Source organism: Pseudomonas sp. WC2401, assembly GCF_041200115.1.
Lineage (GTDB): Bacteria > Pseudomonadota > Gammaproteobacteria > Pseudomonadales > Pseudomonadaceae > Aquipseudomonas > Aquipseudomonas fragi.
Genome location: NZ_CP165623.1, coordinates 2490129 through 2720814, shown reverse-complemented (window position 1 = coordinate 2720814; position 230686 = coordinate 2490129). Strand labels below are relative to the sequence as shown.

Annotated in this window: 201 protein-coding genes and 9 tRNA genes (2 of these 210 only partly in view); 90 read left to right on the top strand and 120 right to left on the bottom strand. The window is 60.5% G+C overall.

What is annotated here, in order from left to right; translation table 11 throughout:
- From AB3G35_RS12380 to AB3G35_RS12370, 3 genes are all read right to left on the bottom strand, one after another.
- Positions 1–74 carry the start of an AAA family ATPase gene (locus AB3G35_RS12380; protein WP_369781509.1) on the bottom strand. Its footprint begins 1003 nt before the window's first position, so the window shows 74 of its 1077 coding nt (coding positions 1–74); its start codon is at positions 72–74; its stop codon lies off the left edge, out of view.
- A 547-nt stretch (positions 75–621) separates the two neighbouring features.
- Positions 622–695, bottom strand: a tRNA-Cys gene (locus AB3G35_RS12375).
- 193 nt (positions 696–888) lie between these two features.
- A complete protein-coding gene (locus tag AB3G35_RS12370) occupies positions 889–1452 on the bottom strand; it encodes a helix-turn-helix domain-containing protein (protein ID WP_369781508.1) in 564 nt (187 codons plus the stop codon).
- A 63-nt stretch (positions 1453–1515) separates the two neighbouring features.
- On the opposite strand from AB3G35_RS12370, the gene AB3G35_RS12365 reads away from it, so the two are divergent.
- From AB3G35_RS12365 to AB3G35_RS12335, 7 genes are all read left to right on the top strand, one after another.
- Positions 1516–2475, top strand: coding sequence for a DMT family transporter (locus tag AB3G35_RS12365; protein ID WP_369782739.1), 960 nt, complete (start codon positions 1516–1518; stop codon positions 2473–2475).
- A gap of 178 nt (positions 2476–2653) precedes the next feature.
- Complete coding sequence (locus tag AB3G35_RS12360) at positions 2654–5596, top strand: monovalent cation/H+ antiporter subunit A (RefSeq protein WP_016780541.1); 2943 nt, start codon at positions 2654–2656, stop codon at positions 5594–5596.
- Positions 5596–5940: a Na+/H+ antiporter subunit C gene (locus AB3G35_RS12355; RefSeq protein WP_003446102.1), complete on the top strand. Its 345-nt coding sequence runs from the start codon at positions 5596–5598 to the stop codon at positions 5938–5940. Before AB3G35_RS12360 ends, AB3G35_RS12355 begins: the two co-directional genes overlap by 1 nt.
- The gene (locus tag AB3G35_RS12350) at positions 5937–7622 is read left to right on the top strand and encodes a monovalent cation/H+ antiporter subunit D (protein WP_095005547.1); all 1686 of its coding nucleotides are present in this window, start codon (positions 5937–5939) and stop codon (positions 7620–7622) included. Before AB3G35_RS12355 ends, AB3G35_RS12350 begins: the two co-directional genes overlap by 4 nt.
- Positions 7619–8107, top strand: a complete 489-nt coding sequence (locus AB3G35_RS12345) for a Na+/H+ antiporter subunit E (protein ID WP_016780539.1) — start codon at positions 7619–7621, stop codon at positions 8105–8107. The genes AB3G35_RS12350 and AB3G35_RS12345 overlap by 4 nt, the downstream gene beginning before the upstream one ends.
- The gene (locus AB3G35_RS12340) at positions 8104–8382 is read left to right on the top strand and encodes a K+/H+ antiporter subunit F (protein ID WP_016780538.1); all 279 of its coding nucleotides are present in this window, start codon (positions 8104–8106) and stop codon (positions 8380–8382) included. The genes AB3G35_RS12345 and AB3G35_RS12340 overlap by 4 nt, the downstream gene beginning before the upstream one ends.
- The gene (locus AB3G35_RS12335) at positions 8379–8732 is read left to right on the top strand and encodes a Na+/H+ antiporter subunit G (protein WP_016780537.1); all 354 of its coding nucleotides are present in this window, start codon (positions 8379–8381) and stop codon (positions 8730–8732) included. Before AB3G35_RS12340 ends, AB3G35_RS12335 begins: the two co-directional genes overlap by 4 nt.
- 98 nt (positions 8733–8830) lie before the next feature.
- Here AB3G35_RS12335 and AB3G35_RS12330 read toward each other — a convergent pair whose 3' ends face one another.
- The 6 genes from AB3G35_RS12330 to AB3G35_RS12305 all read right to left on the bottom strand — a co-directional run bounded on the left by AB3G35_RS12330 (position 8831) and on the right by AB3G35_RS12305 (position 17052).
- Positions 8831–10321, bottom strand: a complete 1491-nt coding sequence (locus tag AB3G35_RS12330; protein WP_169844481.1) for a DASS family sodium-coupled anion symporter — start codon at positions 10319–10321, stop codon at positions 8831–8833.
- A gap of 194 nt (positions 10322–10515) precedes the next feature.
- Positions 10516–11301, bottom strand: coding sequence for an energy transducer TonB (locus AB3G35_RS12325; protein WP_016780535.1), 786 nt, complete (start codon positions 11299–11301; stop codon positions 10516–10518).
- Positions 11298–11744, bottom strand: a complete 447-nt coding sequence (gene tolR, locus AB3G35_RS12320; RefSeq protein WP_169844482.1) for a protein TolR — start codon at positions 11742–11744, stop codon at positions 11298–11300. The genes AB3G35_RS12325 and tolR overlap by 4 nt, the downstream gene beginning before the upstream one ends.
- Before the next feature lie 14 nt (positions 11745–11758).
- Positions 11759–12469, bottom strand: coding sequence for a protein TolQ (gene tolQ, locus AB3G35_RS12315; protein ID WP_016780533.1), 711 nt, complete (start codon positions 12467–12469; stop codon positions 11759–11761).
- Between the two features lie 48 nt (positions 12470–12517).
- Complete coding sequence (locus AB3G35_RS12310) at positions 12518–14434, bottom strand: phytase (protein WP_340056094.1); 1917 nt, start codon at positions 14432–14434, stop codon at positions 12518–12520.
- Positions 14435–14517: 83 nt separating this feature from the next.
- The gene (locus AB3G35_RS12305) at positions 14518–17052 is read right to left on the bottom strand and encodes a TonB-dependent receptor (RefSeq protein WP_369781507.1); all 2535 of its coding nucleotides are present in this window, start codon (positions 17050–17052) and stop codon (positions 14518–14520) included.
- 469 nt (positions 17053–17521) lie between these two features.
- Here AB3G35_RS12305 and AB3G35_RS12300 point away from each other — a divergent pair, with 469 nt between their 5' ends.
- Both AB3G35_RS12300 and AB3G35_RS12295 read left to right on the top strand, forming a co-directional pair.
- A complete protein-coding gene (locus AB3G35_RS12300) occupies positions 17522–18442 on the top strand; it encodes a GGDEF domain-containing protein (protein WP_369781506.1) in 921 nt (306 codons plus the stop codon).
- Positions 18439–19473, top strand: a complete 1035-nt coding sequence (locus AB3G35_RS12295) for an AraC family transcriptional regulator ligand-binding domain-containing protein (protein WP_369781505.1) — start codon at positions 18439–18441, stop codon at positions 19471–19473. The genes AB3G35_RS12300 and AB3G35_RS12295 overlap by 4 nt, the downstream gene beginning before the upstream one ends.
- Positions 19474–19610: 137 nt before the next feature.
- On the opposite strand, the gene AB3G35_RS12290 is transcribed toward AB3G35_RS12295, so the two are convergent.
- Entirely contained in the window at positions 19611–20621 is a 1011-nt protein-coding gene (locus AB3G35_RS12290; RefSeq protein WP_095041302.1) for an Ldh family oxidoreductase, read from the bottom strand.
- Positions 20622–20753: 132 nt separating this feature from the next.
- Here AB3G35_RS12290 and AB3G35_RS12285 point away from each other — a divergent pair, with 132 nt between their 5' ends.
- The 6 genes from AB3G35_RS12285 to AB3G35_RS12260 all read left to right on the top strand — a co-directional run bounded on the left by AB3G35_RS12285 (position 20754) and on the right by AB3G35_RS12260 (position 26021).
- The gene (locus AB3G35_RS12285; protein ID WP_016780528.1) at positions 20754–21629 is read left to right on the top strand and encodes a MurR/RpiR family transcriptional regulator; all 876 of its coding nucleotides are present in this window, start codon (positions 20754–20756) and stop codon (positions 21627–21629) included.
- A gap of 13 nt (positions 21630–21642) precedes the next feature.
- Positions 21643–22398, top strand: a complete 756-nt coding sequence (locus AB3G35_RS12280; RefSeq protein WP_016780527.1) for a transporter substrate-binding domain-containing protein — start codon at positions 21643–21645, stop codon at positions 22396–22398.
- A 104-nt stretch (positions 22399–22502) separates the two neighbouring features.
- A complete protein-coding gene (locus AB3G35_RS12275; protein WP_016780526.1) occupies positions 22503–23222 on the top strand; it encodes an ABC transporter permease in 720 nt (239 codons plus the stop codon).
- A complete protein-coding gene (locus AB3G35_RS12270; protein ID WP_016780525.1) occupies positions 23219–23929 on the top strand; it encodes an ABC transporter permease in 711 nt (236 codons plus the stop codon). Before AB3G35_RS12275 ends, AB3G35_RS12270 begins: the two co-directional genes overlap by 4 nt.
- A 48-nt stretch (positions 23930–23977) precedes the next feature.
- Positions 23978–25219, top strand: a complete 1242-nt coding sequence (locus tag AB3G35_RS12265) for an FAD-binding oxidoreductase (protein ID WP_083369480.1) — start codon at positions 23978–23980, stop codon at positions 25217–25219.
- A 16-nt stretch (positions 25220–25235) separates the two neighbouring features.
- A complete protein-coding gene (locus AB3G35_RS12260; RefSeq protein ID WP_083369479.1) occupies positions 25236–26021 on the top strand; it encodes an amino acid ABC transporter ATP-binding protein in 786 nt (261 codons plus the stop codon).
- Positions 26022–26131: 110 nt separating this feature from the next.
- On the opposite strand, the gene AB3G35_RS12255 is transcribed toward AB3G35_RS12260, so the two are convergent.
- Positions 26132–28168, bottom strand: coding sequence for an NADPH-dependent 2,4-dienoyl-CoA reductase (locus tag AB3G35_RS12255; RefSeq protein ID WP_106116679.1), 2037 nt, complete (start codon positions 28166–28168; stop codon positions 26132–26134).
- A gap of 210 nt (positions 28169–28378) precedes the next feature.
- Between AB3G35_RS12255 and AB3G35_RS12250 the strand changes: the two genes are divergently transcribed.
- On the top strand, positions 28379–29509 hold the full coding sequence (locus tag AB3G35_RS12250; protein ID WP_106116680.1) for a carbon-nitrogen hydrolase family protein: 1131 nt from the start codon (positions 28379–28381) through the stop codon (positions 29507–29509).
- Between the two features lie 4 nt (positions 29510–29513).
- Positions 29514–30554: an AraC family transcriptional regulator gene (locus AB3G35_RS12245; protein WP_106116681.1), complete on the top strand. Its 1041-nt coding sequence runs from the start codon at positions 29514–29516 to the stop codon at positions 30552–30554.
- Positions 30555–30789: 235 nt separating this feature from the next.
- On the opposite strand, the gene AB3G35_RS12240 is transcribed toward AB3G35_RS12245, so the two are convergent.
- The 20 genes from AB3G35_RS12240 to leuC form a co-directional block, all read right to left on the bottom strand.
- Positions 30790–31623 carry a DUF2242 domain-containing protein gene (locus tag AB3G35_RS12240; RefSeq protein WP_203304116.1) on the bottom strand — a complete coding sequence of 278 codons (834 nt, stop codon included), beginning with the start codon at positions 31621–31623 and terminating at the stop codon, positions 30790–30792.
- A 288-nt stretch (positions 31624–31911) separates the two neighbouring features.
- Positions 31912–31988, bottom strand: a tRNA-Asp gene (locus tag AB3G35_RS12235).
- A gap of 101 nt (positions 31989–32089) precedes the next feature.
- Positions 32090–32166 (bottom strand) — tRNA-Asp (locus AB3G35_RS12230).
- 55 nt (positions 32167–32221) lie between these two features.
- A tRNA-Val gene (locus AB3G35_RS12225) sits at positions 32222–32297 on the bottom strand.
- A 98-nt stretch (positions 32298–32395) separates the two neighbouring features.
- Positions 32396–33163, bottom strand: coding sequence for an SDR family oxidoreductase (locus AB3G35_RS12220; RefSeq protein ID WP_166672968.1), 768 nt, complete (start codon positions 33161–33163; stop codon positions 32396–32398).
- An 8-nt stretch (positions 33164–33171) separates the two neighbouring features.
- Entirely contained in the window at positions 33172–34383 is a 1212-nt protein-coding gene (locus AB3G35_RS12215) for an O-succinylhomoserine sulfhydrylase (RefSeq protein ID WP_016780516.1), read from the bottom strand.
- Between the two features lie 64 nt (positions 34384–34447).
- The gene (gene purF, locus AB3G35_RS12210) at positions 34448–35953 is read right to left on the bottom strand and encodes an amidophosphoribosyltransferase (RefSeq protein WP_016780515.1); all 1506 of its coding nucleotides are present in this window, start codon (positions 35951–35953) and stop codon (positions 34448–34450) included.
- A 41-nt stretch (positions 35954–35994) separates the two neighbouring features.
- A complete protein-coding gene (locus AB3G35_RS12205; protein ID WP_016780514.1) occupies positions 35995–36552 on the bottom strand; it encodes a CvpA family protein in 558 nt (185 codons plus the stop codon).
- 106 nt (positions 36553–36658) lie between these two features.
- On the bottom strand, positions 36659–37276 hold the full coding sequence (locus tag AB3G35_RS12200) for an SPOR domain-containing protein (protein ID WP_106116190.1): 618 nt from the start codon (positions 37274–37276) through the stop codon (positions 36659–36661).
- Positions 37260–38567, bottom strand: coding sequence for a bifunctional tetrahydrofolate synthase/dihydrofolate synthase (gene folC, locus AB3G35_RS12195; RefSeq protein WP_315246825.1), 1308 nt, complete (start codon positions 38565–38567; stop codon positions 37260–37262). The genes AB3G35_RS12200 and folC overlap by 17 nt, the downstream gene beginning before the upstream one ends.
- Positions 38564–39484, bottom strand: coding sequence for an acetyl-CoA carboxylase, carboxyltransferase subunit beta (gene accD / locus AB3G35_RS12190; protein WP_016780511.1), 921 nt, complete (start codon positions 39482–39484; stop codon positions 38564–38566). The genes folC and accD overlap by 4 nt, the downstream gene beginning before the upstream one ends.
- Positions 39485–39753: 269 nt before the next feature.
- Positions 39754–40377 (bottom strand): phosphoribosylanthranilate isomerase, encoded by a 624-nt coding sequence (locus AB3G35_RS12185; RefSeq protein ID WP_106116188.1) that lies wholly within the window; start codon positions 40375–40377, stop codon positions 39754–39756.
- Between the two features lie 56 nt (positions 40378–40433).
- A complete protein-coding gene (gene truA, locus AB3G35_RS12180; RefSeq protein ID WP_016780509.1) occupies positions 40434–41258 on the bottom strand; it encodes a tRNA pseudouridine(38-40) synthase TruA in 825 nt (274 codons plus the stop codon).
- A 189-nt stretch (positions 41259–41447) separates the two neighbouring features.
- Positions 41448–43919, bottom strand: a complete 2472-nt coding sequence (locus AB3G35_RS12175) for a FimV/HubP family polar landmark protein (RefSeq protein ID WP_369781504.1) — start codon at positions 43917–43919, stop codon at positions 41448–41450.
- A gap of 61 nt (positions 43920–43980) precedes the next feature.
- Positions 43981–44991 (bottom strand): aspartate-semialdehyde dehydrogenase, encoded by a 1011-nt coding sequence (locus AB3G35_RS12170; RefSeq protein WP_169882933.1) that lies wholly within the window; start codon positions 44989–44991, stop codon positions 43981–43983.
- 456 nt (positions 44992–45447) lie between these two features.
- Positions 45448–46560 carry an aspartate-semialdehyde dehydrogenase gene (gene asd, locus AB3G35_RS12165; RefSeq protein WP_095028322.1) on the bottom strand — a complete coding sequence of 371 codons (1113 nt, stop codon included), beginning with the start codon at positions 46558–46560 and terminating at the stop codon, positions 45448–45450.
- A 68-nt stretch (positions 46561–46628) separates the two neighbouring features.
- Positions 46629–47711, bottom strand: coding sequence for a 3-isopropylmalate dehydrogenase (leuB, locus tag AB3G35_RS12160; protein WP_169844490.1), 1083 nt, complete (start codon positions 47709–47711; stop codon positions 46629–46631).
- Between the two features lie 56 nt (positions 47712–47767).
- The gene (locus AB3G35_RS12155) at positions 47768–48535 is read right to left on the bottom strand and encodes a class I SAM-dependent methyltransferase (RefSeq protein ID WP_016780502.1); all 768 of its coding nucleotides are present in this window, start codon (positions 48533–48535) and stop codon (positions 47768–47770) included.
- Between the two features lie 155 nt (positions 48536–48690).
- On the bottom strand, positions 48691–49335 hold the full coding sequence (gene leuD / locus AB3G35_RS12150; protein WP_016780501.1) for a 3-isopropylmalate dehydratase small subunit: 645 nt from the start codon (positions 49333–49335) through the stop codon (positions 48691–48693).
- Positions 49332–50765, bottom strand: a complete 1434-nt coding sequence (gene leuC, locus AB3G35_RS12145; protein WP_016780500.1) for a 3-isopropylmalate dehydratase large subunit — start codon at positions 50763–50765, stop codon at positions 49332–49334. The genes leuD and leuC overlap by 4 nt, the downstream gene beginning before the upstream one ends.
- A gap of 133 nt (positions 50766–50898) precedes the next feature.
- On the opposite strand from leuC, the gene AB3G35_RS12140 reads away from it, so the two are divergent.
- Positions 50899–51819, top strand: coding sequence for a LysR family transcriptional regulator (locus AB3G35_RS12140; RefSeq protein WP_083369476.1), 921 nt, complete (start codon positions 50899–50901; stop codon positions 51817–51819).
- Between the two features lie 39 nt (positions 51820–51858).
- A complete protein-coding gene (locus tag AB3G35_RS12135) occupies positions 51859–53040 on the top strand; it encodes an acetyl-CoA C-acyltransferase family protein (RefSeq protein WP_106116186.1) in 1182 nt (393 codons plus the stop codon).
- Between the two features lie 111 nt (positions 53041–53151).
- Here AB3G35_RS12135 and AB3G35_RS12130 read toward each other — a convergent pair whose 3' ends face one another.
- The gene (locus AB3G35_RS12130; RefSeq protein ID WP_134050584.1) at positions 53152–54018 is read right to left on the bottom strand and encodes a pirin family protein; all 867 of its coding nucleotides are present in this window, start codon (positions 54016–54018) and stop codon (positions 53152–53154) included.
- Between the two features lie 329 nt (positions 54019–54347).
- Between AB3G35_RS12130 and AB3G35_RS12125 the strand changes: the two genes are divergently transcribed.
- Positions 54348–56780, top strand: coding sequence for a TonB-dependent siderophore receptor (locus AB3G35_RS12125; protein ID WP_106116184.1), 2433 nt, complete (start codon positions 54348–54350; stop codon positions 56778–56780).
- Positions 56781–56865: 85 nt separating this feature from the next.
- Here the strand turns inward: AB3G35_RS12125 and hcnC are convergent, their stop codons facing one another.
- Genes hcnC through AB3G35_RS12110 form a run of 3 tightly spaced genes read right to left on the bottom strand, consistent with a single transcriptional unit; the run spans position 56866 to position 59835 of the window.
- Complete coding sequence (gene hcnC / locus AB3G35_RS12120) at positions 56866–58122, bottom strand: cyanide-forming glycine dehydrogenase subunit HcnC (protein WP_369781503.1); 1257 nt, start codon at positions 58120–58122, stop codon at positions 56866–56868.
- Between the two features lies 1 nt (position 58123).
- On the bottom strand, positions 58124–59521 hold the full coding sequence (gene hcnB / locus AB3G35_RS12115; protein WP_369781502.1) for a cyanide-forming glycine dehydrogenase subunit HcnB: 1398 nt from the start codon (positions 59519–59521) through the stop codon (positions 58124–58126).
- Positions 59518–59835 carry a (2Fe-2S)-binding protein gene (locus AB3G35_RS12110; protein WP_016780495.1) on the bottom strand — a complete coding sequence of 106 codons (318 nt, stop codon included), beginning with the start codon at positions 59833–59835 and terminating at the stop codon, positions 59518–59520. The genes hcnB and AB3G35_RS12110 overlap by 4 nt, the downstream gene beginning before the upstream one ends.
- 176 nt (positions 59836–60011) lie before the next feature.
- Between AB3G35_RS12110 and AB3G35_RS12105 the strand changes: the two genes are divergently transcribed.
- Positions 60012–60875, top strand: a complete 864-nt coding sequence (locus tag AB3G35_RS12105) for a LysR family transcriptional regulator (protein ID WP_369781501.1) — start codon at positions 60012–60014, stop codon at positions 60873–60875.
- Positions 60876–60967: 92 nt separating this feature from the next.
- Positions 60968–62206, top strand: a complete 1239-nt coding sequence (locus AB3G35_RS12100; RefSeq protein WP_369781500.1) for an AGE family epimerase/isomerase — start codon at positions 60968–60970, stop codon at positions 62204–62206.
- 193 nt (positions 62207–62399) lie between these two features.
- On the opposite strand, the gene AB3G35_RS12095 is transcribed toward AB3G35_RS12100, so the two are convergent.
- The 6 genes from AB3G35_RS12095 to AB3G35_RS12070 form a co-directional block, all read right to left on the bottom strand.
- On the bottom strand, positions 62400–62528 hold the full coding sequence (locus AB3G35_RS12095; protein ID WP_262501858.1) for a hypothetical protein: 129 nt from the start codon (positions 62526–62528) through the stop codon (positions 62400–62402).
- Between the two features lies 1 nt (position 62529).
- Positions 62530–64965 (bottom strand): TonB-dependent siderophore receptor, encoded by a 2436-nt coding sequence (locus tag AB3G35_RS12090; protein ID WP_369781499.1) that lies wholly within the window; start codon positions 64963–64965, stop codon positions 62530–62532.
- Between the two features lie 100 nt (positions 64966–65065).
- Complete coding sequence (locus AB3G35_RS12085; RefSeq protein ID WP_169904983.1) at positions 65066–66043, bottom strand: FecR domain-containing protein; 978 nt, start codon at positions 66041–66043, stop codon at positions 65066–65068.
- Positions 66040–66540 carry a sigma-70 family RNA polymerase sigma factor gene (locus AB3G35_RS12080; protein ID WP_016780489.1) on the bottom strand — a complete coding sequence of 167 codons (501 nt, stop codon included), beginning with the start codon at positions 66538–66540 and terminating at the stop codon, positions 66040–66042. Before AB3G35_RS12080 ends, AB3G35_RS12085 begins: the two co-directional genes overlap by 4 nt.
- 198 nt (positions 66541–66738) lie before the next feature.
- Positions 66739–67485, bottom strand: a complete 747-nt coding sequence (locus AB3G35_RS12075) for an SDR family oxidoreductase (RefSeq protein ID WP_016780488.1) — start codon at positions 67483–67485, stop codon at positions 66739–66741.
- Between the two features lie 66 nt (positions 67486–67551).
- A complete protein-coding gene (locus tag AB3G35_RS12070; RefSeq protein ID WP_369781498.1) occupies positions 67552–69648 on the bottom strand; it encodes a putative bifunctional diguanylate cyclase/phosphodiesterase in 2097 nt (698 codons plus the stop codon).
- A 122-nt stretch (positions 69649–69770) separates the two neighbouring features.
- Between AB3G35_RS12070 and AB3G35_RS12065 the strand changes: the two genes are divergently transcribed.
- A complete protein-coding gene (locus tag AB3G35_RS12065; protein ID WP_166672962.1) occupies positions 69771–70025 on the top strand; it encodes a hypothetical protein in 255 nt (84 codons plus the stop codon).
- A 62-nt stretch (positions 70026–70087) separates the two neighbouring features.
- On the opposite strand, the gene AB3G35_RS12060 is transcribed toward AB3G35_RS12065, so the two are convergent.
- The 9 genes from AB3G35_RS12060 to AB3G35_RS12020 all read right to left on the bottom strand — a co-directional run bounded on the left by AB3G35_RS12060 (position 70088) and on the right by AB3G35_RS12020 (position 78463).
- The gene (locus AB3G35_RS12060; RefSeq protein ID WP_016780486.1) at positions 70088–71296 is read right to left on the bottom strand and encodes an acetyl-CoA C-acyltransferase; all 1209 of its coding nucleotides are present in this window, start codon (positions 71294–71296) and stop codon (positions 70088–70090) included.
- Between the two features lie 9 nt (positions 71297–71305).
- The gene (locus tag AB3G35_RS12055) at positions 71306–71776 is read right to left on the bottom strand and encodes a MaoC family dehydratase (RefSeq protein ID WP_016780485.1); all 471 of its coding nucleotides are present in this window, start codon (positions 71774–71776) and stop codon (positions 71306–71308) included.
- Positions 71777–71786: 10 nt separating this feature from the next.
- A complete protein-coding gene (locus AB3G35_RS12050) occupies positions 71787–72572 on the bottom strand; it encodes an SDR family oxidoreductase (RefSeq protein WP_095040765.1) in 786 nt (261 codons plus the stop codon).
- A gap of 149 nt (positions 72573–72721) precedes the next feature.
- Positions 72722–73600 (bottom strand): SDR family oxidoreductase, encoded by an 879-nt coding sequence (locus AB3G35_RS12045; protein ID WP_106116177.1) that lies wholly within the window; start codon positions 73598–73600, stop codon positions 72722–72724.
- A 10-nt stretch (positions 73601–73610) separates the two neighbouring features.
- Positions 73611–74762, bottom strand: coding sequence for an acetyl-CoA C-acetyltransferase (locus tag AB3G35_RS12040; protein ID WP_106116176.1), 1152 nt, complete (start codon positions 74760–74762; stop codon positions 73611–73613).
- A gap of 3 nt (positions 74763–74765) precedes the next feature.
- On the bottom strand, positions 74766–75824 hold the full coding sequence (locus AB3G35_RS12035) for an acyl-CoA dehydrogenase family protein (RefSeq protein WP_169909071.1): 1059 nt from the start codon (positions 75822–75824) through the stop codon (positions 74766–74768).
- An 8-nt stretch (positions 75825–75832) separates the two neighbouring features.
- Positions 75833–76987, bottom strand: a complete 1155-nt coding sequence (locus AB3G35_RS12030) for an acyl-CoA dehydrogenase family protein (RefSeq protein ID WP_095040762.1) — start codon at positions 76985–76987, stop codon at positions 75833–75835.
- Positions 76988–76997: 10 nt separating this feature from the next.
- Positions 76998–77762, bottom strand: coding sequence for an enoyl-CoA hydratase family protein (locus tag AB3G35_RS12025; protein WP_169909069.1), 765 nt, complete (start codon positions 77760–77762; stop codon positions 76998–77000).
- 146 nt (positions 77763–77908) lie between these two features.
- On the bottom strand, positions 77909–78463 hold the full coding sequence (locus tag AB3G35_RS12020) for a PadR family transcriptional regulator (protein ID WP_088377103.1): 555 nt from the start codon (positions 78461–78463) through the stop codon (positions 77909–77911).
- 478 nt (positions 78464–78941) lie between these two features.
- Here AB3G35_RS12020 and AB3G35_RS12015 point away from each other — a divergent pair, with 478 nt between their 5' ends.
- From AB3G35_RS12015 to AB3G35_RS11990, 6 genes are all read left to right on the top strand, one after another.
- On the top strand, positions 78942–79433 hold the full coding sequence (locus tag AB3G35_RS12015; protein WP_106116173.1) for a CS1 type fimbrial major subunit: 492 nt from the start codon (positions 78942–78944) through the stop codon (positions 79431–79433).
- 108 nt (positions 79434–79541) lie between these two features.
- Positions 79542–82070: a CS1-pili formation C-terminal domain-containing protein gene (locus AB3G35_RS12010; protein WP_029611360.1), complete on the top strand. Its 2529-nt coding sequence runs from the start codon at positions 79542–79544 to the stop codon at positions 82068–82070.
- Positions 82071–82163: 93 nt separating this feature from the next.
- A complete protein-coding gene (locus AB3G35_RS12005; protein ID WP_086796309.1) occupies positions 82164–82907 on the top strand; it encodes a pilus assembly protein in 744 nt (247 codons plus the stop codon).
- On the top strand, positions 82904–83395 hold the full coding sequence (locus AB3G35_RS12000; protein WP_016780474.1) for a CS1 type fimbrial major subunit: 492 nt from the start codon (positions 82904–82906) through the stop codon (positions 83393–83395). Before AB3G35_RS12005 ends, AB3G35_RS12000 begins: the two co-directional genes overlap by 4 nt.
- Before the next feature lie 120 nt (positions 83396–83515).
- Entirely contained in the window at positions 83516–84688 is a 1173-nt protein-coding gene (locus tag AB3G35_RS11995) for an acyl-CoA dehydrogenase family protein (RefSeq protein WP_016780473.1), read from the top strand.
- The gene (locus AB3G35_RS11990; protein ID WP_016780472.1) at positions 84685–85869 is read left to right on the top strand and encodes an acyl-CoA dehydrogenase family protein; all 1185 of its coding nucleotides are present in this window, start codon (positions 84685–84687) and stop codon (positions 85867–85869) included. The genes AB3G35_RS11995 and AB3G35_RS11990 overlap by 4 nt, the downstream gene beginning before the upstream one ends.
- A gap of 133 nt (positions 85870–86002) precedes the next feature.
- Here the strand turns inward: AB3G35_RS11990 and AB3G35_RS11985 are convergent, their stop codons facing one another.
- From AB3G35_RS11985 to AB3G35_RS11970, 4 genes are all read right to left on the bottom strand, one after another.
- Positions 86003–87616 (bottom strand): DUF1302 domain-containing protein, encoded by a 1614-nt coding sequence (locus tag AB3G35_RS11985; protein WP_196882430.1) that lies wholly within the window; start codon positions 87614–87616, stop codon positions 86003–86005.
- Between the two features lie 89 nt (positions 87617–87705).
- The gene (locus AB3G35_RS11980) at positions 87706–89088 is read right to left on the bottom strand and encodes a DUF1329 domain-containing protein (RefSeq protein ID WP_324708063.1); all 1383 of its coding nucleotides are present in this window, start codon (positions 89086–89088) and stop codon (positions 87706–87708) included.
- A 139-nt stretch (positions 89089–89227) separates the two neighbouring features.
- The gene (locus AB3G35_RS11975) at positions 89228–91606 is read right to left on the bottom strand and encodes an RND family transporter (protein ID WP_106116170.1); all 2379 of its coding nucleotides are present in this window, start codon (positions 91604–91606) and stop codon (positions 89228–89230) included.
- A 298-nt stretch (positions 91607–91904) separates the two neighbouring features.
- Complete coding sequence (locus tag AB3G35_RS11970; protein ID WP_029611358.1) at positions 91905–92375, bottom strand: hypothetical protein; 471 nt, start codon at positions 92373–92375, stop codon at positions 91905–91907.
- A 376-nt stretch (positions 92376–92751) separates the two neighbouring features.
- Between AB3G35_RS11970 and AB3G35_RS11965 the strand changes: the two genes are divergently transcribed.
- Positions 92752–92985: a hypothetical protein gene (locus AB3G35_RS11965; RefSeq protein ID WP_016780467.1), complete on the top strand. Its 234-nt coding sequence runs from the start codon at positions 92752–92754 to the stop codon at positions 92983–92985.
- 9 nt (positions 92986–92994) lie between these two features.
- On the opposite strand, the gene AB3G35_RS11960 is transcribed toward AB3G35_RS11965, so the two are convergent.
- The 3 genes from AB3G35_RS11960 to AB3G35_RS11950 all read right to left on the bottom strand — a co-directional run bounded on the left by AB3G35_RS11960 (position 92995) and on the right by AB3G35_RS11950 (position 95259).
- Complete coding sequence (locus AB3G35_RS11960) at positions 92995–93213, bottom strand: hypothetical protein (RefSeq protein ID WP_016780466.1); 219 nt, start codon at positions 93211–93213, stop codon at positions 92995–92997.
- Between the two features lie 131 nt (positions 93214–93344).
- Positions 93345–94685: a phospholipase effector Tle1 domain-containing protein gene (locus tag AB3G35_RS11955; RefSeq protein ID WP_086796306.1), complete on the bottom strand. Its 1341-nt coding sequence runs from the start codon at positions 94683–94685 to the stop codon at positions 93345–93347.
- Between the two features lie 169 nt (positions 94686–94854).
- Complete coding sequence (locus AB3G35_RS11950) at positions 94855–95259, bottom strand: TraR/DksA family transcriptional regulator (protein ID WP_016780464.1); 405 nt, start codon at positions 95257–95259, stop codon at positions 94855–94857.
- A 630-nt stretch (positions 95260–95889) separates the two neighbouring features.
- Here AB3G35_RS11950 and AB3G35_RS11945 point away from each other — a divergent pair.
- From AB3G35_RS11945 to AB3G35_RS11935, 3 genes are all read left to right on the top strand, one after another.
- Positions 95890–96159 (top strand): hypothetical protein, encoded by a 270-nt coding sequence (locus tag AB3G35_RS11945; protein ID WP_016780463.1) that lies wholly within the window; start codon positions 95890–95892, stop codon positions 96157–96159.
- 161 nt (positions 96160–96320) lie between these two features.
- The gene (locus tag AB3G35_RS11940) at positions 96321–97037 is read left to right on the top strand and encodes an HPP family protein (RefSeq protein WP_106116168.1); all 717 of its coding nucleotides are present in this window, start codon (positions 96321–96323) and stop codon (positions 97035–97037) included.
- 125 nt (positions 97038–97162) lie between these two features.
- Positions 97163–98239, top strand: a complete 1077-nt coding sequence (locus tag AB3G35_RS11935) for a GGDEF domain-containing protein (protein WP_016780461.1) — start codon at positions 97163–97165, stop codon at positions 98237–98239.
- A 110-nt stretch (positions 98240–98349) separates the two neighbouring features.
- Here the strand turns inward: AB3G35_RS11935 and AB3G35_RS11930 are convergent, their stop codons facing one another.
- The 5 genes from AB3G35_RS11930 to tpx form a co-directional block, all read right to left on the bottom strand.
- Positions 98350–99786 carry an efflux transporter outer membrane subunit gene (locus tag AB3G35_RS11930; RefSeq protein ID WP_369781497.1) on the bottom strand — a complete coding sequence of 479 codons (1437 nt, stop codon included), beginning with the start codon at positions 99784–99786 and terminating at the stop codon, positions 98350–98352.
- Positions 99783–102890, bottom strand: a complete 3108-nt coding sequence (locus AB3G35_RS11925) for an efflux RND transporter permease subunit (RefSeq protein WP_086796303.1) — start codon at positions 102888–102890, stop codon at positions 99783–99785. The genes AB3G35_RS11930 and AB3G35_RS11925 overlap by 4 nt, the downstream gene beginning before the upstream one ends.
- Positions 102887–105988 carry an MdtB/MuxB family multidrug efflux RND transporter permease subunit gene (locus tag AB3G35_RS11920; protein ID WP_134050558.1) on the bottom strand — a complete coding sequence of 1034 codons (3102 nt, stop codon included), beginning with the start codon at positions 105986–105988 and terminating at the stop codon, positions 102887–102889. Before AB3G35_RS11920 ends, AB3G35_RS11925 begins: the two co-directional genes overlap by 4 nt.
- Complete coding sequence (locus AB3G35_RS11915) at positions 105985–107289, bottom strand: MdtA/MuxA family multidrug efflux RND transporter periplasmic adaptor subunit (protein ID WP_029611356.1); 1305 nt, start codon at positions 107287–107289, stop codon at positions 105985–105987. Before AB3G35_RS11915 ends, AB3G35_RS11920 begins: the two co-directional genes overlap by 4 nt.
- A 289-nt stretch (positions 107290–107578) precedes the next feature.
- The gene (gene tpx / locus AB3G35_RS11910; RefSeq protein ID WP_095040751.1) at positions 107579–108079 is read right to left on the bottom strand and encodes a thiol peroxidase; all 501 of its coding nucleotides are present in this window, start codon (positions 108077–108079) and stop codon (positions 107579–107581) included.
- Positions 108080–108352: 273 nt separating this feature from the next.
- Between tpx and AB3G35_RS11905 the strand changes: the two genes are divergently transcribed.
- Together AB3G35_RS11905 and AB3G35_RS11900 are read left to right on the top strand one after the other, a co-directional pair.
- A complete protein-coding gene (locus AB3G35_RS11905; protein WP_134050556.1) occupies positions 108353–109144 on the top strand; it encodes a hypothetical protein in 792 nt (263 codons plus the stop codon).
- A gap of 9 nt (positions 109145–109153) precedes the next feature.
- Positions 109154–110572 carry a DUF1254 domain-containing protein gene (locus AB3G35_RS11900; RefSeq protein WP_083369469.1) on the top strand — a complete coding sequence of 473 codons (1419 nt, stop codon included), beginning with the start codon at positions 109154–109156 and terminating at the stop codon, positions 110570–110572.
- Between the two features lie 172 nt (positions 110573–110744).
- On the opposite strand, the gene AB3G35_RS11895 is transcribed toward AB3G35_RS11900, so the two are convergent.
- A complete protein-coding gene (locus tag AB3G35_RS11895) occupies positions 110745–111413 on the bottom strand; it encodes a DUF3313 domain-containing protein (RefSeq protein WP_016780454.1) in 669 nt (222 codons plus the stop codon).
- Positions 111414–111751: 338 nt separating this feature from the next.
- Between AB3G35_RS11895 and ccoN the strand changes: the two genes are divergently transcribed.
- From ccoN to tal, 3 genes are all read left to right on the top strand, one after another.
- On the top strand, positions 111752–113179 hold the full coding sequence (ccoN, locus tag AB3G35_RS11890; RefSeq protein ID WP_020467784.1) for a cytochrome-c oxidase, cbb3-type subunit I: 1428 nt from the start codon (positions 111752–111754) through the stop codon (positions 113177–113179).
- Positions 113180–113235: 56 nt separating this feature from the next.
- Entirely contained in the window at positions 113236–113466 is a 231-nt protein-coding gene (locus AB3G35_RS11885; protein WP_016780452.1) for a hypothetical protein, read from the top strand.
- A gap of 155 nt (positions 113467–113621) precedes the next feature.
- Positions 113622–114545, top strand: a complete 924-nt coding sequence (gene tal, locus AB3G35_RS11880) for a transaldolase (protein WP_088377077.1) — start codon at positions 113622–113624, stop codon at positions 114543–114545.
- Between the two features lie 142 nt (positions 114546–114687).
- Here tal and rfaD read toward each other — a convergent pair whose 3' ends face one another.
- The 6 genes from rfaD to AB3G35_RS11850 form a co-directional block, all read right to left on the bottom strand.
- Complete coding sequence (gene rfaD / locus AB3G35_RS11875; RefSeq protein WP_369781496.1) at positions 114688–115686, bottom strand: ADP-glyceromanno-heptose 6-epimerase; 999 nt, start codon at positions 115684–115686, stop codon at positions 114688–114690.
- A 70-nt stretch (positions 115687–115756) separates the two neighbouring features.
- Positions 115757–116533 carry a class I SAM-dependent methyltransferase gene (locus tag AB3G35_RS11870; RefSeq protein WP_134050552.1) on the bottom strand — a complete coding sequence of 259 codons (777 nt, stop codon included), beginning with the start codon at positions 116531–116533 and terminating at the stop codon, positions 115757–115759.
- A gap of 67 nt (positions 116534–116600) precedes the next feature.
- Positions 116601–119045 carry a TonB-dependent siderophore receptor gene (locus AB3G35_RS11865; RefSeq protein ID WP_324708071.1) on the bottom strand — a complete coding sequence of 815 codons (2445 nt, stop codon included), beginning with the start codon at positions 119043–119045 and terminating at the stop codon, positions 116601–116603.
- Positions 119046–119320: 275 nt separating this feature from the next.
- Positions 119321–120304, bottom strand: coding sequence for a FecR domain-containing protein (locus AB3G35_RS11860; protein WP_169845526.1), 984 nt, complete (start codon positions 120302–120304; stop codon positions 119321–119323).
- A complete protein-coding gene (locus AB3G35_RS11855; RefSeq protein ID WP_016780447.1) occupies positions 120301–120825 on the bottom strand; it encodes a sigma-70 family RNA polymerase sigma factor in 525 nt (174 codons plus the stop codon). The genes AB3G35_RS11860 and AB3G35_RS11855 overlap by 4 nt, the downstream gene beginning before the upstream one ends.
- Positions 120826–120974: 149 nt before the next feature.
- Positions 120975–122252, bottom strand: coding sequence for a serine/threonine transporter (locus AB3G35_RS11850; RefSeq protein WP_016780446.1), 1278 nt, complete (start codon positions 122250–122252; stop codon positions 120975–120977).
- 228 nt (positions 122253–122480) lie between these two features.
- On the opposite strand from AB3G35_RS11850, the gene AB3G35_RS11845 reads away from it, so the two are divergent.
- The 7 genes from AB3G35_RS11845 to AB3G35_RS11815 all read left to right on the top strand — a co-directional run bounded on the left by AB3G35_RS11845 (position 122481) and on the right by AB3G35_RS11815 (position 131290).
- Complete coding sequence (locus AB3G35_RS11845) at positions 122481–123011, top strand: DUF4946 domain-containing protein (RefSeq protein ID WP_086796295.1); 531 nt, start codon at positions 122481–122483, stop codon at positions 123009–123011.
- Positions 123012–123113: 102 nt separating this feature from the next.
- Positions 123114–123560, top strand: coding sequence for a DUF411 domain-containing protein (locus AB3G35_RS11840; protein WP_106116158.1), 447 nt, complete (start codon positions 123114–123116; stop codon positions 123558–123560).
- 566 nt (positions 123561–124126) lie between these two features.
- Positions 124127–125698, top strand: a complete 1572-nt coding sequence (glgA, locus tag AB3G35_RS11835; protein WP_016780443.1) for a glycogen synthase GlgA — start codon at positions 124127–124129, stop codon at positions 125696–125698.
- Between the two features lie 61 nt (positions 125699–125759).
- Positions 125760–127841 carry a 4-alpha-glucanotransferase gene (gene malQ, locus AB3G35_RS11830; RefSeq protein ID WP_369782707.1) on the top strand — a complete coding sequence of 694 codons (2082 nt, stop codon included), beginning with the start codon at positions 125760–125762 and terminating at the stop codon, positions 127839–127841.
- Positions 127842–127867: 26 nt separating this feature from the next.
- Positions 127868–128095 carry a DUF2934 domain-containing protein gene (locus tag AB3G35_RS11825; RefSeq protein WP_016780441.1) on the top strand — a complete coding sequence of 76 codons (228 nt, stop codon included), beginning with the start codon at positions 127868–127870 and terminating at the stop codon, positions 128093–128095.
- A gap of 143 nt (positions 128096–128238) precedes the next feature.
- The gene (gene glgX, locus AB3G35_RS11820) at positions 128239–130392 is read left to right on the top strand and encodes a glycogen debranching protein GlgX (protein WP_016780440.1); all 2154 of its coding nucleotides are present in this window, start codon (positions 128239–128241) and stop codon (positions 130390–130392) included.
- A gap of 94 nt (positions 130393–130486) precedes the next feature.
- Positions 130487–131290, top strand: coding sequence for an endonuclease/exonuclease/phosphatase family protein (locus tag AB3G35_RS11815; RefSeq protein ID WP_106116156.1), 804 nt, complete (start codon positions 130487–130489; stop codon positions 131288–131290).
- A 134-nt stretch (positions 131291–131424) separates the two neighbouring features.
- Here the strand turns inward: AB3G35_RS11815 and glgB are convergent, their stop codons facing one another.
- The gene (gene glgB, locus AB3G35_RS11810; RefSeq protein WP_369782705.1) at positions 131425–133644 is read right to left on the bottom strand and encodes a 1,4-alpha-glucan branching protein GlgB; all 2220 of its coding nucleotides are present in this window, start codon (positions 133642–133644) and stop codon (positions 131425–131427) included.
- A 283-nt stretch (positions 133645–133927) separates the two neighbouring features.
- Here glgB and AB3G35_RS11805 point away from each other — a divergent pair, with 283 nt between their 5' ends.
- From AB3G35_RS11805 to mapR, 3 genes are all read left to right on the top strand, one after another.
- Complete coding sequence (locus AB3G35_RS11805; RefSeq protein WP_016780437.1) at positions 133928–134074, top strand: hypothetical protein; 147 nt, start codon at positions 133928–133930, stop codon at positions 134072–134074.
- A gap of 248 nt (positions 134075–134322) precedes the next feature.
- Positions 134323–135744, top strand: a complete 1422-nt coding sequence (gene ccoG, locus AB3G35_RS11800; protein ID WP_369782703.1) for a cytochrome c oxidase accessory protein CcoG — start codon at positions 134323–134325, stop codon at positions 135742–135744.
- 148 nt (positions 135745–135892) lie between these two features.
- A complete protein-coding gene (gene mapR / locus AB3G35_RS11795) occupies positions 135893–137305 on the top strand; it encodes a GntR family transcriptional regulator MpaR (protein ID WP_106116154.1) in 1413 nt (470 codons plus the stop codon).
- Positions 137306–137487: 182 nt separating this feature from the next.
- Here mapR and AB3G35_RS11790 read toward each other — a convergent pair whose 3' ends face one another.
- A complete protein-coding gene (locus AB3G35_RS11790; RefSeq protein WP_106116153.1) occupies positions 137488–137898 on the bottom strand; it encodes a hypothetical protein in 411 nt (136 codons plus the stop codon).
- A gap of 189 nt (positions 137899–138087) precedes the next feature.
- On the opposite strand from AB3G35_RS11790, the gene AB3G35_RS11785 reads away from it, so the two are divergent.
- The 3 genes from AB3G35_RS11785 to AB3G35_RS11775 are packed head-to-tail and all read left to right on the top strand — an operon-like array spanning position 138088 to position 143876.
- Positions 138088–141309, top strand: coding sequence for an efflux RND transporter permease subunit (locus AB3G35_RS11785; protein ID WP_324708074.1), 3222 nt, complete (start codon positions 138088–138090; stop codon positions 141307–141309).
- A complete protein-coding gene (locus AB3G35_RS11780) occupies positions 141299–142465 on the top strand; it encodes an efflux RND transporter periplasmic adaptor subunit (protein ID WP_106116151.1) in 1167 nt (388 codons plus the stop codon). The genes AB3G35_RS11785 and AB3G35_RS11780 overlap by 11 nt, the downstream gene beginning before the upstream one ends.
- Positions 142449–143876, top strand: a complete 1428-nt coding sequence (locus AB3G35_RS11775; protein WP_369782702.1) for an efflux transporter outer membrane subunit — start codon at positions 142449–142451, stop codon at positions 143874–143876. Before AB3G35_RS11780 ends, AB3G35_RS11775 begins: the two co-directional genes overlap by 17 nt.
- 831 nt (positions 143877–144707) lie before the next feature.
- On the opposite strand, the gene AB3G35_RS11770 is transcribed toward AB3G35_RS11775, so the two are convergent.
- Positions 144708–145979 (bottom strand): Zn-dependent hydrolase, encoded by a 1272-nt coding sequence (locus AB3G35_RS11770; RefSeq protein ID WP_016780427.1) that lies wholly within the window; start codon positions 145977–145979, stop codon positions 144708–144710.
- A 36-nt stretch (positions 145980–146015) separates the two neighbouring features.
- Positions 146016–147503: an NCS1 family nucleobase:cation symporter-1 gene (locus AB3G35_RS11765; RefSeq protein WP_016780426.1), complete on the bottom strand. Its 1488-nt coding sequence runs from the start codon at positions 147501–147503 to the stop codon at positions 146016–146018.
- Between the two features lie 598 nt (positions 147504–148101).
- Between AB3G35_RS11765 and hydA the strand changes: the two genes are divergently transcribed.
- The 3 genes from hydA to preA are packed head-to-tail and all read left to right on the top strand — an operon-like array spanning position 148102 to position 152239.
- Entirely contained in the window at positions 148102–149541 is a 1440-nt protein-coding gene (gene hydA / locus AB3G35_RS11760) for a dihydropyrimidinase (protein WP_029611352.1), read from the top strand.
- 58 nt (positions 149542–149599) lie between these two features.
- Positions 149600–150967: an NAD(P)-dependent oxidoreductase gene (locus AB3G35_RS11755; protein ID WP_369782701.1), complete on the top strand. Its 1368-nt coding sequence runs from the start codon at positions 149600–149602 to the stop codon at positions 150965–150967.
- Positions 150968–152239, top strand: a complete 1272-nt coding sequence (gene preA / locus AB3G35_RS11750) for an NAD-dependent dihydropyrimidine dehydrogenase subunit PreA (protein WP_106116145.1) — start codon at positions 150968–150970, stop codon at positions 152237–152239.
- A 169-nt stretch (positions 152240–152408) separates the two neighbouring features.
- Here the strand turns inward: preA and AB3G35_RS11745 are convergent, their stop codons facing one another.
- Positions 152409–153029: a TetR/AcrR family transcriptional regulator gene (locus tag AB3G35_RS11745; protein WP_016780421.1), complete on the bottom strand. Its 621-nt coding sequence runs from the start codon at positions 153027–153029 to the stop codon at positions 152409–152411.
- A gap of 122 nt (positions 153030–153151) precedes the next feature.
- Complete coding sequence (locus tag AB3G35_RS11740; protein WP_095040734.1) at positions 153152–153508, bottom strand: hypothetical protein; 357 nt, start codon at positions 153506–153508, stop codon at positions 153152–153154.
- A gap of 251 nt (positions 153509–153759) precedes the next feature.
- Here AB3G35_RS11740 and csrA point away from each other — a divergent pair, with 251 nt between their 5' ends.
- The gene (gene csrA, locus AB3G35_RS11735) at positions 153760–153954 is read left to right on the top strand and encodes a carbon storage regulator CsrA (RefSeq protein ID WP_016780419.1); all 195 of its coding nucleotides are present in this window, start codon (positions 153760–153762) and stop codon (positions 153952–153954) included.
- Between the two features lie 298 nt (positions 153955–154252).
- The gene (locus tag AB3G35_RS11730) at positions 154253–154798 is read left to right on the top strand and encodes a DUF1269 domain-containing protein (RefSeq protein WP_016780418.1); all 546 of its coding nucleotides are present in this window, start codon (positions 154253–154255) and stop codon (positions 154796–154798) included.
- Between the two features lie 47 nt (positions 154799–154845).
- Here AB3G35_RS11730 and AB3G35_RS11725 read toward each other — a convergent pair whose 3' ends face one another.
- The gene (locus AB3G35_RS11725; RefSeq protein ID WP_016780417.1) at positions 154846–155166 is read right to left on the bottom strand and encodes a YbjQ family protein; all 321 of its coding nucleotides are present in this window, start codon (positions 155164–155166) and stop codon (positions 154846–154848) included.
- A gap of 233 nt (positions 155167–155399) precedes the next feature.
- Here AB3G35_RS11725 and ppnN point away from each other — a divergent pair, with 233 nt between their 5' ends.
- Complete coding sequence (gene ppnN, locus AB3G35_RS11720; protein ID WP_016780416.1) at positions 155400–156773, top strand: nucleotide 5'-monophosphate nucleosidase PpnN; 1374 nt, start codon at positions 155400–155402, stop codon at positions 156771–156773.
- 76 nt (positions 156774–156849) lie between these two features.
- Here ppnN and AB3G35_RS11715 read toward each other — a convergent pair whose 3' ends face one another.
- The 3 genes from AB3G35_RS11715 to AB3G35_RS11705 form a co-directional block, all read right to left on the bottom strand.
- Entirely contained in the window at positions 156850–157383 is a 534-nt protein-coding gene (locus AB3G35_RS11715; RefSeq protein ID WP_016780415.1) for a DUF3087 domain-containing protein, read from the bottom strand.
- A gap of 64 nt (positions 157384–157447) precedes the next feature.
- A complete protein-coding gene (locus tag AB3G35_RS11710) occupies positions 157448–158128 on the bottom strand; it encodes a glycoside hydrolase family 19 protein (protein ID WP_016780414.1) in 681 nt (226 codons plus the stop codon).
- Positions 158129–158631: 503 nt separating this feature from the next.
- On the bottom strand, positions 158632–159102 hold the full coding sequence (locus tag AB3G35_RS11705; RefSeq protein WP_086796287.1) for an Lrp/AsnC family transcriptional regulator: 471 nt from the start codon (positions 159100–159102) through the stop codon (positions 158632–158634).
- Between the two features lie 124 nt (positions 159103–159226).
- Between AB3G35_RS11705 and AB3G35_RS11700 the strand changes: the two genes are divergently transcribed.
- A complete protein-coding gene (locus tag AB3G35_RS11700; protein ID WP_016780412.1) occupies positions 159227–160414 on the top strand; it encodes a methionine gamma-lyase in 1188 nt (395 codons plus the stop codon).
- Between the two features lie 456 nt (positions 160415–160870).
- Here the strand turns inward: AB3G35_RS11700 and AB3G35_RS11695 are convergent, their stop codons facing one another.
- Entirely contained in the window at positions 160871–161791 is a 921-nt protein-coding gene (locus AB3G35_RS11695) for a LysR family transcriptional regulator (RefSeq protein ID WP_106116142.1), read from the bottom strand.
- Positions 161792–162097: 306 nt separating this feature from the next.
- Between AB3G35_RS11695 and AB3G35_RS11690 the strand changes: the two genes are divergently transcribed.
- The 4 genes from AB3G35_RS11690 (at position 162098) to AB3G35_RS11675 (ending at position 166326) form a co-directional block, all read left to right on the top strand.
- Positions 162098–162829, top strand: a complete 732-nt coding sequence (locus tag AB3G35_RS11690) for a DUF969 domain-containing protein (protein WP_016780410.1) — start codon at positions 162098–162100, stop codon at positions 162827–162829.
- A complete protein-coding gene (locus tag AB3G35_RS11685; RefSeq protein ID WP_369782699.1) occupies positions 162826–163776 on the top strand; it encodes a DUF979 domain-containing protein in 951 nt (316 codons plus the stop codon). The genes AB3G35_RS11690 and AB3G35_RS11685 overlap by 4 nt, the downstream gene beginning before the upstream one ends.
- Positions 163777–163783: 7 nt before the next feature.
- On the top strand, positions 163784–164422 hold the full coding sequence (gene pcp / locus AB3G35_RS11680; RefSeq protein ID WP_095041129.1) for a pyroglutamyl-peptidase I: 639 nt from the start codon (positions 163784–163786) through the stop codon (positions 164420–164422).
- A 317-nt stretch (positions 164423–164739) separates the two neighbouring features.
- Positions 164740–166326, top strand: coding sequence for an aldehyde dehydrogenase (NADP(+)) (locus AB3G35_RS11675; RefSeq protein WP_016780407.1), 1587 nt, complete (start codon positions 164740–164742; stop codon positions 166324–166326).
- On the opposite strand, the gene AB3G35_RS11670 is transcribed toward AB3G35_RS11675, so the two are convergent.
- The 3 genes from AB3G35_RS11670 to AB3G35_RS11660 form a co-directional block, all read right to left on the bottom strand.
- Positions 166320–166769 (bottom strand): hypothetical protein, encoded by a 450-nt coding sequence (locus AB3G35_RS11670; protein ID WP_095041127.1) that lies wholly within the window; start codon positions 166767–166769, stop codon positions 166320–166322. The two genes, AB3G35_RS11675 and AB3G35_RS11670, sit on opposite strands and share 7 nt — an antisense overlap.
- Positions 166770–166986: 217 nt before the next feature.
- Positions 166987–168252, bottom strand: a complete 1266-nt coding sequence (locus AB3G35_RS11665; protein ID WP_324708084.1) for an ATP-binding protein — start codon at positions 168250–168252, stop codon at positions 166987–166989.
- A complete protein-coding gene (locus AB3G35_RS11660) occupies positions 168249–168932 on the bottom strand; it encodes a response regulator transcription factor (RefSeq protein WP_016780403.1) in 684 nt (227 codons plus the stop codon). The genes AB3G35_RS11665 and AB3G35_RS11660 overlap by 4 nt, the downstream gene beginning before the upstream one ends.
- Positions 168933–169115: 183 nt before the next feature.
- Here AB3G35_RS11660 and bamA point away from each other — a divergent pair, with 183 nt between their 5' ends.
- The 3 genes from bamA (at position 169116) to AB3G35_RS11645 (ending at position 172222) form a co-directional block, all read left to right on the top strand.
- The gene (bamA, locus tag AB3G35_RS11655) at positions 169116–171482 is read left to right on the top strand and encodes an outer membrane protein assembly factor BamA (RefSeq protein WP_369782696.1); all 2367 of its coding nucleotides are present in this window, start codon (positions 169116–169118) and stop codon (positions 171480–171482) included.
- Between the two features lie 85 nt (positions 171483–171567).
- Complete coding sequence (locus tag AB3G35_RS11650) at positions 171568–171927, top strand: type II toxin-antitoxin system RelE/ParE family toxin (RefSeq protein WP_016780400.1); 360 nt, start codon at positions 171568–171570, stop codon at positions 171925–171927.
- Positions 171920–172222 carry an XRE family transcriptional regulator gene (locus tag AB3G35_RS11645; RefSeq protein WP_088377045.1) on the top strand — a complete coding sequence of 101 codons (303 nt, stop codon included), beginning with the start codon at positions 171920–171922 and terminating at the stop codon, positions 172220–172222. The genes AB3G35_RS11650 and AB3G35_RS11645 overlap by 8 nt, the downstream gene beginning before the upstream one ends.
- A gap of 4 nt (positions 172223–172226) precedes the next feature.
- On the opposite strand, the gene AB3G35_RS11640 is transcribed toward AB3G35_RS11645, so the two are convergent.
- The 5 genes from AB3G35_RS11640 to AB3G35_RS11620 all read right to left on the bottom strand — a co-directional run bounded on the left by AB3G35_RS11640 (position 172227) and on the right by AB3G35_RS11620 (position 178718).
- Positions 172227–173285 carry a linear amide C-N hydrolase gene (locus AB3G35_RS11640; RefSeq protein ID WP_369782694.1) on the bottom strand — a complete coding sequence of 353 codons (1059 nt, stop codon included), beginning with the start codon at positions 173283–173285 and terminating at the stop codon, positions 172227–172229.
- Between the two features lie 22 nt (positions 173286–173307).
- A complete protein-coding gene (locus AB3G35_RS11635; RefSeq protein ID WP_324708086.1) occupies positions 173308–174105 on the bottom strand; it encodes a hypothetical protein in 798 nt (265 codons plus the stop codon).
- Positions 174106–174225: 120 nt separating this feature from the next.
- Positions 174226–176340 carry an FAD-dependent oxidoreductase gene (locus tag AB3G35_RS11630; RefSeq protein ID WP_369782692.1) on the bottom strand — a complete coding sequence of 705 codons (2115 nt, stop codon included), beginning with the start codon at positions 176338–176340 and terminating at the stop codon, positions 174226–174228.
- A 451-nt stretch (positions 176341–176791) separates the two neighbouring features.
- Positions 176792–178138, bottom strand: a complete 1347-nt coding sequence (locus tag AB3G35_RS11625; RefSeq protein WP_016780396.1) for a glutamine synthetase family protein — start codon at positions 178136–178138, stop codon at positions 176792–176794.
- 22 nt (positions 178139–178160) lie between these two features.
- Positions 178161–178718, bottom strand: a complete 558-nt coding sequence (locus tag AB3G35_RS11620) for a helix-turn-helix domain-containing protein (RefSeq protein ID WP_083369465.1) — start codon at positions 178716–178718, stop codon at positions 178161–178163.
- Between the two features lie 158 nt (positions 178719–178876).
- Between AB3G35_RS11620 and AB3G35_RS11615 the strand changes: the two genes are divergently transcribed.
- Positions 178877–179464, top strand: coding sequence for a LysE family translocator (locus tag AB3G35_RS11615; RefSeq protein WP_369782691.1), 588 nt, complete (start codon positions 178877–178879; stop codon positions 179462–179464).
- On the opposite strand, the gene AB3G35_RS11610 is transcribed toward AB3G35_RS11615, so the two are convergent.
- The 9 genes from AB3G35_RS11610 to bcsQ form a co-directional block, all read right to left on the bottom strand.
- Entirely contained in the window at positions 179461–180291 is an 831-nt protein-coding gene (locus AB3G35_RS11610; protein ID WP_203304126.1) for an AraC family transcriptional regulator, read from the bottom strand. The genes AB3G35_RS11615 and AB3G35_RS11610 overlap by 4 nt on opposite strands.
- A gap of 209 nt (positions 180292–180500) precedes the next feature.
- The gene (locus AB3G35_RS11605) at positions 180501–181640 is read right to left on the bottom strand and encodes a cell division protein FtsQ (protein ID WP_340079381.1); all 1140 of its coding nucleotides are present in this window, start codon (positions 181638–181640) and stop codon (positions 180501–180503) included.
- 11 nt (positions 181641–181651) lie between these two features.
- Positions 181652–183067: an MBOAT family protein gene (locus tag AB3G35_RS11600; protein WP_169844520.1), complete on the bottom strand. Its 1416-nt coding sequence runs from the start codon at positions 183065–183067 to the stop codon at positions 181652–181654.
- Positions 183068–183085: 18 nt separating this feature from the next.
- Positions 183086–183754, bottom strand: coding sequence for an alginate O-acetyltransferase AlgF (locus tag AB3G35_RS11595; RefSeq protein ID WP_369782690.1), 669 nt, complete (start codon positions 183752–183754; stop codon positions 183086–183088).
- Positions 183751–184374, bottom strand: a complete 624-nt coding sequence (locus AB3G35_RS11590) for an SGNH/GDSL hydrolase family protein (protein WP_016780390.1) — start codon at positions 184372–184374, stop codon at positions 183751–183753. Before AB3G35_RS11590 ends, AB3G35_RS11595 begins: the two co-directional genes overlap by 4 nt.
- A 54-nt stretch (positions 184375–184428) precedes the next feature.
- Positions 184429–188406 (bottom strand): cellulose synthase subunit BcsC-related outer membrane protein, encoded by a 3978-nt coding sequence (locus AB3G35_RS11585; protein ID WP_369782688.1) that lies wholly within the window; start codon positions 188404–188406, stop codon positions 184429–184431.
- 66 nt (positions 188407–188472) lie between these two features.
- Positions 188473–190779: a cellulose biosynthesis cyclic di-GMP-binding regulatory protein BcsB gene (bcsB, locus tag AB3G35_RS11580; protein ID WP_369782687.1), complete on the bottom strand. Its 2307-nt coding sequence runs from the start codon at positions 190777–190779 to the stop codon at positions 188473–188475.
- The gene (gene bcsA / locus AB3G35_RS11575; RefSeq protein ID WP_369782686.1) at positions 190779–193001 is read right to left on the bottom strand and encodes a UDP-forming cellulose synthase catalytic subunit; all 2223 of its coding nucleotides are present in this window, start codon (positions 192999–193001) and stop codon (positions 190779–190781) included. The genes bcsB and bcsA overlap by 1 nt, the downstream gene beginning before the upstream one ends.
- Positions 192998–194077 (bottom strand): cellulose biosynthesis protein BcsQ, encoded by a 1080-nt coding sequence (gene bcsQ / locus AB3G35_RS11570; RefSeq protein ID WP_369782685.1) that lies wholly within the window; start codon positions 194075–194077, stop codon positions 192998–193000. Before bcsQ ends, bcsA begins: the two co-directional genes overlap by 4 nt.
- Before the next feature lie 343 nt (positions 194078–194420).
- Between bcsQ and AB3G35_RS11565 the strand changes: the two genes are divergently transcribed.
- A complete protein-coding gene (locus AB3G35_RS11565) occupies positions 194421–194627 on the top strand; it encodes a hypothetical protein (protein ID WP_016780385.1) in 207 nt (68 codons plus the stop codon).
- A 73-nt stretch (positions 194628–194700) separates the two neighbouring features.
- Here AB3G35_RS11565 and AB3G35_RS11560 read toward each other — a convergent pair whose 3' ends face one another.
- From AB3G35_RS11560 to AB3G35_RS11550, 3 genes are all read right to left on the bottom strand, one after another.
- Positions 194701–195369: a DUF3313 domain-containing protein gene (locus AB3G35_RS11560; RefSeq protein ID WP_086796267.1), complete on the bottom strand. Its 669-nt coding sequence runs from the start codon at positions 195367–195369 to the stop codon at positions 194701–194703.
- Between the two features lie 226 nt (positions 195370–195595).
- On the bottom strand, positions 195596–195823 hold the full coding sequence (locus AB3G35_RS11555; RefSeq protein WP_086796266.1) for a hypothetical protein: 228 nt from the start codon (positions 195821–195823) through the stop codon (positions 195596–195598).
- Positions 195824–196205: 382 nt separating this feature from the next.
- On the bottom strand, positions 196206–196721 hold the full coding sequence (locus AB3G35_RS11550) for an AAA family ATPase (RefSeq protein WP_340079375.1): 516 nt from the start codon (positions 196719–196721) through the stop codon (positions 196206–196208).
- 265 nt (positions 196722–196986) lie between these two features.
- Here AB3G35_RS11550 and AB3G35_RS11545 point away from each other — a divergent pair, with 265 nt between their 5' ends.
- Positions 196987–197535: a hypothetical protein gene (locus AB3G35_RS11545; RefSeq protein WP_106116130.1), complete on the top strand. Its 549-nt coding sequence runs from the start codon at positions 196987–196989 to the stop codon at positions 197533–197535.
- A 215-nt stretch (positions 197536–197750) separates the two neighbouring features.
- Here AB3G35_RS11545 and AB3G35_RS11540 read toward each other — a convergent pair.
- Positions 197751–197827, bottom strand: a tRNA-Val gene (locus AB3G35_RS11540).
- A 184-nt stretch (positions 197828–198011) separates the two neighbouring features.
- On the opposite strand from AB3G35_RS11540, the gene AB3G35_RS11535 reads away from it, so the two are divergent.
- The gene (locus tag AB3G35_RS11535) at positions 198012–199295 is read left to right on the top strand and encodes an FAD-binding oxidoreductase (RefSeq protein WP_016780368.1); all 1284 of its coding nucleotides are present in this window, start codon (positions 198012–198014) and stop codon (positions 199293–199295) included.
- Positions 199296–199422: 127 nt separating this feature from the next.
- Here the strand turns inward: AB3G35_RS11535 and AB3G35_RS11530 are convergent, their stop codons facing one another.
- Positions 199423–200058: a hypothetical protein gene (locus AB3G35_RS11530; protein ID WP_016780367.1), complete on the bottom strand. Its 636-nt coding sequence runs from the start codon at positions 200056–200058 to the stop codon at positions 199423–199425.
- A 266-nt stretch (positions 200059–200324) separates the two neighbouring features.
- On the opposite strand from AB3G35_RS11530, the gene AB3G35_RS11525 reads away from it, so the two are divergent.
- Positions 200325–200492, top strand: coding sequence for a hypothetical protein (locus AB3G35_RS11525; RefSeq protein WP_016780366.1), 168 nt, complete (start codon positions 200325–200327; stop codon positions 200490–200492).
- A gap of 60 nt (positions 200493–200552) precedes the next feature.
- On the opposite strand, the gene AB3G35_RS11520 is transcribed toward AB3G35_RS11525, so the two are convergent.
- Both AB3G35_RS11520 and AB3G35_RS11515 read right to left on the bottom strand, forming a co-directional pair.
- The gene (locus AB3G35_RS11520) at positions 200553–201308 is read right to left on the bottom strand and encodes a TerC family protein (RefSeq protein WP_369782683.1); all 756 of its coding nucleotides are present in this window, start codon (positions 201306–201308) and stop codon (positions 200553–200555) included.
- 30 nt (positions 201309–201338) lie between these two features.
- Positions 201339–201578: a hypothetical protein gene (locus AB3G35_RS11515; protein WP_016780364.1), complete on the bottom strand. Its 240-nt coding sequence runs from the start codon at positions 201576–201578 to the stop codon at positions 201339–201341.
- 133 nt (positions 201579–201711) lie between these two features.
- On the opposite strand from AB3G35_RS11515, the gene nhaR reads away from it, so the two are divergent.
- A complete protein-coding gene (nhaR, locus tag AB3G35_RS11510; protein ID WP_016780363.1) occupies positions 201712–202611 on the top strand; it encodes a transcriptional activator NhaR in 900 nt (299 codons plus the stop codon).
- Here the strand turns inward: nhaR and AB3G35_RS11505 are convergent.
- Entirely contained in the window at positions 202598–203761 is a 1164-nt protein-coding gene (locus AB3G35_RS11505) for an MFS transporter (RefSeq protein WP_016780362.1), read from the bottom strand. The genes nhaR and AB3G35_RS11505 overlap by 14 nt on opposite strands.
- A 279-nt stretch (positions 203762–204040) precedes the next feature.
- Between AB3G35_RS11505 and sstT the strand changes: the two genes are divergently transcribed.
- The gene (sstT, locus tag AB3G35_RS11500; protein WP_095004073.1) at positions 204041–205273 is read left to right on the top strand and encodes a serine/threonine transporter SstT; all 1233 of its coding nucleotides are present in this window, start codon (positions 204041–204043) and stop codon (positions 205271–205273) included.
- Between the two features lie 111 nt (positions 205274–205384).
- Here sstT and AB3G35_RS11495 read toward each other — a convergent pair whose 3' ends face one another.
- Entirely contained in the window at positions 205385–205894 is a 510-nt protein-coding gene (locus AB3G35_RS11495) for a DUF1993 family protein (RefSeq protein WP_106116127.1), read from the bottom strand.
- A 110-nt stretch (positions 205895–206004) separates the two neighbouring features.
- Here AB3G35_RS11495 and AB3G35_RS11490 point away from each other — a divergent pair, with 110 nt between their 5' ends.
- Positions 206005–207312: an MFS transporter gene (locus tag AB3G35_RS11490; RefSeq protein ID WP_134050514.1), complete on the top strand. Its 1308-nt coding sequence runs from the start codon at positions 206005–206007 to the stop codon at positions 207310–207312.
- A gap of 101 nt (positions 207313–207413) precedes the next feature.
- The gene (locus AB3G35_RS11485) at positions 207414–208085 is read left to right on the top strand and encodes a YceH family protein (protein WP_086796258.1); all 672 of its coding nucleotides are present in this window, start codon (positions 207414–207416) and stop codon (positions 208083–208085) included.
- A gap of 27 nt (positions 208086–208112) precedes the next feature.
- Here AB3G35_RS11485 and AB3G35_RS11480 read toward each other — a convergent pair whose 3' ends face one another.
- Positions 208113–208931: a shikimate 5-dehydrogenase gene (locus AB3G35_RS11480; protein ID WP_016780357.1), complete on the bottom strand. Its 819-nt coding sequence runs from the start codon at positions 208929–208931 to the stop codon at positions 208113–208115.
- Positions 208932–209165: 234 nt separating this feature from the next.
- Here AB3G35_RS11480 and AB3G35_RS11475 point away from each other — a divergent pair, with 234 nt between their 5' ends.
- The 3 genes from AB3G35_RS11475 to AB3G35_RS11465 all read left to right on the top strand — a co-directional run bounded on the left by AB3G35_RS11475 (position 209166) and on the right by AB3G35_RS11465 (position 210133).
- Positions 209166–209513 carry a hypothetical protein gene (locus AB3G35_RS11475; RefSeq protein ID WP_016780356.1) on the top strand — a complete coding sequence of 116 codons (348 nt, stop codon included), beginning with the start codon at positions 209166–209168 and terminating at the stop codon, positions 209511–209513.
- Positions 209514–209649: 136 nt separating this feature from the next.
- On the top strand, positions 209650–209844 hold the full coding sequence (locus AB3G35_RS11470) for a hypothetical protein (protein ID WP_016780355.1): 195 nt from the start codon (positions 209650–209652) through the stop codon (positions 209842–209844).
- A gap of 94 nt (positions 209845–209938) precedes the next feature.
- Positions 209939–210133, top strand: coding sequence for a hypothetical protein (locus tag AB3G35_RS11465; protein ID WP_081481031.1), 195 nt, complete (start codon positions 209939–209941; stop codon positions 210131–210133).
- On the opposite strand, the gene AB3G35_RS11460 is transcribed toward AB3G35_RS11465, so the two are convergent.
- Together AB3G35_RS11460 and AB3G35_RS11455 are read right to left on the bottom strand one after the other, a co-directional pair.
- Entirely contained in the window at positions 210081–210392 is a 312-nt protein-coding gene (locus AB3G35_RS11460; RefSeq protein ID WP_016780354.1) for an AzlD domain-containing protein, read from the bottom strand. The genes AB3G35_RS11465 and AB3G35_RS11460 overlap by 53 nt on opposite strands.
- On the bottom strand, positions 210389–211084 hold the full coding sequence (locus tag AB3G35_RS11455) for an AzlC family ABC transporter permease (RefSeq protein ID WP_016780353.1): 696 nt from the start codon (positions 211082–211084) through the stop codon (positions 210389–210391). Before AB3G35_RS11455 ends, AB3G35_RS11460 begins: the two co-directional genes overlap by 4 nt.
- 205 nt (positions 211085–211289) lie before the next feature.
- Here AB3G35_RS11455 and AB3G35_RS11450 point away from each other — a divergent pair, with 205 nt between their 5' ends.
- Entirely contained in the window at positions 211290–211808 is a 519-nt protein-coding gene (locus tag AB3G35_RS11450; RefSeq protein WP_016780352.1) for a Dps family protein, read from the top strand.
- 285 nt (positions 211809–212093) lie between these two features.
- Here the strand turns inward: AB3G35_RS11450 and AB3G35_RS11445 are convergent, their stop codons facing one another.
- Positions 212094–213035, bottom strand: coding sequence for a class I SAM-dependent methyltransferase (locus AB3G35_RS11445; RefSeq protein ID WP_016780351.1), 942 nt, complete (start codon positions 213033–213035; stop codon positions 212094–212096).
- 299 nt (positions 213036–213334) lie between these two features.
- On the opposite strand from AB3G35_RS11445, the gene pbpG reads away from it, so the two are divergent.
- On the top strand, positions 213335–214273 hold the full coding sequence (gene pbpG / locus AB3G35_RS11440; protein WP_016780350.1) for a D-alanyl-D-alanine endopeptidase: 939 nt from the start codon (positions 213335–213337) through the stop codon (positions 214271–214273).
- Between the two features lie 140 nt (positions 214274–214413).
- On the opposite strand, the gene AB3G35_RS11435 is transcribed toward pbpG, so the two are convergent.
- The 8 genes from AB3G35_RS11435 to gltX form a co-directional block, all read right to left on the bottom strand.
- The gene (locus AB3G35_RS11435) at positions 214414–214866 is read right to left on the bottom strand and encodes an Hsp20 family protein (RefSeq protein WP_016780349.1); all 453 of its coding nucleotides are present in this window, start codon (positions 214864–214866) and stop codon (positions 214414–214416) included.
- Positions 214867–214989: 123 nt separating this feature from the next.
- Positions 214990–215949 (bottom strand): tRNA-dihydrouridine synthase, encoded by a 960-nt coding sequence (locus tag AB3G35_RS11430; RefSeq protein ID WP_083369462.1) that lies wholly within the window; start codon positions 215947–215949, stop codon positions 214990–214992.
- Positions 215950–216022: 73 nt separating this feature from the next.
- Positions 216023–216457, bottom strand: a complete 435-nt coding sequence (locus tag AB3G35_RS11425; RefSeq protein WP_095041109.1) for a thioesterase family protein — start codon at positions 216455–216457, stop codon at positions 216023–216025.
- Positions 216458–216608: 151 nt separating this feature from the next.
- Positions 216609–216684, bottom strand: a tRNA-Glu gene (locus tag AB3G35_RS11420).
- Between the two features lie 77 nt (positions 216685–216761).
- Positions 216762–216837 (bottom strand) — tRNA-Ala (locus AB3G35_RS11415).
- A 50-nt stretch (positions 216838–216887) separates the two neighbouring features.
- Positions 216888–216963, bottom strand: a tRNA-Glu gene (locus AB3G35_RS11410).
- Between the two features lie 76 nt (positions 216964–217039).
- Positions 217040–217115 (bottom strand) — tRNA-Ala (locus AB3G35_RS11405).
- A gap of 293 nt (positions 217116–217408) precedes the next feature.
- Complete coding sequence (gene gltX, locus AB3G35_RS11400; protein ID WP_369782680.1) at positions 217409–218890, bottom strand: glutamate--tRNA ligase; 1482 nt, start codon at positions 218888–218890, stop codon at positions 217409–217411.
- Between the two features lie 202 nt (positions 218891–219092).
- Here gltX and AB3G35_RS11395 point away from each other — a divergent pair, with 202 nt between their 5' ends.
- The 11 genes from AB3G35_RS11395 (at position 219093) to AB3G35_RS11345 (ending at position 228896) form a co-directional block, all read left to right on the top strand.
- Positions 219093–220043, top strand: a complete 951-nt coding sequence (locus AB3G35_RS11395) for a 2-hydroxyacid dehydrogenase (RefSeq protein ID WP_369782678.1) — start codon at positions 219093–219095, stop codon at positions 220041–220043.
- Between the two features lie 15 nt (positions 220044–220058).
- Positions 220059–221384, top strand: a complete 1326-nt coding sequence (locus tag AB3G35_RS11390; RefSeq protein WP_106116122.1) for an Nramp family divalent metal transporter — start codon at positions 220059–220061, stop codon at positions 221382–221384.
- Positions 221385–221453: 69 nt separating this feature from the next.
- Positions 221454–222404, top strand: coding sequence for a siderophore-interacting protein (locus AB3G35_RS11385; RefSeq protein WP_369782677.1), 951 nt, complete (start codon positions 221454–221456; stop codon positions 222402–222404).
- Between the two features lie 373 nt (positions 222405–222777).
- Positions 222778–223977 carry a PepSY domain-containing protein gene (locus tag AB3G35_RS11380; protein WP_083369461.1) on the top strand — a complete coding sequence of 400 codons (1200 nt, stop codon included), beginning with the start codon at positions 222778–222780 and terminating at the stop codon, positions 223975–223977.
- Positions 223974–224516, top strand: coding sequence for a thiamine pyrophosphate-binding protein (locus AB3G35_RS11375; protein WP_134050497.1), 543 nt, complete (start codon positions 223974–223976; stop codon positions 224514–224516). Before AB3G35_RS11380 ends, AB3G35_RS11375 begins: the two co-directional genes overlap by 4 nt.
- Positions 224513–224836, top strand: coding sequence for a hypothetical protein (locus tag AB3G35_RS11370; RefSeq protein WP_086796247.1), 324 nt, complete (start codon positions 224513–224515; stop codon positions 224834–224836). The genes AB3G35_RS11375 and AB3G35_RS11370 overlap by 4 nt, the downstream gene beginning before the upstream one ends.
- Positions 224833–225387, top strand: a complete 555-nt coding sequence (locus tag AB3G35_RS11365; protein WP_134050495.1) for a DUF6162 family protein — start codon at positions 224833–224835, stop codon at positions 225385–225387. The genes AB3G35_RS11370 and AB3G35_RS11365 overlap by 4 nt, the downstream gene beginning before the upstream one ends.
- A gap of 34 nt (positions 225388–225421) precedes the next feature.
- Entirely contained in the window at positions 225422–226360 is a 939-nt protein-coding gene (locus AB3G35_RS11360; RefSeq protein WP_095004084.1) for a metal ABC transporter substrate-binding protein, read from the top strand.
- The gene (locus tag AB3G35_RS11355) at positions 226357–227109 is read left to right on the top strand and encodes a metal ABC transporter ATP-binding protein (protein ID WP_016780337.1); all 753 of its coding nucleotides are present in this window, start codon (positions 226357–226359) and stop codon (positions 227107–227109) included. The genes AB3G35_RS11360 and AB3G35_RS11355 overlap by 4 nt, the downstream gene beginning before the upstream one ends.
- Positions 227109–228008, top strand: a complete 900-nt coding sequence (locus tag AB3G35_RS11350; RefSeq protein ID WP_086796244.1) for a metal ABC transporter permease — start codon at positions 227109–227111, stop codon at positions 228006–228008. Before AB3G35_RS11355 ends, AB3G35_RS11350 begins: the two co-directional genes overlap by 1 nt.
- The gene (locus tag AB3G35_RS11345; RefSeq protein WP_169845493.1) at positions 228009–228896 is read left to right on the top strand and encodes a metal ABC transporter solute-binding protein, Zn/Mn family; all 888 of its coding nucleotides are present in this window, start codon (positions 228009–228011) and stop codon (positions 228894–228896) included. It begins immediately after the preceding gene.
- Between the two features lie 114 nt (positions 228897–229010).
- Here the strand turns inward: AB3G35_RS11345 and lipA are convergent, their stop codons facing one another.
- Both lipA and glyA read right to left on the bottom strand, forming a co-directional pair.
- Positions 229011–229988, bottom strand: coding sequence for a lipoyl synthase (lipA, locus tag AB3G35_RS11340; RefSeq protein WP_106116115.1), 978 nt, complete (start codon positions 229986–229988; stop codon positions 229011–229013).
- Between the two features lie 25 nt (positions 229989–230013).
- Positions 230014–230686: the 3' portion of a serine hydroxymethyltransferase gene (glyA, locus tag AB3G35_RS11335; protein ID WP_369782674.1), read on the bottom strand. 581 nt of this gene lie beyond the right edge of the window; only the last 673 of its 1254 coding nucleotides appear in the window; its start codon lies off the right edge, out of view; it ends in the stop codon at positions 230014–230016.

The window sequence follows — 230686 nt, the reverse complement described above, 5'->3', positions numbered from 1 at the left end:
AGATGCATACGAAGAGTCCGCGGGTCTGCGCTTAGGGCTAGATCTATAAGGCTTAAAATTGCTTTGCTGTCCATGTTTACTCCGGAAGCACACGGCTCTAATCCATAGACGAGACGATGTGTAAATTACCAATAACCGAGCAAACATTACCATAAATGGTAAAAAACAGCATTTTATTTGGATTTTTATTACCATCCGATGGCTACACCATCACCTCAATGCCAAATTCATAATGCACCTGCAATTACTAGCTAGCATCCAACCCGCCAGCCGAGCTGGCCTGAGAGTACAGGGATGACTCTGATGACTACTATCCGCAGCAACAGATCACCCACAACCCCAATACGGCAGCCAGCAGCCAGCAGCACCGACATCAGTACAATGGAGAATCATATTGGCCTACCCAGATGAATAGCTAGTGCGCTATCAACCCAACTCAAAGTGCTTTCTCGAGAAGCCAAGAGCCCTTATCTCAATCGAAGGAAAATCCTCTGACCAAGCACAGGCAGGCGCTCCAAAACCAAAGAGGTTGCGGAACTGATCCCAAAAGTTGCGGAACTGATTATCAAATCGCAGGCATAAAAAAACCCCGTAGACCTTGATCTACGGGGCTTTCGAATGTGGAGGCCGAAGCCGGAATCGAACCGGCGTGGGCGGATTTGCAATCCGCTGCATAACCATTTTGCTATTCGGCCAATTGTGCTTGAGATTTCGTTGGAAATATCAAAAACAAGAGTTTGTTACTGCGATCTAATCGCTACAAGCATTTGATTCTTCAGCACTTCAGGTTGTTGCCCCGTGCTGATGGCGCGCATTATGTACTAGAAGCTGGAAGCTGGCAACCCCCTGAATTCTAATAATTTTTAGTTATTTTCATACCACCCGTTTTCAGATCACGACGTTGCGCACAAAGCGCAGTATCCCGTCACCGTCATTACGGTAGGCATGGGGGCGGTTGCTGGCGTACATGTGGAACTCTCCCGCGGCTATATGCAGCGTCTGTTCGTCCATCTCCAGGGTCAGGCAACCCTCAAACACATACAGCTGCTCGCTCCATCCTTCAGCATCAGCCTGGGAGTGGTACTCCTCCCCCGGCTCCAGAGTCCATTCCCACAGTTCAACTTCGCGGCTGGCCGTGGCCTTGGACAGCAGTACTGCTTTGCTCCCCGCATGGGTGCCTGTCCAGGCCACTTCGTTGATGCGGCTCGGGTCCGGCGAGCCCGGGGCCTGGATCAGGTCGCTAAAGGCAACGTTCAACGCCTCTGCCACGCGGTCCAGGGTGCTCAGGCTGACGTTCTTTTCGCCCGCCTCTATTGCCACCAGCATCCGGCGGCTCACACCGGACAGTTCTGCCAGCGCGCTCTGGCTCAGATGCGCGAGCAGCCTGAGGCGGCGCACGTTTTGGCTTACATGCTGTAAAACCGATGCGCGTTGTGAATTTTCTTTGGGCACTATATTGCTCACCTTGTGGGGCTGCGCAGTATACTGCCCAGCTTTGGCGCATTGTGCGTCTCCATTCCCGTAACACGCAAGGTTGCAACGCCATTGAAAATTCCCGGATTGCTGTCATTGACTTCCCGTTTCAGTAAAGCGGAGTGTGTGCTGATCCTGATCACCATGGTCTGGGGCATCACCTTTCTATTGGTGCAGCATGCCTTGACGGCAAGTGGGCCGATGTTTTTTGTAGGGCTGCGCTTTGCTGCGGCCGCCATAATCGTCGCCGCGTTTTCAATTCGCAGCCTGGCCGGTATCACCCTGTTCGAACTCAAGGCCGGCATGTTTATCGGTGTTTCGATCATGCTCGGCTATGGCTTGCAGACCATTGGCCTGCAAACTATCCCAAGCAGCCAGTCAGCCTTTATTACCGCGCTCTACGTGCCTTTCGTTCCGCTGCTGCAATGGCTGGTGCTGGGGCGCAGGCCCGGGTTGATGCCGAGCCTGGGGATCATGCTGGCCTTTACTGGCCTTATGCTGCTGTCCGGCCCCGGCGGCGCATCTCTGGATTTCAGCCCGGGGGAGATCGCCACGCTGATCAGTGCCATTGCCATAGCTGCCGAGATCATTCTGATCAGTGCCTATGCAGGCAAAGTCGACGTGCGACGGGTCACGGTGGTGCAACTCAGTACGGCGTCAATTCTGGCCTTTTTCATGATTATTCCTACACAAGAGGCCATTCCTGACTTTTCGTGGCTATTGTTAGCCAGTGCTGTAGGCCTTGGTGCCGCCAGTGCGGTGATTCAGGTGGCGATGAATTGGGCACAGAAAAGCGTTTCACCCACCCGCGCCACTCTTATTTATGCCGGTGAGCCTGTGTGGGCAGGCATTGCCGGGCGCCTGGCGGGTGAGCGCTTGCCAGCCATTGCCTTGCTTGGCGCGGTATTGATTGTTGCAGCGGTGATCGTCAGTGAGTTAAAAACAAAGGGTAAAAAGCCCGAGGCGCTTGAAGACAAGCAAGGCGATCAAGCCTGCGATTAAAGCGACAAGCCTGAGATGCGGTAAGAATTTTCACTCAGAAGCGTTTATACAGGGATAGAACTGTAGGAAACCTGACAGGTTACTGACAGTCTTTGTAGGATTCAGCCACAGGTTTGCTGTTGGTGATCTGCAGCTCGCCCCGTATGATCGCTTACAAACTCCTGCAGATTAGAAGCCTATGTCCCTGATAGTTCTACTGCTTCTGCCCTTTGTCGGCAGCTGTCTGGCGGCTGTTTTGCCGCATAACGCACGTAACAGTGAATCACTGTTGGCCGGTCTGATTGCATTGATCGGCACTGTACAAGTAGCCCTGCTCTACCCACAGATCGCCCACGGTGGCGTTATTCGTGAAGAGTTCATGTGGCTGCCCAGTCTCGGCCTGAATTTTGTCCTGCGTCTGGACGGGTTCGCCTGGTTGTTCTCGATGCTGGTGCTGGGCATCGGCACGCTGGTGTCGCTGTACGCCCGTTATTACATGTCACCCGAGGACCCGGTGCCGCGCTTTTTTGCGTTTTTCCTGGCGTTTATGGGGGCCATGCTGGGCCTGGTGTTGTCAGGCAATTTGATCCAGATCGTATTTTTCTGGGAGCTGACCAGCCTCTTCTCATTCTTGCTGATTGGTTATTGGCACCACCGCTCGGATGCCCGCCGCGGCGCTTATATGGCGCTGATGGTCACGGGTGCCGGGGGGCTGTGCCTGCTGGCGGGGGTCATGCTGCTCGGCCATGTTGTCGGCAGCTATGATCTGGATGCAGTGCTGGCTGCCGGCGACAAGATCCGCGCCCACAGCCTGTATCCGATCCTGCTGCCGCTGATCCTGATCGGCGCCCTGAGCAAAAGCGCGCAGTTCCCGTTTCATTTCTGGTTACCCCACGCCATGGCGGCGCCAACCCCCGTCTCGGCTTATCTGCACTCGGCAACGATGGTCAAGGCCGGGGTGTTTCTGCTCGCCCGCCTGTGGCCTTCGCTGTCGGGCAGCGAGGAGTGGTTCTGGATTGTCAGCGGCGCCGGTGCCTGCACCCTGGTGCTGGGCGCGTATTGCGCAATGTTTCAAAATGACCTTAAAGGCTTGCTGGCCTACTCGACCATCAGCCATCTGGGCCTGATTACCCTGCTGCTGGGCCTCAACAGCCCGCTGGCCGCTGTGGCTGCAGTGTTCCACATTCTTAACCACGCCACCTTCAAGGCTTCGCTGTTTATGGCGGCCGGGATCATCGACCACGAGACCGGCACGCGGGATATCCGCAAGCTCAGCGGCCTGTTCAAGCTCATGCCATACACCGCGACGCTGGCAATGGTCGCCAGTGCCTCGATGGCCGGGGTGCCGCTGCTCAACGGGTTCCTGTCCAAAGAGATGTTCTTTGCCGAAACCGTGTTTATCAATTCAACCGCCTGGGTGGAAATCGCCCTGCCGGTGATTGCGACCATCGCCGGTACCTTCAGTGTGGCTTATGCCCTGCGCTTTACGGTGGATGTGTTCTTCGGCCCGCCCGCGACCAACTTGCCGCATACCCCTCACGAGCCACCACGCTGGATGCGTGCACCAGTCGAACTGCTGGTACTGACGTGCCTGACAGTGGGGATTTTCCCGGCGCAAACCGTCGGCCCGCTGCTTGCCGCAGCGGCGCAGCCAGTGGTGGGCGGCGAGCTGCCCGAGTACAGCCTGGCCATCTGGCACGGCCTGAATGCGCCAATGATCATGAGTTTGATCGCCATGTCCGGCGGTATCCTGCTGTATGTGCTGTTGCGCAAGCAGCTCAAGCTTGATCGTTTCCCGCTGCCGCCGCTGATCCAGTATTTCAATGGCAAACGCTTCTTCGAACGCAGCCTGGTGGTGATCATGCGCGGCGCGCGGCGCCTGGAACGCCGCATCAGTACCCAGCGCCTGCAAACCCAGCTGTTTTTGTTGATCCTGGTCGCCGTGATCGCCGGGCTGATCCCGATGCTGTACAGCGGGCTGGGCTGGGGCGACCGGCCGAAAATCCCGGGCTCGATCGTGTTTATCACCCTGTGGCTGATCGCGATTGCCTGCGCCCTGGGCGCCGCCTGGCAAGCCAAGTATCACCGTCTGGCAGCCCTGACCATGGTCAGCGTGTGCGGCCTGATGACCTGCGTGACCTTTGTGTGGTTCTCGGCGCCGGACCTGGCCCTGACCCAACTGGTGGTTGAGGTGGTGACCACGGTGCTGATCTTGCTGGGCCTGCGCTGGCTGCCACGGCGTATCGAGGAAGTCTCGCCACTGCCGGGCACCTTGCGCAAGGCCCAGGTCCGTCGTTTGCGCGACTTGTTGCTGTCCACGGCAGTGGGTGGCGGCATGGCGTTGCTGTCCTACGCGATGCTGACCCGCCAGACCCCCAACGACATTTCCTCGTTCTACCTCAGCCGGGCCTTGCCTGAAGGCGGCGGCAGCAATGTGGTGAATGTGATGCTGGTGGACTTCCGTGGCTTCGACACCCTGGGGGAAATCACCGTACTGGCCGCCGTGGCCCTGACTGTATTTGCCCTGCTGCGCCGCTTCCGCCCTTCGAAAGAGAGCATGCAGTTGCCTGCCCAGCAGCGCCTGCTGGCCAAGGACGTGATGACCGATCTGGTCAACCCGCGCAGCGCCAGCGACACTGCACTGGGCTTTATGATGGTGCCGGCGGTGCTGGTGCGCCTGTTGCTGCCGATCGCCTTCGTGGTGTCCATGTACCTGTTCATGCGCGGGCACAACCAGCCCGGCGGCGGTTTCGTCGCGGGTCTGGTGATGAGTGTGGCGTTTATCCTGCAGTACATGGTGGCCGGCACACAGTGGGTCGAAGCGCAGATGAGCCTGCGACCGCTGCGCTGGATGGGTACCGGGCTGCTGTGCGCAACCCTGACCGGGCTGGGTTCGATCCCCCTGGGTTATCCATTCCTGACCACCCATACCGTGCACTTCAGCCTGCCGCTGCTGGGCGATATCCATGTGGCCAGCGCCCTGTTCTTCGATATTGGCGTGTATGCGGTGGTGGTCGGGGCAACCCTGCTGATCCTGACGGCGCTGGCGCACCAGTCAGTGCGCGCCCATCGCCCGAGCAATCAGCTTGCCCCTCTGCCCGCCCTGCAACCCGCGCCTGCCAACAAAGAAGGAGCCGCCTGATGGAAGAAGTCATTGCCATCGCTATCGGAGTTTTGGCCGCATCGGGCACCTGGCTGGTTCTGCGTCCGCGAACCTTTCAGGTGGTCATGGGCCTGTGCCTGCTGTCTTACGGGGTTAACCTGTTCATCTTCAGCATGGGCAGCTTGTTTATCGGCAAGGAGCCGGTGATCAAGGACGGTGTGCCCCAGGACTTGCTCAACTACACCGACCCGCTGCCCCAGGCGCTGGTTCTCACTGCAATCGTCATCAGTTTCGCCATGACCGCACTGTTTCTGGTGGTCTTGCTGGCCTCTCGGGGCCTGACCGGTACCGACCACGTTGATGGCCGGGAGCCGAAAGAATGAATTTGATGCCGCACCTGATTGTCGCGCCCATTCTGCTGCCGCTGCTGACCGCAGCCTGCATGTTGTTGCTGGGGGAGAAGCACCGTCCGCTGAAAGCGCGGATCAACCTGATCTCGACCCTGCTCGGCCTGGGTATCTCGGTGATGCTGTTGCTGTGGACGCGTGAGCAAGCGATCCCGGCTTCGATTGGCGTATACCTGCCGAGCAACTGGCAAGTGCCATTCGGGATTGCCCTGGTGGTCGACCACTTGAGCGCCTTGATGCTGGTACTGACCGGCATTATCGCCAGTTGCGCCCTGCTCTTCGCCATGGCCCGCTGGGACCGTGCCGGGGCCAGCTTCCATGCCTTGTTCCAGATCCAGCTGATGGGCCTGTACGGGGCCTTTCTGACCGCCGACCTGTTCAACCTGTTCGTGTTTTTCGAAGTGCTGCTGGCCGCTTCCTATGGCTTGATGCTCCACGGCTCGGGCAAGGCGCGGGTGTCGGCGGGGCTGCATTACATCTCGATCAACCTGCTGGCCTCGTCGCTGTTCCTGATCGGTGCAGCGCTGATTTATGGCGTGACCGGCACCCTGAACATGGCTGACCTGGCACTGAAAATCCCGTTGGTGCCCGAGGCCGATCGCGGCTTGCTGCACGCCGGCGCGGCCATTCTGGCAGTGGCCTTCCTGGCCAAGGCCGGCATGTGGCCGCTGAACTTCTGGCTGGTACCGGCCTACTCATCGGCCAGCGCGCCGGTCGCTGCGCTGTTTGCAATCATGACCAAGGTCGGCATCTACACCGTGCTGCGCCTGTGGACCCTGCTGTTTTCCGGGCAAGCCGGGGCTTCAGCGTACTTTGCCGGTGACTGGCTGATCTACGGTGGCATGGCCACCATTGTTTGCGCCGCCATCGCCATCCTCGCCGCCCAGCGGCTGGAGCGCATGGCCAGCCTGAGCATTCTGGTGTCTGCCGGCATCCTGTTGTCGGCTGTCGGTTTCGCCCAGCCCAACCTGACCTCCGCGGCGCTGTTCTATCTGGTCAGTTCCACCCTGGCATTGAGTGCGCTGTTCCTGCTGGCCGAGCTGATCGAACGCTCGCGCTCTTCCGCCGACCTGGTGCTTGAAGACGATGTCGAGCCGCAGCCCAGCCTGAGCGAGTCGATACCCCCACCGCGGGGCAGCAACCTGGACGACGACCAAAAAGTCGTCGTCGGCCTGATCATTCCCTGGACTATGGCCTTTCTGGGCCTGAGCTTTATCGCCTGCGCGCTGTTGATTATCGGCATGCCGCCGCTGTCCGGGTTTATCGGCAAGCTCGGGTTGCTCAACGCCCTGCTCAACCCGCTGGGCCTGGGCAATGCGACGGATGCGCCGATTTCAACGGCAGCCTGGAGCCTGCTGGCGTTGTTGATTCTCTCGGGCCTGGCCTCGTTGATTGCTTTTTCGCGCATGGGCATTCAGCGCTTCTGGACCCCCCTTGAGCGTCCGTCGCCGATCCTGCGCCGCATCGAGTGCCTGCCCATCGTGCTGCTGCTCGGGCTGTGCGTGGTGCTGACCTTCAAGGCCGAGCCGGTATTGCGTTATACCCAGGCCGCCGCCGACACCCTGAACAACCCCGAGCGTTATGTGATGGCCGTGATCGCCACGCGCCCGGTGCCGAGCCCGCAAGCCAGGGCGGCGCAGCAGGAGGTGCAGCCATGAAGCGCCTCTTCCCTGCTCCCTGGCTGTCGCTGGCACTGTGGGCGCTGTGGCTGCTGCTCAACCTGTCACTGAGTGCCGGCAACCTGTTACTGGGCGCGGCACTGGCCATCCTGGCCCCGGTCATGTTCGCGCCACTGCGCCCGCTGCCGGTACGCATTCGCCGCCCCGGGGTGATTCTCAAGCTGTTCTTTCTGGTGGGCCGTGATGTGGTGGCCTCCAACATCGCCGTGGCCTGGGGTGTACTGCGCGCGGGCAAAAATCCGCCACGTTCGCGGTTTATCAAGATCCCCCTGGACTTGCGTGATGCCAACGGCCTTGCTGCCCTGTCGATGATTACCACCGTGGTGCCCGGCACCATCTGGTCGGAACTGGCCCTGGACCGTAGTGTGTTGTTGCTGCACGTGTTCGACCTGGACGACGAGGCAGCGTTTATCGAACACTTTAAAACCGCTTATGAGCGCCCACTGATGGAGATCTTTGAATGAGTGCCCTGCTCAGCAATGCCATCCTGCTCAGCCTGTTCATCTTCAGCCTGGCGATGGTCCTGACCGTGATCCGCCTGTTCAAGGGCCCGTCGGCCCAGGACCGGGTACTGGCGCTGGACTACCTGTATATCCTGGCCATGCTGATGATGCTGGTGCTGGGTATCCGCTATGCCAGTGACACCTATTTTGAAGGCGCGCTGCTGATTGCCCTGTTCGGCTTTGTCGGTTCGTTTGCGCTGGCCAAATTCCTGCTGCGTGGCGAGGTGATCGAATGAGTCTCTGGATTGAAATACCGGTGGCCGTGCTGCTGGTGCTTAGCAGCCTGTTTGCCCTGTGCGGAGCGATCGGGTTGTTGCGCCTCAAGGATTTTTTTCAGCGCATGCACCCGCCTGCACTGGCCTCGACCATTGGTGCGTGGGGCGTGGCGCTGGCGTCGATCCTGTACTTCTCGGCGCTCAAGTCGACGCCGGTGCTGCACGCCTGGCTGATGCCGATCCTGCTGTCGATCACCGTGCCGGTGACCACCTTGCTGCTGGCCCGCACATCGCTGTTCCGCAAGCGCATGGCGGGTGAGGATGTACCGGCAGAAGTCAGCAGCGGAGGGCGCAGCGAGAACGCTAACTGAACCTGTGGGAGCGGGCTTGCTCGCGATAGGAACGACGCGGTGTGTCTGTCAGACCGCAGCGCCCCCCATCGCGGGCAAGCCCGCTCCCACCCACTGGGCTACATCCAGCCCAACCAGCTCCAGTACGTGGCGCCAAACAGCAGCATCAGCAAGTACCCCACCGCCGTCACAATCAACCCGACCTTGGCGAACTGTTTGGCTGTAAAGGTCTGCGTGCCCAGGCACACCATGTTCTGCGGGGCGTTGATCGGCAGGATAAAACCGTAGCTGACCACAAAGCCCAGCAACATGGTCATGCCCAGGCGGTTGAATTCACCCGGCAAGGTTTGCAGCACCGCGATCAGGATCGGCAACAGCGCCGAGGTCAACGCCGTGGCACTGGCAAAGCCCAGATGAATCAAAATCAAAAACGCCCCCAGAATCGCAAAGATCCCCAGCGGCCCGACCTGATCCAGCCCGGTATTGGCCACCACCTGCCCGCCCAGCCACTGCCCGGCCTGGGTAGTCAGCAAGGCCGTGCCCAGGCTGATACCAACCCCGAACACAATCACCGTGCCCCACGGAATACGCGACTGCACATCTTTCCAGGTCATCACGCCAAATCGCGGCAGCAGTAAAAACACCAGCCCGGCGTAAGTGGTCGAGGTGGTGTCAAAGCTGTGCAGCTTGCCCTCGGTGGCCCAGGCCAGCAGCAAGGCGATCGATACACCCATCAGGCGCTTCTGCGGGCCGGTCATGGGGCCCAGTTCGGCCAGTGATTTTTCCACCGCCTCTTTGCCGCCGGGGATGCTGTCGCTTTCCGGCGGGAGCATTTTGAGCACCACGAACAGCAGCACCGCCGACATGATGATCGCCCACGGCGCACCGGCGATCAGCCAGTCGAGCCAATTCACCCGGGCACCGAGCATCTTGTCCATAAAGCCCACGGTCAGCAGGTTTTGCGCAGCCGCGGTTTGAATGCCGACGTTCCAGATGCTGGTGCCCTGGGCGACCACAATCATGATCCCGGCCGCGATGTTTGAGCGCTTGTCCACGCCAAAGGCCAGGATCACCCCCATCATGATCGGCACCACGCAGGCACTGCGCGCTGTGGCGCTGGGCACCACCAGGCTGAGCAGGATGGTCACCGCAATTGCCCCCAGCAGGATGCGCCGGGTGCTGGTACCGATACGCGACAAAGTGACCAGAGCAATGCGCCGGTCAAGGCCGGTGTGGGTCATGGCCGCGGCAATAAACAAGGCCCCCGCCACCAGCGCCAGGGCGGCATTGGAAAACCCGGTCAGGGCCATAGTAATACCGGCGGAGGTGCCGTAGAGCTTTGACGGATCATCCAGGGTGGGCGCCATGCCGATCAGGAACGCCATCAGCGAGGTGATCATGATGGCACTGGCTTCGTATGACACCGCTTCGGTGATCCACACCACCACGGCAAACGCCAGGATCGCCAGCATGCGGTGCCCGGCCACGGGCAGGTCGGCGGGCAATGGCAGCAGCAGAATGCCGATCATTACCAGCACAGCAATCACCAGACCTATGGGGAGTTTTACTTTTGCCGCAGCAGGCGTGGGGCTGGTTGCAGGGGCACTCATGGCCATCTCCTTGAACTTGAAAACCCGTGGAGCATAGGTCAAGGCTGACTGAGGGATGTTGATACTCGTCAGGTGCGCTGCAAACCTTGTGGGAGCGGGCTTGCTCGCGATTGCATCAACCCGGTGTAACTGAACCACCGCAGCGCCTGCATCGCGGGCAAGCCCGCTCCCACAATAGGCCAGAGCTCACAGGGTCACTGGATTTTGTAGTGAAAGGTATTGCGCACCCCCGGCACCGTCACTGGCTGGCCGTCGACCATTCGCGGCTGATAGCGGAATGTTGCCGCCGCCACCAGTGACGGCCGGATAAACGCCGGATGGCAGTTGCCCACCACTTTGGGGTTGTCGACCTTGCCCTGCGGCGTCACCGAGTACTCGACTGTGCAATCGCCTTCAATGCCCTTGTCCAGCGCCCGTTGCGGGTAGTCCGGGGCCTGCTTGCTGATTGGCAGGTACTGGCGCACATCCGCTGCCGCTGCGGCCTGTTGCGCCCGACGGGCGTTGTCCGCCGCTGCAACCCGGGCCTGTTCAGCCACGGCCTGTTGACGCTGGGCCTCAACCTGCTCGGCGCGCTGCTGCGCAGCTTTTTGTTGCGCCACTTGCGCCAGCTTCTGCTCCTCGACGCGTTTGCGCGCCAGCGCCGCCTGTTCCAGTTTGCGCGCCTGTATCTGCGGGTCCACTTTGGGTTTTACCACCTCAGGTTTTGCCTCGACCACCGGCGCCGGCGCCACCACCGGCAACGGCTCCGGAGCAGGCGGCGCAGCGACCGGCTCGGCAGGCAGCATCACCAGCCGGGTTTTCAGGGTCGAGGGCGCAGGTTCCGGCAGTGATTGCTCCATGCTCCAGCCAAGCACCAGGAACGCCACCACGGCGCTGTGCAGGGCCACGCTGACCACCAGCGCCTGGCTGTCACGCCATACCCGCGTCCACGGCAACGGCTGCGCCGGCACCATCGAGCCATGCATCAACGCGGCACTCATTGCGGCGCCTCGGTCACCAGCCCCAGGTTGCTCACGCCACCTTGCTGCAGGGCCGCCATCGCCTTGACCACGCTGCCATAACCTGCCTCGTTGTCGGCGCGGATATACACCTGGGTGTTGCTGTCCTGGGCCACCACCTGCCCAACCTTGGCCTGCAACTCTTCAAGGGTTACGGCGCTGTCGGTCTGGTTTTTGGTATCCAGTTCACTGCCCAGGTTCCAGTAGTAGCCGCCTTCGGCCTTGACCGACAAGGTGAGGATTTTTTGCTGGCTGTCATTGACCAGGGCTTCGCTCGCAACCTTGGGCAGCTCGATTTTCACCCCTTGGGTCAACATCGGCGCGGTCACCATAAAGATCACCAGCAGCACCAACATCACGTCGATGTAAGGCACTACGTTCATTTCGGCCTTGGGCCCGTGTTTGCGCTGTGGTCGAGCAAGCATATTCAAACTCCCTTTCAAGCGACGGCGGACATGTTCCGCGAACCGGCATGCAGGCTGCGGTACAAGCGCATCTGCACTTCGTTGCCGAGGCTGTAGTAACGGGTCAGCAGGGTCTGGCCACGGGCCGAGAAGCGGTTATAAGCGATGACCGCCGGGATCGCCGCAAACAGGCCGATGGCCGTGGCGATCAGGGCTTCGGCGATGCCAGGCGCCACGGTGGACAGGGTTGCCTGTTGTACCTGGGACAGACCGATAAAGGAGTTCATGATCCCCCATACGGTACCGAACAGGCCGATATAGGGGCTTACCGAACCCACGGTCGCCAAAAACTGCAGGCCTTTCTCCAGGCGAACTTCCTGCTCGCTGATAGCCACATACAGCGCCCGCTCCACCCCTTGCATCACACCATCGGCATCCACCCCCGGCTGCTGCTTGAGCTGGGCGTATTCACTGTAGGCGGCGGCGAAGACTTGCTCGGCACCGGCATCTTCATGGCTGGTATCGCGGCTTTCGCGGTACAGGGCATTGAGCTCACCCTGGCCACGCAAGCGCCGGGCAAAGCTGTCCATGTCGCGCTCGCTGCGGCGCAGGATGGCGCTGCGGCGCACAATCAGGAACCAGCTCAGCAGCGAAGCCAGCAGCAGGGTCAGCATCACGCCCTTGACCAGCAGACTCGCGTCGCTGATCAGGCCCCAGATCGTCATATGTTCCATGGTTGCGTGCATGTTGTTGCTCCAGTAAGGGGGTATTTATAAACGGCTTAAATGACCGGGTTATGGCAGGCGCAACGCCTTGGCCACTTCGCTCCAGGGGATGTACTTGAAGTTCTGTGCCTGCTCGGGCATGCGCTTGCGACCGTCCTGCACCACCAGCATGCCTTTGCTCCACGCGCCGCCGAGGTTGGCCGAGGTCACTTCCAGGCCATCGGTTTCCGACGCGCCATCGATGCCCGCAGCGGCATTGACCCCTACCCGGAACGCACCTCGCAGGGCATACGGCGGCTCGGCATCGACCACCACATAGCTGTCGTTGCCCTGGCTGGAGATCACCAGGTAGTTGTCTTTTTCGGTCTGGTACAGGCCCATGCCTTCGATATCGTCATGCACCGGGCCGCCCACCTTGATCACGCTGGTCAGCGTGGCCGGTTGATCCGGTCGGGCATCCACTGCCCACACCGCTACATCCTCTTCACCGATAAACAGGCGCTGATTGCGATCGTCTGCCACGCAGCCTTCAGGCTGGGTCGCGACCTTGAACTGGCGCACCAGTTCGCCCTCAACCTTGTCACCCTTGGTGTACAAGCGGTGCTGCACAAAGGTGCCGTCCTTGTCGTTGGCAAAGCTGTAGATCTCGCCCGACGGTGCCTTGAACAGGCACAGGCCGTAGATGTCGGTAACCGGCGTGGCAATCTCGCCCGCGGCCTGCACTGTGCCGGTGGCGCGGTCGATGCTGAACACACTGAGGCTGTTGTGATCGCGATTGGTCGCCACCGCCAGATCCACAGTACGCCCGCCCAGCTCGAAGCCCGGGCGCACATCGACGTTGTTCAGCCGCCCGACCGGCAGATGCTGCACGCGCTTGCCCTGCAGGTCGTACACCTCAAGGCCCTGCTGCTTGTTGGTACCCAGCACCCGGCTCAGGGCCGGGGTTTGCGGGTGAACCCAGATGGCCGGGTCATCTGCGGCATCGCCCTGGCTCATCACCACTTCGGTTTGCACCGCAGGTTTTACGCTGACCAGCACAGGGGGCAGGCTGGCCGGTGTGGCTTTCCAGGCCAATGCGCCTTCGTACAACTTGTTGCTGGCACCGTCCTGCACCAGCAGTTGCAGGCCTTGCGGCGTCTGGCGCAGGGCCAGATGCTCGGGCTCGGTGACCCCGGCCAGCGGCAGGCTGGCCACCGGTGCCCAGGCCTTGCCCTGCTGCTGATACAGGTTCAGTTGTGCCGCCTCGGGATCGAGGCCAAGCAAGCCGCCCGGCACCAGGGCCATATCCCCGGCGGATTTTTTCAGGTTGCCAAATGGCTCGACCATCGCCACCGGCACGCGCTCGACGTCGGCCTCGGCATGGGCCGGGTAGGCCCACCAACCGACATTCTCTTCGTTGACGAACAGGTTCTGCGCGGCGTCATCGACCTTGCAGAACTTGGCCTGCGGCGGCAGTGGCAGGCTGCGCACCAGCAGCGGCGTCGGCAGACGGCGGTTGTCGGCCGCCACCAGCCACTGCTCACCCTTGCCCTCTTCACCCACGGTAAACAGGTAGATATTGCTTGCGTCGTCCTGGTACAGGCACACGCCGTTCACCGCATAGTCACGGGCAGGCAGATAGGACGGCGCTTGCCATTGATGGCTCTTGGGGTCGAGGTTGAACAGCGCAACTTGCTGCTTGTCCTTGTCGTTACTGGCCACCAGCACCTGATCGCCCAGGGCGCGGCTGTCCAGCCCGGCAAAGGCGCCCTGTACCCGGCTCAGGGTTTTGCCCTGTTTGTCGAGCAGCATCAGGCCCTCGCGCTTGCTCACTGCCAGGCGTTCGTCACCCGTGCCACTGGGCAGGAAGCCCAGGGCCTGGGCCTTGCCGGTGGACCATTGCTGCAAGGCCGGGGCGGCGATATCGGGGGCAGCCTGGACGCTGCCTGCGGTCAGGCAGGCCAGCAAGGGCAGGAAGCGGGGTTTGCGTTTGAACAAATGAGTCATGGGTAATGCCAGTCCGTAAATGGATGAAAGACCGAGTTGCCTGTATCGCGAGCAAGCCCGCTCCCACAGGGGGCATCCAGCGCTTAAAAATGGGTGTAGGTCAGGCCCAGCGAGTAGGTCGGGCCGTATTCTTCGTACTGGTTGTTGAAGCGACTGTTGCCGCTGTACATGAAGTACGGCTGGTCCGTGAGGTTCTGGGCGTCGAACTTGAGCTGCAGGTTCTTGGTCAGCGAGTAGCGGGCGCTGAAATCAACAAAGGTCTGCGCATCGACATAGGTGTCATGGGCCTTGTCGTTGACCCCGGCCAGTTCGTAGAGGTAGTCCGACTTGTAGTTGGCTGACAGGCGCAGGCTCAACTTGTCGTCTTCCCAGCCAAGCATCAGGTTGCCAACGGTCTTGGACTGGTTGGGCAAGTCGATATCGCGCTTGAGGCTGGCTCCGGTCGCTGCGTCAACGCCCTTGATGCTGGCATTGGAGCGGCTGAAGGTGCTGTTGGCGCCCAGGATCAAACCGTTCCAGGGTGACGGCAGCCAGTCGAACTTCTGCGAGTAGGCCAGTTCCAGGCCATAGAGCTTGGCGCTGTCGCCATTGGCATAGCTGTGGGCTTCGGTGAAGTCGACCCACTCGCCGCTACCCGCCAGGTCGTTGTTGTAGACGAAGTTCTTGATGTCCTTGTAGAACAGGAACGCCGACACCGTGCCCGCCTGCCCCATAAAGTGCTCGATGCCAAGGTCGAAGTTGCTCGATTCCAGCGGCTTGAGGTTGGGGTTGCCGAACTCGGCCTTGTCGTCTTCGATCACAAAACCCGGGGCCAGCTGGCCGAAGGTCGGGCGCACCACGGTGTTGGTCCAGGCCGCCCGCAGCTGGGTGTTTTTCGCCAACTGGTAGCGGGCATGCAGGCCCGGCAGCCAGTGGTGGTAATCACGTTGGGTGTCCTGGTCTTCAAACACGCCATCGCGCACGCCCGTGCCCTTGGCCTCGAACTCGGTGCCCTCGTAGCGCAGGCCGGCGATAAAGCGCCAGTCATCGATATCTACGGTATTCATCAGATACGCGGCGTTGATGTCTTCGCGCATCTTGAAGTCATTGGCCCGCGAGTCCTGCTCGTTGTAGAAGTCGTCGCGGTTCAGGCCACCGATCAGGTCCTTGATCGCGCCGCCGCTGATGCCCGGGCCGTACTGGCCGAGGTTGTAGTGCAGGTTGCCCTTGTTGAAAGCATTAAGGCTCAGTTGCTCGTCGCTGAAGCCCAGGTCGGAGAAGTCCTTGTAGGTCCAGGCATTGAGGTCGTTGTCCTTGTTGCGCCGGCTGACCTTGCCGCCGAACTTGACCTGGGAGGCGTAGCCCTGCACGTCGTAATCGCGGGCCAGGTCCAGGCGGATGTTTTTCTCGGTGTCCTTGGTGTGCTGTTCTTGCCAGTCCACCTTGTCGAGGCTGAAGTTGTTGGGGTCATAAAAGCCTGCGCCGATGATCGGCCGCGGTTTTTCGGTGTCGTAGAAGCCGCCGTCGCCAATGCTGGAGCTGCCCTTGAACGTTGCGCCGGCAATGCCCCCCGGATTGTCTTCGCTGGACTCGCTGTAACCGGCCTGGCCGCTCAGGGTCCACAGGCCCATGGTGCGTTCGCCGCCGAACACATAGGACTGGATTTCCTGGGTTTCCTCGCGCTGCTTGAGCTTGCGCTTGGTTTTGGTTTTGCCCACTTCGTCTTCGGCCTGGGGGTCGGAGAACTCAAAGGCGGTGGAGTTGCGGGTTTCGTTGTCTTCAAAGCGGCTGTACAGCGTGCGCAGGTACAGGCTGGTGTCGTCGTCGGGCTTGTAGTCGAAGTTCAGGCCGCCACCGGCACGCTCGCGGCTGATTTCATAAACACGCTGTTCAAAACTGTTGAGGCGCGCGCCATCGGTGAAATCCCAGTCGCCGCCGGTTTCGACGTTGTCGGAGCGAAAGTCACGCTTGTTCCAGCTCAGCGCTGCGGCCACACCGAAGTTGTCGACGCCGTCGCCCAGGCTGAAACGGTCGCTGATGGCCCCCGATACCTTGGGGCTGGTCTTGTGGCTGTTCTTGTTGTAGCCGGCCTCCGTGCTGCCTGTGAAGAACAGGCCGTCATGGTCGAAGGCCGAGAGGCTTTGCACGTCCACGGTACCGCCCAGGGAGTTGGCGTCCATATCCGGGGTCAGGGTCTTGATCACCGACAGCGACTGCACCAGTTCCGAGGGCAAGACATCCAGGGCCACGGCGCGGCGGGCGCTTTCCGGGGACGGCACCAGCGTGCCGTTGATGGTCACGCTGTTGAGGTCCGGGCCCAGGCCGCGCACGCTGACAAAGCGGCCTTCGCCCTGGTCGCGCTCGATGCTGATGCCGGGCAGGCGCTGCACGGCCTCGGCGACGTTGGCGTCGGGCAACTGCGCCACGCCATCGGCATGCACCACGCTTTCGATGGTGTCCGAGTTGCGTTGTTGCTTGAGCGCCTTGTCCAGGCTGACAGCCTGGCCGACCACTTCGACGTGCTCGGTGGCACCGATGGCCGATGTTTCGGCGGCGCTTAAACGCTCGCTGGCAATTGCCAGGGCCAATGCACTGACCGTAAAGCCGACCCACTGCGCCTTGCTGCGACACTTGTACATGCTTGTCCTCCCCCAAAATCGCCCGTCAGGCCGGGCAAATGGCCCGACAACTTGGGAGCGAAAGCTAGGGTCGGTGGATGACAGAGCTGTGACAGCGTTTGGCTAAAACCCCGAAACAGAGGCTTTTTAGCGGTGGAAAAGGGGTAAATGAGCTGATTTGACCTGATTGCCAAGAGATCGGCCCCCGTAGCAGCTGCCGAAGGAACGAGGCTGCGTCCGAGTGCGAAGCGCTCGTAAATGCGGGTTGTCGGATTTACCTGAAACACCGCACAACCTGACTTTACGACGGCTTCGCCGCCGAACGCAGCCTCGTTCCTTCGGCAGCTGCTACGAAATCGGGGGGAACCACGGGCTTGCGTTTCACTTTTTTTGCACCACACACCTGAGCTGATTCGACCCGCAAGCCCCGTCATACAGTTGTCACACCGCTCTGCTCTGCTGACCGGCAATAGGTTTGGGTAGAACTGTGATGACTTGGTTAAACGTGCTTAAACACCATCGCTACAAGCTTGGTTTACTGCTGCTGGCGGCCAATGCCGCGGTGCTGCTGAACCTGGCATTCGGCACCCCCAAAACCTTCAGCGAGTGGCACTGGCTGGATATCTTCGGCGAAGGCGGCACCGCCCTGTTTATGCTGTTCTGGCTGGGGCTGGTGATTAAAAGCCGACCCACCGGCAGGGTCACCAACTACCTGGCGTACGGCCTGTGCTTTATGTTTTTTTCCTGGTGGGTGGATGTGCTCGACGAATTTATCCGCCTGCCCAAGCACATCGGCTGGGATCACTGGATAGAGTCGGCGCCCATGCCCGTCGGCATGATCCTGCTGACCATCGGCCTGTTCCACTGGCATCGCGAGCAACAGGCCATTAACCAGCAGATGGAGAAGCGCGAGCGGGTGTTTCGCGAACACCGCCTGTTCGACAAACTGACCCCCCTGGGTGGCGCCGAATACCTCAAGCGCCAGGTCAGCGACTGTCTGGCGCAAAGCGTCGAGCAGCAACAGCCGCTGTCGTTGCTGGCACTGGATATCGACGACTTCACAGCCATCAATCAAAGCTACGGCCACGCCGAAGGCGACGCCGTGCTGCAAGCCCTGAGCCAGTTGCTGCTGCTCAACCTGCGCCGCCACGACCTGCTGTGCCGGCTGGCCGGCGACCGTTTTGTGGTGTTGCTGCCCAATACCGGCGAGAGCCAGGCCCGGCTGCTGGCCCTGGAGCTGCAACAGGCCATACAGAGTCTGGCCCACAAAACCCGTCAACATGGCGAACGGGTGTATCTGTCGGCCAGTACCGCGGTGGTGATGGCTTTCGACGAAGCGCCCGATGAGCTGCTCAAGCGCCTCAACCTGACGCTGGTGCGGGCAAAGCCGCCACGGAGCAAACGCGCATGACCCTGGACAGCCGCTGGTACGAAGCCGACAGCCGATTTATTGCCGGCCACTATCAACCTGCGACCCTGATCGACCTTGCTTTGTCACGGGATATCGACAGCCATCGCCTGCTGCGCGGCACCGGGCTGTTTTACGAGGATATCGTTGCCGGGCACACCCGCCTCAGCCCGCAACAGTGCTTTGCCCTGATCGCCAACGCGCAACGTTTGCTTGAAGCCGATGACAGCAGTTTTCTGTTTGGCCAGCGCCTGTGGCCGGGGCATTACGGTCCGGCCAGCCATGCCCTGCAACAGGCGCAGAACCTGCATCAAGCCCTGGAAACCCTGATCCATCACCGCGCCCTGCTCAGCCCCTTGCTCACCCCGCGCCTACTCCTGGACGACAAGTACTGCTATGTGTACTGGCTCGACAGTTGCGGAGCCGGGGAGCAATTGCGTTTTGTGCTGGAGGCCAGCATGACGGCGCTGAAGGCCATGAGTCAGTGGCTCAGCGGCGAGCGCCTGCCGTGGGAATGCAGCTTCAGCCACCCGCAGCCGCGCTATGTCGAGCAGTACTGGGTGCACTTGGGCGAGAACGCCCAGTTCGGCTGCCAGCTGGACATGATGCGCCTGCCCCGCGAATACCTGACCCGACCCTGGCCGAACGCTTCGGCCATTGCCCGGCAAGTGGCCCATCAACAGGCACAGGAGCAGTTGCACAGCCTGGGGTTTCGCGCCAGCCTGCTTGACCGCTTGTACGTGTACTTGCGCAACAACGCCCAACAGGCGCCAGGCCTTGAGCAGGCCGCGCAACATTTTTCGGTGAGCCAGGCCACCCTCAAGCGCAAGCTGAACAAGCACGGCACCCATTTTCAGGCCCAGCAGGATCAGGCGCGCAAGCATATGGCGCTGTACCTGTATCAGATCAAGGGCCTGAGCAACGAAGCCGTGGCCGAATACCTGAACTTCAACGACCCGGCGAACTTTCGCCGGGCCCTGAAGCGCTGGACGGGGTGTACGCCCAACCTGATACGGCAGTTTTTGGCGTTGTAAGCCACCACCAAAACCTGATGCGCACAGATGGATTGTGGGAGCGGGCTTGCTCGCGATGCAGGCTACGCGGGTTATCTGGCGAACCGCGGCGATGCAATCGCGAGCAAGCCCGCTCCCACAGGTTTTGCGGTGTTCAGTTAACCTGCCAGTTCGCGCAATTTGGCCAGTTCTTCAGCCCCCAGCGGGATGCCTTCGCTCAACGATTTGGCACGTTCGATAAAGCGTCGATCACCTGGCATGCGCTCCAGCCCCACCGCATGCATCTGCCGCACCAGCTCGGCGCTGCGTTGGGCAAAGCTGTTGCCGCCGGACTTGCTCGGGTCGATCACGATCAGCAGTTGACCAGTCCACGGGGTTTGCGCCCCCGGGTGTTTCGACCAGTCGAACTCAAACGAAAAGTTACCGCCTGTGAGCGCCGCCGCCAGCAATTCGACCATCATCGATAGCGCCGAGCCCTTGTGCCCGCCAAAAGGCAGCAAGGCACCACCGTCGAGAATGGCTTTCGGGTCTTCGGTCGGCTCGCCCTGCTTGTCCACGCCCATGCCGGCAGGCAACGAGTGACCTTTGCGGGCGGCAATTTGCACGTCGCCGTGGGCAATCGCACTGGTGGCCAAGTCGAATACGATGGGGTTGCCATCAGCGCACGGTGCGGCAAAGGCAATCGGGTTAGTGCCGAACAGGGGTTTTTGCGCGCCGTGGGGCACCACGCAGGTCATGCTGTTGACCACGCTCAAGGCCACCAGGCCTTCTTCGGCAAACGGCTCGACATCGGGCCAGAGTGCCGCGAAGTGATGGGAGTTACGAATCGCCAGCACCGCAATCCCGGCACTGCGGGCTTTTTCCACCAGCAACTCGCGGGCGGCTGCCAACGCAGGCTGGGCAAAGCCCCCCGCCGCATCCACGCGAATAAACCCCGCGGCGACGTCTTCAACCACCGGCACCGCCTGGCCATTGACCCAGTTGCTGGCCAGCGACGACAGATAGCCCGGAATGCGAAACACGCCATGACTGTAGGAGCCATCCCGCTGTGCCCGTGCGCAGTTATCGGCCAATACCCCGGCAACCTGCCGGGATGTGCCATGACGCTCGAAAATCCGCTGCAGCAAAGCGGTCAATTCGGCGAGGGAAAGCGACTGCGTGGAAGACATTCTGGCGCTCCAATCTGATTATTTTTGTCTGAGGCAAACTATCCTTCGATGACAGTTCTCTGTCAATTGTTGACTTAATGACAGAAAACATTCACTTTCTGCAACGCGCTGAAATAAAAACAGGAAGCAGTCGTGAGCCAGCCGATTAAACAACGCCTTGAAAGCAGTCTGTCAACCGCCGCACCTTCGGGTCGGGCGATTGCCAGCTACATGCTGGCCAATCTTTACGAACTGCCCTTTCAGACCGCCGCCGACATCGCCAGCAAACTGGGAGTCAGCGAATCCAGTGTCGGGCGCTTTTGCCGCTCCCTGGGCTACAGCCATTTCAAGGATTTGAAAAACGATCTCAAGGACGACCTGGGCGACGGCCCGTGGCTGGTCGGTGATCGCCTGCAAGAATTCCGCCAGCAATCGAGCCAGAGCCCGCAGGCCTTGCCGCGCAGCTTCGAGCTGGAAGTCGGGGCGCTGGTCAAGGTCTACGAATACAGCCTCACGCCGCAGTGGCAGGCTGTCAGCCAGCGCCTGGCCACACGGCGCAAAGTGTTTGTCGCAGGGTTCCAGACCGAGCGCGGGATCGCCGCCTCGATGGTGCATTTGCTGCAATACCTGCGCGACGGCGTACAGCTGGTGGACGGTGCCGCCGGGCATTACGCCGACGTACTGCTGTGCCCACCCGCCGACTGTGCCCTGGTGGTGTTTGAAGCCCGCCGCTATTCACGCCACGCCCAGCTGCTGTGCCGCAAGGCGCGCGAGGCCGGGATCGAGGTCACGTTGATCACCGACACCTTCTGTGACTGGGCCGACCAGAGCGCCAGTGAAGTGTTCCGCGTGCCCACCGAATTCAACCTGTTCTGGGAATCCACCGCGGCCATGCTGTCGCTGGTGCATCTGCTGATCAACGAAGTGTGCAAACAACTGGGGCCTGACGTTGAGAAGCGTCTTGAGGCAACCGCGGCCTTACACAATGAGTTCGTGGGCTACACATCCTCACCCGGATCAAAACAATAAAACGAGGTGCTAGATGAAATACGTCATTCGCTTTGCAAGTGCATGCGCCCTGGTGGCCGCCGTTGCAGCCAACGCTCACGCCGATACGCTGACTATCGCCACCGAAGGCGCCTACCCTCCTTTCAACACCACCAATTCTGACGGCACGGTGTCCGGCTTTGACGTCGATATCACCAATGCCCTGTGCGAACGCATGAATGCGCAGTGCAAGATCGTTGCCCAGGACTGGGACGGCATCATCCCGGGGCTGATGGCGAAAAAGTACGACGCTATCGTGGCTTCGATGATCGTGACCGATGAACGCAAGAAGAAAATCGCGTTCACCAATCACTACTACCGCACGCCGCTGTCCATTGCCGTACCTAAAGACTCTGACATCACCGATGCCCAGATCGACTTCAAGGGCCGCACCATCGGTGCCCAGGGTGCTGCAACCCAGGGCATCTACGCCGAAGACCATTACGAAAAAGCCGGGGCCAAGCTCAACCTGTACCCGACCCTGGACGAAGCCAATGCCGAGCTGAAAAACGGCCGCGTCGATGCGGTAATTGCCGACAAATTCCCGCTGCTGGAGTGGATCAACAAGGCCAGCGACGACTGCTGCAAGATTATCGGTGACGTCAACGGCACCAATGCCGACGCGGCCATTGCCGTGCGACAGAGCGACACCGTGCTGCGCGAGCGCTTCAACAAGGCGCTGGACGAAATCGTCGCCGACGGCACATACAAGAAGATCAGCAGCAAGTACTTCGACTTCGACATTTACTGAGTCGCCTGCCCTCGTTTGAGGGCCTCCCTGCCATTGACCCGGCCCTGCGCACCTGAAGTGCGCGGCGGCTGAATTTCGGCCCAATTTTGCCCGGGGACTCGAGCATGCTCGATCAACTCTCACTCCTTTCTTTTGCCAGTGGCGGCTGGGGCTCGGCGCTGCTCGCCGGTGCGCTGGTGACCATTGCCCTGGCCTTGAGCTGCCTGCCCATCGGCTTGCCCCTGGGCCTGGCCGTAGCGGTGGCGGCACGCTCGAAAAACCGCTGGCTGCGGGCGTGGGCGACCACTTTTTCCACAGTATTTCGTGGTTTGCCGGAACTGCTGACCCTGCTGATCATTTATTACGGCTGCCAGATCGCCGCGCAAAAAATCCTCGCCATGATGGGCTACGACGCCCAGGTGACGATCAATACCTTCGTCGCCGCGATGGTGGCTTTCAGCCTGGTATTTGCCGCCTTCTCCAGCGAGATCTGGCTGGGCGCATTCAAGACCATCCCCAAGGGCCAGTTCGAAGCGGCCTCGGCCCTGGGCCTGAGCAAATTCACCACCTTTCGCAAGGTGGTACTGCCGCAACTGGCACGCATCGCCCTGCCCGGCCTGTCGAACAACTGGTTGTCGCTGCTCAAGGACACCTCGCTGGTGTCGACCATTTCCCTGGTGGACCTGATGCGCCAGACCAACCTGGCGGTGAGCGTGACCAAAGAGCCGATGCTGTTCTACACCGTCGCCTGCCTGGGTTATCTGTTTTTCTCGGCGATCTCGGGGCGCCTGTTCGCCTTCCTTGAGCGCTACTTCAGCCGCCACCAACGGAGCGTGCAGCCATGAGCCTGGCGGACCTGCAAAACATGTTTCTCAACCCCGATTTGCTGGAACGCTACGGCCCGCGCTTTATCGACGGGCTGCTGGTCACGGGCAAGCTGGTGGCGATTTCCTTCACCCTCGGCGCCTTGCTGGGCTTGCTGATCGCCCTGGGGCGTTTGTCCAGCAACCGTTTTTTGCGCAGCTTCACCGGCGCCTACGTCTATTTCTTTCGCGGCTCGCCACTGCTGGCACAACTGTTTTTGCTGTACTACGGCCTGGGCTCGTTCAAGGGCTTCTGGCAGGACGTTGGGCTGTGGTGGTTTTTCCGCGATGCGTGGTTCTGCACCCTGCTGGCCTTTACCCTCAACACGGCGGCGTATCAGGCCGAGATCCTGCGCGGCAGCATCCTCTCCGTGGCCCAGGGCCAGCGTGAAGCCTGCAAGGCCCTGAACCTGTCGCGCTGGACCGCCTTTCGCAAAATCATCCTGCCGCAATCGCTGCTGGTGGCCATCGGCCCGCTGGGCAACGAGCTGATCCTGATGATCAAGGCCAGTGCGATTGCCTCGCTGGTGACCATATACGACCTGATGGGCGTGACCAAGATGGCGTTCTCGCGCAGTTTCGACTTCCAGGTCTACCTGTGGGCCGCCGTGCTCTACCTGCTGATCGTGGAAGTGGTGCGCCGCAGCCTGAAGCTGATCGAAGGCCGCCTCGGCCGTCACTTGCAGTAAGCCCATTGTCCGGGCTGCGAACACGGCCCCTGTTTTAAGGATTTGTTTATGCACTGCGACACTATCGTTCTGGGCGCCGGCATTGTCGGCGTCAGTACAGCGTTGCAACTCCAGGCCCGCGGGCGCAGCGTGGTGCTGCTTGACCGCGCAATGCCGGGCAGCGGCACCAGCCACGGCAATGCCGGGCTGATCGAGCGCGCCAGCGTCATCCCCTACTCGTTCCCGCGGGAGATCTCGCGCCTGCTGCGCTATGGCCTCAACCAGCAATCGGACGTGCGCTACAGCCTCAAGCACCTGCCCAAGGCCGGGCCGTGGCTGTTGAAGTACTGGCAGCAATCCGCGCCCAAGGAGCTGGCCAAGGCCACCCGCGCCATGCTGCCGCTGATTGAAAAATGCGTCAGCGAACACGACCTGCTGGCCGAACCGGCCGGCGTCACGGCGCTGATAGATGACAGCGGCTGGATCGAGGTCTATCGCACCCCGGCCGACTTCGACAAGGCCCAGCGCGATGCGGCGGCCCTGGGCGAGTACAAACTCAACTACCGGGTGCTGGGCGAGCAGCAGGTGCACGCCCTGGAACCGGGCCTGCATACCGATGTGATCGGCGGCATCCACTGGCTTGACCCCAAGACCGTCAGCGATCCCGGCGGCCTGACCCGCGGCTACGCCGAACTCTTTGTAAAACGTGGCGGCACCTTTGTCACAGGCGATGCCACCAGCCTGCGAGCTACCGCCGGGCAATGGCAGGTCGAAAGCCAGAAGGGCCTGATCGTCGGTAATGAAGTAGTGGTTGCCCTCGGCCCGCAAGCGCGGGCGATTTTCGAACCCCTGGGTTATCGCATTCCCCTGGCGATCAAGCGCGGTTACCACATGCACTACGCCGCCAAAGACGGCCAGACCATGCAGCACCCGATTCTCGATTCGGTGGGCGGTTATGTACTGGCACCGATGGTCGGAGGCATTCGCCTGACCACCGGGATCGAATTTGCCGACAGCGATGACCCGATCAATGAAATCCAGCTGCGCCGCTGCGAAGAACGCGCCCAACGCCTGTACCCGCTGGGTGAGCGCGTGGATGCCGAACCCTGGCTGGGCCGGCGCCCGTGCCTGCCGGACATGTGCCCGGTGATTGGCCCTGGCAGCCGCCACAAGGGCCTGTGGTTCAACTTTGGCCATGCCCACCACGGCCTGACCCTGGGCCCGGTGAGCGGGCGCCTGCTGGCCGAAATGATGACCGGGGAAAAACCCTTCACCGACCCTGCGCCCTACAGCGCCGAGCGTTTTCACTGATTACTGGAGACACACCATGCTTGCACAACCTGCTTACGTACACCCCGTGTCGCCAGTCACTGACACCCGCAAGGTAGTCGTGGATATCGCCGGGCTGAACAAGTACTACAGCGCTTTTCATGTACTCAAGGGCATCGACCTGAAAGTGCGCGAAGGCGAACGCATCGTGCTGTGCGGCCCGTCCGGCTCCGGCAAGTCGACGCTGATCCGCTGCATCAACCGCCTGGAAATCGCCGAGCAGGGGCGCATCCTGATTAACGACACCGACCTGTCGCTGCCTACCCGCGAGGCGAGCAAGGTGCGCAGTGAAATCGGCATGGTGTTTCAGCATTTCAACCTGTTCCCGCATATGAGTGTGCTGGACAACTGCATCCTGGCGCCGATGTCGGTGCGCGGTTTGTCGCGTAAAAAAGCCATCGAACTGGCGCAACACTTTTTGACCAAGGTCGGCATTGCCAGCCAGGCTGATAAATACCCGAGCCAGTTGTCCGGCGGCCAGCAGCAGCGTGTGGCCATTGCCCGGGCGTTGTGCATGGAACCGAAGATCATGCTGTTCGATGAGCCGACTTCGGCACTGGACCCGGAAATGGTCAGCGAAGTGCTGGACGTGATGGTCAACCTGGCCGGCAGTGGCATGACCATGTTGTGCGTGACCCATGAAATGGGCTTTGCCCGGCAGGTGGCGGAGCGGGTGTTGTTCCTGGATGGCGGCATGGTGATTGAAGACTCGCCGCCGGAAGAGTTTTTCAACGCCCCGAAAAGCCCACGGGCCAAGGCGTTTTTAGCGCAGATCGTGCATTAAGAGCAAAGTCCCTCACCCAGAGGGTGAAGGGACTGATTTGTGACGTTGCGAATAGCTGCTTTTGCTTTTAGTCCCCTCTCCCTCAGGGAGAGGGCTAGGGTGAGGGCGCTTTACAGCTGCGCCGCCAATCTCGACCCCTGATCAATGGCCCGCTTGGCATCCAGCTCCGCCGCCACATCCGCGCCGCCAATCAAGTGCACGTTCTGCCCCGCTGCCACCAGACCGTCCTGCAACTCACGCAACGGGTCCTGCCCGGCGCAGATGACAATGTTGTCCACTGCCAACACCTGCGGCTCGCCTTCGCCAATGCGAATATGCAGTCCTGCATCGTCGATGCCCAGGTACTCGACACTGTTGAGCATCTGCACCTGCTTGTTTTTCAGACCCGCGCGGTGGATCCAGCCGGTGGTCTTGCCCAGGCCGTCGCCTACCTTGGTTTTCTTACGTTGCAGCAGGAACACCTGGCGCGCCGGGGCATGCACCTCGGGCTTGATCCCCGCCACACCGCCGCGAGCTTCAAGCGCACTGTCGATGCCCCATTCCTTCCAGAACGCTTCACGGTCCTGGCTGGTAGCAACGCCCTGGTGCACGAGAAACTCCGACACATCAAAACCAATACCGCCCGCGCCAATTACCGCCACTTTGGCGCCCACCGGCTTACGCTGCAGAATCACATCCAGGTAGCTGAGCACCTTGGGATGATCGATGCCCGGAATCGCCGGAGTCCGTGGCGCGATGCCAGTGGCCAGAATGATCTCGTCAAAACCGCCATCGACCAATTGCTGCACATCCACCCGGGTATTCAGGCACAGCTCGACGCCGGTGGTTTGCAGCTTGCGCTTGAAGTAACGCAGGGTTTCGAAAAACTCTTCCTTGCCCGGCACGCGCTTGGCCACGTTGAACTGACCACCGATTTCGCTGGCCGAGTCAAACAGCATAACTTCATGCCCGCGCTCGGCGGCCACGGTGGCAGCAGCCAGCCCGGCCGGGCCGGCACCCACCACGGCGATTTTTTTCACGGCAATGGTCGGCAAATAATTGAGTTCGGTTTCATGGCAGGCACGCGGGTTGACCAGGCAACTGGTCAGTTTGCCGCCAAAGGTGTGGTCAAGGCATGCCTGGTTGCAACCGATGCAGGTATTGATCTCGTCGCTGCGCCCGGCAGCCGCCTTGTTGACGAACTCGGGGTCGGCCAGGAACGGACGCGCCATCGACACCATATCGGCATCGCCTTCGGCCAGGATCTGCTCGGCGATTTCCGGAGTGTTGATGCGGTTGGTGGTAATCAGCGGCACGTTAACCGAGCCGCGCAGCTTGGCCGTGACCTTGCTGAACGCGGCACGGGGCACCTTGGTAGCGATGGTCGGGATACGCGCTTCGTGCCAGCCGATACCGGTGTTGATCAGGGTCGCACCGGCCGATTCGACAGCCTTGGCCAGTTGCACGATTTCTTCCCAGACGCTGCCGCCTTCCACCAGGTCGAGCATCGACAGGCGGTAAATGATGATGAAATTAGGGCCAACGGCTTCGCGCACGCGACGCACGATTTCCACCGGCAGGCGCATGCGGTTTTCGTAACTGCCACCCCAACGGTCGGTACGCTGGTTGGTGTGCGCCGCCAGGAACTGATTAATCAGGTAGCCTTCCGAGCCCATGATCTCGACACCGTCATAGCCCGCGCTCTGGGCCAGCCTGGCGCAGGTCACGAAGTCGCTGATCTGCTTTTCGATGCCCTCCTCGTCCAGCTCCTTTGGCTTGAACGGGTTGATCGGTGCCTGGATCGCACTCGGCGCGACCTGGCGCGGGCTGTAGGCATAGCGCCCGGCGTGGAGGATCTGCAGGCAGATCTTGCCGCCGGCATCGTGTACCGCGCGAGTCACGACCACATGTTTTTCGGCTTCTTCGACGGTGCTCAGTTTGGCTGCGCCGCTGTACACCCCGCCCTCATCGTTGGGCGCAATGCCGCCAGTGACGATCAGGCCGACACCGCCGCGGGCCCGCTCGGCAAAGTAGGCGGCCATGCGCTCAAAGCCACCGGGCTTTTCTTCCAGGCCAGTGTGCATCGAGCCCATCAGGCTGCGGTTGCGCAAGGTGGTAAAACCCAGGTCCAGGGGGGCGAGCAAATGCGGGTAGCGGGTGGCGGTCATCGAAAAGCTCCACAACGGGCGAAATCACGGAACGCGGGATGCTCTGCGGCTCCCGTCGTTGATGTGAGGCACAGTAAAGACTCAATCGGCCCCACTCAATGACCCAAAGTTACAAATTATTAACCCTAATGCGCAGCACTCCTTGGCAAGCCGGCGCGCGCCACCTACCCTAGAGGCCGAATTCCGCTGAAAGCTGTCCGCTCTATCTCTATGCGCAAACTCATTGGCTGCACCTTACTGATTGCCCTTCTCGCCGCTGCCGGCAGCTATGCCTGGTGGACCACGCAAAGGGACGTTGGCCACTACCTGTCTGACCTGCGTATCGAGCTGGCCATCAACGACGGCGTCAATAACGACCGTGGCAACCTGCTGGGCATCGAACCCGATCTGTCACCACGGGATTATCAAAGCCTGGCACTGGTTCACCTAAAGCTCGCGGCGTACCTCAACAGCGCCCGCGACGCCGGCCTGATCAACGACAAAACCGTGGTGGTACTGCCGGAACATATCGGCTCGTGGCTGATGTTCCGTGGCGAAAAAAGCCAGCTGTACCAGGCGGCCAACCTCAATGAAGCCATGCACTGGCTGGCCATCAGCAACCCCTTGGCCTTCGCCGGTGCCTGGTTACGGGCCGACGGCGAAAGCCGGACCAACGATGCCCACCTGCGCATGAAGGCCGCCAGCATGGCCGCTGATTACCAGACGCTGTTCGGTGGCCTGGCCAAAGAGTTTGGCGTGACCCTGGTGGCCGGTAGCATTGCCCTGCCCGAGCCGCGTATCGAAAACGGCAAACTGCTACCCGGCAGCGGCCCGCTGTACAACAGCAGCGTGGTGTTTGACCGCACCGGCGCAGCGCTCGGCAAACCCCAGCTTCAGTTACTGCCCACCTATGAAGAGCAAAGCTATATCCAGCCAGGCCCCGACCATGAGTTGAATGTGGTGGATACCCCGGCCGGGCGCCTGGGCATCCTGATCGGCAGCGACAGCTGGTACCCCGAGAACTACCGTACCCTCAACGAAAAAGGTGTGCAATTGATTGCCGTGCCAGCGTTTATCGTCGGCAAGACCACTTGGGACAAGCCCTGGGGCGGCTATAAAAGCGTATCGACCCCCAGCGAAATCAGCCTCAAGCCCGGCGAAGTGAGCGAAGGCGATGCCTGGCATCGCCTGACCCTGATCAGCAGCCTGCCCAGCAGCACCGCCGAAGCGGGCATGACCGTGTTCCTGCGCGGCAAGTTCTGGGACAAGCACAGCACCGGCCAGGGCTTTATCAGCCGCAACGGCCAGACCAGCCCGGACCAGCCGGTGAGCGGCGCCCGGTTGCTCAATCTCTGGTTGTAATGCCATGAAGCCGCTGCCGATGCGCCTGGGCGATCTTTCGGTCGGGTTTGTCCAGGCCCTGGCTGACGCCGTACGCAGTTGCGCCCACGACCCGGCCCCCCTGCTCGAACAGTTTGGCCTGGACACGGCCCGTCTGGCCCAGCCGCTGGCACGCCTGTCGATCCCCCGCTATATGCGCCTGGGCCACGCCGCGATTGCCCTGACCGGCAACGCGGCCCTGGGCCTGCGCATGGGCCAGCTTAGCCGCCTAAGCCAGGTGGGGCTGGCCGGGGTTACCGCAGCCCAGGCCCCCACCGTGCGCGAAGCGGCACGCACCCTGATCCGCTTCGAGCCCTTGTACGGCTCCAACTACCGCGGGCAATCGAGCCTGCACGAAGATGCCCGGGGCGCCTGGCTGCGGTTTTACTCCATCAGCCCGTACAACGCCTATAACCGCTTTGTGGTGGACTCGATCATCGCTGGCTGGTTGCAGCACCTGTCAACGGTCGCGGCGCAACCCTTGAGCTGCGAACAGATCGATATTGAATTCAGCGAGCCGGATTACGCGCTGCACTACAGCGAGCTGGGCAGTGCCGCAATCCACTTTCGCGCCGACACCAATCAGCTGCGCCTCAATCACGCCACCCTCGACCTGCGCAACCCCCAGCACTGCCCCAGCACCTGGGCGTACCTGCTGCAATTGTGCGAACGGGAACTGGAGCAACTGACCCGTACCCGCAGCCTGCGCGAGCGCATCACGCAATTGCTGGGGCCTTTGCTCAATGGCGGTCGCGAACCCGACCTGGAAGAAGTGGCGGCACGCCTGAAGCTGCCAACCTGGACCCTGCGCCGCAAGCTGACAGAAGAAGGCACGCAGTTTCGCGCCATTCTCAATGACACACGACGCGACCTCGCCATGACCTATATCCGCGATACGGAGCTGGCCTTCGGCGAAATCGCTTACTTGTTGGGGTTTGCCTCAGCCGAGGCGTTTCAGCGGGCCTTCAAGCGCTGGAATGCGCAGACGCCGGGGGAGTACCGGCGGCGTCAGCGCCAATCTGCCTGAAGCGATGCAGGGCTCAAAGCTCTGTCGCGTCATCGGCAGGGTCCAGCGGGTCCAGTTCAAAAGCCTGGTACTCAAGCAGCTCTTCCTGATAGTCGTCCATTGCAGCATCCCTTTTCAGTCTGTGTTAAGTCATGCCTGAGCATAAAGTGCCCGCATGAAGGAAAAATGACACCTTCGCGCGCACTGTCAATACCCATTGATAAACGTAGCAGAGCTTTTGAGATTTACTGCACAGTTATTGAACGGCGGAGGGCTCTACGGCGGCAGGTACGGGGGTGATGGCAGGCTCGGCTGCAGGCTCGACCACAGGCGTGACCGGTGCCACAACTGCTGGCACCGTTACAGGCACCTCAACAGGCAGCACAGGCTCAACGGCTGCCGGTGGCACCACCGGCTCGCTGACTGGCGCCACCACTGGCTCGGGCACGATAACCGGCACAGCTGCAGGCACAACGACTTCAGCCTTCACCGGCGCGGGTTCCGGCACACCCAATTCAGGCTTGGGTTGTTGCGGGGCGTGCTGCGCTTTCTTTTCTTCCTTGGGCTTGGGCAGGAACACTTCGACCAAGCCAAAGAAACGGTCATAGAACTGCGCCGAAGACACCGTCTCGCTGGCGACCTTGACCATCGAGTCATCGGTCGAACCAATCGGCATCGACACCGAACCCAGTACACCGACACCCAGGCTGGCAGAGTTGTTGACTTTCTTCAGCGCGTATCGGTCCTGCAGCGCGTTAGCGAACATGGTGGCGTGATGCTCAGAACCGCCATCATCGGCACACACAATGTTGAAGCTGATTTCCAGATGGCTTTCGCCGGTTTGCTGGAAGCTCTTGTGGCCGCTGATCATTTTCGGATCGTTACTGGTGATGATATAGCCCTGGCTAAGCAAGGCGCGGCGTGCTGCTTCGCAGGCAGCCTTGTCGGTCACCGGGTAATTGCGCGAGAACGTACCGGAGTCATCGAAGTTTTCATGTTCATAGATGGCTGTTTTCTTCGACGAACAACCTGCGAGACCAGCCAGCACGAGGGCGACTACAACGGCACGCACGGGAAATGACATAAGCATTGAAGATCCTGAAGAGAACGGTACGGGACGTATTGTGCATCAAGTGGTGTTTTTTGCGTGGGTTTGATTGGCTCATCCCCCGTTAAACTGCGCAGAGCCTGTGGGAGCGGGCTTGCTCGCGATGGCATCAGCGCGATCCATCAGAAGCACCGCGCCGCGTGTATCGCAGGCAAGCCAGCTCCTACAGAGTTTTTGCAGCATCCCGAGCCAAATCCCGGGCACAAAAAAAGCGACCCTAAGGTCGCTTTCTTTGTAGTTCCAGAGAGTTCAAGGGCTCTGGAGCAAATATGGCGCAGCGGACGGGACTCGAACCCGCGACCCCCGGCGTGACAGGCCGGTATTCTAACCGACTGAACTACCGCTGCGTATCGCTCGGACTTGCGCCCGTTTGAAACTTTTAAACCTGTGACTGAACAGCTTCGGTGCTTTTCAATCGCAAACCAGGCGAACCTGATTTGTACAAATATGGCGCAGCGGACGGGACTCGAACCCGCGACCCCCGGCGTGACAGGCCGGTATTCTAACCGACTGAACTACCGCTGCGCGTCGGTGGCAGCTCCTTTCGGAACGACCTTTCTCTTGCGAGAATCTCAAGAAGTGGTGGGTGATGACGGGATCGAACCGCCGACCCTCTGCTTGTAAGGCAGATGCTCTCCCAGCTGAGCTAATCACCCTTTGCTTCGTTGAGGCCGCGAAATTTACGCACCTATCGAAGCTAAGTCAAGGACAAGATTGGGTTTTTTTCGAAATATGCAAAAATAGTGGTCTGGCCTTACTCGCCGTAGATCATCTTCTTGCTCATGCCGCCGTCCACCACAAACTCCTGCCCCGTGACAAAACCAGCATTGCGCGACAACAACCACGCCACCATCGCTGCCACGTCTTCCACGCCCCCTGCCCGGCCCGCCGGGTGCTGGGCATGATCAGCCTCTGTCAGCGGAGCTGAACGCCTCACAGAGGGATCCCGGGCATCGATCCAGCCCGGGCTGACGGCATTGACCCTGATCTGCGGGCCAAGGCTGATGGCCAGTGCGTGGGTCAATGCCAGCAAACCGCCCTTGCTCGCCACATAAGCCTCGGTATCAGGCTCCGACTGACGGGCGCGGGTAGAAGCCAGGTTAACGATCGCCCCGCAATGCGCACGCAGATACGGCGCGCAATGCTTGGCCAGCAACATCGGCCCGGTGAGATTGACCGCCAGGACGCGGTTCCAGTGTTGCAGGTCGAGGCTTTCGAGGGGCGTATTGTGCGGATCCGCAATCGCGGCGTTGCACACCAGCCCGTCGAGGCGGCCGAACTGACCCAGCACCTGGGCGACACACTGGATGACATCGGCCTCAACCGACACATCCATCGTCACGAACCAGGCACTTTCACCCAGCGCCTTGGCCACCCTGGCGCCCCGGGCACGGTCAATATCGGTCAACACCACTTGCCAGCCTTCACTGACCAGCCAGGCCGCAATCCCCAGGCCAATGCCGCGCGCAGCGCCGGTCACCAGCGCTACACGACCATTACCGCCAACCGGTGCTTCGAGCATCCAGTCGGTCACAGCGCAGCCAGGCCTCGTGCAAGGTCGGCCTGCAGGTCGGCAACATCTTCCAGACCCACGGCAATGCGGATCAGGCTGTCACGAATACCGGCCGCTTCACGCTCCTGCGGTGCCAGGCGACCATGGGAAGTGGTCGCAGGATGGGTAATTGTGGTTTTGCTGTCGCCCAAGTTGGCGGTGATCGAGATCAGGCGGGTGGCATCGATAAAGCGCCAGGCGCCCTCCTTGCCACCCTTGACCTCAAAACTAACCACGGCGCCAAAGCCGCGCTGCTGGCGCTGGGCCAATTCGTACTGTGGATGGCTCTTGAGACCGGCGTAGTGAACCTTCTCCACGCCGTCCTGCTGCTCCAGCCACTCGGCCAGGGCCTGGGCACTGGCGCAGTGAGCGCGCATACGCAGGTTGAGGGTCTCCAGACCCTTGAGGAAGATCCACGCATTGAACGGGCTCAGGGTCGGCCCCGCAGTGCGCAGGAAACCGACGATTTCTTTCATCAGCTCGCCACGACCGGCAACCACGCCGCCCATGCAACGGCCCTGACCATCGATAAACTTGGTTGCCGAATGCACCACGATATCTGCGCCCAGCTTCAGCGGCTGCTGCAAGGCTGGCGTGCAGAAGCAGTTGTCGACTACCAGCAAGGCACCCTTGGCATGGGCGATTTCTGCCAGTGCGGCGATATCAACCAGCTCGGCCAGGGGGTTGGACGGCGACTCGACAAACAGCAGTTTGGTGTTGGGCTTGATTGCCGCATCCCAGCCAGCCAGCTCGGCCAGAGGTACATAATCGACCTGCACGCCAAAACGCTTGAAATACTTTTCAAACAGGCTGATGGTCGAACCGAATACGCTGCGCGACACCAGGATATGGTCACCGGCGCTGCACAGGCTCATGACCACCGACAGGATGGCTGCCATGCCCGTCGCCGTGGCTACGGCCTGCTCGGCACCTTCAAGGGCGGCAATGCGCTCTTCGAAAGCACGGACCGTAGGGTTGGTGTAACGCGAATAAACGTTGCCCGCCACCTCGCCCGAAAACCGCGCTGCCGCGTCGGCGGCCGTGCGGAACACATAGCTGGAGGTCAGGAACATCGCATCGCCGTGCTCGCCTTCTGGCGTACGGTGCTGGCCTGCGCGCACCGCCAGGGTGTCGAACGCTACGCCGTCGAGGTCGCTGTCCAGCCGACCTGCATCCCAATCCTGACTCATGCTGCCACTCCTTGCTGTATTAGAGAAACGCAAACCGGCCCATCAGGGCCGGTTTGGTGAAATCCTAGTTGTTGTATATGCCGATGGTGGCACCCACACCCTGGGCAACCACCTTGGATGCATCGTTGCGCGCACGCTCGATACGCTCCAGGTAGTTGTCGTCAATATCGCCGGTGACGTACTTGCCGTCAAACACCGCGCAATCGAACGCATCGATCTTGATCTTGCCGCCCCCCACCGCATCGATCAGGTCAGGCAGGTCCTGATAGATCAGCCAGTCGGCCCCGATCAGCTCGGCCACTTCCTGGGTGCTGCGGTTGTGTGCGATCAGCTCATGGGCGCTTGGCATGTCAATGCCATACACGTTCGGGTAGCGCACGGCCGGAGCGGCCGAGCAGAAGTAGACATTCTTCGCACCGGCTTCACGAGCCATCTGGATGATCTGCTTGCAGGTAGTACCGCGCACGATCGAGTCGTCCACCAGCATCACGTTCTTGCCACGGAACTCAAGCTCGATGGCATTGAGCTTCTGACGCACGGATTTTTTACGCGCAGCCTGGCCCGGCATGATGAAGGTACGGCCGATGTAGCGGTTTTTCACAAAGCCTTCGCGGAACTTGACGCCCAGGTGGTTGGCCAGCTCCAGCGCAGCACAACGGCTGGTGTCCGGAATCGGGATAACCACATCGATGTCGTGCTCAGGACGCTCGCGCAGGATCTTCTCGGCCAGTTTCTCACCCATGCGCAGACGGGCCTTGTACACCGACACACCGTCGATGATCGAATCCGGACGCGCCAGGTACACATGTTCGAAGATGCACGGGGTCAGTTTCGGGTTGGCCGCGCACTGACGGGTGTGCAGCTTGCCGTCTTCAGTGATGTACACCGCTTCGCCCGGTGCCAGGTCGCGGATCAGGGTAAAGCCCAGTACATCAAGGGACACGCTTTCGGAGGCAATCATGTACTCGACGCCTTCGTCGGTATGACGCTGACCGAAGACGATCGGACGAATGCCGTTCGGATCGCGGAAACCGACAATGCCGTAACCGGTGATCATTGCCACCACGGCGTAGCCGCCGAGGCAACGGTTGTGGACATCAGCCACAGCCGCGAACACGTCTTCTTCAGTGGGCTGCAACTTGCCGCGCTGCGCCAGCTCGTGGGCGAAGACGTTGAGCAACACTTCCGAATCGGAGTTGGTGTTGACGTGACGCAAGTCAGATTCGTAAATCTCCTTGGCCAGCTGTTCAACGTTGGTCAGGTTACCGTTATGCGCCAGGGTGATGCCATAGGGCGAGTTGACGTAAAACGGCTGGGCTTCAGCTGAAGTCGAGCTGCCAGCGGTTGGATAGCGCACATGGCCAATGCCCACGTTGCCGACCAGACGCTGCATGTGACGCTGATGAAACACGTCACGAACCAGCCCGTTGTCCTTGCGCAGAAATAACCGGCCATTATGGCTGGTCACAATACCGGCAGCATCCTGGCCGCGGTGCTGGAGGACGGTTAGCGCGTCATACAGCGCCTGATTGACGTTCGACTTACCGACGATACCGACGATGCCACACATGCGACGCAACCCCTACTTAATGGATCTGAACTGAACACCGCTCACTTGGGCTGGGTAGCCGGCAAGAGGTGCTCCTTGAACGGAATATCAGCGGGTACGCTGATTCCGCTGGCCAGCCACTGACTGCTCCACCCCAGAATGAGGTTTTTGGACCAGTCGGCAACCAATAGAAATTGTGGCACGAGCCGCGACTCTTGCCACCATGAGTCTTGCTGTACCGGCCCCAGGCTCAACAGCCCGACGGCAGTGACCACCAGCAACGCGCCACGCGCAGCGCCGAAGGCCATGCCGAGAAAACGATCGGTCCCGGACAGGCCGGTGACGCGAATCAGTTCGCCGATAAGAAAATTGATCATTGCGCCTACCAGCAAGGTGGCGACAAACAGGATGGTGCACCCGGCGATGACGCGGGCGGAAGGTGTTTCGATGTATCCGGAGAGGTATTGCGACAGCGAACCGCCGAACATCCAGGCAACGACCCCGGCAATGATCCAGGTGCACAGCGACAATGCTTCTTTTACGAAGCCGCGCTTCAAGCTGATCAAAGCGGAGATGGCGATGATTGCAACGATCGCCCAGTCAACCCAGGTAAATGGCACAGTTCAGCCTACGGATAGATGAGGCGGCGCATTTTAGCAGAGCGCCGCCGCTCAGGTAAGGCGATTTATCCGTGCCGGTGCAATCAGATTGCACCTTTTTACCCTGTCAGCCACGTTCAGGCTGAAAGCGCACCACAAAACCCTTGAGGTTTTGCTGCTTGCCGAGCAAATCACGCAGGCGGTCGGCCTCTGCACGCTCCAGCAACGGGCCGACAAAAACCCGGTTCATCCCGCCCGAAGATCGCACATAAGCGTTATAGCCTTGATTGCGAAGGGTTTTTTGCAAGTTGTCGGCACTGGCACGATTGGACAGGCTCACCAACTGGACCGACCAACTGATCGGCAAGCCGTTGGGGTCAACCCGTTTTTGCGTGGTATCGAGTTTGGCAGGAGCCTGGGCAACCGTCTGTGCCGGCGTGACGGCTGGCGGCTTGGGCGCAGCCACTACAGGTTTGGCCACAACCGCTGCTGGCGCCAGCTGTTCGACTACCGGCTGCTGAACCGGAGCCGGCTCCTCAGGGATAACCTGTGGTTCAGGTACGGCAACCGGCTCGATCTTGACCTGCGGCATTACTGGCATTTCAGGAGCGCTCGGCGCATCGACCTGGATCTGACGCTGCTCGTCCTGCCGGGAGAACAACATCGGCAGAAAAATAACCGCCAGCGCCACCAGCACCAGGGCACCGACCATCCGTTGTTTGTATGCCTTATCCAGCAAAGCCATGTGCAGCCTCCTGCGTGGCACGCTGCTCCAACCACTCGAGCGCCTGCGCAACACAATAAAATGATCCGAACAACAGGATTTCGTCTTCGGCCGTGGCCCGCTCGCACTGCGCCTCAAGCGCCTGCGCCAAACTGGCATAAGCCGAAACCGAAGCGCCCAAACCTTGCAGGGCGGCCTCGACCTCAGTCCCCGGGCGCGTGCGCGGGGTGTCCAGCGGCGCAACAGCCCAATGCACGACCGACCCCGTCAGCTGTGACACTACGCCATCCAGGTCCTTGTCCGCCAGCAAACCAAACACCGCCAGGCGCTTGCCGGCAACCGGCCGTTGCGCCAGGCGGCGAGCCAGGTACTCGGCTGCATGGGGGTTGTGGCCCACATCCAGCAGCACGTTCAGGGTTTTGCCCTTCCAGTTGAACTGGCGACGATCCAGCCGCCCGGTGATTCGAGTAGCGGCCAGTGCTGCCACAATCCGCTCGGGCTGCCAGGGCAGACCGCTCAACGCGTAGGCCTGCACGGCCAGCGCTGCGTTTTCCATCGGCAGATCCAGCAGCGGAATATCGCGCAGCTCGAGCAATTGCCCCTGGGCATCCAGACCCCGCCAATGCCAGACCTGATCGGTACTGCTCAAGTCAAAGTCACGACCGCGCAAAAACAGCGGGCAGTCCAGTTCGGCTGCCCTGTCGAGCAAGGTATGTGGCGGATTGAGATCACCACACAGGGCCGGCTTGCCCGCACGGAAGATCCCGGCCTTTTCAAAGGCCACGGATTCGCGGGTATTGCCCAGGTATTCAACATGATCGACACCGATACTGGTCACCAGTGCCAGGTCGGCATCCACCAGATTGACCGCATCCAGTCGCCCGCCCAGCCCGACTTCCAGCACTACGGCATCCAGCTGGGCACGCTCAAACAGCCAGAAGGCGGCCAGCGTACCCATTTCAAAATAAGTCAGGGACGTATCGCCACGCCCTGCGTCCAGGGCCGCAAAAGCCTCACAGAGCAGTTCATCGCTGACTTCAGCCCCGTCAATTTGTACGCGCTCGTTGTAGCGCAGCAGGTGGGGCGAACTGTAAACCCCCACCTTGAGCCCTTGCGCCTGCAGCAATGCGGCCACAAACGCACAGGTCGAGCCCTTGCCATTGGTACCCGTTACCGTCACCACCCGAGGCGCAGGCTTTTGCAGCCCCATGCGGTTCGTTACCTCGCGTGCGCGATCCAGCCCCATGTCAATGGCGGCTGGATGCAGCTGTTCAAGATAGGCGAGCCACTCGCCAAGGGTGCGCTGGGTCATAGGTTTGCAGGTGCCGGCGGAACAACGATGGTTTCAACAGGCGCAGCCACGAACACAGGTGTCGGCAAGCCCATCATCTGTGCCAGCAGGTTGCCCAGGCGTGGACGCAGTTCCTGACGCGCTACGATCAGGTCGATCGCGCCGTGCTCCAGCAGGAACTCGCTGCGCTGGAAGCCTTCGGGCAGTTTTTCACGAACGGTCTGCTCGATCACGCGCGGGCCGGCAAAACCGATCAGCGCCTTGGGCTCAGCCACGATCACGTCACCAAGCATCGCCAAGCTGGCCGAAACACCGCCATACACCGGATCGGTCAGAACCGAGATAAACGGGATGCCTTCTTCACGCAGACGCGCCAGCACCGCCGAGGTCTTGGCCATTTGCATCAGGGAGATCAGGGCTTCCTGCATCCGCGCACCGCCGGAGGCTGCAAAGCAGATCATCGGGCAGCGGTTTTCCAGTGCGTAGTTGGCGGCACGCACAAAGCGCTCGCCAACGATGGCGCCCATCGAACCACCCATAAAGGAGAACTCGAACGCCGATACCACCACCGGCATGCCCAGCAAGGTGCCGCTCATGGAGATCAGGGCGTCTTTTTCACCGGTCTGCTTCTGCGCGCCAACCAGGCGGTCCTTGTACTTCTTGCTGTCGCGGAACTTGAGGCGGTCAACCGGCTCCAGGTCTGCACCCAGCTCGGCACGGCCGTCGGCATCCAGGAAAATGTCAATGCGCGCGCGGGCGCCAATGCGCATGTGGTGATTGCATTTAGGGCAAACGTCCAGGGTCTTTTCCAGCTCAGGACGATAAAGTACAGCGTCGCAAGACGGGCATTTGTGCCACAGGCCTTCAGGTACCGAGCTCTTTTTGACCTCGGAACGCATGATCGAAGGAATCAGCTTGTCTACCAACCAGTTGCTCATGCTTTCTTTCTCCAGTACCGGTGGCCAGAACAGTAGAGTTCAGGCCCCGTGTATGCCCTTGAGCTAAATTATTCAGGTGTGTGGCGATGATTGCCGGGGCCGCGGTCCGCACTCGGCAAACCAGCAAACACCCTGCAACCCTCAGCCTTCCCGACAGCACGCACCAGAGCGGCCGCCACTTTAATTTCTGCCCGTCTTCTCACCGGGCCCGTCTGCTTCGCAGAACGGTATTGATGGACGGCGGCAGAGTGCCAGCCGTCACATCGGCATCAGTTTGTTGTGCGCACGGCCTGCATAAAGGCACGAATCCTGTCGTGATCCTTGATGCCCTTGCTCTTTTCCACCCCGCCACTGACATCCACGGCATAGGGCCTTACCCGGGCGATGGCATCAGCGACGTTGTCGACCGTCAGGCCACCGGCCAGGATAATCGGCTTGCTCAGATCCTGTGGTATCAAAGACCAGTCAAATGCCTGACCAGTTCCGCCCGGCACACCTTCAACATAGGCATCGAGCAAAATACCGCTGGCCCCTGCATACGCCTTGCAGGCGCCGGCGATGTCATCACCAGCCTTGACCCGCAGGGCCTTGATATAAGGACGGTGATAGCCTTCGCACTGTTCCGGGGTTTCATCACCATGGAACTGCAACAGGTCCAGCGGCACGGCATCCAGGGTTTCGTTCAATTCACAGGCACTGGCGTTGACGAACAACCCCACCGTGGTCACGAACGGCGGCAATGAAGCAATGATGGCCCGGGCCTGCAATGCCGTGACTGCCCGCGGGCTTTTGGCGTAGAACACGAAGCCTATGGCATCAGCACCGGCCTCGACCGCAGCCAGTGCATCTTCTATGCGGGTAATACCGCAGATCTTGCTGCGAACAACGGACATCTCGATAACACCCCGGACGCGAAAGCCCCGGATGGTAACAAATGCTTATCCGGACGTCAGCCGTCCAGGCCGCTAAAACCGGTCAAGAAATGTGGACCAATGTAACGTTGCGGTAATTGGAACTCATCGCGGTATTCAACTTGCACCAGATACAGCCCGTAAGGGTGGGCCGTGACACCACCGGAGCGGCGTTCGCGACTCTCCAGCACTTCCTTGATCCACTCCACCGGGCGCTCGCCCGTGCCGATGGTCATCAGCACGCCGGCGATATTGCGCACCATATGGTGGAGAAAGGCACTGGCACGAATATCCAGCACGATCATGTTGCCGTGACGGGTTACGCGCAGATGGTGCATTTCCTTGATCGGCGATTTGGCCTGGCACTGGCCGGCGCGAAAGGCGCTGAAGTCGTGCACACCCAACAGGTAGCGGGCCGCCTCGGCCATACGCTCGACGTCCAGCGGGCGGTGGTTCCAGGTGATTTCCTGATTCAGGTGCGCAGGCCGGATCTGGTCGTTGTAGATCACATAGCGGTAGCGCCTGGCGATGGCCTTGAAGCGCGCGTGAAAATGCGCAGGCATGACCTGAGCCCAGGTTACGCTGATGTCATGGGGCAAATTGATATTGGCGCCCATGACCCAGGCTTTCAGTGAGCGCTCGGCCTGGGTGTCAAAATGCACCACCTGCCCGCAGGCGTGCACACCGGCATCGGTACGTCCGGCGCACATCAATGAAACCGGCGAAGCGGCCACTTTGGACAAGGCGTTTTCCAGGGTTTCCTGGACGGTCAGCACTCCATTGGCCTGGCGCTGCCAGCCGCTGTAGCGCGAACCTTTGTATTCCACGCCAAGGGCGATTCGGTAAAAACCTTCCGCGGCCATTTCAGCGGCCGGGTTATCTATATTTGCCAAGGACTTGCAGCCTGCTCAATAACGCAAAGGCGGCCATTATAAGGCGCACCCGGCAAGACGCCATGAAACATTTCACGCTGAGGCGCGCAAAACCTTTGGATACTAGCTTCCCTCAGACCTTGTAGCCGCTGACGAGCGTAGCGAGGCTGCGGCTACACCTCAGGTCAGGCGCGCCATCATTTCCAGGGCTTCAGCCTGTTGCTGTGGATTACCCTCTTCCATGACTTCGGTAAGAATATCCCGCGCACCCTCGTCGTCACCCATATCGATATAGGCCTGGGCCAGATCGAGTTTGGTGGCGGTCTCATCGGCGCCCGACAGGAAGTCGAACTCCGGCTCATCATCGGCAAAGGGCTGCTCCAGCGATGACTGCTCAAGGCTTTGTGACAGACGATGCAACTCGGCATTGACCTTGTCCAGCTCCAGGGAAAAGCTGTCTGGCTGTGCTACGGGCGGTTCACTCTCGGGTGCCAGGGACAAATCGAAGTCCGATGGCAGCTCCAGATCAGGGTTCGACGCTTGCTCTTGCGCCGCCTGGGCCTGTTGCTCGAGAACCGCTTCAAAGCTGTCGGCCGCCGGTTTGTCGGGGCTCGGCTCGGTCGCCAGCACGGCGGGCGAAGCAGCTTCGAGCTCATCAAGGCTCAGGTCAAAGTCGTGATCAAACGCTTCGACTGGCGGAATCAGTTCAGGTTCAGCCTCGACCTTGCGATCGTCACGCATCATGTCCTGGACAAACTGCGCCTGTAGCTGGGTGGCAACTGCCGCCGTGGCGATGCCCGCCGCTGCAGCCGCCACCATGCCCGGGTAACGCTGCTTAAGCTGCTCGACCTGGGCGTGATTCTTGCCATTGGCAACCAGTTGCCGCTCCTGGGCAACAAAGTCTTCGCGCGCGCCTTGCTCGCCGTAAACCTGCATCAGCTTCAAACGAAGATCGCTGCGCTGCGGCTCCTGCTCGATTGCCGCCTTGAGCAGTGCTTCGGCCTGGCTCAGTTGGCGCTGGCCGATCAATCGCTCAGCCTCGTCCAGCACATCTGCAGCAGGCTTGGCCAGGGAGACGGCAGCAACCACAGGCGCCACGGTCTCAACCACAGGTGCCGGTGCTGGTGCTGGTGCTGGTGCTGGTGCCGGTGCCGGTGCCGGTGCCGGTGCCGGTGCCGGTGCCGGTGCCGGTGCCGGTGCCGGTGCCGGTGCCGGTGCCGGTGCCGGTGCCGGTGCCGGTGCCGAGTCAAGCTTGACGCTGCGCGAGGGTGTTTCAAGCCCTTCGAAACTGCTCTGCGGCATGTCCAGATCAGCCGAAAACTCGGTTTCATGCTCAAGTTCGCGTGCCATCCGCGCGTGCTTCTGTGCTTCTTGCAAGGCATTGCGACGGCGCACAAGCAGCAATAGCAGCAACAACAGCAAGATCGCCCCGCCGCCGATCAGGCCCAGCAGCAGCGGACTGCCCAGCAAGTCCTGGAGCTTGCGCTCGTTGCCGGGCGCTGCCGCGTTTTCAACCGGGCTTGGCGCCACTGCCGTAGCAGGCGCACCTTCGCTGGCAGGAGCAATATCGGCTTCAGGGGCGTCTTCTGCCGGTGCCGCAAGCTGTGCCGGCATCGCAATGGTCGGGTCAACAGGCGTGCCTTTGTCGGCCTCCAGCCTGGCCAACTGATCGTTCTTCAATTGAATCAAGCGTTGCAACTTGTCCAACTGGCTTTGCAAATCCTGCATCCGGCTTTGCAGCTCGGCATTTTCACGGCGGCTGGAGTCCAGCCCTTCCTGAGTCATCGCCAGCTTGTCGCTCAAACGCTTCGCATCACCGGCAGCGCCCTTGCCTGCCTGGCCTGAAACCAGACTCAGGGCATCCGCATGCACGGTTTTGGCAGCCGGGATCGGCACGGGCTTGCGCCCGGTGGCATCCAACTGCTGCGCCAGCGGTACGGTTCGCCGGCCATTGCGCCAGTCGGCGTTTTGCGCCGCGACCTCGTTGATCGCCTTGGCCTGAGGCAATTGCACACTTTGCTCGGCGCTGGGCAAGCGCAGCACCTGACCGGTTTTAAGGCGGTTGATATTGCCGTTGATAAAGGCATCAGGGTTTAGTGCCTGAATGGCCAGCATGGTCTGCTGTACCGAGCCACCATTGCGCGCCTTGGCAGCAATTTCCCACAGGGTGTCACGAGCGGTAGTAGTGTATTGCGCAGGTTCTGTGGCACCAGGAGTCGAGGCCGATGCTGCGGCAGCCGTTTGCGGCGAGAACTTGGCCGGATCGAACAACACGCTGTAGTCGCGCATCAAGCGGCCGTTGGGCCACATCACCTGCACCAGGAATTTTACGAAAGGTTCGGACAGCGGCTGGCTGGACGTGACACGCAACACGCTCTTGCCGTCGGCATTGATCACCGGCGTGAAACGCAGATCCTCCAGATAGGCTGGGCGCGGCACCCCGGCCTTGCTGAATTCCTGCTCGGGGGCCAGGCTTGGCACCACTTGCGCGGCAGTCAGATCCTTGACATCAAGCAGCTCGATTTCTGCCAGCAGCGGCTGGTTCTGAGTCGACTTGAGCGTCAGCTCCCCGAGCTCAAGCGCATGTGCCATGCCGGATGACAGCGCCGAAGCGGCAGCGATTGCCAACACCAATTTGCGAACCTGAACCATAGCCTCTTCCTTATTGGTACAGACCTCGTCCTACGAGACCTGTATAGCAGCCAAGTATCTTTTACAGCTGGTCTTTTATCAACAACTCAGCCAACTGCACGGCATTGAGTGCGCCACCCTTGCGCACATTATCTGACGTCAACCACAGATTAAGTTCCGTGGTGTCGTCCACACCGTGGCGCACCCGGCCGACATACACGACGTCCTGGCCTACGGCATCGCCCACGGCGGTCGGGTAATCATCCGCGTCGACCAGCTCGATCCCGGCGCCCGCTTCCAGCGCAGCATTGACCGCCTCCAGATCCACCGGCCCGGCCAGTTGCAACGACACGCTGAAGCTGTCGCCAAAAAACACCGGCACTTGCACACTGCTGGCCGACACCTTCAGCGTAGGCATACCCAGCACTTCGCGCAGCTCATGAACCAAACGTTTTTCCAGGGGTACATGCCCCTGAGCGTCCGGCTTGCCAACCTGGGCCAGCACATTGAACGCCATCTGACGATCAAAGAAGCTGGTTTCCAGCGGGTGCAGATTCAACAGTGCAGTGGTTTGGCGCGCCAGTTCCGAGACCGCTTCACGGCCTTGAGTCGAGACCGCCATACAGGCGGTGACGTTCACCCGCTGGATGTCCATCAATCCACGCAAGGGCGTCAACACCACGGCCAGAGCGGTCGCAGAAGGGCTCGGGCTGCTGACCTGCAGCGGTTTTTTCAAACTGTCGAGCACCTGGGCGTTGGCTTCAGGCACTACATGCGGCGCTTGTGCTGAAGGCAATGCGCCAGACAGGTCGATCACCATGCAACCGGCTGCACTGGCCTTGGCGGCAAAGCTCAGGGTAACCGCAGGGCCTGCGGCGAAGAAGGCCAGTTGCACGCTGCTGAAATCGAATGCATCGACATCGCGCACCCTGACGTTTTTACCGCGAAAAGGCACTGAGTGCCCGTCAGACTCACTGCTGGCCAGCAGGTGCAACTTGCCTACCGGAAAATCACGCTCTTCAAGCATTTGTACGATGGTTTCGCCGACAGTGCCGGTGGCGCCGACGACGGCGATATCAAAGGACTGGTTCATGTGTCTACCTCAGGCGAAACGTGGGGAGCGGCACTTTACCCGGCACAACCGCGACAGGCAACGCGCCCGGCCGATTTGATCCTGCCAGGTCGGCGCAGTCTGTTCAGGCAGACCGCGTCGCTGCCATCGCGGGCAAGCCCGCTCCCACAATGATCCTGCATGCCGCCGTTTAATGTGGCACAGCACTACCTGTGGGAGCTGGCTTGCCTGCGATGCAGGCGATGCAGTCCGTTCAGGCAGACCGCGTCGTTGTCATCGCGGGCAAGCCCGCTCCCACAATGATCCTGCATGCCGCCGCTTAATGTGGCTCAGCACTGCCTGTGGGAGCTGGCTTGCCTGCGATGCAGGCGGCGCGGTTCGTTCAGGTAGACCGCTTCGATACCATCGCGGGCAAGCCCGGCCAATAAAAAGCCCGCGTCCCTTGCGGGATGCGGGCTTTAGCCTGCCGGGAGCGAATCAGCGCTCCAGCAAGATCCGCAGCATGCGGCGCAACGGCTCGGCCGCACCCCACAGCAACTGGTCGCCCACGGTGAATGCACCGAGGAACTGCGAACCCATGTTCAACTTGCGCAGGCGCCCTACCGGCACATTCAGGGTACCTGTCACCTTGGTCGGGCTCAGTTCCTGGATGCTCGCTTCACGCTGGTTCGGTACCAGCTTGACCCAAGGGTTATGCTGGCTGATCAGGGCTTCGATATCCGCAATCGGCACGTCCTTGTTCAGCTTGATGGTCAAGGCCTGACTGTGGCAACGCATCGCACCGATACGCACGCAGATACCGTCCACCGGGACCGGGTTCTTGAAGCGACCCAGGATCTTGTTGGTTTCGGCCTGCGCCTTCCACTCTTCGCGGCTTTGACCGTTTGGCAGCTCCTTGTCGATCCACGGGATCAAGCTGCCGGCCAATGGCACGCCGAAGTTTTCAGTCGGATAGGCATCGCTGCGCATGGCTTCGGCCACACGACGGTCGATATCCAGAATCGCGCTGGCCGGGTCGGCCAGTTGATCGGCGACCGCAGCATGGGTAGCACCCATCTGCTTGATCAGCTCACGCATGTTCTGCGCACCGGCGCCCGAGGCCGCCTGGTAGGTCATGGCGCTCATCCACTCCACCAGACCCGCTTCAAACAGGCCACCCAGGCCCATCAGCATCAGGCTGACGGTGCAGTTGCCGCCAATATAGTTCTTGGTGCCGGCATCCAGCTGCTGGTCGATAACCTTGCGGTTGACCGGATCCAGAATAATGACCGCATCATCCTGCATGCGCAGGGTCGACGCCGCATCGATCCAGTAACCTTGCCAGCCCGCCTCACGCAGCTTGGGAAAAACCTCGCTGGTGTAGTCGCCGCCCTGGCAGGTCAGGATTACATCGAGGGTTTTCAGCTCTTCAATGTTGTAAGCATCCTTGAGCGGAGCAATATCCTTGCCCACGGACGGACCTTGTCCACCGACATTGGAAGTCGTGAAAAACACCGGCTCGATCAGATCGAAATCCTGCTCTTCCAGCATCCGCTGCATGAGCACGGAACCAACCATACCGCGCCAACCGACCAGACCTACACGTTTCATCGCAACTACACCTTTAACAAAAAGTGGGGTCGTTACTTCCACCAACAGGAAGTAACGGGCCCGAGAGATTACAGATTCTGCAGCGCCGCGACTACTGCATTGCCCATTTCCTGTGTACCGACCCTGGTGCAACCCGCCGACCAGATGTCACCGGTACGCAAACCCTGGTCCAGAACCAGGCTGACGGCCTGTTCGATGGCATCGGCAGCGGCGGTCTGATTGAAGCTGTAACGCAGCATCATCGACACCGACAAAATGGTCGCCAGCGGGTTGGCAATGCCCTGCCCCGCGATATCTGGCGCTGAACCGTGGCAAGGCTCGTACATGCCCTTGTTGTTGGTGTCCAGGGACGCCGAAGGCAGCATGCCGATAGACCCGGTGAGCATCGACGCCTGGTCGGACAGGATATCGCCGAACATGTTCTCGGTCACGATCACGTCAAATTGCTTGGGTGCGCGCACCAGTTGCATCGCGGCGTTGTCGACGTACATGTGGCTCAGTTCGACGTCCGGGTAATCCTTGGCCACTTGTTCGACCACTTCGCGCCACAGCTGGCTGGAAGCCAATACGTTGGCCTTGTCCACCGAACACAGCTTTTTGCCACGTACACGGGCCATGTCGAAACCGACGCGGGCAATACGACGGATTTCGCTTTCGCTGTACGGCAGGGTGTCATAGGCCTGACGCTCGCCGTTTTCCAGCTCACGGGTGCCGCGCGGGGCGCCAAAGTAGATGCCACCGGTCAGCTCACGAACAATCAGGATATCCAGGCCCGCAACGATTTCCGGCTTGAGGCTCGATGCATCAGCCAGTTGCGGATACAGGATCGCCGGGCGCAAGTTGCCGAACAGGCCCAGTTGCGCACGGATTTTCAGCAGGCCGCGCTCGGGGCGAATGTCGCGCTCGATCTTGTCCCATTTCGGGCCACCCACGGCGCCCAGCAACACAGCGTCGGCCGCACGGGCGCGCTCCAGGGTTTCGTCGGCCAGCGGCACGCCATGCTGGTCGATGGCTGCGCCGCCGATCAGGTCGTGGGTCAGCTCGAAGCCCAGGTTGAACTTGTCACTGGCCAGCTCCAGCACCTTGACCGCTTCGGCCATGATTTCCGGACCGATACCGTCGCCTGGGAGAATCAGAATCTGCTTGCTCATGGGTTCCTCTTTCTTGTCTGTTGATGCCCCCGCAGGCGCACCCGGAAATATTCAGGTTACTTCTCGGCCCACAGCACCAGCACATCGGTGCTGAACGTGCCATCGGCTTCAATTTCAAAATAATCGCGTACTTCGGCGCCCATCGACTGCTGCAACTGGCGGATGGCCGCGCTCATGACCTGTGGCGTACGCATGCGCTCGATCCAGGAGCTGAACTCTAAACGCAAACGCTGACGCTGTGTGCTACGGGTATGCAAACCGGCTTCACTGACCTGACGCAGCCACTCGGCGGTTGAATAGTCACGCACATGGCTGGTGTCACGCAGCACCTCGACACTTTGCAGATAGGTGTCGAACAACGGGCTACCGGGTGAGATCACATCGATAAACGCCGCCACGCCGCCTGGTTTGAGCACCCGGCGCACTTCGCGCAGAGCCACGCCCAGATCACTCCAGTGGTGCGCCGAGTAACGGCTGAGCACATAGTCGAATTCGCCGTCGGCAAACGGCAAGCGTTCTGCCGCGCCGCAAACGGTGCTGATATTGCCCAGTTCGCGAGCGGTTGCGGCAGCACTGACTACATCGAGCATTTGCTGCGACAAGTCGTAGGCCACCACATCCTTGACCAGCCCTGCTACATGAAAGCTCACATGGCCGGCACCGCAACCCAGGTCCAGCACCCGCGCCTGCGACTTGCCCGCCAGTTCGGCCTGCAGCAAAGCGAATTCGGCACCTTGCGCATGCACGGCGCTGCTCAGATAAGCCGAGGCCTGCTCACCGAATTGCTTTTGTACAACCTGGTTGTGCCGGGCGGTGCTGGTCATGAAAAATTCCTTTTAATGCTCAAGATAGATGCAGCTTCCACAGGGGAACGCATTACCACTGTGGGAGCGGGCTTGCTCGCGATACAGACAACTCGGTGCATCTGGCTAATCGAGGTGATGCCATCGCGAGCAAGCCCGCTCCCACAGTTCTTCGATCAAGCGTCGCGAAACAACCACGGCTGGCTTGCGCGGTGCTTGCTCTCGAACGCGGCAATCGCATCACCGTCCTGCAAGGTCAGGCCGATATCGTCCAGGCCGTTGAGCAGGCAATGCTTGCGGAACGCATCAATCTCGAAGCTCAACACCTTGCCATCCGGGCGGGTCACGGTTTGCGCCTCAAGGTCGATTTTGAGCTGGTAACCCGGCTCGGCTTCAACCTGAGCAAACAACTCATCCACTTCAGCGTCGCTCAGGATGATCGGCAACAGGCCGTTCTTGAAGCTGTTGTTGAAGAAGATGTCGGCGTAGCTCGGCGCGATGATGCTGCGAAAGCCGTACTCTTCCAGCGCCCACGGCGCGTGCTCGCGGCTGGAGCCGCAACCGAAGTTTTCCCGGGCCAGCAATACACTGGCGCCCTGGTAGCGCTCGGCGTTGAGCACGAAATCCTTGTTCAGCGGGCGTTTGGAGTTGTCCTGGTACGGCTGCCCCACATCCAGGTAGCGCCATTCATCAAACAGGTTCGGGCCAAAGCCGGTGCGCTTGATCGACTTCAAGAACTGCTTGGGAATGATCTGGTCGGTGTCGACGTTGGCACGATCCAACGGCGCAACCAGACCGGTGTGCTGAGTAAAAGCCTTCATGCTGCGCTCCCTTCGATCAATTCGCGGACGTCGATAAAACGACCATTTACAGCGGCGGCGGCGGCCATTGCCGGGCTCACCAGGTGGGTACGGCCACCGGCGCCCTGACGGCCTTCGAAGTTACGGTTAGAGGTGGATGCACAATGCTCGCCAGACTCCAGGCGGTCAGGGTTCATCGCCAGGCACATCGAGCAACCCGGCTCACGCCATTCAAAACCCGCCTCCAGGAAAATCTTGTCCAGGCCTTCTGCTTCAGCCTGTGCCTTGACCAGCCCCGAACCCGGTACCACGATCGCCTGCTTGATGGTGGATGCCACTTTGCGGCCCTTGGCAATCACGGCCGCAGCGCGCAAGTCTTCGATCCGTGAGTTGGTGCACGAACCGATAAACACGCGATCGAGCTGGATATCGGTGATCGCCTGATTGGCGGTCAACCCCATGTACTTCAACGCACGTTCAATCGAGCCACGCTTGACCAGATCGGCTTCCTGAGCCGGGTCCGGCACGTTCTGGTCAACGGCCAGGACCATCTCGGGCGAGGTGCCCCAGCTGACTTGCGGCTTGATCTGCGCGGCGTCGAGTTCAACCACGGTGTCAAATTTGGCATCGGCATCGGACACCAGGTCTTTCCAGGCTTCTACCGCCAGGTCCCATTCAACACCTTTCGGCGAGAACGGACGGCCCTTCACATAATCGACCGTCTTCTGGTCCGCAGCCACCAGGCCTACACGGGCACCGGCTTCGATGGACATGTTGCAGATGGTCATGCGGCCTTCAACCGACAGGTCGCGAATCGCGCTGCCGGCGAATTCGATGGCGTGGCCATTGCCGCCCGCAGTGCCGATCTTGCCGATCACGGCCAGCACGATGTCCTTGGCGGTCACGCCGAACGGCAATTGCCCCTCGACCGAGACCAGCATGTTCTTCATTTTTTTCGCGACGAGGCACTGGGTGGCGAGCACATGCTCGACCTCGGAAGTGCCGATGCCGTGGGCCAGTGCACCGAAGGCGCCGTGGGTCGAGGTGTGCGAGTCGCCGCAGACCACGGTCATGCCCGGCAAGGTGGCGCCCTGCTCCGGGCCAATCACGTGAACGATGCCCTGGCGCACGTCATTCATCTTGAATTCGGTGATGCCGTATTCGTCACAGTTGTCGTCGAGGGTTTGCACCTGCAGACGGGAAACCTGGTCGGCAATCGCTTCGATTCCGCCCTTGCGCTCCGGCGTGGTCGGTACGTTGTGGTCCGGGGTCGCGATGTTGGCATCGATGCGCCAAGGCTTGCGCCCGGCCAGTCGCAGGCCTTCAAAGGCTTGCGGCGACGTCACTTCGTGGATGATGTGACGGTCGATGTAGATCAGCGCCGAGCCATCGTCGCGCTGCTTGACCAAATGCGAATCCCAGAGCTTGTCGTAGAGCGTTTTGCCGGCCATCAGACGGTTTCCTCATCAGCTTCTTTTCTGTGCCAATAACCACTTGGCTTGTGAGGTCGATCCTATGGGGTTACAGTGAATAACTCAAATTCATAATTTTTATGCTTTGGATAACCAACAGGAATTCGAATAGATGGATCTCGCGAATCTCAACGCGTTTATCGCCATTGCCGAAACCGGCAGCTTTTCCGGGGCCGCCGAACGGCTGTTCCTGACCCAGCCGGCCATCAGCAAACGCATCGCCAGCATCGAGCAGCAACTCAAGCTCAGGCTGTTCGACCGCCTGGGCCGCGAAGTCAGCCTGACCGAGGCGGGCCGGGCCTTGCTGCCCCGCGCTTACCAGATCCTCAACGTGCTGGATGACACCCGCCGTGCGCTCAACAATCTCAATGGCGAAGTCAGCGGGCGCCTGACCCTGGCCACCAGCCATCACATCGGCCTGCACCGCCTGCCGCCGTTGCTGCGTGAATTCACCCGCACTTACCCCAAGGTCGCGCTGGATATTCAGTTTCTCGATTCAGAAGTGGCCTACGACGAAATTCTCCACGGTCGTGCAGAACTGGCGGTGATCACCCTCGCCCCTGAGCCTCACTCACTGATTCGCGCCGTACCTGTATGGGATGACCCGCTGGATTTCGTGGTGGCCCCGGAGCACAGCCTGACCCGGCAAAAAGCCGTGAGCATGGCCGATATTGCCCGCCACCCGGCGGTGTTCCCCGGCGGTAATACCTTTACCCACCATATCGTCCATCGTCTGTTCGAAGCACAGGGCCTGACACCCAACATCGCGATGAGCACCAACTACCTGGAGACCATCAAGATGATGGTGTCCATCGGCCTGGCCTGGAGCGTGTTGCCGCGCACCATGCTCGATGAGCAAGTGGCCTCGATTGCCCTGCCCGGTATCCAGCTGACCCGCCAGCTGGGGTATATCCTGCATACCGAACGCACCCTGTCCAATGCCGCCCATGCCTTTATGACCCTGCTCGACAGCCAGGTAGATACCCTGCCCGCACAAACGGACGACGCTCAACCCCCTATTCGGGTGAAATAATCCCGCGCATTTGGCCCGATAAAACAATAAGGACTCGCCATGCACGCTTCTGAAATTTTCATCCTCAGCGCCCGGCGCACGGCCATTGGCACCTTTGGTGGCTCGCTCAAGGACGTGCCCCTGTGCGATCTGGCCAGCACTGCGGTAAAAGCCGCGCTGCAAAGCAGCCAGGTCGACCCCGAGCGTATCGGCCATGTGGTGATGGGCAACGTTATTCCCACCGAGCCCCAGGATGCCTATCTGGCGCGGGTTGCGGCGATGAATGCCGGGATTCCCAAGGAGACACCGGCCTACAACGTCAACCGCCTGTGCGGCTCGGGTTTGCAGGCAATCATCTCGGCCGCCCATACCCTGATGCTCGGCGACGCCGAATTCGCCATTGGCGCCGGGGCCGAAGCCATGAGCCGCGGCCCGTACCTGATGCCCGCTGCCCGTTGGGGCGCGCGCATGGGTGATACGCAGATGCTCGATTACATGTTGGGCATCCTGCACGACCCGTTCCACGGCATTCATATGGGCATCACCGCCGAGAACATTGCGCAGCGCAACAACATCAGCCGCCAGACCCAGGATGCGCTGGCGCTTGAAGACCAGCAGCGTGCCACCCGGGCCATCGCCCAAGGTTACTTCGACAACCAGATCGCCGTCGTCGAGGTACGCAGCCGCAAAGGCAGTGTGTTGTTCCAGCACGATGAGCACCCGCGTGCCACCACCCTGGAGCAGCTGGCGCAGATGAAACCGGCCTTCAAGAAAGACGGCAGCGTGACCGCGGGCAATGCATCGGGGCTCAATGATGGTGCGGCGGCGCTGGTGCTGGCCACTGGTGCGGCGGTACAGGCGGGCAATCTTGCGCCGATGGCGCGGTTGGTGGCCTACGCCCATGCGGGGGTAGAGCCAGAGTTGATGGGCTTGGGGCCGATACCGGCGACGCGGCTGGCGTTGAAACGGGCGGGGTTGAAGATCGAGGATATGGACGTGATCGAAGCCAATATCGCCTTCGCCGCCCAGGCTTGCGCCGTGATGCAGGAACTGGGCATGGACCCGGCCAAGGTCAACCCCAACGGTTCGGGCATCGCCCTGGGCCACCCGGTGGGCGCTACGGGGGCAATCATCGCGACCAAGGCCATCCATGAGCTGCACCGGATCAAAGGCCGCTACGCCCTGGCGACCATGTGCATTGGTGGCGGCCAGGGCATAGCGGTGATCTTCGAGCGGGTTTGATAATGCACTCGCTGGTGGGAGCGGGCTTGCTCGCGATTGAGGCGCCGCGGTCTGGCAGGCAAACCGCGGCGAGGCCATCGCGGGCAAGCCCGGCTCCCACAGACAGCGTCGTTACGCCGGCATGTGGCCGAACTTGCCCGACTGGAAGTCCACGAACGCCTGATGGATCTCGGCATCGGTGTTCATCACAAACGGGCCGTGCCCGACGATCGGCTCATCGATCGGTTCGCCGCTCAAAATCAGCAGCACCGCATCGTCGGTGGCCTGCAGGCGGATCTGCGAACCCTCACGCTCGAACAGCGCCAGCTGGCCTTCACGTACAACGTCCTGGTCATTGACCGTCACCGCACCGTGCAACACCACCAGCGCCGTGTTGCGCCCTTGATGCAGATCGAAGGTGGCCGACTTGCCTGCGTGCAGACGGATATCCCACACGTCGATGTCGGTAAAGGTGCGCGCCGGGCCGCGCTGGCCGTCGAATTCACCGGCAATCAGGCGCAATCGGCCGGCATCGTCCTTGAGCGCCAGGTCAGGGATATCCCTGTCGACAATGCCCTGATAACCCGGCGCAGCCATTTTGTCCTTTGCAGGCAAGTTGACCCATAGCTGCACCATCTCCAGCGGGCCGCCACTGCGGGCAAACGCCTCGGAATGGAACTCCTCATGCAGGATCCCCGATGCGGCCGTCATCCACTGCACATCACCCGGCCCGATCACCCCGCCGTTGCCAGTGGAGTCGCGGTGCTCGACTTCGCCCTTGTAGACAATGGTCACCGTTTCAAAACCACGGTGCGGATGCTGGCCTACCCCACGACGCTCTGTAGTAGGCGTGAACTCGGCTGGCCCAGCGTAATCCAGCAGCAAAAATGGGCTGATGTGTTTGCCCATGCTGTCGTAGGAAAACATCGTGCGAACCGGAAAGCCATCGCCGACCCAATGAGGGCGTGGCGCTTGATAAACACCCAGAATCTTTTTCATGTTGCACCTCCTGTAAACCATGAGCACCACTATAGATTCGCTTCACCCACAAGACTAGATAGGCTTTTTGGCACTGTTTGTTCCACAAATAGAACAATGCAGCCCCCCTGTGGGAGCGGGCTTGCTCGCGATCCTCTCAACGCTGTCTACCTGGAAAACCGCGGCGCCCGCATCGCGAGCAAGCCCGCTCCCACAAAGGCTAGCCACTGCGGCCTGAAGCTGAAAACCAACTATTTAAGAAACCTGTTTCTGGTTTCTCAATCGCGCTGCGTCTAATAACTATTCCCATTAACAAAAAGACTTTTCCTACTTCGGAGCCTAGGCACGCGATGCAACAACCCAACTTGAGCCGAACCCCTCTTTCGATCGCCCTGGTGGCCTCGATGCTGCTGGCCACTTCCATTGCACAGGCGGCGCCAGTGGCCTTGAACATCCCGGCGCAAGCGCTGGCCAGTGCGCTGAATGAACTTGGCAAGCAGGCCAACCTGCAAATCCTCTACAGCCCGGATCAGGTACAGGGCATCAAGTCGCGTTCGGTCAGCGGTTCGCTGGAACCGGTCAAGGCACTGGAGTCCCTGTTGCAAGGCAGCGGCATTGCCTGGCAGCTCAATGGCGATACGGTGATTTTGAACGCGCCCCAGGGCAAAGGCCTGGAGCTGGGCGCGACCAACATTACCGGTCAGGGCCAGGGCGACTTGCTGACCACCGAAGACACCCATGCCTATACCACCGGCGCCAGCAACAGCTCGACCAAACTGCCGCTGTCGCTTCGCGAAACCCCGCAGACCGTCACCGTAGTAACCCGCCAACTGATGGACGATCAGGCCGCCCAGAGCATTGGCGATGTGCTGCGCAATGCTCCCGGGGTGTCCACCCAGGCCTACGACAGCGAACGCATGGAATATTCCGCTCGCGGCTATGCCATTACCAACTTCCAGTACGACGGCGTCAACACCCTGTATGACGGGGTATTCGATGAAGGCGCGACCAAGGTCGACATGGCCCTCTATGACCGCGTCGATATCGTCAAGGGTGCCACCGGCCTGCTCTCGGGCTCCGGCGAGCCCTCGGCCACGGTCAACCTGATCCGCAAAAAGCCGACCCGCGAGTTCAAGGCCTCGGTCACGGCCAGCGCGGGCTCGTGGGACAACTACCGCACTGAAGGCGATATTTCCGGGCCGTTGAATGAAGACGGTAGCGTGCGCGGGCGCCTGGTGGCGGTGTATCAGGATGCTGACTCGTACCGCGATCACGCCTCGAAGAAAAACGACGTGTTCTACGGCATCATCCAGGCCGACCTCACCCCCGACACCCTGTTCACCTTCGGCATGGACTACCAGAACATCAAGCCGCGCGGCGCGTCCTGGACCGGCAACCCCTACTACTTTTCTAACTACACCAAGACCGACTTCAGCCGTTCGTTCAACCCGGCCACCGACTGGAGCCGGCGTGACGTGCAGATCCAGTCCACTTTCGCCTCCCTGGAACACCGCTTTGCCAATGACTGGAAGGTCAAAGGCACCCTCACCCAGCAAACCAACGACCACGACACCCTGCTCGCCTCGGCCAGCGGCGGCCAGCCTGATCCGGTCACGGGGGACGGCATGTTCTTCTACTGGGGCAAATGGGAAGGTCATCGCGTACAGAACACCTTCGACATCAATGCCAGCGGCCCCTTCAGCCTGTTCGGCCGTGAACACGAACTGGTAGTGGGCGCCACGTCACAATCGTCGCGCCAGACCGGCGCCACCTTTGACGGCACCCAGTTTGGCCTGGTGCCGGGGAGCATCTTTGACTGGAACGGCAAATATCCGCAGCCGGACTTCCCGAAAAACGGCAAGTACGAAACCAACCAGAACCAGAACAGCGCCTATATCGCCGCACGCTTCAAGCCGGCAGACGACTGGTCGATCATCCTCGGCAGTCGCCTGAGCGACTTCCAGTACAACAGCACCTACACCTACTACCAGCAGTCCAGCTCGTTCCAGGACAACAAGACCACTTCCAAGCAACACGGCAAGGTCACGCCCTACGCCGGGGTGGTGTATGACATCAACGATACCTACTCGGTCTATGGCAGCTACACCTCGATCTACAAGCCGCTTGTCGAGCGCAGCAGCTCGGGCACCACGCTGGCGCCCACTGAAGGCAACAGCTACGAACTCGGGGTAAAGGCTGAATACTTCGGCGGGCGTCTGAATGCCAGTGCGGCGGTGTTTCGCACCGAACAGAAAAACGTACCCATCCAGATTGGCACCAACGCAGAGACCAACCTGGGCATCTTTGAGTCCCTGGATGGTGCCACCACCAACGGCATCGAGCTGGAGCTGGCCGGTGAGCTGATGCCGGACTGGAACCTGATGGCCGGCTACACCTACGCCCGGACCCGCGCCGACGATGGCGAACGTGTCTACGGCTACCCGCTGGAAACCACCAAGCCCGAAGACGTGGCGCGGGTGTTCACCACCTACCGCCTGCCGGGGGTGCTGAACAAGGTTACCGTGGGGGGTGGCGTGAACTGGCAGAGCCCGTTCTACGGCAAGATCTACAACGATGCCAAGGGTGACTACGACATCATCGAGCAGCAGAGCTACGCGCTGGTCAACCTGATGACCCGCTACGAGTACAACGAACACCTGACGTTCAACCTCAACGCCAACAACGTGTTCGATAAAAAGTACCTGTCGGGCCTGGGCAACTTCAACACCACCTACTACGGCGAACCGCGCAGCCTGATGCTGACATCCAGGTACACCTTTTAATCAACAGATCTCCCACAGGGCATGCATCGACACTGTGGGAGCGGGCTTGCTCGCGAAAGGCCAGTGCCATCGCGAGCAACCTGTATCAAGCACCCACGGCTTTTTTCACCCCCACCGGCTGCAAGTCAAAGCGGTCTGCCAGAAACGGCGTGACATCCAGCGGCAGCGGCTCGTGGCGCACCAGTGCATCGAGCATGACGCCAGTGATCGCCGACGTCAGGATGCCGGTGCGAAAATGCCCGCACGCATTCAGATACCCCTCTACCCCCTGCATCGGCCCCAGGATCGGCAACTCATCGGGAGAACCGGGCCGCAGCCCGGCCCAGGTGCGCTTGAGGTTGGCGTCCTTGAGCTGGGCAATGCAGCGCATCGCCCCCTGTACCAGCCCGGTGATTTCAGGGAAGGTGGTGGTCACGTCGAAGCCCTTGTCTTCGGTGGTGCTGCCAATCAGGATTTCACCGTTATCTTTTTGCGCCAGGTAGCAATCACTGGTGGTCAGGCACCCGTTGAGCAACTTGGGCATCCGCTCGGTCAGCACAATCTGGCCCTTGACCGGTGCCACAGGGATGCTCAGGTCGGTGGCCATCACACTGAGTTCTGCCGCCCAGGCACCCGCCGCGTTGATCAGGGTTGTGCTGTGGAACGCGCCCTGGTTGTCAGTGCGCACACCGGTCACCTTGCTGCCCTGGCGCATGACCTCGGTCACGTTGGTGTTGAAGTACAGATCGACACCATTTTGCCGAGCCCCTTCGGTGTAGGCATCGGTCAGGCGGAACGGGCTCACCTGATGATCGCACAAGAACTCCAGCGCACCTTGCGCATCATGGCTCACGCTTGGCTCTGCTTCGCGCAGCGCCGCCTGGTCGAGCCAGCGCACCTCATCGGCCAGATGGGGGATATTGGCGACAATATGCTCGGCATACAGGCGATCTTCATCGTCATAAATCACATACTTGAGCCCGGTGCGCTCGAACTTGAAATCCATCCCGTGGTTTTCCAGCAGCTCCTTGTGCAGGCCGGGGTAGAGGGCATTGGATTGCAGGGCGAAATCGAAAAAACACTCCGGCAGGATATGCGGGGTGGTGGCGTCGACTATCACCGCCGAGCCCTGGGCCTCACGCTTGCGTTCGGCTGACATCATGCGGAAAAAGATCACCCCGCAGCCTAGCCCCACGGACTCGCCGATGGCCCACAGCCCGCCTGCCGACGCGCGGCTGGCATTGCCGGGGCGCTTGCAGTCGATCAGGGCGATTTTCAGGTCCTTGCGCCGGGACAGGTGATAGGCACAGGAAGCGCCAATTACACCGCCACCGGCGATGACAACGTCATAAGTCTTGATCATGTCAGGCATCCTTGCACGCATTGGTAAACGCCGAAAATGGCACGGGTTCCAGCGGAAAACGCGGGCGCAACCAGCCCACATCCTGGCGCCCGGTGGCCTCACGCAGGCGGTCACTGCAATAGCCGACACACATGCGCCCCTGGCAGTCGCCCATGCTCACCCGGGTGCGCATTTTCAGGCCGGCCATGTCCTGCACGCCCTGGCTGAGGGCCAGGTCGATATCGGCGCGGGTCACATGCTCGCAGCGGCAGACCACGGTGTCCGCCTGGGGCAGGTCAATCTGGCGTGTGCCGCGGCGGGTATACCGATCAATCCCGCCGCGAAAGCGCATCAGGGTATTGAGCCTGGACAGGTACTCGCGGCGTTGTTCAAGCGCCTGTTTCTCACTCAGGACCCCACGCTGCAGCAGGATCGACAACGCGGCGATCCGCCCCGTGAGCATCGCTGCCTCGCCCCCGCGCATGCCCGTGACATCGCCGGCCAGGTGAATGGATGCCTGGCTGCTCTGCTGCCAGCTGTCGGCTTTGGCCGCCAGGTAGCCGTCGACGTTGTAGGCGTGCTCCAGGCCCATCTGCTGGCTGAGCTGAGTGCGCGGAATAAAGCCATAGCCCACCGCCAGGGTATTGGCCTTCACCGCCTGCGCCTGGCTTAGGTCGGCCTGCCAGGTGCTGGAATAGGGGGCGACGACCACTTCGCTCAGCTCCCCTTCCCCAAACGCCTCCACCACGCCCCAGCCGTAATGCACGGCCACGCCATGACGCTTGAGGTAAACCAGCATGCTCAGGCCGTCGAGGAACAACTGCGGCTGGTTGAGCAGCGCCAGGCTTTGCTTGGCAATGCGGCCAAACTCGCACGCCTCATACACTCCGGCCACTTCCACACCCGCCGCGTGTAACTGGCACGCCACCAGCATCAGCAAGGGCCCGGTGCCCGCGATCAACGTCGGCCCCTTGGGCTTGACGACGCCACTTTTGATCTGCAATTGCAGGCCACCCAGCATGATCACCCCTGGCGTGGTCCAGCCCGGAAACGGCACGCTGCGTTCATGGCAACCGGCGCACAGCAACAGTTGATCGAAACCGACTTGCTGCAATTGCTCATGCTCGTCCAGCACTTGCAGGCTTTGCTGTCCCTGCCCGCCGACCACGCGATGGTTGAGGCGTACATCCACCAAGTGGGCAATGGCCGAAAATTCGCCGTGCAATTTTTGCAGCGCCGTCTTGTAGCGCTCGCCCAGGTAGTCGAGTTCAACACCGTCACGCAAAGGCCCGCGGTAAACCACACCGCCCAGGCGCGACGCTTCTTCAAGCAAGGTGCTTTGTACGCCATGATGCGCCAGCTCTATCGCCGCCGACAGGCCCGCCGGGCCACCCCCGACAATCACCGCACGCGCGCTCATAGCACCAGCTCCTGGCTGGCGACGCGGTTGATACCCGTCTCGACTTGCATGCCGGGCTTGACCACGGTCTGGCAGGCGCGACGCTTGTGCCTGCCGTCGATATTCACCAGGCAGCAGTAACACACGCCCATGCCGCAATAAGCGCCCGTCATGCGCCCGTGATCGTTGGGGGCCAATTGCCGCATGCCCACTGAGTTCAACACGCTGAGTACGGTCTCGCCCTGCGCGGCATTGACGGCCTGGCCATTGACCAGAATGGACATGTCGGCCTGCTTCAAGGGTTGGATATCGTACTGTCGCTTCAAGTCATCCATGTCTGTCATTCCTTTTTGTGGGTGTCGCTCGGTCAATCACTGGCACCTTGTGCCAGGACCGGTGACCTTAGCCTGCTTCTGAAAACAAACATTGATGCGTGCCAATAAAGGGCGCGTTTCATGTGTTTTTCAGCCATTGCCCTTACACTGGAGGCCCCTTGCACACTGGCGCGCTTATGGACCTCGACCTGGCCCGTACCTTCCTTGAAATCGTCCGCTACGGCAGCCTGGTGGGCGCGGCGGAAAAACTCCATGTCACCCAGACGGCTGTCACTGCCCGGGTTCACAAGCTGGAAAGCCTGCTGGGCGTGACCCTGTTTATCCGTAACCGCGCGGGGGCCAAGCTCACCCCCGAAGGCGAGGCCTTCGTGGTGTACGCCAACCAGCTGCTGCAAACCTGGGAGGCCGCCCGCCGCGACCTGCCACGGCCCGAAGGGCTGGACCAGTTGCTGCATATCGGCGGTGAGGTCAGCCTGTGCAACCCGCTGATCCTCAACTGGGCCAAAGCCCTGCGCCAGAACCTGACCACCCATGCCCTGCGCATCCAGATCAGCGATGCCGGGCAACTGCTGCGCCAGATTGAAATGGGCCTGCTGGACGCCGCCCTGGTCTATCAGCCCGCCTACTGGCCCGGGGTGCAGGTGGAGCAGTTGCTGGAAGAAAAACTGATCCAGATCCGCCGCCCCGAGCAGCCCGAGCCTTATGTGTATGTTGAATGGGGCGAAGGCTTTCGTCGTCAGCATGACGCCGCCCTGCCCGACAAAGCGCGAGCCGCCATCAGTTTCAACCTGGGGCCGGTGGCCCTGCATTACATTCTGGACAACGGCGGCAGCGGCTACTTCCGCACCCGCGTGGTCAAGAGTTACCTGGACAGCGGCGCCCTGGAACGGGTGCCCAAGGCCCCGGAATTCAGCTACCCCACCTACCTGGTGTACTCCCGCGAGCGTGACTGCGCCGCCTTGCAGGAAGGCATCGCGTTGCTGCGCGAGATCGTCAAGCAGGACAGCGACTGGTCGCAGCAGTGGGAGCCGGAAATTTAAGACGATCGGCCACCGATGAATGCTTTCAGCCCGAGGGCCAATCCCTTAGGCTGCGAGCGCTGAGCAACGCATAAAAACAATACAGGTGGCACATGACCGACCTTACCCGGACCCACGACAGCTGGCTGACTTCGGCCTCCCATCAACAGTGGCTGCGCGACCAGGGCCAGGCGCTGGTGGATTTCGCCAAGGCCGCCCGCGTGCCATCAGGCTTCGCCCAGCTCGACCGGTATGGCCGCCGAGCGGACGATGCACCCGCCGACACCCTCACCACGGCGCGTATGGTCCACAGTTTTGCCCTCGCCCACATTCAAGGCCTGCCTGGATGCGCGCCGCTGATCGACCACGGCCTGGCGGCACTGGCCGGCCCGCTGCGCGACAGCGAGCATGGCGGCTGGTTTGCCAGCCCTGGCGCGCAGGACGGCAACACCCGCAAGGCTGCATACCTGCATGCCTTTGTCGCGCTGGCCGCCAGCTCGGCAGCGGTGGCCGGACGCGGTGGCTCGGCCGAGTTGCTGGGTGATGCGGTGGCTATTGTTGAAGGCCGGTTCTGGTCCGAGCCGCAAGGCGCCCTGCTGGAAAGCTTTGCCCGCGACTGGAGTGACTGCGAGGCGTATCGCGGAGCCAACAGCAATATGCATGGTGTTGAGGCGTTTCTGGCCCTGGCTGATGTCCTCGACGAAGACCTGTGGCTCGATCGCGCCCTGCGCATTACCGAGCGGCTGATCCACCAGCAGGCGGCGCAGTCCGGCTACCTGCCGGTGGAGCATTTCGATCACAACTGGCAGCCGCTGCCCGACTACAACCGCGACAACCCGTCAGACGGCTTTCGCCCTTTCGGCAAAACCCCGGGCCATGCCTTTGAGTGGGCGCGCCTGTTGCTGCACCTGGAGGCGGCACGCAAACAACGCGGGCTGCCGGCGCCCGAGTGGTTGCTGGCAGACGCGCGCCAACTGTTCGCCAGCGCCTGCCAGCATGGCTGGGCTGGCAATGGCGGAATCGTCTACACCCTGGACTGGAACCATCAACCGTTGGTGCGCGAGCGGCTGCACTGGGTTGTGGCCGAAGCGGCGGCTGCGGCGGCTGCGTTGCTGCAACGCACCGACGAGCCTGGGTATGAGGTGTGGTATCAGCAGTTCTGGGACTATATCGACCTGCACATGATCGATCGTGTGAACGGCAGCTGGCATCACGAACTGGGGGCCGACAACCTGCCATCGCAGACCATCTGGCCCGGCAAGCCGGACCTTTACCATGCCTACCAGGCCACCTTGCTACCCCGCTTGCCGCTGGCCATCAGCCTGGCCAGCGCGCTCAAGCTGCGGCGCTGAAAGCTGGCACACCGCGGCGAAGCCATCGCGGGCAAGCCCGGCTCCCACAGGCATTGCGCCGACCTTGTGGGAGCGGGCTTGCTCGCGATTCAGGCGATGCGGTCAGTCAGGCACACCGCGGCGCGGCCATCGCGGGCAAGCCCGGCTCCCACAGGCATTGCGCCGATCTTGTGGGAGCGGGCTTGCTCGCGATTCAGGCGATGCGGTCAGTCAGGCACACCGCGGCGCGGCCATCGCGGGCAAGCCCGGCTCCCACAGGCATTGCGCCGACCTTGTGGGAGCGGGCTTGCTCGCGATTCAGGCGATGCGGTGCATCAGGCACATCACCAGTCGTATTGAACCTCCAGCGATGCCGTGCGCTGCTGGCCGTAGTAGCAGCCGAAGCTGTAGTTGCACGAGGACACATACTCGCGATCAAACAGGTTCTGCACGTTCAGGCGGGTGCTCACACCCTTGAAGCTCGCATCCAGCGCCGCCAGGTCGTAGCTGAGCGTGGCGTCATACACCACAAACGACGGCGTCTTGAAGGTGTTGTCCGAATCCCCGAAGTTTTTCCCGGTATACCGCGCACCACCGCCCAGGGTCACGCCTGCCAGCGCCTGGCCGGTAAAGTGGTAGTCCGCCCACACGCTGGCCGCCCACGGCGATTGCGCCTCGCTGCGGTTGCCTTCATTGCCGTAGTTGGACTTGGTGTAGAACACGTCCAGATATGACACCGACGCAATCAGGTCAATGTTGTTGAAGCTGCTTTTACCTTCAACTTCAATGCCTCGCGACCTGACCTCACCTGCCTGAACCTGATACTCCAGATACTCAAGGTCACCGGTCAGGACGTTCTGCTGGGTGATCTCGAACACCGAGGCAGTGAGCAGGCTGGAGTCGTTGGGCTGGTATTTGACCCCCACTTCATATTGCTTGCCCGTCATCGGCGCGAACGCCTTGCCACCCCGGGCCGGCGCCGCAGTGCCCACCGACGGCAGGAAGGATTCGGTGTAGCTGATATACGGCGCCAGGCCGAACGAGGTGACATAGGTCAGGCCCACACGCGCGGTGAACTTGTTGTCGTCCTGACTCTCCCGGGAGCTGGCCAGCAGGTCGTTGTTCTCAACCCTGGCCCAGTCCTGGCGCCCGCCAATGGTGAGGATCACGTTGTCCAGCTTGATCTGGTCCTGCACATACAGGCCGGTCTGCTTGACCTTGTTGTCCCATTGGGTGGTCAGGGTCGGCACGCCCAGGGTGCGGTAGTTGGTGGGGTTGTAGAGGTCGATGATCTCGCTGCCGGACAGGTTGTAACCCTGATACTTGCGAGTGAAATCACGGTAGTCCAGGCCCACCAGCAAGGTGTGCTGCAAGGGGCCGGTGACGAAGTCGCTCTGCAGGTGGTTGTCGAAGCTGTACGAGCTGTTCTGCTGGCGCCAGTCCAGCTTGGTGCGGCTGGCATGGGTGTCGGTGGCACCGTCCGGGGCAGTGACAAAACGGTTGAGGTAGAAACCCTTGTAGCGGTCATTGACGTCGATGTAGCTCAAGCTCTGCCTGTAGGTCATGACCTCGTTGAAGGCATGGGAAAACTGGTAGCCGAGCACATACTGGTCGCGCTTGTAGTCGTTCCATTTCGAGTCGCCCGAAAAGAAGTCACGATCAATCTTGTTGCCCTGGGAGTTGCGGTACAGGCTGCCCACGGCTGGCAATGACTGATAGTCGGCCAGGGCATCATCCCGTTGCAATTGCGCGTACACCGTCAGCTCGGTGCTGTCATCGGGCGCCCAGGTAAAACTGGGCGCCAGCAGCATGCGCGAATCTTCGGTGTAGTCGATTTGTTCGCTGCCGGTGTTGCCGACGCCGATCAGCCGGTAGCTCAAGGTTTTGGCGTCGTCCAGCGGGCCGGTGGTGTCGAAGGCCAGGTTGTAGCGGTCAAAACTGCCGGTACCGACCTTGACCTGATGTTTGGCCTCGGTGCTCGGGCGCTTGGACACCATATTGATCATGCCCCCTGGCTGGTTTTGCCCGTAAAGCACCGAAGACGGGCCCTTGAGCACTTCGATGCGTTCCAGGGTATAGGGGTCTATTTGCGGGGTGCCGCCCAGGCTGCCCGCCGAAGGCAGATAGGCACCGTCAAGGTAGAGCAACGTCGGGGCAAAGCCGCGGCTGGTGATTTCATCGGCAATGGTGTTGCGGTCGGTGTAGCCGTTGGTGCTCAGCCCCGGGGTGTAGCGCAGCGCCTGGGTCAGGTCGCGGGCGCCTTGCTCTTGAACCTGGTCGGCGGTGACCACGTTGATGGTCTGCGGGATTTCCAGGATCGGCGTGTCGGTCTTGGTGGCGGTGGCCGAGCGGGTGGCGACAAAGCCGTCGACGTGGCCACGGCCATCCTCGCCAACACGCGCCGATACGTTGGTCGCGCCCAGATTCAACGCCCCGGCCTCGGCATGCGGGTACACACTCAGGGCGCCGCTGTCGGTCACGCTCAAGCCCAGGCCACTGCCCGCCAGCGCACGTTCAGCGGCCTGTTGCGGGGTGTACATGCCATTGACCGGCGCAGAGGTCTTGCCCTGCAACAAGGCCGGCGCCACCGACAGGGTCAGGTTGCTATCCCGGGCGATGCGGCTCAGGGTCACGCCCAGAGGCGCGGCAGGCAGGTCAAAAAAGCGCGTGGCGCTTTGTTCGCCGGGCATGACCTCAGCACGCGCGCCTTGCGGATGGCAGGCAATGCTCAGGGTAATGGCCAGCGCCAGCAGGCAGGTTTTCGGTTGAGCGTACGGCATAGGGCGTCCTTTCTCGTTGCAAGGTAGGCAGTTGTAACCTTGACCAACGAGAAAGGCGTTCCCCTCACCCTATTTGCAATTAATTCGCATTCGGATGTTTTTACCGGCGCACCTCGATCAGGGTCAGCCACGGTCCGTACCGCGTGACCTTGATCGGCAGGGTTTGCGCCAGCGTATTGAGGGTTTGCGCGGTATTGTCCAGCGCGAATACGCCGAACACCCGCACCCGCGCTGCTTCAGGGCTGATGCGCAGCATGCCGGTCTGGTAGGGCCGCAATGCCTCGACCAGGGCCGACAACGGTTCATCATGCAGTTCGACGCGGCCCTGCAGCCAGTCGGTCTGGCTGCGCGAGGTCGGGGTTTGCGGGTCGATCTGGGTGGCGGTGAACGACACCGCCTGACCGGTTTCGATGCGCCGCTGCTGACCGCCCAGGGTGTCCAGTAGCACGCTGTGTTGCTGCACGCTGGCCAGGCTTTCATCGCTGCCCTGGCGCACCATAAAGCGCGTACCCAGCGCCTGCACCTGGCCCTGGGCGGTGGTGACCACAAACGGCCGCTTGGCATCGGCGGCCACCTCCACCTGCAGCTCGCCTTCACGCAGGCGCACGCGGCGCTGGCCGTTGCTGAACTGGATATCCACCGCGCTGCGGGCATTGAGCGTCAGCAGGCTACCATCGGCCAGTTCGACCGTCTTGCGCTCGCCGGTGGCCGTCTGGTAATCGGCCGTCAGGCCTGCCAGGGGCGTGACGCGGTCCACCAGGCCTGCTCCAGCCAGGCCCAGCAGCAACAGCAGCAGGCCACCTTGCAGGGTCTTTTTACCGGGCATTACAGTGCTGGCCAGCAGGGCCCGGCGCGCGGCCTGCAACTGCCCGGGGCTGCGCCGCTCCACCGCATGCAGGTCAGCCACCGGGGTTTTCAGAACCCCCGCGACCCGCTGCCAGGCGGCCAGGTGCGCGGGGTTCTCGGCCAGCCAGGCCTTGAACACCTGGCGCTCCGACGGGCAGGCCTGGCCGGACTCCAGACGCAGCATCCAGTCAATGGCGGCACGGGTGACCGGATCTACCTTGGCTGTACTCATGGGCACTCCGCCGTCTGCGACAGGCAATGAACAAAGGCGCGGCGCAAATCGCGCTCCACCGTGGCCAGCGACACGCCCAGCAACTCGGCGATGGCCTGCTGGGGCATGCCTTCGAGGCGATTGAGCAAAAAGGCGCGCTTGACCCGCGACGGCAAGCCTTCCAGCACGCGGTCGATGGCTTCGATCGCCTCGCGCACCAGGGCAATGTCTTCGGCGGAGGGGGCGAAGGCCGGGGGCAGCTCGGCCAATTGCTCGAGGTAGGACTGCTCCAGCTTGCGCCGCCGCCACAGCGAACACAGCAGGCGCCGGGCCACGGTGCTCAGGTAGGCGCGAGGTTCCCGGATACGCTCCAGTTGCCGGGCGTCCCAGGCGCGCAAGAAGGTGTCCTGGGCCAGATCAGCCGCATCCTGCGGGCAACGCACCTGTCGCGACAACCAGCCGCGCAGCCACGCATGATTGTCGTGATACAGGTTCGCCAGCAGGCTTTTGGGATCCACAGGGCTAGACACGATAGATAACCATACTTAAATAGCAATAAGTCGCATTATCGTCGGATCAAGCCTAAATGCAAGCCGTGTGGGAGCGGGCTTGCTCGCGATTAAGGCGATGCGGTCAGTCAGGCACACCGTGGCGCTTCCATCGCGGGCAAGCCCGGCTCCCACCGGCATGGCGCCGACCTTGTGGGAGCAGGGCCTTCAGCGACCGCCGCCCAGGTCCAGGAAGGTGCCCGTTGTGTAGGAGGCCTTGTCCGAGAGCAGCCACACAATGGCTTCTGCCACTTCTTCGGGGCGCCCGCCACGGCCCATCGGGATCAGCGGTTCAAGTTTGCTGACTCGCCCCGGGTCGCCACTCAGGGCGTGGAAGTCGGTGAAGATATAGCCCGGGCGCACGGCATTGACGCGGATCCCTTCCCCCGCCAGTTCCTTGGACAAGCCCAGGGTGAAGGTGTCCAGCGCGCCCTTGGAAGCGGCGTAGTCGACATATTCGCCGGGCGAGCCCAGGCGTGCAGCCACCGATGACACATTGACGATATTTCCGCCCTGCCCGCCGTAGCGCGGCGACATGCGCAGCACCGCATGCTTGGCGCACAGGATCGGCCCCAGCACGTTGGTCTTGAGGGTGTGCATGATGCGCAGGTCGGTCAACTCATCGACCCGCGACTTGAGCCCCACGGTGCCAGCATTGTTGACCAGCGCCGTCACCGGCCCCAGTTGTTCATCGACGTCAAGAAACAGGCGAATGATTTCTTCTTCGTCACTGACATCGGCACGCACGGCAATGGCCTTGGCACCGAGGGCGCGAACCTGTGCCAGCACCTCATGGGCGGCGGCATCATCGGTCAGGTAGTTAATGCAAATCCGATAACCCTGCCTGGCAGCCAGCAAGGCAGTGGCAGCGCCTATACCGCGGCTGCCGCCGGTGATCACGATGACTTTATCCATAAATACGTGTTCCCCTTACACCGATCCAAATCTGGCTGCCAGAATAACCGCGAAGGCGCGGTTTTGTCAGGTCGCCGTCTTGTTGTCTGGCTCGACGGGCCTGGCACTGTGGATATCCGCCATAAACTGTTCCGCCGGCAAGGGCTCGCCCAGTAGAAAACCCTGCAGGGCGTCACAGCCAAGGGTAGTCAAAAAGCTTTGCTGGGTATCGGTCTCCACCCCTTCGGCAACGATGCGCAAACCCAGGGCCTGGCCCAGCGCGACAATGGCCGAGACAATCGCCGCATCGTCACTGTCGTGCTCCAGGTCGCGCACAAAGCCGCGGTCGATCTTCAGTTCATTGGCGGGCAGGCGCTTGAGGTACATCAGGCTGGAATAACCGGTACCAAAATCGTCGATGGACAGGTCCACGCCCATTTGCGACAAGCGCTGCAACACCACCATGCTCGCGTCGGCATCGCTCATGGCGGTGGTTTCGGTGATTTCCAGGGTCAGGCTGTTGGCGGGCAACTGATGGCGCTCCAGCGCGGCGACCACGCTGTCGACCAGGCCGGAATAACAGAACTGCAATGCCGACAGGTTGACTGCAATGCGCCAGTGGCTATAGCCCTGGTCGAACCAGGCGCGCATCTGCCTGCACGCTTCATTGAGCACCCAGTCGCCGATGGGGATGATCAGGCCGGTTTTTTCCGCCAGGTCGATAAAATGTTCCGGCAGCAGCAACCCCTGCTGCGGGTGCTCCCAGCGCAACAGCGCTTCAGCCCCCACCGACTGGCTGTTGCTGGCGTCGAACTTGGGCTGGTAATGCAGACGAAACTGCTGCAGCTCCAGGGCCTGGCGCAAGTCCTGCAGCAGTTGCAATTGCTTGCGCGCATTGGTGTTCATCGAGGCGTCGAAAAAGCTGTAGCCGTTCTTGCCGGTGCCCTTGGCGTGGTACATCGCCGCATCGGCGTTCATCAGCAACTCCTCGGCGGTCAGGCCATTGCCGGGGTACAGCGCGATGCCGACACTGGCGGAAATCAGCAACTCATGCTCATCGACGCGAAATGCCCGGGACAGCAGGCTGACCTGACGCGCCGCCACCTGCGGCGCATCATCTGGCTCAAGCAGGCGCACCAGCAGCACGAATTCGTCACCGCCAATGCGCGCCAGGGTGTCCTGGCTGCGCAGCTGCTCGCGCAAGCGCAAGGCGACCTCGCGCAGCAGGCGGTCGCCCAGGTGATGACCAAAAGCATCGTTGACCGGTTTGAAGCCATCGAGGTCGATAAACATCAGCGAAAAACAGCCGCCCTGCTCCGCCACCTTGTTCATCGCCTGGCCGATGCGGTCGGCCAGCAGGATGCGATTGGGCAGCCCGGTGAGGGTGTCGTGCAGCGCCAACTGGGTCAGTTCTTCGTTGGCCAGGGTCAGGGAATCTGCCAGGGCGGCGGTACGCGCATCAAGGCGGGCATCGAAAATCGAGGTCAGCAAGGCGATCACCAGTACCGCCAGGCTGGACACCAGCACCAGATTGTCCAGGCCGTTGCCGCTCAAGCCGTCGATGGCGGCACCGCAAAAACTGCCGATGGGAAAATTGGCAGCGGCCATGCCGGTGTAGTGCATGCCGACAATCGCCAGGCCCATGATCACTGCAGCGCCACCGCGCATCAGCCGTACATAGGGGGTTTGCCTGCGCAAGCGAAAGGCAATCGACAATGCGGCCGCCGAAGCCCCCACGGCAATCACCAGCGACAGGCCGAACAGCGTCGGGTCGTAGTCGATACCCGGCTGCATGCGCAACGCGGCCATGCCGCTGTAATGCATGGCACTGATCCCCGCGCCCATGATCAAGGCACCGAACAGCAACTGCAGGGCCGGCAACCGTGGCTGACTGACCAGCCACAAGGCAAAACCCGAAGACAGAATGGCCACCAGCAACGACCACAGGGTCAGCCCCAGGTCGTAGCCCAGTTCAAGGGGCAACTGCAGGGCGAGCATGCCGATAAAGTGCATCGACCACACGCCAAAGCCCATTGCCAGCGCTCCGCCGCCGATCCACAGATACACGGTACGCCCCCGCGCCGTGGCGATGCGACCGCTAAGGTCAAGGGCGGTGTACGACGCCAGGATGGCGACACACAGGGAAATCAGAACCAGCGCGGGGGAGTAACTAGCAGAAACCATGGGCCTTCTCGTGAACAGATGCCGAACAGCGTCCATGCCCGGTAAAGAAGCGCAATTGTACTGCTTCCCTGCTTTTACGCACCTATCCGCGCGACTAAATCCTTAAGCCCCATGCCCTCCCAGTGGGAGCCGGGCTTGCCCGCGATGACCGCACCGCGGTATACCTGATTGACCGTATCGCCTGGAATCGCGAGCAAGCCCGCTCCCACAAGATCGGCGCAATGCCTGTGGGAGCCGGGCTTGCCCGCGATGGTCGCGCCGCGGTATGCCTGATTGACCGCATCGCCAAAATCGCGAGCAAGCCCGCTCCCACAAGATCGGCGCAATTTCTGTGGGAGCCGGGCTTGCCCGCGATGGCCGCACCGCGGTATGTCTGACTGACCGCGGCGCCTCAATCGCGAGCAAGCCCGCTCCCACAAAGAAACTGCTCCCCCTGCCTTCAGTTCAACTCAAACAACCCTGCTGCCCCCATGCCGCCGCCGATGCACATGGCAACCACGACAAACCGCGCGCCACGGCGGCGACCTTCAAGCAGGCTGTGCCCCACCATCCGTGCACCCGACATGCCGAACGGGTGACCAATGGCAATCGCCCCGCCATTGACGTTCAGTCGGTCATTGGGAATCTGCAGAAAGTCACGGCAATGCACCACCTGGCAGGCGAACGCTTCGTTGATTTCCCACAGGTCAATATCCGACACCGTCAGGCCAAAGCGCTTGAGCAACTTGGGAATCGCATACACCGGGCCAATACCCATTTCTTCCGGCGCGCAGCCACTCACGGCAATCCCGCGGTACACACCCAGGGCTTCGATTCCACGTTGTCTGGCTTCGCCACGGCTCATCAGCAAGACCGCAGCGGCGCCATCGGAAAACTGCGAGGCGTTGCCTGCCGTAATGAACTCACCCTGTTCAATCCACTTGCCGTCTTTCCACACCGGCTTGAGGCTCGACAGATCTTCAAGGGTGGTGGAGGGACGGTTGCACTCGTCACGGTCCGCGATTACCTCCTGATGACCGCTGGGCTTGCCTTCCTTGTCAAAGCACAGCTTGCGCGCTGCCAATGGCACGATCTCATCGGCAAACAGGCCTTCAGCCTGGGCGGCAGCCGTGCGTTGCTGGCTCTGCAGAGCATACTGATCCTGCACTTCGCGGCTGATGTTGTAGCGCCGGGAGACGATTTCGGCGGTTTCGAGCATCGGGATATAGGCCGTGGGCATGCATTCGAGCACGGCTTCGGACTGGGCGCGGTAGGTGTTTTTGTACTTGTTCTGGGTCAGCGACAACGACTCCACGCCACCGGCCACGGCTATCTTCATTTCGCCGGTCATGATGCCGTTGGCCGCCACGCCGATACTCATCAGGCCCGAAGCGCACATGCGATCGAGCGCCATGCCCGGCACGGTATCGGGCAAACCGCCGGTGTACGCACACAGGCGCCCGATATTGTAGCTCTGGGTGCCCTGCTGGGCAGCGGCGCCCATGATCACGTCTTCCACCGAACCCGGCTCGATACCTGCGCGCTCGACGACGGCACGCACCACGTGGCCGCCCAGCACCGGCGCTTCGGTATCGTTGAACGAGCCACGGAAGGACTTGGTCAGGGCCGTGCGGGCGGTGGATACGATCACAACGTCATTCAAATTCATATTCAAGGCTCACTGTTCAAGAGGGTTGAAGGTGTAGCGGCTGATGGTGTCCACCACACAGCCGGGGCGTTCGCTGCCTTCGATTTCGACGCTCATGCGCACCACTGCCTGCACGGCCTGGCCCAGTGTTTCGACCCGCATCACCTGGCCATGGCCGCGAATTCGCGAACCGACCTTGACCGCTGCCGGGAAGCGCAGCCGGTCAGTGCCACAGTTGACGCCCATGGCCAGATTTTCGAACTGCATCAGTTGCGGCATAAACAGATTGGCCAACGCCAGAGTCAGGTAGCCGTGGGCGATGCAGGCACCGAACGGCCCGCTGGCGGCGCGCTCAGGGTCGACATGGATCCACTGATGATCGCCGGTGGCCTCGGCAAACAGGTTGATCCGCTCCTGGGTCAGCAACAGCCAGTCGGTGCGCCCCAGATCCATGCCCTCGGCCGCCAGCAACTGCGCGGCACTGCTGAAAGTCGTGCTCATACTCTGTGCCTCACGCTTGTTGCGAGCTGACAGGCAGCACTTCGCCGACCATATACGAGGCGTAGTCACTGGCCAGAAACACCATGACATTGGCCACTTCCCAGACTTCGGCGGCGCGACCAAAGGCTTCGCGGCTGGTGAGCTGGTCGAGCAACTCGCTGCTGGCGGCTTTTTTCAGGAAGTCGTGCAGGGCAATCGACGGCGCCACGGCGTTGATCCGAACACCGCTTTCGGCAGCTTCCAGAGCGCTGCAACGGGTCAGGGCCATGACCCCCGCCTTGGCGGCGGCGTAATGGGCCTGTTCCTTTTGCGCACGCCAGCCCAGTACCGAGGCGTTGTTGACAATGGCCCCGGCACCTCGGCGCTCCATATGCGGGAGCATGGCGCGGGTCATGCGCATGGTGCCGGTTAGGGTGATATCCAGCACCGACGACCACTGTTCATCCGTCATCTCGGTCAGGCGCACCTGCCCGCCAAGCCCGGCGTTGTTGATCAGCACATCGACACCGCCCAGGGCCTCTTCGGCGGCGGCGACCAGGGCCTGCACATCGGCTTCGACAGTGACGTTGCACAGCTGCCCGTAGACCGCCTGCAAGCCGGTTTCAGCCTTGAGCCGCTCGACGGCTTCTTCGAGACGGCGCGGGTGGATATCGGAAATCATCAGGGCGCGGCAGCCCTCTTCGGCACAGCGTTTGGCCGCGGCATAACCGATACCGGCGCCGGCTGCGGCAGTGATCAAAATCGACTTGCCCGCCAGCAACTGGTGGCCGGGAACATAAGGGGGTGCTTGTCTCATGGTTGAATGCTCTTTTTTAATCAAAAATCAAAAGCCCCTCACCCTAACCCTCTCCCAAGGGAGAGGGGACTGACCGCACGCGGTTTCGAGAACACCTCAAATCAGTCCCCTCTCCCTCCGGGAGAGGGTTGGGGTGAGGGCCAGCGCTATCAGCTACCCCACACCCGCTGCGGCGCAGGTGCTTCAGCCAGGATCTGGCCCAGGGCAACGCCCACCTCTTCAGGCTGCCATTGCGCGCCCTTGTCGCGGGTCACCCCGGTGCGCCAGCCATCGCCCAGGGACAATCGCCCACCCTGGCTTTCGATGATCTGCCCACTCACCTCCCCCGACAATTCACTGCCCAGCCACACCACCAGCGGTGCGACGTTTTCCGGAGCCCAGGCATCAAAGCCGCCGTCTTCAGGTTTTTTCACCATGTCCGGCATCGCACTCTCAGTCATCGAAGTACGCGCCGCCGGGGCCAGGGCATTGGCGGTCACGCCGTAGCGCGCCAGCTCGGCTGCCTGGACCAGGGTCAGTGCGGCAATCCCGCCTTTGGCCGCACTGTAGTTGGACTGCCCCACCGAACCCTGCAGGCCCGCGCCGGAGCTGGTATTGATGATGCGCGCCGCCACCGGCTTACCCGCCTTGGCCTGGTCGCGCCAGCGCTTGCCAAGAATATTGGCCAGGCAAAAATGCCCCTTCAGGTGCACACGCATCACCGCATCCCAGTCCTCTTCACCCAGGCTGATAAACATGCGGTCGCGCAGGATGCCGGCGTTGTTGACCAACACATGCACTTCGCCAAACGCCGCCAGCGCAGCGTCGACGATGTGCTGCGCCGTGGCGAGGGTGGTGATGTCATCGGCATTGGCGATGGCCTGCCCGCCCGCCTCGCGTATTTCGGCCACCACCTCTTCTGCGGCTTCGCGACGAATGTCGTTGACCACCACATTGGCGCCCTCGGCGGCGAACGCCAGCGCGTAGGCGCGGCCCAAACCGCCGCCCGCGCCGGTAATGATGACGGTACGTCCTGCACAAATTGCCATGTCGTTACTCCTAGAGGCGCTCAATAATCGTCACGTTGGCTTGTCCACCGCCTTCGCACATGGTCTGCAAACCATAGCGGCCACCGCTGTGCTCAAGCTGGTTGAGCAGGCTGGTCATCAACCGCGCACCGCTGGCCCCTAGCGGATGGCCGAGGGCAATCGCGCCGCCGTTGGCGTTGGTGCGGGCCGGGTCGAAATCCAGCTCCTTGGCCCAGGCCATGACCACCGAGGCAAAGGCTTCGTTGATCTCGACCAGGTCAATGTCCTGCATGCCCATGCCGGCTTTTTTCAACGCCGCACGGGTGGCGGCAATCGGTGCCCGGAGGTGCCAGATCGGGTCGTCGCCGAGCACCGAAAGGTGATGGATCCGCGCCCGGGGCGTGAGGTTGTAGCGCTTGAGCGCAGCCTCGGAGACCACCAGCAAGGCGGCCGAGGCATCGCAGGTCTGGCTGGACACGGCAGCGGTGATCGACGGGAACTCGGCGGATACCGGCTCCAGCTCGGCCATTTTCGCCAGGCTGGTATGGCGCGGTGTTTCGTCGTCCCTTACCCCTTCACAGGGCACGATTTCGTTGACGAAACGACCGGCGGCCATGGCGGCCAGCGCCCGACGATGGCTCTCCAGGGCATAGGCTTCCATGTCCTGGCGGCTGATATTCCAGTGGTCGGCAATACGTTGGGCGGCATAGAACTGGTTGACCGGCTGCTCGCCAAAACGCGCTTTCCAGCCCTTGCTGCCGGAGAACGGATCGGCAAAACCCAGCGGCTGACCGGCCAGCATCGCCGAGGAAATCGGAATCTGGGTCATGGTCTGCACGCCGCCCACGGCAATCACATCCTGGGTGCCGCTCATTACTGCTTGCGCAGCAAAATGCAAAGCCTGCTGCGATGAGCCGCACTGGCGATCGATGGTTGTGCCGGGCACATTCAACGGCAAACCGGCGGCCAGCCAGCTGGTACGGGCGATATCACCGGCCTGGGAGCCGATGGTGTCGACACACCCAAAAATCACGTCGTCATATTCGTCGGCCGGAATTGCGTTGCGCTCCACCAGTGCCTTGAGCACGTGGGCGCCGAGGTCGATGGCATGGACGTGGGCCAGGCCGCCCTTGCGTTTGCCGGTGGGGCTGCGCAATGCATCAACAATATAGGCTTCAGGCATCGGTCAATCCTCGAACGTGTGACCGCAGCCCAGAGGCGCCGCGCCACTCAATACATACTCGGCCACACGGGCCTTGTGCAGCGCACGGTCGCCCCAGGCGTTGTCCAGCGCCCAGGCGCGTTTCATAAACATTTGCAGGTCGACTTCCCAGGTGTACCCCATCGCGCCGTGCACCTGAATGCCGTGGCGGGCCGCCAGCCAGCTGGCTTCGCAACTGGCCAGGCGTGCCTGGGATACCCACACCGCGGCATTCGGCTCGTTGTGCGCCAGGGCATAAGCGGCGCGATACAGCACCGGTTTGGCGAACTCCAGCGCCGTGGCAACATCGGCCAGGTGGTGCTTGACCGCTTGAAAGCTGCCGATGGGCTTGCCAAATTGTTTGCGTTGCGCGGCGTAATCCACCGACAGATCGAGCATGCGCTGGGCCAGCCCGAGCAACTGCCCGGCCACCGACAGCGCGCCCCGATTCAGGGTTTGCGCCCACAGTTCACGGCCCCGCTCGCCCTGCGCCACCTGGGTGGCCGCAGCGGGTTGCCAACTGACCTGCGCCAGGCGCCGCGAGGCATCGATGCTGGCGTGGTTTTGCACATCCACCTGGCTGCGCGGCACGGCGTGGACTTCATCGCCATGGGCCAGCAGCAGCAAGTCAGCGTGGGCGGCATCAGCCACCAACGGATTGACCGGGTGCCCGATGGCCACCCGCAAACTGCCGTCGGCAATGCGCTCCAGCCATTCGCCGCGCCGGGCAACGCTGTCATCCAGCCCGGCAATCAGGGCGCTGGCCACATACGCGGTGTCAGCCAGCGAGTCAGGAATGGCGTAGTAACCCAACTCCTGGGTCATCAGCGCCCAGGCCACATCATCCATGCCCAGGCCGCCAAAGGCCTCGGGGATCGACAGCGCGGTGAGGCCCTGCTCGGCAATCTTGTTACGCAGATCCGGGGAGCGGCCGACATCGGTTTCCCAGATTTCACGGAGCATCTCGGGGGCGGCTTCGGTCATCAGAAAACGGCTGATGGCCTCGCGGAAGGTGATCTGGTCTTCGGTAAAGGTAAAGTCCATGCCCGGCCTCACTTCGGCAGACCGAGCATGCGCTCGGCAATGATATTGCGCTGGATCTCGTTGGTGCCGGCGTAGATGGGCCCGGCCTGGGCAAACAGAAAGCCCTCCAGCCAGTCGTGACCATCCGCCGATTTACCGGTCAGTTCGCCACTGGCGCCGAGAATGCGCATGGCGGTTTCGTGCATGCGCAAATCCAGCTCCGACCAGAAAATCTTGTTGGTGCTCGACTCGGCGCCAATCTGCGCACCCTGGCTCAAACGCCCCACGGTGTGGTAGGAAGACAGGGCGTACGCCTGCGCATCCATCCAGGCCTTGCACACCGCATCGCCCAGGCTCGGGTCGCGGTCGGCGCTGGCGCGGTTGGCCTGATACAGCTCCACCAGCTTGCGCGCCGTGTACTGAAAGCGCGCCGGCGAGCGCAGCAGCAAACCGCGTTCGAAACCGGCAGTGGCCATTGCTACATGCCAGCCCTGCCCTTCGTCACCGATACGGTTTTCCAGCGGTATACGCACGTCGTCGAAGAACACTTCGGCAAACGCATCCTTGCCGTTCAAGGCCTTGATCGGACGTACCGTGACCCCCGGCGCGTTGAGCGGCACCATCACAAAGGACAGGCCGTGGTGACGGCTTGAACCAGGGTCGCTGCGGAACAGGCCGAACAGCCAGTCGGCAAAAATCGCCCGTGTCGACCAGGTTTTCTGGCCGTTAAGCACATAGCTGTCACCGTCACGGCTGGCCTTGCTGGTGATCGCCGCCATATCGGAACCGGCGTTGGGTTCCGACCAGCCCTGGGCCCACATGTCGGCACTGGCCGCCATGCGTGGCAAGAAACGTTTTTTCTGCGCCTCGGTACCGAACTCCATCAAGGTCGGGCCCAGCAACAGCTGGCCGTTCTGATTGACCCGCATCGGCGCGCCGGCACCGTAATATTCTTCTTCGAAAATCAGCCACTCGATCAGATCGCAGCCGCGCCCGCCCAGCTCGGTAGGCCACATGACCATCGACAGCCGGCTTTCGAACAGCTTGGCTTCCCACTGGCGGTGCTGTTCGAACCCTTCACGGGTGTCGTAGCTGGCCAGCGGCGTGGCCGGCAGGTTGTCCGCCAGCCATTGGCGCACCTCCTGACGGAAAGCTTTCTGCTTGTGGGAGTAAGTCAGATCCATCTTCAACTCCTCAGAACGTGGCGTCGCGTTTTTCAACGAACGCGCGGCGGGTTTCAGCGGAGTCCGCGCAGTTGTAGGCCTGCAGCGTAAAACCCTGCTCCCAGCGGTATTTGTCTTCCAGGTTGCCGTCTTCGATACCGTTGAGCGCCTCCTTGGCGATACGGATCATCGCCGGGCTTTTACTGGCGATCTTGCGGGCTATTTCCAGAGCGGTTTCGCGCAGTTGCTCGCGGGGCACCACGCGCTCGATAAAGCCGTACTGCTGGGCGTCGACGGCGCTGATTTTGTCGCCGGTCAGGAACAGGTAACGGACTTTTTGCACCGGGAACAAACGCTGTAAGTGCGCTCCGCCGCCCATCGCGCCACGGTCCACTTCCGGCAGGGCAAACGTTGCGCAGTCGGAGGCGACGACGATGTCTGCAGCGCCGGTAATGCCGATCCCGCCGCCCAGTACAAAACCATGTACCGCAACAATCACCGGCACCGGGTTGCGATGCACCGCCTTGAAGGTGGCGTAGTTACCCGCGTTGACCTTGACGATCAGCTCAGGGTGGGCGTCCAGCTCCTTGATATCGACCCCGGCACAAAAACCACGACCCTCGGAGCGGATCACGATGACGCGCACTTGCGGGTTCTGGCCCAGGGCTTCGAGGGTATGCGCCAGGTCCAGCCATTGCTGGCTGTCGAGGGCATTGACCGGTGGCCGGTCGATCACCAGCTCAGCGACGCCTGCGTCGATGCTGGTGTGAAATGCGGTATGAGTTGCGCTGTTCACAGGTGCTCCCGGGTTGGCAAAGGCATGGGAGCAGTATGGGAATGCGCTGCGGCGTGATCATCGTCCGTTGAGACTAACGCGAGTGCAGCCGCTGACGCACCGGGTGGCACCGGTTCATCAGCGGCCGCGAGGCGTCATGTGCTGCCTTACTCAAACCCGGACGGGCCGTCAACGATGGCTTTGGCGGTGTTATTGAGCAAGTCATGCACTCGCTGGATCTCGGCCGGGCTCCAGAGCCCCTGATGCAATTGCAGGGCATGACGCAGGTTATGCACGGCCTCGTGGATTTCTTCGGGCCGGCCCTGGCTGCGCAGCGAGCGCCTGCTGACATCGATGCGCATGCGCACCCCATTGAGGGCAACGTGTTGCTGGGTCAAATAAGTGCATCCAGCCTCAGTAATGCTGTAGCACTTTTTCTCCCCTTCCATGCAGGCCACAACCAGATGGCCGGCCTCCAGAAACGCCATTGTTGGATAAATTACCCCCGGGCTGGGGCTGTAGGCGCCATCGAAAAGGGCCTCGACTTGCTGGATCAAGTCATAACCGTGGCGCGGTTGATCGCGTACCAGCGACAGCAACAACAACTTCAAGTCACCGGCGGCAAAAACCCTCGGGTTCCGGCTGCCGCGCTCTCGCGCTGAGCGTTTATCCATTACCTCGCCAAAATCGCTCTCATGTTGATACTTATATTGGCTACTCATGTTCGCACTCCATTTCATTCAACAGAGCCCACGTTAAAACACAACTTAATTTTCAACTCAAGCCATTAACACAACCCTGACAAAAATACAGTTACACACTAATAAAAAATACAACACACCCCGCAACTACGACACAACTAAACTTCCATTAATGATATAACTTACTTACCCACCCCGCATCACAACCATCCCCCATACGCACGCACAACAAAATACAGCCAGGCACGCCTGCCGAAAATTTATATCTAATAATTTCACAACCGGAAAACAGCCCAAATCCAAATATCAGATATATCGCTCTAGTCATGTCTGAAAAAGACTACAAAAGCTTGGGGCTATGACTACTTACCTGACCATTATTTTCCTTTAATCTGATTTGGCGCTACAAACGGAGTTTAGAGATTTCGCTCTCGCCCCGTATAAAGCTGAAAGCCTCACCCCCCCCTGAGAGTCTTATTGACCTACTGGTACTTAAATTATGTTCAAAAGCAAAATCGCTGTAATTCTTGGCACCCTGATCATTGGTACATCGACGGCAAGCATGGCAGTTGCCAACACCTCTTCAACCTCAATCAACATCAGCGCAGTCGTTCCAAGCACCGAGTTTCAAGCACTGCCAACCAATCCAAACTTCGGACAAGCAGAAGTGCTGGCTTACAACCCGAGCAACTCCAGCCTGGGCGGCCTGAGCCAGCGTTACACATACAAAAGCACGACGGGCGCGATCAAGGCTTTTATTGAGGGCGGCGCCTCAAATCTCTACAACGGCAACAGCGCTCAAAATATTCCGCTAACCACCAAATTCAATAACGTAGTCCTGACTGGCACTACTCAGGAAGTAGTGGAGCAAACCCTTGCCAATAGCGGGGGATCAGCCGACCTGACAATTAGCCCTGGTCCTATTCCAAGCGGCGCTTCAGGTAATTATGACGCGTCATTCACTGTGATTTTTGAAAGCACGGCACCATAACAATTCGGCTATGGCCCTTTGATTCGGTAGCACTTGGTGCCCGTTCAGTGCACTCGCTGAACGGGCACCACAAATAAACTATTGGTTTGATAGCAGAGTATGGTGAACATGTTCCCGATGACATGCATCGCGGCAACACTTGCTTCATTGATGTGTTTTGCGACTCTTGCAGTGGCTGCAGGCAACAGCATCACGCCTAAACGTTTGCTGGAGCAGGCCAAGGGGCTGCCGGCAGACTTTGAAGAGCATCTTTTCGATGTGCCGCTGGCCGTACAAGTGGAGCGTGACAGTCAACTGGTCGGAGAAGCCCTTATTGTGCTGTCACGGGATGACCGTATCACGCTGCTCGAGTTCACGGACTACAACGAAAGCCAGATATCCCCCAATGAACGGGACATATGGGCGGATCATCTCAAACAGGGTACCCCGCTGGGGGCCTGCACGAGCAAATGCCCCGAACAGTTGCTTGCCATTCACTACAACCTTGAGAACTCAATGGTCTCGTTGCTGACCGAAAAAGCCGAACAACAATTCCAGCAAAGCCAATACTACGACCTGCCCATCGATGGCAGCACCGGATTGATCCTGCGTAACCAGTTGAACCTCACCGGTGGCCAGCAGGAATACCTGGGCGGCCGTTATGGTCTGGAGGCCAGCAGCAGCCTGGGAAAATGGACCCAGACACTCAACCTGCAACTGAATCGCATCGGCGGCCCGCAAGAGAACCAGATCAGGCACGCAGTGTATTCGGCCTACACCCAGCGCGAACTGCCAGGCAGCTTCCTGCGCCTGGGTTACTTTATCCCCGGGTCAGAAGGCCTTACCCGCCAGATCCGCACACTCGGGGACAACCCTGATACGGCGTTTGGCGTGATGTACGGCAGCTCAGACAGCTTGAGCATTACTCTGCCCAAACCCAGCATCTACCCCATTTATGTCACGCCCAACCGGCAGGCGACGGCGCAAATCTATCGTAACGGCGTGTTGATCAACACCCAACCGGTCGCTGCTGGCTTGCAAAGTCTGGACACCCGCCCCCTGCCAGGCGGGATCTACGAAGTGCAAGTGCGCCTGGTCGAGGATGACCAGGTCAGCAGTACCACCACGGAATTGGTGTACAAGCCGAGCAACTGGCGCAACCTCGACAACCCCTGGCGCTATAACCTGTTTGCCGGCCGTGAGAGTACGTTGCTGAGCAACTGGGACGATAAGGCCAGCGGCGAGATGACCGCCGGCGGCGCCGTTAATTACCTGCTGCATCCGCGCGTGGTACTGGGTGTCTCAGGACGCCAGGTCAAGGGTAACGTGCAATGGGGTACCTCCATTGACTGGACGCTGAGCGGCGCTGTCGGCTTTTACGCCAACCTCTACCAGACCAAAAACCACGGCACGGGTGTCGACCTCAACAGCCAATATAACTATGGCACGGGCAGCATCATCTTCACGCACAACCGCAGTTGGCTCGATACTCGCGACACCTATGAAACGCTGCCGGATGGCACCTATCTGCGCCCAAAGACGGCTTATTTGGGGCAGGTCAGCCGCTCTTCGGCGTCCTTGAACCATCGCTTCGGGGTCAGAAACACCTTCAGCGCGCGTCTGTCCCATAGCGATGGTTACACACAAGGATACGGCCTGGATCTAGGTTGGACGCAAATGACCCATCTGTTTGGCAGCGATGGCAACTGGCGTTTGTCGGTATTTGACCGCCCGGCTAGCCTCAGCAGCGCCAACACGCGAAACCGTGGCTTCGACCTCAGTTTCAGCCTTGCCCTCGGCGGACCGGGCGAGCGCTGGTCGGCCAGCCTGGGCTCGCGTACCAGTCGCGACGGTGAACGCAACAACAACGCTTCACTCAGCTACAGCAAGGACCTCAAGGACCATACCCTGCAAAGCGTGGCAGCTACGGCTAACATCGATGCGTATGGCATAGGGCTCAACGGGCGCACCAGCTTCCAGCTCGATGCCTTTGGCGGCGACCTGTTCCTGCAACGTTCCTCCTACAACGGCAACTTCAGTGGCGGCCTGAACCTGGACAGCACCGTGGCCTTGAGCGGCTCAAAACTGGCCATGACCAGCCAACCCGGGGGCCAGGGGGCCGGTCTGATCGTTGATGTGGAGTCCGATGTTGCCGATATCGACCTGCGCGCCGATGACCTGAGCGGCAGCAGTACGGTACTGCGCCCGGGCCGCAATTTTATCCCCATTACCGCCTACAAGAACAGTTCGGTCAGCTTCGACTTCCAGGGCACCGACGTCCCTGCTGCTGCCATCCAGCCACCGCGCACGCGCTATCATCTTAATAAGGGCGGCGTGGGCTATCGCAAGATTAATGTGGCCAAAACCGTCACCGTGCTTGGGCGCCTGCTGGACCCGCAGGGCAAACCGCTCAAGGGCCATCACATCATCAACCATGCCAGCCGTGGGGTCAGTGAAGTGGACGGGTTCTTCTCGATGGAAATGAACGCTGGAGCGCCCACGCTCGAAGTGCGCAAGGGCGAAGCATTGCTCTGCCAACTGGCAATCGACATGAGCACAACAGCAATGCAGGCCAACGTTCTGGAAATTGGCGACGTGCGCTGCATCCCCGAGACGCTGACCAGGTCGGTCACGGGTGACAACGTAGCAGGCTTGTAGGCGACAACGGGTTAGTAGCGCTGGGGTTGCAACAGTTCATCGGGTTCAGAAATTCAATGCTGCCAGGCAGCAAACACAAAGCGGGAAACAACCATGAAACTTGTCATTACGTTATTGGGCCTGTGCCTTTACTCACTGGGCGCAATGGCGAGCCCCAACATCAACATCGGAAGCGTTTTCGACTATATGGACGCCGGGCACAGCTCGTATTTAAAGCGGGTGTACAACGGTGGCAGCAGCACGGCGTTTGTGCGTATTTCAATTCTGGAAATCGTCTACAAGCCGGACGGCACACACGAAGAAGTGCCGCTCAATAGCAAGGGCAACTCCCCCACACGCGATGGCTTGATCGCCAGCCCGGCCCGCCTGATCGTGCCAGCCAAGGGCAATCAGGGCACACGACTGTTGTTCAAGGGCACCCGCGACAAAGAGCGCTATTACCGGGTTCGTTTTGTGCCCGTAGTGCCTGAAAAGGAAGATCAGTTCGCCATCAGCGAGGGTGAAGTCAGTGAGTACAAAAAAAGCCTGTCGGCCGGCGTCAATGTGATGGCTGGCTACGGCACGATTTTTATCGTCAGACCTTCAAACGCCAGGTTTGATACCCGAATAGAAGACACCCCGCTGCAGTATACCCTGCGCAACAACGGCAACACGGTGGTGGTGCTCGAAGCGTTCAAGGACTGCTCGCTCAAGGATGCACAGGACTGCAAACCCGTCACCTTGCATCATGTCCTGCCCGGCCGCTTCATGACATTTACCAAAGAGGCAGACCGCCACTATCGCTTCAATCTGATAGAGGGCCATGTTAAGAAAAACATCGAGGTACAAGGCCCATGAAACTGCTCGCCAAGCTCACCCTGAGCTATGCACTGGCGGCTGGGTTACTGGCGACTCATTACACAGCGCATGCCGTGCGCGAAGTGCATGATTTTGAGGTCACGGTATCTATCCCGACCCAGGAGTTCTATGCCCTGCCTGCTGACCCGGGTTTTCTTGAGCGTGAACATCAAATGGGCTGGAATCCACAGCATCTGGACCTTGTACCGATCAAGGCATTCTTCGACGTACTCAGCAGCGGTGGCGCTATAACCGCACGGTTGGGCTACGAGCCAAAGCTGTCCAGTACCAAGTTCGAGATCCCGCTACAGGTCAAGCTCAACAACCAGCTGTTGACCCTGACCGATAGCGTCATCGCCAATGATCAGCAAGCGCGCTACGGTCTGCGGGTGCCATTGCGCATTGATGCCGTCAAACCGGCTCAAGGGTACGAGGCGGGCAAGTATTACGGCAATGTCCTGATCCTGTTCGAGACCCTGGCGCCTTGATCGACCGGCAAGGCGACAGCACAAGCCCTCAAAGGGACTAGTCCGAGTCAGGGATTGCACCCATGCAGCACGCTTTCATGCTGGCGGCATGATCCGTAATCCTGCGAGGAGCGCCGCCCTATGGAGCTTGCCCTGTCTGACGAGCAGCGAATGATTCAAGCGTCTGCCGAACGCTTTCTGGCCCAGGTGGCCAGTTCCGCCGAAGTGCGTGCGGCCATGGCCAGCGAACAGGGTTACAACCCGGCTACCTGGGCACGCATTGCAGGTGAGCTGTACTGGCCTGCCCTGGCCATCCCCGAGGCCTATGGTGGCCTGGGGCTGAGCTTTGTCGAAGTGTGCCTGCTGCAGGAACAATTGGGCCGGCGCTTGCTGCCTTCGGCGTTCTACGCCACCTGCTGCCTGGCCCTGCCCGCGCTGTTGCTGAGCCGCAACGAACCCCTCAAGGCACATTGGCTGCCATTGATTGCGGCGGGTGAAGTGACAGCCAGCCTGGCTTACGCCAGCGCTCCACGCTGGGATGACACCGCCGTGCAGGTGTACGCACAAAGCTGCGCTGGCGGCTACCGGCTCAACGGTCAGTACCTGCATGTGATCGATGGGGCCGACTGCGATGTGCTGATTATCGCTGCCCGCACCCCGGGCAGTGTCGGTGAGGCTGGGATCAGGCTGTTTGCCATAGCCGCCGACACCCCCGGGGTGGAGCGTCACTCTCAACCCACTCTCGACCAGACCCGGCGCATAGCCACTGTCAGCCTCAACGATGTGCAGTTGCACGATGAACACCTGCTCAGCGAACCCGGCCAGGGTTGGCCAATGTTGCGGGACGTGCTGCGCATTGGCTGTATCGGCCTGGCCGCCGAACAGACGGGTGGCGCGCAACAGTCAATGGACATGACCCTGAGCTATATCAACGGCCGTGAGCAGTTTGGCCGGCGCATCGCCAGTTTCCAGGCCATCAAGCACCGCTGCGCCGATCTGATGCTGGCGCTGGAATGCGCGAGATCGGCCAGTTACTACGCCGCCTGCATCGCCGCTCAATGCCTGGACATCGACGGCGACCCGGCAGCGCAACAACAACTGGGCGAAGCGGCAGCCACGGCGAAGATCCACGCCAGTGAAGGTTTTTTTCACTGCGCCGCAGAGTCGATCCAGTTGCATGGCGGCGTGGGGTTTACCTGGGAATATGACCCGCACCTGTATTTCAAACGGGCCCGTGCCAGCGAACAGCTACTGGGTTCCCCCGCCTTTCACCGTGAGCAACTGGCCAAGCAGATCTTCGGAGAACTGTCATGAACATTGGATTCAGTGCGGCTGATGAACAATTCCGCCAGCAGGTGGCCCAGTGGATGCAGCAACACCTGACAGGCGATTTCGCGCCACTGCGTTTTCGCGGCGGACCGGGGGATGAAGACTTCGCCCCGGCCTTGCGCAAGGCCTGGGAGCAGGTGTTGGGCACCGGCCAATGGATTGGCGCAGGCTGGGCTGCGGAGCACGGCGGTCGCGGCTTGAGCATCAACCGCCAGGTGATCTTTTTTGAAGAGTACGCCCGCGCTGGCGGCCCCGGTCGCATGGGCCATATTGGCGAAGGCCTGGTGGGGCCAACGGTTGCGGTGTTTGGCACGCCAGAGCAGCAGCAACGGTTTTTGCCACCGATACTGGCCGGGCAGGCTTTCTGGTGCCAGGGCTACTCAGAACCAGGGGCCGGCTCGGACCTGGGCAATATCAAGACCCGCGCCAGCTTCGACAGCGACAGCGGGCAGTGGTTGATCAGCGGGCAAAAGGTCTGGACCTCCCTGGCTCACGAAGCGGACTGGTGTTTTGTACTGGCCCGCACCGAGCCAGGCAGCGTGGGCCATCGCGGGTTGTCGTTTTTACTGGTACCCATGCAGCAAAGTGGCATACAGGTGCAGCCGATCCGGCAACTGACCGGCTCGTGTGAATTCAACGAGGTATTTTTCGATCAGGCCACCACTGCAGCCGACAACCTGATTGGCCAGCCGGGCGATGGCTGGAAAATCGCCATGGCCCTGCTGGGTTTTGAACGCGGGGTGTCGACCCTGGGCCAGCAGATGCAGTTCCAGAATGAGCTGGACGAAGTGATCCATATCGCCAAGGCCAATGGTGCGGCACAGAACCCGCTGCTGCGCCAGCGCATCGCCCAGGCCTGGAGCGGCCTAAGGGTCTTGCGCTACAACTCGTTGCGCATGTTGTCAGGCGTGCAGGACGGCAGCCTGCGACCCGAGGCGACGATCTACAAGCTGGCGTGGTCGAACTGGCATGTCGAGCTGGGCAAGTTGGCAATGGACGTGTTGGGCCCTGATGCGGAACTGCTGGCGGGGGGGCCTTATGAACTGACCCGGTTGCAGGCGTTGTTTCTGTATACCCGGGCGGACACCATCTACGGCGGCAGCAGCGAAATCCAGCGTAATATCATCGCCGAGCGGGCCTTGGGAATGCCGCGGGAGGCGCGGTAGACGGGCTGAGAATCAAAAGCACCCTCACCCTAACCCTCTCCCGGAGGGAGAGGGAACTGACCGCACGCGGCTTCAAAATCTCCACTGACCAGCTCCCTCTCCATTCGGGAGAGGGTTGGGGTGAGGGCCAGGGTCAGAACGTGTACTTGCCGTTAAACGACAGGTAATCCCGATCCGCCATTGTCCGCCCCTGGGCAATATCGGCCGAACTCAGGTACGCCACATAGGTCAGCCCCATCTGGAAGTTGCCCAGGTACTTGAAATCACCGCCCAATGTCAGGCGCTTTTCAGCACGGCCCAGCCCCGAATAGGCGCTGCCATCGATATTCTGCGTCCAGGTCGCCTTGGTGGTCAGGTCCCAGCCATTAAACACGTTGGGGTGATCAAAATACGCGCCGATTCCCAGCAGGCTTGAGCCCCGTGTTTGCCCGTCATACACATACTTGTTGAAAGTCCCGTCCGTACCCGCCCCGCCACCGGTAATGGTCAGGTCATCCACACCCTGGATGCGCTGGTGCACCACTTCGGTCATCAACGTGGTCTGCTGCGCCATAAACGTCGGGCCGATCATGTACACGGCATTCAAGTTGCCCTGCCACACCTGCCCGCGCGCCGGGGCACCGTTGCTCAGGTACACCGCCGCGCCGTCGCGGTAGCTCAGGTCCCCGGCAAATTGCACCGAGTCCCCGGCCTTGGTGGTGAAGCTCACGCCCGTGAGCTTGATATTGTCAAAGTAGCCCAGCTGGTAGCTCGGGCCATTGCCGCTGCCCCCCGCCTTGTTCAGCGAGGAATAGTGGGTCTGCCCGGTAAAGTCGAAAAACAGCGCCGGCACACGGTCGTGATAACGGTAATGGAACAGGCCGATCTCGGTGTTTTGCGTCAACCGGTAACGCGTGCCCAACCCCCACTCGCCGCTGTCGCCCGGTTTGACCGAGCCACCGTAGCCGACCGCTGCGCCGTTGGGCAGATTGTCGACGATGCCCGGCGCCAAGCGGAAGAACTCCGCCCCCGGGCCAAAGGTGTCGCTGCCAAAATAGTCACCCACCGGGTTGAGCTGGGTTTCTTCCCATTTGTATTGGTAGAAGCCGAGCAGGGCCAGGTCCTCATTGACCGACCACGAACCCGATACCTGCCCCACCGGCAGGTAGGCATCCTTGGCTTCGGTACCTGGTACGTTGAACTTGGTCGAGTCCACCGGTGCCTGGCCCTGGCTGATGTTGGGCCAGAACAGGCTCTCGCCCCATGCCACCAGATGCCGCCCGGCCTTGAGCGACAGGTACTGGTCATCATTGACGGTAAAGTCGCCATACACATAAGCATCCAGCAGCCGCGCCTTGCTGCCGCTGAGTTTGCGTGTGTCCCGGCTGAAGTCGTTGTAGCGCCCGGTCTTGTTCACCGTGTCCGGCGAGTCGTTGTCGTTGCGCTGATGGTAGACCTCGTCATAGAAATGACTGGCGCGCATCACCGCACCGAGGTTGTCGTGCTTGAGCATCAACTCGCCGAATACGCTGACCCGATTGTTGATCAATGAACCGCGCTTAAAGTTGCGCGTCGCATCGTCGTAGTTGATGTTGTTGAGGTACTCATGATCCGGTTTTTCGGTACGCATCGAGGCCGTGTAGTTGACGGTCAGCGACGAGTCCAGGGTGGTGTTTTCACCCAGCTCGATGGTCGGCGCAGCCAGGGCCAGACCGCTTAGCCCCGAGAGCAAACCGGTGCCGACAAAACGCGAGTAGTGCTTGAACATGCCTTGCTCCTTGTTCTTGTTGTTTTGCCCCGCCCAGCCGCCTGCGCACAGGCGAGGCCCGTGGCAGACAGCGGAGTGGAGTCAGGGCGTTACTTGCCGGCACGGCGTGCCGCTTCAGGGCCGAAGTCGCCTGCAGCAAAACCGCCTTTGTTCAGCACATAACCGTTGCGTTGTTCGTTGATCAGGTTGAAGGCCAGGTAACTGCCGGCATTCAAGTCGTGGTACAGGCCAACACCGGCCTGCCAGGTTTGCGTTTCCGGGGCGTAGAAGTAATTGACCATCGAGGTGCGCCACAGCTCGCCACGGTTGTCGTAGTTGTCACCCATGATCGGGAACCAGCTGTCTTCGTCGATATACAGCGTGCGCTTGCCATATAAATGGCGGTTGCCCGGCTTGAGCACACCTTCAAGCACCCACACGCGGTGCAGTTCGTAACGCATGTTGTCCGGGTTGATATGGCCGGGGGTGAGCATGCTCGCGTACTTGAGGTCATTGGCGTGCAGGCGCGCGGTGTTGTACGGGATATACAGCTCTTTTTTGCCGACGATGTTCCAGTTGTAGCGCTGGGCAGAGCCGTTGAAGATGCGCACTTCGTCGACGGTGATCGAACCGCCGGAACCCGGGAAAGCCATGTCGAAACCGTAGCCCGGCGACTGCCGCACACGCCGCGTACCCGGGTCGTAGCGCCAGCTCTGGCGCGGTTCGGTCTTGTCGTTCCAGTACTCGGTACCGGTATTAATTTCACCCTTGTCGCGCTGTGGCAGCAGGGTTTCGTTAAGGTAGAAAGACGAGTTGCCCACCGTGTCGCCGATCTTGCCCGGTTCCAGCCCCGGTGCCATGTTGCGCGAGTGCACGCGGCCCCAGTTGATATTGCCGTCCTTGAGCACATAGGCGTTGTCCGAGGTGTATTCCTCGGTCCAGGCGCGCACGGTAAAAAGCGAGGCATTTTTCAGCAGCTCGATCCCGTTTTGCGGAATGGGGAATGCCACGCCGCCAGTGCGGGCCACCACCCCTTCACCATCGTCGACCAGCTTGGCGACCGAGGCGTTTTCCAGGGTGGCCTTGCATACCGTGTCAGAAAAACGAAAGTCACGGTGCGAAGGGTAAACCGGCATGCGGAAGGTTTGCGGGTAGAGTTTGAACAGGGCCTTTTGCCCCTCGGATAAGTGCCCGTCGTACTGACTGAGGTTTTGCGCGGTAATCACAAACAGCGGTTTTTCATTGGGATATGGGTCGATCGGGTGTTTGCCCGTGCCCTCGAATTTCATCCCCGGGGCCGCGCCCAGCCATTGCCCGCCAAATGCCGGGATAGTGCCTGCGGCGTTGCCCGCTTTTTCAGCGCCGACGCAGGTCAGGTCCTTGCCCAGCCTGGCGATTTGATCGGCCGGGGCCTGGGCCAGCGCCAGCGCACTGTAACCCTGCAATACCAGGGCGACTGACAGCCAGCCGCCCATGTGGGTGATGCGTCCCATGGAGTTCTCCTTTTTATTGGTCTTGCACATTTACGTGTTGGAGCGGGCTTGCCCGCGATTGGATCGACTTGGTCTGGCTGATACATCGCGGCGCCTGAATCGCGAGCAAGCCCGCTCCCACCTGAAATCCGGCGCCCACTCAAGCTCTGGATGGTTGCGCAATCGTGAGCATTCCGGTCTGCACCAACGGCTTGCCCAGGTTGAACCATGCGGCCAGTGCCGGCAGCAGGAAGATCGCCCCCAGCACGTTGACCATAAACATAAAGGCCAGCAGCACGCCCATATCGGCCTGAAACTTGAGCGGCGCAAACACCCAGGTACACACCCCCAACGACATGGTCAGCGCGGTGAAAACCGCCGCCGTGCCGCGCTGGCACATGGCCCGGTAGAAGGCTTCGCGCAGGTCATGCCCGGCAGCCATTTCATGCTCGATGCGTTCGTACAGGTAGATGCCGTAGTCCACCCCGACCCCCACGCCCAGCGCCATCACCGGCAACGTCGCAACCTTGAGGCCAATACCCAGCAGGGCCATCAGCGCATTGCACAGCACCGCGACAATTGCCAGGGGCACCAGAATGCACAGCACCGCGCGCACCGAACGAAAGGTCAGCAGGCAGAACAGCGCCACCGAGAAGAACAGCGCCGCCAGCATCACCAGTTCGGCCTGCTTGACCGCTTCGTTGGAGGCCGCCATAACGCCGATATTGCCCCCCGCCAGCTTGAACTCCACACCGGGCACATGGATGCTGGCGATGATACGTTTGGCCTCAGCCAGCACATGGGCCACGGTGGCGCCTTCGTGGTCGGTCAGGAACACCAGAATCTGCATTTGCTGGCAGCCGTCCGTTACCAGTCCCGAGTCCGGCGAATAGGCGTAGGCGCCCTGCTGCAAACCCTGGGCGGAACCGGGGATGGCCGCCCAGCGCGGGTTGCCTTCGTTGTTGCCGGCAATCACTTGCTTGCTCATCCCCGCCACGCTTTGCACCGATTGCACACCGGGCACTTCGCGCATCTTGAAATCGAAGGTTTCCACCGCCCGCATCACGGCCGGGTCCAGGCAGGCCTCGCTGCGATCGCGAATGGTCAGGAACACCGACAGCACATCAAGACCAATCGCGTAATTGCTGATGATTTTCTGGTTGTCCTGGTTGTAGCGCGAGTCGGCACGCAACTCCGGCGCGCCGGAACCGATATCACCGGTCGCCAGCTCACGGGCCTTGTACGCGCCGGCCACCAGCAACAACAAACTAATCGCAAATACCCAAAGTGCCGGGCCGGGCGTGGCCAGCGCCGACAGCCGCCACCACAGCGGGTGGCGTGAACGGGCAATGCGCGCCTGAGCCGTCAGCAAGCGCGGCTCCAGCGTCAGGTGGGCGATGATCAGCGGCAGCATGATTTTGTTGGTGATGATCATCAGCATCACGCCGATGCAGGCCGTAACACCCAACTCATGCACGATGGGGATATCGATCAGCATGATCACCCCGAAGCCCAGGGCGTTCATCAGCAGCGCCAGCGCGCCGGGGATAAAAATCTTGCTGAACGCCGCCTTGGCCGCACTCACGGAATCACTTCCGGCCAGTACTTCCTGCTTCCAGGCGTTGGTCATCTGCACGGCATGGGACACACCGATGGAAAAGATCAGGAACGGCACCAGTATCGACATCGGGTCGATACCCAGGCCCAGCAATGGCAGCAGGCCGAGTAACCACACGACTGGCAGCAAGGCGACAAACAGCGCCACCAGGGTCAGGCGCAGCGAGCGCGAATACAGCCACAGCAACACGCCGGTGATCAGGAACGCGATGGCAAAAAAGCCCATTACCGTATTGAGCCCTTCGACCACGTCACCGACCAGCTTGGCAAACCCGACGATATTGATTTCAATGTCGGCGCTGCTGTATTTGGCGCGGATATCCTCCAGGCGCTGGGCGATTTGCACATAGCTGACCGGCTGCCCGGTTTTGGGATCGACGTCCTGCAGGTCGGCGCGCACCAGCGCTGACTTCAGGTCATTGGCCAGCAAACGGCCGATCTGCCCCGAGCGCGCGGCATTGCTGCGCACTTGCTGCAAGTCGGCGGGCGTGGCGGCGTATTGCGGCGGCACCACCAGATCACCGACATAACCGTCTTCGGTGATTTCGATATAGCGCACGTTGGGCGTAAACAGCGACGTTACGCTGGGGCGACTGACCCCGGAGATATAGAACACATCGTCGGTGACGTGTTGCAGGGTTTCGAGGAATTCGGGGTTATAAATGTCCCCCTCGCCTTTCCAGTGCACGCTGACCAGCAAGCGGTTGGCACCGGTAAAAATGCGGCTGAAATCCAGAAAGTTGAGCATGTAGGCATGACGCACCGGGATCTGCTTGTTGAAGCCGGGGTCCAGCCGAACATGGGTGGCGCTGTAACCAAGGGCCAGGGTCACCAGCATAAAAAAGCCGAGCAACACTTTGCGCCGGGCCATTAATTGCTCGGCGCAGCGCTGCACAGCCGATGACAAGACAAAAGCGCCCATGCTCGCGGTCCCTCGCACACTGGTTGAAAGTGATCGCGATCATCAAACGGGGCCTGGCCTGGAACATCGTCCGTAAGGGTTAGGCTGTTTGAGGGATGGAGAGCAGGTGGGCGTTATACAAACGCCGAAAATTTTAGCCGCTGAGGAGCGCAGCGAGGCTGCGATCGGGCGCGCAGCGGCCGTGGAATCAGGTTCATCGGTACTCCAGACACATCGAGTGCTCCGGGTTTACGGCCGCTTCGCAGCCGATCGCAGCCTCGCTGCGCTCCTCAGCGGCTACAGGCGGCTACGGGCCGTTTCACTCTTTACTGGCCTTGAACGTCAGCTCGCCCTTGGGCCATTTGGCCGCTTTGGCGGTCACCGCCTTGAGGGTTTTGCTCAGGCCTTCCTTGAGCTGGTCGTGAGCGGCGAAAATCAGCATCACGGTCTGGCCTTCCTTGAAGACGATACCTTCGCCCAGAGGGGAGCTGACATAGGCGTAATCACCAATGCCGTAGATCGTCATCTTGATATCGCGGAATTTTATATCGAGCTTGCCACCTTCACGGCTGGGCAGGACGGCAGCGCGAAAGTGGTCACCCACCTTGAGCCCAAGGCCAGGCTTGTCATCTACCACCAGCGCTTCTTCAGTGTCGATTTCAGCGATGTAAATCCCTTCGGCGTTCTGCTCGGTGACGTACACAAAACGGGATTGGAACAGTTTTACCAAACGTGCCCGCAAATCACCCAGAACAAACAACGCATGCATTTCCAGATTGCTGACTGCCAACGAAAAACCCTCGAAAACGTGAAGTGGCGCTGCCAGAACAAATAACAGGCAGCAGAATAAAGGCCTTGGCCCACTTATTTTAAAAAACCGGGTACAACAAAATCTCCTGACTGCTCGAGTCAGAAGTGGCATGTGGCATCAAGACTAAAATATACAACCGGAGCACCATTCTACCGGCTCATGCCCAAAGTTGGGTATACACATCCGCATTGCGGTCAGGGAATCGCTGATTTTTTCTTGATTGGCGCCAGCTTCCACAAGGCTTTCGTCGTTAACTGCGCCGCTGGCTGTCAACAACTGCCATACTGCCCGAAAAATCGGCCTGGCCCATGCCGCCGGGTTGTCCGGCTTCATTACCTCGAAGGGAAAGCGACACGTGACGGAATTTGATATTGGCGAATTTTTTATCCGCGGCGAGTCCAAAGAAGTCGATGGTGAGTTTCAGGCCGTGATTGTGATGCGCGCCAAGCCGCCGTTGAAAACTGTGACTTACCATCAGGTCGAGAAAGACCGCTGGTTCAAGACAGCCGAGCAGGCTGAAATGGCCGCCAAGGGTTCGGCTCAGGAATTGAAACTCGCCGTGGACGCAGGCGCCCTGAACCCATCCTGACGCCCCCTTTCAGGCACGCTGGGCCCGAACCTGCATTGCGCACGCGTTGGCGCTCAGCTGCGCCAGCCAGGCAGCGCGACACTCTTCAGCTTCACTGCGGCTGGAGAACGCCGTTCCGCGCTGCTCACCGTTGACCAGCACAACCCAGCAGACCTTCTGCCCCGTGGCCCGCAACCCCTGAGGCACGCCCGTGCCGATCATCACGGCAACATCAACTCGATTGGACATGATGGTTACTCCACCTATTTAGTTAGTCACCTAACGATGTCGGCCATCTTAAAGAGTTAGGGTCGCTGGAAAAAGCTATGCCCTGCATAGCTGCATTGCATCAGCGGTAACAATGCTGCCGTTATTCGTGCTCAAGCGGGGGGCTGTTGCTCGTAGACAAAGCGCCCGCCTTCTTGCGGTATATTGAAAAACGCCTTGTCCAGCACCCCCAGGCCCTCCCCCACATTGGCATTGAAATTGGCTGACTGATGCACATAGCGCTGGCGCAGCAAGCGCTCCTGGGCCGGGGTCAGCTTTATTCCATTGGCCGGGCTGGCCAACTGCTCCTGTAACCTGGCGGCGATGGGCCTTAGCTCGGCAGGCAATGCATCCTGGGCATCGCTGAGCGCGGTAAACGGGACCCCGTGTTGCCGGGCCAGGGCATGCATAAGACGCAAGTACACCCTGGACAGATGACCACGCAGGTGGCGCTGCATAAAGACCGCCGCCTGGACCCGCTTCATCGGATCCTGGCGGGTGCCCGCCTTGTGCTCCTCGATGCGCACCTGCACACCATCATCGATTGCCTGCGGGTCGATCAGGTCCTTGTCCTGCCACAGCTGCAACTGCGCCTGGGCCAGCTTCCAGGCCTGGGTCAGGCGCACGGGGGTGGAAGGGCTGACCAGATTGCTTTGCCAACGGCTCAACTGCACCTGCTCCAGCATCTCGATCGGGTAACCGCCGCCCAGATCGGCATGGGCACCTGGCAGTGCAATATCCAGCGGCCATTGAGGGGCGATGCGGGTCAGGGCAAAGTTGCGCCGGTATTCGTCCCGCGCGCACAGCTGCACCACCTGTTGCGCGCAGTCAGGCGCCAGATACAGGTTGAGCCCCGGGTTGATCTCATCGGCCACATTCCCCAGGTCCTCCAGCCCGCCCATTGCCGCGACAGTGTCGAACAGGCCAATAAATTCAATGGAACACTTGAAATCAGGGGCCAGGGCAAACTGTTGGCGCAAGGCCATGGTGCGCACCTGATTGGCAAAATGCCGGGCCGCCGCCGCACCGCGACTGAAGCCAAACAGGTCAAGTTGCAAGCGGTTCAGGGTGTTGGGCGCCAGCAAACGCATAAAACGCCCCAAGCTCTGGCTCAGCAGCGCGCTGGCCTCGTCGGCCTTGCCCAGCACCCCGGTACGGCCACGACCATAGCTAAGGCCCGGAAAGGGGCTGTCGGCCGCGCCGGTGGTGGTGCCGATACCGCTGATATAGAGCGAGGTCACCGCCTGGCCATCGCTAAAGGTTGTTTGCACGGGATAGTGCTGGTGCAGGCGAGCGATATTGGTCGGGGCACCGGCATAACTGCTGCCCGGATCGACCTTCAGGCCCTGCGCCTGACGCTCCAGCCCCAGCTGGCTGTTGTACTGATTATTGGCGGTGCCATCAAAAAAAATACCGACACGCAATACGTGTCCCGTATTGCTTGAGCGACTCATGACCCAGGCCCTCGATTGATGCAGGTTGGCGTAAATACGCCGTGCCAAATATAGAGGCACGCAACCGGAACACTTGGCTCAACGTCTACTTTTAATTTTAGCGGGGAATTACAACGGGGGGAGCAAAGCTGCCGCAGCCGCATGGCGCGGCTGCGGCAAGGTCAGGCGCTTAGGCTTGACGCTGATGCTTGTCGATCTGCTCGTGACGCTCTTGAGCTTCGATGCAGTACTTGGTGGTCGGGCTGATCAGCAGGCGCTTGAGGCCGATTGCGTCGCCACTGTCGTCACACCAGCCGAAGCTGTCGTCCTTGATACGTTCCAGCGCCTGCTCCAGTTGGGGCAGCATGCGCTGGTCGCGGTCGATGGCGTTTACCAGCCAGGTGCGCTCTTCTTCAACCGAAGCGGCGTCGGCCGGGTCGGCCGGAGTGTCCAGGCTCTCGATCGCGATGCGGTTCTGCTCGATACGCTCGTGGGTTTCGACCTTCATGTTCTGCAACAGCTCGCTGAAAAAAGCATGTTGCTCGGCATTCATGTAGTCATCCGCCGGCATGGCCAGCAACTTATCCTTTGTCATTGATTTCTCTATAAAAAATACGTGCATTAAGGCGAATTAGGGAGCGTTCTGACCGATCTTCATCCCAACCAGTTAGGTGCCATCTATTTCAAGCGCCACCCGGCACTCAATTTACGAGGGGCGGCAGTCTAAGGCCGAGTTATCGACTCAGCAACTGAAAACGCACCTATTTGTCCAGCAAAACCTGGAAAGTGACGAAAAACGTGTTCGACAGGGGCTAATGGAGTGCGTTTATAGCAAGAAATTCCATGTTCCGGCTGAAAATGCACACCTCACGCGCGAAAACCCGATCACCCGACCACGCGCTGCTCGCCCGACCGTTTCAACAGTGAAGGCGGATGCCGATTTGCGCAGGGCGTAACCAACAACAGGATTTTCATATCCAAATATGAGCGTTAACCGACGCGTTCAAATTACTCACTCTGCCTATCGAACAATCCTGCGAGTATCTGCGTAAATCTACTGCACAGCAGCGTAATTCCTGACAATACCGCGCTGTTGGGTCACCTTACAATCACTGCCCCAAGCCTAGATCGCCAGCCGAGTAAATGGCCGAGATGTCACTGTTTATATCGTGACCGCGGCTATCAGCCACAGGCTTCCATACCTTTATATAGGGAGCACAACGTGATGAGTCACTCAGTGATTGCCAAAGCCACCCCCTGCCCGGAGTCAAACGCCAATGCCCAGGCTCACGCAGCGGATACCTGCCTGCTGGAACTGTGCAAACTGATAAAACTGCGGGATGCATTGATCGTGTTGAAAGGCCCGCTGGCCAATAGCCCCGAGGTGCGCAGCATCATGGAGCAGCGGCTGTTGAACAATGACGTCTATGAGCGCGTACTGGGCAAGCTCGCCAGCGACTGGCCACCCCCCCATAGCGTCAATCATCAAAAATAATGCAGTTAATAAGCATTATTATGCATTTGTTGATTGCTTGTTCAGCGTGCAGACTGCACCGGTTCCTCCCCCAAATGAAGGAACATTTTCCAGGGCTTGCCGGTAAACCCGCCAGGCCCTTTTTTTACCCGCCCGTTCCACAAAACCGGATCCCCCTGACCATGCCAACCCGCTGGATCAGCCGCCTGTTGCCTGCGGCTACGAACACCCGTCCCTCCGAATGGAGCCGCGCTGCCATTGGCGTATCACTTGGCACGTTGTTCAGTGTCTGGGTATGCAGCCAGTTTTTCGGCCTGCCCGTGGCCATGCACCTGATCGGCCCGCTGGGTGCCTCGGCCATTTTGCTGTTTGCGGTGTCCTCCGGGGCACTGGCGCAACCCTGGTCGATTGTCGGCGGCTACCTGTGCGCCACGGTGGTATCACTGGGCGTGGTGTACTTTTTTGGCCGCGGCCTGGACAGCGCCTGCCTGGCCGTCGGTGCTGCCCTGCTGTGCATGTGCCCGCTGCGCTGCCTGCACCCGCCTGCCGGAGCCCTGGCATTGCTGGTGGTCCTGGCTGACCCCGACAGCGCCCGCCTGGGCTGGGGCGTGCTGGCGCCGGTGATGCTCAGCGCCGTGTGCATGCTGCTCGCGGCGCTGGCCTACAACAACCTGACCCGCGTGCGTTACCCAAAAAAGCCCGCCGAGCCGAGCCCTGTAGTGGTAACCGGGCAGGTCCCGGCCGACCCGGGCATTACCGCCGAGGACTTGCACCACGCACTGCAACAAATGGATGCGTTTATAGACGTGACCCCCGAAGACCTTGAAGAACTGATCCGGGCCAGTGAGCAACAGGCGCGCCGTCGCAGCATCGGCGAAGTGTTCAGCCACAACGGCTGAACCGCACGCCGGGCGCGTTTCGATATGCAGCCAACTCCTGCTAGGGTTACAGGTGTAACCCGGGCGGGACATGTTTAAATTCGTTTTGCCCGGAGTCCGTCATCCGACAGTGTCCAAGGCGCGCGATGCTCAAAACCATTGAATCCGAGATCTCCAAACAATCTGCGCCACCTGCCTTGCAAGCTGAATTTGCCCAACATGACTTCGAAAAACTGCGCAAATTTTGCCGCCTGACCTATATCACCAGCATTGCCATCTGGTTGCTGTTCAACCTGATTGTCAGCTTCAAGGGCGGCCAGGGCTTTACCGGCCTGTCTTTGCTGTTTATCAGCGTAATGGCGGTGCTCACCATCATTCTTGGCTTTATTCCCAGTTACCGGCATTTCGACGTACTCAACCTGATGTTCGTCGCGGTCATTACCCTGGGCTTGCGCCTGGTCACCTTTGGCCTGCCGGCCGAAACGCAGCCCATCTGGCTGGCACTGGCCAGTTCCAGCATCCTTTACAGTGCCTCGGTCCTGCCCCTGAGCCGCTGGGCCTTCCTGGGCGTTGCCGCGATCACCTGCCTGCTGCTCAACCCGTTCCTGATGACTCAAGCCTCGATCATGGACCTGCGCGGCCTGCTGATCCTGTGCTATTTCACTTTTTTGTGCAGCCTGACGATCTACAGCTTTTTCAAGTTGCGCCGCATCAAGCTGCACAATTACATCATGTCCAAGCGGCTGTCGGTGCAGGCCTATATCGACGCCCTGACCGAGATCCCCAATCGGCGCTCCTTTATGCTGCATGCAGGCCTGCTCCTGGGGGCCATGCCGCGTGAACACGATCATTACCTGGCAATGATCGACATCGACAACTTCAAGAAGGTCAACGACCGCTACGGCCATGATATGGGTGATGAGGTGCTTAAGCGCACAGCCGCCAGCATCAAGGCGGTAATGGTCGGGCATGAGTTTGCGCGCCTGGGCGGCGAGGAGTTTGCCGTGTACCTGTCAGGCGTACGCCGCGAAGACGTTGAGGGGCTGATGACCAGCTTGTGTCGCCAGGTGCGCGAAGACCCCGATGAGCACCCGGTGACAGTGAGCATCGGCCTGGCACGGGTCGAAGACGCCGACACGCTCAACCAGGCGCTGGCCAAGGCCGACAAGGCCCTGTACAGGGCCAAGAACAGCGGCAAGGACCGGTTCAGTTTTTACTCATAGAAAGACACCGCTAACCTGTGGGAGCAGGCTTGCCTGCGATGCAAACAACGCGGTCTCCCAGGCAAGCCACGGGGACTTCATCGCGGGCGAGCCCGCTCCCACAGGAAATGTTACTTGTCGCTCAGGTCGGTATTGCCATCCCAGCCACCGCCCAGCGCCGCGATCAACTGCACGCTGGCGATCAACCGGCTTTGCAGCAGGTTCAGTACGCTGCGCTCGGTGCTCAATGCGGTGGTCTGCACCGATACCACGTCAAGGTAGGCTATCAGCCCGGCCTTGTACTGGTTGGTGGTCAGGCGCAACGACTCGCGGGCCGAGTCCAGTGCCTGTTCCTGCACTACCGTTTCATCCCCCAGCACTTTCAACTGCACCATGTAGTTTTCCACTTCGCGCAAACCGTCGAGTACGGTCTGGCGATACTTGGCCACCGTCTGGTCATACACGGCTTCGTTGCGATCCACTTCTGCCGAACGCTGGCCACCGTCGAACAACGGCAGGGAGATTTTCGGCCCCACCGACCAGAAGCGGTTGGGTACGCTGATCCAGTCCTGGTACTGGCTGCTGCTGTAGCCGCCCGACAGGCTCAAACTGAAATCGGGGTAGTAGGCCGCCTTGGCCACGCCGATATTGGCGTTGGCGGCAATCACCGAACGCTCCGCCGAGGCGATGTCAGGACGCCGCTCCAGCAGTTGCGACGGCAGGCTGACCGGGATCTGCGGCAGTTTCGGCACGTCTTTTATTTCCGCCAGGTTGAACCCCGCTGGCGCCTGCCCGGTGAGCACCGCGATCGCGTTTTCAAACTGCGCCCGCTGCCAGATCAGGTCGATCAGGCTGGCCTGGGTGTTGCGCAGCTGGGTTTGCGCCTGGGCCACCGCATCCTTGCCGGAAATCCCCGCCCGGTACTGGTTTTCGCTCATTTTCAGCGAGCGCTGATAGGCCTCGACCGTGGCTTCGAGCAAGCGCTTCTGCTCATCGATAACCCGCAATTGCAGGTAGTTCTGCACCAGCTCCGACTGCTGGCTCAGACGCATGGCCGCGAGATCGGCCAGGCTGGCTTCGGCGCTCGCCTCGTTGGCTTCCAGGCCACGACGCAATTTGCCCCACACATCGGCCTCCCAACTGACCCCGACCTGGGCATTCAAGGTGTCGCGAATGCCGCTGCTGGAGCTGGTCAGGCTGGAGTTGGAACTGCCGGTACCCTGGCTGGAGCGGGTCTTGCCCACGCTCAGGTCGGCGCTGGGCAAGAACGCTCCGCGCGCACTGCGCACCAGAGCCTGGGCCTGACGGAACTGGGCTTCGGACTGGGCCACGCTCTGGTTGGCACTGTTGAGTTTTTCGACCAGGGCGTTGAGATGCTGGTCGCCATACAGTTCCCACCAGGCGCCACGGGCCAATGAATCGCTCGGGTTGGCCTGGGTCCAGCCGGCCGCCTGCTTGAACTCAAGGGGCGCCGCCGTTTGCGGGCGCTGGTAGTCCGGGCCAATTGCACAGCCGCTGAGCAACGCAATGGAAATCGCCGGGGCAAGGAGAAACAAACGAGAGGTCATAGCGGAGTTTCCAGAGCAGCATCAGTGCGCACGCCACGCCACTTGTTGAAGCGATGGCGCAGGCGGTCGAGATAGAGGTAAACCACCGGAGTGGTGTAAAGGGTCAGGATCTGGCTGAAGATCAGCCCGCCGATGATGGTCAGGCCCAGGGGCTGGCGCATCTCCGCACCTTCGGCGCTGCTGAGCATCAATGGCAAGGCACCGAGGATGGCCGCCAGGGTGGTCATCAGGATCGGCCGCAAGCGCTGCAGGCAGGCACTGCGGATCGAGGCTTGCGGGTCGAGGCCCGAATGCCGCTCCAGTTGCAGCGCCAGGTCGATCATCAAAATGGCGTTCTTCTTCACCACGCCGATCAGCAGGAACAGCCCCAGCAACGAGATCAGGCTGAACTCGCCCCCGGTCAGGTAAATGCTCAGCAGCGCGCCCACCCCGGCCGACGGCAAGGTCGACAGAATGGTCAGCGGGTGGATATAGCTCTCATAGAGAATCCCCAGCACCAGATACACCGCCACCAGCGCCCCGAGGATCATGAACGGCTGGCTTTTTTGCGTGGCGGCAAAGGCATCGCCCGTACCCGCCATTTTCACGATGACCTCTTCCGGCAGGCCGAGCTTGGCCACCGCCCGTTCAATGGCAGCCGTACCCTGCTCCAGGGTCACACCGGGGGCCAGATCAAAAGCAATGCTCTCCGAAGCGAACTGGCCCTCGTGGGAAACTCGGTCGTTTTGCAGGCTGTTCTCATAATGAGCAATGGCTGACAGCGGGATGCGCTGGCCATCGGCAGTAATCACCTGCACCTGATTCAGGGTTTCCGGGTCCTGGGCGTATTTGGGGTTGACCTCCATCACCACCTGATACTGGTTCAGGCTGTCGTAGATGGTGGAAATCTGCCGCTGGCTGTAGGCGTTGTTGAGCACGGCGGTCACCATGTCCATGTCCACCCCCAGGCGCTTGGCCTGGTCGCGGTCGACCACCAGCGTCACCTGCTGGGCACCGCGGCCTTCACGCGCATCAATGGCCGTCAACTCCGGCAATGCCTTGAACGCAGCGACCACTTTCGGGTACCAGGTGCGCAACTCGCCAAGATCGCCACTTTGCAGTATGTAGGAGTATTGCGAGCTGGTCTGGTCGCGACCACCGCCAAACTGCAGGTCCTGGTCGGCCATCAGCATCAGGCGGCCGCCGGGCACTTTGGGCATGTTTTCGCGCAGGCGTTCAATGACTTTTTGCGCCGACACCTTGCGCTCCGAGATCGGCTTCAAGCGCACGATCATAAAGGCATTGTTGGTGCCGCCGTTGCCGCCAATAAAACCGGCGACGCTCTCTACCGCAGGGTCGGCCAGCACTGCCTTGCGGAAGATCTCCATCTTCGGCTGCATCACGCTGAACGACAGGCCATCGTCACCGCGCACAAAACCGATCAGTTGCCCGGTGTCCTGCTGCGGCATAAAGGTTTTCGGTACCACTACATACAGCGCCACGTTGACCCCGATGGTCACCAGCAGGCTGAGCAGGGTCAGGCGCTTGTGCCGCAGTACCCAGTCCAGGCTGCGGGCGTAGCCGCTGACCATGCGCTGGTTAAGGCGGATGCTCCAGCGTTGCATGGCGTTCTCGGTGCCCGGCACATGGGGCTTGAGCCAGCGCGCACAGAGCATCGGCGTCAGGGTCAGGGACACCACCAGCGACACGATGATCGAGGCGGCCAGGGTGATAGAGAACTCGCGGAACAGGCTCTCGACAATCCCGCCCATAAACAGGATCGAGAGGAACACCGCCACCAGCGACACGTTCATCGACAGCAGGGTAAAACCGACTTCCTTGGCCCCCAGCATCGCTGCTTTCATCGGTGCAATACCGGCATCGATATGCCGCGAGATGTTCTCCAGCACCACGATGGCGTCGTCCACCACCAGCCCGGTGGCCAGAATCAGCGCCATCAGCGACAGGTTGTTCAGCGAGAAGCCGTAGAGGTACATGATGGCAAAGGTGCCCACCAACGACACCGGCACCGCCAGCGTCGGAATCAGCGACGCGCGGAAATTGCCGAGAAACAGGAACACCACCAGGATCACCAGCGCCACGGCGATCAGCAGGGTCATTTCCGCTTCATGCAGCGTGGCCTTGATCACCGGCGAGCGGTCCATGGCCAGGTTCAACTGCACGCTGGCCGGCAGCACTGCCTGCAGCGCTGGCAACTGGGCCTTGATCGCGTTGACGGTCTCGATGATATTGGCCCCGGCCTGGCGGTTGACCACCAGCAACACCGCCGCATCGTTATTGAAAAACCCGCTGTTGTAACGGTCTTCCACGCTGTCCTTGACCTTGGCTACATGGCTCAGGCGCAGCGCCGCACCATCCTGGTAACGAATGATCAGCGGCTCGTAGTCCTTGGCTTTTTCCAGCTGGTCGTTGGCCTGGATCTGCCAGTTGCGCTCACCATCGGACACCGCGCCCTTGGGCCGGCGCACGTTGGCATTGGCAATGGTGCTGCGCACGTCATCCAGCGACACGCCGTACTGGTTGAGCAGTTGCGGTTCCAGTTCGATGCGCACGGCGGGCAGCGAACTGCCGCCAATCTGCACTTCACCCACACCCGGCACCTGGGACAGGCTTTGCGAGAGGATGGTCGAGGCCAGATCATAGAGCTGGCCCTTGGACAACACCTCGGAGGTCAGCGACAGCACCATGATCGGCGCTTGCGAGGGGTTGATCTTTTTGTAGGTGGGCATGCTTTTCATGCCGCTGGGCAGCAGGTTGCGCGAGGCGTTGATTGCCGCCTGCACCTCCCGCGCCGCGCCGTTGATGTCGCGATCCTGATCAAACTGCAAAATCACCCGGGTCGAACCCTGGCTCGAATTACTGCTCATGGTATTGACCCCGGCAATCGCACCGAAGGCCCGCTCCAGCGGCGTGGCCACGGTGGAGGCCATGACCTCGGGGCTGGCCCCGGGCAAGCTGGCCGACACCACGATCACCGGGAAGTCCATTTGCGGCAACGGCGACACCGGCAGCAAGCCAAAGCTCACCCCGCCCAGCAACATGATTGCCAGGCTCAGCAGCATGGTGGCTACCGGGCGCTTGATAAACGGGCCGGACAGGTTCATACCGACGCCTGCTCAGGCACAGCCGCGTCACCGCGCCAGCGACGCCCCAAGCGATCGAAGTACAGATAGATAACGGGGGTCGTGAACAGCGTCAGTACCTGACTCACCAGCAAACCGCCGACCATCACCAGGCCCAGCGGCTGGCGCAATTCAGCACCGGAGCCGGTGGCCAGCATCAGCGGCACCGCACCGAACAGCGCAGCCAGGGTGGTCATCAGGATCGGTCTAAAGCGCAGCAGCGCCGCCTGATAGATCGCCTGCTCGGGCGCCATGCCCTGGTTGCGCTCGGCGTCGAGGGCGAAGTCGATCATCATGATCGCGTTTTTCTTGACGATGCCGATCAGCAGAATGATGCCGATGATCGCAATCATGCCCAGATCATTGCCGCTGAGGATCAACGCCAGCAAGGCACCGACCGCCGCCGACGGCAGGGTCGAGAGAATGGTGATCGGGTGGATATAGCTCTCGTAGAGCACGCCCAGCACGATATACATGGTCACCACCGCCGCCAGAATCAGCAGCAAGGTGCTCGACAGCGACGCCTGGAATGCCTGCGCGGCGCCCTGGAACTCGGTCTTGACCCCCACCGGCATTCCGATGTCCTTCTGCACCTGGTCGATCAGCTCCACGGCCTGGCCCAACGCCACGCCGGGCGCGAGGTTGAACGACACCATCACCGAAGGGAACTGGCCGATATGGGAAATCGCCAGTTGCGCCTGACGCTCCTCGACCCTGGCCAGGCTCGACAAGCGCACCTGGCCGCCGTCAGTGGTTTTGACGTGGATCTGGTCCAGCGCCTGCGGGCCGATTTTTTCGCCGTCCTTGGCCTGCAAGACCACCCGGTACTGGCTGGCCTGGGTGTAAATGGTCGAAATCTGCCGCTGGCCGAAAGCGTCATACAAGGCATCGGTGATATTGGCCACCGACACGCCCAGGCGCGAAGCCGCATCGCGGTCGATCACCAGGTACACCTGCAGGCCCTTGTCCTGCAGGTCACTGGCCACATCCACCAGCTCGGGCTGATTGGACAGCGCGGTGACCAGCTTTTGCGTCCAGGTGCTGAGCATGTCGGCATCCGGGGACGACAGACTGAACTGGTACTGGGTACGGCTGACGCGGTCTTCGATGGTCAGGTCCTGCACCGGCTGCATAAACAGGCGAATACCCGACAGCTTGTCCAGTTGCGGCTGCAGCCGTGCAATCACTTCGGTGGCGCTGTCACTGCGTTCGCTGTGGGGCTTGAGGTTGATCAGCATACGGCCGCTGTTGAGCGTCGGGTTATCCCCGTCCACACCGATGTAAGACGACAGGCTCTCGACATCCGGGTCTTGCAGGATGATCTTGCCCAGCTCCTGCTGACGCTGGCTCATGGCGCTGAACGAAATTGACTGCGGCGCCTCGGAAATGCCCTGGATCACCCCGGTGTCCTGCACCGGGAAAAAGCCCTTGGGCACCACCATGTACAGGAACACGGTCAGCGCCAGTGTGCCGATGGCCACCAGCAACGTCAGCGGCTGGTGCTTGAGCACCCACTGCAACATGCGCCCGTATTCGGCGATCATCCAGTCGATAAACGCGCCGCTGGCACGGTAAAAGCGCCCCTGCTCTTCGGGCTTGGGTTCGGCCTTGAGCAGGCGCGCGCACATCATCGGGGTCAGGGTCAGCGAGACCACCAGCGAGATCAGGATCGCCACCGCCAGGGTGATGGCGAACTCACGGAACAAGCGCCCGACCACATCGGCCATAAACAGCAGCGGGATCAACACCGCAATCAGCGACAGGGTCAGCGAGATCAGGGTAAAGCCGATCTGCTTGGCGCCCTTGAGCGCCGCCTGCATCGGGCTGTCGCCTTCCTCGATATAGCGCGAGATGTTTTCCAGCATGACGATGGCGTCATCGACCACAAAACCGGTGGCGATGGTCAGGGCCATCAGCGTCAGGTTGTTGATCGAGAACCCGGCCAGGTACATCACGCCAAAGGTGCCGACCAGCGACAGCGGCACGGCAATCGACGGGATAATGGTGGCGCTGGCGCGGCGCAGAAACAGGAACGTCACCATCACCACCAGGGCGATGGCGATCAGCAATTCGTGTTGCACATCACGCACCGAGGCACGGATGGTTTGCGTTCGGTCGGTGAGCACCGTGACATCGATACCGGCAGGCAGGTTATCGGTGATGCTCGGCAGCAGCGCCTTGATCCGGTCCACCACTTCAATCACGTTGGCGCCGGGCTGGCGCTGGATATTGAGCAACACGGCCTGGTTTTCGTTGGCCCATGCCGCCAGGCGTTCGTTCTCGGCGCCGTCGACAATCTCGGCCACGTCCTTGAGCCGCAACGGCGCACCGTTGTTGTAGGCAAGGATCAGCTCGGCGTATTCCTGCGGGGTTTTCAACTGGTCGTTGGCGTCCAGCATCGACACCCGGGTCGGGCCGTCGAAGTTGCCCTTGGGCTGGTTGACGTTGGACGCACCGATCAGGGTGCGCACGTCGGCCAGGTTCAGGCCGTTGGCGGCCAGCGCCTCGGGGTTGACCTTGATCCGCACCGCCTGGCGTTGACCGCCGGCAATACTGACCATGCCCACGCCGCTGATCTGGGCGATTTTCTGCGCCATGCGCGTATCGACCAGATCATTGAGCTTGGGCAACAGCATGGTCTTGGAGCTGATGGCCAGGGTCAGCACCGGGGTATCCGCCGGGTTGACCTTGTTGTACACCGGCGGTGCCGGCAAATCCTTGGGCAGCAGGTTGCTGGCGGCGTTGATCGCGGCCTGCACCTGTTGCTCGGCAACATCCATATTGATGTCGAGGTTGAAACGCAGGGTCAGCACCGACGCGCCGCCGGAACTGGTGGAGGCCATTTGCGTCAGCCCCGGCATTTGCCCGAACTGACGCTCAAGCGGCGCCGTCACCGCGCTGGTCATCACATCCGGGCTGGCCCCCGGATACAGGGTCATCACGCGAATAGTCGGGTAGTCGACCTGGGGCAAGGCCGATACCGGCAGCAAGCGATAGGCGATGATCCCGGACAGCACGATGGCCAGCATGCACAGCGTGGTTGCAACCGGGCGCAGGATAAACAGGCGCGACAGGTTCATTCGCGGGCCTTGGACTTGGTTTTGTCGGCGACAGGTGCGGCATCGGCTTCAGGGCCGCCCTGCAGATGCTGCACCGGGGTGGCAGGTACTTCGGCAGTGTCGTTGACTACTTCCACCGCGCCGCCATCACGCAGACGGTCAGTACCTTCAAGCACCACGCGATCACCCGGCTTGAGGCCGTCTTCGATCACGGTCACATCGCCATCGGTAGCACCCACTTTGATGCTGCGAATCTTGACCTTGTTGTCGCCGTCCATCGCATACACGAACGAGCCGTTGGTGCCGTACTGAATAGCCGCAGTCGGGGCCAGCACCACGTTTTTCAGGGTGTCGGCCAGCAGGCGTACATTGACGAACTGGTTGGGGAACAGCGCCTGATCGCGGTTCTCGAACAACGCCTTGAATTTCAGGGTGCCGGTGGTGATATCAATCTGATTGTCGATGCTGCTCAACACGCCGACTGCCAGTTCCTGGGTGTCGCCACGATTCCAGGCCTGCACCGGCATTTTCGCGCCACTGCGATAACGCTCAAGCACCAGCGCCAGGTTGGTTTCGGGCAGGGTGAAGCTGACCACGATGGGCTCGGTCTGGGTGATCACCACCAGCGCCGTGGCATCGTTGGCCGCCACCAGGTTGCCAACGTCCAGCTGGCGCAAGCCGACACGGCCACTGATCGGGGCACGGATCTTGGTGAATTCCAGATTCAGCTTGGCGTCATTGACCGCCGCCTGATTGGTCTTGACCGTGCCCTGATACTGACTGACCAGCGCTTCGGCGGTGTCCAGGGTCTGCTTGGCGATACTGTCCTCGGCGTACAGGCCGCGATAGCGCTGCACATCGACCTGGGCGTTTTTCAGCTGGGCCTGATTCTGCAGCAACGTGCCTTCAGCCTGCAGCAGGGCATTCTGATAGCTGCGTGGGTCGATTTCAGCCAGCAAGTCGCCAGCCTTGACCATCTGCCCTTCCTTGAAATAGACCTTGACCAGCTCCCCTGCTACACGGCTGCGCACATTGATGGTGTTGAGCGCAGTGACTGTGCCCAGCGCCTTGTAGTAAATCGGGAAATCACCCTGTTTCACTTCCGACACCCGCACCGGTACAGGCTGCGTCGAGCCACCAAAGCCAGGACGCATCATGCCCGAGCGACCGGCGTGCCCGGCGGGCTGATCGGTCGCAGCCTTGTTAGCGGCAGACGGCCATAGCCACCAGCACAGGCCAACGACAATCAGCAAGACCAGCAGGCCAAACAGCCAGAAACGGGATTTGTGGGAAACAGAGGATTGCATGGAGTGATCAACCATTAGCGCGAGCGAGAATTTTCAGGAAGTGGAACGATAAGCAGTGCAGACCGTTATGAAAAGGTTCTTTACCCGCTATTTACGTTATAGACGTGTCACTGAGATGAAGATGGGCGGATTTTCAGGTAAACCGCAGCGATATCATCGCGAGCAAGCCCGCTCCCACAGGATATTCACTGCCCATGTGGGAGCGGGCTTGCTCGCGATGCAGGCAACGGGGTCGGGCAGGTAGTACGAAAAAAAAACGGCCCGGCACTTCAAGTGCCGGGCCGCTTCAGGCTTGCAGTTCGACTTACTTCAAAACAGCCAGGGCTGCTTCGTAGTTCGGCTCTTCAGCGATTTCTTGAACCAGCTCGCTGTGCAGCACGTTGTTGTTTTCGTCCAGTACCACCACCGCACGCGCAGTCAGGCCGGCCAGCGGGCCATCGGCGATTGCCACGCCGTAGTTCTCCAGGAACTCGCGGCCGCGCAGGGTCGACAGGTTTTGTACGTTTTCCAGGCCTTCAGCGCCGCAGAAGCGGGCTTGGGCGAACGGCAGGTCAGCCGAGATGTTCAGTACAACAGTGTTTGGCAACGCATTGGCTTCAGCGTTGAACTTGCGTACCGAAGCGGCGCAGGTCGGGGTGTCTACGCTTGGGAAGATATTCAGCACTTTGCGCTTGCCGGCAAAGTCGGCCAGCGTTACATCGGACAGATTACCGGCAACCAGCGAAAATGCTGTGGCGATGGAACCCACTGCAGGCAGTTCGCCATTGACTTGAACAGGGTTGCCTTTGAGCGTCACTTGAGCCATGAACGATATCCTTTTTGACAGGTTGTTGAAGAGGCCGAAGTTAAACATGAATCAGCCGGGCTCACCTATGGGCTGAACATAAAATCTCATGCTTCTCATTACAAAACGACCATTCCTACATCCTCCCTTCCAGCGCCCAGGTTAACTATTTCGCACCCAGGCAGGTATTTCTGTATACCCGTGCGCAAAACAACCAAAAAACCCTACACGCAATGAGCCAAATCTTGACCTGCTGCTAGCGTTCACGGCTAGCGCCCAAGGAACAGGATCGCCATGCCCATCACTCGCCTTGCCTCAGGTCTGTTGTTCAGCCTCGCCCTGTGCCCCATTGCCGATGCATGGGCGGACAATGCCGAGACCGCCAACAAAAGCAACAACCCGCTCAACCTGGCCCCCGGCATCAACCTGCAGGACTACTACACACCGCAGGTCTACGACAGCAATATCCACACCAACGACGCCCTGTTGCGCGGCGCCCTGCCCGTGGCGCCCAATGACTTTATCGGCGTGCCGCAACTGCTGCGCGTCACGCTGCCGGTCAGCACCCGCCCCGACCCGCACAGCGGCTACAGCACCGGCATGGGCGACCTCAACCTGTTCGATATATTCCTGCTCAAGACCGAAGGCGTGCAATTGGGCATCGGCCCGCAAATCACCGCGCCCACCGCCGAGCATGACGAACTGGGCACCGGCAAGTGGCAAGCCGGCCTCGCGGCCATTGCCATCGACGCTTCGCCACGGGGCCTGCTGGGCGCACTGGTGCAGTATCAGAGCTCGTTTGCCGGGGACAGCGACCGCCAGCATGTCGAAAGCGCCACCTTCCAGCCATTTATCATCCACAACCTGCCCAAGGGCTGGTACCTGCGTTCTACCGGCACCTGGACTTACGACCTGAAAAACAACACCCACTACATCCCCGTCGGCCTGGGTGTGGGCAAGGCCTGGAAAGCCGGCAGCAACATCCTCAATGCCTTCGTTGAGCCGCAATGGACCGTGGAACGCAAGGGCGACGACCTGCCCCAGTTCACCCTGTTCGCCGGGATCAACGTCACCTTCGGGAAATAGGGAACCGCCATGCACATCAAGCCCCCCTGCAGCCTGCTCGCTGTCTGCCTGTCCATCGCGGCAGGCAACGCCGCGGCCATCAACTTCAGCGCCACCCCCGCCGAGGCCACGACCATCGCCAGGGAAGCCTACCTGTATGGCTTCCCGGTGGTGGAGATGTACAAAACCCTCTACACCCAGGCCGTGGATACACAGGGCAATAATTTCAAGGCGCCGTTCAACCAAATCGGCAACACCGCGATGGTGTTCACCCCCAGGGATACGGCGTTCGTGACCCCCAACTCGGACACGCCCTACTCGTTCCTGTGGATGGACCTGCGCACAGAACCGCTGGTGCTGACCCTGCCTGCCATTGAGGACGGCCGCTACTACTCCACCCAACTGATCGACCTGTACACGCAAAACTTCGCCTACCTGGGCACCCGTACAACAGGTAATAAAGGCGGCAATTTCATGATCAGCGGGCCCGGCTGGAGCGGGGAAAAACCCGCCGGTATCGATGCCGTGATCCCCAGTGAGAGCGCCATTGCCTACGGCTTGTATCGAACGCAACTGTTCGATGATAAAGACCTGGCCAAGGTCAAGCAGATACAACGCGGTTACAAGGTCCAGCCCCTGAGCCAGTTTCTCGGCAAATCCGAGCCCGCAGCAGCCCCAGCCGTGGACTGGCCTGCGCCCGTTGCCGACATGAGTGACAGCCCCGAACTGTTCAAGTACCTCAACTTCATGCTCGCATTTGCCCAGCCTCAACCCAGCGAAACGGCGTTGCGCGAGCGCTTCAAGAAAATCGGCATTGAACCGGGCCAGCCCTACAACCTGACCGAGCTGACAGCTGAACAGCGCAAGGCACTGGAGGACGGAATTGCGGCAGGCAAGGCCGAATTCGCGCAGTTTAAAAAAGACAAGGTCGACACCCATGAAATCAGCAGCGGCGACCTGTTCGGTTCCCGCGAACACCTGCACAACAACTACCTGTATCGCTACGCGGGCGCCAACATGGGGATATTCGGCAACTCGGCCGCGGAGGCCAATTACATCGGCTACTTCGTCGACAACCAGCAGCACCCCGTCGACGCCTCAAAACACAGCTACACCCTGCATTTCAACAAGGATGCGCTGCCGCCCGCCAATGCGTTCTGGTCGCTGACGATGTATGACGGCAAAAACAAATTGCTGGTCGACAACCCGATCAACCGCTACCTGATCAACTCACGCATGTTGCCGGACCTTAAGCGCAATACCGATGGCAGCTTGACGCTGTATGTGCAGCACAAGGCGCCCGCCAGCGAGCGGCAAAACAACTGGCTGCCAGCACCTGACGGGCCGTTTTATGGTGTATTGCGCATTTACATGCCCAAGCCCGAGGTTGCCAGCGGAGAATGGAAAATGCCCTTGCTGACGCCGGTGGTTAGCCAAACACCTCCGTAGCAGCTGCCGAAGGCTGCGTCCGCGTAGTGCAGCCTTGGTAATGCCAGAGTGCACGGTATGGTCGTAGAACCTTGGATTCAGGTTCTACGACGGCTACGCCGCCGAACGCAGCCTCGCTCCGCTCGTCAGCTGCTACGCAATATCCGGGGTCTGGCGGCTACACCGGGTACCCTTACTTGTTGAGCTTCAAATAAGACTGGTGCAAGTCCGAGGCCCAGGTATCAATCACGTTTTTCACGTCATCGGCCTTCATTGCCTGGCTGGCATTGGCCAGCGGCTTGCCGGTGCCCTTGCGCACTACCTGGGCCACTACATCCTGGCTTTTCCCGTCGATAAACACCGCCTCGGTGGCCAGTTGGGTTTCCTGGTCGCGAATCCCCGACGCCGTGCTCACTGCCGCCGCTACCAGTGCTACCGGAATGTATTCATACGGCGCCAGGCTTTCGGTTTCGCTGCTCACTGCGGTGATGGCCGCACGCACCACAATCACGCCCGGCCCCGGGGCACTGGCCAATGGCAATGATTTGCTCAGCTCGCGCTTGAGCGCCTGGTCGTAATATTGGGTGATGCCATTGAGGGTGCTTTGCGGGATTTTTTCGGTTGGCTTGGGCGCCGGGTACAGCTGGGTGGGTTCGATATACACGCTGGTGTACTGTTTTGGCTTCAGTTTGGGATCGACCCAGCGCATCACCTCAGCACCAGAAGGCGACTTGGCCTCTTTGAGGCGGCTGTAATCCTTTAAAAAGCCGGAATATTCATCCGGCTGCTGGACCTTGCTCGCACAACCGACCATCCCGATTGATGCGATGCACAACGTACCGATCATTAAGCCAAGCTTCATTCTGTAGCTCCTGTAGGGGGCGCAGCCGTAGGAACGCGCCCCTATAGGTATAGCCAAGCATTGAATAATCACCGCAGAACCCGGTTTTATCCGACGATGATTGTGATCGAATGCTCAATACCTATCGGCATGAGCCTTACAGCTCAGTTATAGATGGTGATTATAAAACACTCGAAAACCAGATCAGATTGATCAAAATACGCCTGAACCTGCGCAAATTTGTGCGCCGTATTAATTCTTGTTTTCTGCATCTGTTTTGTTTTTGCCCCACTTCCTAAAGTTCACCCTGCGCCAGACCACGAGGCCTGGCAGGACTTTGAACCGTGGAAGACTTGAGCATGAGCACAGCACTGAACGGGCAGGCCTATAACTATAAGGTCGTCCGCCAATTCGCCATCATGACCGTGGTGTGGGGCGTAGTCGGCATGGCCATGGGCGTGTGGATCGCCTCGCAACTGGCCTGGCCGCAGATGAACCTCGACCTGCCCTGGACCACCTTCGGCCGCCTGCGACCGTTGCACACCAGCCTGGTGATTTTCGGCTTTGCCGGCAGCGCGCAATTTGCCGCCAGCTATTACGCCGTACAACGTACCTGCGGGGTACGGCTGTACTCGGACAAACTCGCGGCCTTTACCTTCTGGGGCTGGCAGTCGGTGATCGTGATCATGCTGGTCACCCTGCCCCTGGGCTACACCACCACCAAGGAATACGCCGAAATCGAGTTTACCGGCGCTGTCTGGCTGACCGTGGTGTGGGTGGCCTACGCCATCGTGTTTTTCACCACCGTGGTGCAACGCAAGACAAAGCATATCTATGTTGGCAACTGGTTTTTCGGCGCCTTTATCCTGGTGATCGCCATGCTCCATGTGGTCAACCACCTGGCGATCCCCGTGGACTGGTTCAAGTCATACCCGGTGTATGCCGGCGCCACCGATGCCATGGTGCAGTGGTGGTACGGGCATAACGCCGTCGGCTTCTTCCTGACTACAGGCTTTCTGGGGATGATGTACTACTTCGTGCCCAAACAAGTCGGCAAGCCGATTTACTCTTATCGCCTGTCCATCGTACATTTTTGGGCACTGATCACCCTGTATATCTGGGCCGGCCCCCACCACTTGCACTACACCGCGCTGCCGGACTGGGCCCAATCCTTGGGCATGGCCATGTCGATCATCCTGCTGGCCCCCAGCTGGGGCGGCATGATCAACGGCATGATGACCCTTTCGGGCGCCTGGCATAAATTGCGCACCGACCCGATCCTGCGGTTTCTGGTGCTGTCGCTGGCGTTCTACGGCATGTCGACCTTTGAAGGACCGATGATGGCGATCAAGACCGTTAACGCCCTCTCCCACTACACCGACTGGACCATCGGCCACGTTCACGCCGGGGCCCTGGGCTGGGTGGCGATGATCACCTTCGGCGCGCTGTATCACATGATCCCGAAAATCTTCGGCCGCGAGCAGATGTACAGCACCCCGCTGATCAACCTGCACTTCTGGCTGGCCACCATTGGCACCGTGCTTTATATCGCCTCGATGTGGGTCAACGGCATCACCCAGGGCCTGATGTGGCGCGCAATCAACGACGACGGCACGCTGACCTATTCATTTGTGGAGTCACTGCAGGCCAGCCATCCTGGCTTCGTCGTGCGCCTGGTGGGCGGTGTGTTTTTCCTCTGCGGCATGCTGCTTATGGCCTACAACGTCTGGCGCACGGTGCGCGTAGGCAACCTCAAACAGGCCGAACTGACTGCCCGGATCGCCTGAGCCCCCTGCAACGCAGGCCAAGGGCCTGCGTTGCCTTTGCGCAAGGAGCCTTGCCCATGCTCGACCTCGCCCTCAACAGCGCCGCCGTGATCAGCCTGTACTTCGCGGTGGGCTGGTGCCTGAAGCACAAAACCGCAAAGGATATCGACGAAGCCAGCCTGATGCCCTTTGCCGACGACCCGGAAGTGGCGCGCCGGGTCGAACTGGCCACTGGCAAAACCGTCAATGCCGTGCAGACTGCCGAGCCAGAGCCGCCCAAGCCGGGTTGGGGCAAGCTGGAACTGTAAAATCGGGAGAATGGCACTGCGACAGATTAAATCCGCACCATTAGTTGCACTGGGAACGCATTCAGCGGCATTCTGCCACTCTGGGTTCAACGAACTATTGATCGATAACGCACTCAATCTGTACTGCCATTAATACCTTTCCGACAGAGACGCTCATGACTTCCAAGCTGGAACAACTCAAGCAGTTCACCACCGTGGTCGCAGACACCGGCGACCTCGACGCGATTACCCGCCTCAAACCCGTGGATGCAACCACCAACCCGTCGCTGCTGCTCAAGGCTGCCGCGATGCCCGGCTACGCAGAACTGCTGCAAAACGCCATTAGCCACGCCAAGGGCGATGTAGGCCAGGCCTGCGACCACTTCGCGGTCTCCGTGGGTAGCGGTATCTTGAACGTGATTCCGGGGCGCATTTCCACTGAAGTCGACGCCCGCCTGTCGTTCGACGAACCGGCCCTGCTGCAAAAAGCCCACCAGTTGATCGAGCTTTACGACAAGGCCGGCGTAGGCCGCGACCGCGTGCTGATCAAGCTGGCATCGACCTGGGAAGGCATTCGCGCGGCCGAGAAGCTGGAAAAGGACGGCATACAAACCAACCTGACCCTGTTGTTCTCGTTTGCCCAGGCGGCTGCCTGTGCCGATGCCGGGGTGTTCCTGATCTCGCCGTTCGTGGGCCGGATCTACGACTGGTACAAGAAGTCCACCGGTATTGACTACACAGGCTCCGATGATCCGGGCGTGCAGTCCGTAACCCGCATCTACAACTACTACAAAGCCAATGGCTACAACACCGTGGTGATGGGTGCGAGCTTCCGCAACCTTAACCAGATCGAACAACTGGCCGGTTGCGACCGCCTGACCATCAGCCCCGACCTGCTGGAAAAACTGGCACTGGACGACGGCAAGCTGGAGCGCAAACTGGCCCCTGGCCACAAAGGCGAGCCACGCCTGAGCCTCAACGAAGCGCAATTCCGCTGGGCCTCCAACGAAGATGCAATGGCCACCGAGAAACTGGCCGAAGGCATTCGCCAGTTCGCCCGTGACCAGGAAAAACTGGAAGCACTATTGTCGGCTAAATAACTTCATCCTGTGGGAGCGGGCTTGCTCGCGATGCAGGCGGCGCGGTGTTTCAGTTGAACCGCGTCGATGCCATCGCGAGCAAGCCCGCTCCCACAAAGTAAACATGTGCTCACAGATCCCGCCCCCAAACAGGTCGACCGTATCAGCGGTCACAGCGGCCAAGCAACTGTGCGCAATAGCGCTGCACGCCCTCCTCCAGCCCCAGCATCGGCTCGCGATAACCCGCCTCACGCAACTGGCCGAGATCAGCGCAGGTGTACACCTGGTACTTGTGCTTGAGCCCCTCGGGGAACTCGCAATACCGCAACACACCGTCCAACAAGGCCGTTTCCAGTGTCAGGGGTGGTCGATCCTCGGCACAGCGCACGCTGTTGATGGTCGCCAGCGCCAGATCATTGAATGACCGCGCCTGCCCCGTGCCCAGGTTGAAAATGCCGCTGGTCTGCGGGTGGTCCAGCCAGTGCAGATTGACCTTGACCACATCCTCCACCGAAACAAAATCGCGCTCATGCCCGCCCGCCGGGTAACCCCCGTACTCACCAAACAGCTCGACATGGCCACGCTCCCGGTACTGGTTGAAACAGTGCCAGACCATCGACGCCATACGCCCTTTATGCTGCTCGCGCGGGCCATACACATTGAAGTAGCGCAAGCCGACGATCTGGCTGCGCGCCCTGGGCAGCAACCGACGGACCCGCTGGTCGAAGAGGAATTTTGAATACGCATACACGTTCAACGGCCGCTCGCATTCGCGGGCTTCGCGAAAGTCCCGTCCGGCCCCATACACCGCCGCCGAAGAGGCATACAGCAAGGGTACGGTCTGCTGCACACAGGCTTGAAGCAGATCGCAGCTGTAGCGGTAGTTGTTGTCCATCATCAGCCGCCCATCGCTTTCGACCGTGCTGGAACACGCCCCCTGATGGAACACGGCGCGTACATCGCCCAGTTGATGGGTAGCAAAACGCTGTACGAATTCGCGCTTGTCGAAGTAATCGGCGATATCGCAGTCCGCCAGGTTACGGCACTTGTCGCCGTCAGTCAGGTCGTCGACGGCGATGATGTCGCGCTCGCCGCGCCGGTTAAGCGCCTTCACCAGATTGCTGCCGATAAACCCGGCAGCCCCGGTCACGATGATGCTCATCTGTGGCAACCTCCTGGAACATGGATGGAGCTCAGGCTATGCCTGTGCAAGTCAGGCGCATTGATGCAGGTCAAGGCTCCTTGCGGGTGACAAATGCCGATGTGACATACGGCACGCTGACGGTGGCACCGTGATTCAACACACTGTGCGAGGCGACAAAAGCCGTCAGTTGCTGTTCCAGCCGATCACGCTCGGCCGGTGCCAGCGCCGAGATAAAACTGGTCGAACGCACCCGATTGAAGATCACGTCCTCTACCGGTCCGTCGTGGGAATGGCTCAACTGCTGCTCGCGCAAAGGGCCAAAGCCCGGATGAGGAAATGCCTTACGCCATGCACCGGTATAAAAGCGCGGCGCATCGCCTTCCCACTGATTGACCAGCGCATCCAGTTGCGCCACCCACGGCACACTGGCATCGCGCAGGTTCCAGATCAGCCCCAGTTGCCCACCTGGCTTGAGCACGCGATACATCTCGGTCAACGCGGCAGAAGTGGCAAACCAGTGAAAAGCTTGCGCGCACACCACCACATCGACACTGGCATCGGCCAGGGGTATGGCCTGGGCGGTGCCTTGATGGGTTTCGACTTCGGGGTAGCTGCCCGAGAGCTTGTCGAGCATGGCCTGCACCGGCTCGACCACAATCACCCGCGCGCCAGTCTGTAACAGGCGCGTGGTGAACTTGCCGGTGCCGGCCCCGACTTCGAGCACGGTTTGCCCGGGGCCCAGGCCAAGGGTTTCGCACAGCCATGCGGTCACACCCGCCGGGTAATCCGGGCGCCCGCGCACATAGGTGTCGGCGCCCTGCTTGTAACCGTCTGCTGCTGCCTGATGAATAGTGGAATTGCTCATTGCCGGCCTCCGGTTTCGTGGTTTTTAACCATAGCCGACGCAGGGCAGACCCGAGATGAAAACCTCGTCAGAAACGGTACTTTATGCCCAGCATCAGGTTGCGCGGGTCACCGTAGTAATAAGTCGAGTAGAGGCCGTAACCGCTGAGGTACTCACGATCGAAGACGTTGTTCAGATTGACCGACGCACTGAGGTTTTTACTGATGTCATAGCGGGCCATCAGGCCTACCACGGCAAAGCTGCCCTCCTTGGCCTCGGTCTTGATCGAGGAATCCAGCTCGCTGTAGGTCGAGCCCTGCCAGGTCAGGTTGCCGCCCACGTTGAGGTCTTTGAGGTCGCCGGTCAATTGATAGCTGGTGGCCAGTTTGAACAATTGCTCCGGGTGGTTGCTGTTGATCCGCTTGCCGTCCTTGTCCCGTGGCTGGGCGTAGGTGTAGCCCGCCAGCAATTGCCAGCCGGTCATGATTTCACCGGATATTTCGGCCTCCAAACCCTTGGTTTTGGTTCCGCTGATTGCCTTGTAGGCATCCTGGCCGTCATCGCGTACACCATCGTATTCGGCGTAGTTGTCCTGCTTGATCATGAACAGGGCGAAACTGGTGTTCAGCGCACCGCCGAAATACTCGGACTTCAGACCGGCCTCATAACTTTGGCCGGTCATCGGCGGCAGAACCTTGTCGTCGCGGTCGAAGTAGCTTTGCGGGGTGAAGATATCCGTATAGCTGGCATAGACCGAGTGGTTTTCGCTCAAGTCGTAGACGATCCCGGCATAAGGAATCATCTTCCCGGTTTTTTTGCTGTTATCCGTGGTTGGCACAGTTTGCGCCGCGTTATAGGTCATTGTGCCCTTGCGATCGTAGTCCACCACCCTGGTTCCAAGGATGATCGACAGATCGTCTACAGGTTTAAGGCGCAATGCTGCGTAGGCTGCCGACTCTTTGGTCGTGTACTTTTGCTTCAAGCCCTGGCTCAAATCTGTAGGGCGCGGCGCGTCGTTGTTCCAGTTCTGGTAATTGACAGTCAGGTCATCGGCATTCATCGCCAGATAGTCCGTGCGCCGGTCACTGACGTTCATCCCCACCACCAGATCATGGGTACGCCCCAACAGCTCAAACGGCCCGGTCGCATAGGCGTCCAGGGTATCGGTATTGATCTTGAAGGTTTTGGTCCCGCTCATAAACTGCGCTTCGCCGGTGGCCTTGTCCGGAAAAGGCCCCCAGCCCACCAGGTTACCCTGCAACTGCTCGGTGTTGCCCTTCCAGTGGCTGGCCTCGACCTTGAGCAGCCAGTCGTTGGCAAACCGTTGTTCAACACCGGCGAAGTACTTGGTGCTTTCACTGTCGGCATAGGCCCACTTGGCCGCGGGATTCATCGAGCGCTTGAAGTGGGTGCGGCTGCCGTCGCTGTAATACAGCGGCAACTGGCCAAAACTTGAGCCGTTGGAATTGATCCGCTGATAGTCGATACCGGCGTAAAGAGTGGTGTCGTCGGTCAAATCCGCTTCGCCGATACCGTAGAACACGTCCTTGGTCGAGGAATAGCGATCGATAAAGGAGCGGCCATCTTCGTGGGCGGCCACCACACGCCCGCGCAGTGCAGCGTTTTCCGTCAGCGGCCCGGACACGTCCAGCTCGCTGCGATAGCGGTCCCATGAGCCGCCGCTGCCCGATATATATCCCTGAAATTCCTTGGTCGGGCGTTTGCGCACCAGATTCACCGCCCCCGACGGGCTACCCACACCGCTCATCAAACCGGTGGCACCGCGCACCACCTCTACGCGATCGTAAATGGCCATGTCGCGCATGCCCAGGCCGTTGGTATTGGTGGTGAAGTCCGAGGTCGGTACGCCGTCGTACTGGAAGTTATCGAGGGTGAAACCCCGTGAGTAAAAGTTGTAGCGCTCGCTGTCGTCATGCACCACGGTGATACCGGGTGTTTGCGACAAAACCTGGGCGATACTGCCCAAGCCCTGGTCAGTCATTTGCTGACGGGTAATGACCGTGACCGATTGCGGCGTTTCGCGCAGCGAAAGCGGCAATTTGGTTGCTGTACTGGTTTCACCCGTGGTGTAGGAGTGACTGCCCTCAGTGGTGCTGCCCAACGCCAGACCCGTGACGCTGGTAGCTTGCAGTTGCAACTGCCCCTGCGCATTGCCGGAGGTCAGCGAGTACAGGGTCCAGACTCCGCCGGCGCCTTCGGTGGCGGTCAAGCCGCTGCCCCTGAGCAGTTGCTGCAAGCCCTGAGCCACCTCAAAACTGCCCTTGAGAGCTGACGCCTGCTTGTCTTGCACCAGCGCCGGATCATAAGGCAGGGAGATATTGGCCTGCTGGGCGAAGCGGTTCAGTGCATCCTGCAGATTGCTGGCGGGTACATCGAAGCTGCGCTGGACGCTCAAGGGCGCAGCGCTGACCTGCGCCAATGGCTGCGCGACGGAGCCCAGCAAAACGATATGCAAGGCAATGGCCAGGCGGCTGCGGGGAGGCAATGAAGGGATGGGAAAAACACGGGACATTGGCGCGGGGCTCCTGCAATGGATAAGTCTTATGCCTATCTGTCGAAGGCCAGCCGAAAACCCGCAAAGAAATTTGATAATTATTCGTATTTGTAACTCTGCGCAAAACCTCGTAGCAGCTGCCGTAGGAACGAGGCTGCGTTCGGCGTGATGCGGCACCCCGACGTAGTCGTCGCAAAATCAGATTCTGCGGTGTATCAGTTAAACCCGACTATGAGGTTTTACGACGGCTTCGCCGCCGAACGCAGCCTCGTTCCTTCGGCAGCTGCTACGGTTTAAGCTTGCACAATCCGTGTCCAGAACCGTGTCCGGCGCTCAACACGTACCGCCAGTGACTGGCTCAACCCGTCCAGCGCGTGGTCAATGCGGTCGAGTTGAAACACCCCGGAAACCCGTAATTGAGCGACCGCCGGATCGCACTGCAACCAGCCGTGGCGATAGCGCGCCAGCTCTTGCACGAGATCCTGCAGGCGCATCTGCCTGGCCACCAGCACACCGCTGACCCAGCCATTAGCATTAAACACAGACGCCGGCTGCAACTGCGCCGAGCCCGGCTCGATCAGGTACTCGCTGCCCGCCTGTACCAGCACTGGCCGGGCATCGGGCAAGTGAATCGCTACTACGCCCTCCTCGACCATCAATCGAGTACGCCCCGACTCCTGACGGACATCGAATGCGGTACCAATGGCCTGCAATCGGGCCTCGCGGGTGTGTACCCAAAACGGCCGGCGCCCGCTGGCAGCGGCAGGGTCCAAACCCGTGCGGACAAAAATCTCGCCATCGCGCAATACGATCAGGCGCTGCTGCTCTGTGAACAGCACATCAGCAGCACTGTCGGTATTGAGCTGCAATCGCGTGCCATCGAGCAGGTTGAAGGAGCGTCGCTCCCCCACGCCTGTCGCATAGTCTGCGCCAAAGCTACGCCAGGGCTGCTGTTGCAGCAGCAGGCCCCCCGCTCCCGCGCCCAGCATGCCTAACCCCAGTACCTTGAGGGCCTGGCGCCGTGAACGCAGGCGGCCACTGCCAGCCAGGGTGTCCAGGGCCACTCGCCCGGGCAGCGCCGAAGCCTGGCGCAAGGTGCTCTCGGTCATTTGCAGGGCTTGCCAGGCAGCTTCATGGCTGGCATCGGCGGCGCGCCATTGCTCGCACGCCGCAAACACCTGCGGCGGTGCTGCACCGGACCGGGTTTTGACCAGCCAGTCAATCGCCTGGTCCAGCACATGGGGGGCAAATTCAGGCGGTGACGAACCCGCGCTCACAGGGCCTGACGCGCCAAAAAACAATGGCGGATGGCTGTGGCCATGTACTTTTCCACCGAGCTGACGCTAACGCCCAGGCGCTCGGCGATGGCCTGATAGCCAAGGCCTTCAAGGCGCGAGAGCAAAAAGGCAGTGCGCACATTGGGCTTCAGGCCATCGAGTAACGCATCAATTCGGGTCAGGGTTTCAAGCAGGATCAAGCGTTCTTCCGGGGCAGGCATCTGCTGCTCGGGCAGGTGCGCCAACGCTTGCAGGTAGGCCTGTTCGACCTTGTGCCGACGAAAGCGGTCTATCAACAGGCCCTTGGCAATGCTGCTGAGCCAGGCCCGCGGCTCGCGCAAGTGTGTCACTTGCTCAGGCTTGCCCAGCACATAAAGAAAGGTGTCCTGGGCCAGGTCGGCGGCATTGTCGGTATCGCGCAGGCGCCGGCGCAGCCAGTTGACCAGCCAGCCATGATGATCGCTGTAAAGGCCATGCACGTCTGCGTGCAGCAGCGGTGGGTTCGGCGGGGATGGCGACACGGGAACCCTCGGGACGTGCGGTCAGCACACTACGAATAAGAATGTGTCGCAATCATATTCGCAGTACTGGCCAGACTCAAGCCCTGGACGGCTTGCGCGGGTCAATCATTGCCCTGTCGCCGCCAGGACGGCGGCGACAGGGGGATGCATCAAGGGATCAGCGAATACACCAGCGAGGAGATCGCGATCAGGCCGATCACCGTCACGAACACGTTGGAGATCTGCCCCGAGTACTGGCGCATGGCCGGTACCCGACGGATCGCATACATCGGCATCAGGAACAGGATGGCGGCAATCACCGGCCCGCCCAGGGTTTCGATCATGACCAGGATGCTCGGGTTAAGCGTGGCCACGGCCCAGCACACCACCAGCATGAAGGCGGCCGTCATGCGGTCGAGGCTTTTCGTACCCGGGCGTTTGCCGGTTTTCAGTACCAGGCCTTTAAGGCCTTCGCTGGCGCCGATGTAGTGGCCCAGGAAGGACTTGGCAATGGCCACGAATGCAATCAATGGCGCGGCAAAGGCGATGGTCGGGTTGCTGAAGTGGTTGGCCAGGTAGGACAGGATCGACAGGTTCTGCGCCTTGGCCTCGGCCAGTTGCTCTGGCGACAGGGTCAGCACGCAACTGAACACGAAGAACAGCACCATCACCACCATCAGCAGGTGGGCGCGGGACAGGATCTGCGAGCTGCGCTCATCGGCGTTGGCACCGTAGCGGCGCTTTTGATCAACGGCGAAGGCCGAGATGATCGGCGAGTGGTTAAAGGAAAACACCATCACCGGAATCGCCAGCCACAGGGTATGCAGCAACACTGAAGGTGCAGGCAGCGTGGTCGCGGTACTGAGGATGCCGCCGTTCCAGTGCGGAATCAAAAACACCGCCAAAAACAGCAATGCCACGATAAACGGGTAGACCAGCATGCTCATGGCCTTGACGATTACCTGCTCGCCGCAACGCACCACAATCAGCAGGCCCAGGATCAGCACCAGCGACAGGATCGCCCGTGGTGGCGGGGTGATATGCATCTGGTTGAGCATAAAGCTGCCGACCGTGTTGGTCAGCGCTACGCTGTAGATCAGCAGGATCGGGAAGATGGCCAGGAAGTACAGCAGGGTAATCACTGCACCGGCGCGCAGGCCGAAATGTTCTTCAACCACGTCAGTGATATCTGAACCTTCGCGGCCGGAGAGTACGAAGCGGGTCAGGCCACGGTGGGCATAAAAGGTCATCGGGAACGCCAGCAGCGCCAGGATCAGTAGCGGCCAGAAGCCGCCGAGCCCTGCGTTGATTGGCAAAAACAAGGTACCTGCGCCAATCGCTGTGCCGAACAGGCCCAGCATCCAGGTGGTGTCATGACGGTTCCAGCGAGTGAGGGTCGCTGGTGTCTCGTCGAAGCGTTCGTCGACGCTGTTAGCCTGGTCATTCATCCGGTCGAATCTCCGCTAGCCGGTCGTTACCACGCAGCCGGGGCGGACAAGAAACATCTTGCTGACATCGCCCCGGCCATAAGAGGGGCGCGATTGTCCGGGATTAGACATAAGAAGCAAAGGTTTAGCTGAGCAATGGTTGAAATTGATGTCACGCTGCAAAGCAATACTTCGACACCTATTGATACACTATTGCAATCCATTTATCGCTCAAAAGGCCCGAGACCCATGCATTTTGCCCGACGTTTCCCTGTTTTTATCGGCTTGTGCCTGCTGGCTGCCGTGCCCGTGGCCAGCGCCGACGGTCTGATGATCACCTGGCCCGGTGGCTGGGAAGTTCAGGCCGTACCGCCCGCGCCTGACGACAGCAGCGTGCGCCAGCGAGCGGTGAAGAACGACGCCAGCGGCGACCCGCAAATGGTCATGGAACTGACCCAGTCGACCCTGGCCCCCGAGCACAAGGTCAATATGGACGCGGTGTTGCTGCAAATGCGCAAGACCCTGCAGCAAAACTTCGCCAAGGGTGGCTACCAGAGCGCCTGCAACAAGATCCATGACAGCACCCTGGGCGGCCTCAAGGCCCTGCAGACCACCTGCAAGATCACCCAGAACGGTAACCACGTCATCACCCAGACGTTAGTGGCTGCCACCCAGGGCAACAACGCCTACGCCCTGTCCTACGCCGGCCCCGCAGAGGGCTACAAGGCCAACGAAGCCGAGGTCAATGGCATTCGCGCCAGCTTGCGCCTGACCCCTTGAACGGGCTCCCGGCGCCCCAACCTGACAGCTTTGTCATCTTGTGATCATCTGCCTGACAGCCCCTGGCGCTCAGGCTGAGGCTTTTTCGTAAAGAGGTACACGATGAAAACACCATTGCGCCTGGCTGCTCTGTCGGCACTGTTATTGACCTCGCTGGCACAAGCAGCTGAGCAGCTGACCATTGACGTACACCGCGATGCCAATTGTGGCTGCTGCAAAGCCTGGATTTCCCACCTTGAAACCAATGGTTTCAAGGTCAATGACCATGTAGAGGATGATATGAGCAGCGTCAAGCAACGCCTTGGCGTGCAGCCACGGCTGGCTTCCTGCCATACCGGCGTGATCAACGGCAAATTCGTTGAAGGTCATGTACCTGCAGAGCAGGTGGTTGCCCTGACCCAGCGCAACGACCTCAAGGGCATCGCCGTACCCGGCATGCCAATGGGTTCGCCGGGCATGGAAATGGGTGATCGCAAAGACGCCTATCAGGTGATCGGCCTGGGCAACGACGGCAAGGACCAGGTGATCGCGGAGTACCCAGGCAACTGAAATACGCGAAGCGGGCGCACCAAATCGGTGCGCCCGCCCTGTTTTTTTGCAGAACCGAACACCCCACATCCCAGTGGCAGCTGACGAGCGGAGCGAGGCTGCGTTCGGTGTGATGCAGCACCCCGACGTAGCCGCCGCAAAATCAGCGCCTCGGTGTATCAGTTAAACCCGGCTCCCAGGGTTTACGGCCGCTACGCAGCCGGACGCAGCCTCGCTCCGCTCGTCAGTTGCTACGAAACTGAAGCACTGTTCGTGTTAGATATTTTTCCTACAAGGCAATTCTCATTGTCTTACAAAAATTCACTGCCTTTACCTAGCACCTTGACCCATCTCTCCTACACTCAACGCTGTCGCGTCTACGGCGTGTAATTGTCGTATTTGAATAATCAAATCTTATTTGCCCGTGGTAGGTCCACTCAAGACCCGGTTGCCGCAGTTGGTGCATTCCTTGCAATGCCCTAATCATCTTTTGAGCATGTTTGTCACGGATGACAGGGCCGATCAGCAATTGGAGGCGTACCCGCCAGTGGCCGTTGGCAGATCAATAAATACAACGGGAGAGATTCATGATCAGTGCTGCTGCGCCACATCAAGAACAACGTCTGACCCCGCAAGTTGTGAATGAGCTTATTTCACTGCCCGAGCTGGCCCCTGCAGGGAGGCCCGCGCTGGCGGTGATCAACGCCAATCCCAACAAAAAGAAGGTGCTGTTTGTCACCTCGGAACTGGCCGACCTGGTGAAAACCGGTGGCCTGGGCGATGTGTCGGCCGCACTGCCGCGGGCCATGCGTCACTTGCATGATGTGCGCGTGCTGATCCCCGGTTACCCGCAAGTGCTCAACAGCGACAACCCGATCCATATCATCGGCGAACTCGGCGGCCATGCTGCCCTGCCCGCTTGCAAGATCGGGCGCATGGACTTGAAAGACGGCCTGGTCATCTATGTGCTGATCTGCCCCGAACTGTATGAGCGCGAAGGCACACCCTACGGCGCCAACAATGGCCGCGACTGGCCCGACAACCATATTCGCTTCGCCCGCCTGGGCCTGGCCGCTGCCGATATGGCGGCCAACCTGGCGCAAATCCACTGGCAGCCCGATCTGGTCCACGCCCACGACTGGCCTGCCGGGCTAACCCCCGCCTACATGCACTGGCGCGGGCAACGCACGCCAACGCTGTTTACCATCCATAACCTGGCTTACCAGGGCGTATTCAGCCGCGCCTGCTGCCCGGAGCTGGGCATCCCTCACCACGCCCTGCAACAGGACGGCATGGAGTTCTACGGCAAATTGTCGTTTCTCAAGGCCGGGATGGCTTACTCCAGCCATATCACTACGGTCAGCGCCACCTACGCCACCGAAATCACCACCCCGGCCTTTGGCTGCGGGCTGGACGGCTTTTTGGCCAGCAAAACCCAGCAAGGCCTGCTCAGCGGCATCCCCAATGGCATCGATGAAAGCTGGGAAGCCACCACCGACCCGCACCTGGTGGCCCCGTTCGCCATCGGCGACTGGGACGCCCGCGCCATCAACACGGCCCATGTGCGCAACCTGTTCGGCCTCAAGCCGTCCAAGGGGCCGCTGTTTGCCGTGGTTTCGCGCCTTGTGTACCAGAAAGGGCTGGACCTGACCGAAGCCGTGGCGGCCTTTATCGTCGCGTCGGGCGGGCAGATTTGCATCATCGGCCGCGGCGAGCCCGAAGAAGAACAGGCCATGCGTGAACTGGCACTGCGTTTCCCGGGTCAGATCGGTGTACGCATCGGTTTCAATGAAACCGATGCGCGACGCATGTTCGCAGGCAGCGACTTTTTGCTGATGCCCTCGCGCTACGAACCCTGCGGGTTGAGCCAGATGTATGCACAACGCTTCGGCTCGCTGCCGGTGGCCCGCAACACCGGCGGCCTGGCCGACACCATCGAGAATGGCGTGACCGGGTTTCTGTTCGACGAGTCCACCGTGGCCAGCTACGAAGAAGCACTCAAGCGCGCCTTCAAGGTGTTCAGCTACCCCAAACTGCTCAATGCCATGCGCTGCCGCGCAATGGCCGCTCCATTCAACTGGTGCCAGGCCGTAGAACCCTATGCCGAGCTGTATGAACAACTGGTTGCCAAGTCATTGCTCCGCGCCGTAAAGCCATGAGCCATGCAACCTGCGGATCTGTCTGACGTTCGATCATTTATCGCCAGCAAGGGAACCGCCAATGAGTGAAGCGCAACTAGAAGTACTCGCCGGCCGAGCCGGGCTGGCCGTTGACTGGATTGATGCCAACGGCCAGCCACAACGCGTCACGCCCCAGGTACTGGAAGCCATTCTGGCGGGGCTGGGTTTGCCTGCCGACAGTGCCGAGGCCATCGAAACCAGCCTGCTCAACCTGCAGCTGGAACAACAGAACAAACGTCTGCCGCCCCTGCTGACGGCTGATGTCGGCAAGGCGCTGGACCTGTCACGCTATTTCCACCCCCATCGCCAGTGCGTCGTTCACCTGGAGAACGGTGAATCACTGCCAATCCAGCTGGATGCCGACGCCATGCTGCCGGGCATGATCCCCATCGGTTATCACCGGGTGCATCTGGACGATCAGCAATTCACCCTGGCCGTGGCCCCGGCCAGGTGCTTCAGCATTGCCGACGCCCTGCATCAATCGGCACCGCGGGCCTGGGGGCTGAGCGTGCAACTGTATTCGCTGCGCCGTCATGGCGATGGCGGCTTTGGCGACACCCGGGCCCTGGAAACCCTGCTGCAAGGGGTGGCAGAACGGGGGGCCGATGCTTTGGCCATCAGCCCTGTACACGCCATGTTTAGTAGCGCGCCCAAGCACTACAGCCCGTACTCACCCTCCAGCCGCCTGTTTCTCAACAGCCTGTATGCAGCACCGGCCAGTATCCTCGGCGAGGAGGCGCTGCACAGGGCCATCGAGGCCACAGGCTTGCAAGACGAATTGCAGCGCCTGGAACAGCTGCCGCTGATCGATTGGCCCGCGGCCGCCCGGGCCAGGCAGACCCTGCTGCGCCAGCTCTACCAGGACTTCATCCGCCAAGCGCACCCGCTTGACGCTGACTTCCAGCATTTTCGCCAACGGGGCGGCGAAGCCCTGGAAAATCACTGCCGCTTTGAAGCCCTGCAGGAACTCTGCGTGGCCGAGCAACACAGCCTCGACTGGCGCGACTGGCCCGAGCAATGGCGCAACCCGGACAGCCCGGCGCTACTGCAGTTTGCCGAGGAGCATCGCCAGACCATCGCCTATTACGCTTTTTGCCAATGGTTGATCGCCAGTTGCCTGGAGCGCGCCCAGGCCACGGCCCGCGCCAGTGGCATGGCCATCGGCCTGATTGCCGATCTGGCGGTGGGTGCCGATGGCGCTGGCAGCCAGGCCTGGTGCCGCCAGGACGAATTGCTCGCGCAACTGACCGTCGGTGCGCCACCCGATGCCCTCAACCGCGCAGGCCAGGGCTGGGGCATTTCTGCGTTCTCGCCTGAAGGCCTCAAACGCAGCGGTTTTCGCGCGTTTATTGAAATGCTGCGCGCCAACTTTGCCCACGCCGGTGGCCTGCGTATCGACCATGTGCTGGGCTTGCAGCGCTTGTGGGTGATCCCCCTGGGGGCATCGCCCGACCAGGGCGCGTACCTGTATTACCCCATCGATGACTTGCTGCGCCTGGTCTGCCTGGAGTCCGTGCGCCATCAGGCCATCGTCCTCGGTGAAGACCTCGGTACGGTGCCGGAAGGCCTGCGGGAAAAGCTCAGCGAACGGGCGATCCTGGGCATTCGCGTACTGCTGTTCGAGCAGGACTACGGTGCCCGCTTCAAACCCATTCTGGACTGGCCGGATGATGCCCTGGCCACCACCAGCACCCACGACCTGCCAACACTCACCGGCTGGCTGCGCGCGCGTGATATCGACTGGAACGAACGCCTCAACCTGATCGACCCGATTGCCGCGCAACGCTGGCGCGAGGAGCGCCAGCGAGAATGTGAAGGGCTGGATCGGGCCCTGCGCCTGGACCCGCAGAATTTTCAGGAAGAAGTCCAGGGCAACGCCCCGACACTGGACGCCAGCATCCGTTTTCTGGGGCACACCCGTGCGCCCCTGGTGCTGCTGCCGATCGAGGATGCCCTGGGGCTTGAGGAACAAGCCAATGTGCCTGGCACCGTCAGTGGCCACCCCAACTGGTGCCGAAGGCTGCCGGGCGATTGCAGCCTGTTGCTGGACGCCATCGATGCCACGCAACGCTTCGAGTTACTGGCTTGCGCCCGCCTGCAAGCCCACGAACGAGACCGCTAACTCACCCAAGAGCAAGGAGCTTTACCATGAGTAATGACGACAAACACATTCGTGAATTTGCCTATCAGATCTGGGAATCCGAGGGCCGTCCGCAGGGCCAGGAGGCCCGCCACTGGGAAATGGCTCACAAACTGGCCCAGGCGCAAGCCCTGGCCCCCTCCAAGGCGCCGGCAAAGGCCACCAAGGCCAAGGCCGCAGCAAAACCTGCTGGCGAGAAAAAACCCCGGGCACCGCGCAAGCCTGCCTCGTCTTGAGTAGCCGCCACCCCCTGTGGGAGCGGGCTTGCCCGCGATTGGATCAACCCGGCCAACCTGATGTGCCGAGGTGTCTTGATCGCAGGCAAGCCAGCTCCCACGGGCCATCTACGTCTTAAATTCCGGTTGTGCAGGAGCAGGTCATGAGTAAACACACGTCAGCACCGCCCACTGGCGACCCCTTGCGCATCCGCGAAGGGCTGCCCTTCCCCCTCGGTGCCACCTGGGATGGCCTGGGCGTCAATTTCGCCCTGTTCTCGGCCAACGCCAGCAAAGTCGAACTGTGCCTGTTCGACGCGGCGGGTGAAGTCGAACTGGAGCGGATCGAACTGCCCGAGTACACCGACGAAACCTTTCATGGTTATTTGCCCGATGCCCACCCGGGGCAGGTCTACGGTTACCGCGTCTACGGCCCCTACGAGCCGGAAAACGGCCACCGTTTCAACCACCACAAATTGCTGATCGACCCCTATGCCAAGCAACTGGTAGGCGAACTGAAATGGTCCGAAGCCTTGTTTGGCTACACCATCGGCCACCCCGATGCCGACCTGAGTTTCGATGAACGGGACAGCGCGCCCTTCGTGCCCAAGTGCAAGGTCGTCGACCCGGCGCACACCTGGGGCCATGACCGCCGACTGAGCGTGCCGTGGGAGCGCACCATCTTCTATGAAGCCCATGTGCGCGGTATCAGCATGCGCCACCCGGCCGTGCCGGATGCGCTGCGCGGCACTTTTGCCGGTTTGATGGTGGACGAGGTGGTCGAGCACATCACCGACCTTGGCGTGACCAGTGTCGAACTGCTGCCGGTGCATGCCTTCGTCAACGACCAGCACCTGCTGCAAAAAGGCATGACCAATTATTGGGGCTACAACAGCATCGCCTTTTTCGCCCCGGACCCGCGCTACCTGGCCAGCGGCAAGATTGCCGAGTTCAAGGAAACGGTGGCGCACCTGCACAAGGCCGGGCTGGAGGTGATCCTGGATGTGGTCTACAACCACACCGCCGAAGGCAACGAGCAAGGTCCCACCCTGTCCATGCGCGGCATCGACAACGCCTCGTACTACCGCCTGATGCCCGATGACAAGCGCTATTACATCAACGACTCCGGCACCGGCAACACCCTCGACCTGAGCCACCCGTGCGTCTTGCAGATGGTCACCGACTCGCTGCGCTACTGGGCGCGCGAAATGCACGTCGACGGTTTCCGCTTCGACCTGGCGACCATCCTCGGGCGTTACCACGACGGCTTCAACGAGCGTCACAGCTTTCTGGTGGCTTGCCGCCAGGACCCCCTGCTGCGCCAGGTGAAAATGATCGCCGAACCCTGGGACTGTGGCCCCGGCGGCTATCAAGTCGGCGGTTTCCCGCCCGGCTGGGCAGAGTGGAACGACCGCTTTCGCGACACAGTGCGCGCCTTCTGGAAGGGCGACGAAGGCAAGCTGGCTGAATTTGCCGGGCGCATGACCGGCTCGGCCGACCTGTTCAACCAGCGAGGCCGCAGGCCCTATAGCTCGGTCAACTTCATTACCGCCCATGACGGCTTTACCCTGCACGACCTGGTGTCCTACAACGACAAGCACAACGAAGCCAACGAGGAAAACAACCAGGACGGCAGCAACAACAATATTTCCTGGAATCACGGCGTCGAAGGCCCTACTGACGATCCCGAAATCAACGCCTTGCGCCAGCGCCAGATGCGCAATTTCATGGCCACCCTGTTCCTGGCCCAGGGCACACCGATGCTGGTGGCGGGCGACGAATTTGCGCGTACCCAGCACGGCAACAACAACGCCTATTGCCAGGACAGCGAAATCGGCTGGATCAACTGGGAACTGGACAAGGCCGGCAAATCCCTGCAGGCCTTTGTCAAACGCCTGATCAAGTTGCGCCTGCAGTACCCGATCCTGCGGCGTGGCCTGTTCCTGGTCGGTCACTCTGTCGACACGCCCGAGTTCAAGGACGTGACCTGGCTGGCCCCCGACGGCAACGAGATGACCACAGAACAGTGGGAAGACGCCCAGGCCCGCTGCATGGGCATGCTGCTCGATGGCCGTGCGCAAGTGTCCGGGGTGCAGCGCGCCGGTGCTGACGCCACGTTGCTGATCGTGGTCAATGCCAACCACGACCCGGTCAGTTTCACCCTGCCCAAAGTGCCCCACGGCATCAGTTGGTCATGCAGGCTCGACACCACCGACCCGAGCATCAAGGGCCCGCAGCACCTGCCCTTCAACAAGCCCTACGAGGTTACCGGGCGCTCGCTGGTGTTGTTCGAGCTGCAACACACCGAGGTGTCGTAGAAGTATTGATAAACATCAAGTGCACCCCCATAAAAAGCGGCAAGCTGTTGTTTGAGCTTGCCGCTTTGAAACTGCCCCTGACAGAGGAGTGACCATGCCCACTGAATATGCTGTCGGCAACCCACTTTTATCTGCCACCCCGGCAACAGCGCCTGCCGTGCATCAAATCAAGGTACTGACGGTCAATACGCACAAGGGCTTTACCGCCTTTAACCGCCGCTTCATCCTGCCCGAGCTGCGCGAAGCGGTGCGCAGTACCGGTGCCGATCTGGTGTTTTTGCAGGAGGTGCTTGGCGAGCACGGTAAACACGCCTCGCGCTACGAAGACTGGCCTGCCACCTCACAATATGAATTCCTCGCGGACAGCATGTGGAGCGACTTTGCCTACGGGCAGAATGCCGTTTACCCCGATGGTCATCACGGCAATGCCTTGCTGTCCAAGTTCCCGATCAAGGCCTCGCGCAATCTCGATGTGTCGATCACCGGGCCTGAACGGCGCGGCCTGCTGCACTGCGTGCTGGACGTGCCCGGGCATGACAATGTACATGCCATTTGCGTGCACTTGAGCCTGCTGGAAAGCCATCGTCAGCTACAGATTGTTTTGCTCAACCAGTTGCTTAAATCCTTGCCGCCCCATGAGCCGGTGATCATTGCCGGTGATTTCAACGACTGGAAGCAGCAAGGCAATGCCGCCCTGCGCCAGCGCGACGACCTGCATGAAGTGTTTGAGCGCCATCATGGCAAGGTGGCGAAAACCTACCCGGCCCGCTGGCCGGTGTTGCGCCTGGACCGCATCTACCTGCGCAATGCCAGCAGCCATGACCCAAGGATCCTCGGCGACAAACCGTGGAGCCATTTATCGGATCATTTGCCGTTGGCGGTTGAGGTGCATTTGTAATACGGGGGAAGCCCGCCATGCCCTCACCCTCACCCTCTCCCGAGGGAGAGGGTGCTGATGGGTGGTGTTCTTGAGTCCGCGTGCGGCCAGTCCCCTCTCCCTTCGGGAGAGGCTTAGGGTGAGGGGCTTTGGCTTTACCCAGTCACCGGCCGCAGTATCAACACCCCCAGCGGCGGCAGGTTCAAGGCCAGCGACACATCCTGGCCGTGGCTGGCAACCTGCTGGGTCACCACACCACCGCCGTTGCCATAGTCAGAACCGGCATAGATGGCCGAGTCACTGTTGATCACCTCCTGCCAGGTGCCAGCAAACGGCACGCCAATGCGATACCCCTCACGTGGTACCGGGGTAAAGTTGGTGACCACCAGCAAGGGCTGGCCATCCTTGCTCCAGCGCAGCCAGGCATAAACGCTGTTGGCCGCATCATCGCCAATCAACCATTGGAAGCCCTGCGGTACATCATCCTGCTCATACAGCGCAGGCTGCTCGCGGTACAGCCGGTTCAAGTCACCCACCAGCTTCTGCACGCCCCGGTGCTCGGGGTATTGCAGCAAATACCAGTCCAGCTGCTGATCATGGTTCCACTCGCGCCACTGGCCGAATTCGCAGCCCATAAACAGCAATTTCTTACCCGGATGCGCCCACATAAAGCTCAAATAGGCACGCAGGTTGGCGAATTTCTGCCAGCGATCTCCGGGCATCTTGTCGATCAGCGAGTGCTTGCCATGCACCACTTCATCATGGGAAATCGGCAGGATAAAGCGCTCGGTCCAGGCATAGACCAGGCCAAAGCTCAGCTCGTTGTGATGGTGGGCGCGGTACACCGGGTCTTGCTGAATGTAGTGCAGCGAATCGTGCATCCAGCCCATGTTCCATTTGTAGGAAAACCCCAGCCCGCCCTGATCGGTGCTCTGGCTGACGCCGGGCCAAGCCGTGGACTCTTCGGCAATCACCAGTGCGCCCGGCACTTCGCAGGCAACCACATCGTTGAGATGGCGCAAAAACTCGATGGCTTCGAGGTTTTCCCGCCCGCCATGACGGTTGGGCACCCATTCCCCGGCCTTGCGCGAATAATCGCGGTACAGCATCGAGGCCACTGCATCCACGCGCAGCCCGTCGATATGGAAATGCTTGAGCCAGTGCAGCGCCGAAGCCAGCATAAAGCCATGCACCTCAGTGCGGCCCAGGTTGTAAATCAGGGTATTCCAGTCCTGATGAAAGCCTTCAAGCGGGTTGGCGTATTCGTACAGCGCCGTGCCATCAAACTGCGCCAGCCCGTGGGTATCGTTGGGGAAATGCGCCGGCACCCAGTCCAGAATCACGCCGATACCGGCCATGTGACAGGCATTGACGAACGCGGCAAAATCATCTGGCGAGCCATAACGGGCCGTCGGCGCAAATTGCGACAGGGGCTGATAACCCCAGGAACCACCGAACGGGTGCTCCATGATCGGCATCAGCTCGATATGGGTGAAGCCCAGTTGCTGCACATAAGGGATCAGGCGCTCGGCCAGCTCCGGCCAGGTGTACTGGCGGGCGATATCACCGACATCATCGACCTCACATTGCCATGAGCCTGCATGCAACTCATAGATCGACAGCGGCGCATCATGGCGCTGGCGCTGTTCACGGGCTTGCATCCACTCGCCGTCCTGCCAGTCGATGGCCAGGGGCGCGGCAACCCTGGACGCGGTATCCGGCGGCAACTGCGTGGCCAGGGCCACGGGATCGGCCTTGAGCGGCAAGATGCCGTTGGCGCCGAGGATTTCATACTTGTAGGCTTCGCCCGCTTGCAGGCGCGGCACAAATAGCTCCCACACGCCGTTGGCATGGCGCAGGCGCATGGGGTGGCGACGGCCGTCCCAGCCGTTGAAATCACCCACCACCGAGACGCGCCGCGCATTCGGCGCCCACACGGCAAAGCGCACCCCCGGTACGCCATCGACATGCATCAATTGCGCCCCGAAGCAGCTACTTAAATCGCGGTGATTGCCTTCGGCAAACAGATACAGATCCATCTCACCCAGCAGCGGGCCAAAGCTGTAGGGATCTTCGCTGGTCTGCACCGCATTGCCCCAATCAACCTGCAGCAAGTACGGCCGCGCCTGTGTGAAATGCCCGACAAACAGGCCGGGCACGTTTGCATCATCAAGACGGCCCAGCACCTCACCGGTATCCCTGGCCAGTACATTGACATTTGTCGCGCCGGGCAAATAAGCCCGGATAAACTGCCCGCCGCCGCCATCGGCATGTGCCCCCAGCACCGCAAACGGATCGGGGTGCTCGGCCTTGGTCAGTGCGTCGATATCCGTAGGGGCGGGTAACAGCGAGTCTTTACCTTTACCAGTATCCATGCTCGAACTCATGCTGCTCTCCGTCCGGTAAAGGTTGTGTATGCATGTGCATACTTTTCAGTCATCGACTTGGCCTATGTCCTACAATCCACAGTCCCCACCAAGACTAGCTGTTGTGGGGTTCCCCGTGAGGGCTAATTGCCCTTGGTTTATGCAAAACACATGCAAAGATTGCAGCACCCATAGCGTTTTGCGCCGTCGGTCACATCAGCGGAATCAAACCTGCCCACGGCGGGTCAACCACCCGACAGCCTTCACATCCCGCCACCATGAGGCCATCGTGATGAGCATCCCCATTGCCCCTGAAACCCCCGACCCCAATATCGACAAGCCAGCCTTGCCACCCGTTCCCCCGGCGCCGCCAGAGCAAGAGCCTGACCCGCAGCCCATCGGTGACCCGCCTTGTGAGCAAGTGCCGCGAAAGGTGTGAAGCTGGCTGGCCACGACAGAGGGTGATTCGCTGATTTGCTTGACCCCGATCACCCTCTGTTCCACAGAACTGCGTTAAAGGCGCGCAAAGCCTGTAAAACCGGGGCACAGCCCCGGATGCAGCAGATTGTCGCAGGCCGTCGCCAGAGCGCATCTGATCCGGTTTTAAATCAAATACCTGAGCCTGTTCTGCAAACAGTTCGCTGGGCATAGTGCTCATGCCTGATGGAGGCTGATGAGCGAAAGACCATGAGCGAACAAATTCCCGTCCAGATACTTGAATCATTTGAGGCTCCCCGACCAAGGGCCGCAAAAATCAAAAACAAGTCCAGCGACAACCTGATTCACACCCGCAGTTTCACCGGCCTGTTCCGCACCCTGCGGATCCTGGGCGCAGGCCTGTTGTTTTTGCTGTTCTTTGGCACGGTCTGGCTGAATTGGGACGGCCGCCAGGCGGTCCTTTGGGATTTATCTGAAAGCAAATTCCATATCTTCGGCGCAACCTTCTGGCCGCAGGACTTTATCCTGCTCTCGGCACTGCTAATCATTGCCGCCTTCGGCCTGTTTGCGATCACGGTATTTGCCGGCCGGGTGTGGTGTGGCTACACCTGCCCGCAAAGCACCTGGACTTGGCTGTTTATGTGGTGCGAAAAGATCACCGAAGGTGATAGAAACCAGCGCATAAAACTGCAAGCCGCACCCTGGCGCCTGAACAAGATCCTGCGCCGCACGGCCAAGCACTCGCTGTGGCTGGCCATCAGCGTGATGACCGCGCTGACCTTCGTCGGCTACTTCACGCCGGTACGGCCGTTGGCCACTGAATTGCTGACCCTGGAAATCGCCGGTATCAGCCTGTTCTGGATGCTGTTTTTCACCGGTGCCACCTATCTCAGCGCCGGCTGGCTGCGCGAGGCGGTGTGCATGCACATGTGCCCGTATGCACGGTTCCAGAGCGTGATGTTCGACAAGGACACCCTGGCCATTTCCTATGACGTGGCCCGCGGCGAAAGCCGTGGCCCGCGCAAGCGCGGGGTGGAGCCCAAGCAGACCGGGCTGGGGGATTGCATCGATTGCCATATGTGCGTGCAGGTCTGCCCCACCGGCATCGATATCCGCGATGGCCTGCAAATGGAATGCATCGGCTGCGCAGCCTGTATCGATGCCTGCGACTCGGTGATGGAAAAAATGGGTTACGCCCCGGGCCTGGTGCGCTACACCTCCGAGCACGAACTGCAAGGCGGCAAGACCCACCTGCTGCGCCCGCGCCTGATCGGCTACGCCGTGGTACTGGTGGTGATGATCGGCGCGCTGGTGATGGCCCTGAACATGCGTACCATGGTGTCCCTGGACGTGATCAAGGACCGTGGCCTGTTCCGCGAGAACAGTCAGGGCCAGATCGAGAACATCTACAGCCTGAAAATCATCAACAAGACCCAGGAACCGCAGCACTATCGGGTGTCGTTGCAGGACGCCGAGGACTTCCAGTTGCAGGGCAAGACCGAACTGACCCTGGCCCCCGGCGAGATTGTCGATGTGCCGGTGTCTGTCGCACTACTGGCCGAGCGCCCGAAAAGCAGCTCGCAGACCCTCGAATTTGTGGTCACCGACACCGATGAACCGAACATCCGCAGCGTGGCCAAAAGCCGTTTCGTTGCACCGCTGAACCGTTAATCTGCAAATATGTTGTGTGTGGGAGCGGGCTTGCTCGCGACAGGATCGCTGCGGTGTGTCAGACCAATCGCGGTGAGGCTATCGCGAGCAAGCCCGCTCCCACACATTTGTACTGCGTGCAACCCAACGCCGGACCGAGCCTTACCCCATGAAACGCTATGAAAAATTCGCCGACGATATTGCCGAACTGATCCGCTCCGGGGTGCTCGGCCCCGGGCAGCGCGTGCCTTCGGTGCGCTATGCCAGCCAGACCTATGGGGTCAGCCCCTCGACGGTGTTCCAGGCCTATTACCTGCTGGAGCGCCGCGGCCTGATCCGGGCCAAGCCGCGCTCGGGCTATTTCGTCAACACCCACACCCCCGGCGCCTTCTGTGAACCGGTGTTCAGCGGCCATGTCACCGAATCCACCCAGGTGGATGTCAGCGCCCTGGTGTTTTCGGTGCTGGACTCCATCAAGGACCCGCACACCGTGCCATTCGGCTCGGCCTTCCCCAGCCCGATGCTGTTTCCGCTGCAGCGCCTGGCCCGTTCGATGGCCACCGCCAGCCGCGAGATGGACCCGCGCATGGTGGTCACCGACATGTCCCCCGGCAACCCGCAACTGCGCCGGCAAATAGCCCTGCGCTACATGGTCGGCGGGCTGATGCTGCCGATGGAAGAGCTGCTGATCACCAATGGCGCGCTGGAGGCCCTCAACCTGTGCCTGCAGGCCGTCACCGAGCCCGGCGACCTGGTGGCCATCGAGGCCCCGGCGTTCTACGCCTGCCTGCAAGTACTGGAGCGGCTCAAGCTCAAGGCCGTGGAAATCCCGGTGCACCCCCGTGATGGCATCGATCTCGGGGTGCTGGCACAAACCCTGGAGCGCCACCCGATCAAGGCCGTGTGGTGCATGACCAGCTTCCAGAACCCGATTGGCGCGACCATGCCCGAGGCCAAGAAACAGGCGCTGGTCGAACTGCTGCGCACGCATCAGGTGCCGCTGATTGAAGACGATGTGTACGCCGAACTGTATTACGGCCAGCACCCGCCCAAACCGGCCAAGGCCTTTGATACCGAAGGGCTGGTGATGCATTGCGGCTCGTTTGCCAAAAGCCTGGCACCGGGCTATCGCATTGGCTGGGTGGCGGCGGGCCGTTACGCGCAGAAAATCGAACGGCTGAAACTGATGACCTCGCTGTGCGCCTCCATGCCGGCCCAGGCTGCCATTGCCGATTACCTGCAACACGGCGGCTACGACCGGCACCTGCGCAAGTTGCGCTATGCCCTGGAAGAACAGCAAAGCGCGATGCTGGCGGCCATTGCCCGGTATTTTCCGGCGCAGACACGGGTCAGCCAGCCGTCGGGCGGTTACTTTCTGTGGCTGGAGCTGCCCGAGCAGATGGACTCGCTCAAACTGTTCCAGATGGCGTTGGCGCAAGGGATCAGCATTGCACCGGGGCCGATCTTCTCGGCCACCCAGCGCTTTCGCAACTGCATCCGCCTGAACTATGGCAGCCCGTGGGATGCTGCTTGCGAAAAGGCCATGGAAACATTGGGCAAGATCGTCAAGTCGTTCAGTTGATGCCCACATTCCTGTAGCAGTTGCCGAAGGAACGAGGCTACGTTCGAGATGGTGCGCCACCGCGACGAAGCGCTCGTAAAACCTTCACCCGTGATTTGACTGAAAGACCGAGGTTCAGGCTTTACGACGACTGCGTCGCCGAACGCAGCCTCGTTCCTTCGGCAGCGGCTACAGGGGCAATCTCACCCCGGCATACAGGTGAAGTCCGCCGTGTGTGCCACTTCCTTGCCGTGGCCATCCACCAGCCTTGCGCTGATCTCAGGCCCCAGGCTCGATTCGATTAGTTGGTAGCGCTCGCCGGCCTTGAACCCGGTGTAGTTGACCTTGCCCTGGCAATCCACCTGGTTTTCATCGCCCGTGGCCCCTTCAAACAAGGTCACGTCCAGGCGGTGGGCACCGGGGGTGACTTCGAAGTAGCGGCCATCGTTGATGTTTTTGCCATCCACGCGTTCGGCCATCAGGTCACTGTTGCCCTCTTCTTTAAGACCGATCCACGCCTCGCCCGGGTCTTGCCTGGGCATCGGCCCGGCACAGGCCGACAGCAAGAGCACCAGGCCCAGGGAGGGAATCAGCAACAGCGGTTTAAGGTTCATCGCAGGCGTGCCTCGAAACAATGGAGTAGGCCTCAAGCTTGCAGCGCCCCGCGCCTTGCGCCAAATGAATGAAAGTGAAGGGAAATTCAGCCCGTTACTAAAGGAACCTTCACGTTGCTGAAAGCGGATCGTTAGGTTTGAGCGGTGAGACTGCCGAGGTTTGCAATTCCACTCCCCGGAGGTCCAGGCATGCTCGGGCTGGTAAAGACCGCACTGCACAAGCCCTACACGTTTATCGTGCTGGCGATTTTCATCTGCATCATCGGGCCGCTGGCGGCTGTTCGCACCCCCACGGATGTGTTCCCCGACATCGGTATTCCAGTGGTGGCCGTGGTGTGGCAATACACCGGGCTGGCCCCGGCGGATATGGCGGGCCGGGTGATCTACACCTACGAGCGCTCGCTCAGTACCACAGTCAACGACATCGAACATATCGAGTCGCAGTCACTGCCCGGCATGGGCATCGTGAAAATTTTCTTCCAGCCCGGGGTCGATATTCGTACCGCCAATGCGCAAGTGACGGCCGTGTCACAAACCGTACTCAAGCAAATGCCGCCGGGCATTACCCCACCGCTGATCCTCAATTACAGCGCCTCGACCGTACCGATCCTGCAACTGGCGTTCTCCAGCCCTACCTTGTCGGAAGCGAAAATCCGCGATCTGGTGCAGAACAATATCCGCCTGCCCCTGAGTGCCCTGCCCGGCCTGGCCATGCCCACCCCCATGGGCGGCAAGCAACGCCAGATCACCCTCGACCTCGACCCCCAGGCGCTGGCGGCCAAGGGCCTGTCGGCGCAGGACGTGGGCAATGCCCTGGCGGCGCAGAACCAGATCATCCCGGTGGGCACCGCCAAGCTCGGTACATATGAGTACACGGTGTTGCTCAATAACAGCCCCAAGGCCATCGACGAACTCAATGACCTGCCGATCAAGACCGTCGATGGTGCGCTGATCACCATCGGCCAGGTGGCCCATGTGCGTGATGGCTCGCCGCCGCAAACCAATATCGTGCGGGTCGACGGCCACCGGGCAGTGCTGATGCCGGCGCTGAAGAACGGCAATATCTCAACGCTGTCCATTGTCGACGGCATTCGCGGGATGCTGCCGCGCATCAACGAAACCCTGCCGCCCTCCCTGAAAACTTCGTTGCTGGGCGACGCCTCGGTGTTCGTCAAGCAATCGGTGGGCAGTGTGGCCCAGGAAGGCATTATTGCCGCCCTGCTGACCAGCGCCATGATCCTGCTGTTCCTCGGTAGCTGGCGTTCAACCCTGATTATTGCCGTGTCGATCCCCCTGGCCGTGCTGTCTGCGATCGCACTGCTGGCCCTGAGCGGGCAAACCCTCAATGTCATGACCCTCGGCGGGCTGGCGCTGGCGGTGGGGATTCTGGTGGACGATGCCACCGTCACCATCGAAAACATCAATTGGCACCTTGAACAGGGCAAGTCGGTGCGCGACGCGATCCTCGACGGCGCCAAGCAGATCGTCGGCCCGGCCTTCGTGTCGCTGCTGTGTATCTGCATCGTGTTTGTGCCGATGTTCATGTTGCAAGGCATTGCCGGCTACCTGTTCCGCCCGATGGCACTGTCGGTGATTTTCGCCATGGGCAGCTCCTTTATTCTGTCGCGCACCCTGGTGCCGACCCTGGCGCTGTTTCTGCTCAAGCCACATGTGCCGGAGGAAGGTGCCGGGCATCACCCAGAAGACGGCTACATCAACCATCACGAGGGTGACCAGCACAGCAAGCAGCACTCGGCACCTGTGCGTGCGCTATTGAGCTTTCAGGCCGGTTTCGAGCGGCGCTTCTCGGCGGTGCGCGATGCCTATTACGCACTGCTGGAGTTGGCCCTGGCCAACCGCAAGCGCTTTTTGCTGGGTTTTATGGCCTGCGTGCTAGCCTCCTTTGTGTTGCTGCCAAGCCTGGGCCAGGACTTTTTCCCGGCCACCGATGCCGGGGCCCTGGCCCTGCATGTGCGCTTGCCGCTGGGGACACGCATCGAAGAAAGCGCTGCGGACTTCGACCGCATCGAATCGCGCATTCGTGAAATCATCCCCGCCGACCAGTTGGACACCGTGATCGACAATATCGGCATTCCTCTTAGCGGCATCGATATGGCCTACAGCAGCAGCGGCACAATCGGCCCACAGGACGGCGATATTCAGGTCACCCTCAAGGAAGGCCACAGCCCTACCGCTGACTATGTAAAGCGCCTGCGTGAAGCGCTGCCAGAGAGCTTTCCCGGCAGCCAGTTCGCATTTTTACCGGCGGATATCAGCACCCAGATCCTCAACTTCGGCGCCCCGGCACCGCTGGACGTGAAGATCTCCGGGCATGACGACGAGGCCAACCGCGCCTATGCCCTGGAACTGCAACGGCGCCTGCAACATGTGCCGGGCATTGCCGATCTGCGCATTCAGCAGTCGGTGGGGTACCCGTCGCTGCAGGTCAAGGTCGATCGCCTGCGCGCCAATGGCCTGGGGATTACCGAGCGTGACGTAACCAACAGCATGGTCGCGTCGCTGGCAGGCAGCTCCCAGGTGGCGCCGACGTTCTGGCTCAACCCGCAAAACGGTGTGTCCTACGGCGTGGTCGCGGCCACACCGCAATACCGCCTGGACAGCCTGCCGGCGCTGGAAGCGTTGCCGGTAACGGGCAGCAACGGCCAGTCACAAATCCTCGGCGGGCTGGCCACCATCAGCCGCGTAGAAAGCCCGGCCGTGGTCAGCCACTACAACATCCAGCCGACGCTGGACCTGTACGCCAATATTCAGGGCCGCGATCTGGGCTCGGTGGCGGCGGATGTGCAAAAGGTGATTGACGGCGCGGCCGACCTGCGGCCCAAAGGCGCAATCATCAGCCTGCATGGCCAGATCGACGCCCTGCATGAGGCCTTCAGCGGCCTGAGTTTTGGCCTGCTCGGCGCGGTGGTGCTGATCTACCTGCTGATCGTGGTCAACTTCCAGTCCTGGGTCGACCCGTTCGTGATCATCACCGCCCTGCCCGCAGCCCTGGCCGGGATTGTGTGGATGCTGTTCCTCAGCGGCACCTCGCTGTCGGTGCCCGCCCTGACCGGCGCCATCCTGTGCATGGGGGTGGCTACGGCCAACTCGATTCTAGTGGTGAGCTTCTGCCGCGAACGGCTGGCCGAGCATGGCGATGCCCTCAAGGCGGCGCTGGAAGCGGGCTACACACGCTTCAGACCGGTGTGTATGACCGCACTGGCGATGATGATTGGCATGCTCCCGCTGGCCTTGTCAGAAGAACAGAACGCCCCCCTCGGACGCGCCGTTATTGGCGGTCTGATGCTGGCCACCGTTGCCACCCTGCTGTTCGTGCCCGTGGTGTTCAGCCTGGTGCACGGCCGTGAAAAAAATCGCGCTGCTGCTGGAGAAACTTCCCATGTCGTCTGATCAAAAACCTTCGCGCAAGCGCTTGATGTACCTGGGCATCGGTGGCCTGACCCTGGCTGCCTTGCTAGTGGCCAACGGCCTGGCCGCCCGCAGTCGCCACGAACAGGCGGTGAGCCAATGGACCGAAGCGGCCGCACTGCCGATTGTCAGCGTGTTCCAGCCACTGCAGAACGCCCACGGCGACACCCTGCGCCTGCCCGCGCACCTGGAAGCGTGGAGCAAGGCGCCTATCCATGCCCGGGTCAACGGCTACCTGCAAAGCTGGCAGACCGATATCGGCAGCAAGGTCAAGGCCGGGCAAATTCTGGCAGTGATCGACAGCCCCGATCTGGATCAGCAACTGGCCCAGACCCGCGCGCACATGCGCCAGGAGCAGGCCAACGCCCGGCTGGCGGCCACCACGGCCACGCGCTGGCAAAACCTGCTGGCCAGCCACTCGGTATCGCGCCAGGAGGCCGACGAAAAACTGTCCAATGCAGCCGCCGCCAGGGCCAATGCCCAGGCTGCCGAAGCTGATTACGCACGCCTATCGACGCTGGAAGCCTACAAGACCATTCGTGCGCCGTTCGCCGGCACCATCACCGCGCGCCACACCGATATTGGCCAGTTGATCAAGGCCGACACCGACAGCGATACCGAGCTGTTCGATATCGCCGACACCCACCAGCTGCGCCTGTATGTGCCGGTGCCGCAGAACTACGCCAGCGTGATCCGCCCCGGCATGCAGGTGCAGCTCAACGTACCGGAACATCCGGGGCAGACGTTCAACGCAACACTGATCGGCAACTCGACCGCGATTGATCAGCGTTCCGGCACCCTGATGGCCCAGTTTGTCGCGCAAAACCCCGGCGACGCGCTGATGCCCGGCGACTATGCCGAGGCGGTGCTGTCGATCCCGGCCGATACCCACGGCGTCAGCATCCCGGCCAGCGCGTTGATCTTCCGCGCCCAGGGCACCCAGGTGGCGGTGCTCGACAGCGCTCGGCATGTGCACTTGCAAACCATCCATATCGGCCTTGACCTGGGTGAGCGACTGGTGATCGACCAGGGCCTTAAGGCGGCCGACACGGTCATCGACAACCCGCCTGACGCCTTGCGTGAAGGTGATTCGGTGAAACTGGCCAACGCAGGAGCCCCCCATGCAGCCAAGGCTTAAACGCAGCGCCCTGTTACTGGCCCTGGCGTTGCAGGGCTGTTCGCTGGCGCCGATCTACAAGACCCCCGACCTGCAACTGCCCGCGCACTACCGCGAGCAAAGCAGCGACGGCCCGTGGCACAGCGCGCAACCGGCCGACCAGCTGTCACCGCAGTGGTGGCGGGTGTATCAGGACGAACGCCTGAACAGCCTGCAACAGCAGTTGCTCAAGGCCAACCCGGATCTGGCCGCGGCGCTGGCGCACTTTGATGCAGCGCAGGCATATGCCAGCCAGTTGCACGCCGGGCTCTTTCCACAAGTTAGCGCCAGTGGTCAGCCGCTGCGCCAGCGCCAATCAGACAACCGACCGTTGCGCGGCAGTACTCAACCTCCCGTCTACAACAGCAATACGGCGGGGTTTGCGCTGAATTTCGACCTCGACCTGTGGGGCAAAATCCGCAATCAAGTGGCAGCAGGAGATGCCCAGGCCCAGGCCTCGGCGGACGATCTGGCCGTGGCGCGCCTTAGCCTGCAACGCCAACTGGCCAGCCTTTATGTGCAAATTGACGGGCTGGATGCCCAGCAGCAGATCCTGTCCCGCTCGCTGGATGATTACGGCCAGGCCCTGGCATTGACCCGCTCGCGCTATGAAGGGCAAATCGCCTCCGAACTTGACCTGACCCGCGCCCAGAGCCAATTGGCCGAAGCCGAGGCGCAACTGGACGATGTGCGCGGCCAGCGTAACCTGGCCGAACACGCCATTGGCGAACTGGTGGGCGAGCCCGCCAGCAGCTTCCAGCTGGCGCCAGGCAAGCAGACCCTGGGCCTGCCCGACCCGCCGCACACCCTGCCCAGCACCCTGCTGCAGCGACGCCCCGACATCGCCGCAGCCGAACGCCGGGTATTTGCCGCCAACGCCGGGATCGGCGTGGCGAAAGCGGCCTGGTACCCGGACTTCAGCCTGACCGGCCTGCTGGGCGGGCAAACCCAGGGCAGCGGCAACTTGCTGTCTGCTGGTAATCGGTTCTGGGCGTTGGGGCCGTTGGTCAACCTGCCGATTTTTGACGGTGGCAGGCTGGATGCTCAGGAGCGCCAGGCCAGGGCTGAATTTGCAGAAGCCTCGGCCCACTACCGCAGCCAGGTGTTGCACGCGGTGCGCGAAGTTGAAGATAACCTGGGCCAGCTGCGCGACCTGCAACAGCAAAGCCTCGACGAACAGGCCGCGGCCAACGCGGCCGAACACACCCGGGCCATTGCCACCCACAGCTACGAAGCGGGCGCGGTGAGTTACCTGGACGTCGTCACCGCCCAGACCGCCGCCCTGCAGGCGCAGCGCCAGGTACAAGCCCTGCGCACCCGGCAGTTGCAGGCCAGCGTGGGGTTATTGACGGCCCTAGGGGGTGGTTGGGATCAGTCAGTACAAAACCTGTAAATACTCTGTTGCCGGTTACGGGTTCCTTGTATGAGCTGACTCGCGGAGCAAGGCTGCGTCCGGCTGTGTAGCGGCCTTAAAGCTCGGAGTCGGGTTTAACCGGTACGCGCAGGTGCCTAGTTTTACGACTGTTGCGTCTCAGTGGCGCACCCAGCCGGACGTAGCCTCGTTCTACTCGTCTACGGCTACAGGAAAACAGTTAACCCGAGTACATATCCAGCATTCGCGTTTAACTGAAATTATGGTTTCGCCCTTACGGCGAGTCCCTTTTGTCAAACAGCCACAAAAGGAACCAAAAAGGCCTTGCCCCTGGCGTACGGCCTTCGCTGCGCTCAGGTTCCCTCACTCCGGTCCCGCTCCGTGGGCCCGCCGCCACGGGCCATCCATGGCCCATCGCGGCTCTCCCGGCATCCATGCCGGTCGGCCCACTGCGCAGAACCTCCTCTCGGCCTCCCGATGGGGCAGGTAGATCAAGATCGAAAGCAGATCAAAAACCTCCGAGGCGGCCAACTGGCCGACCTGTTGGCGCAAGTGTGTACGGCGCAATCTTTGTAGTAGTTGACGAGCGGAGCGAGGCTGCGTAGCGGCCCTAAAGCCCGGGAGTCGGATCTAACTGGCACACCACAGGCGTCTGGTTTTACGACTGCTGCGTTGCAGTGGCACACCAAACCAGACGTAGCCTCGTTCTACTCGTTAACTGCTACAGATGAGAGCGTGCTTCAGATGCGAATCCTGTAGCCGCTGCCGCAGGCTGCGACAAGGGCCGCAGGCCCTTCGCTTCAGGTCAAAGCACAGGTCGCGGCGCAACCCGTCGCAGCCTCGCTGTGCTCCTCAGCGGCTACACACCGTTTTCGAAGCCGCCAACATCGCCTTGAGCAGCACGGCACACCCCGCCGCGAGATCCTTGGGATCGGCGTTTTCGATTTCGTTGTGGCTGATGCCACCTTCGCACGGCACAAATATCATGCCCGCCGGGCCCAACTCGGCCAGGAAGATGGCGTCATGCCCTGCCCCGCTGACAATATCCATGTTCGACAAGCCCAGTTCATTGGCCGCATCACGTACCGCGCTGACGCAATCAGGGTTGAAGTACAAAGGCGGAAAATCCGCAGTGGGCGTCAGTTCAAAACTCAGGCCATGCTCTTTGCAGGTGGCCTCGATGACCCCGCGCACCTGTTCGATCATCGAGTCCAGGCGCTCGGGCAGCAAATGCCGGAAATCCAGGGTCATGCGCACTTCTCCGGGGATCACGTTGCGCGAACCCGGGTAGGCTTGCAGGCAACCCACGGTGCCGCAGGCATGGGGCTGGTGGCCGAGGGCAGCCTGGTTGACGGCAGCCACCACGGCCGCCGCGCCCACCAGGGCGTCCTTGCGCAGATGCATGGGCGTCGGCCCGGCATGGGCTTCGACGCCGCGCAAGTTGAGGTCGAACCATTTCTGCCCCAGGGCACCCAGCACCACACCGATGGTCTTGCGCTCGTCTTCGAGGATCGGCCCTTGCTCGATATGGGCTTCAAAGTACGCCCCCACCGGATGCCCGCTGACCTTGCGGCTGCCGGCATAGCCGATCGCATCCAGGGCTTCACCCACGGTTACGCCCTGGGCATCGGTTTTGGCCAGGGTTTCTTCGAGGGTGAATTTTTCTGCAAATACCCCGGAGCCCATCATGCACGGCGCAAATCGCGAGCCCTCTTCGTTGGTCCACACCACCACTTCCAGCGGCGCTTCGGTCTCGATGTTGAGGTCGTTGAGGGTACGCAGCACTTCAACCCCGGCGAGCACGCCGAAGCAGCCATCAAACTTGCCGCCCGTGGGCTGGGTGTCGATATGGCTACCGGTCATTACCGGTGGCAACTCGGGGTTGCGCCCGGCGCGGCGGGCAAAGATATTGCCCACGGCATCCACGCTGACGGTGCAGCCCGCCTCTTCGCACCAGCGCACGAAAATATCCCGGGCCTGACGGTCGAGGTCGGTAAGGGCCAGGCGGCACACGCCGCCTTTGACCGTGGCGCCAAGCTGGGCCAGTTCCATCAGCGAGGCCCACAGGCGCTCGCCGTTGATCGATTGCGGGCGTTGCTGTTGCAGCTCTTGTGCAGCGTTCATGGTGTTTTCCTCAGGCATTTTTTATAGGAGTCGGCTTCAAACCGAGCCTTCGACGGTCTCGACCTGCTGGCTGCCCAGACGGTGCAGCGCGTAGTAAATCCCGGCCCCGAGCAACGACCCGGTAAACCAGCCGAAATCGTAGAACCAGCTAAAAGCGTTGCTGCCCAGTGACAGCAGGGTCAGCACCACAGGTACGCCAAAGGCGATAAAACCGTTCCAGTGCCAGGCCGGATACACGCCGTCGCGGTACAACCCGGCGAGGTCGAGTTTTTGCTGACGAATGATGAAATAGTCGACCACCATGATCCCGGCAATCGGGCCCAGCAGGCTGGAATAACCCAGCAGCCAGTTGGAATACACCGTCTCCAGGCTCACGTCCGAGACCAGCAGGCCGAGTTTTTTCAGCAGTTCATGGGCCATCAGCGCCAGCCCCACCAGGCCGGTCAATATCACCGCCGTGGTGCGGTTGATCAGCTTGGGGGCGATGTTCTGGAAGTCATTGGTGGGCGATACAATATTGGCCGCGGTGTTGGTCGACAGCGTGGCAATGATGATCAATGCCATCGCCAGTGCCACCCAACCCGGGCTCTGGATATGACCGATCAGGCTGACCGGGTCGGACACGGTAACGCCGACCAGTTTTTCCGACGCGGCGGTCATCACCACACCCAGGGCGGCAAACAGGAACATGGTCAGCGGCAGGCCAAAAATCTGCCCCAGGATCTGGTCTTTCTGGCTTTTGGCGTAGCGGCTGAAGTCCGGGATGTTCAGGGACAAGGTGGCCCAGAACCCCACCATCGCGGTCAGGCCGGCAAAGAAGTAACCATACACGCTGGCGCCTTCCGGGCGTTTGGGTGGCTGGGCCAGCAGTTCGGTCATCGACACGTTGGGCAACGCCCACACCAGCAGACCCAGACCGACCAGCACCAGCAGCGGTGCCGACAGGGTTTCCAGCCACTTGATCGACTCGGCGCCGCGCAACACCACCCACAGGTTGAGCGCCCAGAAAATCATGAAGCCGATCACTTCACCGGTACCCCCCAGGCTTTTCCAGCCCTCGAACACCGAGCCCAGAAACAGGTGAATGGCCAGGCCACCGAACAGCGTCTGGATCCCGAACCAACCACACGCCACCAGGGCGCGGATCAGGCACGGAACGTTGGAGCCGATAATGCCGAAGGAAGAGCGCAGCAACACCGGAAAGGGAATGCCGTATTTGGTGCCCGCAAAAGCGTTGAGGGTGAGTGGGATCAATACCACTATATTGGCCAGCAAGATTGCCAGCAGTGCCTCACCGACCGACAACCCGAAATACGCGGTCAGTACCCCGCCCAGGGTGTAGGTGGGCACGCAAATGGACATACCGACCCACAGGGCAGTGATATGCCATTTGTTCCAGGTGCGTTCGTGCACCTGGGTGGGGGCGATGTCTGGGTTATAGCGGGGGCTGTCGAGGACTTCAGGCCCGGCGTCCAATTCGTACAAGCCGTTACGTTCGGTGACTTTTGATCTGCTCGGTTGCATGTTCGATCACTCTCTTATTTGTGCTGTCAGGCCCTGCACATGGATACAGGGCGTTTCCCTTGCCTGGATACTCACTTGTCTGCATCGGCCCGCGCGGTCATGACAGCGACAATCAAGAACTGTGCCGTGTTAGTTGCACCTTCCCCGCACACTGGCTTTTATCACTTGCAACTCTCTGGTTTTAAAACTGTTTTAACCTCGTATTCAAATGACTCTCATTCCTATTTATCCCTGGTGTTGTTTTTTTGATATAGCCAAATGAAACAACTCGGTGCGTGCTTATTTAATTTATCGATTCATCCCCTTCGCCCTGCGCACTCAAGCGCCTGATTTCGCATAAGAAACTTCGCTTATATTTGATTCCTGTCAAGTGCGTCAAAATGGTGAGTGCGTGCATCATTTTGGTGATTTGTTTTAAAAACATATATAAATCAATTAGTTAACTCAAATGTACATCTTAAAAAATAAAGTTTGATCATTTTCAAACAACCCTCTAGATTTTATTCCTGTCACCAGTGGCAGGAATGCAAACTCCCCACTAATTTTAATAACAACACTTAGAGCCGGCTCAAGCCGGTCAGCCTGCGAGGAACTCCGTATGTCGCTGTTAATCCGTGGCGCTACGCTTGTGACCCATGATGAAAGTTATTGTGCGGATGTTTATTGTGCTGACGGTCTAGTCCGCGCAATTGGTACTGATCTTGATGTTCCTGCAGACTGCGAAGTGCTCGATGGCAGCGGCCAGTATTTGATACCGGGTGGTATTGACCCCCACACTCATATGCAATTGCCATTTATGGGCACCGTCGCCAGCGAAGACTTTTTCAGTGGCACCGCAGCCGGTCTGGCCGGCGGTACTACATCGATTATCGACTTTGTCATTCCCAACCCGCAGCAGTCCCTGCTGGAGGCTTTTCATCAGTGGCGCGGTTGGGCCGAAAAGTCAGCAGCCGACTACGGCTTTCATGTCGCCATCACCTGGTGGAGCGAGCAGGTACGCGAAGAGATGGCCGAGCTGGTCAGCCATCACGGCATCAACAGCTTCAAGCACTTCATGGCCTACAAGAACGCGATCATGGCCGCCGACGACACCCTGGTGGCCAGCTTCGAGCGTTGCCTGGAACTGGGCGCGGTCCCCACTGTGCATGCCGAAAACGGCGAACTGGTGTACCACCTGCAACGCAAACTCATGGCCCAGGGCATGACCGGGCCGGAAGCCCACCCGCTGTCGCGCCCTTCCCAGGTGGAAGGCGAAGCTGCCAGCCGGGCGATCCGCATTGCCCAGACCATTGGCACGCCGTTGTATCTGGTGCATGTGTCGACCCGTGAAGCACTCGACGAAATTACCTACGCCCGCAGTCAGGGCCAACCGGTATATGGCGAAGTACTGGCCGGGCATTTGCTGCTGGATGACAGCGTGTACCAGCACCCCGACTGGCAAACGGCGGCCGGTTATGTGATGAGCCCGCCCTTCCGCCCCCGCGGGCATCAGGAAGCCCTGTGGCACGGCCTGCAGTCCGGCAACCTGCACACCACCGCCACCGACCATTGCTGCTTTTGTGCCGAGCAAAAGGCCGCCGGGCGCGATGATTTCAGCAAGATCCCCAACGGCACCGCGGGGATCGAAGACCGCATGGCGCTGTTGTGGGATGAAGGGGTGAATACCGGGCGTTTGTCGATGCAGGAGTTCGTCGCGCTGACCTCCACCAACACCGCGAAGATTTTCAATATCTACCCGCGCAAAGGCACGATCCGGGTAGGAGCCGATGCCGATCTGGTGCTGTGGGACCCTTTGGGCACGCGCACCATTTCCGCCAAGACTCACCACCAGAATGTCGATTTCAATATTTTTGAAGGCAAGACCGTGCGTGGCGTGCCCAGCCATACCATCAGCCAGGGTCGCCTGGTGTGGGTCGATGGCGACCTGCGGGCCGAGCGCGGCGCCGGGCGTTACATCGAACGTGCGGCCTACCCCGCCGTGTTCGACTTGTTGAAAAAACGCGCCGAGCACCAGCAGCCGGTGGCTGTTAAGCGCTGAGCCACAAGGTACTGCCCGACAGAGGCAGGAAGATCCCCACAACCGTGAGGCAATCACCGTGATCAAGTCCCTGAATCATTTACCGCATCCGCACGAAAATGCGCAGGTGCTGGCCAGCCATTTTACCGATCTGGCCCCTCCCCTCAGCGCTCGCCAGGCCGTACTGGAAAGCTCACGCTGCCTGTACTGCTACGACGCGCCGTGCGTCAACGCCTGCCCCAGCGACATCGATATCCCGTCGTTTATTCGCAATATTCAGCAGGAAAACGTCCAGGGTGCAGCGCAGAAAATTCTCTCGGCCAATATCCTCGGCGGCAGTTGTGCCCGGGTATGCCCGACTGAAGTGCTGTGCCAGCAAGCCTGCGTGCGCAACAACACGCAAGAGTGCGCGCCGGTGCTGATCGGTTTGTTACAGCGCTATGCCGTGGACCACGCACAGTTCAGCGAGCACCCCTTCAAGCGCGCCGCGCCCACCGGCAAACGCATCGCCGTGGTCGGTGCCGGGCCGGCTGGCCTGGCGTGTGCCCACCGCCTTGCGCTACACGGCCATGAGGTGGTGATTTTCGAAGCCCGGGACAAATCCGGCGGGCTCAATGAGTACGGGATTGCCAAATATAAGCTGGTGGACGATTTTGCCCAGCGTGAAGTGGATTTCGTGCTGCAGGTCGGCGGCATTGAAGTGCGCCACGGCCAGCGCCTGGGCGACAACCTGAGCCTGAGCGAGCTGCATGCGCAATTCGATTCGGTATTCCTCGGCCTGGGGCTGGCAGCCAGTCGCCAGCTGGGCCTGCCCCACGAAGACGCGCCAGGGCTGTTGGCCGCCACTGACTACATCCGCGAACTGCGCCAGAGCGACGATTTGACCCAATTACCCCTGGCCGAGCGCTGCATTGTGCTGGGCGCCGGCAACACGGCCATCGACATGGCGGTGCAAATGGCCCGGCTGGGCGCCCGGGAAGTGAACCTCGTGTATCGCCGCGGGCTTGAGGACATGGGCGCCACCGCGCACGAGCAGGACATTGCCAAGGCCAATCAGGTGCGGCTGATGACCTGGGCGCAGCCACAGGACGTGTTGCTGGACAACACCGGCAAGGTGCGCGGCATGCGCTTTGCCCGCACACGTCTGGAGAACGGGCACCTGGTGACCACCGGCGAAACCTTCGAGCTGGCCGCAGACGCGGTGTTCAAGGCCATCGGCCAGACCTTTGACGATGCCACCCTCAGCGATCCACTGGCGCAAGCGCTCATCCGCGTGGGCGATCGCATCGAAGTGGACGAACAACTGCGCACCAGCGTGCCCGGAATCTATGCCGGGGGCGACTGCACCTCCCTGGGGCAAGACCTGACCGTACAGGCCGTACAACACGGCAAGCTGGCCGCAGAAGCCATGCATGCCCAACTCATGCTTGATCAGGAGGCTGCGTAAATGGCCGATCTTTCAATTGTTTTCGCCGGCATCAAGGCGCCCAACCCTTTCTGGCTGGCTTCCGCGCCACCTACCGATAAAGCCTACAACGTGGTGCGCGCCTATGAGGCGGGCTGGGGTGGCGTGGTCTGGAAAACCCTGGGTGAAGACCCTGCAGCGGTCAACGTGTCGTCCCGCTACTCGGCACACTTCGGTCCCAACCGCGAAGTAATGGGCATCAACAATATAGAACTGATTACCGACCGCTCCCTTGAAATCAACCTGCGCGAAATAACCCAGGTCAAGAAGGACTGGCCGGACCGGGCCCTGATCGTGTCCCTGATGGTGCCCTGCGAAGAAGAGTCGTGGAAATATATCCTGCCACTGGTGGAAGCCACGGGTGCCGACGGCATCGAGCTGAATTTCGGTTGCCCCCACGGCATGCCAGAGCGCGGCATGGGCGCGGCCGTAGGCCAGGTGCCCGAGTACGTGGAAATGGTCACACGCTGGTGCAAGACCTACTGTTCACTGCCGGTGATCGTCAAGCTGACACCCAATATCACCGATGTTCGCCTTAGCGCCCGGGCCGCCCACCGTGGCGGGGCCGATGCGGTGTCGTTGATCAACACCATCAACTCGATCACCAGCGTCGACCTGGAGCGCATGGTGGCATTGCCGATGGTGGGCAGCCAAAGCACGCATGGCGGTTATTGCGGCTCGGCAGTCAAGCCGATTGCACTGAACATGGTCGCCGAAATCGCCCGCGACCCGCTGACCAAAGGCCTGCCCATCTGCGGGATCGGCGGCATTGGCAGTTGGCGCGATGCAGCAGAATTTATCGCCCTGGGTTGTGGCGCTGTTCAGGTGTGTACCGCCGCGATGCTCCACGGATTTCGGATTGTGGACGAGATGAAGGATGGTTTATCACGCTGGATGGACAGTCAGGGCTATACCAGCCTGGATGATTTCTCCGGCCGTGCGGTAGGCAATACCACTGACTGGAAATATCTGGATATCAATTATCAGGTTATCGCCAAGATCGACCAGGACGCCTGTATTGGTTGCGGACGCTGCCATATTGCCTGTGAAGACACCTCGCACCAGGCGATTGCCAGTTTGAAGCAGGCTGACGGCACACACCGTTACGAAGTAATCGACGATGAATGCGTGGGCTGCAACCTGTGCCAGATCACCTGCCCGGTGCAGGACTGTATCGAGATGGTGCCGCATAACAATGGCCTGCCATTTCTGGACTGGAACCATGATCCGCGTAACCCGTATTGCGTGGTTTGAAATGTGGCTGGCGTGATTGACCGCAGTGCCCCTGTCGCAGGCAAGCAAGCTCTCACAGGTATTGTGGGAGCGGGCTTGCTCGCGATGGCATCACCCCGGTGTACCGGACACACCGCATCGCCTGCATCGCGAGCAAGCCCGTTCCCACACGATCGATAAGCAATGTTGCTTACGGCTCCAGCCCGATCCCGCGCAGGATCACGCTGGTGACGGTCTGCACCGCACGCTCAAACTGGATATCGGACAACGGCTGGTGATCGTTGATGATCATCACTTGATGGTCAAAGTCAGCGTAATGCTGGGTTGATGCCCAGATCATGTACAGCAAACTGGACGGCTCCACAGGCAGAATTCGCTTGTCCTGCACCCATTGGCGAATTTTCGCTTCCTTCATCTTGGCCCAGTCGTACAGGCTGGCATCCAGCGCCAGGCCCAGGGTCGGCGCGCCGTGGATCATTTCATTGGCCCAGACTTTAGAACCGTGCGGCCGGGTACGCGAGTGGTTCATCTTGGCGCGGATATAACTGCTCAATACCAGGCGCGGATCATCATAAGTCTCGAAACACAGTGCATCCTGCTTCCACACCTCGAGCAACGCCAGCAATACCGCGCTGTACAGATCAGTCTTGGTGCTGAAGTAATAATGCAGGTTGGAGCGCGGCAACTGCACATGCGCTGCAATATCCGCCATTGCCGTACCTGCAAAGCCTTTTTCGGCAAAAACCTGTTCGGCCCCCAGAAGGATTTTTTCGACATTGCTGCGTCGAATTTCGATCTTGTGATTGCTCATGGCGATTGCCCTTACCGTCGTGCTGCTCTGTTGGACGCCGAGTGGGCAAAAAAATCCTGCACAAAGCGCCGAATAACCCCTGTGGCAGCTACGCTTAGGCGATTACCCGACGCTGCATCTGTTTATTTCGCGGCGGGCAATTCGATCACGTTGGTTTCAATGCCGTCCAGCTTGGGCTTGAGCTTCATCTTTTCCTGGGCCTCAAGCGCCTGGGCCTGGGTGGTAAACGGCCCGATCAGGAAGTGCTGCACACCGCCGTTCTCGTAAATGTAAGGAGTAAAACCGTTGTCAAGAAGCCTGCCGGTGGTGTCAGGAATGGTCGCTCTCTGGCCCTCGGTAATCTCCAAAGCCCAGTGCGCAACAGGGGCTTGGGCCATTGTTGCTTCAGAAGCTGCTTTAGCCCGCTGGATTTTATCGTTAGACTCCTGACCGCAAGCCGTCAAGGCCAAAATTGCTGTCATCACGATGACTATACGCACTGCGTTTCCCCTGTCTGTTTGAATGGGTAGATTTTATCACTGGGGCAGCGGCCTTGCTCTCCTTGAACAAATCCAAAGCGCCCCAATTTAAGGCTTATGCGCGAGAATTTTCCCCGTAAAGGGAATTAAACCTCTGGCCATGTCGTCTGTAATGAGCGGCGCAAAAATACGTACTTAGCAGTATTCTGTAGTCATGACCGAAGCCGCACCGTCTCAGAGACGTGCCTTACAAAGCCATCAAGGAGAAAAAAATGCTGATACTCACCCGCAAAGTTGGTGAAAGCATAAACATCGGTGACGATATTACGATCACTATTTTAGGTGTCAGCGGACAACAGGTCAGAATCGGCATCAATGCACCGAAGGATGTAGCCGTTCACCGTGAAGAAATTTACCAACGTATCCAGGCCGGCTTGAATGCACCTGAAAAGAACGAACAGCCATAAGCCTGTGAGGCATCAGCCCCAGGCTTGAGGTCAGGGCTGCTCAGCCAGCCCTCCTCAACGCATCTGCGCCCGGCACCTGCCACGGCACTGCTCCCCTTGCCACACCCTTCTCCTTTTCAAGAGATATGTCTTGTCGACTTGACCGTTTCACGGTTAGCGACCACGCTCATTCCTCGCAGAAGGCTCCAGACAGCTGAACCACTGCGCGCCAGGGTGTTTGCATTGTGACGCCTTGAGAAACTCCTCCACCCTTCAGCCCTTCGTCGGGCTGGACCTGTACCGTCAAGGAATGAAAGACATGTCCGATTTAATCGTAGTGGGATTTTCAGACACCGAAAAAGCAGACCGTGCTCTCACCAAGATGGTTTCGCTAAGCAAAGAGCACCTGGTAGAGCTGGAAGATGCGGTGATTGTGGTGCGTAATGCCGAAGGCAAGATTCATATCAAGCAAAGCGTCAACCTGACCGCGATCGGGGCCACTTCAGGCCTGGTCACCGGCGGCCTGTGGGGCGCGCTGGTCGGGCTGCTGTTTCTCAATCCCCTTGCAGGCTTTGCCATCGGTGGCGCGCTGGGTGCTGGCACTGGCGCCCTGTCAGGTTCGTTGAGCGATTACGGGATCGATGACGATTTCATCAAGTCATTGAGCGAAACCATTCCCAATGACTCCTCGGCCCTGTTCGTACTGCTGCGCAAGTTCCAGCCGGAAAAAGTGTTGAAGGAACTGGAAGACTCGGACTTCAAGGGCAAGGTCCTGCGCACCTCCCTGTCCCCGGAACAAGAGCAGAAGCTGCAGGACGCGCTGTCCAAAACCACGGCCGGCGTGCCTTTGGCAAAAACGGTTTAACCCCTGCAGGCCCATTCGACCGCCCTGCGCGGTCGAAACCCCGGGCCTCAGTTCAAGCGCACCGCCGTGCCCGTGGCAAATACCACCAGCATGCCGCCACGACCTGATGGCATGCTGATTTCAAAGTCCAGCCCCATGATCGCATCTGCTCCCAAGGCTTTTGCCCTGTCACGAATTTCGTCCGTGACCTCTGCGCGTGCTTCTTTCAGTGCTCGTTCCAGCGTCTGGGAGCGCCCACCAAAAAAGTCGCGAACTCCGGTAAAAAAATCCCGCACCACGTTAATGCCGTGGACCGATTCGGCACTGACAATCCCCAGGTATTCAGTGGCTTTTCTGCCGTCAATGCTGTGTGTAGTCGTGATGATCATGGCTCTGCCCCTTTTCTTTTTCAGTGACGGGCGAGGTTACCTTATCGCTGCCGCGCTCACTGCTGCTACTGTAACCGGAGTTAACTGAAGGCGCTTTTAATTACACAGCCAGGGCTACTATGCTTAAAGTAGAACAACCAAAAGACGTAAGAGTTGGGACGCCTCGCTCGCTGCTGACCTGAATTCAAAAGCTGCGCCAAGCAATTTTTCGACCCCGCTCAAGGAAGCTCGCAATGGTCCAAAGACAAGTCATCAACGCCTCGGTCAGTCCGAAAGGCAGTCTGGAAACACTTTCCCAACGTGAAGTACAACAGCTGAGTGAGGTTGGCTCAGGCACCAGCTACACGCTTTTCCGCCAGTGCGTACTGGCCATCCTGAACACCGGCGCCCACGTCGATAACGCCAAGACCATCCTTGAGGCCTACCAGGATTTCGAGGTGCGGATCCACCAGCAAGACCGCGGTGTGCGCCTTGAACTGCTCAACGCCCCCGCCGATGCATTTGTCGATGGCGAAATGATCGCCAGTACCCGTGAGATGCTCTTCAGCGCCCTGCGCGATATCGTCTATACCCAGAGCGGCCTGGACAGCCCGCGCATTGACCTGAGCAGCTCTGCCGGCATCACCGACTACGTCTTCCACTTGCTGCGCAACGCCCGCACGCTGCGCCCGGGTGTCGAACCGAAAATCGTGGTGTGCTGGGGCGGCCACTCAATCAATACCGAAGAATACAAGTACACCAAAAAGGTCGGCCACGAACTGGGCCTGCGCAGCCTGGATATCTGTACCGGTTGCGGTCCCGGCGTGATGAAAGGGCCGATGAAGGGCGCGACCATTTCCCACGCCAAACAACGTCTGACCGGTGGCCGCTACCTGGGTCTGACCGAGCCGGGCATCATTGCGGCCGAAGCGCCGAACCCCATCGTCAACGAACTGGTCATTCTGCCGGATATCGAAAAACGGCTTGAAGCCTTTGTCCGCGTCGGTCACGGGGTGATCATCTTCCCCGGCGGTGCCGGCACTGCGGAAGAGTTCCTGTACCTGCTGGGCATTCTGATGCATCCGGAGAACAGGGATGTACCCTTCCCGGTTGTGCTCACCGGCCCCAAGGAAGCCGAACCTTACCTGCAGCAACTGCATGAGTTCGTCGGCGCGACCCTGGGTGAAGAAGCACAACAGCAGTATCAGATCATCATCGACAACCCGGCCGAAGTGGCTCGCCATATGATTGCCGGGCTCAAGGCAGTAAAACAGTTCCGTCGCGAGCGCAACGACGCTTTCCACTTCAACTGGCTACTGAAAATCGACGAAGGCTTCCAGCGCCCGTTCGACCCGACCCACGCCAATATGGCCAGCCTGAAACTGCGCAGCGACATGCCGGCGCATGAATTGGCCATCAACCTGCGCCAGGCCTTTTCCGGGATTGTCTCGGGTAACGTCAAAGAGAAAGGCATCCACCTGATCGAGCAATACGGGCCTTACGAGATCCACGGTGACGCTGCCGTGATGAAGCCGCTGGACAAATTGCTGCAAGCCTTTGTCGAGCAACACCGCATGAAACTGCCAGGCGGCGCGGCCTATGAGCCGTGCTATCGCGTCGTCAGCTGACCTTCACCGTTACAGGGCTTGCCACGCGAAACGCGTCGCCGCAGGGCGCACCTCGCCTGGCCAGCCCCTTGAGGCGTTACTTCAGTGGCGCATACTTTTTCACTTCAACAATCCACTGCGGGTCAAGCCGGGTCTGCCCGGGGTCGATGCCCAGTGCTTCAAGGCGCGCCTTGTGCAAGTCAATCTCGCGCACCATCTGGCTTAATGCACTGGAGTTGGCATCCAGTTGATACATCTGGGTTACGCCCAGGTGATAAAAGCGCAGCAGTTTCAGCGCCGCCACATTCCCCGCCATCACCCCTGCCGTTACATGGTGCATGACATTGGTCACCTTCATCAGGCTGCGCTTGAGTTGCCAGCCATAGACCGCCGCGGCCATCCAGGGTTGTGTCCAGAACAGATAACGCACCAGCAACGCCGTCGCGATCAGGGCGACAATGACCCCGGCCAGGTTCAGGCGAAAATTGTCGCCACCTGCCACGCCCAGCACCATCACCGCCAGCCCGGACACCAGCAGCGCCAGCACGATAAAGGTCAGCGCGATATACAGTGTGCTGCGGCGAGTTTGCTGGCGATAGGTTTCAGGGTTTATCGGTTTTAGTTCAAACATCACTGTTTTATGACTCCAGAATGACGGGGCAACATGCGCCGGCATTATGGCCTGTTAAACGTGTTCAGGCGCGCAATAAACCCAGCGCCTGGTGATACAGCGCCAGGCGCTGGGCCTGACCGTTGAGGCCGCCATTGATGGCCCGGGTAACCCGGTCAAAGTCATCCCCGTCGGCCAGCGCATTAACGTTGCGCGAGTCCCAGTACCAACCCGCCGATTCCACCGCCCATTGCCATTCCTGGAGCAATTGCGGGTTAGTCAACAGGCGCATGTCGCCAAACAGCCCGAGGCTGCACAGCCGGTAATTGGTCTTGCCGGTGATCTGGATCAAGCCACGCCCCCGATACCGCCAGCCATCCCCCGAGTCCTGCGAACCATTGCCCAGGCGATCACTGTAGACCCGGTTGGCGATAGCCTCGGGCCTGCGCTGGAGCACCAGCGCATCGGCATTGGGCACCCGTCGCGAGCGATTGCCCTGGCTGCTCATGACGTAGCTGCCGTCCGCATTCTTTTGCGCAAAACGTGCGCCCCAGGTGGCCGCCAGGCCATCGGCGCTGTAGTTGAGGTTTTCCACCAGTGTGCTGAAGCCTGCGCTTTCATGCCCCACCTGGGCGAGAAATGCGGCAAGGCGCCGGGGGGTGTTGATCTGTCGCCGGCGCGTCGCGGCCTGCACAAAGGGCAGGTACAGGTCCACGGTGCCAGCACTTTTGGGAAACAGTTGCAGCATGATTTCGCGGGTTAACATGATGACTTACTCTTGCTGAATGAACTTGAAAGTGAATCACCCAAAACCCGCCCCTGCGGCCATGAACAACAGTATTAGACCGAGACGACTTGAGTTACGGAAAACACTTACAACTCACCCTTAAACTGCACTGATAGAAACGTCCCTGCCGTTGACTTATAGAGAACCGGATAAACAACACCCTGATATTTTTATACTCAAACAGCCCATACCTGTTTGTAGAACAGGCCTCTGCATATGCCGAATAAAAGGCAATGGACACCCAAGACGCAAACTCATGATTTGCGCCCTTAACAATTTCATCTTGTTATAAATTAAGACTAAGCGAGGCCCACAACCTGTCAAACACCTTCCATCCCCACGAATAAAGGTCAACCATCATTCAACTATTCGTTTGAGGCACTTTACTCCACCCGCCTCACCGAACGATTTTGCCTGTTGACCCAGGGATCTTGCGCGAGGCATTTGTAATGCCAAAGTGTTCCATCCACAACCCGGCACCTTTAGCCTGCCACCGGAATCATGCGCTGCGGCTTGACCGACTTGTATGAAAAGCTCGAATAGATTTCCTTCACCGCAGGCAAGGCTTGCAACACTTCGCGGGCAAACTCGCCGAAGGACTCCAGATCCCTGGCCACCACTTCCAGTAAAAAATCATAACGCCCCGAAATGTTGTGGCAGGCCACGATTTCTGGAATATCCAGCAAACGCTGCTCAAAACTTCTGGCCACCTCCTGGGAATGGGAGGCCATCATGATGCTGACAAATGCCGTCACCCCATAGCCCAACGCCTTGGGCGAAAGAATCGCCTGGTAACCGGTGATCACACCACTGTCCTCAAGCATTTTTACCCGCCGCCAACAGGGCGAGGTGGTCAATGCAACGCTCTCGGCCAGTTGTGCCACCGTGAGCCGGGCATTGCCCTGCAATGCCACGAGCAAGGCCTTGTCGCTTCTGTCCAGGGCGTTTGGCATAAATTGCCTCCAGGTTCGATCGTGGCTGTTTTTTGTTCTAATAAGTGCCGTATTTACCAGCAAATTGGGCATTTACCGCGTTCATTTAAAGCATAGCATTGTAGGAAATATCGGAGAGTTCAACATGAACGATAAAAACAACAACTTCGGCTTTTCTACCCGCGCTATCCATTACGGTTACAACCCGCTGGAAAACCACGGTGCGGTTATCCCCCCTGTTTATATGACCTCAACTTTTGCCTTTGCCACGGCTGAATATGGTGCGGGCTGTTTTTCCGGTGAAGAGCACGGGCATTTTTATACGCGTATCTCCAACCCGACCCTGGCACTGCTGGAAACACGCATGGCGGCGCTGGAAAACGGCGAAGCGGGTGTTGCCTTCAGCTCCGGCATGGGTGCGATTGCCGCCACCTTCTGGACCCTGCTGCGCCCTGGCGATGAAATCATCGTCAACCGTACCCTGTATGGCTGCACCTTTGCCCTGCTGCACCACGGCATCGGTGAGTTCGGGGTAGTGGTCAAGCATGTGGACATGGCCAACCCGGCTGAGCTGGAAGCGGCGATCAGCCCCGCAACGCGGATGATCTACTTCGAAACGCCGGCCAACCCGAACATGCAACTGGTGGATATCGCTGCGGTCTGCAGCATTGCCCAGCGCCGCAGCGACGTCCTGGTGGTTATCGACAACACCTATTGCACCCCGTACCTGCAACGCCCGCTGGAGCTGGGCGCCGACGTGGTGGTGCATTCAGCCACCAAGTACCTGAGCGGGCACAGTGATATCACCGCGGGCATCGTGGTCACGCGCAAGGCGCTGGCCGACCGGATCCGCCTGCAGGGCCTCAAGGACTTGACCGGTGCAGTACTGTCGCCCCATGACGCACACCTGCTGATGCGCGGCATCAAAACCCTGGCCTTGCGCATGGATCGCCATTGCAGCAGCGCCCAGACCATTGCGCAGATGTTGCAGGATCACCCTGCCGTGGAATGGGTGGCCTACCCTGGCCTGCCCAACTTCGCACAGTACGAACTGGCGTGCCGGCAAATGAAATTGCCGGGCGGGATGATTGCCTTTGAACTCAAGGGCGGCATGACCGCGGGCCAGCGCTTTATGAATGCCCTGCAGCTGTTCAGCCGGGCTGTGAGCCTGGGGGGTGCCGAATCACTGGCGCAGCATCCGGCGAGCATGACTCACTCCACCTATACCCTGGAGGAGCGGGCACGGCACGGGATCAGTGAAGGGTTGGTACGCCTGGCGGTGGGCCTGGAGGATGTTGCCGATTTGCTGGCGGATATAGAGCAGGCGTTGTAGGGCAGCGCTGATCCCGACCGTAGCAGCTGACGAGCGGAGCGAGGCTGCGTTCGGCGTGATACGGCACCCGACGCAGTCGTCGCAAAACCGGACACTGCGGTGTGTCAGTTAACCCTGACACTCAGGGTTTACGACGACTGCGTCGTCGAACGCAGCCTCGCTCCGCTCGTCAGCTGCTACACGCAGTGTGAGGACAGGATGAAATATCAACCCGGCGGAATGGTCGCCAAAATACCGATGCCAATGGTCAGCACCAAAAAACCGCCCAAAAACCAAGCCATCTTGTTCATGATGTTTTCCCGTCAGTCGTTCGTAATAAAACAGGCGCAGACCATCAACCGGGCACACACATGTGCTGCTGTGTACTCGCGTCCTTGTCTGTCTCGAAAGGTTGAGGAGAATTTTGCGCCGCTGCCTGCATACATAACAGGCGCAGTTAAAGTGAAAAAATACGGATCAGATGCCCGGCAGCACAAAATGTTCAGGCACAACGCTGCGCTGGTATTCGCCCACCACCGCCTGGCTCAGGCTGACCACCGCTTCATTAAGCTCCAACCCCGCCCCTGTGCGCCAACTGGCGTATACCGCAAAGCCCGGCGCCGTCTCGATCGGCAAGGCAATCATGGCCCCGCTCTGCAATTCGCGGCTGACCAGCACCGGCGGCAAGGCGCCGATACCAAATCCGTCGGCTACCAGTTTGATAATCGCCGCCACCGAGTTGATGCAGCTGATTCGCGGCGCGGCAATGCCTTGCTGGTGCAGAAAGTTGAGCATGTCCTGATGCGGCCGTGACAAGCGCGAAAAGGTCAGCAGGCGCTCCTCACAGAGGTCCGCCAGGTCGACGTAACTGCGGTCCAGGGCAGCCCCCCTGGCGACAATCCAGCTCAGCGGGTAGCTGGCCAGTTGCACATTGCGCACGCCGTCGGCGCGCAGCAAGTCAGTCTGGAAAATCAGGTCCAGCTGCCCTTTGAGCAATTGCTCATTAAGGTTCAGCGCCGTATCGGCGGTCAGCTCGACTTCAACCTGAGGGTAGTCGCGGCTCAGGGCGCTGATCAGGTCCCCCAGCCAGCTATGAATCACGGTGTCCATCACCCCGATGCGCAGGCGCCCGGCAAAGCTGTCCGCCTGCCCCAGCGATTGCAGCAGGCGTTGCTGGGTGGCCAGCATTTCTTCGGCATAGCCCAGTACCTGATGGCCTTCGCGGGTGAGGTTGACCCCGCGCGAGTCGCGCTGGAACAACTGCACGCCCAGCTCGGTTTCAAGCACCGAAATGCGACTGGAGATGGCTGCCTGGGTGCTGGATAACTTTTCGGCGGTCAGACGAAAACTGCCCAGGCGCGCCACCCAGACAAATGTAAGTAGAAATCGCATATTCATGGAGCACGCCTCACCCAAGCAAAACCAGGGCATCACTGTAAACCCTTGCCGCAGTGACAGGCCAGTCGGCTTAAGTCGGTGATTGATAAAACTTTTTTGTTCAGTGGTGACAACTTTTATTGACTGGACGCACACCCCAAAACCACCAACCCTATCGGTCAATGAGGCCCATAGGGTTTCAACAATAAAAAAACACGCTGAGTCCGGCAGCGTACCGATTTTTCGAAAGTGTGCCTGACCGCTTTCGACTTGCTCACGCCAGCCTGCCCTGGTGCTGCAGCAACCAGCTAAAGGGATTGCCCCCTCATGCAAACCGCCGTAAACCTCTGGCCCTTGATTGGCGTGTTCGTCATCATCATTGGCTTTGTGCTGCGCTTTAATCCGTTGCTGGTGGTCAGCGCGGCCGCCATCGTCACCGGCCTTGCCGCCAACTTCCCGCTGGAAAAAATCATCAGCGAAATGGGCGAAGGGTTTCTGCAAACCCGTGCCCTGCAGTTGATCCTGTTGTTGCCCCTGGCCGTTATCGGCCTGCTGGAACGTCATGGCCTGCGCCTGCATGCGCAAAACTGGATTGCCAGTTTCCAGCGCGCCACGGTCGGGCGCTTGCTGATCATGTACCTGTTTGTGCGCGAGACTACCGCCGCCGTTGGCTTGACCAGCCTGGGCGGGCACCCGCAAATGGTCCGTCCGCTGCTGGCTCCGATGGCCGAGGGCGCCGCCGAGAACAAGTACGGCAAACTGCCTGCCCCCGTGCGCCAGAAAGTGCTGGCCATGTGCGCCGCCACCGACAACATCGGTTTGTTTTTTGGCGAAGACGTATTTGTGGCCTTTGGTGCGATCGCGCTGATGCACACCTTCCTGCTCGGCTCCGGGCTGGATGTCGAGCCGCTGCATATTGCTTTCTGGGGGATTCCGACGGCGATTTGCGCCTTTATCGTGCATGCCCTGCGCCTGTATCGCTTTGACCTGATGCTGGAGCGCAGCATGGCCGAAGTAGCCCGCGAAGACGCTGACGCTGCTCAGGAGCTGGCACGATGATTATCTCTATCGAATATTTCTACTGGCTGGCCGGGGTTCTGCTGCTGATCACCGCGGGCATGATCCTGACCGACCGCACCCACCCCAAACGCTGGACCAGTGGCCTGTTCTGGGCGTTGTTCGCCCTGGTGTTCCTGATTGGCGATCGGCTTTCGCCGTTCGTGGTAGGTATCGGCGTGCTGGTCATGGCCGGCATTGCAGGCATTGGCGGCGTTGGCCGTGGTACCCACGCCGAGTTGCATGTCAAGGCTGCGCGGGCCAGTGCCGGGCGTCTGGGGCACAAGCTGTTTATCCCGGCACTGTCGATTCCTCTGGTGACAGTGATTGGTTCGATCCTGCTGAAAAACACCCAGATCGGTGGCGTGCCGCTGCTTGACCCGAAAAACACCACGTTCGTGTCCCTGGGCATCGGCTGCATGATGGCCCTGGTGCTGGCCTGCATTCTCACCCGCGACACCCCGCTGCAAGGCTTGCGTGAATCACGCCGCCTGACCGAAGCACTGGGCTGGACCATGGTGCTGCCGCAAATGCTGGCCATGCTGGGCCTGCTGTTCAATGACGCCGGGGTCGGTACCGCCGTTGCCCACGTCACCACCGCCTATATAAACATGGACTATCGTCTGGTCGCGGTGATGGTCTATGTGCTGGGCATGGCGCTGTTTACCGTGATCATGGGTAACGGCTTTGCCGCCTTCCCGGTGATGACCGGCGGTGTCGGCGTACCGGTGCTGGTGGGCATGTACGATGCCAACCCGGCGGTGATGGCGGCGATCGGCATGTTCTCCGGCTACTGCGGCACGCTGATGACGCCGATGGCGGCCAACTTCAATATCGTGCCCGTGGCCCTGCTGGAACTGCCGGACAAATACGCGGTGATCAAGGCGCAAATGCCCACCGCGCTGATGATGCTGGTGGTCAATATCGTGCTTCTTTATACGCTGATGTGAGGCCCTGATGCGCACTGTACTGCTGACCGGTTTTGAACCGTTCGACCAAGACACCGTCAACCCGTCCTGGGAGGCCGTGCGCCTTTTGGACGGCACCGTGCAGGGCGATGCTCGCATCGTCGCCCGGCAGTTGCCCTGCGCGTTTGCTGCAGCGCCCGAGCGCCTGTATCAGTTGCTGGAGGAATTCACCCCGGCGCTGGTGATCGCCGTCGGGCTTGGCCCCGGCCGCACAGACATCAGCCTCGAGCGGGTAGCGATCAATATCAACGACGCCCGCATCCCTGACAACCTGGGCTATCAGCCGATTGATATAGCGGTGGTGGAGCAAGGGCCTGCGGCGTATTTCAGCACCCTGGCGATCAAGGCAATGGTGCGTGCACTGAGGGCGGCGGGTATTCCGGCGTCGGTGTCGCACACGGCAGGTACTTTCGTCTGCAATCAGGTGTTCTATTGCCTGCAACATGCATTGGCCGGGTCGGGGGTGCGCAGCGGTTTTATCCATGTACCGGCATTGCCGCAACAGGCAGTGGCCGCGGGCGGGCCGTCCATGGCCCTCTCGACCCAGGTCGAAGGGCTGCGCCTTGCCGTGGTGACGGCCCTGAACAGCGAGCACGATGTGCAGGAAAGCGGCGGGCAAGTCTGCTGACGCGCCTGAGAGATGACTGGTGGTTATCAGCCAATCAGCATTCGTCATTGGGCAGTGCCCGCGACAAAAACTACAGTGGTCGCAACAAGGGGCCTTGAAGGCTCGTTGCCGGAATAGCTGCAGCGCAGCATCCCCTGTAGCAGCTGCCGAAGGAACGAGGCTGCGTCCGGCGGCGAAGCCGTCGTAAAGTCAGGTTGTGCGATAGTCCAGTTAAATCCTGCAACCCGCATTTACGAGTGCTTCGTCGCAGTGGCGCACCATCTCGGACGCAGCCTCGTTCCTTCGGCAGCTGCTACGTCCACCCTAAGGAAATCCATATGCCCACCATCACCGGCCAGAACTTCATCGGCGGCCAGCGCAGCGGCGCTGGCAGTGTTCATCTGCACAGCGTGGACGCCAGCACCGGCGAAACACTGCCTTACACCTTTGTCCAGGCCACCGAGGCCGAAGTCAATGCGGCGGTCGGTGCCGCCAATAGCGCCTTCCCGGCCTTTCGCAGCTTGCCGGCCACACGCCGGGCCGAATTTCTGGAAGCCATCGCCGATGAAATCGACGCCCTGGGTGACGACTTTGTCGCCATCGTCTGTCGTGAAACCGCCCTGCCTGCCGCCCGTATCCAGGGCGAGCGCGGACGCACCAGCGGGCAAATGCGCCTGTTCGCCAACGTACTGCGCCGGGGCGACTTTTATGGCGCGCGCATCGATCAGGCGCTGCCGGACCGTCAGCCCCTGCCTCGCGCAGACTTGCGCCAGTGCCGCATCGGCGTAGGCCCGGTCGCCGTGTTTGGCGCCAGCAACTTCCCGCTGGCGTTCTCCACCGCTGGCGGTGACACCGCTTCGGCACTGGCCGCAGGTTGCCCGGTGGTATTCAAGGCCCACAGCGGGCATATGGCAACTGCTGAGCAGGTGGCCCTGGCCATAGTGCGCGCTGCCGAACGCACCGCAATGCCCGCCGGTGTATTCAACATGATCTACGGCGCGGGTGTGGGCGCAGCGCTGGTCAAGCATCCGGCCATTCAGGCCGTCGGCTTTACCGGTTCGTTGTCCGGTGGCCGCGCCCTGTGCGATATGGCCGCCGCCAGGCCCCAGCCAATCCCGGTATTCGCCGAGATGTCGAGCATCAACCCGGTGCTGGTATTGCCACAGGCTTTGCTGGCCCGTGGCGAGCAGATCGCAAAGGAGCTGGGCGGTTCCGTGATGCTAGGCGCGGGTCAGTTCTGCACCAGCCCGGGTCTGGTGCTGGGTATCCGCTCCCCTGAATTCAGTGGTTTTATCACCGCGCTAGGCCAGTTCTTCAGCGCTCAACCGGCGCAAACACTGCTCAACGCCGGGGGCCTGGCCAGTTACAGCAAAGGCATCCAGCGTCTGGCCCAGGTCGATGGCATTCGCCACCTTGCCGGTGCGCCGCAACAGGGCAACCAGGCCAGCCCGCAGCTGTTCCAGGCCAGTGCCAGCCTGTTGATCGGCGGTGCCGAGGTGTTGCAGGAGGAAGTATTCGGGCCGACCACCCTGGTGGTCGAGGTCGCGGACAAGGCACAGTTGCTGCAAGCGCTGCACAGCCTGCATGGCCAGCTGACAGCCACACTGATTGCTGAATCCGCCGACCTTGAGGCCTTCGCCGAGGTGGTGCCAGTGCTGGAACACAAGGCCGGGCGCCTGCTGCTCAATGGCTACCCCACCGGGGTCGAGGTGTGTGACGCGATGGTGCATGGCGGGCCATACCCGGCGACATCCGATGCGCGTGGCACCTCGGTGGGAACGTTGGCCATCGATCGCTTTCTGCGCCCGGTGTGCTACCAGAACTACCCTGACAGCCTGCTGCCGGATGCGCTGAAAAACGCCAACCCGCTGGGGATCGAACGTCTGGTCAACGGCAGCCACAGCCGCAACCCGCTGGATCACTGATCGGCGGCGTAAATCACGGTCTGGGCGCTGTGTCCCGGCACCTGCTTGAGGGTGAAGTAGGTGTCGCCCTCATCGGTCAGGATCTCGTAACCGGCCTTGCTGGCGACACGATTGTTGACGCTGACATGCTTGATGATTTTCGACACCCGCTGGAACTTCACTGTCTGGGTGCCGTTCTGAGCGGGCCCGGTGAGCACATTGACGCTTTGAAACCAGCCCTGGTTCTTTTTGTTCGCCACCAGGGTACTGGTCAGCGCCTCAAAGCGTTCAAGGCGGGTAAACCCCCACAGCGTCTGTTCTTCAACCGTTTGACCGAGTGCTCCGGCACCGGTAAATACAAACAGGTTGATAGCCGGATTGTCTTCACAGAAAAAGTCGTAAGGCACCAGGCCATCGACCATTTTCTTGCCGGCAACGAAGCCTTTTTTATGCACCAGAAACATGGCCACTTCCACTCGATATAGAGTGTCAAAGTCTACGCGGGCGTGGCGTACAGGGCCGTCAAGGCAGTGTAATTTCGTGTAAAGATCAAACACCGAACGCCGCTGTAGCCAATGTAGCCGCTGACGAGCGAAGCGAGGCTGCGAAAAGGACCGAAGGGCCTTCAAAAAGCCGGGGCCGCTTCGCAGCCCATCGCAGCCTCGCTGCGCTCGTCAGCGGCTACAGCGATAGTGGCAAGGTGATTGCCACGCTCAGGCCACCACCCGGCAGGTTGCTCGCCTTGATGCTGCCGCCGTGCATTTCCACCGCCCTTGAGGCAATCGCCAGACCCAGGCCAAAACCGCTACCCGCTTCGCCGGTGCCGCGCTCGAACGGGTCGAAAATCCTCTGCAACCGCGACTCCTCGACACCCGGCCCCTCATCGCTGATCCTCACCGTCAGGCAGTGCCCCGCCGGGCTGGCTTCGGCCACGACCCACACCGCCGTGTCCGACCGGGTATGGCGTACCGCATTGCGGATCACATTCTCAAAGCAGCGATACAGCAACTCGCCACTGACCTGGCTGACAAAGGACGGACACCCCTGCAAGATGACCCGACAGCCCTTGATGCCCGCTTCGAACTGCGCGTCTTCGACGATCAAGTGCAGCAGTTCGATGATGTCCACCGGCTCGCGCGCGATGCTCTCGGGCCGACCCTGCACCCGGGCCAGGGTCAGCAGGGCTTCGATCAGGGTGTCCATGCGCTGCGATTCGCGCTCGATGCGTTCAACCATATCGGCACGGGCCGGGTTTTGATGCAACAAGCCAATGGCGGCCTGCATGCGCGTCAGGGGCGAACGCAATTCATGGGAGATGTCATGCAGCAAGTGTTGCTGGGCATCAACCAGCAGCTTGAGTTGATTGGCCATACGATCGCAGTCTTCAGCCAGATCGACAATTTCATCGCGCCGCGCGCCCATAAACGGTTTTACCCGGGTTTCGAATCGCCCTTGGGCCACATCACTCATCGCCCGGCGCAAATAGGCCAGGGGCCAGGCCAGATAAAAAGCCATAAAGCTACTGAACAGCGCGCTCATCACGGTGCCGATAAGCAACGGCATCAACCCCGGCCCGCCTTCCCCGCCGCCACCATTGCCGGGCACCCGCGTCGACCTGAGCGACAGGATGAGGCCTTCCTTGCTGATCACCGTACGCTCGAACGCCGGGCGCACAATCGGCAACCCGGCCAGCAATTGCCCGTCGCTGTCATACACTGCAATGGCCTCGTCATCGGGGTGGTGCCACACCTGCAGCAACTGTTTGCCAGCCTCGACACCGAACTGGCGCAGCAACTGTTCCTCGCTTTCAAGGATGGTGTCCAGATGCGGATTGCCAGGGCCCTGGCGGCTCAAGGTGATAATGCCGATACCAACAAAAAACGTCAGGCTTGTAGCCAGCCAGAAGGCCAGGAACAGTTTCCAGAACAACCGGCTGGGTTTCATCATTCCGCGATCAACAGATAACCGAGCCCGCGCACGCTCTGGATCCAGGCCTTGGCGTCAGGGCGGGGGCCCAGTTTTTGCCGGATACTGCTGATATGCACGTCGATACGCCGGTCATAGCGGGTCAACGGACAGCCCAGGGCATTGAGCGACAGGTCCTGCTTGCTCACCACTTGCCCGGCACTGCGGGCCAGTTCTTCGAGCAGGCTGAATTCGGTACTGGTCACCCCCAGCTCACGGCCCTGCCACATTGCCTGGCGCTTGCCGGGCCACAACACCAGCGGGCCGGTCTTGATCACTTCGGTGGTGGCCTGCCCGCCCGGTTGCACCCGGCGCATGATTGCACGCAGGCGCGCCACCAGTTCGCCCGGCGAGCTGGGTTTGGGCACATAGTCGTCGGCACCGAGTTCAAGGCCGGTGATGCGATCGATGTTGTCACCGCGGGCGGTGAGCAACACCACCGGCACCTGGCTGCGGGCACGAATGCGCCGCAGTACTTCAATCCCGGAAAGCCGGGGCAGCATCACGTCCAGCACCACGATGCTGAACTGCCCCGACAGCGCCTGCACTTCGCCCTCCTCGCCGGTATGCACCGCCGTCGCCTCAAAGCCTTCGCGCTCCAGATACTCACTGAGCAAACCGGTCAGTTCCTGGTCATCGTCGACGAGCAATACACGGATCATGGCGAACTCTTGAAGGGGGGATCTACGCATTATCGTCATTGCGGCCCGCAGCGTCATTGCCCGCGGCCAACCTTTACCTAACTTGACACTCGGTTAACCGCACCATACGCCCCGAGCTTTTATGCTGGACCTCCACCAGCCTGCTTGTGCTGTTTGTCGATGTGTCCTGGATAACTGATCTAAATGAATTTTGCGCGCCTGCTCTGCTCGGTTGCACTGCTGCTCAATGCCTCACTGGCCCATGCCCAAGGCTTCAAGATAGCCGATATCCGCATCAACGGCTTGCAGCGGGTGTCCGCCGGCAGCGTGTTCGGCGCCCTGCCCTTGAACGTTGGCGAACAGGTCGATGACCAGCAACTGGTGGAGTCCACGCGTGCACTGTTCAAGACCGGTTTTTTCCAGGATATCCAGCTGGGGCGCGATGGCGACGTGCTGGTGATCACTGTGGTCGAGCGTCCGTCCATTGCCAGTATCGACATTGAAGGCAACAAGGCCATCTCTACCGATGACTTGATGAAAGGCCTCAAACAGTCCGGGCTGGCCGAAGGCGAAGTGTTCCAGCGCGCCACACTCGAAGGGGTACGCAATGAGCTGCTGCGCCAGTATGTGGCGCAAGGGCGTTACTCGGCCGCGGTGGACGCCGAGGTGGTTGCCCAACCGCGCAACCGCGTCGGCCTGAAGATCAGGATCGACGAAGGCGAAGTGGCCGCGATCAAGCATATCAATGTGGTGGGCAATAGCGTTTTCGACCAGGCCGAGCTGGACGATCAGTTCACCCTCAAGACCAGCAACTGGATGTCGTTCTTCAAGAACGATGACAAATATGCCCGCGAGAAACTGTCCGGTGACCTGGAGCGCTTGCGCTCGTATTACATGGACCGCGGCTATATCAACATGGAAATCGTCTCGACCCAGGTATCGATCAGCCCCGACAAGAAGCAGGTCTTTATCACGGTCAATATCAACGAAGGCACCAAGTACACCGTGCGCGACATCAAGCTGCGCGGCGACCTGAAAGTGCCCGAGGATCAGATCACGGCCTTGCTGCTGGTGCAAAAGGGCCAGGTGTTTTCCCGCAAGCTTATGACCTCGACTTCGGATCTGATTACCCGCCGCCTGGGCAACGAGGGCTATACCTTTGCCAACGTCAATGCGGTGCCAACCCCGAGCAAGGACGGCAACACGGTAGACATCGAATTTGTGGTCGACCCGGGCAAGCGCGCCTACGCCAACCGCATCAACTTTCGCGGCAACACCAAGACCGAAGATCAGGTACTGCGCCGCGAAATGCGCCAGATGGAGGGCGGCTGGGCGTCCACCTACCTGATCGATCAGTCCAAGACGCGGCTTGAGCGGCTGGGCTACTTCAAGGAAGTCAACGTCGAGACACCGGCGGTAGCGGGTGTCGACGACCAGGTTGACGTCAACTACAGCGTTGAAGAACAGTCTTCCGGCTCGATCACTGCCAGTGTCGGCTTTGCCCAGAGCGCGGGGTTGATCCTGGGCGGCTCGATCACCCAGAACAACTTCCTCGGCACGGGCAACTCCGCCAGCCTGGGCCTGACTCGCTCCGAATACCAGAGCAAGTACAACATCGGCTTCACCGACCCGTACTTCACCAAGGACGGCGTCAGCCTGGGCTACAACGCCTTCTACAACAAGACCGACTACAACGACTACTACGACGATGGCGTGTCGTACTACTCGATCAACAGTTATGGCGCCGGCGCCACCCTGGGCTACCCGATCAATGAAACCTCACGGATCAGCTTTGGCCTGACCGCCCAGCATGACAGCATTGAACCCGGCACCTACAGCGCCGACGAGATCTACGACTTTATCGACCGTGAAGGCAAGGAATTCACCAACTTCAAGGCCAACCTGGGCTGGTCGGAGTCGACCCTGAACAAGGGCATCCTGGCGACCCGCGGCTACTCGCAAAACCTCAACCTGATGGTCACCGTACCCGGCAGCGACTTGAGCTTCTACAAGATCGACTACACCGGCCAGACCTTCCTGCCGGTAAGCGCATCGACCTCGTTGCGCTTTCATACCAAGCTTGGGTACGGCAACGGCTATGGCTCCACCGATGGCCTGCCGTTCTATGAAAACTACACTGCAGGCGGCGAAGGTACGGTGCGCGGCTTTGAAAGCGGCACCCTGGGCCCGCGTAATACCCCCGCCACCGGTACCTACTCCAGTGCCGGGCAAGCGTATTACTCCGACCGCGACACCGAAGCCCTGGGTGGCAACATCATGATCACCGGCGGGGTCGAATACCTGTTCCCGATGCCCTTTATCAAGGACAACAAATCCCTGCGCACCTCATTGTTCTGGGATGTGGGCAGCGTGTACTCGGACAAATGCTACCTGAGCACCACCACCGGCTGCGACGGCGTGGACCTCAGCCAGATAGCCAGTTCCGTGGGTGTGGGCGTGACCTGGTACAGCCCGCTGGGCCCGCTGAGCGTCAACCTCGCGCTGCCGATACGCAAACCTGATGACGCCGAAACCCAGGTGTTCCAGTTCTCCATGGGGCAGACGTTTTAAAAGCGCGGGAGAACAATCCCTGGCCGTTGGTCAGCTGGGGCTGGCAAAACTTGAGAGACGTACCATTTTAGGTACACTCAAGCTCATGACTCGAATCCCTCCCATCCTCACGGTTGCATTTTTTCGCACCGAAGCCGATAACGAACCCGTTCGCGAATGGTTAACCGGCCTTGGGCGCGAGCAAAGACGACTGATTGGCATCGATATCAAGACCGTGCAACTTGGCTGGCCGATTGGCATGCCGGTTGTACGCAAACTGGAGCCAAAACTGTGGGAGGTTCGCTCTGATCTGGAGGGCATCATTGCTCGCGTCATCTTTACGGTCGTTGGCTCACAGATGATCCTGCTTCACGGATTTATCAAAAAAAGCCAGAAAACCCCGACGGTGGACCTGCAAACCGCCAGACAGCGCCATGCAAAACTACGAGGTACCGCGCATGAATAACCATATCGGCTCTGACTTTGACGACTTTCTCTCGGAACAAGGCCTTGCAGAAGAGGTTTCGGCCGCCGCACTCAAACGCGTTATTGCCTGGCAGATAGCCCAGGCCATGAAAGAACAGCACGTCAGCAAAAAAACACTGGCCGACCGCATGCATACCAGCCGCACGGCGGTGGATCGGGCGCTCGACCAGAATGACCCGGGCATGACACTAGCCACACTGGCCAGCGCTGCACGGGCATTAGGACAGCGTGTAGAAGTCCGCCTGGTGCCAGAGCACAAAGCAGAACACGGGTAATTCCTTACGCCCCTTCAAACTTGAAGGCCGCAGTGGCCTTGAAGCGGCTTGAAACCTCCCCGGAGTAAATGGTGCTTTGGTCCGGGCCCAGGTCCAGCTTTTTGACCGCCCCTGTAGCCTTGGAGAAGTCGATCTTGTTCAAGTCCACCCAAAAGGTGTTTGGCGTGATCGCCGACTCGAAAAAGTACAGCTTCTGCTTGTGGTCGATCACCGAGCGCCAGCGCGTCGAGGAAATGTTCGGCTCACCGGGGGTGGTAATGCCGTACGGCACCGAGACGTTGCGGATCACACTGAATACACTGGCCAGCGACAGGCGTGCGTCCTGGTTTTTTGGCACTGCGTTGACGTAAAACGAGGCACGGGCAAACCGGTCCGCCGAGCGATTGGTGCCAGGCAGCATCACCGTCCCGCCGATGGCTTGCCAATAGGCATTCATGGCCAGTTGCGCATCGAATGCCGGGGAGTTGGTCATCACCTGATAGCTGCGGTCGTGGTGAATGACCTGCTTGCCACCGATAAACTCAATGATGGCGCTGTCCCCCGAGGCATCGGACATCGACAGGTGCAAGGTTGCCAGCCGGCTCTCACCCGGCACATTGGCGGTGACCACGGTAAAGGGCTCGGTCCTGAGCACGGCCACCGCTTCAGAAACGCTGCTGAAATTGTCCAGCACATACTGGGCCCAGGCGGCGATGCTCAGCCCCGGCTTGCCCTGATGGACCGGCGGGTATTCGGACTCGACCAGCCACAGCAGGTTGGCCGACAACCCGGCTTCGTTGACCCCGTCGGTGGTGGAAATGTCGTAGCCGCTGGCAATCACGCTGCCGTACTTTGATGTCCACTTGAGCGACCCCGGCCCCACTTCCCCGGTGCGCTGCATGCCCTGGGGGAAGATCCACAGGTTGGTGGCCACGTCGGTTTTCCAGTCCATCGACCGCGCGGTGATCACCCGGTCGTTGTCCCCCAGATACACCAGGCGGGTGCAGGCATTGGCAACCGGCAATGCGAGCATAAAGCCGGCCAGTGCCAGCGTCAGATTACGGGTGTGTTTAAGCAGTTGCATTGCCTTGTCTCCTCGGTGCTTGTCAGAAGCGCATGGACAGGCCCAGTACCGGGCCGCGCTGGGTCACGTCGTACTTGAACTTGTTGCCGGTAAAGTCGGTGGTTCGATAGTCCTGTGCCAGCACCCGATAACCGACGCGGATGATCGTGGGGTGATCGGCCAGGTACATGCGGTAACCCAGGTAGGCCTGGGCGTTCCAGGTTTTTTTCGAAGCTGTATCCAGCCCGCCGGTGTCGGCCTCGCCGGACAGGGTCCAGCGCGCGGTCAGGTCAGCCTGCATGCGCAACCCTACAAACGGGTCGGTCCACTCGGTTTTTTTCTTGGTGCTGAACCCCAGGGAGTCGATATCCAGTTTGGTTGACAGCTTGGTCCAGCGCACACCAATCGTAGGTTCGACACGCCAGGTGCGCGGTTCGCCAAAAACCGTCTCGCCCCCCAACGCATATTCATAGACCCGGTAATACGCGCCTGCAGCCACGGTGCTCTGGGTGATCGCCAGGCCCACCTTGCGCCCGTAGACCCGTTCGGACTGATCGGTTTTGGCGTGGACGCCGTCGACATAAAAACCCAGGGTGCGGTTGGTCAATTCCAGATTGCCCATAAACACCGTGCTCAGGTTTTCCCAGACATCGGCAAACGGCACATCGACCTTGGTATTGACCCCGCCCAGCGCCGCCTGCCCGCTCATGGACGGCGCCCAGACAAAGGGGCTGGCCAGCAGTAGCCACTGGGTGTCGGCAGCTTGCTCTGCGTGCGCCATGTGCACAAACAGCAACAGCGGCAAGGCCGTTACGGGGGGGGTGAAAAACAGTTTGCTCATCGTCCTGACTGACCGCTTCCTGGAGTTGACCAACAGGTATAGCAGGAAATGGCGCGGTCACGTCTTTCAGCTGTAGCCGCTCAGGAACGCAGCGCGGTGGCGGCTACAGGTACACAATGATCAAGCACCATTTGCCCTGATGTACGCTTCCGACACCGCAGGTGCTCTTGCCTGGATAAGCTCCTGAACCAAAGAGGCCCATACCAGCCCCTGCGTGGTACCTGCGGCATAGGTGCCCCCGGCCGCAATGCAATTGTATGCTGACCAATGCACGATCGCGATTCCATCCGGGGTATCGGTGCGGGCACATTCGATAACCTGCAATTCGCCAGTTTCAATTGCCCGGCCATAGGACTGGGGAAAGTGCCGGGAAACTGCAGCAAGACAGGCCTCGAATATTTGCTGCTTGTACTGCGGCGTTGCATTGGGCGCAACCTGCCCACCGGAAACCACAATGCAGTCGCCGTCCAGGCGGCAATTCATCACCCCGACTGGCAGATCGTACTGCAGCTTGAGCCCGCGCAACCTGGCACCTTCGTTGGCAACAGCAGGCAGTTTAAAAAACCAGCCAATGATCGCTACGACATCGGGTTGTTCGACACCCAGGGCCGTCACAACAAAGTGCTCTCTACTCAGGTCTGCAATTTGGGCGCGGGTCAGACGCTGAGGCAGGAACTGAACCCCGGAGCGCTGCAAAAGCGCCACTATCGCGTCCATAAGCGGCACAAACTCCAGATCGTAACCCGATACCTCTATAGCCCGAGCGATCCCGGGGATTGCATATCGGGCCAAAAATTGCCGCTGATTGATCTGCGTGATTTCGCCTCCCGGCTTGCCGCTGGGCCAGGGCCGGTTTTCGATATCACGTTGCTCATGGATCGCAGCCTCAACATCACTGGCATCTTGCCTGTAGGCTCGAACAATACCCGCCTGGGCGAATGGCGCCAGCGAGGGGTTGTCGGCCACAAGCTTGGCAAACAGCTCGATGCCTGCGCGATTGCATTCAACGGCCAGGTACTGGTTCCCAGGCAGCAGATAGCCGTTATGCAGCGGCTTTGCCGTAGTTTCCGTCGCTGACAGATGGCGCATGTTCACCTGCTTGTGACTGGCACCATCGCTCTGCTGAGAGGTGCCGTAGACCGTGACCTGATAATTCGCCAAGCGGCACATCACGGCCTGGAGCAGGCCATTGATACCTCTGCCGATGATTGAAATGCACGGTGCACCGGTACGCACCTGCCGGGCGGGGATCCTCAATGATTGCGCAAGCTTGCGCCTGACCAGGCTGCGCAAGCCCATAAGGCTCAGTTGAACGCAGACGGCATAGTCAAGATCGCAATTGCACGCTTCGCTGGTAGCTGCCTGCGTGGTCAGGGTCGCGGGCTTGCGCCAGCTGGAGGCACTGCAGCCGAGCGCCTGGGTGCGCAGCCGAAACGCAGTTAATGTTGCAGGACCATAATCCACTACCAGTTGGATGCCTTCAGCCTCGGCCAAGGCCTGCAAGGCATCATCGCTGAACACATCCGGCTTGGCCACACAGACCACTCGAGCCTGGCAGTGCAGACAGTCAATCAGGGACTTATCAATGTGATGCGCGGTTTGATCATTCAGGGCCACGCAAACGGCCACCGCCTGGGCGCCGTCCATTGCCTGGCGCCAATCCACGACAAATGACACCCTGCCATCGGCAAAGCCTTTGCCAAAAGGCTGCGTAACCCGCGGATGCCGAGCCAGCACCTTGATCCGTAGCTCGGGATCGCGGTCCAGCAACAGCCTGACCAGCTCTTTACCCACATTGCCGTACCCCAGCACAGAGATATCACGGGGCATGGAACCATCGCAGCATGTCAGCCAATGCGCGATATAGGCCGCGACATGGGGCGCGTTGACCCCCGGTGTGTTGACTACCTGAATGTGGTTGGGCCCGCACAGATCCAGCCTGACCTTATCCAGGCTCGTGCCTCGGCGAACCAGAAAGAGGTCTCCAAACGGGTGGGATACGCGCCATTGGTCAATCACGTCTGCATCGATGACCTGGTCTGCAATAACCAGCGTTGACGGACGCAGCAGCCCGATCTGTACAAGCAGGGTTTGCTTGCTCAAGGTGGGAGGCAGGAACACGACATTATCCGGAGCCTGGGCCTTCCAGCCTTTCGACACGGGCGCGATGTGCAGGATAGTTTCACTTGTGGCAATAAGTGATGCAGCAACTGGCGGAACACAAGAAAGCGTCATGGCTTTGTCTCCAACAATTCTGAACCTGATGCCCCGCAAACCAGGAACGCTAACAAGTTGGGGCGTTACTGAAACAAACTTGTTTATTTCTGGCAATAAAACGCCCGCCCCGGGCAACTTGCACCCAAGTTCCATTAATTACTCATGGAGTGGCAACAGCACCAGAACATTACAACGCACTCAAACGTAGTTTGAGCCAGGGTAGAGTGTATTGTTTAACTTATAAACTCCGCCTATATGTAACAACCTAAATCAGGCTAGCAGGGACTAACAATCTCATCTGTAAGACGTTTCCGAAATTTCTAAAAATATTAAGTTAGCGTTAGCCTGCACTGGCCAAAGAGTGTGTATATGGGCATCTACTGCAGAAGACGCAGGTGATAAGCGACCGCCAAAAGGCGCCACTCATGGCGCCAGGCAAGTCGTCAGGGGCTGAGCACACTGTGCGCCCTTACATAAACCAGCGATATTCCCGGGCACTGATGTCCTGCATAAAGGCCAGATGATCCTGGCGTTTGTTCTCGCAGTACACATCGACAAACTCGGCGCCCAGGCCTTCACGCAGCTGCGGCTGGTGCTGCATTGCCCGAACGGCTTCGAGCATGTCCAGGGGGAAGGCGATACCGCTGTTGCGGTCTTCGTTCAGCGGCAGGATCGGCTCCCTGCCCGCTTCCAGCCCGTGTTCAAGCCCCACCAGAATCGCCGCCAGCAGCAGATACGGGTTGGCATCGGCCCCGGCAAGGCGATACTCGACGCGCAGGTTTTTGCTGTCGGACTCCGGAATGCGCAGGCACGCATCGCGGTCTTCATAACCCCAACTGGCCTGGGTGGCGATATTGGTGGTGCCGCCCAGGCGGCGAAACCCGTTGTGGTTGGGCGCAAAGATCGGCATGCACGCTGGCAACAATTCCAGGCAACCGGCGATGGCATGGCGCAGGGGTTGTTGCTGGTTGACCGCCAGCAGGTTGTTGCCTGCCCCGTCATACAAGCTGACATGCACATGCATGCCACTGCCCGGGTGCTGCAAGTAGGGCTTGGCCATAAAGCTGGCGCGATAGCCATGCTTGAGCGCCACCCCGCGGGTGCTGCGACAGAACAGGGCCGCCCAGTCCGCGGCGCGCAAACCGTCATCGAGATGACCAAAATTGATTTCGAACTGCCCCGGGCCCAGTTCGGCGGTAATCACGGTGGCATCGATGCCTTGGGCCTGTGCCGCGTCGACCATCTCATCGAGCACCGGAGCAAAGCGTGACAGGCGCTCGATATGCATATTGGGCTGGTCGTCGGCATCGTCGCTCAGGTGATCCCGGGGGAACTGCGGCAAGCCATCACGCAGTTGCTTGTCGAACAGATAAAACTCCAGCTCGAACGCCACCACCGGGTGAATGCCTTTGCGCGCCAGCCGCGCCAGCACCTGGGCGAGCACTTCGCGGGGTTCGAAGACGATCGGCTGCTCAGTGCCGTCAGAGGTGATCAGCATCTGGCCCAGAGGCTTGCCTTCCCAGGTTACCGGTTTGAGCGTACCCGGCACCAGGCGGCGCACGGCATCCGGGTCGCCGTCGTTGAAACAGTAGTCGCCAATCTTGAACAGCCCGCCCTGCACCCCCAGCAGCACGCAGTTTTGCGGCAGTTTTAGAACACTGCCAGCCGCGACTTTTTCGAGCATGTCGATGGGGTAGCGCTTGCCATAGAAATGCCCGGGGATGTCCAGGGAGATCAGGTCGACATAACGTACCTCGGGGTGGCGCTGGCGAAACGCGCGTACTTCGGCCAGCAGATCAGAGCAGGCAGCATCCATCTTCAAGGTTCCTTTATTGTTATCAGGTGTAGACCCACAGCACGCGCGTGCGCTGCTGTGTCAGGTTGGCGTAGCGACAGCGGGTGTGACTGTCGAACTGGAAACTGTCTCCGGCATTGAGGGTGGCGGGTTCATCGTCGTCTCCCAGCCACAGGGTCAACTGCCCTTCGATCACATAACCGCCCTGCTCCGAACTGTCTGTCATGTGTCGATCACCGCTACTGGCCCCGGCTTCCAGCAGGCTTTCGAGCATGGAGAACGACGCGCGGATTTGCGGCGAGACCAGAATGTCGGTGATACCGTTGCCCAGGTACAGCGTGCGGCGCTCGTCCGGGCGGGTCACCCAGGGCAACTGCTTGGGCTTGGGCAGGCTGTAGAAATAGGTGGTGGGCACGCCCAGGGTTTCGCTGATGGCGGTCAGGTCGGCCACCGTGGGCTGGGACAACCCGCGTTCGACCTGGGACAAAAAACCCACGGAACGGCCGATCTTGTCGGCCAGTTCCTTGAGGGTGTACTTCTTGTGCTTGCGCAGGTCATGGATAAGGATCGCCAACGCGGCCATCTCTTCTTGCTTGTTCATTCCCGGCCGCCGTGAAATTAATATCGTTTAATTTCATGAAAAAATACAGATTAAATTTCACCAGCGCAAGTCACCCTGCACAGGGGAGTTTTGTTCAATACGCCGGGCTACGCGCCCCATAACCTCAAGGCTCAACCTTGAAGCGGAGGACAATCACGATGAGCGTGTTGATTTCGATGGCGGCATTCGCCCTGGCAGCATCCATTTCACCGGGGCCGGTGAATGTGGTGGCCCTGAGTTCGGGCATGCAGTTCGGCCTGGCCCCCAGCCTGCGCCATGTGCTGGGAGCTACCGTCGGGTTTGTGGTGTTGCTGCTGTTTACCGGCTTCGGTCTGCATGAAGTGCTCAAGCAGTGGCCGATCCTCACCGACCTGATCCGCTGGGCCGGCATGGCCTTTTTGCTGTATCTGGCCTGGAAACTGGCGATGGACAACGGCCGAATCGAGTTCAGCGGGGCCGCGCGGCACCCGTCGTTTTTTACCGGCGCCGCCATGCAATGGCTCAACCCCAAGGCCTGGCTGGCGGCAGTTGCAGGAATGGGGGCGTTTGTTTCCGGGGGCGAAGCCACGCTGATCTGGGCATTTGCGCTGATCTATTTTGTGGTCTGTTACCTGTCAGTGGCCTGCTGGGCCTACACCGGTGCCTTTCTGAGCCGCTACCTGCACAGCACCCGGCGCATCCGCCTGTTCAATCGCGGCATGGCGGCCATGCTGGCGGGCTGCGCGGTGTCCTTGCTGTGGTTTTAGCCCTTGTACTGCCCGGGCGTGGCCGCGAGGTACTTCTTGAACACGCGCTGGAAATGCGCCTGATCGGAAAAACCGGTTTGCTGGGCGATATCGGCAATCAATGCACCCTCGCGTAACTGCGCCTGGGCATGCTGGATACGCCGGTTGATCAGGTAAGCGTGGGGCGTCATATGGTATCGCTGCTCGAAAGCACGGATCAGGTAAGCCTCTGACAGGCTGGCGGCCTCACAGATATCCTGCAGGCGAAGAGTGCGCAGGAAATGCTCGTCGATATATTCAGCGGCGCGCTCCACCCGCGCATTGGCGGGCTTGGGCAGCGCAACCGAACCGCCCAGTTCCTGTTGCATCGCCGAAAAAAACTTGATCGCTGCTTCGTGCCTGGCCAGCACCTCAAGCTCAGGATCGATCAGTTGCGCATACAGCCCGGAGAGCCCGTTGAACAGTGCGGGCGATTGCGTGTAAGTGGCCGCAACGGGCTGGAACAGCCCGCCGGCATCCTCATCAACCCCCTGTTGAATGCCCGCTAGCCACTGCGCATCGACATACAGCATCACATAGGACCACGGCTGGTCCTCGACCGGATTACAGGCATGAACATCACCGGGGTTCATCAACACCACCGTGCCAGTGCTGATCCTGTGGCTGGTTTTTTCATGCAGGTAGTTGCAGCAACCGGAGGTGATGGCGCCGATGGAAAAAATCTCATGGGAGTGCCGGGCGTAACAGACCTTGCGGCCATCGGCGATGGAGCGCGCCTCGATAAAGGGCAACTGCGCATCCCGCCAGAACCTCGGAGTTGCGCAGTGTGATGGCGAGCTTGCAGGCATGGGATCGGGACCGTGATGGACAGGTGTCTGGTTGCCAGACTAGCACTATCACCCACCGTTCGTAGCAGCTGCCGCAGGAACGAGGCTGCGTCCGGCGACGCAGTCGTCGCAGAATCAGGCACTGCGGTGTGCCAGATAAACCCGACTCGCAGGGTTTACGGTTGCTGCGCAACCGGACGCAGCCTCGTTCCTGCGGCAGCTGCTACGGCCTACATGAGCCTGATCGCTTCGCTGTAAGGCGTTTGCAAATCACGCTCGGGGATCTCCCAGATCACTAGCCTGGGCGGTGTCTGCTTGAATGCCGGGTTGCTGAAGTAGCCATTGGCACTACCGGAGAACTCGCCACCGTCCTTGGCAAAGTCACCTATCGGTGCGCCAAGGGCTTGTTGCACAAACCCGACAAAGTTGGAGTTGCGCGAGAACGAGGTGCCAATCAGGGCAACGTTGGGCAGGTTGTCATCGCCCAACAGATCATCCAGGTTGTCTGCATCGCCTTGGGATAAATCGGCTTTCTCACTGAACCGGCTGGCCGCCACCGATTCCGCTGCGGGTTGCAACCCCACTGGCAACCACTCAAGACCGGCCAGTCGCACAAGATCTCCCGGACGACGTGACAGTTCTTGCCGCGCAGTTTCATAATCCTTGTGCGGCGTGGCGCTGATCCCCATTGCCTGTACCTGCACGGCGATGGCCCTGGCCGCCGCCGAGGCGCCCGCTTCACTCCAGTGGGTATCAGTGCGCAAATAGGCATCGCTGCCCACCGACTGCAGAGCTGGCGCGAGATCCACAGCGCTCACCCCGGCCTTGTTCAATTCCTCAACCCAGGCTGCGGCGCGATGTTGCAACTGCGCCGGGCGGCGCAAATCGCACAGTTGCGCCCCGGCAATCCGGCTCTTGTCCGGCACCACGGCCACCAGCAGGCGGATACCGCGCCCGGCCAGCTGTTGCTGGATATCACGCACCGCTGCTGCCTTGGCTTGAGCATTAAACCGGGCCTGACGGTTGACGCGCATTTCATCGGTCAAGAACAGCCAGCCCGCACATCCCGGGCGCACCCGCGCGCCGGTGTCGTGAAACATCAGCCAGCTCGCGCCACGTTCCAGATCCGCCGCCTTTTGCGCCACGCCAGCCTCGGACAATTGCCTGGCAAGCCGGTGCGTGACCTCGCCATGCAGCACTTGCTCGGAGGTCAGGTCAGGCGCCAGCATTGGCACCTGGGTACTGAACAACAGCCAGAGCGACGAGACAAAACTGACGACCAGAAAACCGGCAAATACCAGGCCGCCAAACTTGCTGACACGGGCGGTAAATTCAGAGGGTACAACCGGTTGGGGCGATGATGAGGACATGGGCGCGACCATCAGAACTGGAAGTACAGAAAGGGCACGGCTTCGCGGCTCGCGATCAACGCGAACGAAAGCAGAAAACCCGCCACCGGCCACAGAGCCGCCATCGGCGCAAACCAGACGCGGGCAGCAAAGCGTTGTTCATAACGGCTTTTGAACAACGGTGCGATGATGCACACCACACCCAGCAATGCCGCCAGGCCGTGCGCCGAGCGCAGGGTTACAGCCAGCCCGTCGCCCAGGGCAAAGTCGTGCAAGCCCAACTGGCCAGCGTACATGTTCAGGGCAGCGGCAAAATCCGGCGCGCGAAACAGGGTCCAGGCCATAAACACAAACAGCAGCGTCAACGTATGCGACAACCATGACGGGATGCGCGGCAGGCTGGAGCGCGACCACAACCGGTCCACACACAACGCAACACCGTGGGCCGCGCCCCACAGCAGGTAGTTCCAGCTGTCGCCGCCATGCCACAGCCCCGCGATGGCCATGGTCAGGAACAGGTTGCGATAGGTCTTCCAGGCACCGTTGCGGTTACCGCCCAGGGCGATATACAGGTAGTCGCGCAACCAGCTGGACAACGACATGTGCCAGCGTCGCCAAAAATCCTGAATGCTGCTGGCCAGGTACGGCTGGTTGAAGTTTTCCGGGAAATGAAAGCCCAGCATCAAGCCAAGGCCGATGGCCATGGCGCTGTAACCGGCAAAGTCGAAAAACAATTGCAGCGAGTAAGCCAGGCATCCGATCCAGGCGTCGACAAACGAGGGATTGTCGAGATGAAAGGCCACATCCACCAACGGCGACAGCGTGTCTGCCACCAACACTTTCATGCACATGCCGATCATGAAACGGCGCGCACCCAGCGAGAAGTTCTGCCAGTCGAAATAACGTTTGGTGAGCTCGCGACGCACCCAGTCATAGCGAATGATCGGCCCCGCAATCGAATGGCCGAACATTGAGATATAGGTGGCGTAATTGATAAAGCTGCGCTCCACCGGCACGGTGTGGCGGTGTACATCCACCAGATAGGAAATCGCCTGCAGCACGATAAACGACAGCCCGGCGGGCAGCGCCACACGCTGCCATTCCAGCGGCATCGCACCCGGATAGGTGATCCAGTCAATCCAGGTCGCGGCCAGGATATTGGCGTACTTGTACCAGCACAGCACCGCCGTGTTGAACACGATCAGCGCGATCAACAGCCGTACCCTGCCCCTGGCGTCCTCGCGGCTGCGATCGATCAGCAGCCCGCCCACCCAGGCCACGATGGTCAACGCCACATGCAACGCGAGAAACATCGGGTTCAGCCAGCCATAGAACAACCAGCTGCCGAGCAACAGAATGACGTTGCGCCACTGCGGCTTGCCCAGGGCGTAAACCAGCATGAAGGCCGGCAGGAACAGCGTCAGGAACTCGAGTGAGGCGAAGACCATGGCAGCGGTGCAATCCGATCAGTGGGACAGAGTATCCGTGGTGCTCAACAGACGCGGCCCGCTGGCAGAAGGCACCAGCATCACGCTGTAGCGCTCGCCCGCCTTGAGCATGCCCAGATCCAGCGGCGCCCCCACATTGGTATTGGCGCACACCAGTTGCACTGACAGGTTCACCGGGTTGATCGAACGTCGTTGCAGGCTGGCCACCGGCACCGCCTTGAACAGGTCAGCGCTGCGCCCGGCAGGCCGCAGGCTGGCGTCGCTGCAGGACTTGTCGACATTGACGAACGCCAGTGAAGCCTTGAGGCCGTTGAAGTCATCCGGGGTTTCGCGCACCGCGACCTGCTCGATGCCATCACCTTGCGGCACCACCACAATGGTCGCGAACTCACCTGGCTCGACCTTCAGGTCGAGGGCCAGCTTGTGCGCACCGCTGGCCAGCGAACCCTTGATCGCCTGGTTCGCGTCCACCGGGAACAACAGCGAAGCCGGCGCGGCGGATTCAAGGCGCAGCGGCGGCTGCCCTGGCTGGCCCAGCACGTCCAGAGGGGCACTGGTGGCATTGACGAAGCGGATAAAGGCCGCATCCTGGTCGGGGCCTGTGGGGTACAGCGCCACCTGCGCGCTCGCCAGGGCAGTGAACGCCAACCCATGAATACCTGCGAGCGCCGCGATCACTTTATTCATTTTTTGGCATCCTTGAGGGCCGGGGCTTGCAGCAACGCCTTGTTGATCTCGTTGCTCCAGGTCCTGTAGCCCGTGGCGGTCATGTGCTGGCCGTCAATCGTGGCCCACTGCCCGGGTTTGGAGAAAGCCAGTGAGTCGATATAGCTGCACGGTGCAACGTTGGCGGCGAGGAACTTCGACGTCATCTCGACACGAGCAAAGTTCTTGCCGTACTTGCCGCCTTCCGTGCCCCAGTTCGGCCCGACCCACACGCAACGGGTGCCATTGGCGGCGATTGCCTTGGTCAGCCCGGTGGTTTGCTGCCACAGCCAGGCCTTGGGAAAGGCCGGCTTGGTATAGCTGGCCATGGTGTCGCCCATCACGATCAGTACCAGGTCCGGCTTGTCGGTGGCCAGCAACTGGCTGATCGGCACGGTCGCGGCCTTGCCGCCAAGCACCACGGCCTTTTCGCTGCCACGGCGTTCGGCACCACCACAGGTACCCGGCGTCGCCTTGAGCCAGTCACCGGCGTTGGCGCCGCAAACGCCCAGCGTGTGAACGTTTGCACCCTGAGCAACCAGATCGTTGTGCAGAGTGGCGATCAAGTAGTCAGGCGTCGCCAGATGGCTGTCGCCAATCATTAAAATAGTCATGCCGGCGAGAATCGATGCTGCCACGGTGAAAACTCCTGCTGCTTAATTCGAAGAATAAGGGGAAAGATAAGGGCTGACCGGCATCGGCATGCGCCCGGTGAAGTCTTCAAACATGTACCGCAGGTATAAACCGCCGGTCCATTGCTTGTAGTCCTGGGCGTTGTCCATCCCGAAGCTGCCGCCCAGGAAGTAGTTGTTGCCCAGGCGGTACTCCGCCGCCGCACCGAGGTTGTAGCCAATACCGGTTTTGTTCTGGCCCGCATACTGGGTGGCCAGGCTGCTGCCGGACGCGGCAAACACTTGCGAGACCTGCTCCAGCTGGGCCTGCATGGCGCTGTCGTTAGGGAAGTACGGGGTCGAGTCTTGCTCGATATGCTGCAGGCCCACCGACCCCCTGAGGGTGTAGCTCAGCCGGTCGGTGCGCTGCGACCAACTGAACGGCACGCCGATGGAAAAGAAATTCTGCGGGCTAAAGTAGCCGCCGTTGCCATAGGTGAAGTTCCCCTGGTTGTTGTCATAGCGGATGGCTGTGACGCCAAGGCCGGTGGTCAGCTGGCGGGTATCGTCGTTTAGCAGATACCAGTAGATCCCGCTGCCGCCTTCAATCCGGGTGTTGTCTTCGACGTTGTGACCCAGCAGCTTGTACAGGCCAGCGTAGCCATACACGCCGTAGTCGCCATTGTCGTAGCCCAGTTGCAAGCGCCCGCCATTGGCCGTGACGCCACCCCATTTGAGGCCGCTGCGGGCGTCTTCGGCGCCGGCAAAGGACACCAGACTGTCGTTGACCGCACGCCGCGACAAACTCGCCCCATAACGGAAATTGCTGCCCTCGCGAAACGGCCGGTCAATGCTCACGCCGCCCACTGGCGTGCTGTAGAGAAAGCCCATGGGGCTTACACCCAGATCGGCCTTGAGCCCCAGCGCCGGCATTTCCCAGCCCAGCGCCAGACCCACGCCGCTGTCTTTTTGGCGCCCGGCCGAGCCATTGAGATCGCTCAGGGCCGTATTCAACGAGTCAGCATCCGGTTGGGTGGCAAGCAAGTCCTGTACGGCGGCCATCTGCACGTCGTTGGGCCCGCCAAAGCGGGTCTTGGCCGAGTCTTTCACGGCGCCGGCATTGAGCGAAACCGGGGTCACGCGCAGGGCGATACGGTTATCCCCCACCGGCAGGCTGATTTCCAGCGGGGTTTCAACATCGGTGATTTTGCTCAGGCCCGATTCGCTGTCATTGGTGCGAATGGTCACGCCCTGAGTGATACGCGGGCTGCGCTCCTGCTTGATCTGGTCGAGCGCGCTCTGCATCGACTTGCGCGCCTCTTCTTGCGGATCCAGCGGGCGGGCCACTGTGACACGGCGCTCGTCATCCAGGCCACGACGCCGTGGCTGGACCTCATCGTCGAGCGGCGCGGGCTTGCTGTCGTCAGCCAATGCCGCGATCTGCACCTGGGCCGGTTCCGGGATTTGCGAAAAATCAGCCTCGGACAAGTGCGAGCGACTGCGCTGGCCAGACGTGCCGACAAAGGGGTTGGCGGCAACCGCACCGGCAAACGGATTGGCCTGTACCTTGACCGGCGCCTGCAAGGCCAGGGCACGGGCGTAAAGCTCGCCGGCCTTGGCGTTCTTGCCCTGGGCACGAAAAATTGCCGCTGCACTGGCCAGCACCTGGGCATCGTTCGGGGCCAGCGCCAGGGCTGTTTCGGTGGCCGTCTCAGCACCGCGCCTGTCGCCGGACTTGCTCAGTGCCTGGGCCATGCCGATCTGCAGTTGGGCATCGTCAGGGGCTTTGGCCAGCAGTGGTTTGTACAGTTCGATGGCCTTGGCGCTGTTGCCGTTGGCCAGGTACATGCGCGCCAGGGCCCCCACCGCCACCGGGTCATCGGGGCGCTGGGCCAGGGCCGGGGCGAGGGTGTCATAGGCGGCCACCAGGTCGCCTTTCTCCCGCAGCAGGTCGGCCTGACGCACGCTGTACAGATACAGCACTTCGTCGTAGCTGCGCTGATCGGCCGGGGTCAGCGGCTGGCGCTGCAACTCATGCAGCAACTGGTTGACCTGTTCATCGTCACCGGTTTTAAGCAGCACCCCGGCATAGGCCAGACGCAAGGCCGGCGGCGGGTTGCTGCTTTGCGCGATGGCGTTGCGCAGCATCGACAAGGCATGCCCGGAGTCACCAATATCGACATAGGCCAGCGCCAGCATGCCCAGCGATTGCGGCTTGCCGTTGGCCAGCAACTCGGCACGACGCAGCAGGGTCAGGGCCTGGGCGCCGTTGCCCTGCCTGGCCAGAGCCGTGGCCTGGCTGACCAGCGCTTGCAGTTGCACCTCGCTGGCCAGTTGTTGCATGGCCGTGGTGCGCTGACTCACCGGTATGCGCTCAAGGGTGCCTTGCGCGTTCGACCACTCGCCCATCTGGCTCGCCAGCAAGGCACTGGCAAACAGGGCCTCCGGGCGCTGCGGGCTGGCCTGGAGCAGTTCATCCATCGTCTGACGGGCCAACTGCGGGGTTTTGCCCTGCAGGTAATACAGCGCCAGGTCGTAACGGGTCCACACGCCCTGGGGGTCGTTGCGTACCGCTTCTTTCTGCGCAGCAATCGCGCCTTTGAGGTCGCCGCTGCGCTCGGCGTTTTTCGCCTGCCCCGCCGCCACTGCCGCGTGCAACGGGCGCAAATCGCCAAGACGCTGCTGCTGGGCCGGGGTCAACCCCTCGACCATCTTCAAGGCCCGGTTGGCCTGGCCGTTTTGCGCCATCACGGTGATCAACCCCAGCATTGCGTCCGGGTTGTCAGCGTCCAGGGTCAAGGCCTGACGGTAGCTGGCCTCGGCACTGTCCAGCTGGTTTTGCTCAGCCTGCACACCGGCGAGGGCAATGTAGCCATCGGCCTGACGCGGCTTGCTGGCAATGGCTTGCTGCAACAAGCTGCGAGCTTTGGACAGATCATTGCCAGCGCGGGCTTTTTCGGCCTGGTCGAGCAGGCTCCAGTAACGGTTACCGTCCAGCGCCGCTTGCCAGCGCGGGTTGCCGCCGCGGCCGATGGCCCGGCGCAGCAGTTCATTGGCATCGTCGAAACGCCCCTGGCGCTGGCGCACCACGCCAAGGCCGCCTAGGGCATCGCTGTCGCTGGCCTGTTCCTTGAGCCGCGCCACAAACGCCTGCTCGGCAACCTCCAGTTGCTCGTCCTGCAAGGCCTTGAAGCCCCGCGCGACTTGGGGGTTCTGCTGCGCCGCCACACCCGCAGTGCCGCGGCTGTTCATTTGCGTGCGAATGGCCGTGTCATCCGGGTTGGCCTTGAGATAAGCCTCGAACAACGGCTTGTCCACGGGTCGTGGCGAGCCGACCCATACCAGCCCTTCGCGCCAGCTTTCAGTGGCCTGGCCGCCCAGCTCCGGCACCGTCGACAATTGCGCCAGGCGGCGCAGGCCTTCGGAACGGGTGGTTTCGTTGCGTACCAGCAACTTGGCCAGCGCCAGGCGTACCCGGGCGTTGTCCGGCGTCTGTTGTTGCAAACGCTCCAGGCCCTGACGCGCCTCGCTCCAGCCGCCGGGCGTATAGCCCAGGGCGTTGTAGTACTCCAGCGCCAGATCACCCTGGGGCGCCTTGCCGGCGAAGATCTTGCGGTAGATCGGCACCGCCTTGGCAAGCTCGCCGTTGGTCACCAGCAAGCGCGCCGTGTCCAGTTGCTCGGCGTTGTTGCCCGCCTGCACGGCAATGGCTTGCTCCAGCAGCAAGGTCGGGCGTTCGCCCGGGTGGGCACGACGCAACTGCCCCAGGTAATTGCTGGCACCGTCAAGGCGCTTGCCCTTGAGCTCAAGCATGCCAAGGCCATAGAGTGCATCGGCCTGTTTGGGGTCGATCAGCAACAGCTTTTTCCAGACCTCGGTGGCCCGCGCCTGGTCATCCTGTGCTTGCCAGTATTGACCCTGTTGCAGCAACGCCTTGCCCGCGTCGTCAAGGGCGGCAAAGCTGGCGCTGTGTATCAGGCTTGCGAAGATCCCGAACGCGAGGGCGTGGCGGCGAGCTGACATTTATATTCCCACATCGGTTGTTACTTCCCCTGTGCGGGGAAGTGCTTGTCCATAAAACCCGGCGCATCAGGCGTCAGGTTTCGAGTCATCGATTTCTCGCTCGGGTTCGCCCTGCAAGCGCTGGTTGGCCCGCGCCCGCAGCAGCAGATACGCCAGCCCGCTGAGCAGGATCAGGCCCAGGCCGGTGAGCACCAGCGCCAATACCACATGGCGCGAGATCAGCCATTGCAGGTACTTGATCGGCCCCAGGCTGCCGACGTAATACTGCTCATCAGCCACCAGCGGTTCGATATTTTTGCCGCGCACCACCACCAGGCTGCCCTGGATTGACTGGGTATAGTCTTCGCCGCCGATCAGGGCATTGGTCACGTCGGCCAAACCCTGGGGCTGACTGCTGGCAAGCACCACCACACTGCGCCCGCTTTTGAGCGGCGACTCGAAACCCGTCAGGTAGGTACTGCTCGCCCCCCCGGAGAACGCCATCGCCATGCGCGCTCTGCGCAGGTTGGCTTCAGGGTCCGGGCTTAACCAGTCACGCACGCGCATAGGCAGATCGGACAGGTGCAAGCTCAGTTGCCCTTCGGCATTGCTGGCCGGCAGCTGATCGGCCCATTGCGCCAGCAACGGCTGATTGCCGCCGGACGCCAGCACCAGCAAATCCTTGTTGGCCGCACTGGCCACCTGCGCGGCCTGGAGCACCTGCACCCCGGTCGCCGGGTAACCGGTGGCGTGACCAAAGCGGCCGAGTACCGTCAGGTAGGCCGCCAGGTCCGCAGTACCGGCGTTATCGGGCAACACCACGGCCGTCTGCGACAAGTCCGCCAGACGGGTGAACGGGAAACCGGCATCCTTGAACACACCCAGGTTGGGCATGGCGATAAAGTGGTCGTAGCCACTGACATCAAGGGTCGACTCGGGGTCGATGGCCCCGCGCATGTTGTCGATGATGATGTCGTTGCATTCGCCCTGCTTGAGGTAGTCAAACATGTAGCGCAGTTGCAGGCGCGACTGCAGGGCTGCCGAATTCAACGGCAGCAGTAGCGTGGTTTCACGGCCAAGGCTGTCGTCGGACTGCAGGGCACTGAGCACGCCGCTGTCGAGTTTGTCCTGGGACAACAGGTTCTGCGACTGCATCAGGGCATCATTGAAGCTGATGATCAGCGACGAGTTATTGGATCGCTCCTGCGGCGTGTAGCGGTACTTCAGGTGCAGCGGCGCCCCTGCATCGCGCCAGGTAAACAGGTCCGGGGCAAAGTTCAGCGGCACGACAATATCGCCCGGGTTGTAACCCGAAACGCTCAGCTCCTTGGCTGGCAGCAACTCGCCCAGTTTCACCTTGCGATCACTGGACAGCCAGTTCGGGGCGTCATAGGGTTTGCGTGGCTGCACCACCTCCATCCGCTCAATGACCACACTGTTGCCCGACAAGGCCTGGTTGCCCAGCACCAGGGCCGTCGCAGCGCGTTTGAGTTCGCTGCCATCGCGCCCACTGAGCACCAGCAGCTTGCCATTGGCGTCATTGGGGTTGGCCATGACGGTCAGGGTCGGCCCTTTGGCGGGTGGCAGGCTCAGGCTGCCGACCTGCAAGGCGTCAGGGCCACTGAGCAATACCACGGCATTGCCGCTGGCCGGGATCTGGTTGAATGCCGAGGTGAATCGCGCACCGCGATAACTGGCCTGGGCACCAAACCAGGACGACAGTGCACCTGCGGCCTCCAGCGTGGCATTGTCGGGCGCCGCAGCGAATACAAACGGCAAGTCCAGGGCACGCGCATCGCGACGGTCAAAGAACGGCAGCGGCATGATCGCCAGATCGTCAGGCAAGACCAGGGGAGACACATCAATGCCCAATTCGCTGGCGTTGCTGATCTTGGCCCACAGGCTGGAGTGCTGAGGGTCCTCGCAGCTCATGGTGTAGTGCCCGATAAACTGCAGGCTCAGGCGGTTGAACTCGGTAATCAGATGCGCCGGGATCTGCACCATCTGTTGCTGCAGTTGCCCGGCCTTGTCCTTGGGCAACGCCAGGCTGGCGGCCACTTCATCGTTGACCAGCACGTTGATTTGCGACAGCTCTGCCAGCAGCGCCGGGGAATAGGTGTACTGCAGGTTGAGGCGGGCACCGGTGACGATCGAGTCGGCACGCACATCGAAGCTGACGCTGTCGGTGGACTCTACCCCGCGCAGGCTCATCGGGTAATTGCGGCCCAATTGCTTGAGGGTCACGGTGTAGCTTGTGGCACCGGCTGCCGGGGCTGGCGCAGTGCTGTTGGCACTGGCGGCGCCAGCGCACGCAGCCAGCAAGGCGCATGCCAGGCGGGCCAAGGCGCGGCGCGGCTGGCGCACATTGGCGAAGGCTGAAGGAATTGGGATCATCACTTGTCCAGGACATTTTCTAGCGTGGATGGGGTGACGCGGCGACGGCGCAGCAGGCTGCGCACTTCCATGGCCGAGGCTTTGAAGAGTTCGTGAATACCGCGCAGGCCGATGCGGCTGACTTCGCGCAAGGCCACCATCGGGGTGTCGACCTGCCCGCGACCCCAGGTCGAGGCCCAGGTATCGGCGCGAGAGAATGTCAGGCGCACCAGATCGCTTTGTTGGCGCAGGCTCAGGGCATCGAACTGGGCGCCGAGCAATTCGCCGCGGCTAAATACAATCACCGCCGGGAACACGCTCAGGTGCTGGTTGCGAAACAGCGAGATCTGCACCCGCTCGCCCTGGGGCACATTGACCCCCTCGGGTAAGCGCAGGCCCACGCCTTTTTGCGAGAAGTCCTGGGTCATGCCCTCGATCACGCTGCCATCAGCGCGGGTCAAACGCGCCGGCAATTGCGCAGCAACCCGGGGTTCGGCACGGATTTGCCGGGTTTCACTGGCCACCGCCACGGCGGCACTGGTGATGATGACGTTGTACAGCGTCCACACCAGGTTGATCAGCAACGTGGTGGTGGCGCCCTCTTCGCCCAGGGCCAGCCGCAACAACCCCCAGGCCAGGCCCGCCATATTCAGGGTCAACAGCACGATATACGGGCGGGCGAGCTTCCAGTCGAAGAATTTCTCATCGATGATCCCGCCCTTGTTGGTGACATTGAACCCACCCCTTTTGGGGTTGACCAGCGCCACCAGCACCGGGCCCATGATGTACCAGGCCAGTACCGTCTCGTAGACCTCGTTCCAGAATGAATGCCGAAACCGCCCCTGGATGGTGGAGTTGGTCAGGCTGGCATGGAAAATATGCGGTAAGGCATAGGCCGTGATCATCAACCCGGCAGCGTGGAAGATTTGCGCGTCAAAAAACAGAAAGGCCAGCGGCGCGGTCAAAAACACCAGGCGCGGCAGACCGTAGAAAAAGTGCAGCATCGCATTGAGGTAGCACAGCCGCTGCCCCAGGTTCAGGCCCTTGCCAAACAACGGGTTATCGGTACGGAAAATCTGCGCCATGCCCCGTGCCCAGCGGATCCGCTGGCTGATATGGCTCGACAGGCTTTCAGTGGCCAGCCCCGCCGCCTGCGGAATCGCCAGGTAGGCGGTGTTATAGCCGGCGCGGTTGAGCTTGAGCGCGGTATGGGCATCTTCGGTCACGGTTTCGACCGCCACCCCGCCGACTTCCATCAGCGGCTTGCGGCGGATCACCGCACAGGAGCCACAGAAAAACGTGGCGTTCCACAGGTCGTTACCGTCCTGCACCAGACCGTAGAACAGTTCGCCTTCGTTGGGTACCGAACGAAAGGTGTCGAGGTTCTTTTCGAACGGGTCCGGAGAAAAGAAAAAGTGCGGCGTTTGCAGCATCGCCAGCTTCGGGTCTTTCAGAAACCAGCCAATACTGACCTGCAGAAAGGATCGGGTCGGTACATGGTCGGCATCGAAAAACGCCACGAATTCACCGCTGGTGACCTTCAACGCTTCGTTGAGGTTGCCGGCCTTGGCATGCCGGTTGTTGTCGCGGGTGATGTAATTGACATTGATCTGCTCGCAGAACTCGCGAAAGTCTTCGCGCCGGCCGTCATCAAGCACATGCACGCGCAACTTGTCTTTGGGCCAGTCCATCGCCTGGGCGGCAAAGATGGTCAGCTTCACGATATCGAGGGCTTCGTTATATGACGGGATAAACACGTCAACCACCGGCCAATCGCTTGGCGGGCTCTTGAGCAATACCGGCTGGCGCCGCAGCGGCCAGGCCGTTTGCAGGTAGCCGAATACCAGCACCACCAGGGCATAGATTTCGGCCAGCACCAGGCCGTAGCCGAACACCATGTCGACCCAGTCGTCGAACCCCAGGGTTTCGGTCAGTCGCCAGTACATGTAGCGCAGCGAGGCCGTGAGTGACAGGCCGATCATGATCAGGATGGTCAGGCGCCCGGGAACTCTGCGCAGCACCAATGCGGCAACAAAGCAGCCGCTGGCAAAGAGGCACTGCGCATAGAAATCGAACGGTGCGGTAATGATCAGCAGGCCCAAAAGCCCGCAAACTACGGCGGTGCCGGCCAGCAGCGCACGGCGTGCCGCCACTGGCCACTGATCAAGGCGATCAGACAGCGCCTGGGCCCAACGCTGAAAACGGCTTTGCGCCCCCCGGGGGGCACTGCCTGACTGGCTCATGGGGCGGATATCCCCGCCGCACGGGTGCTTTGCAAGACGGTTTTGAGTTGCTCGCCAAGCTGCAAAACCCCTTCCCCGCCTGCAGACCCGGCTGGCGCTGCAAGCGGGTTGTGGCCATACGCCAGGGCCTCGCCAAAGCTATGATCCTCTACAACCACTGCCATTAACTGAGCACCCAGGCGGCGCTTGAGCACTTGGAGCATGTCGCGGGAAAACTCACGGTCGGGCTCAAACCGATTGACCACATAACTGCGCGCAACGTCGGCACCCAGCAGGCGGTCCATATGTTCCAAGGCAATAAAACTGGCCGCATCGGCGGCAGTGACCACCAGTACCTGATCGGCCACGTCCAGCGCCTGCTGCAGATATGCCGAGCGACCGCTGGGCGTATCGACAATCACCAGGTCATGCGTGCCCAGCGCCATGCGCTCCAGTTGCCGGGCCAGCCAGTGGCGGTCCTGGCTCATTTCGCGCTCCAGGGCACAGTGCTGCTCATCACTCAACACGCCGTAGGGCAACACTTGCACGTCGTTGAAGCCCTGCTGCAGATGGCTGCTCCAGTGGGTACTGCCCATGCCGGTCACGCCGGATGCAATCCCGAGGTGATGATGCAGGGCATTTTGTGGATCAAGGTCAATGGCCAGGGTCTTGCCGCCCTCAAGGCGCACGCTGCTGGCCAGGCTGGCGGCCAGCGTGGTCTTGCCAACGCCGCCCTTGGCCGAGACCAGCACGACGACACGGGCCTTGCACTGCGGTGTGCGCAATTGCGCCTGCAAAGACTGGGTCTCGGCCTGACGGGCCAGTGCCACTTCGGCGAGCAAATTACGCAGCGGGGTTGCAACGTCGGCAGAGCTCATCAGCGGCGCCTGCACTTCAGGTTGCACCGACACCTCCTGAGCGGGTGCAACCAGCGGCAGGCCAACCGGTACAGGGGCCGCAGCTTGAGCAGGCAGCGGGGATTTAACCTGGGCTGGGGGTGTATTGGGGTAATCGAACTGGCTGTCAAACTCGTGATAGCTGTCCGAAGTTGCGCCGAACCTGCTGAACAAATTCGATATGTCGTCTGTACGACTCATTAGTAGGTTCCTTCCGCACTGAGTATTCACGACGCATGGCCAGCAACAGGGCGCCAAAATAAGCCATCACAATGACATCGTCAATAAATTGAACAAAATTGCATTAATCTCGTCATTACAAGGACAAATAATTGGGTTATTAGCCATTTTATTGACGAAATAGACAATTTTTTATTTGGCGCTACTCGCCTAGCCCTCAGCACATCCACCCAAACTTTTGTAATGGCAGGGCTTTTACAGGGCGAGATAGACGCGTACAGACGCAGGAAACTGCCCTAAACTTTAGGTATTACCGGTTGCCGGTAATGGCAGGTTTCGAACCCGCAACGATAAGGAGAGCATCATGTCTGAGCACTTCAAAAACCTCAGGGGCGATACCCCTTTTGGTGCTGCCAGCCCGGAAGGCAAACGAGAACTGGCCGTCGCTGCTGCGTTGACCTTGATCCAGGCCAAGGTTTTAAACTCAGCCAGTTCCGGGCAGTTGCAGACGGAGATGAATAACCTGAACAAGTACGCCGATCAGATTCAGGCTGCACTTGAAGTCGTGTGAGGGAAGCACATATATCGCAGGCAAAAAAAAAGCCCGCCTGGCGGCGAGCCCTGTTGCAACACTTGACCGGCTCTTAATGGCGGCTGGACAAGTATTCGCGGCGCATATCCAGCGCCCAGCCATCGAGCACCCACTTGAAGTCATCCAGCGTCATGATCTGCGAATCATTTTCCAGGGTCAGCCCCGTCCCCTTGCGCACCACTTGCGCGACCACCTGTTGATCGGTGGCATCGATCACGGCTATCTCGGTACTGATTTCACTGTCCTGGTCGCGTATTCCGGCGGCCGTGCTGACACCTGCGGCGAGCAGGGTCACCGGCAAGTACTCGTAAAACCGCAGGCCCTGGGTACTTGCCGACAGCGAGACAATCGCCGGCCTGACGATCAGCGTGCCAGGGCCCGGGGCCGCGACAACGTTCATGACCTTGCCCAGTTCGCGCTTGAGCGCAGCATCGTAATATCCGGTCACAGCTGACAGCGTGGCCTGCGGCCCCCGCCCGGTCGGTAGCACCCACGGGTAAAGCTGGCTTGGCTCGATATAGACACCGGTGTAATGGCTGATATCCAGGTCAGGACTTACCCAGGACAGCACGGCCTGCCCGGACGGCAACTGCTTTTGCGTCAGCTGGCTGTAGTCGGACAGAAAACCCGAATAGTCTTCGGGCGGGATGGTTTTGCTGGCACAGGCCGTAAGCAAAATGGACAAGGCAGCCAGCAACGGCAGTGAACGACTGGTTCGCATGGAGCAGGAATTCCCGGAACGGTGTTTTACAGGAGGGTTCTGATCAGCCCGGGGCGCCTGAACGAGCGCGACAGGGCCAATTGCGCGCAGCTTGCCTGAGCGCAATTGCTGGCAGATGTCCGGTTTATTTCCGGGAAGCAAGGATGTTGCAGGGATGAAACAAATGACGGGGGATGGTCAAGCAAGCGCAGCGTGCCTGACACGCTGCGCACAGACAGCCAGAGGATCAGTCGTCCCTGTCGTCACGCTCGCGGTTGCGGTCATACCGGTGATCATTGTCGCGACGATCGTAGCCGCGGTCATAACCCCGATCATCGTGCCCCCGGTCGTATCCCCGGCCCGAGTCGTAACCGCGATCATGGCCATGCCGGCCACCGTCGTCCCAGATCGGCACGCAGCCGCCGAGCAAGAAAGCGCCAGAGGCGGCCAGGATCAATAGGGTTGTGCGCTTCATGTGAGCGTCCTGAAAGAAAGGTCATAAATATGACCGCAAAAACGCCCAATAATTCCTCGTCACCTGCTACATCCCTGGCAACAAATGCGCCCTGGAACAGAGGTCCTGCCTGGTCCAGTCACTTGCACCGGCGCCCCATTCAGGCTTGGGTCGCGAGATGCCAATCAACGATAAATAAACCTGCAAAAAGCAGTGCAAACTAACCTGATCCAGCTTCAATTACAGGTATAGGCCCATACCGAACAACCAGCGCCAACGACAGCCTGTCGCTAACTGCCCGATCCCTCAAGGGAGGTCGCATCGGAGTGTGATCCGCGGGCAGATCCCACTCCGATGCGGACAAAAACCCGGCGTCAGAAGCACCGGGATGCACCAACCACTTTCAGCCCAGGGGCGGCCCGGATAAAAACCGTTCCGCAATCAGCACCACGGCCTGCGCCTGAGAGGTGCGGGCGGTGTCTATGCAAAATGGCGCGCTGACCCACGCCTCATACTCATGATCGAGAACAGACTGCCAGGTGGGCGGTATCAAGCCGGGTATATCACTCACCCTGGTTTCCACACGGCGCTGATGCTCGTGCCTGTCAGAACAGATCACCTGGATATTGACCAAGGGCACCTCAGCGCATTTAGCGATGTCGGCCCATGCCTTTCGGCTTTCAGCGACCGGGTTTACACAATCAACGATCACCGTGTGACCGAAACCAAGATTGCTCAGGGCAAGCTCATTGGCGACCTTGTAACCGCTCGTGCCCACGCCTTTTGCCAGAACGCCGGCGTTACGAATAGCCTGCTCGATGGTATCGACCCGCAGGTACACGGCCCCTGCTCGACTGGCAAGATCCCTTGCAAGAGTGGTTTTGCCGGTGCCTGGAAGGCCGCTGAAGACAATAAGCATGTTATGTCCTTGAATGAGTCTGGTGACTGCCCTTTATACACGCGCCAACCTGTGCCTATGGCCGATGGGCAACCGGCCCGGTTATGCGCAAACGAACCTTGCAGCAGGCGCCAACGCCCGCAGAGAAAGAACGGCAGGCCACCCAACCGAACAGAACAAGCGACAGCACACCGCCGTCTCTGCCGCTTGAAATAGTGGCACAATGCCTGTATCTCTACGCGCCGTTTTAACGCCGCTATCCCAGCCACGCGCCCAGAGAACAATCATGAAAAAGCCGCAAGTGGACTTCGAATACGTGAGCGAGCTGCTCGCAAAGTTCTTCAAACAGCGCAGCCTGCAATCGGCCTTCAAGGTTATTGCAGCGCAAGACATCACTGGCTGGGAAATCTGGTTTCAGGTGGAGTTTGCTCGATTTCTTACAGAGCATGAATCAGAACCCGAATGGTCGCGCGAGTACCCGTTTGAGTTCGACTATCGTATGGAGAGAGAGCGCGCCTTCTTGAGGCCTGACTTCATCATTAGAAAAAAACACTGGGCTGCAGATCGGTATCTTGCGCTTGAAATCAAGCAACACCAGCAGCTAGGTAACTGCATCGCCAATATGATTAGCGACTTGAAGAAAGTTGCAAAAATCAGGAAATCCGAAATAGACCTGCGTTCCTATTGGGCGCTAGGCATTTTCCAGACCGATGATGAAATTGATCTGCCAGAACTGATTGAGTCAAAAATGTCTGGGACGGCACTGTCGTATTACCAATCGCGCACAGCCATCAACCACATTCCCGGCACAATCTACAGCTATGCGCTGTTCTAAACCCCTTGATAAGCCGTGATGCGGCACACGCACGCGAAGGCAAGCAAACACCATCAGGACGGGCACACAGAGAAAGGTATCGAGTACCTGGAGGTGGGAGCTGATTTGGCGTTCTGAGGTGGGGGTTTTGCAAAAGTTTTGCAAATCGCAGACAACAAAAAAGGGCCCACCTTTCGGTGAGCCCTTCCAGACCGCCCAGCAGAGCGGATTTTGTTTGGTAGGCGCGATTGGACTCGAACCAACGACCCCCACCATGTCAAGGTGGTGCTCTAACCAACTGAGCTACGTGCCTGCTGTGGGGTCGCATTCTATAGATTTGCGGAGGGGTGTCAACACCTTTTTTGCAGCTAACCCTATGAATAGTCGAATTTTTTATTTTTAACCCGAAAACACTCACCCTCCGGTGGCTGGCGGGCCGTTTTCAACTCAGGTAGCATCGACTTCACTCGTAAAAAATATAAAACAGAGGCTGCAGAATGTCGAACACTCCCTACCCCCAGTCCTACTATGCAGCTTCCGCTAATCCCGCACCCGAGCGCCCCGCCCTGCAGGGCGAGGTGGAAACGGACGTGTGCGTTATCGGCGCAGGCTATACCGGGCTGTCGAGTGCGCTGTTCCTGCTGGAGGCCGGTTTCAAGGTCACTGTTCTGGAGGCCGCGAAAGTGGGGTTCGGCGCTTCGGGGCGCAACGGCGGGCAGATCGTTAACAGTTATAGCCGCGATATCGATGTGATCGAACGCACTGTCGGCGCCAAGCAGGCTCAGTTGCTGGGGCAAATGGCCTTTGAAGGCGGCAAGATCATTCGTGAGCGTGTGGCCAAGTATCAGATCCAGTGTGATTTGAAGGACGGCGGTGTATTCGCTGCCATCACCGCCAAGCAGATGGGCCATCTGGAGGCCCAGAAGAAGCTCTGGGAACGCTATGGCAACACGTCGCTGGAGCTGCTGGATCAGCGCCGGATCCGTGAGGTGGTGGCCTGTGACCAGTATCAGGGCGGCCTGCTGGACATGAGCGGCGGGCACATTCACCCGCTCAATCTGGCGCTGGGTGAGGCCGCGGCTGTCGAGTCCCTGGGCGGCACCATTTATGAGCAGTCTCCCGCTGTACGCATTGAGCGCGGCGCCAATCCTGTGGTGCATACACCCCAGGGCAAGGTGCGGGCCAAGTTCATTATCGTCGCGGGCAATGCCTACCTGGGCAATCTGGTACCGGAGCTGGCGTCCAAGTCCATGCCGTGCGGTACCCAGGTGATCACCACCGAGCCTCTGGGTGATGAGCTGGCCAACACCCTGTTGCCACAGGACTATTGCGTCGAGGACTGTAACTATTTACTCGACTACTATCGCCTATCGGGTGACAAGCGCCTGATTTTCGGTGGTGGCGTGGTGTACGGCGCGCGGGATCCGGCCAATATCGAAGCGATTATCCGGCCGAAAATGCTCAAGGCTTTCCCGCAGCTCAAGGATGTGAAAATTGACTACGCATGGACGGGCAATTTCCTGCTGACACTGTCACGCCTGCCCCAGGTCGGCCGTATCGGTGACAACATCTATTATTCACAAGGTTGCAGCGGGCATGGCGTGACCTATACCCATCTGGCCGGCAAGGTGCTGGCTGAAGCCCTGCGCGGGCAGGCTGAGCGTTTTGATGCGTTTGCCGACTTGCCCCACTACCCTTTCCCCGGCGGGCAACTATTGCGTACACCGCTGACTGCTTTGGGTGCTTGGTACTACAGCCTGCGGGACAAGTTCGGGTTCTGATTTTTGTGGCAACGGCGCAGTTTCTGTGGGAGCCGGGCTTGCCCGCGATGGCCGCGCCGCGGTAGGCCTGAATGACCGCATCGTCTGAATCGCGGGCAAGCCCGCTCCCACAGGGTAATGCCAATGCTTACTTTTGGGATTGCAGGGTCTTGATCGCCGTAGCGCCGGCCTGTTCCTGCCCCGCACGGGACAGGTCGTTCGCCACCTTCAGCCAGCGACCCTTGTCCACACTGGCCGGCAACTGGGTGGGCGACAGGATCAGCACCGCCCAGCCGCCAGCATCCTTCCACGCCGACTCGAATTTGCTGAAGTCCATCAACCGCCGACGCTCCATGCCTGAGCGCAGCAACACCGTGCCTTTGGCGCGGTTGTAACCCACCAGCATGGCGTAGCGCGGCTCGGACCACACTGTGCCGTCGCTAAATCGCAGCATCACCGGGTAGCCCGCCGCCACTTGGGTCAGCAGCGCAGAAAGGGATTTGTCCAGCGGGTACACCATCAGCCCGTAACCCGCCGCTAGCTGCTCGATATTACCTTGCAACGAGTCTTCGGCCCCCGGCAACCCCAGCGGCTTGACCAAAAGCCCCGGGGTGATGCGCACTTTTTGCTCACCCAGCATACCCGCCAAGGTTTGCGGTGCCCCCTGGTTGGCATTGCCGCGGAAAAACGGCACGCCGTTCAGTTCTACCCGTTCTGGCAAGCGTCGTAACTCGGGGGATTCGACACTGGCGCAGCCCACCATCACCAACGCAAACAAACCCATCAACCACAGCCGCGCCGATCTTGACCCAGAAACTGCCTGCATATTCCCTCGCCTTAAATGAACGCCAGGCCTCAAAGCCCGCCATGAGCGTCAATCATAGGGCGCCAATAATGCGAGGTATAGCCTTAAGCCACAGCCCAATGGTTGGTATAGAGCGAATCGATTAGTCCTACACGACCTTCGGTCAATAGACTGCAACATCGCACAGACTAGACTGTCATCTGCTTAGCGTGTGTTTGAGCCCGTAGGGGGCAAAGGAGGCACTGATGAGCCCGATACTGACTATTTTCCTGCTGATCGCCGGCTGGCTGGCCGTCGCCGGGGCCATGCTCTGGGGCCTGATGCGTATTAGCCGCCATCATCACCCGCAGGTGCAGGCAAAACCTGAAGAAGCGCCGGAAAAACCTGTGGTTGGCGCCGTCAACGCACATTGATCGCACAAAAAAGCCGCTCACCCTGATCAGGGCAAGCGGCTTTTTTATTACAAGCTGCGATTATTTCACCAAGGCAGCCTGACGTTTTTCGCGGATCTGACGCGCCACAATGTTCAAGGTTTCAACCGTGGCCGAGAACGCCATCGCGGCATACACATAACCTTTAGGCACATGGGCACCGAAACCTTCGGCGATCAGGGTCATGCCGATCATGATCAGGAAGGCCAGGGCCAGCATCACGACGGTCGGGTTGTCGTTGATGAACTTGGCCAAAGGCTCCGAAGCCAGCAGCATCACCATCACCGCTACCACCACAGCAATCACCATGATCGGCAAGTGCTCGGTCATGCCCACTGCGGTAATGATGCTGTCGATGGAAAACACCAGGTCGAGCATCAGGATCTGGCCGATGGCAGCGGCAAAGCCCAAGGTGACTTTCGACGTCACACTGTCGGTTTTTTCTTCCACCTGTGGCGTCATGCTGTGGTGAATTTCACTGGTGGCTTTCCACACCAGGAACAGGCCACCGGCAATCAAGATCATGTCCTTCCACGAAAAGGCCTTGCCCAGCACTTCAAACACCGGCGTGGTCAACTGAACGATGTAGGCAATGGTACCCAGCAAGCCCAGACGCAGGATCAGCGCCATGCCGATACCGATACGGCGGGCCTTGGTGCGGTATTGCTCCGGCAGCTTGTTGGTCAGAATCGAGATAAAGATCAGGTTATCGATGCCCAGCACGATTTCCATCACGATCAACGTGGCCAAAGCGATCCAGGCTGCGGGGCTGGCAGCCAGTTGTAAAAGATATTCCATAGGTGTGTTCGGACTCTGCGTTAAGACACGTTAAATGGCTTGGGAAGATTGTTCTTTTTCTTGCTCAGGCTTTTCTTTTTCGATCAGCCCTCCGGTAGCTTCGCTCAGTGCTTGTTCAGCGGCCTTGTGGGTGTCGTCAATTGCCTGCTTGGCGGACTCAGCTGTTTTACTCAGCATTTGTTGCGCGGCTTTTTCCGCCTGGTCGCAACCCGCGATCGCCAGCAAACCTGCCGACAACAGCACTGCAACAGCTGATTTCTTGATGTTCATGCTTGTATTCCTCTAAACCGGCGGCCACCGGAGTGGCTTGCGCATAACGCGTGATTCTAGAGAAGCTAACACTTCAGGAAAATTCGTATTTTTAAGCGCTATACTTCGGTTTTTACGAAGTGTTACTACGCTGATGCTTAATTACCGCCAGCTCCATTACTTTTGGGTGGTTGCCAAAACCGGCAGCATTGTCCGTGCATGCGAGCAGCTCAACCTCACGCCGCAGACCATCAGCGGGCAAATCAGCCTGCTCGAGGATACTTACGGCCTGCCATTGTTTCGCCGGGTCGGGCGGCAACTGGAGCTGACCGAGACCGGTCGGCAAGTGTTGCCTTATGCCGAGCAGATCTTTCAGGTCGGCAGTGAACTGGAGAGCATGTTGCGCATGGCGCCCAAGGAGCAGCAGATCCTGTTTCGGGTGGGCGTGGCCGATGTGGTACCCAAGTCGATTGTGTATCGCCTGATTGCGCCGACGATGGAGCTGGATAAACCGATTCGCATTACCTGCCGCGAGGACAAGCTCGATCGGCTACTGGCAGACCTGGCGATTCAACGACTGGATCTGGTGATTTCCGACAGCCCCATGCCTTCGCACCTCGATATCAAAGGTTTTAGCCAGAAACTGGGCGAATGCGGTATCAGCTTTTTTGCCACTGCGACACTTGCCAAAGACTATGCCGAAAACTTCCCGCACTGCCTGCAAGGCGCGCCACTTCTGATTCCAGGACCCGAAACCATGCTTCGCAGCCGCCTGCTGCGCTGGCTGGCCGAGCAGCAGATACAGCCGCGAATTGTTGGCGAGTTTGACGACAGCGCACTCATGCAGGCTTTCGGCCAGTCCGGGATCGGCGTATTTATCGCGCCCAGCGTGATTGCCCAGGAGGTGATACGCCAGTTTGATGTTGAGCTGATCGGCCACACCGAGGCGGTCACCGAATCGTTCTACGCCATTACCGTGGAGCGCAAGATCCGCCACCCCGGCATCGTTGCGATTACCGAGGGGGCGCGGCGCGAGTTGTTTACCCCGCGCTAGCGCAGGCAGGGCGCACCTTGGCGGTCATCAGCAACAAGGCCAGCAGAATCGAGATCAGGATAAACCCGGCGGCAGCAAACCCCAGGCTGCCCAGGCCATAGTTATCGATAACCCGGCCACCAATCATGGCGCCCAGGCCGATCCCCAGGTTGGCCCCGGCAATGTTCAGCGACGCGGCAAATGCCGGGGCATGAGGGGCAACTTTCATCAGCCGTACATGGCTGACCAGAAACATCGCAGCCTGCGTCACCCCCCAGATGCCCATCGCCGCCGCCAGGCCCAGGGTTGAGTGAATGCTCGGCACCAGCGCCACCAGGCCGCCAATCATAAAGGCACAAAACACCATCGAAGCGATCAGCGGATGACGATCCACCATGCGCCCGCCCAGGGAATTACCGATCAGGCCGACGGCGCCAAAGCCCATCAGGCACCACCCCACCAGCGTGCCGTCAAAACCTGCCAGACGCTCAAGGATATCAGCCAGATAGGTGTAGGCCGTAAACATGCCGCTGAACACCAGCACTGACAGCACGATATGGCCGATCATCAGCGGGCTGCGCAGCAGGGCAAACTGTGAGCTCAAGGTGACATGCTCTTTCACCACCCGAGTCACGGGCAAATACAGCCACAACAGCAAGGCCTTGGCCAGGGCGACAGCGGCCAAAATGCCGAAGGCACTGCGCCAGCCCCAGGCATCCGAGATCAAAGTGCCTACCGGGATACCAAACACCGTCGCACAGACAATACCGAAACCGATTTTGGCAATCGCCCGCCCGGCGTAATCCGGGCCGACGATATCCACTGCCGTTTCACTGGCCAACGCCCAGAACACCGGCAAGCCCAATGCCGGCAGCAGCCGGGCAAAAGCCATCACCCAGATATTGGGCGCCAGCGCCGCCACGGTATTGGCAAAAGCGAACATCAGCAGAATCGAGATAAACAGGCGCTTGCGCTCAAAGCGCGAAAAGTAGGCGGTCAAAAAAGGCCCAAGGGCCGCAACCGTGAAGGCGAACAAGGTCACCAGCAAACCTGCCTGGGGCACGCTGACTTCAAGGTCGCGGGCAATCGAAGGCAGCAGGCCGACGATGACAAACTCGGTGGTGAGCACGGTAAAGCCGGCCGCGGACAGCAGCAGGATGGGCAACAGCATGAATAACTCCAGAGACAACGAGGCCAGCGAAAGCCCGAAAGGCCCGCTGATTTGAAGAAAAGGGGGGATAGGCAATGGTAACAGAATGCTGCGGGGTGCGGCCATTTCACCCGCCACCTCCCCTGTACGGATGTGGCAGATTGCCCCTGCGTAGGAAAGCCCCTACACGTCTATGATAAAGTTCGCATCCCGCCGACTTGCGTCGATCAGCCTGCCCGTTTGCCGCTGATCGCCCCACAGTTTTTCAATGCACTACCCAGAACAACTAGAGAAACCCTTATGACTGACGCTCCACCTACCCTGCTGCAAAAGCTCAAGCGCACCAGCCTGGTGACCCAGATTGTGATCGGTCTGCTCGCCGGTATTTTGCTGGCCTGGCTTGCGCCCTCGGCAGCGCTTTCGGTGGCCTTTATTGGCAAGGTGTTTGTCAGCGCCCTGAAAGCCGTTGCACCGATTCTGGTGTTTGTGCTGGTCATGGCCTCGATTGCCAACCACAAGCACGGCCAGGAAACCCATATCCGCCCGATTCTGGTGCTGTACCTGTTTGGCACCTTTGCTGCAGCCGTGGTGGCCGTTATCGCCAGCATGCTGTTCCCGTCGAATCTGGTGCTGGCCACCGAAAACATTGCCATCACCGCCCCTGGCGGTATCAGCGAAGTACTGCAAAGCCTGTTGCTGAGCGTGGTCGACAACCCGGTCAGTGCGCTGATGAATGCCAACTTTATCGGCATCCTGGCGTGGGCCATCGGCATGGGCATTGCAATCCGCCATGCTGGCGACACAACCCGCACCGTGCTCAATGACCTGTCCAACGGTGTCACCCTGATCGTGCGTGTGGTGATCCGCTTTGCCCCGCTGGGCATCTTCGGCCTGGTGGCTGCCACCCTCGCCTCTTCAGGCTTCGGCGCCCTGCTCGGCTACCTGCACCTGCTCACGGTGCTGATCGGCTGCATGCTGTTTGTGGCGCTGGTGGTCAACCCGCTGATCGTGTTCTGGAAGCTGCGTCGCAACCCTTATCCGCTGGTGTTTTTGTGCCTGCGTGAAAGTGGGATTACCGCGTTTTTCACCCGCAGTTCGGCGGCCAATATCCCGGTGAACATGGCGTTAAGCGAGCGACTGGGCTTGCATGAAGACACCTACTCGGTGTCCATCCCGCTGGGTGCCACCATCAATATGGCGGGCGCGGCGATTACCATCACGGTACTGAGCCTGGCGGCCGTGCATACGCTGGGGATCGAGGTGGATATTCCGACAGCCATCCTGTTGAGTGTGGTGGCGGCCATTTGCGCCTGCGGCGCATCGGGTGTGGCGGGCGGCTCGCTGCTGTTGATTCCGCTGGCATGCAGCCTGTTCGGTATCCCGAGCGAGATTGCCATGCAGGTAGTGGCCGTGGGTTTCATTATCGGCATCTTGCAGGACTCGGCGGAAACCGCACTCAACTCCTCCACCGATGTGCTGTTCACAGCTGCGGCCTGCATGGCCAAGGAAGATCAGCCCCTGCAACAGGGTTGAGGCAAGTGGGGCGGGCCAGCACCCGGTTTAAAGGGCACCAATAAACCGGGTGCTGGCTTGCTTACAACCCGGTCTGTCTGAATGACCGGGGTGCTGGCACAGTGCGCTTGCTTAGAAAGCGCCCATGTAATCGCGCTTGCCGATTTCAACGCCATTGTGCCGCAGGATGGCGTAAGCCGTGGTCACATGGAAGAAGAACTGCGGCAGGCCATAAGTCAGCAGGTAAGCCTGGCCGCTAAAGCGTTTTTCTTTCGGCGTGCCCTGGCGGGTGATGATTTCAATGCCTTCCTTGCCGTCGATTTGCTCAGGCTTGATCCCCTCGACAAACGCCAGCACTTTGCTGATCAACGCTTGCAGATCAGCAAAGGTCACTTCGCTGTCGTCGTATTTCGGCAATTCGATTTCAGCCAGACGGCCGCTGACCCCCTTGGTAAAATCAACTGCGATTTGCACCTGACGCACCAGTGGGAACATGTCCGGCGCCAGACGTGCTTGCAAGAACACGCTAGGGTCGATGTTCTTGGCTGTGGCGTGTGCCTCGGCCTTGGCCAGCACACCGCTCAGGGCGTTGAGCATTTGTTTGAACACAGGAACGGAAGCAGCGTACAGGGAGATAGTCATGGAAGTCTCGACAGTCTGTGGGCAGGAATGGAATGTGCGCCGATTATAGACACGCCAGCGCCCCTCTGGTGTATGAAGATCAACCCCACGCTCAGCCCCGGGACACCCACATGCTCTCTGCTCATCCCTCTACAGCGCCTGCGGCGGAAACGGCCCAGGCGCTGTATGGCAAGATCACCCGCAAGCTCATCCCCTTTCTCTGCTTGTGCTATCTGGCCGCCTATCTGGACCGGATCAATATTGGTTTCGCCAAACTGCAGATGCTCGGCGACCTGCAGTTCAGCGAAACGGCCTATGGCCTGGGCGCGGGGCTGTTTTTTGTCGGATATATCCTGTTCGAAGTACCGAGCAATCTGCTTATGGAGAAGGTCGGGGCCAGGGTCTGGATCGCACGGATCATGATCACCTGGGGCCTGCTCTCGGCCTGCACCCTGCTGGTCACCACCCCTACCCAGTTCTATGCCGTGCGTTTTCTGCTGGGGGTTGCCGAGGCGGGTTTTCTGCCCGGGGTGCTGTATTACCTGACCACCTGGTTCCCGACCCAGAGACGAGGGCGCATCATCGCCCTGTTTATGATCGGCATGCCGCTCTCCAGTGTGGTAGGCGGGCCGCTGTCGGGCTGGATCATGGGCGCCTTTGACACTGTCGCGGGGCTGCGCGGCTGGCAGTGGCTGTTTGTGCTCGAGGCGATCCCCAGCTTATTGCTGGGCATCCTGGCCCTCTGGGTGCTGCCCGACAGCCATCACACGGCAACATGGCTGAACGCCGACGAAAAATCGTTACTGCAGCAGCAACTGGGTCAGGACCACGCAGAGGGCCAGCACAGCAAGTACGGCTTTCGCGACGGGTTCTTCAACCTCAAGGTCTGGATGCTGGGCGGTATCGACTTCTCCATCCTGCTCAGCGCCTACGCCCTGGCCTTCTGGATGCCGACCTTGATCCGTAACGCCGGGGCAACCGACAACTTCCATATTGGCGTACTCACTGCCCTGCCCAGCCTTGCTGCCCTGATCGGCATGCTGATGATCGGCGCCAGCAGCGACCGGCATCGCGAACGTCGCTGGCATATCATCGTGCCCTTTGTGGTCGGCGCGACGGCAATGGCAGCCAGCACCTTTTTCAGCCACAACCTGCTGGCGATCGTTCTACTCTTTGCCATTGCCTCGGCTGCCATCCTCGGTGCCGTGCCGGTGTTTTTCAGCTTGCCGGCCACCTTTCTCACCGGCCGCGCAGCCGCGACCGGCTTCGCCCTGGCCTGCTCCCTGGCCAATATTGCCGGGCTGGTGAGCAACTCCCTGATGGGCATCGCCATTGACGTCACGGGCAGCAGTTCCGGGGCGTTGTGGTTCTTCGCCAGTTGCCTGCTGCTGAGCTGCCTGCTGGTAGTCGCCCTGCCCGCCAGGCTGGTCAACCGCTGAGCGACCATGAGCAACACCCCAGCGATCACATGCCAGTCGCTCTAGCGCGTAAAAACCCCCACAATGGCCGCTGGCAACGGTGACTCAAATTGGAGATGAAAATGGACGTTCCGGCTGATCAGTTTTCAGAAAACGTAAAAAACGATTCTGACGCAGGCCCCCTGCTCAACAGCACCGAGATCCGCATTCTTGGCTCCTTGATCGAGAAACAGGCCACCAACCCTGAAACCTACCCCCTGACGCTCAATGCCCTGGTGCTGGCGTGCAACCAGAAAACCAGCCGCGAGCCGGTGCTCAACCTGACCCAGGGCCAGGTCGGGCAAAGCCTGCGCGCCCTCGAAGGCCGTGGCTTTACCCGCCTGGTAATGGGCAGCCGTGCTGATCGTTGGGAGCACAAGGTCGACAAGGCGCTGGAACTGGTGCCTGCGCAAGTGGTGCTGCTGGGCCTGCTGTTCCTGCGGGGGCCGCAAACCCTCAACGAGCTGCTGACCCGCAGTTCGCGCATGCACGATTTTGAAGACACCGAACAGGTCCAGCACCAGCTCGAACGCCTGATTGCCCGTGATCTGGCCCTGCTGGTGCCGCGCCAGAGCGGCCAGCGCGAAGACCGTTACATGCACGCACTGGGTGACCCGGCCGAGATCGACACGATCATGGCTGCGCGCCAGCAACCTGCGGAGCGCAGCAGCAGTTCAAGCGTATCGCTGGAGCGTTTTGAAGCCCTCGAAGCGCGGATTGCCGCCCTTGAGGCGCGTCTGGCTGAGCTGGAATAACACCCTTCACGCCGCCCGCGAGCGTAATCAGCTGCGGGCAAATGCCACGGCAGCCTGAAACTGCTCGGCAGTGGGGCGAACGCCGGTGTACAGCACAAACTGCTCCAGGGCCTGGATGGCAATCACCTCAAGCCCGGTGATGACCTGCTTGCCCTGGGCACGACCACGCACGATCAACGGTGTTTCAACCGGGATCGCCACCACATCGAAGATGATATCCGCGCTGTCGATAGCCTCTGCGGCAAAGGCCAGATCATCGGCTTCAGCCCCGCCCGCCATGCCCACCGGTGTCACGTTGATCAGCATGTGCGGCCGCTGCGCGCCCAGCTCAGGTTGCCATTCATAGCCGCAGCTTGCCGCCAGGGCCGCCCCTGTTGCCTCGTTACGCGCAACGATCAGGCCATTGCGATATCCACCATCACGCAATGCCGAAGCCACGGCCTTGGCCATACCGCCGCTGCCACGCAGGGCAAAGGTGGTGTCCTTGGGTACTTTATGGCTGTCCAACAACTGGGCAATGGCGATGTAGTCGGTGTTGTAGGCCTTGAGATGGCCGTCGGTATTGACGATGGTATTGATCGAGGCAATGGCCCGGGCCGATGCATCCAGTTCGTCCACCAGCTCGATGCAGGCCTCCTTGAACGGCATCGACACCCCGCAGCCGCGAATGCCCAGGGCGCGGATTCCGGTAACGGCACCTGCCAGGTCCTTGCTGCTGCAAGCCTTGTAGTAAAAGTTCAGGCCCAGTTGTTCGTATAGATGATTATGAAAACGCAGCCCGAAATTCCCCGGTCGACCTGACAACGATATGCACAGCTGGGTGTCTTTGTTCGGATTCATTTGCATGCTCATCTCCTTGCTGAAGGCTTTTAGATGGACGGCACAAGCCGTATCGGAAAAATTGTTCGATCATAGTGCAGCTGCCAGAGCTGAAACGTCTCAGCGCCAGCAAACCTTACACAAAATTTACTCGGGCACTTCGCAGTTTTTTAAAAAAACACGGTCTTAATGTTACCCCCGGGTTTATCTGCGGCCTGGTGCAGGCCGAAACATCGGGGCTGGAACTCGAGGATTATCAAGATGCGTAGCATCCCCAAAATCGCTTTGCTTATCGGCGCCCTGGCTGTCGCAGGGCAGGCATCCGCCCATGGTGGCTGGGGGCCAGGGCCTGCAATTTTTGGCGCGGTGGTGGGTGCAGCGGTGGTTGGCTCGGTAATAGCAGGCCACGAGCAGCGCCCGGTGTATGTGCAACAACCGGTGTATGTGCAGCCGCAGCCGGTTTATGTACAGGCGCCACCGGTTTATTACCAACCGCAACCGGTGTATGTACAGCCGCCCCAGCCCGTTTACTATCAGGGCTATTACGGCCGGCCGCAACCGGTGTATTACGGTCCGCCGCGGGGCTATTACGGCCCGCCACGCTGGTAACCCCGGCACAGTGCCGACGGGTCCGGACAGATGATGTGAATGTCGCGGATGAGACATCATAGTGCCGCGTACTGCGGCATTATGGAGCGCCATCGGCGCCATCACCGACACACACATAAAAACAAGGACGACCTTTATGCCTACACAAAACCCGCACCATATCGTCGGGCTCTGCACCTCCAGCAAGGTGTACAACACCCTGACCGAGCTCAAGCAGCTCGAAGGTCATCGCACTGCCAAACTGTTGTCATTGTTGACCCAGCACCTGGTGCGCGAAGGGCTGCTGAGCGACCAGGAAGTGATGCACATGCTCGACCAGGTGGTTGATTGACACCTCATCGGCATCAATGACGACTATCACGCGCAATGATTTCTAGCGCAGCGGCCCAACCCGTAAGGTAGCGCCATTGTTGAAGGAGGTAGGTATGCCCAAGATTCATGTCATGTCGGTAATCGGCAGTGCCGTTCCCGCCCCGCTGCGTGCCGACGGCTTGCTGGCGTGCTGGTATGTGGTCAGCGACGGCGTTGCCGTCGGCGGCCCGTTCACCTCGCGCGCCGCCGCCCAGCTTACAGCCAGCCGCGAAACACATAGAACAGCGCAACACTCAACACAACACTGAGCAACACGTTGCGGCGCCACAGCATTAGCCCGATGGCGCACAACCCGGCCAGCAGGTACGGGTTGGCCAGGCTCAGGTCCAGCTGATGGTCCTTGACGAAAATGATCGGCCCGCAAATCGCCGTCAGCATTCCCGGTACTGCAAAGCCCAAAAACTCCTTTACCCCGCGATTCAGGCGAATGGGCAAGCGCGGTTCCAGAAACAGGTAGCGGTTAAAAAACAGGATCAAGGTCATCCCGCCAATAATTGCCCAGATCATGCCCAATACCCTCCAAGACGCTTGCAGGCATAGCCCGCGACCATACCCGCCAGCCCGGCCAGCACAATGGCCGACTCCCACTGCCAGTGACTGAACAGCACCACAGTGAACAACGAGACTGCCACGCAGACCACAGTCGGGATATTGCGCACCACGGGCGTAATCAACGCGATAAAGGTGGCGGCAATCGAGAATTCCAGCCCCAGCTGGTCCAGGCCCGGTATGCTCTTGCCCAGCACCACGCCCAGCAGGGTGAAAATATTCCAGCCCACATACATGCACAGCCCCACCCCCAGCGCGTACCAGCGGTTGAAGGTGCTCTGGTCAAACGGGCTGACCAGGGCAAAGAACTCATCGGTGAGCAAAAAGCCCAACCCGAAACGCCATTTGGGCTCGAGCGGCGCCACCAGCGGGCGCAGGTGCATGGCATAAAGCAAATGCTGCGAAGTCAGCAGCAAGGTAGTGACCAGAATCGAAATCGCACTGGCGCCGCCCTTGATCATGCCAATCGCCACCAGCTGCGCCGCACCGGCAAACACAAACAGTGACAGCCCCTGGCTTTGCGCGGGGCTCAACTGGGCATCAATGGCGGTGGAACCGGCCAGCAACCCCCAGGGCGCGCACGCCAGGGTCAGCGGAAGGCAGGCAAGGGTGCCGCGCACAAACGCGGTTCGAGCAAGTGAATCAGGCATTGAAAACAATCCGGTAATCAGCAGCGGCAAAGGGTCGCAACATCGGGGCAAAAAGTCTTGAACGATCTTGCTCTGCTGCCCTCATAACTTGACGCGGACCGCTTGAAAACGGCCCGCCGTGTTTGACGAGAGGCCAAACCTGGTCTTTAGTCAGCCGCACTCAAGAGACGTTAATTCCGATCAACCGCTGCCACGAGGAACCACCATGAAAGACCTGAAATCCGCCAAGGAAAGCAGAAAGGCCGATCTGCGGACACCTACGGCACTGAGCGAACAAGCCTGTATCGATATTGCAGCCGAAGTGAACGCGCTGCTCGCAGACACCTTCGCCATCTACATGAAAACCAAGAATTTCCACTGGCACATGTCCGGCCCGCATTTCCGTGATTTCCACCTGCTGCTCGACGAGCAGGCTGACCAGATCTACGCGACCACCGATGCCATTGCCGAGCGAGTACGCAAGCTGGGGCGCACCACGATCCGCTCCATCGGCCACATCAAGAAACTGCAACGCCTGCTGGACAACGACGCCGACTTCGTGACGCCGGAAGACATGCTGGCAGAGCTGCGCGAGGACAATATCCAGCTGGCCGCCTATATGCGCGAGACCCACGACATGTGCTCCGAGCTGGGCGATGTGGCGACTACCAGCCTGCTGGAAAACTGGATCGACGAAGCCGAACGCCGCGTGTGGTTCCTGTTTGAGTCGTCGCGCACCAAGTAACCCCCCCGTAGCAGCTGCCGAAGGAACGAGGCTGCGTTCGATTGCGAAGCGATCGTAAAACCTGAGCATGCGGTTTATCTGTAAAAACCTGTGTTCTGACTTTACGACGGCTTCGCCGCCGGACGCAGCCTTGTTCCTGCGGCAGCTGCTACGGTCACGAGCACCCGCAGAACCATAAATTTTGTTTCACATTCCTTGCACGCAACTGCCGGTATATTCACTAAGCTCATTGCTCATTCAATGAACCCCTTGCCCGCGCCTCCTCTGCGGGCTTTTTTTTGCCCTTCAAGCACCCTGCCGGAACACCAGCGCCTTGAGGCCGCATTCCACATCCGCGTCCGGGAACTCCGGTGGGTTGTCCAGGCGCTGCACAAAACGCAGGCTCGGCGCATCCCGGGTCACACCGTCGATCAAGAAGTCCGAGCCCAGTGCCGGGTCGTTCATGCAGGCCAGCACCGTACCGTTTTCGCTGAGCAGCTCCGGCAGGCGACGCACCACGCGCTGGTAGTCCTTGGTCAGCAGAAAGCTGCCTTTCTGAAATGACGGCGGATCGATGATCACCAGGTCATAAGGCCCGGTGCTTTTCACCTTGCCCCAGGACTTGAACAGTTCATGGCCCAGGAACGTCACCTTGCTCATGTCATGCCCGTTCAGGCGATGATTGTCACGCCCGCGACTCAGGGCCGCACGGGACATGTCGAGGTTGACCACATGCTGCGCCCCGCCTTCTATGGCCGCCACGGAAAAACCGCAGGTGTAGGCAAACAGGTTCAGCACCCGCTTGCCCTCGGCATTGGCCCGCACCCAGTCACGACCGTAGCGCATATCGAGAAACAAACCGTTGTTCTGCTTGCGGCCCAGGTCCACCCGATAGCGCAGGCCGCCTTCGGTCAGCGTCCACTCGTCAACCGCCGCGCCCACCAGCCATTCGGTGTCGCTTTGCAGGGTATAGCGATGTTGCAGCACCAGGGTGTGGGCCGCGCTGGCTTGCCACTGCGGGGATTGCGCAAGGGCCATCAGCAATTGCTTGAGGGCAGCCAGTTGCGCGGCCTCAGGCTCCTTGAACAGGGACACCTGCACCACGCCCTGCAACCAGTCCACCGTCAACTGCTCAAGCCCTGGCCAGCAGCGACCACGCCCATGAAACAAACGCCGGGTTTCGGCGGGGGCAGTGCCCAGCGCAGTCAATAAGTGCTGGTGCAGGGTGGTTAACGCTTCAGGAGTCATCAGGCCGGCCGGTCAATTTCAAGGGCCGGCATTTTACACCATTGCAGCGCCATGCCTAACCTGCCTGTTCAGCCAGCCAACAGCTTTGCCCTGCTAGGCTCGTGCAGGCACGAACCCTCGTCTGGCTGGCGTCAGCGGGCGAAAAAACCGCTGAAGACCTCCTGGCCGGATTTTCTCTCATAAACCCCAGCGAAATCAGGCATTTCTGCCGCCGTTGATCCATACTGACTAAATGTAACGTCATGTGTATAACAGCCGTTGCAGCCAGGTACTTCCCAACCATTCTTGAGTCATTCTGCGTGAAAATTCATCTTTCCATATTAAGCCTGTGTTTAGTTCTGGCAGGCACCAGCGCCTCTTCAATCGCCGCAGCGGCTGAAAGCACCTCGGCCCCACGGGATACCTCAAAACTGCATATCGCCTCAGGCAGCGCGCTGCTGGTGGACCTGCAAACCAACAAAGTGATTTTTGCCAGCAACCCGGACGCCATCGTGCCCATTGCCTCCGTCACCAAACTGATGACCGCTATGGTGGTACTGGATGCCAAGCAGTCGATGGATGAGTCCATTTCGGTCAATATTAGCGACACGCCGGAGATGAAGGGGGTGTTTTCGCGGGTGAAGATTGGCAGTGAGCTGTCGCGTCACGAAATGATGCTGATCACCCTGATGTCCTCGGAAAACCGCGCAGCCGCCAGCCTGGCCCACCATTATCCGGGCGGTTATGTGGCGTTTATCGCGGCGATGAATGCCAAGGCCAAAAGCCTGGGCATGATGAGCACCCACTATGTAGAGCCCACCGGGCTGTCGATCCACAACGTGTCCACTGCCCGCGACCTGAGCAAGCTGTTGGCCGCGGCGCGGCACTACCCGATGCTCAGCCAGTTGAGCACCACCAAGGAAAAGACCGTTGCGTTCCGCAAACCCAACTACAGCCTGGGTTTCAGCAACACCGATCACCTGGTCAGAAAAGACAAATGGAACATCAAGATCACCAAGACCGGCTTTACCAACCAGGCTGGCCATTGCCTGGTGCTGGTCACTGAAATGGGCGGTCGCCCGGTGTCCCTGGTGATTCTGGATGCCTTTGGCAAATACACTCACTTCGCCGATGCCGGGCGGATTCGCAACTGGGTGGAAACCGGCAAAAGTGGCGGTGTACCCGACGTAGCCTTGCGCTACAAAGCCGAAAAAAACCTGCAAAAAAACCAGCTGACGGCAGGTCAGGCGGGCAAGTGAAGGATTGCGAGTGAGGTGAAATGCAGGCACTTGCCCCGGGGAGAGGATCGGGGACAAATGCCTGCGTACTGCTCGTTACAAACTGCGGATAGAAAGAACCCCGTCACCTGGACGGGGTTCTTGCCTGGCACATGCTCAGATCAGTTTTGCAGGGCAGGCTGCGAATCCCCATTGATCGGGATGCGTTTGGCTTTTGCCTCTTCCGGCACCACCCGCTGCAGGTCGATGCTCAGCAAACCGTTGCTCAGGTTTGCGCCTTTGATCTCGATATGGTCGTCGAGACGGAAGGACAATTTGAATGCCCGCTGTGCAATACCTTGATGCAAGAAGGTCACGCCTTCTTCGCTGGTGCTTTCGCGTTTGCTGCCGCTTACGCTCAGCACGCCTTTCTCTACTTGCAGGTCCAGATCATCTTGCTGGAAGCCTGCTGCCGCGACCACGATGCGATAGCTGTCTTCACCGCGTTTTTCAACGTTGTAAGGTGGGTAGCCGCCGCTTGAATCGTTGCGCAGTGCGGTTTCAAACAAATCACTAAAACGGTCAAAGCCGACAGAATTACGGAACAGTGGCGCCATTGAAAAAGCGTTGCTCATAATTTCATCCTCCTGATTTCAGCGAGATTTTGTTACGCGACCCGGTTTCGGCATCGCGTACCCCTTAGATAGGGACCGGCAAAATCATTTCAAGGGCTTTTTTTGAAATTTTTTTCAGGTGCTTCAGGCAGCATCGGCAGGCGGGTTGTTGACCAGGTGCCGGACCTTCTCACAGTCGGTTTCACGGCGCATGGCATTGAACAGCACCACCGCTTCAGGGTAATTGCGGGTCAGCATCGCCAGCCACTGCTTGAGCCGCCCCGGCGCCGAGCGCGGGGTCAGCTGGGCTTCGGCCTGGGCCCAGAAGTCGCGGATCATGGGCTGCAAATCGGCCCAGGTCATCGGCACCACCTCAACACCGGCGCGGGCAGCGGCAATTTGCGCGGCCAGATCAGGCCGCGACACCAGCCCACGGCCCAGCATGATGTCTTCGGCCCCGCTGATTTCGCGGCATCGGCGCCAGTCTTCAACCGACCAGATATCACCGTTGGCAAACACCGGCACCTTGACCGCTTCCTGCACCTGGGCAATGTATTCCCAATGCGCAGGTGGCTTGTAGCCATCCATCTTGGTCCGCGCATGCACCACGATCTGGCTGGCGCCGCCCTCGGCCAGGGCAATCGCGCACTCGTTGGCGCTGTCCGGCGTATCGAAGCCCAGACGCATTTTGGCGGTGACCGGGATATGCGCAGGCACGGTACGGCGCACCTGCAGCAAAATGGCGTGCAGCAGTTCAGGCTCCTTGAGCAGCACTGCCCCGCCACGGGACTTGTTTACGGTCTTGGCCGGGCAACCAAAGTTGAGGTCGATCACCCCGCTGCCCAGCTCCACCGCCAGCGCCGCGTTGTCGGCCAGGCACGCCGGGTCGGAACCCAGCAATTGCACCCGCAGCGGCACACCGGAGCGCGTCTGCGCACCGTGCTGCAACTCGGGGGCGAGTTTATGGAAGTAGGCTTCAGGCAACAGCCGCTCGGTGACCCGAATAAATTCGGTCACACACCAATCAATACCGCCGGTGCGGGTCAGGACATCACGCAGGATGTTGTCGACCAACCCCTCCATCGGCGCCAAAGCAATTTGCATGGGTGACTCTCATGAAAAACGTGCGGCAGTTTACGCGGTTCTGCAGGCAATCGGTATGTGCAGGGGCTCAGACTCAGGCCGTCACGACAGCCGGGCCGTAACCTTCGAGAAACTCGGCAGGCAGGCGCCTGGCCTTGCCGGTGGACAGCTCGATGCAGACAAAGGTGGTTTGCGCACGCAACAGGGTGACCCCGTCGCTGGGGCGTACAAGCTGAAAGTGGCGGGTCATGCGCAGGCGCTGGTCGCAATCGACAATCCAGGTGGCCAGTTGCAGTTCGTCGCCTTCGTAGGCGCTGGCCAGATAGTCGATCTCATGGCGGGAAACGGCCATGGCGCGATCGAGGCGACGGTACTCGGTGAGATCCAGCCCCAGGCGCTGCGAATGGCGCCAGGCACAGCGTTCGAGCCAGACCACATAGGCTGCGTTATTGGCATGGCCAAACCCGTCGATGTCTTCAGCCTGCACCTGCAGGTCAATGATGAACGGTGCTGCCAAATCCCAACTCATGCCTTGTCTCCCTGTAGATAAATAAGGAGCGCAGTGTAACGCAGAGGGGGCGACGGGAAACTTGAAGAGCAGGAATTAAAAAACTGCAGACAAACAAAAGGGCCATTCAATAATCGAATGACCCTTATAAATCCCGCAAAGCGGGTAATCGTGGCGTCCCCTAGGGGACTCGAACCCCTGTTACCGCCGTGAAAGGGCGGTGTCCTAGGCCACTAGACGAAGGGGACACAAACCCTTCTAACAGTGATCAGCGCTGAGTGCTGATCGATTCAATGCCAGTGTGGCCCGGCATTGAACTGTAAATTGGTGGAGCTAAACGGGATCGAACCGTTGACCTCTTGCATGCCATGCAAGCGCTCTCCCAGCTGAGCTATAGCCCCGATTTATCGCCTGGCGGCGGAGCAACACCGAAGTGCTGCTTCTGTAAAACTGGCGTCCCCTAGGGGACTCGAACCCCTGTTACCGCCGTGAAAGGGCGGTGTCCTAGGCCACTAGACGAAGGGGACACAAACCTTCTAACTTGACCAGCGCTGAGTGCTGGTCGATTCAATGCCGGTGTGGCCAGGCATTGAACAGTAAATTTGGTGGAGCTAAACGGGATCGAACCGTTGACCTCTTGCATGCCATGCAAGCGCTCTCCCAGCTGAGCTATAGCCCCAAACTAACCGTGTTGGGTGTTGCTGTGTTGCGTTCTGCTTGTTTCGTGTTGCTGTGTTGACGGGGCGCATATTAAGACTGGATCGGTAGGCTGTCAAACTTATTTTTAAACTTTTTTAAAAAAATTTGTCGTGAGAACAACCACTTACCCTTCCTGCCCCGTAAATACGGGGCCAAACCCACAAAACCTGTAGCCGCTGCCGAAGGCTGCGATAAGGGCCGAAGGACCTTCAACCCCAAAGGACTGCTACGCAGCCCATCGCAGCCTGCGGCAGCGGCTACAGATAAAAGCTGTTAATTCATCGCGCTAAACAGCTTTTCCCACTCCTTGTTTTCTTTCTTCGACACGCCGCCCAGCAAGTCCAGCGCCTGACGCAGACGGAAACGGGTCAGGTCCGGCCCCAGGATCTCCATCGCGTCCAGTACCGACACCGAGCTGGCCTGCCCCGTGATCGAGGCGAACATCAGCGGCATGGCATCACGCAGCTTCAGCTCCAGGCTTTCAACCACGGCCTGGATGCAGCCGGTGATCGCGTCCTTTTCCCACTGACGCAGGCTCTCAAGCTTCCACAGGATCAACTGCATCAACTGGCGCACTTGCTCGTTGGACAGCTTCTTGTGCTCAAACAGCTTGGCATCGAGCTGCAAGCCACCCGAGAAGAAGAACCCGGCAAGGGGTGCGATCTGGCTGAAAGTCTCGACCCGGCCCTGTACCAGCGGCGCGATCTTCATCATGTACTCGGGGTTCAACGCCCACTGCTGCACGCGGCTGGCAAACTCGTCCAGCGGCAGGTCACGCAGCCACTGGCCGTTGAGCCAGGACAGCTTCTCAACGTCGAAAATCGGCCCGCCCAGGGACACACGGCTCAGATCGAAGTTGTCGACCATTTCCTGCAGCGAGAACTTCTCGCGCTCGTCCGGCATCGACCAGCCCATGCGGCCCAGGTAGTTGAGCATCGCTTCAGGCATAAAGCCCATGCGCTCGTAGAACGTCACCGAGGTCGGGTTCTTGCGCTTGGACAGCTTGCTCTTGTCCGGGTTGCGCAACAGCGGCATGTAGCACAGCTGCGGTTGTTCCCAGCCGAAGTATTCGTACAGCAGGATCAGCTTGGGTGCCGACGGCAGCCACTCTTCGCCACGCAGTACATGGGTGATGCCCATCAGGTGATCGTCGACCACGTTGGCCAGGAAGTACGTTGGCAGGCCGTCGGTTTTCATCAGGACTTGCATGTCCATGCGGTCCCACGGGATTTCAACGTCGCCGCGCAGCAGGTCCGGTACCACGCACACGCCTTCGGTCGGCACTTTCATGCGGATCACGTGAGGCTCGCCAGCGGCCAGGCGCCGGTCAACTTCTTCCTTGGACAACAGCAGCGCACGACCGTCGTAGCGCGGGGTCTCGCCCTTGGCCATCTGCTCGGCGCGCATCTGGTCCAGTTCTTCAGCGGTGCAGAAGCACGGGAAGGCGTGGCCCATATCCACCAGTTGCTGGGTGTACTTTTTGTAGATGTCGCTGCGTTCGCTTTGACGGTACGGGCCGTGCGGGCCGCCTACGTCCGGGCCTTCGCTCCAGGTGATACCCAGCCAGCGCAGGGCGTCGTAGATCTGCTGCTCGGACTCGCGGGTCGAACGCAACTGGTCAGTGTCTTCGATGCGCAGGATAAATTCGCCGCCGTGCTGCTTGGCAAAGCAGTAGTTGAACAAAGCGATGTAAGCGGTGCCGACGTGGGGGTCGCCGGTAGGCGATGGCGCAATGCGCGTGCGAACGGTGGTCATGGGCGGTCTCGAAATGGAGATAAAACAAAGGGCGAATGGTAACAGGCCGACCCGGCCCGGCTCCAGCACAGGACTCGACCCGACCGCCACACGGTTGAAAAAAGCTGTAATAGAGCGCTTGTATCGAATTGATACAGGGAAAAGCAGCCAGGACCGGTGTTAATCTCGGCTCATTCTTGACATTCCCTGGCTGGAGATAACCATGTCCCACGTTGTGCTGGTGCTGGTAGAGAGCGTTAACGATTACCTGCACATGCTGGAACACCAGGGTTACGAACTGATCCTTGCGCCCACCCCCGCCAGCCGCGCCGAGGCCATTGTCCGCCACGGCGCCCGGATCGACGCGGTGCTGACCCGCGGCCCGCTGGGCCTGCATGCCGATGAAATGGCCGCCCTGCCCCTGCTCAGAATCATCTGTGTGATCGGTGCAGGCTTCGAACAGGTCGATCTGCAAGCCGCCAGTAACCTGGGTATTACTGTGACTTTCGGCGCCGGGGCCAATGCCTCTTCAGTGGCCGACCATGCCATGGCGCTGTTGCTGGCCGTGGTGCGCGGCATCCCCCAGGCTGACGCCAGCATCCGGCGCAACGAATGGGTCAAGGTGCGCCAGCCATCACTGTCGGGCAAACGCATGGGGATTATCGGCCTCGGCGCCATCGGCGCTGCCATCGCCAAACGTGCGGACCACGGCTTTGACATGAGCATCAGCTACCACAGCCGCCAGCCGCACCCTGACTCGCCTTACACCTACTGCGCCAGCGTGCTCGAACTGGCCAGCCAGGTGGATTTCCTGGTCGTCGCCACCCCGGGCGGCAGTGCCACCTACCACCTGGTCGACGCTCCCGTGCTGGACGCCCTAGGCGCTGATGGTTACCTGATCAATATTGCCCGCGGCAGCGTGGTCGACACCGACGCCCTGATCGCCGCCCTCGCCACGGGCAAGATCGCCGGGGCCGGGCTTGATGTGTTTGAAGACGAGCCTTTGGTGCCCGACCCGCTCAAAACCCTGGGCAACGTGGTCATGACCCCGCATGTAGCCGGCCAGTCGCCCGATGCCGTCGAGGCCACCGTGCAACTGGTGGTCGACAACCTGCGGGCCTTCCATGCCGGCAAACCGGTGCTCACCCCCGTGCCCTTGCCGCACCCTGCCTGACCCCGGAGCCTGCGCTTGAAATTCAGCCTGCCAACAACCGCCACTGCACCCTTCTGCCCCTCCGAAGTCAGTGGCAGCGTGCCCGTCGACGCCAGCGCGCCGTTTTTCAAGCGCGTGCTGCGCTTTGCCGGGCCCGGCCTGCTGATCAGCATCGGTTACATGGACCCCGGCAACTGGGCTACCGCCATTGAAGCCGGCTCGCGCTATGGCTACAACCTGCTGTTTGTGGTGCTGCTCGCCAGCCTGGCGGGCATGGCCGTGCAATGCCTGTGTTCACGCCTGGGCATTGCCACCGGGCGCGATCTGGCGCAGCTGTGCCGTGAGCGCTACAGCAAGCGCTCGGCGCGGGTGCAATGGCTGCTGGCAGAAATCTCGATCATCGCCACCGACCTGGCCGAAGTGCTCGGTTGTGCCCTGGCCTTCCACCTTTTGCTGGGCTGCTCGCTGACCACCGGCATCGCCCTCACCGCCCTCGACACCCTGCTCGTGCTGGCCCTGCAAGGCAGGGGGTTTCGTCGGCTTGAAGCAATCATGCTGGCGCTGGTAATGACCATCGTCGGCTGTTTTTTCGTTGAACTGGTACTGATCAAGCCTTATTGGCCGGATGTGTTCGACGGCTTCAAACCGTCGTTGTCTGCGATCAGCGGTGCCGCACCACTGTACATCGCCATCGGGATCATTGGCGCCACGGTGATGCCGCACAACCTGTACCTGCACAGCTCCATCGTGCAAACCCGCCTGACCGGCAAGGACTACGCCAGCAAACTGGACGCCGTGCGCCTGTCGCGCATCGACACCATCGGCTCCCTGGCCCTGGCGCTGCTGGTCAATGCCGCGATCCTGATTCTGGCAGCTGCCGCCTTTCACCAGAGTGGCCATACCGACGTGGTAGAAATCCAGGACGCCTACCGCATGCTCGACCCGCTGGTGGGCGGCGCGATGGCCAGCGTCCTGTTCGGCGTGGCGCTGTTGGCCTCGGGGCAAAGCTCGACCTTCACCGGGACCATCGCCGGGCAAGTGATCATGGAAGGCTACCTGGAGCTGAAAATCCCCTGCTGGCAACGGCGCCTGATTACCCGTGGCCTGGCGCTGGTACCGGCGTTCCTCGGTGTGTGGCTGATGGGCGACGACGCGGTGGGCAAGTTGCTGATCCTCAGCCAGGTGGTGCTCAGCCTGCAACTGCCGTTCGCGCTGTACCCGCTGATCCGCATGACCGGCGATAAAAAACTGATGGGGCCTTTCGTTAACCGCCTGCCGACGCGACTGTTGGCGTGGTTTCTGTTCGCGGTCATCAGTTGCGCCAATGTCTGGCTGATTGCGCAGATCGGCTTCGGGGGCTGAACCTGCGCCCTTAATTCCAGCGCCCGGTGGCTCGTTATACAAGACGACTCCTGCTATTGAGGTGCTGACATGTCCGCCGCTGCCACCCTGGTGCAAAACCTGCGCAATCGTCTGAGCAAACCCACGGCCTATCGATTGTTCGATATCCGGCTCAAGCACCGCATCACCTTGAGCCCATCGCTGACACGCTTTGTGTTCAGCGGCAGCGATGTGGCGCTGATGCGCACCCTGGCCCCCGACCAACGGGTCAAGCTGCTGTTCCCCAGTGCCGATGGCGCCGCCGCCAACCTGCCCAAACAGGGTGACTGGCGAGCGCCCCTGCGGGACATGAGCCCAGAACAGGTGCCGCCCATGCGTTCCTACACCATTCGCAACCTGCGAGTAGATGCCGGCGAGCTGGATATCGACTTTGTCCTGCACGGTGTCACCGGCCCCGCTACACGCTGGGCCAGCCAGGCCAGGGCGGGTGATCGCCTGCAGATCGCGGCACCCAATGGCGCTTATACCGACGATCCCGGCGGCTATGAATGGCAACCGCCGCAAGGCATGCGCAAAGTGTTGCTGATCGGCGACGAAACCGCCCTGCCGGCCATTGCCGGCATCCTCGAAACACTGGCGTTGCACCCTGACACCCCCCAGGTGCAGGCTTTTATCGAAGTGCCTGAAGAGGCGGACTGCCAGGCGCTGCACTGCGGCGCGAACACCAAAGTGCACTGGCTGCCCCGTGCCAGCCTGGGCAAACAGCACGGCGACGGCATGATCCTCGCCGCCCGCGAGCTGGCCAGCTTGCCACCAAGACGCATGCAGGCTCGGGCCTGTGCCGAACTGCAGGAGCTGGACCTGGACAACCAGCGCCTGTGGGAGCGGGCCAGTGCCAGGCACAACGAGTTCTACGCCTGGGTGGCCGGGGAATCGATGGCGGTGATGACCATCAGGCGGTTTTTCGTCAATGAATGCGGCCTGGACCGCAAGGGCCTGACCCTGATGGGGTACTGGAAACTGGGGCGCTCGCTGGGCTAAGGCACCCAACGACCCGTAGCCGCTGACGAGCGGAGCGAGGCTGCGGCTACAGGGTCTGAAGGAAACTTCAATTGTGGGAGCGGGCTTGCTCGCGATGGCATCGGCGCGTTTCAACTGAAATACCGCGCCGCTTGCATCGCGAGCAAGCCCGCTCCCACAAGGGATTGGTGTTGTTTGTTTTTGCTGTGTTCACGGGAATGCCCCTCACAGAAGTCCGAACGCAGCGAGGCTGCGATGGCGGCTACAGGAACTAAGAAACAATTTTTTACATGTCGAGGTTCGGGTTTTGCTCTTCTCATCCGTCCTACATGGATAAGCAATCGCTTCTCAATGGCGATTACACACCCGCCCTGCCGCGAGTTTGCCGTTCCCCATGTCCAAAAAGTCCCGTTCAAAACTCTGGTTTCTGGTTCACAGCTGGCTGACCCTGCCCATCTGGTTCTTTGTGCTGATTGTCTGCGTGACCGGCACGCTGGCCGTGGTCAGCCAGGAGATTGTCTGGCTGGCCACCCCCGAGGCCCGCGCCACGCAACCGTCCGATGATGCGCCACTGCTGACTTACCAGCAGGTGCTGAGCGCCATTCACCAGGCCGAGCCGACGCTGGCCGTGCAGTCCATCAGCCGCCCCGACGAGTCGCACTTTGCCCTGGTGGCCAGTGTGGTGTACCCCGACGGCCGCTCGCCGTCGCTGTATATCAACCCCTACTCCGGGGCGATCCAGGGTGAAAGCCCCAGCTTTGACTTCAAGGCCTTTACCCGCGCCCTGCATGGATGGTGGCTGGTGCCCTTTACCAATGGCTACAGCTGGGGCTGGTACCTGGTGTCGTTCCTCGGCCTGCCGCTGCTGGGCTCGCTGATTACCGGGCTGGTAGTCTACAAAAAATTCTGGAAGGGCTTTTTCAAGCCCAACCTGCGCTTCAAGCACGGGGCGCGGATTTTCTGGGGCGACTTTCATCGCCTGTGCGGCATCTGGTCGATCTGGTTTATCGCGGTGATTTCCATCACCGGCCTGTGGTTCCTGATCCAGGCTTTCATGTTCGATAACCAGATCTCCATCTCCACCGCCGGCAACCCGCCCGTGGTGGCTCGCCAGGATGTGCCGGTCACGCCCGACGGCAAGCCCGCGCCGCAGATCAACCTCGACCAGGCCGTGCAGATCGCCGCCGAAAACATCCCGGGGCTGGAAGCCAGTTTTGTCAGCCTGCCGAGCAATGCCTATGGGCATATCGAAGTCGGCGGCCCGGGCTGGTACCCGCTGCTGTTCCAGACCGCCGACATCAACCCGTACAACGGCGCCATCGAAGGCTCGCGGATGATTGCCGACCGCTCCGGGCTGGAGCTGGTGACCGAGTCCATGCGCCCGCTGCACACCGGCGACTTTGGTGGGCTGTGGGTCAAGCTGATCTGGTTTTTCTTCGGTTTGATCCTGAGCATGATGGTCTTGAGCGGCCTGCTGATCTGGACCAAACGCACCGCCCTGGCCACCGCCAACGCCCTCAAGCGCAGCGAAAAACCCCGGCGGCCAGCCGCCGTCACGGCGCATAGCCCACAGCCCGAAGAGGCCAATGTATGAGCAAGGCAGTGGCTGTACCGTCCTCGTCCGCCCTGAGCCGGCTTTGGCACAAGTGGCGCTTTCACATCAATATTTTACTGTTGCTGGTGCCCCTGGGCTTTATGCCCAAGTACTTTGCCGATGCCTCGCTGTTTCGCGGCGACAGCGGCCTGGGTGAACGCGATATCGGCACCGTGCAGGTCGGCCCCTGGAGCCTGCAACTGGCCGAGCTGCGCAACGAAGCCCCGCGCCCCGACGGCCCGGCCGGCTACATGAAGAGTTTTAACGCGGCCCTGTGCGACACCTGTATCGATCAGGTCAAGGCTGCCTACCTGCGCATCGGCAAGCCGCGCAGCCTGCGCGCCGCCGGGGTGATCTTTTTCGGCACGCCGTACCGCATGGGCGCGACGATGCCGATCCCGGAACGCACAAAGGCCGATGCCGAGCTGTGGATCACCCTTGAGGGGTGGGACGGCTCCATGCATCAGGCCTCCATTCCCCTGAGCCAGGCCTCACCGGCGACGGTCGCCTGGCTGGCCCAACGAGGAGGCAAACCATGACCTGGCGCCTGTTAAAGATCCCGGCCATTGCCGCAGTGCTGGCCTTCAGCAGCCAGGCCCTGGCCCACAACCCGATGTGCGAATGCAAGGCCATCGAGGACGGGCAAATCCGCTGCACCGGCGGGTTTTCCGATGGCAGCGGCGCACCGGGAGTGACGCTGGACGTGATCGGCTACGACGAAACCATCCTGGTGCCCGGCAAGCTGGGCGCCGACTCGACCCTGACCTTCAAACGCCCGGAGGCCGAATTCTATGTGCTGTTTGACGCCGGCCCCGGGCATATCGTTGAGATCGACCAAGCCGATATCGAGGCCCCATGAGTACTCAAGTCGTGCGCCCCGCCGGTGCCGGGCATGAAACCCTGCATGTGCTGCTGTTGTGCCTGCTGATTGTGGCCGTGGCAGGCTCAGTGGTGGCCTGGCGACATGAGTCGCAGGCAGTGACCTCGGTGGCCGCCCACCAGCTGGATGCGCGCCGCGACCTGAGCGCCGCCGAGCAGGGCATCTACGCCGACCTGCGGGTCACCCTGGATGAAGTCCAGCTGCTGCGCGAAGAGGCCGGCACCCTGCCGCCGCCCGCGCAACTGGCTGAAGAAGGCTTTGCGCCCTTTGCCCACGATGCAAGTTCGATCAGCCGGGGCAACCACACCTGGCAGATGCTGGGCGAGCAGGCTTATCTGGGCATCAGCCCTAATCCCGAAGTGGCGGGCTCGTTTCTGCTGCGCCTCGGCGAGCAGCCCGATATCTGGCTTAACCGTCAGCACGATGTGAGGCCCGTCACTGATCTGAGCGATGCCGCCCTCAACCAGAGTGGCTGGCAGCAAGTGATCGCGCAATTCGATGCCGGGGTCACCCGCCAGCATCGTCACTGAACCCACTGCCTGACCTGAGAGAAGACTGCTCGCCATGTCGATTTCATCTGTTCTGCGCCGCCGCACCCTGCTGCTGGCGGCCCTGCTTGCCTGTTGCCTGTCACCGCAGGCCTTTGCCGACACCCCGGCCCCGCTGGCCAAGCCGCTGCGCATCGGCATCACCCTGCACCCCTATTACAGCTATGTGAAAAACATCGTCGGCGACAAGGCCGAGGTGGTGCCGCTGATTCCTGCCGGGTTCAACCCCCACGCCTACGAACCCCGCGCCGAAGATATCAAGCGCATCGGCACCCTGGATGTGATCGTGCTCAACGGCGTGGGCCACGATGACTTCGCCGACCGCATGATCGAAGCCAGCGAAAAACCGCAGATCCCGGTGATCGAGGCCAACCAGAACGTACCCTTGCTGGCCGCCACCGGCAACGCGGCGCGGGGTGCGGGCAAGGTGGTCAACCCGCACACCTTTCTGTCGATCAGCGCCTCGATTGCCCAGGTCAACAACATTGCTCGTGAACTGGGCAAGCTCGACCCGGCCAACGCCAAAACCTACACCGCCAATGCCCGCGCCTACGGCAAGCGCCTGCGCCAGATGCGCGCCGATGCCCTGGCCAAGCTGACCCAGGCGCCCAACGCCGACCTGCGCGTAGCCACGGTGCACGCGGCTTACGACTATCTGCTGCGCGAGTTTGGCCTGGAAGTGACCGCGGTAGTCGAACCTGCCCACGGCATCGAGCCCAGCCCCAGCCAACTGAAAAAAACCATCGACCAACTGCGCGAACTGGACGTGAAGGTGATCTTCTCCGAAATGGATTTCCCGTCCACTTACGTCGACACCATCCAACGTGAGTCCGGGGTCAAACTGTACCCGCTGTCGCATATTTCCTATGGCGACTACAGCGCCGACAAGTACGAAAAAGAAATGACCGGCAACCTCGATACCGTAGTCCGGGCAATCCAGGAGGCCGGCGCATGACTGTCGCTGAACGCCTGTCAGTCACGGCTTGCGGGCCGGGGGTGGAATTTGACCAGGTGTCCCTGACCCTGGGCCGCACCGCCATTCTCGATCATGTCAGCTTCAGCATCCGCCCCGGCAGCGTGCATGCCCTGGTCGGCCCTAACGGCGGTGGCAAAAGCTCGCTGATCAAGACCCTGCTGGGGCAAATGCCCCATCAGGGCCGCCTGTGTTTGAACTGGCCCGGTGAGCCGGGGTTGATCGGCTATGTACCCCAGGCGCTGGAGTTTGATCGCGGCTTGCCGATGACCGTGGATGATTTTATGGCCGCCATGTGCCAGCGCCGCCCGGCCTTTATGGGGTTGTCCCGCAAGGTCGCTCCGGCCATCGGAGAAGCGCTGGAACGGGTGGGCATGCAAGACAAGCGCAAGCGGCGCATGGGCGCGCTGTCCGGCGGTGAACGCCAGCGCGTGCTACTGGCCCAGGGCCTGATTCCAGCACCGCAATTGCTGGTGCTGGATGAACCCATGTCGGCCCTGGACGAAGCCGGTGCCCAGGTGTTTGAGCGCCTGCTGACGGACTGGCGCCAGGCCGGGGTCACGGTGGTGTGGATCGAGCACGACCTGGCGGCGGTCAAGCGCCTGGCTGAGCGCGTCACCGGCCTCAACCGCCAGGTGCTGTTCGACGGCCCGCCAGAGCAAACCCTGAGCCCCGAGCGTTTACTCACGCTGTTTTCGACCCACCCCAAGGCGCACGGGAGCACCCTTTGATGAGTTACGAAGCCTTCCGTTTAATGGTTCAGGGCTGGGCATCTGCCGGTTATCTACCCGAAGTGCTGGCCTATGGTTTTGTGGTCAACGCCCTGCTCGCCGGCCTGCTCATCGGCCCTGTGTTGGGCGGGCTGGGCACACTGGTGGTGGTCAAGCGTTTCGCGTTTTTCTCCGAAGCCGTGGGCCATGCCGCACTCACCGGCGTGGCCATCGGTATCCTATTGGGTGAACCCTACACCGGGCCCTATGGCAGCCTGTTCGGCTATTGCCTGTTATTCGGCATCTCGCTCAATTACCTGCGCAACCGCACCGGGCTGGCACCGGATACGCTGATCGGCGTGTTCCTCTCGGTGTCATTGGCCCTGGGCGCCAGCCTGCTGCTGATTCTGGCGGGCAAGATCAACGTGCATATCCTTGAGAACGTGCTGTTCGGCTCGGTACTGACGGTCAACGGCAACGACCTGCTGGTGCTGGCGGTGGTCGGCGCACTGGTGCTGGGGCTGAGCCTGCCGCTGTACAACCGCATCATGCTGGCCAGCTTCAACCCGCAACTGGCCGCGGTGCGCGGAGTGGCAGTGAAGTCCCTGGACTACCTGTTCGTGATTCTGGTGACGCTGATCACCGTAGCCGCCGTAAAAGTCATCGGCGCGATTCTGGTCGGTGCCCTGCTGGTGATACCGGCGGCGGCCGCACGTTTGCTCAGCCAGTCGCTGAAGGGATTTTTCTGGATCTCGGTGCTGATCGCTACCGTCAGCACCCTGTGCGGCATCCTGCTGCCCATCGTGTTTGACCTGCCGATCCCGTCCGGTGCCGCGATCATTCTGATGGCCGGCATCGCCTTCGCCCTCGCCGCCATCGCCCGGGGCGTGGTGCCCAGCCTGAAAGGGAATATTGGATAAATGTTCACTCTGCGCAAACTGACCCTCGCCCTGGCCCTCACCGGCCTGTTGAGCACACCTGTACTGGCCGAAACCACCGTACTGGCCAGCCTGCCGATTACCTTTGGCTTGAGCGAACTGCTGCTCAAGGACAGCGGTGTGAAACTGCAACGGGCAGCCCCGGCCAACCTGCCGGGCAGCCGCCAGAGTGCCTACTTCAGCGGCCGCGGCGCCCCGGCCCTGCACACGCTGGCTACAGAAGCCGACGCGGTGATCGGCCTGCGCTCGCTGTGGAGCGACGATCCCCTATACCCGATGGCGCGGCGCAGCAATATTCGCATCGTTGAAATTGACGCGGCGCGCCCGGTGGACGGAAGCCTGCCGGGCATTGCCGTGCAGCCGGGTGCCCACGGCGATGGCCTGAACAGCCAGCCGTGGTTGACCAGCAACAATATGGGGCGCATGGCGGATGTGATCGCGGCTGACCTGGTGCGGTTGGCACCGGATGCCAAACCCCGAATCGAAGCCAACCTGGCGAGCCTCAAACAGCGCTTGCTCAAGCTCAGCGCCGACAGCGAAGCGCAACTGGCCAAGGCAGACAACTTGAGTGTGGTGAGCTTGTCCGACCGGCTGGATTATCTGATTGGCGGCTTGAATCTAGAGCAGGTTGAAGTGGACCACAAAGGCGACGAGACCTGGACGCCTGAGGCATTGCAAGCGCTGAGCCATACCTTGAAAGACCAGGGTGTGGCGCTGGTGCTGGACCACCGTGAGCCTTCAGCCGAGGTGAAAAAAGCTATTGCCGAGGGCGACAGCACGCTGGTGGTGATCGTTGCCGATGGCACCGACCCCGTGGCCGAGTTGCAGGGCAATATTGCTGCGATCATCAAGGCACTTGCTCAGAAGTAAACCCTGTACCTGTGGGAGCGGGCTTGCCCGCGATGCAGGCGGCGCGGTCAGCCAGCCACACCGCGGTGCTGCCATCGCGGGCAAGCCCGCTCCCACAGGGATTGTGGCGACCCGCTAAGCCGATATGCCCCCTTGCACCTGCTTGTCCGCGTGATAGGACGAGCGCACCAACGGCCCCGCCGCGACGTTTTTAAAGCCCATGCGCAACCCTTCTTCGGCAAGCCAGGCAAAGCTGTCCGGGTGCACAAACCGTTGCACTGCCAGGTGGCTGCGCGAGGGTTGCAGGTACTGCCCCAGCGTCAGCATGTCGACCTCATGCTCGCGCAGGCGCCGCATGACTTCGAGCACCTCTTCATCCGTCTCACCCAACCCCAGCATCAACCCCGACTTGGTCGGCACATGGGGCACCCGGTGCTTGAAGTGTTGCAGCAAGTCCAGTGACCACTCGAAATCCGATCCCGGTCGCGCGGCTTTATACAGCCGTGGCACGGTTTCCAGGTTGTGGTTGAACACATCGGGCGGCTCCTGCGCAGTGATCGCCAGGGCCACGTCCATGCGCCCACGATAATCAGGCACCAGGGTTTCCAGTTGCACCCCCGGCGACAGCTTGCGGATTTCGCGCAGGCAGTCGACAAAGTGCTGCGCGCCACCGTCACGCAAGTCATCACGGTCCACCGAAGTGATCACCACATACTTGAGGCCCAAGTCGGCAATGGCGATGGCGAGGTTTTTCGGTTCATCCACATCCAGCGGTTTCGGCCGCCCGTGCCCCACGTCGCAGAACGGGCAGCGCCGGGTGCAGATATCGCCCATGATCATAAAGGTCGCAGTCCCCCCCGAAAAACACTCGCCCAGGTTCGGGCAGGCCGCTTCTTCGCACACGCTGTGCAGCTTGTGTTTGCGCAGCAGCGCCTTGACCCGTGCTACCTCGGGTGAGGTGGCAAGGGGCACGCGGATCCACTCGGGTTTACGCGGGATATCTTCGGTGGGCAGGATCTTCACCGGGATACGCGCCACCTTCTCGGCACCGCGCAATTTGACCCCGGCTTGCAGGGGCTGCGGGCGGCTGGCTACGGGCTGTTGTGCATTCATGGCGTGGCTCCACACAGGTCTGCAATCAAGCCGAATACACCGGAAACAGGGCGCACAGTTCGCCGACCTGGCGGGCAACCCGGGCCTCAATGACGGCATCGCCAGGGTGGTCGAGGATGTCGCAGATCCAGGTGGCCAGCGCACGGCACTCGGGGATCTGCAAGCCGCGAGTGGTCACCGCCGGGGTGCCGATACGCAGGCCCGAGGTCACGAACGGCGACTGCGGGTCATTGGGCACGGCGTTCTTGTTGACGGTGATATGGGCACGCCCCAACGCTGCGTCGGCGTCCTTGCCGGTAATGCCCTGGCGGATCAGGCTGACCAGAAACAGGTGGTTGTCAGTACCACCCGAAACCACGTCATAGCCACGTTGCTTGAACACTTCGGCCATCGCCTGGGCGTTCTTGATCACCTGGAACTGGTAGTCCTTGAAGCCCGGCTCCAGCGCCTCCTTGAAGCACACCGCCTTGGCCGCGATCACATGCATCAGCGGCCCGCCCTGCCCACCGGGGAACACCGCAGAGTTGAGCTTTTTTTCCAGGTCGGGGTCGGCCTTGGCCAATATCAGCCCACCCCGAGGGCCGCGCAAGGTCTTGTGGGTAGTGGTGGTGACCACATCGGCGTAAGGCAGCGGGTTGGGATACAAGCCAACCGCCACCAGCCCGGCGACATGGGCCATGTCCACAAACAGATAGGCC

Excerpts from the sequence above, each read along its gene's own strand:
- AB3G35_RS12360 (WP_016780541.1), top strand. The coding sequence starts at position 2,654 with ATGTCCCTGATAGTTCTACTGCTTCTGCCCTTTGTCGGCAGCTGTCTG.
- AB3G35_RS12355 (WP_003446102.1), top strand. The coding sequence starts at position 5,596 with ATGGAAGAAGTCATTGCCATCGCTATCGGAGTTTTGGCCGCATCGGGC.
- AB3G35_RS12350 (WP_095005547.1), top strand. The coding sequence starts at position 5,937 with ATGAATTTGATGCCGCACCTGATTGTCGCGCCCATTCTGCTGCCGCTG.
- AB3G35_RS12345 (WP_016780539.1), top strand. The coding sequence starts at position 7,619 with ATGAAGCGCCTCTTCCCTGCTCCCTGGCTGTCGCTGGCACTGTGGGCG.
- AB3G35_RS12340 (WP_016780538.1), top strand. The coding sequence starts at position 8,104 with ATGAGTGCCCTGCTCAGCAATGCCATCCTGCTCAGCCTGTTCATCTTC.
- AB3G35_RS12335 (WP_016780537.1), top strand. The coding sequence starts at position 8,379 with ATGAGTCTCTGGATTGAAATACCGGTGGCCGTGCTGCTGGTGCTTAGC.
- AB3G35_RS12330 (WP_169844481.1), bottom strand. The coding sequence starts at position 10,321 with ATGAGTGCCCCTGCAACCAGCCCCACGCCTGCTGCGGCAAAAGTAAAA.
- AB3G35_RS12325 (WP_016780535.1), bottom strand. The coding sequence starts at position 11,301 with ATGAGTGCCGCGTTGATGCATGGCTCGATGGTGCCGGCGCAGCCGTTG.
- tolR (WP_169844482.1), bottom strand. The coding sequence starts at position 11,744 with ATGCTTGCTCGACCACAGCGCAAACACGGGCCCAAGGCCGAAATGAAC.
- tolQ (WP_016780533.1), bottom strand. The coding sequence starts at position 12,469 with ATGCACGCAACCATGGAACATATGACGATCTGGGGCCTGATCAGCGAC.
- AB3G35_RS12310 (WP_340056094.1), bottom strand. The coding sequence starts at position 14,434 with ATGACTCATTTGTTCAAACGCAAACCCCGCTTCCTGCCCTTGCTGGCC.
- AB3G35_RS12305 (WP_369781507.1), bottom strand. The coding sequence starts at position 17,052 with ATGTACAAGTGTCGCAGCAAGGCGCAGTGGGTCGGCTTTACGGTCAGT.
- AB3G35_RS12300 (WP_369781506.1), top strand. The coding sequence starts at position 17,522 with ATGACTTGGTTAAACGTGCTTAAACACCATCGCTACAAGCTTGGTTTA.
- AB3G35_RS12295 (WP_369781505.1), top strand. The coding sequence starts at position 18,439 with ATGACCCTGGACAGCCGCTGGTACGAAGCCGACAGCCGATTTATTGCC.
- AB3G35_RS12290 (WP_095041302.1), bottom strand. The coding sequence starts at position 20,621 with ATGTCTTCCACGCAGTCGCTTTCCCTCGCCGAATTGACCGCTTTGCTG.
- AB3G35_RS12280 (WP_016780527.1), top strand. The coding sequence starts at position 21,643 with ATGAAATACGTCATTCGCTTTGCAAGTGCATGCGCCCTGGTGGCCGCC.
- AB3G35_RS12275 (WP_016780526.1), top strand. The coding sequence starts at position 22,503 with ATGCTCGATCAACTCTCACTCCTTTCTTTTGCCAGTGGCGGCTGGGGC.
- AB3G35_RS12270 (WP_016780525.1), top strand. The coding sequence starts at position 23,219 with ATGAGCCTGGCGGACCTGCAAAACATGTTTCTCAACCCCGATTTGCTG.
- AB3G35_RS12265 (WP_083369480.1), top strand. The coding sequence starts at position 23,978 with ATGCACTGCGACACTATCGTTCTGGGCGCCGGCATTGTCGGCGTCAGT.
- AB3G35_RS12260 (WP_083369479.1), top strand. The coding sequence starts at position 25,236 with ATGCTTGCACAACCTGCTTACGTACACCCCGTGTCGCCAGTCACTGAC.
- AB3G35_RS12255 (WP_106116679.1), bottom strand. The coding sequence starts at position 28,168 with ATGACCGCCACCCGCTACCCGCATTTGCTCGCCCCCCTGGACCTGGGT.
- AB3G35_RS12250 (WP_106116680.1), top strand. The coding sequence starts at position 28,379 with ATGCGCAAACTCATTGGCTGCACCTTACTGATTGCCCTTCTCGCCGCT.
- AB3G35_RS12245 (WP_106116681.1), top strand. The coding sequence starts at position 29,514 with ATGAAGCCGCTGCCGATGCGCCTGGGCGATCTTTCGGTCGGGTTTGTC.
- AB3G35_RS12240 (WP_203304116.1), bottom strand. The coding sequence starts at position 31,623 with ATGCTTATGTCATTTCCCGTGCGTGCCGTTGTAGTCGCCCTCGTGCTG.
- AB3G35_RS12220 (WP_166672968.1), bottom strand. The coding sequence starts at position 33,163 with ATGCTCGAAGCACCGGTTGGCGGTAATGGTCGTGTAGCGCTGGTGACC.
- AB3G35_RS12215 (WP_016780516.1), bottom strand. The coding sequence starts at position 34,383 with ATGAGTCAGGATTGGGATGCAGGTCGGCTGGACAGCGACCTCGACGGC.
- purF (WP_016780515.1), bottom strand. The coding sequence starts at position 35,953 with ATGTGTGGCATCGTCGGTATCGTCGGTAAGTCGAACGTCAATCAGGCG.
- AB3G35_RS12200 (WP_106116190.1), bottom strand. The coding sequence starts at position 37,276 with ATGGCTTTGCTGGATAAGGCATACAAACAACGGATGGTCGGTGCCCTG.
- folC (WP_315246825.1), bottom strand. The coding sequence starts at position 38,567 with ATGACCCAGCGCACCCTTGGCGAGTGGCTCGCCTATCTTGAACAGCTG.
- accD (WP_016780511.1), bottom strand. The coding sequence starts at position 39,484 with ATGAGCAACTGGTTGGTAGACAAGCTGATTCCTTCGATCATGCGTTCC.
- AB3G35_RS12185 (WP_106116188.1), bottom strand. The coding sequence starts at position 40,377 with ATGTCCGTTGTTCGCAGCAAGATCTGCGGTATTACCCGCATAGAAGAT.
- truA (WP_016780509.1), bottom strand. The coding sequence starts at position 41,258 with ATGGCCGCGGAAGGTTTTTACCGAATCGCCCTTGGCGTGGAATACAAA.
- AB3G35_RS12175 (WP_369781504.1), bottom strand. The coding sequence starts at position 43,919 with ATGGTTCAGGTTCGCAAATTGGTGTTGGCAATCGCTGCCGCTTCGGCG.
- AB3G35_RS12170 (WP_169882933.1), bottom strand. The coding sequence starts at position 44,991 with ATGAACCAGTCCTTTGATATCGCCGTCGTCGGCGCCACCGGCACTGTC.
- asd (WP_095028322.1), bottom strand. The coding sequence starts at position 46,560 with ATGAAACGTGTAGGTCTGGTCGGTTGGCGCGGTATGGTTGGTTCCGTG.
- leuB (WP_169844490.1), bottom strand. The coding sequence starts at position 47,711 with ATGAGCAAGCAGATTCTGATTCTCCCAGGCGACGGTATCGGTCCGGAA.
- AB3G35_RS12155 (WP_016780502.1), bottom strand. The coding sequence starts at position 48,535 with ATGACCAGCACCGCCCGGCACAACCAGGTTGTACAAAAGCAATTCGGT.
- leuD (WP_016780501.1), bottom strand. The coding sequence starts at position 49,335 with ATGAAGGCTTTTACTCAGCACACCGGTCTGGTTGCGCCGTTGGATCGT.
- leuC (WP_016780500.1), bottom strand. The coding sequence starts at position 50,765 with ATGGCCGGCAAAACGCTCTACGACAAGCTCTGGGATTCGCATTTGGTC.
- AB3G35_RS12140 (WP_083369476.1), top strand. The coding sequence starts at position 50,899 with ATGGATCTCGCGAATCTCAACGCGTTTATCGCCATTGCCGAAACCGGC.
- AB3G35_RS12135 (WP_106116186.1), top strand. The coding sequence starts at position 51,859 with ATGCACGCTTCTGAAATTTTCATCCTCAGCGCCCGGCGCACGGCCATT.
- AB3G35_RS12130 (WP_134050584.1), bottom strand. The coding sequence starts at position 54,018 with ATGAAAAAGATTCTGGGTGTTTATCAAGCGCCACGCCCTCATTGGGTC.
- AB3G35_RS12125 (WP_106116184.1), top strand. The coding sequence starts at position 54,348 with ATGCAACAACCCAACTTGAGCCGAACCCCTCTTTCGATCGCCCTGGTG.
- hcnC (WP_369781503.1), bottom strand. The coding sequence starts at position 58,122 with ATGATCAAGACTTATGACGTTGTCATCGCCGGTGGCGGTGTAATTGGC.
- hcnB (WP_369781502.1), bottom strand. The coding sequence starts at position 59,521 with ATGAGCGCGCGTGCGGTGATTGTCGGGGGTGGCCCGGCGGGCCTGTCG.
- AB3G35_RS12110 (WP_016780495.1), bottom strand. The coding sequence starts at position 59,835 with ATGGATGACTTGAAGCGACAGTACGATATCCAACCCTTGAAGCAGGCC.
- AB3G35_RS12105 (WP_369781501.1), top strand. The coding sequence starts at position 60,012 with ATGGACCTCGACCTGGCCCGTACCTTCCTTGAAATCGTCCGCTACGGC.
- AB3G35_RS12100 (WP_369781500.1), top strand. The coding sequence starts at position 60,968 with ATGACCGACCTTACCCGGACCCACGACAGCTGGCTGACTTCGGCCTCC.
- AB3G35_RS12090 (WP_369781499.1), bottom strand. The coding sequence starts at position 64,965 with ATGCCGTACGCTCAACCGAAAACCTGCCTGCTGGCGCTGGCCATTACC.
- AB3G35_RS12085 (WP_169904983.1), bottom strand. The coding sequence starts at position 66,043 with ATGAGTACAGCCAAGGTAGATCCGGTCACCCGTGCCGCCATTGACTGG.
- AB3G35_RS12075 (WP_016780488.1), bottom strand. The coding sequence starts at position 67,485 with ATGGATAAAGTCATCGTGATCACCGGCGGCAGCCGCGGTATAGGCGCT.
- AB3G35_RS12070 (WP_369781498.1), bottom strand. The coding sequence starts at position 69,648 with ATGGTTTCTGCTAGTTACTCCCCCGCGCTGGTTCTGATTTCCCTGTGT.
- AB3G35_RS12060 (WP_016780486.1), bottom strand. The coding sequence starts at position 71,296 with ATGAATTTGAATGACGTTGTGATCGTATCCACCGCCCGCACGGCCCTG.
- AB3G35_RS12055 (WP_016780485.1), bottom strand. The coding sequence starts at position 71,776 with ATGAGCACGACTTTCAGCAGTGCCGCGCAGTTGCTGGCGGCCGAGGGC.
- AB3G35_RS12050 (WP_095040765.1), bottom strand. The coding sequence starts at position 72,572 with ATGAGACAAGCACCCCCTTATGTTCCCGGCCACCAGTTGCTGGCGGGC.
- AB3G35_RS12045 (WP_106116177.1), bottom strand. The coding sequence starts at position 73,600 with ATGGCAATTTGTGCAGGACGTACCGTCATCATTACCGGCGCGGGCGGC.
- AB3G35_RS12040 (WP_106116176.1), bottom strand. The coding sequence starts at position 74,762 with ATGCCTGAAGCCTATATTGTTGATGCATTGCGCAGCCCCACCGGCAAA.
- AB3G35_RS12035 (WP_169909071.1), bottom strand. The coding sequence starts at position 75,824 with ATGGACTTTACCTTTACCGAAGACCAGATCACCTTCCGCGAGGCCATC.
- AB3G35_RS12030 (WP_095040762.1), bottom strand. The coding sequence starts at position 76,987 with ATGGATCTGACTTACTCCCACAAGCAGAAAGCTTTCCGTCAGGAGGTG.
- AB3G35_RS12020 (WP_088377103.1), bottom strand. The coding sequence starts at position 78,463 with ATGAGTAGCCAATATAAGTATCAACATGAGAGCGATTTTGGCGAGGTA.
- AB3G35_RS12015 (WP_106116173.1), top strand. The coding sequence starts at position 78,942 with ATGTTCAAAAGCAAAATCGCTGTAATTCTTGGCACCCTGATCATTGGT.
- AB3G35_RS12010 (WP_029611360.1), top strand. The coding sequence starts at position 79,542 with ATGTTCCCGATGACATGCATCGCGGCAACACTTGCTTCATTGATGTGT.
- AB3G35_RS12005 (WP_086796309.1), top strand. The coding sequence starts at position 82,164 with ATGAAACTTGTCATTACGTTATTGGGCCTGTGCCTTTACTCACTGGGC.
- AB3G35_RS12000 (WP_016780474.1), top strand. The coding sequence starts at position 82,904 with ATGAAACTGCTCGCCAAGCTCACCCTGAGCTATGCACTGGCGGCTGGG.
- AB3G35_RS11995 (WP_016780473.1), top strand. The coding sequence starts at position 83,516 with ATGGAGCTTGCCCTGTCTGACGAGCAGCGAATGATTCAAGCGTCTGCC.
- AB3G35_RS11990 (WP_016780472.1), top strand. The coding sequence starts at position 84,685 with ATGAACATTGGATTCAGTGCGGCTGATGAACAATTCCGCCAGCAGGTG.
- AB3G35_RS11985 (WP_196882430.1), bottom strand. The coding sequence starts at position 87,616 with ATGTTCAAGCACTACTCGCGTTTTGTCGGCACCGGTTTGCTCTCGGGG.
- AB3G35_RS11980 (WP_324708063.1), bottom strand. The coding sequence starts at position 89,088 with ATGGGACGCATCACCCACATGGGCGGCTGGCTGTCAGTCGCCCTGGTA.
- AB3G35_RS11975 (WP_106116170.1), bottom strand. The coding sequence starts at position 91,606 with ATGGGCGCTTTTGTCTTGTCATCGGCTGTGCAGCGCTGCGCCGAGCAA.
- AB3G35_RS11960 (WP_016780466.1), bottom strand. The coding sequence starts at position 93,213 with ATGTCCAATCGAGTTGATGTTGCCGTGATGATCGGCACGGGCGTGCCT.
- AB3G35_RS11955 (WP_086796306.1), bottom strand. The coding sequence starts at position 94,685 with ATGAGTCGCTCAAGCAATACGGGACACGTATTGCGTGTCGGTATTTTT.
- AB3G35_RS11950 (WP_016780464.1), bottom strand. The coding sequence starts at position 95,259 with ATGACAAAGGATAAGTTGCTGGCCATGCCGGCGGATGACTACATGAAT.
- AB3G35_RS11945 (WP_016780463.1), top strand. The coding sequence starts at position 95,890 with ATGAGTCACTCAGTGATTGCCAAAGCCACCCCCTGCCCGGAGTCAAAC.
- AB3G35_RS11940 (WP_106116168.1), top strand. The coding sequence starts at position 96,321 with ATGCCAACCCGCTGGATCAGCCGCCTGTTGCCTGCGGCTACGAACACC.
- AB3G35_RS11935 (WP_016780461.1), top strand. The coding sequence starts at position 97,163 with ATGCTCAAAACCATTGAATCCGAGATCTCCAAACAATCTGCGCCACCT.
- AB3G35_RS11930 (WP_369781497.1), bottom strand. The coding sequence starts at position 99,786 with ATGACCTCTCGTTTGTTTCTCCTTGCCCCGGCGATTTCCATTGCGTTG.
- AB3G35_RS11925 (WP_086796303.1), bottom strand. The coding sequence starts at position 102,890 with ATGAACCTGTCCGGCCCGTTTATCAAGCGCCCGGTAGCCACCATGCTG.
- AB3G35_RS11920 (WP_134050558.1), bottom strand. The coding sequence starts at position 105,988 with ATGAACCTGTCGCGCCTGTTTATCCTGCGCCCGGTTGCAACCACGCTG.
- AB3G35_RS11915 (WP_029611356.1), bottom strand. The coding sequence starts at position 107,289 with ATGGTTGATCACTCCATGCAATCCTCTGTTTCCCACAAATCCCGTTTC.
- tpx (WP_095040751.1), bottom strand. The coding sequence starts at position 108,079 with ATGGCTCAAGTGACGCTCAAAGGCAACCCTGTTCAAGTCAATGGCGAA.
- AB3G35_RS11905 (WP_134050556.1), top strand. The coding sequence starts at position 108,353 with ATGCCCATCACTCGCCTTGCCTCAGGTCTGTTGTTCAGCCTCGCCCTG.
- AB3G35_RS11900 (WP_083369469.1), top strand. The coding sequence starts at position 109,154 with ATGCACATCAAGCCCCCCTGCAGCCTGCTCGCTGTCTGCCTGTCCATC.
- AB3G35_RS11895 (WP_016780454.1), bottom strand. The coding sequence starts at position 111,413 with ATGAAGCTTGGCTTAATGATCGGTACGTTGTGCATCGCATCAATCGGG.
- ccoN (WP_020467784.1), top strand. The coding sequence starts at position 111,752 with ATGAGCACAGCACTGAACGGGCAGGCCTATAACTATAAGGTCGTCCGC.
- AB3G35_RS11885 (WP_016780452.1), top strand. The coding sequence starts at position 113,236 with ATGCTCGACCTCGCCCTCAACAGCGCCGCCGTGATCAGCCTGTACTTC.
- tal (WP_088377077.1), top strand. The coding sequence starts at position 113,622 with ATGACTTCCAAGCTGGAACAACTCAAGCAGTTCACCACCGTGGTCGCA.
- rfaD (WP_369781496.1), bottom strand. The coding sequence starts at position 115,686 with ATGAGCATCATCGTGACCGGGGCTGCCGGGTTTATCGGCAGCAATCTG.
- AB3G35_RS11870 (WP_134050552.1), bottom strand. The coding sequence starts at position 116,533 with ATGAGCAATTCCACTATTCATCAGGCAGCAGCAGACGGTTACAAGCAG.
- AB3G35_RS11865 (WP_324708071.1), bottom strand. The coding sequence starts at position 119,045 with ATGTCCCGTGTTTTTCCCATCCCTTCATTGCCTCCCCGCAGCCGCCTG.
- AB3G35_RS11850 (WP_016780446.1), bottom strand. The coding sequence starts at position 122,252 with ATGAATGACCAGGCTAACAGCGTCGACGAACGCTTCGACGAGACACCA.
- AB3G35_RS11845 (WP_086796295.1), top strand. The coding sequence starts at position 122,481 with ATGCATTTTGCCCGACGTTTCCCTGTTTTTATCGGCTTGTGCCTGCTG.
- AB3G35_RS11840 (WP_106116158.1), top strand. The coding sequence starts at position 123,114 with ATGAAAACACCATTGCGCCTGGCTGCTCTGTCGGCACTGTTATTGACC.
- glgA (WP_016780443.1), top strand. The coding sequence starts at position 124,127 with ATGATCAGTGCTGCTGCGCCACATCAAGAACAACGTCTGACCCCGCAA.
- malQ (WP_369782707.1), top strand. The coding sequence starts at position 125,760 with ATGAGTGAAGCGCAACTAGAAGTACTCGCCGGCCGAGCCGGGCTGGCC.
- AB3G35_RS11825 (WP_016780441.1), top strand. The coding sequence starts at position 127,868 with ATGAGTAATGACGACAAACACATTCGTGAATTTGCCTATCAGATCTGG.
- glgX (WP_016780440.1), top strand. The coding sequence starts at position 128,239 with ATGAGTAAACACACGTCAGCACCGCCCACTGGCGACCCCTTGCGCATC.
- AB3G35_RS11815 (WP_106116156.1), top strand. The coding sequence starts at position 130,487 with ATGCCCACTGAATATGCTGTCGGCAACCCACTTTTATCTGCCACCCCG.
- glgB (WP_369782705.1), bottom strand. The coding sequence starts at position 133,644 with ATGGATACTGGTAAAGGTAAAGACTCGCTGTTACCCGCCCCTACGGAT.
- AB3G35_RS11805 (WP_016780437.1), top strand. The coding sequence starts at position 133,928 with ATGAGCATCCCCATTGCCCCTGAAACCCCCGACCCCAATATCGACAAG.
- ccoG (WP_369782703.1), top strand. The coding sequence starts at position 134,323 with ATGAGCGAACAAATTCCCGTCCAGATACTTGAATCATTTGAGGCTCCC.
- mapR (WP_106116154.1), top strand. The coding sequence starts at position 135,893 with ATGAAACGCTATGAAAAATTCGCCGACGATATTGCCGAACTGATCCGC.
- AB3G35_RS11790 (WP_106116153.1), bottom strand. The coding sequence starts at position 137,898 with ATGAACCTTAAACCGCTGTTGCTGATTCCCTCCCTGGGCCTGGTGCTC.
- AB3G35_RS11785 (WP_324708074.1), top strand. The coding sequence starts at position 138,088 with ATGCTCGGGCTGGTAAAGACCGCACTGCACAAGCCCTACACGTTTATC.
- AB3G35_RS11780 (WP_106116151.1), top strand. The coding sequence starts at position 141,299 with ATGTCGTCTGATCAAAAACCTTCGCGCAAGCGCTTGATGTACCTGGGC.
- AB3G35_RS11775 (WP_369782702.1), top strand. The coding sequence starts at position 142,449 with ATGCAGCCAAGGCTTAAACGCAGCGCCCTGTTACTGGCCCTGGCGTTG.
- AB3G35_RS11770 (WP_016780427.1), bottom strand. The coding sequence starts at position 145,979 with ATGAACGCTGCACAAGAGCTGCAACAGCAACGCCCGCAATCGATCAAC.
- AB3G35_RS11765 (WP_016780426.1), bottom strand. The coding sequence starts at position 147,503 with ATGCAACCGAGCAGATCAAAAGTCACCGAACGTAACGGCTTGTACGAA.
- hydA (WP_029611352.1), top strand. The coding sequence starts at position 148,102 with ATGTCGCTGTTAATCCGTGGCGCTACGCTTGTGACCCATGATGAAAGT.
- preA (WP_106116145.1), top strand. The coding sequence starts at position 150,968 with ATGGCCGATCTTTCAATTGTTTTCGCCGGCATCAAGGCGCCCAACCCT.
- AB3G35_RS11745 (WP_016780421.1), bottom strand. The coding sequence starts at position 153,029 with ATGAGCAATCACAAGATCGAAATTCGACGCAGCAATGTCGAAAAAATC.
- csrA (WP_016780419.1), top strand. The coding sequence starts at position 153,760 with ATGCTGATACTCACCCGCAAAGTTGGTGAAAGCATAAACATCGGTGAC.
- AB3G35_RS11730 (WP_016780418.1), top strand. The coding sequence starts at position 154,253 with ATGTCCGATTTAATCGTAGTGGGATTTTCAGACACCGAAAAAGCAGAC.
- AB3G35_RS11725 (WP_016780417.1), bottom strand. The coding sequence starts at position 155,166 with ATGATCATCACGACTACACACAGCATTGACGGCAGAAAAGCCACTGAA.
- ppnN (WP_016780416.1), top strand. The coding sequence starts at position 155,400 with ATGGTCCAAAGACAAGTCATCAACGCCTCGGTCAGTCCGAAAGGCAGT.
- AB3G35_RS11715 (WP_016780415.1), bottom strand. The coding sequence starts at position 157,383 with ATGTTTGAACTAAAACCGATAAACCCTGAAACCTATCGCCAGCAAACT.
- AB3G35_RS11710 (WP_016780414.1), bottom strand. The coding sequence starts at position 158,128 with ATGTTAACCCGCGAAATCATGCTGCAACTGTTTCCCAAAAGTGCTGGC.
- AB3G35_RS11705 (WP_086796287.1), bottom strand. The coding sequence starts at position 159,102 with ATGCCAAACGCCCTGGACAGAAGCGACAAGGCCTTGCTCGTGGCATTG.
- AB3G35_RS11700 (WP_016780412.1), top strand. The coding sequence starts at position 159,227 with ATGAACGATAAAAACAACAACTTCGGCTTTTCTACCCGCGCTATCCAT.
- AB3G35_RS11695 (WP_106116142.1), bottom strand. The coding sequence starts at position 161,791 with ATGAATATGCGATTTCTACTTACATTTGTCTGGGTGGCGCGCCTGGGC.
- AB3G35_RS11690 (WP_016780410.1), top strand. The coding sequence starts at position 162,098 with ATGCAAACCGCCGTAAACCTCTGGCCCTTGATTGGCGTGTTCGTCATC.
- AB3G35_RS11685 (WP_369782699.1), top strand. The coding sequence starts at position 162,826 with ATGATTATCTCTATCGAATATTTCTACTGGCTGGCCGGGGTTCTGCTG.
- pcp (WP_095041129.1), top strand. The coding sequence starts at position 163,784 with ATGCGCACTGTACTGCTGACCGGTTTTGAACCGTTCGACCAAGACACC.
- AB3G35_RS11675 (WP_016780407.1), top strand. The coding sequence starts at position 164,740 with ATGCCCACCATCACCGGCCAGAACTTCATCGGCGGCCAGCGCAGCGGC.
- AB3G35_RS11670 (WP_095041127.1), bottom strand. The coding sequence starts at position 166,769 with ATGTTTCTGGTGCATAAAAAAGGCTTCGTTGCCGGCAAGAAAATGGTC.
- AB3G35_RS11665 (WP_324708084.1), bottom strand. The coding sequence starts at position 168,252 with ATGATGAAACCCAGCCGGTTGTTCTGGAAACTGTTCCTGGCCTTCTGG.
- AB3G35_RS11660 (WP_016780403.1), bottom strand. The coding sequence starts at position 168,932 with ATGATCCGTGTATTGCTCGTCGACGATGACCAGGAACTGACCGGTTTG.
- bamA (WP_369782696.1), top strand. The coding sequence starts at position 169,116 with ATGAATTTTGCGCGCCTGCTCTGCTCGGTTGCACTGCTGCTCAATGCC.
- AB3G35_RS11650 (WP_016780400.1), top strand. The coding sequence starts at position 171,568 with ATGACTCGAATCCCTCCCATCCTCACGGTTGCATTTTTTCGCACCGAA.
- AB3G35_RS11645 (WP_088377045.1), top strand. The coding sequence starts at position 171,920 with ATGAATAACCATATCGGCTCTGACTTTGACGACTTTCTCTCGGAACAA.
- AB3G35_RS11640 (WP_369782694.1), bottom strand. The coding sequence starts at position 173,285 with ATGCAACTGCTTAAACACACCCGTAATCTGACGCTGGCACTGGCCGGC.
- AB3G35_RS11635 (WP_324708086.1), bottom strand. The coding sequence starts at position 174,105 with ATGAGCAAACTGTTTTTCACCCCCCCCGTAACGGCCTTGCCGCTGTTG.
- AB3G35_RS11630 (WP_369782692.1), bottom strand. The coding sequence starts at position 176,340 with ATGACGCTTTCTTGTGTTCCGCCAGTTGCTGCATCACTTATTGCCACA.
- AB3G35_RS11625 (WP_016780396.1), bottom strand. The coding sequence starts at position 178,138 with ATGGATGCTGCCTGCTCTGATCTGCTGGCCGAAGTACGCGCGTTTCGC.
- AB3G35_RS11620 (WP_083369465.1), bottom strand. The coding sequence starts at position 178,718 with ATGAACAAGCAAGAAGAGATGGCCGCGTTGGCGATCCTTATCCATGAC.
- AB3G35_RS11615 (WP_369782691.1), top strand. The coding sequence starts at position 178,877 with ATGAGCGTGTTGATTTCGATGGCGGCATTCGCCCTGGCAGCATCCATT.
- AB3G35_RS11610 (WP_203304126.1), bottom strand. The coding sequence starts at position 180,291 with ATGCCTGCAAGCTCGCCATCACACTGCGCAACTCCGAGGTTCTGGCGG.
- AB3G35_RS11605 (WP_340079381.1), bottom strand. The coding sequence starts at position 181,640 with ATGTCCTCATCATCGCCCCAACCGGTTGTACCCTCTGAATTTACCGCC.
- AB3G35_RS11600 (WP_169844520.1), bottom strand. The coding sequence starts at position 183,067 with ATGGTCTTCGCCTCACTCGAGTTCCTGACGCTGTTCCTGCCGGCCTTC.
- AB3G35_RS11595 (WP_369782690.1), bottom strand. The coding sequence starts at position 183,754 with ATGAATAAAGTGATCGCGGCGCTCGCAGGTATTCATGGGTTGGCGTTC.
- AB3G35_RS11590 (WP_016780390.1), bottom strand. The coding sequence starts at position 184,374 with ATGATTGGCGACAGCCATCTGGCGACGCCTGACTACTTGATCGCCACT.
- AB3G35_RS11585 (WP_369782688.1), bottom strand. The coding sequence starts at position 188,406 with ATGTCAGCTCGCCGCCACGCCCTCGCGTTCGGGATCTTCGCAAGCCTG.
- bcsB (WP_369782687.1), bottom strand. The coding sequence starts at position 190,779 with ATGATCCCAATTCCTTCAGCCTTCGCCAATGTGCGCCAGCCGCGCCGC.
- bcsA (WP_369782686.1), bottom strand. The coding sequence starts at position 193,001 with ATGAGCCAGTCAGGCAGTGCCCCCCGGGGGGCGCAAAGCCGTTTTCAG.
- bcsQ (WP_369782685.1), bottom strand. The coding sequence starts at position 194,077 with ATGAGTCGTACAGACGACATATCGAATTTGTTCAGCAGGTTCGGCGCA.
- AB3G35_RS11565 (WP_016780385.1), top strand. The coding sequence starts at position 194,421 with ATGTCTGAGCACTTCAAAAACCTCAGGGGCGATACCCCTTTTGGTGCT.
- AB3G35_RS11560 (WP_086796267.1), bottom strand. The coding sequence starts at position 195,369 with ATGCGAACCAGTCGTTCACTGCCGTTGCTGGCTGCCTTGTCCATTTTG.
- AB3G35_RS11555 (WP_086796266.1), bottom strand. The coding sequence starts at position 195,823 with ATGAAGCGCACAACCCTATTGATCCTGGCCGCCTCTGGCGCTTTCTTG.
- AB3G35_RS11550 (WP_340079375.1), bottom strand. The coding sequence starts at position 196,721 with ATGCTTATTGTCTTCAGCGGCCTTCCAGGCACCGGCAAAACCACTCTT.
- AB3G35_RS11545 (WP_106116130.1), top strand. The coding sequence starts at position 196,987 with ATGAAAAAGCCGCAAGTGGACTTCGAATACGTGAGCGAGCTGCTCGCA.
- AB3G35_RS11535 (WP_016780368.1), top strand. The coding sequence starts at position 198,012 with ATGTCGAACACTCCCTACCCCCAGTCCTACTATGCAGCTTCCGCTAAT.
- AB3G35_RS11530 (WP_016780367.1), bottom strand. The coding sequence starts at position 200,058 with ATGGGTTTGTTTGCGTTGGTGATGGTGGGCTGCGCCAGTGTCGAATCC.
- AB3G35_RS11525 (WP_016780366.1), top strand. The coding sequence starts at position 200,325 with ATGAGCCCGATACTGACTATTTTCCTGCTGATCGCCGGCTGGCTGGCC.
- AB3G35_RS11520 (WP_369782683.1), bottom strand. The coding sequence starts at position 201,308 with ATGGAATATCTTTTACAACTGGCTGCCAGCCCCGCAGCCTGGATCGCT.
- AB3G35_RS11515 (WP_016780364.1), bottom strand. The coding sequence starts at position 201,578 with ATGAACATCAAGAAATCAGCTGTTGCAGTGCTGTTGTCGGCAGGTTTG.
- nhaR (WP_016780363.1), top strand. The coding sequence starts at position 201,712 with ATGCTTAATTACCGCCAGCTCCATTACTTTTGGGTGGTTGCCAAAACC.
- AB3G35_RS11505 (WP_016780362.1), bottom strand. The coding sequence starts at position 203,761 with ATGCTGTTGCCCATCCTGCTGCTGTCCGCGGCCGGCTTTACCGTGCTC.
- sstT (WP_095004073.1), top strand. The coding sequence starts at position 204,041 with ATGACTGACGCTCCACCTACCCTGCTGCAAAAGCTCAAGCGCACCAGC.
- AB3G35_RS11495 (WP_106116127.1), bottom strand. The coding sequence starts at position 205,894 with ATGACTATCTCCCTGTACGCTGCTTCCGTTCCTGTGTTCAAACAAATG.
- AB3G35_RS11490 (WP_134050514.1), top strand. The coding sequence starts at position 206,005 with ATGCTCTCTGCTCATCCCTCTACAGCGCCTGCGGCGGAAACGGCCCAG.
- AB3G35_RS11485 (WP_086796258.1), top strand. The coding sequence starts at position 207,414 with ATGGACGTTCCGGCTGATCAGTTTTCAGAAAACGTAAAAAACGATTCT.
- AB3G35_RS11480 (WP_016780357.1), bottom strand. The coding sequence starts at position 208,931 with ATGCAAATGAATCCGAACAAAGACACCCAGCTGTGCATATCGTTGTCA.
- AB3G35_RS11475 (WP_016780356.1), top strand. The coding sequence starts at position 209,166 with ATGCGTAGCATCCCCAAAATCGCTTTGCTTATCGGCGCCCTGGCTGTC.
- AB3G35_RS11470 (WP_016780355.1), top strand. The coding sequence starts at position 209,650 with ATGCCTACACAAAACCCGCACCATATCGTCGGGCTCTGCACCTCCAGC.
- AB3G35_RS11465 (WP_081481031.1), top strand. The coding sequence starts at position 209,939 with ATGCCCAAGATTCATGTCATGTCGGTAATCGGCAGTGCCGTTCCCGCC.
- AB3G35_RS11460 (WP_016780354.1), bottom strand. The coding sequence starts at position 210,392 with ATGATCTGGGCAATTATTGGCGGGATGACCTTGATCCTGTTTTTTAAC.
- AB3G35_RS11455 (WP_016780353.1), bottom strand. The coding sequence starts at position 211,084 with ATGCCTGATTCACTTGCTCGAACCGCGTTTGTGCGCGGCACCCTTGCC.
- AB3G35_RS11450 (WP_016780352.1), top strand. The coding sequence starts at position 211,290 with ATGAAAGACCTGAAATCCGCCAAGGAAAGCAGAAAGGCCGATCTGCGG.
- AB3G35_RS11445 (WP_016780351.1), bottom strand. The coding sequence starts at position 213,035 with ATGACTCCTGAAGCGTTAACCACCCTGCACCAGCACTTATTGACTGCG.
- AB3G35_RS11435 (WP_016780349.1), bottom strand. The coding sequence starts at position 214,866 with ATGAGCAACGCTTTTTCAATGGCGCCACTGTTCCGTAATTCTGTCGGC.
- AB3G35_RS11430 (WP_083369462.1), bottom strand. The coding sequence starts at position 215,949 with ATGCAAATTGCTTTGGCGCCGATGGAGGGGTTGGTCGACAACATCCTG.
- AB3G35_RS11425 (WP_095041109.1), bottom strand. The coding sequence starts at position 216,457 with ATGAGTTGGGATTTGGCAGCACCGTTCATCATTGACCTGCAGGTGCAG.
- gltX (WP_369782680.1), bottom strand. The coding sequence starts at position 218,890 with ATGACCACCGTTCGCACGCGCATTGCGCCATCGCCTACCGGCGACCCC.
- AB3G35_RS11395 (WP_369782678.1), top strand. The coding sequence starts at position 219,093 with ATGTCCCACGTTGTGCTGGTGCTGGTAGAGAGCGTTAACGATTACCTG.
- AB3G35_RS11385 (WP_369782677.1), top strand. The coding sequence starts at position 221,454 with ATGTCCGCCGCTGCCACCCTGGTGCAAAACCTGCGCAATCGTCTGAGC.
- AB3G35_RS11380 (WP_083369461.1), top strand. The coding sequence starts at position 222,778 with ATGTCCAAAAAGTCCCGTTCAAAACTCTGGTTTCTGGTTCACAGCTGG.
- AB3G35_RS11375 (WP_134050497.1), top strand. The coding sequence starts at position 223,974 with ATGAGCAAGGCAGTGGCTGTACCGTCCTCGTCCGCCCTGAGCCGGCTT.
- AB3G35_RS11370 (WP_086796247.1), top strand. The coding sequence starts at position 224,513 with ATGACCTGGCGCCTGTTAAAGATCCCGGCCATTGCCGCAGTGCTGGCC.
- AB3G35_RS11365 (WP_134050495.1), top strand. The coding sequence starts at position 224,833 with ATGAGTACTCAAGTCGTGCGCCCCGCCGGTGCCGGGCATGAAACCCTG.
- AB3G35_RS11360 (WP_095004084.1), top strand. The coding sequence starts at position 225,422 with ATGTCGATTTCATCTGTTCTGCGCCGCCGCACCCTGCTGCTGGCGGCC.
- AB3G35_RS11355 (WP_016780337.1), top strand. The coding sequence starts at position 226,357 with ATGACTGTCGCTGAACGCCTGTCAGTCACGGCTTGCGGGCCGGGGGTG.
- AB3G35_RS11350 (WP_086796244.1), top strand. The coding sequence starts at position 227,109 with ATGAGTTACGAAGCCTTCCGTTTAATGGTTCAGGGCTGGGCATCTGCC.
- AB3G35_RS11345 (WP_169845493.1), top strand. The coding sequence starts at position 228,009 with ATGTTCACTCTGCGCAAACTGACCCTCGCCCTGGCCCTCACCGGCCTG.
- lipA (WP_106116115.1), bottom strand. The coding sequence starts at position 229,988 with ATGAATGCACAACAGCCCGTAGCCAGCCGCCCGCAGCCCCTGCAAGCC.